Below are 195,239 nucleotides of genomic sequence, written 5' to 3'. Positions count from 1 at the left end.
CGGTCAGTGGAGGCGCATTATAGGGAGTCAGAAAAATCACGCAACCCCTTTTTTGTATTTTTTTTCCGTTTGCTCAGCTTTCCATCAAATTTGGGTTAAATCGCTAGTTTTTGCAGCGAATCAAACCCTTCCGCAGCTAATACAGGCTGTAATGCCTGTGCTTCATCATTCATTAATAAGCAATATGCAAAGTCTTTTTCTTCACTTAAGACTATCTCTTCTGCCTGATTGTTGATCAGCCATACCGTGCGCCTTGCAATTGCCGCCCCTGAATCAATAAATCTTGTACCACTTGGAAGTACCTCTTCGAGTTCTTCAACGATTAAAGGAAAGTGGGTGCACCCCAAAATGACAGTATCAGGTGGTTCAGGCATCCTTATCCATGATTTTACTGCATTTGCAACTTCAGTTAATGGTATTATTTCACCATGCAGTTTCCTTTCTGCTAGTTGTACAAGGTCTGCTGAGCCAAGTGAAACCACCTTACAATCTGTTGCGAAACGCGCTATTAGTTCTTTTGTATATTCACGATTCACTGTACCTTTTGTTGCTAATAGTCCTACAACACCATTTCGTGTTAACTTTGTTGCAGGTTTAATTGCAGGTACCACACCGACAATTGGAAAGGTAAAGTGTGCTCTTAAATTAGGTAAACTGACGGTGCTTGCTGTGTTACAGGCTATGATAGTAATTGTCAAAGCGTGTTTCTTCGCCACGGCATCTACAATCTGATAAACCCTGTCGATAATAAACTCTTCACTTTTTTCACCATAAGGAAATGCTTCATTATCGAATGCATATATATAGTGGGCATTAGGTAGCAGTTTTTTTACTTCTCGATATACAGATAGCCCACCCACCCCTGAATCGAAAACAAGGATGGTTGGGCGAATAGATAGGTTGTGATTAGAAGTTGTAGCTTCCTGTAAGGAAATATTCTCTTCCAGCGGTGCGATAACCATACGCGGTCTCATAGTCTTTATCGAACATATTAGCTATTTTACCACGAATTGTGAGATGTGAAGTGATCGGATATGCAGCAGTGATATCCCAAACACTATATCCACCTACTTTGAGACGATTTCCGGATGCATTCACATCATAACGTTGCCCAACGTATTGATAAGTAATTCCCATATCCATCTGATACATAGTCCAATCAAGCTGATATTTGACTTGTTGCTTTGCTCTTCTTAGCAAAACTTGATCCGTATCTTTATTTCTAGGGTCAATATATTGATAAGTTAATTGGTGTTGGAAAATACCTGTTTCTATTTCTCCAATCCATTCAACACCTTTAATTTCAGCTTTGCCTATATTTTCGTAGGTGCTAACTGGGTTACCATACTTATAGTCAATTAGGTTATCAATATCATTATGATAAGCATTAAATTGCCATAATAGTGGGCCCGTTACACCTTCTAAACCCGCTTCCCATTGTTGACTTTTCTCAGGTTTAAGATTTGGGTTACCTAAGGTCGTTCCCCATGATGATGTTGAGTTAGCATATAATTGCCCCAAATTAGGCGCTTTATAAGCCGTTGCATAAGAACCAATGATTTTATATCCATCATAAAATTCCCAACTGAGTCCTGATTGCCATGTCGTATGCCAATCAAATTCAGAATGATGGTCACTTCGTACTGCTGCTTCAGCAATAATAGAATCAATCGGGGCATATTGCCCAGTAACATATAGTCCTGTCGTGTTTACCGACTCTTTTTTATTTGCCATAGCAGTGCCTGGTTCAATACTTTGATATTGATAATCAACACCACCACTAATATTGCCTTTATCTAAGCGATAACTATTACCCCATTGCAAATTATATTGCTGGGATTCATCTAAACTGGAAAATTGACCATATTGTCCATACCGAGGATCATAATTATAGTCCTTCACACGGCTATAGCTTCCCATTAAAGAGCTGGAGTAGCTGCCCTGTTGATACTTCATGCCTGTTTCATAGGTACGGCTATAAAGCTTACGCGTATCAACAAGTGATATCCCATCATCATAAGCGTCATAGTTTGCTCTATTATCATAACCATAAGCGCGTGCATAGGCTAATACCTCAGATGAAAACTGATGTTCCACTCCTAACCATAATGTTTTATTCAGAAAGCCATCTTTATCAGGCTGCGGATGCCTACCTGTCATCCCTCTTGCTTCGACATCAAACCCTGTTGTGTGGGTATAAGCGCCAGCGGCGGTTACTGTCGTCTTGTCTCCAATTTTTTGTTGAGTTGAACCGTTATAATTCTGATAACCATAAGAACCAATACCTGCATTCAGTGTTGTTCCGTCATTATCACGACGAGTAATGATATTAACCACACCACCAACTGCATCAGAGCCATAAACAGCAGATCTCGCACCACGAATATATTCAATTTTTTGTACTAGTGAGATAGGTATTTGGCTAAGATCGGATGACCCCGATATTGCCAGCCTGATTCAATCGAACACCATCAATTAACACCAAAACATGACGTGATTCGGTACCTCTAATAAATAGAGAGCTCTGTTGTCCCATACCTCCACTTTGTGAGATATCAACACCGGGTAATCGTCGAAGCACATCAACCACTGTATTTGATTGCCAATGGTCAATCTCTTCACGTGTAACAACCGTCACTGGGGCTAATATAGATGAAATAGGCTGTTCAAAACGGTTTGCTGTCACGACCATTTCATCAGAGTGCCCCTTTGCGTTTGCCAGAGAGGAAATACCACACAACACTGCCACAGCAGCAACCGAAAACGGTAGCAACTTTTTATTATTCATTATGATTACACTCGGAAAATCAATTAAATTAAAATTCCGCGAGGCTGAATATAAGATCCGCGCAAATATTCAACAAAGCGAGATAAAGGTTGTGAGCAGGTATCGGACTTTTACCGTTGCGCGTCAGTTTTGGATTCACACCAAATTCCCTGCTCACTCTGCATGTTATCCTAAGAGGAATAGTAATTGGTGTCTACGGATGGATAATGAAAACTGGACATCTTCAGCGCATTCCCTACAATTTCGCTCCTGATTTGAATTTTACTGTTTTATACTCTAAATAATTCGAGGCACAGGTAGGCGACAAGCGAAGATAGACGAGGAGCATAGATAAACACTGTGACTCGGCTAGCTGAACGTAGTCACCATACCTCAACGCAAAGCGCTGCAACTTGAAGTATAACGAGTATATGGGGCCAAGCATGCCAAACTCCTTGCATATTGAAGACTACGATCAACAACTCGCAGAAAAAACTGAGCGTTTAAAGGCTATGATGGCTCCTTTTAACGTACCTGAACCTGAAATTTTTTCATCGCCAACATCACATTACCGAATGCGTGCAGAGTTTCGAGTGTGGCATGAGGGTGATGATTTGTTTCATATTATGTTTGATAAAGAAACAAAAGAGCGTATTCGAATTGAGCAATTCCCTGTTGCGAGTCAGCTCATTAATCATGCCATGATAACAATTCTGCCACTCATAAAAGAAAATGAGCTACTGCGCCACAAATTATTTCAAATTGACTATCTTTCAACGCTGAGTAACAAACTCATTGTTTCTCTGCTATATCACAAAAAATTAGGTGATGAATGGACTGAAGCAGCTAGACAATTGAAAGAAAAATTGTCTCATGAAGGTATTGATCTTCAGCTTATTGGCCGAGCCTCAAAAACAAAAATTATGCTAGATAACGATTATGTTGATGAATGTTTGAAAATAAATGACCGTGACATGATCTATCGCCAAGTAGAAAACAGCTTCACTCAGCCAAATGCTCAGGTGAATATTAAGATGTTGGAGTGGGCTATTGCGGCAACAAAAGGAGCAACTGGTGATTTGCTAGAGCTTTATTGTGGCAATGGCAATTTTTCATTAGCTTTAGCGCAAAACTTTGAGCGCGTCCTTGCGACTGAAATAGCCAAGCCTTCTGTTGCTGCTGCACAATATAATATCGCAGCGAACAATATTAATAATGTGCAGATTATCCGTATGTCAGCAGAAGATTTTACTCAGGCAATGCGGGGTATACGTGAATTTAATCGACTCGAAGGGATTAACCTCAGTGATTATCAATGCAATACGATATTTGTTGATCCTCCGCGCAGTGGTTTAGATGATAAAACAGTCCAATTAGTGCAAGAATATGACAATATTCTCTATATTTCCTGCAATCCCGAAACCTTGTGTGAAAATTTAGCTGTTTTAAATGAAACCCATGAAGTGAAAAAACTCGCACTATTTGACCAATTCCCATACACCCACCATATGGAAAGCGGTGTTTTACTAACTCGCCGCTAACGCCTTGTTACCACTTAATGTACTCAATTAAGTGGTAACCCATTTTGACAATAAGTTAAAAGACACTTTATAAAAAATTAACTCTACTAATCGAATATCGTTTTTTTATATTTTATGCAGATATGCTGATGTACTGTTATTTGTACTTATACAATGACAGAAGAGAACTCTAATATGCTAAAAATAGCACCCAAAAATTTAAATAACGTTCCCACTCAATCTCTAATTAAAACATCAGTCGATAACTTATCCCCAAAATTTATTTCTTTACAAGAAAAGTTAATATCAATAAAGACAACAAGCGGCAAGAATTTCTGCATGGTAAAACCCAAAGAAAATTCAACACTTCATGAATTATATGAAAACCTCAAAGATGCACCAGAACTTGCTGGTAGACTGAAAATATCACCATATAAAACAAAGATTCAACATCATGTGAAACAAGTACGTTCTCAACCAAAACTGTTTTGCTCTGAACGACATATGATAATAAAGGGCTCTAACCAAACACATTTTGTTATGGCAAAACCTTCCAAAGATTCAATATTACCCGAGATATTCAGTAACTTGCGCAACGAAAACTATGGTAAATTATCAAAAGAAATTGTTACAGATTAACTCTGTTTAAAAATACAAACACCGCAATGTTTAACATTACGGCGTTTTCTATCACACTGGTTTCCAGTTGAAATTAAACTTCAGCTTCATTTTCGGCAGCTAGCTCTTGTTGTTCTTTTTTGCGTGCTTTCCAGCTTGTGTATAGCCACAAAGCAAGTGCAACAATAATCGTTGCAGGAATGAAGTTAGAACCAACTTCTGGATGTTGTACACGTAAAATTGCAGCATAAGCAAATAAACCTAAAAAGAAGTTACCAACCACAAATTTAGGTAGCCCCACTGGCATTGCATGATGTAAGTAACGCTGATGCAAACAATAAACTGCTAATATTAAAGTAATAATCGGAAATATGGAAAACTCTACTAAGGAGTTAAACAGAGCCGAAAAAGTTCCGTGAGTCGATAAGCCAACCACTAGTGCTAATAGTAATGTGCTTTTCTCATAGCGATTGTGTTCCGTCATTGATTCTCCTTTATATTATTTAGTGAGATCGGGGTCATTTTGATTTTGTTTTTCTTGTTCACGGCGATACCAGTAATATGCGCCTTTTGCGATCATACGTAACTGTAGTACTAGCCGCTCTTCCAGATGCTGCCGTTTTACTTCGTCGATATCTAGAGCTTCAGCACCTGCGCTAAAAACGATGGTAACCATGGATTCTGCTTGTAACTCAGTAAAATGCCGTGGCATCCGACTCTCTTGTTCAAGGTAATCCGCTAATTCTGCGATAAAATGCTGAATTTCCCGAGCAACTGCGGCACGAAACTCAGCAGAGGTTCCAGAGCGTTCACGCAATAATAACCTAAAGGCATTTGGGTTATTACCTATAAACTCCATAAAAGTCGAGATTGATGTGCGGATCACACTACCGCCTTTCGCAATACGCTGACGAGCTTGGCGCATAAGCTGACGTAACATCAGGCCACTTTCATCAACCATTGTAAGCCCTAATTCATCAACATCTTTGAAATGGCGATAAAATGATGTAGGTGCGATACCAGCCTCACGTGCGACTTCACGTAAGCTTAGGCTTGTAAAACTACGTTCTGCACTTAATTGGCTAAATGCGGCTTCAATGAGCGAACGACGAGTTTTTTCTTTCTGTTTTGCTCTAACGCCAATAATATTGCTCACGGTGATCCTGATTTCTATGTCATTAAACAGCCATTAATATACTCTAAATAATCCAAGGTACAGCCAACAGCACTTCAACTTGAAGTATGCCAAGTATATCAAAATAATAAAACTTCAGCTCCACTACCACTCAGCATACCTGAAATTTATTAGGCTGTTTGAGGGAAATGGCGATTTGACCTACAGATTACTGCTTTTCAGAATTTGACCAAATCATTTTCCAATAATTTTTATTTTTTATCTGCTAACTAAGTTTTGTTTTATTGTTATTGAGCCTCTAAGTATTATCCCCAAAAGACCAAAAACTATTTAGCATCATAGATCACGTTAAATAAGCGTAATTTCAAAGATGAGCAGTAAAGCGAGTAAATAATCGACGGATATGCTAACATCATGTTGTCATTTTGTTTTTAGAGCAGGTCTTACCTCATGCAACACATCCATTTTGATGCAATTGTCATTGGTTCCGGACCTGGCGGTGAAGGCGCCGCCATGGGGCTAGTGAAACAAGGAAAAAACGTCGCCGTCATTGAACGTTATGACAGTGTCGGCGGTGGTTGTACCCACTGGGGAACCATCCCCTCCAAAGCACTTCGCCACGCCGTTAGCCGAATTATCGAATTTAACCAAAATCCACTCTACAGCGATAATTCACGCTCCTTACGTTCCTCGTTCTCCGAAATTCTTCAGCATGCTGAAAGTGTTATTAGTCAGCAAACACGTATGCGCCAAGGCTTTTATGAACGTAATGGTTGCCAGATGTTCTCTGGTGAAGCGACATTTATTGATGAAAAACATGTCAGCGTACGTTATGCTGATGGTAGTTGTGATGTCCTTAGCGCAGACAACATTGTTATTGCAACGGGCTCCCGCCCTTATTGCCCATCTGATGTTGATTTCAACCATTCACGTATCTACAACAGCGACACAATCCTTAACTTAACTCACGAGCCTCGCCACGTAATTATCTATGGTGCTGGAGTTATCGGTTGTGAATATGCCTCCATCTTTCGTGGATTAGGTGTCAAAGTTGATTTAATCAATACGCGTGACCACCTTCTGGCCTTCTTAGATCAAGAAATGTCAGATGCACTTTCTTATCATTTTTGGAATAGTGGTGTCGTTATTCGTCATAATGAAGAATACGAGAAAATTGAAGGCGTTCCTGATGGCGTTATTGTCCATCTAAAATCAGGTAAAAAAGTCAAAGCTGACTGTTTGCTGTATGCCAACGGACGAACTGGTAATACAGACAAGCTAGGTTTAGCAAATGTGGGTATTGAGGCGGATGGTCGCGGGCTAATTAAAGTTGATAAAGCTTACCGAACCTCAAATGAACATATTTATGCGGTGGGTGATGTTATTGGTTACCCAAGCCTCGCTTCTGCAGCTTATGATCAGGGGCGTATTGCAGCACGAGCCATCACCGATGGCTTGGGTAATGCACATCTTGTTGAAGATATTCCGACAGGTATCTATACCATTCCTGAAATCAGTTCTGTGGGTAAAACAGAGCAGCAATTAACTGCAATGAAAATTCCATATGAAGTGGGTCGAGCTCAATTTAAGCATTTAGCACGCGCACAAATTGCAGGTATGAATGTGGGTAGTTTGAAAATCCTATTCCACCGTGAAACATTGCAAATTTTGGGAATTCACTGCTTTGGTGAAAGAGCGGCAGAAATCATACATATTGGACAAGCTATCATGGAACAAAAAGGGGATGGAAATACAATTGAGTATTTTGTGAACACAACGTTCAACTACCCGACAATGGCGGAAGCCTTCCGTGTCGCTGCACTGAATGGTTTAAATCGCCTTTTCTAAGCTTTAATCGTCATGATTGCAGGGAGGCTTCTCAGCAATCATGACAGTATTGCAACAAATATACTCTAAATAATTCGAGTTGCAGTTAGAAGGCCTGTGAGTGAGTCGCAAGGCTCCTACATAAGTAGGTGACTAGTGAGAGCGAGCGTAGTCAACAACACTGCAACTTGAAGTATGACGGGTATGCAAGCTACATTTTTTTCCTGTAATAGCTACTCATCAAATTATAAATAGCTTCAGCTAATTGTTCATAACGACCACGTAAAGGTGAACCAGGGCGGTAAACAAGTACTACTGTACGTTTAGGCTCAGGATGTACGCAATTCAGGTAACATACCCCATCACGACATGTCTCGCTTGGTACCGCTAAGTCAGGCAAAAGTGTAATTCCACTTCCGGCAGCAACCATATTCCTTAATGTTTCTAAGCTAGTCGCGCGGAAATGCGTATCTTCCTTCGCGCCGGCCTGAAAACAAAAGCCCATCGCTTGGTCACGCAGGCAATGCCCATCTTCCAACATCAAGAGTTTCTCACCGGATAATTCGCTCATGTCAATCGTGTCACGATCTCGCCATGAGTGCCCTTCATAAATGGCAAGTTTCATTGGCTCTTCAAATAATGGAACGACAATAAAAGGATCGGTTTCTTTTACTTGCGCCAAAATTGCACAATCAAGTTTACCACTATCTAATTGCGCTAATAGCTGCTGAGTCTGTGCTTCGTGCAGATAAATTTCCAATTTAGGAAACAATTTATGCAGTTCAGGAATAATTAACGGAAGTAAATAAGGCGCAATTGTTGGTATCAAACCAATATGTAAAGGCCCCGACATACTCTCACCTTGTAAAGCAGCCATTTCTTGTAAGACTTTAATCTCTCTTAAAATGGTTCTGGCCTGCTCAACAAGCAATAAACCTTGCTGGGTAAATAAAACTTTGCGGCTAGTCCTTTCTAACAACATGACGCCAAGTTCTTCTTCCAATTTACGTATTTGGCCACTCAATGTTGGTTGACTCACGTGACAAGAGTCAGCTGCACGGCGAAAGTGTTTATGTTCAGCCAATGCCACCAAATATTCCAGATCGCGAATGTTCATTTTGCAGCCCTTACCCTTATTAATATAAATTGCCAATCAGTATAGCAGACTTCTAATGCTTTTAACTATCAATTAGGGTTAAAGTGTTCGAAATTCAATCGTAATTAGTACTTTACACCGACAATAACCCTACTATCTGTATGACATAATGTAACGAATAATGACAAAATATTAAACAAAAAATCGCAAAATGATAAGCATAACGAATTGAAACTATTATTCTTTGTTTATGTTTCTGATGAGCTCACAGTACATTATTCATTCAATAAAGAGTAATATTTATCGCCATATTACGGTGTAAAAACCAGTTAGGGAGAGAAAACCATCGACGTTAAAGGAATAGCGATTTTCTGGAATGCTAAAAGCCTATTGTAGGCACAGCCAAAGAGGAGCGCTATGAGAAGTTCAAAACATATCATAAATCACTTCAATCGATTCGTATTTATTTATCTAATTAATATGCTTTTACGTTATCTACAACTCTTCATGCAAATTGGCATTATAGTGATTCGTTACCTATGACCATCCTACTCAAATCCATAGACAACAGCATATATCACCCGCTAATTTAGTGTTAAATAATGAGATTTATTTGTCATATAATAATTCGAACCATGCAATGAATAAAAGTAAACCAAATAGCCTTAGATCTCAATCAAATGAATATAACTATTTGGTATTATTTTTATTTAATAACAAAACACTCGATGTAACATTTAGATACATCACATCTATTTTATTCATTGTTTTATTAATTTCTATTAAAAAATAAATTCAAAATAGTCATATTTAACCTCATTAAATACCTTAATTAAACAGAACTAAGGGGATTAAATTCAGCAGATAAAGCCGCCAAAAGAGATACCAAAAGCAACATATAACACCGTCACCCGTAAAATAAACTCTATTTTCAGAATTATATATCGACCACTAACTAATGGAGGAGTACTTACGCACGAATAAAATCAATCTTTATTTAATATATTTACTCACATTTGTTTTTTAAAATTAACACTAAAAATGGATTTATATCTATATAATCCACCCACAAAAAATATCTTTAAAATTATTATAGATAAAAAATTAGATTAATCACTACAAATCAGCAACGGAATTTTATAATGAAAAGCTTGTTTTTAAATATGAAAAAAAATATTGTTTTAACATCAATCGCTTTATTATTTGCACCTGCTATCAGCCTTGCCAATACAGAAATAACACAAAAAGAACATAATGGTGTGATCCATTTTACAGGTGCAATTGTCCATCCACCATGCCGTAATGGCGTTGATGATTTACAATTAACAATCAATTGTTTAAATGATAAAGCGGATATGACTCAAAGTACATTAGACCTAAAAAAAATTGCACATTCTTCAAATTGGGTAACCATCAATGATGGTAGAGGTGAATACATCTATAATTGGGTTGACCAAAATAAACAAATGGGTCTTTTAACAATTAAATATATTTAAGCACTATACTCTAAATAATCCAAGTTGCAGGTAGTCGACAAGCGAAAATAGATGGGAAGCATAGATAAACACTGTGACTCGGCGAGCGTAGCATAGTTATTTATACCTCAACGAGAAGCCCGGCAACTTGAAGAGTAACGAGTATAGCGCGATAACCGAGGAATTGGGGGGTAGAATTCGTTACCCCACCGTAACTGATTTATTCAGTTCAAAAACAAAATCACAAACCTAAACGGGTTTTAGCTTCTGTAATTGCTTTTTCGACTTGCAACTTAGAAACACCACCTTTTGCTAAACGCTTATCTAAGCATGATTGCAATGAAAGCATTTCATAAACATCCAATTGGATAGTATCACTGAATTTTTGCAAATCACTCAAAGCCATCTCTTCTAATGCCTTACCTTGAGCAATAGCGGTAACAACTGCTTCACCAACAATATGATGCGCTTCGCGGAATGGAACGCCTTTGGCGACAAGATAATCAGCCAGCTCTGTAGCATTCGCATAGCCTTGTTTTGCCGCTTCTTCACAACGGCCACGACGAATTTGAATACCATCAAGCACTAAGACTGCCATATGCATACAATCTAACCATGTATCCAGTGCATCAAATAGACCCTCTTTATCTTCTTGCATATCTTTATTGTATGCCAATGGCAAACCTTTAAGAGTCATCATCATACCAGTTAATGCACCTTGTACTCGGCCGCATTTACCGCGGATCAACTCTAATGCATCTGGGTTTTTCTTTTGCGGCATCAGTGAAGAGCCTGATGTCACTTTATCTGATAGTTCGACAAAGCCGGCTTCACCGCTGTTAAAGAAAATTAAATCTTCAGCGAAACGAGATAAATGCACCATACCAATGCTTGCATCAGATAATAGTTCAAGAACATGATCCCTATCCGATACCGTATCAAGGCTATTACGTGTAGCAGAAGAGAAACCTAACCAGCCCGCCAATTGCTCACGGTCGACATCATATGCGGTACCAGCTAATGCACCACAACCTAATGGACTCACATCTAAACGCTTCAAAGTATCTTTTAAACGGCTTTCATCACGCGCTAACATTTCGCTGTACGCTAAGCACCAATGCGCAAAAGTGACTGGCTGCGCACGTTGTAAATGCGTATAACCAGGCATTACTGCATCTTGGTTATTTTCTGCTGTAACAACTAATGCTTTTTGCAGCTCTGAAACGGCTTCTAATAACAAAGCAACCTGATCTTTACACCACAATTTCAAGTCTGTTGCCACTTGGTCGTTACGACTACGGCCTGTATGCAGTTTTTTACCTAAATCACCTACTTTATCAATCAGTTTTCCTTCAACCCAACTATGGATATCTTCAGCATCACTTTGCAGAATACTTTCAGGGTTATCTTGAACCTCTTTCAATAATTCGTTCAGTGCTTGCTCTAAAGATTGTTGTTCTGTCGCTGATAACACTCCAACGGTAACCAACGCTTTTGACCATGCAACCGAACCAATAATGTCTTGCTGTGCTAAGCGGTAATCAAAGCGCAATGAATCATTAAATTGTTTAAACCGCTGATCGGCTTCTTGACTAAAACGTCCACCCCAAAGTGCCATAATTGATCCCTATCTGATTGATAAAATAAATGTCGTACCCGACAGCCTACTGCTGCCGGGAAGATACTAAAACTATTTAGCTTTATTCTGTTCTTTCAACGCACGAATGCGTGAAGACAGTGAATATAAACGGATAAAACCACCAGCATGGCTGTGATCATAAACTTCATCTTCACCGAATGTAGCGAACTCTTCTGAATACAGGCTCTTATCTGCTTTCTTCTGAATGGCTGTTACTTGGCCTTTATACAGTTTCAATACCACTTCACCAGTGACATCTTGTGCCAAAGATTCGGCCGCAGCTTGCAGAGAATGGCGTAACGGTGCGAACCAACGACCATCATAAACCACATAAGACATTTCTAGACCCAACTGCTCGCGCCATTTAAAGCTGTCACGGTCCAGAACCAGTTGCTCAATACCACGCAGAGCTGCCATCATGATGGTTCCCCCTGGGGTTTCATAACAGCCACGTGATTTCATACCGACTAAGCGGTTTTCAACGATGTCAATACGGCCCACACCATGCTTAGCACCTAACACGTTCAGAGTCTCGAGGCAGCCAAGTGGCGACAATGCTTTACCATTAACAGCAACTACTTCACCTTGTTTCACACCGACTGTCACTAATTCAGCTTCATCTGGAGCATCTTTTGGATCGACGGTCCACACCCAGCAATCCTGATTAGCCGCATTCCATGTACTTTCTAATACGCCGCCTTCGGTTGAAATATGCCATGCGTTCTCATCACGGCTATAAATTTTTTCAAGGCTTGCTGTTGTTGGGATATTACGCTCTTTCAGATAATCAAGCAGCGCTTCACGAGAACGTAGATCCCACTCACGCCATGGCGCAACCACTTTTAATTGTGGTGCCAAAGCAGTGTATGTGCTTTCAAAACGAACTTGGTCGTTTCCTTTTCCAGTTGCCCCATGAGCAACGGCATCAGCCCCCACTTTCAGAGCAATTTCGACTTGTGCCTTGGCAATGATCGGACGCGCCATTGATGTTCCTAGCAGGTAACTACCTTCGTATAAAGCACCCGTTTTCAATACTGGATAAATATATTCTTTGATAAATTCTTCACGCAGATCCACCACATAACACTCAGATGCGCCTGATTGCAGTGCTTTTTGCTCAACGCCAACCAGATCTTCTCTGTCTTGTCCTACATCAGCAACAAATGCAACCACTTCGCAGTCATCATAGTTTTCTTTTAACCATGGAATAATTGCTGATGTATCTAAACCACCTGAGTACGCTAATACGATTTTTTTGATGCCCTTTTTCATAACTTACCTATCCCGATTCTGCTTAATTAAGAGTTCATTTATCTATATGCGATTTGCAAAGCTAATCCGCTATGATGCTAAAATCCGAGTACCAATGGCAGTACCATTAAATAACGCAGGTAATTGTTCTGCATGGCGCCAACTTGCAATGTCAACTGGGCGCTGTAATGTTGTTGCCGCATCAAGTGCCGCATTCACTTTTACAATCATGCCGTCGGTAATAATGCCTTGTTCAATTAATTTCTGAGCTTTGCCTGTGGTCATTTCATCAATTTTTTGACCTTTACCATCAAGAATGCCGCTGACGTCAGACAAGAGAACTAAATCGGCATCCAATACCTGAGCAATTGCGGTGGCTGCTTGGTCAGCATTGACGTTCATTAATAAGCCATCTGTCGTCACTCCGATGGAACTAATAATCGGTAAATAACCGGCACCTAATAGCAATTGCAGCAATTTTGCATCACCCGGTTTTGCGCTACCAACATGACCAAGCTCATCATTAATTTGGGTTACCACCGCACTTTGCCCATCACCTAATGATAAACCAACGGCTTGCAGCTGATATTTAGTCGCCCACGCCAATAATGTTTTATTCGCAGTTCCTGCCAATGCGCCTGTAATGATGTCAATTTGTTCAGCAGGCGTGACGCGTAAACCTTGCTTTTTAACTACCGGTAATTGCAGTTTTTGCATTAATTCATCAACTAAACAGCCACCACCATGCACAATGACTAATGGTCTTTGATGAGACTGGCGATAAGTTTGCAATGCCGTAAACAACCTCTCTAACGCTTCTTCGCTATCGAGTAATACACCACCCAATTTAATCACTAATGGTTGCATGGGGTTGATCCTTTATAAGTTCATTGACCGTAATGGCACTAAAGTAATGATTGAGTTTCATTAAAACCGAAACGGATATTCATGCATTGCACTGCCTGTGCAGCTGCACCTTTTAATAAGTTGTCTTCTGTTCCCACTAATATCAGATGTTCGCCTTTTAACACCAAACCGATGTCACAAAATGGCGTACCAACCACCGATTTAAGTGCAGGCACACCTTTATCATACAAACGCACCAAAGGCTTACCTTGATAGGCATTTTTGAATACCTGACGAATTTGCTCATCAGTCACCCCTGCTTTCACTTTGCAAGTAATGGTGGCTAAAATACCACGTGCAAAATTGCCTAAATGTGGAGTGAAGATCACTTCACGACCTAAATGAGTGGCTATTTCTGGCTGATGACGATGAGTAAAAATGCCATAAGGCTGTAAACTCACTTCACAAAAACTATTAGTCATTGAAGCTTTGCGCCCCGCGCCTGAAACACCACTAGTTGCGTTGATCACAGGCCACATTTGTTCATCAAGTAATTGAGCTTCAATCAACGGTTTAAGTGCTAGCTGAGAAACGGTTGGATAGCACCCCGGCACAGCAATCAACTGTGCTTGGCGAATTTTATCAGCCTGCCATTCTGCAAGACCGTAAACTGCTTGATCTAACCATTTGCTGTTTGTATGTTCAAAACCATAGTATTGTGGGTAGAAAGCAGCATCTTGAACACGATAAGCACCTGATAGATCAAACACGACACAACCAGCTTCCAAAAATTGAGGGGCGATGTCATGGCTGACTTCATGAGCCGTTGCAAGAAAGACTACGTCAATACCTTGTGCTGCTGCTGCAACATCGGTCAACGGTTGCACTGAAAGATCGATAATACCTTTATACTGGGGATGTAAATCAGAAAAGCATTTACCTGCATCAGCACTTTGCGCTGATACCATCAACCCCTGAAGGTTTATTTCAGGATGACGTTGCAGATAAGCTGCTAATTCCGCTCCAGTATAGCCACTGGCCCCGATAATGAGTGTGTTCAACATATACTTTCTACCTTGTACTCGTGACCCAAACAGTTTAATGTGTATTTTTATTCAAATAAAGTGCATGAATATTGATACTATTATGGATAAAGGCTGTCAACAGTGAATATTAAATTACCTGCATTTATTGAGATTTATCGTCAATTAATTGCCACTCCGTCCATCAGTGCAACTGATGCGCAACTCGATCAGAGCAATAAAGCGCTGGTTGAGTTACTTGGCGGCTGGCTAGAAACCCTCGGATTTACGGTGAATATTCAACCCGTACCGGATACCCGTGATAAATACAACCTACTGGCGTCAATTGGTGAAGGCAGTGGTGGCCTCATGCTGTGCGGTCACACGGATACCGTGCCATTCGATGAAGGCCGTTGGAGCAAAGATCCTTTTGCGCTAACTGAACATGATGGCAAACTGTATGGGTTAGGTACTGCCGACATGAAAGGCTTTTTTGCTTTTATTGTTGATGCGCTGCGTGATATTGATACCCGTAAATTTACTCGTCCGCTGCATATTCTTGCAACTGCTGATGAAGAAACCTCCATGGCAGGAGCTCGTTATTTTGCGGCAAGCACTCAATTGCGTCCTGACTTTGCTATTATTGGTGAACCAACCTCATTGCAGCCAATACGAGCACATAAAGGGCACCTTTCAAATGCCATTCGTATTACGGGTCAATCAGGGCATTCAAGCGACCCCGCACGAGGCGTTAATGCAATTGAGCTAATGCACGAGTCCATTAGCCATCTGATGACACTGCGTAACACATTAAAAGAGCGTTATAACAATCCTGCATTCGTGATCCCCTATCCAACCATGAATTTTGGTCATATTCATGGTGGTGATGCAGCAAACAGAATTTGTGGCTGCTGTGAATTACATATGGATATTCGTCCTTTACCGGGGCTCACTTTGCAAGATCTTGATGAGCTGTTGAATGAAACGCTTGAACCCGTCAAAGCAAAATGGCCCGGTCGTTTAGAAATTGAAGCACTGCACCCACCGATCCCAGGTTATGAATGTCCTACCGACCATAAAATGGTTGCGGTAATTGAGCAGCTTCTCGGTCAAAAAGCAGATACCGTTAACTACTGCACCGAGGCTCCTTTTATTCAGGAGCTTTGCCCTACATTAGTGCTTGGTCCTGGTTCAATTGAGCAAGCCCATCAACCTGATGAGTTTATCGATATGGCATTCATCGAACCCACGCGCCAACTTATTGGTCAGCTTATTGAACACTTTTGTCTGACTGAGTAAAAATCAGATAAGCGCAATAGCATTTTTCTATTGCGCTTCTTCCAACTTGAATTTTTTTCCAATTGCTTCTGAAAAACTCTCACCGTGGCTATTTCATTTAAGTGTTGACTCTGTGCAAATATTCGGTAATCTCTATTTAGACGTCTAAACGTATAGACGCGTAAATGGATATAATAAACTATCGATACAATTACGATTGCAAGACTTAATGTCACGAGAGGCAGGGTATGAGTTTTTTTCACGCAAATCAGCGCGAGGCGCTAAACCAAAATTTGGCAGAGTTAGACGGGCAGATTAATGTCTCCTTTGAATTTTTTCCGCCGCGTACTGAAGAGATGGAACAAACTCTCTGGAAATCGATTGATCGACTGAAAAATCTTAAACCTAAATTTGTCTCTGTCACCTACGGCGCAAATTCAGGTGAACGCGACAGAACCCACAGCATCATTAAAGATATTAAAGAAAAAACGGGTCTAGTCGCCGCTCCGCATTTGACTTGTATTGATGCATCACGCGATGAATTAAAAGAAATCGCCCGTGATTATTGGAATAGTGGTATTCGTCAAATTGTCGCATTACGCGGTGATTTACCTGATAACAGCAGCAAGCCAGATATGTATGCCACTGATTTAGTCGAATTACTGAAATCAGAAGCGGATTTTGATATTTCAGTTGCTGCTTACCCTGAAGTACACCCTGAAGCTAAAAGCGCTCAGGCCGATTTGATTAGCTTGAAAAAGAAAATTGATGCAGGTGCTAACCGCGCTATCACGCAGTTCTTTTTTGACGTTGAAAGTTACTTACGCTTTCGCGACCGTTGTGTCGCAACGGGTATCGATGTGGAAATCGTACCGGGTATTTTGCCTGTTTCAAATTTCCGCCAGCTAGAGCGTTTTGCCAAACTAACTAACGTACGTATCCCATCATGGATGAGCAAAATGTATGAAGGGCTAGATAATGACCCTGAGAGCCGCAATTTAGTCGGCGCATCGATTGCGATGGATATGGTGAAAATTTTAAGCCGTGAAGGTGTGAAGGATTTCCACTTTTATACGCTGAACCGTTCTGAACTGACGTATGCAATTTGCCATACGTTGGGGGTCAGGCCATAAATAATGACAGGCAATGAAGCTGTGTCTTTCGGCTTCATTGCTTTTAGCTAAAAAATTTACACCTTCATTAAATTTAGTCGTTCTATTAAAGAAAATCTTACTCTATTTTTTATACTCGCTTTTACCTGTAGGTAATCGCCTAAGTTGAGATAACAATGAAAATAGAGACTAATTCCCACTCCCACAATGTTAATGCTATCCACCAACCCAATAGCATAGCAACATCTTCATTTCCTTTAGATTCAATGCGACAACGCGATATTGTGATAATTAATCCTTACCTTGGTGGCCAAGGAGATCACTTTCTAGCCAATAAAATTGCAAACATTGCCTTAAATGAAGGCTGCCGAGTATCAATCGTTTCTATCAATGCTGAGGATACAACACAACAGCAATGTCGTAATCTATCACGACAAAATGATGAGTTGCATCATCTGAGCCAACTAAAAGATCCTATTTTTATCGTTGCTCCCGTTAGCCTTCTACCATCTGAAAAACTCCAAGAAAATATCAATCAGCTATGTGAAACACATCATTTTGCTAAACAAAAAATTATGTTGATTGAAGAAATGGATATTTCCCCCGTTGAAGATAAAGTAGATGAATGCTACGACAAATTGAAGACAGCTGGATTTAATAAAGTGACTGCACACCATTTAGGTATAGGACTTGGTATTGGATACCTAGCAACTGACCAACAGCAAATTAGAGATATCAAAAATCGATTTGAATATGAATTAACTAATCTAATAGATAGCTATAATTCGTCATTAGCAAAAGATCACAACTACCATTTAGGCTACATTAGCTCTGATGCCGCTATTTTCGGTACTCAAGTTTTTATTGCTAACACACTGGTCGAAACTCAGCATGATAATAAAGATACTCACTATATTATGGTGCTTCGCAAACTTAATGACCAAGTAAAAGAAGATATTCCTTCCAACCTAATGAAAGTTCTAACTAAAACAAAAAGTGAAAATCACGACTATCCATCCTTGTTTTCAAAAGTCACACTCTACTTTGCTGATCCCCTACATGGCCATTTAGAAAAAGCTATCGAGTTCACGGGAACAGGGCAACGTCATGTAACTGTCGCGATAACCCAATCACTCCCTAAAAATATATTTGATGATTTCATGCAGTTAGCCCACTCAGGCATGATGAGTGGCGATCAATCGCTAAGTGAATTTATTTCCTTGAAAGGGACTATTCCTTACTATGATATGCAGCCTTGGAAGCAGGGTGTAGCAAAAGGGCTAAAAAATGTTTGGAGAGAAAGTGAACGGGCAAGTATGGCTGACCATAAAATTATTGGCTTAAATAGGATGGGAACCCCAATTTATAAATTCCTGCCAAATAAAAACCAACCTGAGCTTTCACCTAAACAAATTGCCAGAAAAGCCGAGGTAGAGGAGGAGCTACATTCTATGCAGGCTAATCAATATATTAGCCAATTTATTACTTCTGATACAAAGAAGTCATATTGAAACCTAAATATACTCAAAGTAAACAGATCCAAACTGTCATTATCAATTGGATATGTTTACCGTGAACATGTCACAACATCCGATATACCGTGACATGTCACATTTTTATCTATCAATTCAACAAGCGCATTCATCGAGTTGATAGAAAATAGTTTCTAGCCTGTATTACGCATACCCGCTGCGACGCCTGCAATGGTCACCATCAGCGCTTGCTCAACACGCGGATCTGGTTTGTCTTGTTGGCGAGAACGGTGTAATAACTCTGCCTGTAAAACGTTTAATGGGTCCGTATAAACATTACGTAATGCAATTGATTCGGCAATCCATGGCAGATCTGCCATCAACGCTTCATCTTTTGATACTGCTAATACGCTTTTGATATCTTCCGAAAGTTGTTCACGCAGTTTCAAGCCCAGAGGCCAAAGGCGCTCTTCGACCAAGCGATGGTCATAGTACTCAGCTAACCATAAGTCCGCTTTTGCATACACCATTTCTAACATGGCAATGCGTGTATTAAAGAAAGGCCATTGTTGCCACATTTCATCCAATACAGATTGTTTACCTTCTTGCTCGATCACATGCTTCAATGCGGCACCCGCACCTAGCCATGCAGGTAGCATTAAGCGGTTTTGAGTCCATGCAAAAATCCATGGAATAGCACGTAAGGTCTCAACTCCACCATTTGGACGACGTTTTGCTGGGCGTGAACCCAATGGTAATTTACCTAATTCAAGTTCCGGTGTTGCCGCTCTAAAATACGGTACGAAGTCAGGCTGTTCGCGTACGTAGTCACGGTACATTGCGCAAGAAACATCAGATAGAGAATCCATGACAGATTTCCACTCTTGTTTCGGCTCTGGAGGTGGCAACAAGTTCGCTTCTAGAATGGCGCTTGCGTATAACGCTAAGCTACTGATTGCAACTTGCGGTAAACCAAACTTGAAGCGGATCATCTCACCTTGTTCTGTGACACGTAAACCACCCCGCAAACTGCCTGGCGGTTGAGACAGTAACGCGGAATGAGCAGGTGCGCCACCTCGACCAATGGTGCCGCCTCGACCATGAAAAAGTGTCAATGTGACACCTTCTTTATCACATAATTTAATTAAGGCATCCTGTGCACGGTATTGCGCCCAAGAAGCGGCCATCACCCCTGCATCTTTTGCGGAGTCAGAATAGCCAATCATCACCATTTGGCGATCATCAATCAACTCACGGTACCATTCGATACTCAGTAATTTTTTCATCACGCTTTCAGCGTTATTTAAGTCTTCAAGCGTTTCAAACAGTGGTGCAACAGGTAAACGAACCGACGCGCCGGCTTCTTTAAGCAAGAGCTTAACCGCGAGCACATCAGAAGGCACTTTTGCCATGGAAATCACATATGCCGCAACTGAATCATTCTTAGATTCAGCAATCACACGGCAAGTTTCGAATACTTCCTCCGTTTCGGCACTTGGCTGCCAACAACGAGGGATCAGTGGGCGACGTGATTGTAACTCGGTTAATAAAAAGTCTTGCTTCTCTTCTTCAGACCAAGCTGCATAATCACCTAAGCCTAAATACTGCGTTAATTCAGACAGTGCTTCTGTGTGACGCGTACTTTCTTGGCGAACATCGATGCGAACTAACTGTAAACCAAAACTACGGATACGACGTAATGTATCCAGTAACTGTCCATTGGCAATAATGCTCATCCCACATGCCATTAACGATTGGTAGCAGGCGTATAGCGGATCCCATAACTGTGCATTATCAGTTAGCAAATCAGCTGGTGGCAGTACTTGCTCACCTTTTACTCGACGTTCTAAATATTCTAATGTAGAGAATAGTTGTCCACGTAAGTTTTTGGCAATTTGACGATAAGGCTCATCAACATCATCTCCACCAGCGAGTGCGCGTAGTGCTGGAGTCGCTTCAGTCATCGACAGCTCAGAGACTAAAACTTGAATGTCTTTCAAAAATAAATCTGCTGCTTTCCAACGACTGAGCAGTAATACATGACGTGTGACTTCTGAAGTCACATTTGGGTTGCCATCACGGTCTCCGCCCATCCAAGAAGTAAAACGAATTGGGTTTGCCTCAACAGGTAACACAGTACCAATCGACTCTTCAAGCTGTTCGTTAAATTCACGTAGGAATGCAGGTACAGCTTCCCATAATGAGTTTTCTACAACAGCAAAGCCCCATTTTGCTTCATCAATTGGTGTTGGGCGAATTTTACGAATTTCATCTGTATGCCATGATTGAGCGACTAGTTGACGTAAGCGGCGCATGATGTTGTTGCGTTCGTAATCCGCCAGATCATCATGATCGAGTTGTGATAAACAAGTGTTCACTTCAACCAATTTATGGATCAAGGTGCGGCGTGCGATTTCTGTTGGATGAGCCGTCAAAACCAGTTCGATTGACAGCTGGTTAACCGCTTTATCAATATCGCCATCGGTAAAACTTTTATCTTTTAAGCGACTAAAGAGATTTTTAAGTGCAACAGGGTTACTCGCTGCTTCACCATGTGGGGAGATGCTGTGATATTGCTCAGCAACGTTAGTCAGGTTTAAAAACTGGTTAAATGCCCTCGCAACCGGTAGTAGTTCGTCATTAGAGAGGTTTTGTAATGTCATTAACAGTTTTTGACGCTGTACTTCATTACCTGCACGAGATGATTTTGACAATTTACGGATGGATTCCACTTTATCGAGGATGTCCTCACCTAAAGCTTCCTTGATTGTGTCGCCGAGTAGCTTACCCAGCATACTGACATTACTGCGCATTGCGGAATATTGCTGATTCATGAGACTCCTGACCTTGTGCTTCTGGCAGAATGCGCTCCGTTCTAGGTTGATTGACGGTTAACAACTGCAGTCCAATTTCCTGTAATTAAATTTCAGCTAGCTGCGCTGGAGTTGTAGTTTTGTGATGCAGCCACCAAATTTTACCCTTGCCTCTATATAGATATCAGAAAAAAAGCAATTTGGGGGATTTTTCTGAAATTTAATTACAGCAATATTTTTATTAGTTTTTCTTATTTACGTATTGTTTCAGCGCAATATATTGTCGATTCAGCACTTTTAAGACATGAATATTGCTTAAGAATTAAATCATCAGAACAAAAAGGCAAAAAATCAGGAAGGGATCATTGAGTAAAGGTAGGCATTAAACATCATGCCTACCTTAAAAGTCGGTTAGAGCAACTGAGAAAGACGATTGAGGTCTGATTGGATAGCGCCAGCAGTCACATCACGACCAGCACCGGGACCACGGATCACTAATGGATTATCGCGATACCAACGGCTCTCGATCGCAAAAACATTATCGCCTGGTAGTAATGAAGACAGAGGATGATCGGGTTTAACCGCTTCTACCCCAACGCGAGCACGCCCTTTAACCGCATCGAACCGCGCAACATAACGCAACACCATACCCATTTCTTGAGCAGCCTCTAAACGCTGCTGCATCTGTTCATTAATGACAGCGCTATTTTCAAAAAACTCATCCAATGAACCTGTTTCTGCTTGTGGCGGAACCAGTGACTCAACGCGAACATCCGTAGGCTCAATTTCATAACCCGCTTCGCGCGCTAAAATAATTAATTTACGCATTACATCTTGGCCAGAGAGATCGATACGTGGATCAGGCTCTGTCAAGCCTTGTTGCCATGCTTGCTCAACTAACTCACTGAATGGTACTGAACCATCAAATTGTAAAAAGAGCCATGATAAAGTACCTGAAAAAATACCACTGATGGCTAAAATCGAATCGCCACTCTCTTTAAGATCACGTACAGTATGGTTAATCGGTAAACCCGCCCCAACAGTGGCGTTATATAGCCAATGGCGGCCAGTTTTACTGAATGCATCACGAATGTGGCGATACTGTTGTGTTTCCGCTGCCCCAGCAATTTTATTGGCGCTGATGACATGGAAACCATAACTGGCAAAATCAATGTAGCTGTTAGCCAACTCTTCACTAGCAGTCACATCAAGCACGACTAAATCATCATATGGGTGCGCACGCATCCATAAAAATAGGTTGTCGTCTTCATGTTCTATTGCATCATCATCGAAAAATGCTAAGGCGCGACTAGGATCAATACCTTGATAGTTAAGCAAGCTACGACGACTATCCACAACACCGGCAAGGACAAAGTCAAAGTCACTACGTGCTGAGATATTAGGTTGTTCAGCTGCAAACAGTTCTAACCAACGAGCACCTATATTGCCTTTACCAAATAATACGAGTCCAATACGTTTTTCTGCTCGGAACAAGCTTTGATGCATTCCTTGAATTAAATGTTCAGTCTGATTGGAACGCAGTACCGCCACTAAACTGATCCCCTCTTCCGAGTGCCAAATAAATTCAACGGGCTGTTCTTTCAATTCTTCGTAGAAACGGTGGCTATGCAATGGGTTTTTACATACCCCAGCACCCACTAATGCCACCAGTGAAAAACCTTCGCGTAGTGATAATGTTCCCGGAAGCGCCGCTTCCTCTAAAATATTTAAAGCACTTTCAACAAGTTCTGAGGTATAACAAAACTGCAGTAAGTTTCGATCAGGGTGAATGCCATGTGCCAATGGACGCAACTGAGTACGTTTCAATAATAAATCAATGTCTTTATATATCTGATTAAAATCACGCCCTTGTGCAATTCTCAGCTCAATTAAACACACGTCATCATGGCTAGTCACTATTTTAGCACCAGAGCCTGATGCTAAAACTCGCTCAATCTTTGTTGAGCCTTGCTCAGGTTGATAACTGCATCTTAGTTGCAGATCAATATTGCTGACTGAAACGGGTTGTAATGTCCGTGTATGAAGTACTGGCGCAGCTAAACGAGCAAGCTCACTTGCTTCATCTAAACGCAATAAAGGCAATAAACACGCATCTTTAATTTTACGTGGGTCAGCACTATAAACACCGGCAACATCACTCCAAATAGTGACTTTTGCGGCGTCAGCCAATGCACCGACTTGAGTGGCTGAATAGTCACTGCCATTGCGACCTAACAAAACGGTTTCACCCGCCTGATTACGTGAAATAAACCCTGTAACAACAAGACGATGTTTAGGGTACTGCACTAAAATTTGTTGTAATAAATTGCGTGACTGCGGTTCATCAACCTGTGGCTGTGCTGCTCTCTCTGCACGTAAAAACGTCCGTGCATCCAGCCATGCACTTTGCATACCTGATTCTTGCAACACCTCAGACATTAAGCGAGCTGACCATATTTCACCATGACCAACCACTTCAGCGTAAGAAGCATCATTAATAGGCTGATCCAGCAGAGCGCTTAAACGTTCTAGATCTTCCACAAATAAACGGTTTAGCCTATTAGCCTTTTCTTCAGGCAATAGCTCATTGATGAGATCTTGCTGGTAACGACGTAAGTATTGCTGAACTTGATGAGCAGAAATACGGTCACTCTGACTTAGTTTCAACCAATTAATTAACTGGTTTGTTGTACTACCCGCAGCTGAAACCACCATTAAGTCACCTGATTGGCTATAGTTAGCCATAATATTGGCGACCCGCTGATAACATTTCGCATCAGCTAAACTACTCCCCCCAAATTTATGTAACTGGCGGTGACATGGATCCGCCTCAACTGCTGTCAGTACACTCATCAAATACTCCGCTAACGTTGTGCTGCTACTTGAAATGCATTTTCTAAATCTGCGATAAGATCTTGGCTATCCTCGATCCCGACAGAAATCCGCAATAAACTGTCCGTAATACCTGCCGCAGCTCTTGCTTCTGCTGACATACCTGCATGCGTCATCGTCGCAGTATGTGATATGAGGGTTTCAACGCCCCCCAATGATTCTGCTAGTGTAAACAGTGTTAGTGAACTTAAAAAGCAACGTAACTGTGATTCATTGCCATTAAATTCGAAACTTAACATCGCACCAAAACCTTTTTGCTGTTTCACAGCGACTTCATGACCCGCATGATCGACTAATGCAGGATAATATAATTTCTTCACTAACGGCTGAGTTTTAAGATAATTTACTATCTCTTGTGCATTACTTTGTTGCTGTTTTATTCGTGGTGATAATGTTCTGATACCCCTAAGCAACAAATAGCTGTCAAAAGCACCGCCCGTTACACCAATATTATTTGCCCACCATGCTAATTCTATTGCCCATTTTTCCTCTTTGGCAATAACAGCACCTGCAATAATATCTGAATGTCCATTAAGATATTTTGTACATGAATGCACAACAAAATCAGCACCTAATGCAATGGGTTGTTGCAACACAGGGCTTAAAAAAGTGTTATCCACGATCACTAGAGCCCCAGCATCGTGAGCCAATTTTGTAATTGTTTCAATATCATAAATAGTTAGCAGTGGGTTACTTGGCGTTTCAATCAATACTAATTTAGGTTTTTTATCTAACGCTGAAAGGAGTTGTTCTCGGTTATTTTGATCAACAAACTGTACTTGATAGGCACCGCGCTGATGTTGACTATTAAACAAACGATAACTTCCACCATAGCAATCGTGAGGAGCAACTAACAAATCTCCTGGTTGTAAAAAAACAGTGCATAAAAGATGTAGCGCGGACATACCACTATTTGTCATCACTGCTCCGCTACCGCCTTCCAGCTGTGCAAGTGTTTTTTGCACAATATCGCGCCCAGGGTTACCTCGACGTGAATAATCATGAGCACGAGGCTCATTAAAATCAGTAAAATTATAAGTACTTGACAAGTATATGGGTGGAACAACGCAGCCAAACTGCGAATCTTCGTTTAACCCATTATGAATGGCGATAGTCGACTGTTTGAGGCTCATAAACGCTTCTCCTGATAGACGGTAAGCCAAATAATACTCACTGGAAGTATGGACGTCAACATATCTAGACGGCTAAACTTCTTTACGTTTATACCAAGTAGTGGAATAATCATCCTTAATGATTATGCGTAAATTGATTGCAATTTACGCAAAATATATCAACTCATTAATTTCAAAAAGAAATTTTGATATTCTATGTTGTATATATTTTAACTTATATGTCAGTTGAAAATCCTAGACCATGAATCTTTTGTGGTTTGAAAGATAACTGATGTATTATTTTTTATTATTAATGAAAATAACCAAGGTAACTCATGGCTGAATGGAACGGTGAATATGTCAGTCCGTATGCTGAGCATGGCAAAAAAAGTGAGCAAGTAAAAAAAATTACAGTATCGATCCCATTAAAGGTACTGAAAATTTTAACTGATGAGCGTACCCGCAGGCAAATCAATAACTTGCGTCATGCAACCAACAGTGAACTACTGTGCGAAGCTTTCTTGCACGCCTTCACTGGCCAGCCGCTGCCAAATGATGATGATTTACGTAAAGAACGTAATGATGAAATCCCAGAGGTAGCTAAAGAGATCATGCGCGAGCTCGGCATTGACCCTGAAACTTGGGAATATTAATTCCAGAAAGCAAAAAACCCGCTCATCAGAACGGGTTTTTTGTTATAAGACATTGGGCTAAGCCCAATGCTTACCTTCAACTTTTCACAGGTTTGATTACTTCTTAGAGCCTGGGATGCTGAAACGTTGGTTAAAGCGATCAACACGACCACCAGTAGCAACGTCACGCTGTTTACCAGTATAGAACGGGTGGCAGTTACCACAAACGTCTAGGTTCAGTGAGTGACCTGCAGTTGAATTGATTTTCATAACATTACCGCAAGAACAAGTTGCAGTAACTTCTTCGTATTTAGGGTGAATACCTTTTTTCATGGGAGAACCTCTATTAAGGCCGTGTCGCCATTCCAGCCCTAACGCCGGACACCACACGTCGTGTTGATTAAGAATGTTTTATTGGCAAAATTAGATACCAAAGGCGGCGGATCATACAGAAAATCTGTTTATCACGCAATGAAAACTACGCAGTTTTTATGATATTCTAACTGGACAATCTTACTATTATCGCACAAAAACTAGACGGAATACCAGACATGATCGTCGTTCAGGTGGCTTTACCTGTTCCTTTAAACCGCGCATTTGATTATCGCTTAGCTGACAACATGCCGATCCCGCCGATCGGGGGTCGTGTTATGGTGCCTTTTGGCAAACGACAAGCTCTTGGTGTTGTTATCAACCATAGCCATACGAGCGAGCTACCTGAAGAGCAGCTGAAATCTGTTGAACTTGTGCTTGATAATGAAGCCCTATTCCCCGACGACCTATGGCAATTGTTGCTATGGTCATCACAGTATTACCACTATCCTATTGGCGAAGTCCTGTTTCACGCTTTACCTATTTTATTACGTCAAGGCAAAGCGGCTGAGTTTTCACCTATTTGGCAATGGCAAGTCACCCCACTGGGAGAAAGTGCTGATCTCAATGAGCTCAAACGTTCACCAAAACAGCAACAAGCCCTTGCTTTACTACGCCGTCGACCTATTTATCGCCACCAAGTCAATGAGCTTGAATTAAGCGAAAGCGCACTACAATCACTAAAAAAGAAAGATTACATCGATCTACACCCTGTTCAACCAACAGCAGAAAAGTGGCAATCCCAATTTTCTGTCAGCGGAGAACGCTTACGCCTTAATAGCGAGCAGGCTACCGCCGTAGGCGCGATCCGCGCCGAAGATGATAATTTTTCACCTTGGCTACTTGCCGGTATCACAGGCTCTGGTAAAACAGAAGTTTACCTGAGCGTATTGGAAAATATTTTAGCTCAAGGCAAACAGGCTCTAGTTTTAGTACCTGAAATAGGCTTAACACCACAAACTATTAGCCGCTTTCGCGAACGCTTCAACGCCCCTGTTGATGTACTGCACTCAGGGCTAAATGACAGTGAACGTCTTGCCGTATGGTTACGTGCGAAACAAGGTACTAATGCGATTGTTATCGGTACCCGCTCCGCACTGTTCACCCCATTTTCCCGTTTGGGTATTATCATTATCGATGAGGAACACGATAGTTCCTACAAACAACAGGATGGTTGGCGTTACCATGCGCGCGACCTCGCAGTTTTCCGTGCAAAAAAAGAAAACATTCCTATTATTATGGGAACGGCTACGCCTTCTTTAGAAACACTGTTTAATGTTCAGCAAAAGAAATATCGTCAGCTGAACTTAACATTACGAGCAGGTAACGCACGTCCAGCAACCCAGCATCTTATCGACCTCAAAGGCCAACCACTCAAGTTTGGTTTATCGCATTTATTGGTTAAACATATTCAAGACCATTTGGCACAAAACAATCAGGTGATATTGTTTTTAAACCGTCGCGGCTATTCACCCGCACTGATTTGCCATGAATGTGGCTGGATAGCAGAATGTCAACGCTGCGATCACTACTATACTTTGCACCAAAACTTCCATCAGCTACGTTGCCACCATTGTGATAGCCAACGCCCAGTACCGCGTCAATGCCCACATTGTGGCTCCACACACCTTGTACCTGTAGGTATGGGAACTGAGCAGCTAGAAGAAGGGATCACTGAATTATTCCCTGACGTCCCTGTAACACGCATTGATCGTGATACCACGAGCCGTAAAGGTGAGTTAGAGCAGCATTTAAATGAGGTCCATGCAGGTGGCGCACGTATTTTGATTGGAACACAAATGCTAGCTAAAGGGCACCATTTTCCAGATGTGACCTTAGTTGCCCTATTGGATGTAGACGGCGCACTGTTTTCAAGTGATTTTAGGGCTGCTGAACGTTTTGCACAGCTTTATGTACAAGTTTCTGGGCGAGCGGGTCGCGCTGGTAAACAAGGCGAAGTATTTTTACAAACTCATCACCCAGAGCACCCATTATTACAGACACTATTAGAAAGTGGTTATGATGCATTCACCAAAGAAGCGATGGAAGAACGCCGTGTTGCCATGCTGCCGCCGTTTTCTAGCCATATACTGATCCGTTCAGAAGATCACAACAACCAAGACGCAAGACAGTTTCTACAAAAAGTACGCCATTATATTTCTGAACATCCACAAAGCGATCCTCGTTTATGGATTTTAGGCCCTGCCCCAGCAATCCAAGCTAAACGCGGTGGTCGTTTTCGTTGGCAGCTATTACTACAACACCCCTCTCGTGGTTACTTACAACAATTTGCAGCACGACTTCTACCTGAGCTACAAAGTCAGCCAGAAAGCCGCAAAGTGAAGTGGAATATTGATGTCGACCCTACTGATGGTTAGTTTCCTATATCAGTAAAATTCGTCTAGATTAGATCCAACCACGGTGACTGCTCTTCGCCATAAACGACGAAGCTTCCCACTTCTCAGGCCGCTACCGTCTGTACAACGGGTTTACGCTGGCCTCCATGGGCAGAGACGACGAGTCCCGCCGCCTGTCATTACTGTACCCGTATATTATCATAATGAAAGGCTATTTCATTAAGCCCAATACATGGATCTTTAGTGGAGTTTATCTGAAAAAGACACCGTGTCAGTCTGTCGATCGTCTATTTCATTGTGCAACAAAGTCCCGCAGAAACGCTTTGACGATGCTTCTTTAAAGCCCTCTGGGCTTTTTGCCTTATATCTCCGCCCGCATTGGCCGAAGGTTTACGGCAGATTTTGCTAATAACTCACCTTTATATAGCCAAATATTTGCCATTAAATGATGGTAAAAACAGCGGCCTTATTAATTATTTTCAATATTTGCGAAGCAGCTCTAAAAAATGACGCAAGTCACAGTTTTTATGTAAACTAGGTAACAGATATTATTATTAAACCAATTAGAATAACTCATAACTTGATGCGATGACGTCTTTACGCCATTCAAAAAAAGCAATCGATTAACTAACGTAAGGAAGACGTTGTGGAACAAAAACAACAAAGTGGCACTGCAACCATGAAAGATGTTGCTAATGCAGCAGGCGTATCAACGGCAACCGTCTCCAGAACTTTAATGAACCCTGAAAAAGTCTCTTTGCAAACACGTCAAAAAGTCGAACAGGCGGTGATGGATGTTGGTTACTATCCACATAACCTTGCGAGAAGCTATAAGCGCAATGAATCAAAAACCATTTTGGCGATCGTACCCGATATCAGTGATCCTTTCTTTAGTGATGTGATCTGCGGTTTAGAGAAAGTGGCTGCTGAAGAAGGTTATTTTGTATTAATTGGCGATTGTAAGCATCAGCAAAAGCAAGAAAATGCGTTTATTAATCTGATCATTACCAAACAAATCGATGGTATGGTGCTGTTAGGCTCAAACCTGCCTTTTGATGTGTCAACGGAAGAGCAGAAGAACCTCCCGCCTATTGTTATGGCTAACGAATTCTCTCCCGACCTGAAATTGCCTACCGTCCATATTGATAATTTAACCTCTGCGTTTAATGCAACGCATTATTTACAAAAGCTAGGCCATAAGCGGATTGCTTGTATTGCAGGCCCTGAATATATGCCACATAGCCAGTATCGTTTAGAAGGTTATAAAAAAGCCATGCTGCGCACCGGTGAAAGGCTGCGTGAACAATATATTGTGCGGGGTGATTTTACCCATGAAAGTGGGGCCGAAGCAGCGAAAGTGTTACTGTCATTACCCGAGCCACCGACTGCAATTTTTTGTCATAGTGACATCATGGCCATTGGAGCCATGTGGCAGGCAAAAAAATTGGGACTAACGCTGCCTGATGATCTGTCTATCGTTGGATTTGATAATCTTGAGCAAGCAAAATATACCTTGCCTTCGTTAACAACAATTAACCATCCACGCGATGAAATTGGACGCCATGCCATGTTATTACTGCTTGAACAGCTACAAGGCAATAGTGTAACTCCTGGTTCACGTCTCCTAGATTCTGATTTAATCATTAGAGAAAGCACAATAGCGCCTAAAAGCTAGGCAAAATCGTTCAGGTTAAGTAACATATAAAGAGAGATAATAACTGACATACAATAACCTAGTGAATTAACAGCGTGGCACAAAAAGATTATGTAGCTCGCGGGCGGTCATCTGCCCGCCGTAAAACCAGTAAAGGCAAAGCAAAAAAAGCACAAGGCCTTCCTCTAACAACGCTCGTTGTTGCGGTTGGGATTGTAGTGCTTTTCGTTGGCGGCCTTTTTTATATCACTCACAACAAACAAGAATCGCCTCAAAGTACGGGTGCGCATACTCCATCAGCACCTGTAAATACGCTGCCACCAAAACCAGAAGAGCGTTGGCGCTATATTAAAGAACTTGAGCGTCGCGGTGTCGATTTACCTGAGATTCAGCAGCAAAATAATGCTGGCAGCAATATTATGCGCCAGTCTGATCTGACGCCAGAACAGCGCCAACTCTTAGAGCAAATTGATTCTGATAGACGCGGTCCTGTCACAAATTTACAAGAGGTTCCGTATAACGGGCAACCTGTACCGCGCTCACAAGTTATTATTAATGAGCCAACTCAGCCTGTTAGCCCACCGGTACAACGTAAACCGGTCACGCCTCCAGAACCAAAACCTGAGACGCGACCAGTCCAATCTACCCAGCCAGCACCAACAGCACCACCGGTTCAAACTGAAAGCAAACCTGCAAATAATCTGCAAAATATGCTTGTACAGTGTGGCTCTTTCCGTACCGCAGAGCAGGCTGAATCTGTTCGTGCAACGCTCGCCTTCTCAGGAATTGAAAGTCGAGTCACTGCTGGTGGCGGTTGGCATCGGATCGTACTTGGCCCATATTCGAAGTCTACCGCAGAAAAAATGCGTGACCGAGCAAGTGGAGTTGGCGTTTCAGGATGTATTCTTCGTGCCTCTGGGGGTTGAAAAATATAATCCCCTCCCCCATGTACTGTTTTAACGTACTATCAAGAGCGGCTGTAACAGCATTTTGCACATTCAAGCTACCAATTTATGAAAGGCGGTAGCTTCAAAACTTATATAGACCGCATTTTTTCGTCATATAACCAGGGGCTAACTCATGACAACAATCGTAAGTGTTCGCCGTAATGGCCAAGTCGTAATCGGTGGAGATGGGCAAGCGACGATGGGTAATACCGTCATGAAAGGTAATGTCCGCAAAGTTCGTCGCTTATATAACGACAAAGTTATTGCAGGATTTGCCGGTGGCACTGCCGACGCGTTTACTCTTTTTGAGCTGTTTGAGCGTAAGCTGGAACTGCACCAAGGCCATTTAACTAAAGCAGCTGTTGAATTAGCAAAAGATTGGCGTACTGACCGTATGCTACGCAAACTAGAAGCACTGCTTGCGGTCGCTGATGAACACACATCCCTCATTATTACAGGGAATGGTGATGTCGTTCAGCCAGAAAATGATTTAATTGCTATAGGTTCAGGTGGCCCATATGCGCAATCCGCAGCACGTGCCTTACTTGAAAATACAGATTTAAGCGCACGTGAAATCGCTGAAAAAGCCCTTTCGATTGCCGGCGATATCTGTATCTATACTAACCACAATGTCAACTTTGAAGAAATTTCTTCAAAATCATAAGGATTGCCAGCATGTCCGAAATGACTCCACGCGAAATAGTTAGCGAACTCGATAACCATATCATTGGCCAAAACAATGCAAAACGCTCTGTTGCTATTGCATTACGTAATCGCTGGCGCCGTATGCAGCTCAATGAAACGCTGCGCCATGAAGTGACACCCAAAAATATTTTAATGATTGGACCTACTGGTGTAGGTAAAACAGAAATCGCCCGTCGTCTGGCAAAACTTGCCAACGCGCCATTCATTAAAGTTGAAGCGACCAAATTCACTGAAGTTGGCTATGTTGGTAAAGAAGTTGACTCGATCATTCGTGATTTAGCTGATTCTGCAATTAAAATGGTTCGCCAACAATCAATTGAAAAAAACCGTTATCGTGCAGAAGAACTTGCCGAAGAGCGTATTCTTGATGTGTTGATCCCACCAGCAAAAAATAATTGGGGACAATCTGAACCCGTTGATGAACAATCTCCAGCTCGCCAATCATTCCGTAAAAAACTACGAGAAGGCCAGTTAGACGATAAAGAGATTGAAATTGAAGTGGCCGCGGCACCTATGGGTGTTGAGATCATGGCACCTCCTGGCATGGAGGAAATGACCAATCAATTACAATCCATGTTCCAAAATCTTGCGGGGCAAAAACAAAAAGCACGCAAGATGAAGATCAAAGAAGCCTTTAAGCTATTGATTGAAGAAGAAGCCGCCAAGCTGGTTAACCCTGAAGAGCTAAAAGAGCAAGCGATTGAAGCGGTTGAACAGCACGGTATCGTATTTATCGATGAATTTGATAAAATTTGTAAGCGTGGTGGGCAATCCTCTGGTCCTGATGTATCCCGCGAAGGTGTGCAGCGTGACTTATTGCCATTGATTGAAGGTTGTACAGTTTCAACTAAACATGGCATGGTAAGAACAGATCATATTTTGTTTATTGCATCTGGTGCATTCCAAGTTTCTAGCCCATCTGATTTGATCCCTGAATTACAGGGCCGTTTGCCAATTCGAGTTGAATTACAAGCACTGACCACTGAAGATTTTGTGCGTATTTTAACTGAGCCAAATGCTTCTTTGACTGAACAATACAAAGCGTTGATGGCAACGGAAGGCGTGACGATTGAATTCACTGAAGATGGTATCCGCCGTATCGCTGAAGCTGCATGGCAGGTCAATGAATCTACAGAGAACATTGGTGCCCGTCGTCTACACACCGTTCTTGAGCGTTTAATGGAAGAAATTTCCTATGATGCGAGTGAACGTAGCGGTCAAACTATCCAAATCAATGCTGAATACGTGAAACAGCATTTGGATGAGTTGGTTGCTGACGAAGATCTGAGTAGATTTATTTTATAATCTTATTAATTATCAGGTTTTCATGTATCCTTAATATACGTCTCATAAAGTATCGCCATTAATCCATGGTTGTACTCTCATGAACCGACAATTATTTAGCCCATCGCAACTTTATTGATGCGGGGGCTTTTAATCATATTAAACATAATAGACCTGTGAAATTATTGAATGAGCTCATCTACTTCTATTAGCCGTAAGCAGGCTTGGCTAGAAAGTTTACGCCCTAAGACTCTGCCTTTAGGGGTTATTGCGATTATTACTGGCTCCGCACTCACCTATTTAACGGGCAATTTTAAGTGGCCCGTTGCTCTGTTAGCCTTGATCACCGCAGGCTTACTGCAAATATTGTCTAACCTCGCCAATGACTACGGCGATGCAGTTAAAGGCTCCGATACTGCTGAACGTATTGGCCCCCTACGCGGTATGCAAAAAGGGGTGATCACTCAGGCTGACATGAAAAAAGCACTGAAAATTAATATTATTGCAGCCTGCATTTCAGGCATTCTATTAATTGTCCTTGCGTGTGAAAAACCTGAAGATGCTATTGGCTTTTTGATGTTAGGGCTAGTCGCTATTGTGGCTGCTATCACCTATACCGTCGGTAAAAAACCTTATGGTTACCTTGGATTAGGCGATATTTCTGTACTAATTTTCTTTGGCTGGCTAAGTGTCATCGGCACATATTACCTACAAGCCAATGCCTTTAATATTATCACTGTATTGCCCGCCACCGCTTGTGGATTACTTTCTGTTGCCGTGCTGAATATTAATAATATGCGCGATATCGAAAATGATGTTAAAGCAGGAAAGAACACTTTAGCGGTACGTTTAGGCCCCCAAGGTGCACGGATCTATCATACGATTATCATCATTGTTGCCATTCTATGCTTAGCTTTCTTTAACTTGATGTATTTACATGGTTGGGTATGTTGGCTATTCCTTCTTGCCGTCCCGATGTTAATGAACCATATTCGCCGAGTCTTGAACGATCCGACCCCTGAGGGGATGCGTCCAATGTTAGAAAACATGGTAAAAGCGGCACTATTCACTAACGTTCTCTTTTCTATCGGTGTAGTATTAAGCAAATAGTTGTTTATTTTTGAGAAGTGAATTTTGCCAATCACCTCTTAAAAGGGATATACTTTATTTCTCTTGCTGCAAAAAAAAGACCATACACTATGAAATATGATACTTCCGAACTCTGTGATATCTACCAAGAAAGCGTCAATGTGGTAGAACCCCTTTTCTCCAATTTTGGTGGACGTACTTCATTTGGCGGTCAAATCATTACAGTCAAGTGCTTTGAAGATAACGGCCTACTGTATGATTTGCTAGAAGAAGACGGCCATGGTCGCATTCTCCTTGTTGATGGCGGTGGCTCTGTGCGTAAAGCGCTCATTGATGCAGAACTGGCTCGATTAGCCATGGATAACCACTGGGAAGGCATTGTGGTGTATGGTGCGGTACGCCAAGTCGATGCATTGATGGAGCTTGATCTTGGTATTCAAGCCGTTGCAGCAATACCGGCTGGCTGCCCAGATGAAGGCATTGGCGAAAGTGATATTCGAGTCAATTTCGGCGGCGTCACCTTCTTCTCTGGCGATTATCTGTATGCAGACAACACAGGTATTATTTTGTCAGAAGAGCCGCTTTCCATGCAAGACAACAGCGGTTTTGAAGTGGTTGACGAAGAAGATATCTAACGCTCAACAAACTTATTCGAATTAAAAAAGCAGGGCTGATAGCAATATCAGCCCTGCTTTTTATTGTGTAATGTCATCAGACTCAAGATAAAAACCACATTGCACTTGCACATCTAAACTACAATCAATGTTAATCTCAGAATTTAACTTATAAATACCAAAATCAACGTAAAATCATTGCATAGGTTACATACTTAAATACCCTAAATAGTTCGTGTTGCAGCTAGGCGGCAATCGAAGGCTATCCCGATGAGCATACATAAGTACGTGATTCGGGTAGCCGAGAGAAGCCAACAACGCTGCGGCGCGAAATATGACGGGTATTTTAGACTTCTTCCATCTTGCCAAGTAACCCACGTAAACGCTCTTGCCACGTTTGCTGCTCTTGTTTCAGTTGCTCATTTTCACGTACCAACGATTCTGTACCTGATTTTGCATTATCCAGCTCTTGAGCTAATGCGCTGTTTTTATCTTTCAGTTCGTCGATTTCCATTTGCAACAATGTGATGGTATCAATCGCTTGTTGAACTTTTGATTCTAATTTCTCAAATACTTCAAATGACATTCTTCTAATCTCCCTTGTAAGCTATAACAACGATTGTAAGTAGCATGATCCTCTGTGTCTAGTGGCTTGACTCTGATTCCCTAGATACCTTAATTTAAAGTACTGGTCGGATCACATTATAAAGGTCGAGTACATCACTATTTTTGGTCGTTTTCTTTCGTTTTGGTGATGTAACACACATATTTCAATTTCGATATTTCTCGTTTGCGCTCATTAACGATAAATTTACACTATAGGTTTTCACTTTGAAAATCTTACCTTGAATAATATTACAATAATTTTAATTTTCGTAGGATAGAAAGATATGAGCCAAACGACCACAACTACACTCAGCGGTCAGTGCATATCAGAATTTTTAGGTACCGCACTTATCGTCTTTTTCGGTTTAGGCTGCGTGGCAGCCGTCCGTATCGCAGGAGCACAGCTAGGCCTCTGGGAAATCAGTATTATCTGGGGCTTTGGTGTTGCCCTTGCTGTCTACCTCACTGCAGGAATTTCAGGTGCCCACCTGAACCCAGCCGTCACCATTGCACTGTGGCTATTTGCAAGTTTCGAAAGACATAAAGTTGCACCTTACATTGTTGCACAAATGTTAGGGGGCTTCTTTGCTGCTGCCCTCGTTTACTTTATGTATTCACCCGTCTTTATTGATTACGACCAAGTCCACCATATCATTCGTGGCACACAAGAAAGTTTGTTCACTGCTGGTGTTTTTTCAACTTATCCAGCGCCGCAATTAACTGAACTACATGCTTTCTTCATTGAAGTTATCATTGCCGCCATCCTACTCTGCCTGATTTTAGCACTCACTGATGATGGTAATGGTATCCCTCGTGGCCCATTAGCTCCTCTGTTAATTGGTATTTTAATTGCCGTGATTGGTGGCTCATTCGGCCCACTAACTGGCTTCGCATTAAACCCAGCCCGTGACTTCGGACCAAAAGTCGTGGCATATTTGGCTGGTTGGGGTGATATCGCGCTCACAGGCGGCCGTGAAATTCCTTATTTCTTAGTACCACTCACTGCACCTATCGTAGGTGGGTTAATTGGTGCATTTGCATATCGCACACTGATCTCTCGCCATTTACCAGGTTTCGTGCATACGAAAAAAGACGAAAAATCAGTAAAAACATCTAGTAAAAACGCTTAATCATTACCGGAACAGGTTTAAATTATGACAACAGAAACCAATATCGAGAAAAAATATATTGTCGCTCTTGATCAGGGAACAACCAGTTCACGGGCCGTTGTACTTGACCACGACGCCAATATTATTAGTATCTCTCAGCGTGAATTTACCCAAATCTATCCTAAGCCAGGCTGGGTAGAACATGATCCTATGGAAATTTGGGCATCACAAAGTTCAACATTGGTTGAAGTACTCGCAAAAGCCGACATTCGCACAGATGAAGTCGCAGGTATCGGGATCACCAACCAACGTGAGACCACCATTGTTTGGGAAAAAGCAACAGGTAAACCCGTTTATAATGCTATCGTTTGGCAATGCCGCCGTACTGCGGACTTCTGTACCCATCTGAAGCAAAATGATAAAGAATTAGAAGAGTATATTCGCCAAAACACAGGCCTCGTCGTCGACCCTTATTTTTCAGGCACCAAAGTCAAATGGATTTTGGATCACGTAGAGGGTGCTCGCGAGCGTGCAGAAAAAGGCGAACTGCTATTTGGTACCGTTGATACATGGTTAGTCTGGAAAATGACGCAAGGCCGTGTTCACGTAACAGATTACACCAATGCTTCACGTACCATGCTGTTCAACATTCGCAATCTGGAATGGGATGACAAGATCCTCAAAGCGTTAAACATTCCACGCATCATGCTACCAGAAGTTCGCCCATCCTCTGAGGTTTATGGTCAAACTAACATTGGCGGTAAAGGCGGTACACGTATTCCTATTTCAGGTATTGCTGGTGACCAACAAGCCGCACTCTATGGTCAACTGTGTGTTAAACAAGGCATGGCAAAAAACACCTATGGCACAGGTTGCTTCTTGCTGATGAATACAGGTGAAACAGCAGTACGTTCGAACCATGGCCTGTTAACTACCATTGCTTGTGGCCCTAAAGGTGAAGTGAACTATGCCCTCGAAGGCGCGGTGTTCGTTGGTGGTGCATCAATTCAATGGTTACGTGATGAATTGAAACTGATTGATGAGTCTACTGACTCTGAGTACTTCGCAACTAAAGTAAAAGATAGCAATGGCGTCTATGTTGTCCCCGCCTTTACAGGTTTAGGTGCCCCTTATTGGGATCCGTATGCACGTGGTGCTATTTTTGGTTTAACGCGTGGTGCTAACCGCAACCACATCATTCGTGCAACATTAGAATCCATCGCCTACCAAACACGTGATGTACTGGATGCCATGCAGGCAGATGCAGAAACACGTTTAGCATCACTGCGTGTTGATGGTGGTGCAGTTGCCAACAACTTCTTGATGCAGTTCCAAGCGGATATTTTAGGTACGTCGGTTGAGCGCCCTGAAGTGCGTGAAAGTACGGCCCTCGGTGCTGCTTACCTCGCAGGCCTAGCAGTTGGCTTCTGGAACAGCCTTGATGAGTTGCAAACCAAAGCGACAATTGAACGTGTATTCAAGCCTGGTATTGAAACCACTGAGCGCAATTACAAATATGAAGGATGGAAAAAAGCAGTTGCTCGTGCACAAGAGTGGGAAGACCGCGCTTAAGCCATCATTAATTCATTTTTTTTAATATAAAAAAGCGACGCTAATGCGTTGCTTTTTTGTTTCTCACGTCAAAAATTCAATTATTAATTAAATGATTAAAACATTGTAGTAATAATAATAAATTAGACGACCATATTAAATACGTTAAAATAATTAATCACTTTAGATATTACTCATTATTTAATCAAAAAATGGATTTGTGTTATGGATAACCAGAAAGACTCTTTATCGTCTAAACAAATAAAAAACATACAATATGGCCTACTCGCTCAAGTTTATGATCTGAAGGCTTCAGCTCAAACGCAGCCCCTCATTAAACAAGCCGTTTTAGTTTCCGAGCTAAATGAAAACACGACCTCATTGGCACCAAGAACAACAAAAACCAAATGGGTCTATGAAGGTGTGATCACGATCCCGCAAGATGGTCAATATCTGTTTATGGTCGACCAACATAACAGCTCTTTATCAATTGATATAAATCATCAGAAAATTGAATTGCATCAACAACAAACCGCTAATGGCATTACTTTTGAGCATCTTCAAGCAGGTCAACAGTTTTCAATCATCTTTACAACAACCACGGATGGAACTGTACCGCGATTTCGTTTCTATTGGGATGCGGGGAACGGATTTGAGATGGTTCCTGATAAAGTGATACAAATTGCAACCCCAGAAATATCAGTCCCACAGCCTGAGGTTAGATCTGAAATACAATCCAATTTGCAGAATATTGCCATACAGCAAATCATCACTGATGAGGTCATGCAACATAACCTACAGTTGGGGTACTACAAAGGTCGAGGTCGCATTGCGGTATTGCGCGATGATTCCACCTTGTTCAATGCGTTAACAAAACAAAGCCCAACAGAGTCACTAGAAGGAAAAACGGCTTTTCAATTAATCAGCTGGCTCGCTGATAAATCGCGATCAGCTGGTGAAAATCACAAAACCTATATACTCAGTGCGGTCGACGAAAAAGATTTCTCAGGTTTTCAAATTCACCCTAAACATAACCTGTTCATCGACAGTTTTAACTCACCGCACAAGTGGCTACAAGGGGATACACGAGCCGCTGATCAACTTGCAGATGCCTTATTACCTAGCGGTCAGTGGCATCGCCACTATGATATAACCTTGCTGCCATCTGATGCCAATGATCAGCAGGTTTCATTAGTTCGTCACTGGATGGAGTTAACAGGCGGTAGCGTGTTGATTCAGCACAATAGCAATAATTTACCAAGCGCTGCCATACAGCAGCTTATTAGCGAAATTCAATCTTCACCAAACCAACAGCAAATAACAGTGCCCATGGCCACTCGTAATAAAGATGGTTTGCACCTCACGGTAAATCATTTAGATCCATATACAAACGAAGCCACTTTTATTTTTGAAAATATTATTCCTGCGCATCTATTACAGAATCAACAAACACCATTAACACCACGTAAAGCCCCCACTCAATGGATTTACAATGGGACAATTTCAGCTTCGCAAGATGGAAATGCAGTACTGATGCTAGAAAAAAGAGGCATGAAGTTTGCTATATCCTATACCGTTAATGGCCAAACCATTACGGTTGATAAAAACCAGCCATTGGGGCATCTAAGCCTCAACAACCTTAAGGCAGGTCAAGCTTATCCTTTGCAGATCACCGTGACGAATAATGGTGAAGTGCCTCAATTTCGCTTAGTTTGGGATATTAATAGTAATACACAACGCGTGCCCAACCAGTCACTTCATCATGGATTAGCTGATTTTCAGCCAGAACAAATTGATGTGCCCAATATTACAACCTCTTCTTGTATGGATCACAGCTATCAGCAAGTTATCACATTGCCTTCAACTGCAATTAATTCTTTGAATTTAACCGAAGAAATGGTATCTCAGGCTGAATATTTTTCCTTATTTTTAAAAACAAAAGAAAGCACTAAGCCGATTATTTTTGAAGATATTCGTCTTTCACCTCACACTTCATGGCAATCACTAACACAGGAAATAGAAAAAAAAATTAATCAACATTTAGAGGCTAAGTTCAACATACGGCTTACCGTCAAATTTCAGAATAATAATATTATTATTCAAAGCGATGGTTGCGAGCTCACCCAATTTCAACTCAAAAAAAATCAACCGATAAATTATATATCGATTAAACCAGAGTATGGCTCTACGGCTCATTTTAAATCACGAAAAGAGCATGGTAATACAATACATACAATAAACTTGCACCCAAGTGATATGAATGAATTAACACACTTGTCACTCGTATTAACAGAAGGTACAGGAGAGCCCGTTCAACTTATCAAAACACAGTTTCGCTCGCTGCATAAGCGAGTATGCTCACCTGAGCAATTTGTTGAAAACTTACAAAATTATCTACAATTGCAAACACAAACTAGCTCACTCGTTGTGCATTACGATCAAAATAGAAGGCAGCTACAGATTACTGATCCACTAAATCGTACCCTTCGAGATCTCAATTTCGGGCTTCAACACCAAACATTACCATTTGTTATTACACAAAATGAAGGTAAAAACTCAGATACTCTCACCGTTGGAGCCATTACCGATAAATTACCAACAGATGAAAACATTTTTGAATATCACCTACTCGAAGCGCCTAAATTCGGGACAGTGATGCTTGACCCTCAAACTGGTGAGTGGCATTACCAAGCGAATAGCAACAACACTTTCAATGGCACTGACCAATTTCATGTCATTGCTATTATGCAAAATGAGCAAAAGTCGGCACCTATGTCTATTCAGATCCAATCTGATAGCGCGCCAATAGTCAGCTATCCAGGTAAACGGGTCTTTACTATCTCCGATCCGATCTACCATGAGCCCGCAAAACGTCATTATAGCGTACCGGATGACATGCAAGTTAAAGCAATTCAACTTGCTCAAACTCATTTGCAAGAACCTAATGCCCCTTATTTTTTATTAACCGCTAACCGATGGGCCTTATTAAAAGTAGATATTACTAGCCAATCATCTGCTGATGCTCCTGATATCACAGCCATCATTACTAACAAACAAGGTGATGAGGTGGCTCGAATTCGTTTAATGGGCCCTAAAAAATTACCTCAACAGCTACCTTCAATACCCAATGTCCCCTCAGTCGCAAGCTCAGAACTGCATAACCATAGCTATACCGCACCACTAAAAGGTCAATGGGTACAACCTAGCATGCAGATTCAGCTGATGGCTGGTGATACCCCAATAGTCATGCCCTACACTGATCATAACGGTCTATTTACGCCTAAAGTCAGTGAAAGCAACGAGATGACATCACGTATTACCAATCATAGCCTCTACCGCACAGGTCATGGCGTGTATACCTATTCACCGCTAAGTTGGGGAATGGAAGCAGCAGCAAAATTGCCCACAACAGCATTCACCCTGTACAACTATCCAACTATTGCTCAATCATTACCGCTTGACCCAGCGGTTGTTCATCGTTCAGCGTTATTCATGCCAATCTATGATAGAAAACATGGGTTATATGATAATAATAGCGAGCAGATCTCTTGGGGATTCCATCGCGGAGTGCATACCGTCAATGTTAATGGCCTTGACAGTGGCTTTAATTATTATGCCCTGACGCCAAATGGTACTGTTGATTTACTCGGTCGTGCTTGGAAAAATCAAGGTGGTGGTATTGCTCGCCCAGATGTCATGTGGCATGAACTATATGGTCATGGGTTTGGCCTAGAGCATACAACTGAAAACAACGCAAAATATCCATTTGATGCCAAAAAAAATGGTTTCCATATTGGTTACGATCAACAAACGCAATCCTACATTACCTACAGATATACCGATCCAGAAAATAAAGTGGGTAAAGAAGTTATTCCTGCCTTATACCCTCACCTAAATAACCCAGGCCATGACCCTTTTAATGCCTTTACACCACACTCAGATTATTTTACTCAACGAGCCCAACAATTTTTACGCGAAAAATTACGTTGGCAACCGAATAAAATCGTAGGCCAAGATAGTGAGGATAAAGGATTCGCTGGTGAAGGTTATTATCAATGTTGGTCAGAGGCAACTCGCCAATGGGTGACTTTAAATGAAAATAACTTTTCACAATTTTATCCAAATGATACCTATCACAGCCTAGCTCACCAACGTGATGTGCCTGTTTATTGGATACAAGCACTGATTGTGGCGGCTCCAAATAACCAGATCCACCCTTACAGTTCAATGAAACCATTACGAACCATTGGCAATTTACCAGCCGAATACCATAACCTAACAACAGGAGCAGGTAGGCCGTATAGCCACCATATACCGTATGCACTAACGGTCACTTACGCCACAAAACAAGGCTTACTGACTGAAAGCCTGCAAGCTATCTCTTTTTTAGAAATTATTAATCTAAACATTCCTGATAAAGGGGAACTGGTTAAAATTGAAATCGCTAAAATTGATGACAACAAGCAGCTTGGTCAAGTGATCTATACCTACAAAAATCCAAGCTCGTTGGCTAACCGGCTGTTCAACCAATGGAGTGCAGATCCGCATCTTGTGCAACTCACCCTTGATAATTATTGGCGAGATGGGCAACTGTTTTGGTCTGCGACGGATCCTGATTTAATTAATATACAAACAGGAAAAATAAACCGACACAAGCTTAATAAAAATAGTGCCATCTGTGCCACTTGGATTGAAAATGGCCAGCGCCACCAGCAATATTTTTCACTCACTGATCCATGGGGCGAGGTCACTCAGACTTTAACTGAACAACTTTTTTTACCGATTAATCATCTCTCTGAATGGCAAACACATCACAACATAGTACCTACGATATCGACTATTGAGTCTGCCGTACCACTGCTTGCAGATGTGCATATTAATCAACTCATTGATATTTCAGCATTACCACCAGATAACTACTGTTATTGGGTAACCTTATTAGTGGAAGATCAATCTGGTGTACAGCAAGAACAAACTCCGCTGGAAGCGTGGCAGATAACCCGAAAGGGAGAGCAATTATCGGTTGTTGGTACCATTGATAGCACACCAGAACTAAAAATTAGTGGGATAAAAATTCATATTGATAAACATTTACAAGACGAAGCAAAACCATTCACAATCACGCTGACACAAAATCATACATCGACGATTAAAGAAAATACGGCATACCTCGATTATAACCGCCCAGTTGTATTTAATCACTCAGCGTTAACACCTGAATTAGTTCCTACAATGCCTGAAATGACACCGCTATGATAGAGAAAAAGGCTCATCTCAGCACATGGCTAACAACATAGTCATGGCTCCGCTAACCACAAGATGAAAACCATTTTAATGGAATAAAATCATCTGAAATGACTTAAGAACGCTGGATGAATATTATTCTTCCGCGTTCTTTTAAAAATTATACGGTATGTTCAGTTCTATCCATACGATGAGCCAGCGGCAGCCAGCACAACAGTACTAACATCGACATCAAGAACATCAATAGCCCTAAGCTAAACTGACCATTTTGTGGTAATAGCGCGGAAATCCACGTTGCCACGCCAGAGCCGACATTTTGCATACCGCCGACCAATGCCCCCGCAGCACCTGCTAAATAAGGGAAAGGCTCCATAGCACCTGTTGTCGCTAAAGGGAACAACATGCCTGCACCAAAGAAAAATACCGAGGCAGGAACTAGCAGAGTCCAAATATTCATCACGCCAAACCACCCGGGGATCCACATCATCAGACCCGCAATCAAACAGCAGATCACGGATTGCCACATTAGGGTATAAAAGCTTTTACCATCGCGCCCAGCAAACCAAGCACCAAAAAACGCCGCTGGAATAGGAATGATAAATAAAATACTGACTGTAATACTATTAAGACCAAGCACACCCCCCATCAGCACACCGCTACTTGATTCAAACACAGCGATACCCGCCAGCGCGCCAATCAACATCACTAAATAAGAAACAAATGAACCATTCGATAACAATTGACGATAAGACGCTAACATTCTGTGTTTTTCAGGGGAAACAGGTCTCGTTTCAGGTAACCAGCGATACATGCTTAGAAGGACGAAAGTGCCTAATACAAACAAAAAGATATAACATGCATGCCATCCCCAAAAATGTGCCAATAGACCACCAAACATAGGTGCTAATAATGGGCTAACAAGTACCCCCATATTTAATAGACTATTTGCATAACGTAGTGATGTGCCTTTGTACAGATCGCGAGGCATAGTACGTACCATGACCCCAGCGACACCCGTACCTAGCCCTTGTAGACCACTCGCCAGTACAAGGACATCCAGTGTTGGTGAAAAGATAGCTAATGTCGTTGAAAGTAAGAAAATCACCATTCCAGCGAGGATCACTGGGCGGCGACCAATCTGATCAGACAAAGGCCCATAAACCAGCTGAGAAAAACCATAAGTAAACAAATAAGCAGCCATAACCCGTTGCACAGAACCTGATGGCTCACTAAAGTAAACCGCCATATCTGCAATAACAGGGACATACACTGTTTGTGTCATCTGACCAACCGCCGCTAGGGCAATCAGTAGGATCAATAAATTAAAATTCTCTAGTTTTCTCATTTTGCTCTCAACAAATTTGCCAACCCGACTGCACACCAAATCCGCCTATTGAATAGCAATGGCATGACAATTTGATTTCAGGGCATAACCACAAATAGTTATTGATTGTTTTTGCTCGCTAAAACTAATGAGCATATATCTTCAGTGACTGCGCGACTAAGATAACAAAATTAAATATTTTTTCGAGGTAGGACAGCATTTTAAGTAATTAGCCAACGTCAGCGATATTCGCCAGTTATGGAAATAAAACTGTACATTAACTTCAATCATGATCTAATTAAAAGAATAATTCACTAAAACACATTATCGATAAACACAAATACCAAACTCACTTAGTATGAAACTCTGATTTACAACAAGGTTAAAAAAAATTCAGAGGTGAAATTTTATGGCAAATTGGGTTACTGGAACCGTTATAGAAGCAAAATTTTGGACCGATTCTTTGTTCAGCCTCATTATCAATGCCCCCATTAAACCTTTTATCGCCGGCCAATATGCGAAACTCGCTTTAGAAATTGAAGGTGAACGCGTACAACGCGCCTACTCTTATGTTAATGCGCCTAGCGATGACCGCCTTGAATTTTATTTTGTCATTGTTCCAAACGGCAAACTTAGCCCTAAACTTGCCCAACTCCGCAAAGGAGATACTTTGCAAGTCACAGATGAAGCTGCTGGTTTTTTTGTTCTAGATGAAATCCCTGACTGTAAAAATCTGTGGATGCTATCGACAGGTACAGCTATTGGGCCATTTTTAGCCATGTTACAAGAAGGTCAAGGGCTCGAACGTTTTGAAAAAATAGTGTTATTACATGCCGTTCGCTACCAAAAAGACCTTAGCTATTTGCCACTCATGGAACAATTAGCTGAACGTTACCCAGAAAAGCTACGTTTAATCACCGTGGTTAGCCGTGAACAATGTGAGGATTCTTTGTATGGTAGAGTGCCTGCATTAATAGAAAATCAAACGCTTGAGCAGGCTGCTGGCATTTCATTAGATGCCGCAAATAGTCATATTATGCTATGCGGCAACCCTGAAATGGTCAGAGATACTCGCGATGTACTGATAAAAACACGAGCAATGAACAAGCACTTACGCCGTAAACCAGGTCACATCAGTAGTGAACAATATTGGTAATACGCTATTGTTGATCCCCATCAATGGGGGTCAAGAAAGATGATCTACCGACTGCGTTTTTTCACCGTATTGATTTTCGGAATCCATCCCGACAAAAACACCGCAATCTAATAACATAATCATGGCAATTAATAGCGGTAGAAAACGACCTATTCCCCATTGCCAGATTGGTGCCATGTGGCTTACATCCATAGAAAATAGAGCAAATGCGAGCAGCACCAACGCAAACCAACCACCAGGTTTCCCTCTATCATGCAATCGCTTAGTGAATATGGCTGCCAAAGGATATAACAACAAAATAAACAGTGTGACCACCAAACTTTCAGGTAATAAAAATGCATTTTGGAATAACACAATCACCGTCATTAAAATAAAACATGATGCGATACCAACCCAAAATGGTCGGCGGCCGATTCGGCCTTTGAAGGAAAAAGCCCACTGTTGTAATGTCATTACATCCGTTCCTGATATACTTGTGATATTACTCTGAATAACCATAAATGAGTGGCAAAAAACAAATGAAACAACACGCACTCCATCCAATTTACGTCATCATAACCGTTTTTGTGTTCAGTTTGCCACAAATGACATTTGCCCAGAAAGTACCAACGCTCCCAGATACTAACTTTGAAGTGGCTTATCTCGCCCCTGATGCCCCCTCATTTGATTTGACGATCCCACAGTTGCGCACCCAGTTTAATCAAGCAAATCCGACATTACCACTTCATGAATATAAAGTACTCGCAAGTAAAGACATTTCTGCGCCTTATATCCGAGCAGCCTCCTCGATTAACCCCTATATCTACTCGTCTGCAGTGCTCGAGCGAGGCAGTGAAAAAATTAAAAGCTTGCAAATTACCCTACTCCCTGCGGCTGATGATAAAAGTGCACAGGCCAACAGAGCATTAATCGAGCACTATATTATTGCTTTGATCCAACAGTTCGACCCAACAGTTTCCGTTGATAAAGCCCCCGAGCTAACAGAAGCGCTTAATAAATTTATGGCCGATAAAAATCCAACACATGCTGAAGAAGCACGTTTAGGTGCTCTACGCTATGTTTTAGTAAAAAGTGATAATAATGTGCTTACTTTTGCTGTTGAACCGATTAAGCTAGAGATAGAGACACCTTAAACTGATGCAGATCACAGCAATCATCATCGACGTGATAAAAAGCAAAGCTATAGTTAGGCATTATCTCTATAATATCTAACAAAATCTGATTTTCTCGCTGCATCAAGACGATACAACGAGTCATTTATTGATAAATCAAACTCTCTGGTTGGAGGAAACAACATGCGACATCCATTGGTAATGGGTAACTGGAAACTAAATGGCAGCACCCATATGGTTAATGACCTGATTGCAGGCCTTCGTAATGAACTCAGTAGCGTTGATGGCTGTGATGTAGCAATCGCACCGCCAGCAATCTACCTAAGCCAAGCAAAACATGCGATTGCAGGTAGCCGCATTGCATTAGGTGCACAAAATGTTGATGTAAACCTTTCGGGTGCATTTACAGGTGAAACCTCTGCTGAAATGCTCAAAGATGTTGGTGCAAAATATATCATTATTGGTCACTCAGAGCGTCGTACCTACCACCATGAAAGTGATGAGTTTATTGCCAAGAAATTTGCAGTATTGAAAGAACAAGGTCTGATCCCAGTACTGTGTATCGGTGAGACTGAAGCAGAAAACGAAGCTGGCAAAACTGAAGAAATTTGTGCTCGCCAAATTGATGCTGTTCTAAACACACTGGGCGCACAAGCATTCCAAGGTGCAGTTATTGCTTATGAACCAATTTGGGCAATAGGTACTGGCAAATCAGCAACACCAGCACAAGCACAAGCAATCCATAAATTTATTCGTGACCACATCGCGAAGAAAGATGCGGCAATCGCTGCGCAAGTTATCATTCAATACGGCGGCTCAGTCAATGCAAGTAATGCCGCTGAACTGTTCACTCAGCCAGATATTGATGGTGCGCTAGTTGGCGGAGCATCACTAAAAGCAGATGCGTTTGCTGTGATTGTTAAAGCAGCAGCAGAAGCGAAAAAAGCAAAATAATTTATTTTGCTGAATGTGAACTGTCAATATTAATTGGCAGTTCTTTTATTTAAAATAACTATATTCTAAATAATTCGAGGTGCAGCTAGGCGACAAGTCAGCGAATCGCTAGGAGCATACATAAGTATGTGACTAGTGCGAATACCTTAACGAAAGGCGCTGCAACTTGAAGTATGACGAGTATATAATAGAAATACACACTCGCTATTAATAAATAATTACCTGCTCTATGTATAAATTTCAAATTACTTAATCAACTCACAAAAATAAAAATGTCTTAACTTAAATTATTCCTTCGACACTTGAATTATCCCCCATAGAAAACAAATTGAAATCATCAGGATACCATCACTCTATCTTCCTAATTATCCTAATTATTCTTGACCTACCTCTGTCGGCGAATGCTAGACATCACACATTTGTTAACATTATATTTACATGGCTCGTGATATTCGCCTATCTATTTATTATTAATAAATAGATTATTCCTCTCACCATACTTTAAATAATTCGAGGTACAGCGAACCGACCAGTAAATGAATCGCTAATTACAGATATTTTTAATTAGTGTTAGTAAATCTAGTCAGCCACACTGTGGCTTGAAATATGACAAGTATAAATTAATAAATAATAACCACCATCAGTTCTAATTATATTGTTATTGAAATTTGTAAAATAAAACATTCGCTATAAGGATGATTATGAAATATTTAAAAGATTTATTTCTAAGCACAGTAATAATTTTACCAACAGCAGCCATATCTCAAGCAAATAATGACTATTGGCATATTGATAGCGATGTTTACGTCGAGATTGAAGAGTATCAAGGGCAACGTGATAATCTTGATAACAAAGTTTTCGATAAAACAAGTATGGTTGGTAAACTTGCACTCACAAATCCTCAATCACTATGGAGTTTCTACTTTGATCATCGCGAGTCATTGAGAAACTATGGTCGCAACTTTTCAACCTCCCGTGATTCATACATTCGTAATCGCACACAAATAGGAGTGACCCGACAACTCTACAAAAGCCATTCTACAGTATTGAGTCTCACTGGTGCTTATCGAAAAGAATCGAATGATTCAGCACCTAATACCCAATCGCGTTCATCAGGGAGTTTATATTGGCTAATGCCAGCAGGAAGCTTTTATCTTAATAAAAAATGGTCATTCGATTTTTGGGACGCTGTTTTCTACTACAGCAATTTTTTAAAATCCAATAGCTATGAATGGGAAGCAGAACACGGTTTCAGCTACCAATATTCTGATTCTATTAAAGCAAAAATAACTTTATACACCGATAGAGTTTGGGATAACAACTTCCATAAAACCTTTTCACAAGATCAAATCAGAGGGTACCTACCGATTAAACTGAGTAACAGGTGGTCAATTTCCCCTTATTTTCGTTATTTTATTAACGAGAGTGGCTACGATGCTCGTAAAAACCTAACTCAAAAGGTAAAAAATGGCTATCGCATTGGAACACAGATTGCCTATAACCTGACACCAAAGCTGACTTTATGGGGTGGCGCAGCAATAGAACCTTCTCAGTGGAAATACCCAAAAGATAATTATACAACATCAGGCAGTAATAACAGACAAACATTCTATTTAGCCCAGTTTGGTATTAAATACATCTGGCAATAGTGAATGGCTCATTACTCGGTCATTATTTTCCAACGTAAAAAAAGTCGCCATTATGACCCCGCGACTTTTTATTAAACTTCAAATTTCGCCTATTAAGCAACCGTCAAATCCTCTTTTTAAATTTAATTAGCATAAAATTTGAGCTTGAGATAATAATTCAGAAGATTAAATCATATACTTAACTTTATCGTTGAGATCACATAACAGAATAATTCCAAAGTGAAATTATTCTATAGGAATATTAATTATTCCATCCATTTTATTTATAATAATCATTATGATAGATGACATAGCACAATTTGTTAAAATACAAACTATTCTTCAGTACTAGCAAATAAGAATAATCTCATCTGTGATTTGCCTCACGTTATAATTCATTCCCCCTACTTATTATTCCTCGAAAAATAACTAAGGAATTATGTGATGAAAAGCCTTACCCTACTTTCTCTCTGCTTATTCAGTGCCTTGTCACTGGCTGAGCCAATTTCACAAATACAGCTTGATACAATGTGGAAAGACAAACAAAAATCAGCTGATGACATCGTCAAAAATATGTCTGAAGCCGAAAAAATTGGCCAACTTTTCATGTTGGATTTCAGATATTGGAATAAAGACAACAATGGTGAACCTGCGCCATTTCTTGCGATGAATGATGAGGTCGCTAAAGTCATCAATCAATATCATCTAGGATCAGTGATCCTATTTCGTGAAAACTTAATTGATACGCCACAGACTGTGGAGCTTATCAACCAGCTACAAGCCTCACGCAGTAATTTACCGTTATTTATTGGTACTGATCAAGAAGGTGGCTATGTCACCCGTTTACGTGTCGGTACAGAGATGCCGGGTAATATGGCATTAGGCGCAACACGTAACCCTGCTCTTGCAGAGCTAACAGGGATGATCCACGGTTACGAATTATCTAGCTTAGGCTTTAACATCAACTTCGGACCCGTTGTCGATGTTAACAATAACCAAAACAACCCTGTGATTGGAGTACGTTCATACTCCGATAACAAAGAACTTGTTGAGCAGCTTTCTACCAATTACATCAAAGGGATCCATAAATACAACCTGCTAACCTCATTAAAGCACTTCCCAGGCCACGGTAATGTTTCTTCAGACTCTCACGTTGACCTACCTGTTGTAAAATCAGATGCAAAAACATGGCGTTCAACAGAATTACCACCTTTCCAATATGCTCTAGGCCATGGCGCTGATGCCATCATGACAGCACATATTATCGTTCCCGCATTAGATGATAGTAAAATTAAGACACTTAGCGGCAAAGAAGTTGGAACCCCCGCTACATTGTCAAAACCTATCCTGCACGATATTTTACGTGATGAACTCAAGTACGATGGCTTAATCATCACCGATGCTATGGATATGGGGGCTATTGCCGATAACTTTGATATGAACTGGGCTGTAGAAACGTCATTACTTGCCGGCTCTGATGTGATCTTAATGCCAATCAAAATGTGGGATACTGAGTCAGTTACACGCTTAGATAACATGTACCGTCATCTTGAAAGCGAAGCTCAAAAAAACCCTGAGCTGAAAAAACGTATTGATGAATCAGCAAAACGTGTAGTGCTGAAAAAATTACAGCAAGAGATCACAGCACAGCCAGTTAATTTGCAAAATGCACAGCAAGTCGTCGCATCAAAAGGCCATAAAGATCTCGAGAACATGGTATCTGAACAAGCTATCACGCTGATCAAAAATGATAACGTACTGCCTTACACCTTAAAACCACAAAATAAGGTTTTGATTGTTTCTGATGAAAAACCACGTAATGCGTTAATTCAAAAACACTTGAATGATATTGCCAACGAAACAGGAGCAGCAATTGAAAGCCAAGAAGTAGTGGTTAAACTGACCGAAGATACCCTTACTGCAAAAGATGTTCAGCCACTATTGAAAGACCAAGATCTGGTTATCTTAACCACGTATAACCTGAAAGATAACCCAGTCAATGCTCAGCTATTTATTGATGAAGCAAACAAAGCCAACATTCCATTGGTGGTAATTTCATCTCGTAACCCATACGACATTGCATACCTAAAAGGGGTTAAAGCCAACCTAGCAATCTATGGGATCACTGGATTTGACGTCACTAACAACAATCGTAACTCACTCGAAACCAATATTCGTAGCGGCTTACGTACCTTGTTTGCCGACCAACAAGCACAACCATTGAATCCACCAAAAGGGCTGCTCCCCGTCAATATTAAAAATCCACAAGGTAACAAAGTCCTGTTCCCTTATGGCCATGGTGAAACTTACAACACCACCCATTAATTAATTTATACACACAAGCACCTTCCGACCTTTATATCCCCAGAGGATATAAAGGCGGGCTAATACACGCAAAATTTCAACACATAACGCTACTACTTACGAAACAATAATTAAAATTAAAGGGTCATCATGAAAACATCATTGAATGGTTTACTACTTCTTACCACGATAGGCTTCACTGCTTCTGCACACTCTACTGAACAAGTGAATAATGACTACTGGCGCATTTCCTCTAACGTTTATATGGAATTGGAGAAATTTGAAGGCCACCATAACACTAGCGGACGTAAGGTTTATGATAAAACAACTATGGTTGGCCAACTGTTCTTATCAAACCCTGAATCAAAATGGAGCTTTTTTCTTGAACATAAAGAGTCATTGAGAAGCTATAACCATAACTTCTCTACATCCAAAGACTCTTTTATTCGTAATAGAACCCAGATTGGCGTGACACGAAAAATGTACTCTAGTGATATTGGGCAGTTCAACCTCAATGTCACCTATCGCAAAGAATCAAATGATTCCGCTCCAGGTACGATGGCTCGCCCATCAAATACTTTGTTTTGGTTGATGCCAAGCGGTACTTATAACTTTAATGACAAGTGGGCCTTCAACTTTTGGGATGCTTTCTATCACTACGATAACTTCCGTGCCCCAAACAGCTACGAATGGGAGTCTGAACACGGTTTAGTCTATAAAATTAATGACTCCGCGACTGCAAAAGTTTATCTGTACACAGACTGGACATGGGATAAAGATTTCAACAAAACATGGGAACAAAACCAAATTCGTGGTTATTTCCCTGTAACGTTGAATCAGGATTGGAGCGTTATGCCCTACTTCCGTTACTACTTGAACGAACACAACTACGATAATAACCAGCGTACAACTCAGAAAGTAAAAGATGGCTACCGTGTTGGTACACAGGTTTTCTATAACCTCACACCAAAACTGACCCTATGGGGTGGATTCGCCGTTGAGCCAAGTACTTGGGAAAACCAAAAAGGTGCAGGTATCACCTCTGGTGGCAACAATCGCCAAACATTCTACCTAGGACAGCTGGGTGTGAAATACACATGGCAATAAAATAATATTCATCACAGCCGACCTGCCCCTCACAGATTGGCTGTGGTGCAATAACAGTGAAATAATATTGTGCATCAACCTCGACGGTTGATCTCATCAAAGATCCCACCATTCGAAAAATGCGTCTCTTGTGCTTTTGTCCAACCACCAAACTCCTTATCTACCGTCAATAGTTTTAACTGTGGAAAGCGCTGTTGATATTTTTTCGCAATTTCAGCATTACGTGGGCGATAATAATTTTTTGCAGCAATTTCTTGGCCTTCAGGTGAATAGAGGTATTCTAAATAAGCTTGAGCCACCTCTCGGCGGTCACGTTTATCAACGGTTTTATCCACTACGGCGACCGTTGGCTCTGCTAAGATTGAAATACTTGGCGTCACAATTTCAAATTGACCATTCTCACCAAGCTCATTAATTGCCAATAAAGCTTCATTTTCCCATGCAATCAGCACATCACCGATACCACGTTCCACAAAACTATTTGTCGCGCCGCGTGCACCTGAGTCAAGTACTTCAACATTTTGATAAAGCTGCTTAACAAACTGTTTTGCTTTCTCAGGATCTTGCTGGTTTTTTTCTAATGCATAGCCCCAAGCCGCGAGGTAATTCCAACGCGCACCGCCTGAGGTTTTTGGATTTGGCGTCACAATAGAAACATCCTTACGTATAAGATCATTCCAATCTTGAATGTTTTTAGGATTTCCTTTGCGAACCAAGAAAACAATTGTTGAGGTATAAGGGGCAGAATTATCAGGAAGGCGCGTTATCCAATCTTTATCAATACGCCCACTTTGTGCAATTGCATCAACATCATAAGCTAAAGCCAATGTCACAACATCCGCTTCTAAGCCATTAATGACCGAAGTGGCTTGCTTCCCTGAACCTCCATGGGATTGACGAACGGTTACAGTATCACCCGTTTTTTCTTTCCAGTGTTGGCTAAAAGCTTGGTTATATTGTTGATAAAACTCTCGAGTTGGATCATAAGAAACATTCAACAATTGAATGTTTTTCGCCCATGCTCCTGTTGTCAATACCAGTAACAATGTCGTTGCTGCCTGCCATTTCTTCGCCATGCTTTTATCCCTCATCAATTTAATGTTAAGGCAGGCTGACAGATCTAACTCATAACTTGAAATAATTAAAAATGACAATTTATACAACAAAGGAATATGCAAGAGGAAAAACAGATGGGATCAAACCTGTACGGCCCAAACAATCAGGCTATACAGGTGAGATTTGCAATAATGGGGGTGAATTAATACAATTTTTTCGCAGTGTCGTACCAATCTTTCTTAAACACGCGCTTCATATTCATTACTGCATCAATAATATCATGATGAACCAATTTTTCGTTTTGAATACCAACGCAACGGCTACCGTAACCTTCTAACAATAGCTGAATTGAATACGCGCCCATGCGTGATGCCAATATTCGGTCATAAGCAACAGGTGAACCACCACGCTGAATATGCCCAAGTACTGTCGCACGCGTTTCATGATGTGTTTCTTCTTCAATATATTTTGCTAATTCATCAACATCACAAACATGTTCAGTAATCGCAACGATTGCATGACGTTTACCTTTCTCAATACCTTGTTTGATCTCAGATAACAGTTCTTCGCGATCAAATGCCATTTCATTTTCAGGTAAAACTAAGAACTCACAACCACCCGCGATCGCCGCTGATAGCGTCAGATCACCACAATAACGCCCCATGACTTCAACGATAGAAATACGTTTGTGAGAAGTTGATGTATCACGTAAACGGTCAATAGCCTCAACAACGGTTTCTAATGCCGTAAAATAACCGATAGTATAGTCAGTTCCTGCAACATCATTATCGATGGTACCCGGCAAACCAATGCAAGGGAAACCGGCTTCTGTCAGCGCTTTCGCACCAAGGTAAGAACCATCACCACCAATGACAACCAAGGCGTCAATATGATTTTTTTTCAGATTATCAATGGCAACAGCGCGAACTTTTTCATCACGGAATTGAGGAAAACGAGCAGAACCTAGGAAGGTGCCTCCACGGTTGATCATGTCGGAAACACTATAGCGGTCTAACAGCTTCATGCGGTTTTCATACAAGCCAAGGTATCCATCATAAATACCCATCACTTCTAAACCTTCACTCAATGCCGCTCGTACAACACCGCGGATTGCAGCATTCATACCAGGTGCATCACCACCACTTGTTAATACCCCAATTCTTTTAATCTGCTTGACCATGATGACCTCTGATTAATGAATATAAATTGCAAATCAATAAAAAGCACCCTTCAACACAGTGCTCTTCTAAATCAAATTCTGTTATAAACCGCCAGTGCTGAATTGATTCACCTAGCGCTATAATACGGTATAGAGACTGATATATACCTGCTTTCAATCAAGCTTTAATTGTTTATTGTGATCCAGCTTACATAATTTTAGCGCATAAAAATGATTACCACAGAACAGCGAACCACTATAGCGGTTGTTACCTTACTTCGAAACAGAAATTAAGAAATAATAACACTTATACTACACCAGAACTTAACCTTATGAGTGAAGGATATCGAAGGAATGAATCGTCTTAACCGATATTCCCTATTAGGGTTAAAAATACAAGGTAAAAGTGCGCGCTGACCTGTGCTAATTACCACGTCAAAATGCAGAAAGAATTCAAATTTGATAGGCTTTCGGTGGGTGCTTGATCCTTTTTGGTTCAAGCATGTTGTCTGAGCCAAAAATGAGAAAGCCCCGTTAGTGAATATGTTCAACCAACGGGGCGCAACTCTCAAACCAGACATTTGAGATTGTGCCTCTTAGCCAATAAGAGGTCAAGGAGAAATGACCAAGTATGCCTTTATGGTGGTACTTACTGTGTGTATCACTGTACTGTGCTTATCATCGATGCTACGCGACAAGCTCTGCTCGTTGCATATCACCAGTGGTAACACCGTAGTCCAAGCAACCCTCGATTACGAACTGAGGTAGTTGCTGAGCAGGGGGAACTTTTCCCTCTGCTATTTCTCTTTTCAGATGTTGAGGTTGTGGATACAAGCACCCTGTTTTTATATTTAAATTAACTTAACATTAAGTATAAAAATAACGGGTTAAATAAAAGAAATTTTGAGATGACAGTCTCAGACAAATAAGTAGAATTGAATTTGGAAGAAAATAAAAGATGGAAAAAGTAGTGGTAGTTAGCTACCACTACTGATCGCTTTAACAAATAAAGGATTACTTGTCTGAAGCAATACGATCACGAATATGTTGAGCACGCTCAGTTGATGGTGGGTGAGAGTCAAACATGCTACTTTCACCACCGCCTAATTTCGCTAATTTTTCAAAGCTGGTTGCTAAGCCTTCTGTCTTAATGCCACGCTTTTTCAACAGGTCATAAGAAAAGTCATCAGCTTGGCTCTCTTGATGTTGAGAGAACTGAGAATTAACCAGTTTTTCGCCCAAAGCAGCAACTTGTGATGCACTTAATTGCTCAACAACACCACCCGCTGAAGCCGCTGCGGTACGTGCAGCAACTGCTGCGTAAGCAACTTGCATTGCTTTACGTGAGTGCCCTAAAGCAACGTGCCCCATTTCATGGCCTAAAACGCCTTCGATTTCATTGTCATTCATCAGATCCATCATGCCACTGTATACACGTACACAGCCATTTGCCATCGCCCATGCATTGACATCATCGGTCAAATAAACTTTATAGTTAACAGGGGTTCCATTAACTTCATTACCTAATGCTTTAGCGATTTTATCTAAGCGTTTTGAATACTGGCTAGAAGTAGGTGCAATTTTATTCTGTGCATCCATCTCTTTACATGATTGGTCGCTTAATTGCTTCACGTCACCATCAGTTAAGGTCGCAGCTTGTAAAAGTTGCATACCTGAATTAGTTAGCATGCCCTGATCTAAATTTTTACACCCAGTCAAAATGACAGCTGAAACAGCGACTGCAACAAGTGCCTTCATTTTCATCTTATTTTTTCCTTTGCAATACACATAACTATTCTTTTTAAGCGTTAAAGACTATAAATTCTGAAAAAAATAACAATAGGAATATAGACAGATAGTACTCATCATATGAATTTTATCTGTTTTCTATCCAAATAGCAGAATTGCTAGCAGAATAAATCATACTATCTCAAATAATTCACTAAATTTTTATTTACCGTGAAAAATAATATTCCCTAAATAATTTGCGACTCCTCAGAATGGCAAGTCAAATAAGGTGCTAGATAAATATGAACTAGTGAACGACCCCTAACGGAAAGTGTTATAACTTGCAGTATGAGGAACATAAAAAAAAGCCCCTAAAAGGGGCTGTAAAAGACAGGGATGGTGTCTATGGCAAGGAAAAACTTCACTTATTGCTACTTCACTACTACGATCAAGAGAATCTTTATTGCAAAGCCTGAAACTGAGACATTCTTTGTTGGTGCATTTGCTCCAGTTGGGCTTTCTGTTCAGGTGTTAATAGCAGGTACAATTCATGATGAATTCGAGCCATTTCAACACGCTGATTCAACTCTTTTTGCAAACTTTTTTCTAACTGCTCACGAACGGCTTTTTCATCAAAGTTGTTCGCGACAATTAAATTGTGCAGTGCTTCACGCTCTTGCACAGAAACTGGGTCATCAAATTGATAACGACGCTGTGTTGCCATTAAATCACGCAATTGCTGACGCTGTTTTTCGTTTAACGTGATACCATTAAACATAAATGTACTTGTGCGTTCTTCACTACCAAATAACTCATGGTGTTGAAGTTGAGTCATTGCCGGAACTGAAGATGCAGACTCATTTTGCATTTGTAGCATTAGCGGGCTAGATATATCACCAGTTTGATTAATACTTTCTGGTGTATCCCCAAAAGCCGTCACTGAACCGATAATAAATGCAGAAGCTAACACCAACTTAACTGTTGTCTGTGAAGTTCTTTGCATTCTAGTACTCCTTGTTCTCGGACAGTGCTCGTGATTCAATGTGGATAACTATACGCCGGTGGCTGCAAACTAGCGTCAGAGCATGTAAAAGAACGTAAAGTCATGGAATCGTGAAGATTGTTATCGTATTTTGGCAGTTGGAGGACTTAAACACATGCATAAAATCCTATTAGTTGATGACGACCGTGAACTCACGTCGCTCTTAAAAGAACTGCTCGAAATGGAAGGTTTCAACGTTGTCATCGCCTATGATGGTGAACAGGCTTTACAACAGATTGACTCATCCATTGATCTACTATTGCTCGATGTCATGATGCCAAAGAAAAATGGTATCGAGACATTAAAAGAGCTACGTCAGATCCACCAAACCCCCGTGATTATGTTGACCGCACGTGGTAGTGAGCTCGATAAAGTATTAGGGCTTGAGTTAGGTGCGGATGACTATCTTCCTAAGCCATTCAATGACCGTGAATTAGTTGCCCGTATTCGTGCGCTACTCCGCCGTTCAAATTGGAGTGAACAAAACCAAGGTGATAATAGCAACACACCTGTTCTGCAAGTTGATAAGCTACAACTCAACCCAGGCCGTCAAGAAGCCAGTTTCGATAATGAAATCCTTGATCTAACAGGGACTGAGTTCACCCTACTTTATTTATTAGCACAACACCTTGGGCAAGTCGTTTCGAGGGAACATTTAAGCCAAGAAGTACTAGGGAAACGTCTAACCCCGTTTGACCGTGCCATCGACATGCACATCTCAAACTTACGTCGTAAACTTCCAGAACGTACAGATGGCCAGCCTTGGTTTAAAACCTTGCGTGGTCGTGGATACTTAATGGTTTCTGCAACATGATAAATAGCTTAACCGCAAGGATATTTGCGATTTTCTGGTTCACCCTCGCACTAGTGCTCATGCTAGTGCTGATGGTGCCCAAGCTTGACTCTAGGCAGCTCACTGTCCTTATGGAAAGTGAGCAACGCCAAGGGGAAATGCTTGAGCAGCACATTGAAGCTGAACTGGCTCAAGCACCGATGAATGATCTGCTTTGGTGGAGGCGAATTTCCAACTCCATTAAAAAATGGGCACCACCGGGCCAACGCTTGATTATTGTGACCAGTGAAGGCCGTGTTATTGGTGCAATGCCAAGTGAAATGCAAGTTATCCGTAACTTTATTGGGCAATCAGACAATGCTGATCACCCTAAAAAGAAAAAATATGGTCGCGCCGAGATCTTAGGCCCCTTCTCCATTCGTGATGGTGAAGATCACTACCAACTTTATTTAGTTCGCCCGGCAAATAGCCCACAATCTGACTTTATTAACTTATTGTTTGACCGGCCATTCCTGCTATTAATTGCCACTATGCTGATCAGCGCCCCATTATTGCTCTGGCTATCTTGGAGCCTTGCTCGCCCTGCGCGTAAACTCAAAATGGCGGCAGACGATGTAGCAAAAGGCAACTTACGCCCTCATCCTGAACTTGAATCGGGGCCGCAAGAATTTTTGTCTGCGGGCAACAGTTTTAACCAAATGATCAGTGCGCTTGATGGCATGGTAAGTGCTCAACAGCGATTGATCTCTGATATCTCACACGAACTGAGAACACCACTGACACGTTTGCAGTTAGCGACTGCTTTATTGCGCCGTCGACATGGTGAAAGTAAAGAATTAGAGCGTATTGAAACTGAAACCCACCGTCTTGACAGCATGATCAATGATTTACTCGTGCTATCACGTAGTCAGCACAAAAATGAGATCTTAAGGGAAAACATTAAGGCTGATGACCTATGGGGTGATATTTTAGAAGATGCAAAATTCGAAGCAGAACAGATGAACAAAACCCTCGATGTCACATCGCCACCGGGGTCATGGCCTATCTATTGCAACCCATCTGCGATTGGCAGTGCATTTGAAAACATTGTTCGTAACGCGCTGCGCTACTCAAATACTCATATTGCTGTCGATTTCAAAGAGGAAAACAACGGTATATTAATCACTGTTGATGATGATGGCCCAGGTGTTAGCCCTGCTGACCGTGAACATATTTTCCGCCCTTTCTACCGCACAGACGAAGCACGTGATAGAGAAACAGGTGGCACAGGCTTAGGCCTTGCGATTGTAGAAACCGCTATCTCACAACATAAAGGTTGGGTTAAAGCAGACGATAGCCCATTAGGTGGTTTGCGTTTGCAAATTTGGCTACCTGAACATGGGCGCTGATCCTACACAACCATAAATTTAACTTAAGGCTTCTTGGATTTGTCATCCTAAGAAGCCTCATTTCATTACATATCATTAACCGAGTACTAATATTTACATTAATATCCACTTAAGTAATATTCCTAATATTTATTTTCTTTCAAACTAAATAGCTATTTTAATCAAAGCTAAAAGTCATTTAAAAAAAATAGACACGGCAAACTTGTGTAAATAAGATTTATCCATTGAATTTTAACAAACGGTATTTTATTTATAGCGTTATAGCGATACCTAGAAGATACCGTTTATCTGATATATTGAAATGGCGCTTTTTATTTACGAATAAATTGCCTATGATAAATAACAGCAAAGCACACATGCCTAATCAACACAACTAATATAAAGGTAATGTTTGTGTGGGAATTATCACACTTAATTCGTGTGCTGCATTAAATTACTATTTTGCATATTTTATGCATCAAAATACAAAAATTAGACGACTCAACTCAATGGATTATCAATGAAAAATATCAAATTGACCAAGGTAGCCATCCTAACGTTATTGAGTGCAGTGAGTAGCAGCACACTAGCGGGTGGGCTAGTCCTTCCAGACAACAATTTAAGAAATGATCTGGCATGGCTTTCAGAACGAAACGTGATCCAAATTAGCCTTTCTACTTGGCCATTATCTTCAGAAGAAATCACCCGCGCATTAAATAATGCCAATATCACCAATAACGAACAAGAAGCCCTTGTCCAACGTATCAAACAACAACTCAACCGCACTAAAAACAGCGTTCAGCTACAAACCTACCTATCAACAGGTAAATCACCAATGCCACAAGGGTTCGCACAAAGCGAATACAGTGACTTCCGTTACACAGTTGAAGGCAACTACAGCACCGATGATGTTGATTTAAACTTAAAAGCCAATGCAGAACGTGCACTGCGCGTTGAAAATGGTTCTGACTACAACCTAAACGGCTCCTATGGTGGCGTTAAAGTGTGGAACCAATGGATAAGCTTTGGTGAAATCCCGCAATGGTGGGGACCCGGCCACGATGGTAGCTTAATTCGTACCGATGCCGCGAGACCAGTAACAGGTTTCCTACTACAGCGTGCAGATCAAAGCCCATTTGAAACACCTTGGCTTTCATGGATTGGTTCATGGCAATATCAGCTGACTGCTGGACAAATTAAACAGTACTCCTCGCAGCCACATACTAAATTGATCGGCCTGCGTATGACCATGAACCCAACAGATTTCTTTGAATTAGGCGGTTCACGTGTGGTTATGTGGGGTGGTGAAGGCCGTCCAAATAACTGGAATTCCTTCTGGAATGCCATGGGCGGTAGAGATAATACGGGCGACTACAATGACGACCCAGGTAACCAACTTGCTGGCCTAGATGCAAAAATTAAACTTTACCCATTAATTGGCTTGCCAGTCAGTATTTATGGCCAAATGATTGGTGAAGACGAAGCGGGTATGTTCCCATCGAAAAATGCTTTTATGGGTGGTATTGAAGGTTACCACACCGCTTGGGGCCAACCACTAAGCTGGTATATTGAAGGTGCCAATACTCACACCGAGTGGGATAAAAATGGCGTAATGTACACTCACTTTATCTATAAAAATGGCTACTACCAGCAAGGCGCCCCATTAGGCCATGCAATGGGTGGCGATGGTCGCATGATATCAGGGAAAGTGGAATACACACTTGACGATGATAACCGTGTTAGCACTCGTTTATTGTATGCAAAAGTCAATAAAGAAAGTGAATGGCAAAATAAAGCCTATCCAAAATCAGAAACAATTAAAGGTGTTGATTTAGGTTGGTGGCATAACTTTGATGACAAAGTAAATACCGATGCTAAAGTTTGGGTTTCAAAATCAGATTATAATACTCGCGATGATGTGGGTGCATCAGTCATGGTCACCATGCCATTTAAATGGTAATACCAACGATAATTTAAATTATTTTAGGTAAAAATCAATAAGGCGCTAGTGGCATGATAGTTATGTGGCTAGCGCTATACCAAGACTCGAACGCAAATAAATGCAACTTGTAACGCAGTAAGTATATATACTCAAATTAACAATAAATAAATGAGCCGCTAGGTAGATGTGCATACATAAGTATGTATACACAAAATAATTCGAGGTGCAATTAGGCGACAAGCAAATGAGGCGCTGGGAACCTACATAAGTAGGTGACTAGTGCGAGTGAGCATAGTCACTTATACCTTAACAAAAGGCGCTGCAACTTGAAGTATGACGAGTATAAGTTTGTTATTTATTCATCCCACACCTAAAAATGCATTCAACACAAAACAATAAACGTCGGGAAAATTAATTTATTCTAGACGCCTATTAATTGTCCTCGCACAACTTATAGTTGTTCTTTATTAATAAAACACTAATTACGTGTCCAAAACACAATAAGTGAATAAAAATTATATTTCGCTAAGTTATTTAGCTTATTTCCACACGGCACTAATGTATCAAAAGAGACTTAGTTTCAATAAATGGAACACTTCGATAAAAAATAGGGTTATTCTTCTTTACCTTAAAATAAAATTTTAGGCTTTCAGTAAGCGACGATTGAAATACGCATAACATGATAATTTAAAAGAGGTTATATAGTTGCTTAGATAAATAAGACTATTCTCTAAGACAATTACACTGATAGTCATCACCTATATTTAGTGTTATTATTAGGTGCTTTTGCTTGACCGTGTCAGCGCATAAGCAGACTCCTTTGTGAGTCATAAATGATAAGAAGTGCTTATCAATTGAGCGATTGCGAAAAAAGGTAACATTTTCAATTAATAAGCATAACAACAGAATTCAATGGTGCTCTGGGACCCGACAACCCAGTGCGGTAGCTATGGTCTAGCCTAATTAAATGATTAACATTTCTACCATAGTTAAATCTTCTCTTACTTAATAGATTATTAATTACCAAGGTTTTCAGTGAAAATATTAGTTACTGGTGGTGCAGGTTTTATTGGCTCGGCGGTTGTTCGTCATATTATTAATAATACCGATGACTCTGTTATTAATATCGACAAGCTAACTTATGCGGGAAATTTAGAATCACTTAATTCTATTTGTGAAAATAATCGCTATACATTTATTCAAGCCGATATTTGTGATGCGAAAAAAATTACAGATATATTTAAGCAATATCAACCTGACGCCATAATGCACTTAGCTGCTGAGTCACACGTTGACCGTTCTATTGATGGCCCAAGTGAATTTATCCAAACCAACATTATTGGCACTTACACACTATTAGAAGCCGCTCGCCAATATTGGAACCAACTGCCAGCAGATAAAAAAGCCGCCTTCCGCTTTCATCATATATCCACTGATGAAGTTTATGGTGACCTTGAGTCAACGACTGACCTTTTCACTGAAACGACTCCATATGCACCAAGTAGCCCTTACTCTGCATCAAAAGCGTCTAGTGATCACCTAGTTAGAGCGTGGCAACGTACCTATGGCTTACCAACCATCGTAACAAACTGCTCTAACAACTATGGCCCATTCCATTACCCTGAAAAACTGATCCCTTTAATCATCTTAAATGCACTAGAAGGGAAATCCTTACCTGTTTATGGTAACGGACAGCAGATCAGAGACTGGTTATATGTAGAAGACCATGCAAGAGCACTCTATAAAGTCGTTACTGAAGGTGAAATCGGTGAAACTTATAATATTGGTGGCCATAACGAGAAAGCCAATATTGATGTGGTGAAAACAATTTGTAGCATTCTTGAAGAACTGGCACCAAACAAACCAAGTAATATTGAGCATTATAGTGACCTCATAACTTATGTGACTGATAGACCAGGTCATGATTTACGCTATGCCATTGATGCAACAAAAATTAAAAATGAGCTGAACTGGGTGCCTGATGAAACGTTTGAAACTGGTTTACGTAAAACGGTTCAGTGGTATTTGAATAATTCAGAGTGGTGCAAGTCAGTTCAAAATAATAAATATAATAGAGAAAGACTAGGGGCTTAAAAGTGAAAGGTATTATTTTAGCGGGTGGTTCAGGTACAAGGTTATATCCAATCACGATGGGAGTATCTAAACAATTACTTCCTATCTATGATAAACCAATGATTTATTATCCGCTTTCAGTACTTATGTTAGCAGGGATCCGTGAAATACTTATTATCACCACACCTGAAGATCAAAGTAGTTTTGAACGTTTATTAGGTGACGGTTCTCAATTTGGTATCTCACTACAATATGCGATCCAACCAAAACCTGAAGGATTAGCACAAGCTTTTATTATCGGTGAAGAGTTTATTGGCTCTGATAGTGTTTGTTTGGTGCTGGGTGATAACATTTTTTGGGGGCAAGGTTTCTCACCCAAACTACTTAAGGCAGCTAACTCACAAACAGGCGCAACAGTATTTGGCTATGAAGTACAAGATCCAGAAAGATTTGGTGTTGTAGAATTTGACGCCGATTTTAATGCTGTTTCTATAGAAGAAAAACCTCTAAAACCAAAATCAAAATATGCGGTTACTGGCTTATATTTCTATGATAACGATGTTATTGAGATAGCAAAAAATATCGAACCGTCTGATCGTGGTGAACTTGAAATTACCACTGTAAACCAAATCTACCTAAAAAATAAAAATCTTAAAGTTGAGTTATTAGGTCGTGGTTTCGCTTGGTTAGATACAGGAACGCACGATAGTTTACTCGAAGCCTCTAGTTTTGTAGAAACCATAGAAAAACGCCAAGGTTTTAAAATTGCTTGTTTAGAAGAAATAGCTTATCGCCAACAATGGTTAACAGCAGAACAAGTGTTAGAAACAGCAAATAAATGTAGAAAAAATAGCTACGGCGAATATTTGATTAACCTTATTGAGAAATAGTAATGAAACTAGTTAATACAATTGAATTTAAGAAACTTGGTGATGATAGAGGTTCGTTAGTTTCATTAGAACAGAATAAAAATATTCCATTTGAAATTAAACGTATTTATTACATCTTTGGCACTAAAGATGGCGTTTCTCGTGGGTTTCATGCACATAAAGAATTAAGACAGTTAGCGATTTGTGTTCGAGGAAGTTGTCGCTTTGTTATGGATAATGGCAAAAATAAAGAAGAAATCATTTTAAATTGCCCCCATACAGGTTTACTGATCGAACCGATGCAGTGGCATGAAATGTATGATTTTTCAGAAGACTGTATTGTCGTAGTTCTAGCAAACGACCACTATAATGAAAGTGATTACATCCGTAATTATAGTGATTTTCTTACTTATAATGATTTTCTAGCTTAAATATGATATTACAATCTAAAACAGTAAAACTTCGTTTAGTTGATGAGAGTGATGCATCCTTTATATTATCACTTAGATTAGATGAAAGTTATAATAAATTCTTATCTTCTGTAAATAATGATATTGAAAAGCAAAAAGCATGGATAAAAAATTATAAACAAAAAGAAAATAATAATGAAGAATTCTACTTTATCATAGAAACTTTAAACGGTACTCCTTGTGGTACTGTTAGGGTCTACGATATCCATAATAACTCATTTTCTTGGGGAAGTTGGATACTCAATGAGTCAAAAACTAGAACTGCTGCTATAGAAAGTGCATTATTAGTTTATATATTTGGCTTTGATATTAAAGGTTATTCACGTTGTCATTTTGAGGTTATGAAAGGAAATGAAAAGGTAATTTCATTTCATGACAAATTCAATGCAAAAAAAATTAACGAAGACGATATTCACTATTATTATGAAATATTCCCTAATGATATTGTAGATATAAAAAACAAATTCAAAAATTTTATCAAATAGGTATAAAGATGATTCCTTTTCTAGACTTAAAATCGATAAATAACCAGTATCAAAGCGAATTGAAAGAAGCATGCGAAAGAGTTATAGATTCAGGATGGTATATAATGGGCAAAGAGTTAGAAAAATTTGAACATAATTTTTCTGCTTACTGTGGCACTAAATATACTATTGGTGTAGCAAATGGCTTAGATGCATTAACTTTAGTGTTACGTGCATGGAAAGAACTTGGAAAAATAAACGCTGGTGATGAAGTCATCGTTCAAGCTAATACTTATATCGCATCCGTCTTAGCTATTACTGAAAATGATTTAGTACCCGTTCTCGTAGAACCTGATGTTAATACCTATAATTTATCAGTTGAGAATATAAAAGCAGCAATTACAGACAAGACAAAAGTTATTTTACCCGTTCATCTCTATGGGCAAATCTCACCAATGCCTAAAATTATGGCTCTTGCACAAAAATATAATTTATTAGTTCTAGAGGATTGTGCACAATCTCATGATGCTAGCATCGATGGTAAAAAAGCGGGTAATTGGGGTCATGCGGCAGGATTCAGCTTCTATCCAGGAAAAAATCTTGGAGCACTAGGCGATGCCGGAGCAATAACCACTAATGATGAGCAACTAGCAGAAATTTTATATGCCCTAAGAAACTATGGTTCACATCAGAAGTACTTAAACCTATATCAGGGTGTTAATAGCCGCCTTGATGAGCTACAAGCTGCGTTGCTCAGTGTGAAACTCAAGTATCTCGGTAATGAAACGAAAACTCGCCAAAATATAGCATTAGCTTACTTAGAAAATATTAGTAATCCATTAATTAAGCTCCCATTATTAGTCAATACATATAAAAATAATATAGAACAACATGTATGGCATTTATTTGTTATAGCAACCGAACATAGAGAATTGCTCCAGAAGCATTTGACTGAAAATGGTATTCAAACATTGATCCATTACCCTACTCCTCCTCATAAACAACAGGCATACAGCCAATATAAACAACTTTCATTGCCAATTACTGAAAAAATCCACAACGAAGTTCTAAGTATACCAATCGGGCCAACAATGACTAATGAAGAAATATCTAAAGTTATTGAAGCATGTAATTCATTTGCGACTAAATAATGACATTAGTTAAAACATCATTGCTAAGCCTGATAGCTACTTTTTTTAAAATGCTATCAGGTTTAGTGATTAATAAAGCAGTTTCTGTCTATATTGGTCCAGCAGGGCTTGCCGTTATCGGACAGTTTCAAAATTTCAGTCAGCTTGTTCTAATCGCAGCCCAAGGGGCTATAAATAATGGTGTAGTAAAATACACGGCTGAATATGGTAAAGAAAGTGAAAAGCTTCCTTCACTATTTAGTACTAGTATTCGTATTAGTTTTACTACATCCATCGTTGTCGGTTGTATATTAGCAATATTTTCTAACTTCTTTTCTCTTAAAATATTAGATGATGTCCAGTATCAATTTGTTTTTATAATATTTGGTTTCACAATTATTTTATTTGTTTTAAATGGTTTGTTTTTATCTATCATTAATGGCCTTAAAGAAATAAGAAGCTATATAAAGATAAATATAATACAAAGCATATATTCATTAATTTTCACTAGCTTACTGATTTATTTTTTTGGACTAAAAGGTGCTTTAATTGCGTTAGCGACTAACCAATCCATAATATTTTTTATTACATTATTCATGCTCAGAAAGCATGAAGTAATAACATGGAAAAAATTCACTTCATCTTTTGATAGAAAGATATCTAAAAATCTTTTTTCCTACTCAGCAATGGCTATTACTTCTGCGATTATGGTTCCTACCTCACAATTTATCATTCGTGATTATATAGGAACAACCCAAGGATTAGACCAAGCAGGTTACTGGCAAGGTGTATGGTATATATCAACAACTTATTTAATGATAGTCACCACTGCTTTAAGCACCTATTACCTACCAAGACTTTCAGAAATCACGAGTAAGCAAGAGTTAAAAAAAGAGATTCTACAAGGTTATAAAATATTACTTCCAATCGTTATTGGATGTGGATTGATAATCTACCTATTACGTGATTTTATTATTTATTTACTTTTCTCTGATAGTTTCGCACCAATGAAACCATTGTTTACATGGCAGATAATAGGAGATGTATTTAAAATAGCTTCTTGGTTATTAGCTTATGTCATGGTCGCAAAATCATTAACAAAAGCATTTATAATCACAGAAATATCATTTTCTCTTAGTTTTGTTTTTATTTCAATCATGCTAATAAACTCATATGGTGCTATTGGCGCTACTATAGCATATAGTGTAAACTATATATTATATCTAACATTTGTTTTTTTAATTTTAAGAAAAAATAAAATAGTATAAATATGAAGAAAAATCACTTTTGTTTTTATTTGCCATCCTCAGTATATGGGGGAACGGAGTTGCTAATGTTAAGATTAGCAAATTATTTAGCGGACATAAAGAAATATACCATTACTATATATACAGCCAAAGGCTCTTTCATTGAAAGAAACAATGCTTACATTAAAAATAATATCATCATAAAATATGATATAGAAAGAGCCAATGAAAAAAAATTCATTATTAGCTCTAAGTATCTTTTGGAACTTTCTCATTTAATTAATAGAATAGAAGATGTTGATTTTTACATATGGCAACTTCAACCTATTGAGCTAATAAATCAGTTCTTTCCACTTAGAAAATTTGACCGTAATATGTTTTATTACAATTTAATCATTGATATTTTTTATAATAAAAGGAAGCAACTGGTAAAGAACTTACTAAAAAAATATAACAGCAATAACCAACTATATTTCATGGATTTAGATAACTATAATGAAACCAATAACTATCTTCACTTAGAATTAGAATCACCAATCTATATTCCTGTAGCCGTTCCATTTAATGACATCACTCAAAGGGATCACACCCCTCCTGATATTATAACTTTTTGCGTTATTTCAAGATTATCTTACAATTTCAAATATTATCCAATATTGCACTTTTTAAAGTCATTAGAAGAATACTCGAAGAAAAAAAGAATGACTATTAAAGTTAAAATCATTGGTGATGGAGAGGCATTTGATGAATTAAAAAGATATTCAGAATCCTCATCATTAATTATTGAATTATATGGACACATGAATATAGAGGCTGTTTACAAGGAAGTATTCCCTAGTGTAAATATATACTTTGGAATGGGCACATCCTTGATAGATAGTGCAAAATATTCTATACCAACAATTATTACAAATATAAGCAATGAAAACACTTCAGAAAATGAAATAAAGTACAGTTTGCTTTATGAATCTATTGGTTATTCATTAGGAAGTTATGAGAATAAAGGGCTGCATAGCCTAAGCGATTTACTAGATTTAATTTTATTAAACCCTAAGAAACATGGAGATTTATGTTTCAATTATGCAAAAGAAAATCATTCGGCCAATCAGGTTTTCGAAAAATTAATTAACAATATTAATAAAAATACAGAGAAATTAAAAATAACACAATCTGATATTATTAATGTAATGGCTGCTAATAAATTCATAGATTATATTGGTGAAAAAATCCGCTCCCTTTATAAAAAATAAAGATTATTCACCCTCATTTATAAAGAGAATCATGTGATAAATAAATATTTAATAGAAAAAACATACCTAAGTATATATATAATCGCAGCTTGCTTTTCTACTTACTTATTATTAGGTGATACAAATTTTACTGGCGAACTACATCGTTCTAGAAAAACCATTTCAGATTTAGAAGTGATATTGTTGTCTACATTAACCATACTATCTTTATTTTCAGTCATGCTCATTTATAGATTACTTAATATAAAAAGAATAAAGATTAGTAAAAACTATACTGTCTTCTATAATATAAAATACATCAATATATTTATTTTTTTTCTATTGTTAATTCAATTATCCTTTTTACTCAAAACAGGGATAGGTAAAATAACTGTTGGAGAGCAATCTAATAATGATAATTTTGCCACCCCAATTTTTTCATTTCTTAAGCCAGACCCTTTTATATATCTTTACTATATTTTAATTAGAAGTAAAAGTGGTTTTACGATAAAGACAAACAAATTATTCATCTTAAATATGATAATATTTTCATTGTTTAAAATAATGCAAGGCTGGACAGGGTTTATATTTATTTTATTTTTTATAGAAATGCTTTTCAGACAACGAAAAAAGCAAAGTTTAAAGCTACTCTTGTTACCTGTATTTGTAATATTCATTGGTGGATTTATCTATCAATATGCATATGTAATGAAAAATCAAATAAGAGGTAATAACATTGAAACTATATCTTATATTGACGGTGTATCATTGCTAGTAAATAGGCTAACAATGATACCAAACTCACTAGGAGCGTACCAAAATTATGATAGAATAGTCAGTTTGTATAGAGATGAGAACATCATAGCAAAAGAAGCTAAAGCTTTTTTCAGACCTATTATACCAGGCTCATTCATGAATAAAGACTTTAGAAATTTAAATAATAATGTAATGAACTCCTATACACCTGATTTAAACAAATTAACAAGCTCTGATTTTGGAATAGTAATGTATTTTAGTATATTATATGAAGCTAGTATATGGGACTTTTTAATTAGCTCTATTGCATCCATATTTTTATTAATTTTCGCGAAAATATATTTTGATACAATGGCTCAATATTCTGGGCAATTCGATTTTCTACTCTTCTTAATAATATTTAAATTAATCTATACTGTTAGCTTAGAGAATGTTTTTGCTCAAGGTTTTATACCATACATATTTATAACAATCGTCTTAATACTCTTTAAAGCAATTAATATAAAGAAAAGGTTATAATTTCATGATTATAAAAATGTGGCCATTACCACCAAAAAACACAAAAACAAATAGCTATATTTCTCTCATATTAAGTGATGACGTAGAATATAAAGAACATAAATGGACATTGGAATCTATATTAAACCGAAAATTTGATGTATTTCATATTCACTGGCCAGAAACTTATTTAAATCACACCTCACTAATTAAAAAAATAGTTTTTTCTTTTCTCGTAATAATTTATTTAATTTACATAAAGATTATTAGAAAGAAAATAATTTGGACAGTCCATAATATACGACCACATGAAGATACCACGCCAAAGATATCAGGCCTTTTTTATTTTTTGTTAAATAAATTTATTGATAGCTATATTTTCATGACAAACTCTTCAAAAGAAGAATTTTATTCTACTCATAAAATAAAAAAAGAAAAAAAACACTCAATAATACCCCATCCTTTATATAAATCAAAAGTTAGAATGAATAGAGAAAAAAATAATGATATTCTTTTTTTTGGTTTAATCCGGCCCTATAAAAAAGTCTTCACTCTCATAGATGAATATAAAAAAACAATACACAACGGAAATCTAATTATTCTCGGTAATTGTACCCCATCAGACAGAAATAAATTAGGCAAAGAAAAAAATAACGATAATAGAATTTCCTTAGAATTAGGATTCTATGAAGAAGCCAAATTAGACCAACTACTTTCAATTTCACATGGAGTTATTATACCCTATAAGAATATTACTAACTCAGGTGTTCTATTCAAAGCTATATCGATGAATGCACACATATTACTTCCTAAATTAAAATATACACAAGAAGTACTAGAAAACTTAAACTATAAAAATTATTTATTTTTTGAAAATGAAGTGACAACAGAAGCTTTAAATAAATTTTTTCATTTAAAAAAAACCTATCCATTTATACTAAATATAGATAACTATAATAATCATATTGTCGAAAGCCACCGTATAGCATATTTAAATTTGCTAAAAAAAAATTAAATTACATATGAAGAAAATACTTATAGCTACAAGTTATTACCTACCTGCATATAAAGCAGGAGGCCCTATAAAAAGTATAAAAAATTTAGTAACTTTATTATCCAAAAATTATACTTTTGAAATATTGACATCAAATAAAGATATAGATGGCAAGGTATTAGAAATAACATCGGAAAACAAGAGTGAAAAAAATCAAGAAGTATTTTATGCAAAGAATACATTGGACCTAATAATATATATATTTAAAACAAGGAAACATGTAGACCTTTACTACTTAAATAGTTTTTTTTCCTTTAAATATTCGATAATATTTCAAATCTTAAATAAACTAAACTTAATCAACAAAAAAACAATATTGATTGCCCCTAGAGGTGAATTAACTCATGGTGCCTTAACTATAAAAACAAAAAAGAAAATGGCTTACTTATTTTTTTTCAAAAAGATATTGTTAAAGAAAAATATTAAATTCCATTTCACCAATCAAATGGAAGCTCTAGAGGCAATTAATTTTATTGGTAACGTTCCTTATAATATTGCACCGAATATGCATGATATACCATCTCCACATATGCATAAAAATAAGGAGAATGGAGTTGTTAATTTAATTTACTTATCTAGAGTAACAGAGAAAAAAAACCTACATACCGTATGTCATGTTTTATCAAAAATAACGAGTGGAAAAATCAAATTTACTATTGCAGGAAATATTGAAAATGAAGAATATTGGAAGCACTGCATAGGTCTCTTAGAAAAAAATAAAGATGTCGTTTCCCTTAACTATATTGGTTCTTTACACCCTAACGAAGTATCATTTGTCTTACAAAATAATCATTTATTTTTTCTACCTACACTAAATGAAAATTATGGGCACGCAATAGTTGAAGCCATGACAAATTCAAATATAGTCTTAATTTCAAAAAACACACCATGGCTATTAGTAAAAAATTATGGGGGTGGTGTTTTTGATGAATATGATACAGAAAGCTACATCTCCTTTATAGAAAAAATAATAAAGATGGATAGTGATGAGTTTAATCATATTACAAAAAATATTCATACATATATTTTAAATGAACTTAATAAAAATATAGAAACTATACAAGAGGTTTTTAATGAATAACTTTGATGAAAAAACTTTACTAATAACGGGTGGAACAGGCTCTTTTGGTAATGCAGTACTTCGCCGTTTTTTAAACACAAATATCAAAGAAATACGCATCTTCTCTCGAGATGAAAAAAAACAAGATGATATGCGTAAATACTTTCAATCAGATAAGCTTAAATTTTATATTGGCGATGTAAGAGATTTACAAAGTGTGTCTAATGCGATGCGTGGAGTTGACTATGTTTATCATGCTGCAGCTCTAAAACAAGTACCATCTTGTGAGTTTTATCCATTAGAAGCAGTGAAAACAAATGTGTTGGGTACAGAAAATGTGCTTGAATCTGCTATAAATCATAATGTAAAAAGAGTCGTTTGTTTGAGCACAGATAAAGCTGTTTATCCTATCAACGCGATGGGAATTTCAAAAGCTATGATGGAGAAAGTAATTGTAGCTAAGAGCCGTAATCTTGAAAATACTAACACTACGATTTGCGGCACACGATATGGGAATGTCATGGCCTCTAGGGGCTCAGTAATTCCATTATTTATTCGCCAAGTCGTAAATGGGAACCCAATCACAATAACAGATCCCAATATGACACGATTTATGATGACTTTAGATGACGCAGTCGACTTAGTTTTGCATGCATTTCAAAATGGTTCAAATGGCGATATTTTTGTACAGAAAGCCCCTGCAGCTACTATTGAAGTACTAGTTAAATCTATACTAGACATCATGGGTAAACCAGAACATCCAGTGAATATTATCGGTACTCGCCATGGTGAAAAACAGTATGAAGCGTTATGCAGCAGAGAGGAGATGTTTGTAGCACAAGATCAAGGTAATTATTACCGAGTACCAGCAGATAATCGAGACCTTAATTATTCAAAATACTTTGAAGAAGGTGAAAAAGATCTCTCTTCGGTTGCAGATTACAATTCTCATAACACTGAACGCCTAGATGTAGAGGAAATGAAGCAACTCCTTCGCAAACTTGATTTTATAAAAGAAATAGAATCAGGAAATTTTGTTGTCCCAGAAGGAGTCTAGTAATGAAGGTTCTTGTAATTGGCGCAACCGGAATGCTAGGCTATAGCTTATTTTCTAATTTGAGTGACTATAACCATTTAGATGTTTTTGGTACAGTTCGCTCAATTAAAGGAAAAGAAATATTTTTTAAAAATAGAACAAGTAAATTAATCTATAACATTCATATTAACGATATTAATAGTATCGAAAAAACTATTAGTGATCTTAAACCCGATATAGTATTAAATTGCATTGGTCTTATAAAGCAACATGATATCTCTAAGCAACATATATCTGCAATTTCAATTAACTCATTATTTCCACACCAGTTAGCTAATATCTGTGATGACAATAATTCAAAACTAATTCATTTTTCAACAGATTGCGTCTTTGATGGCATGATAGGTAATTATAAAGAAAATGACTTACCTACAGCAACAGATTTATATGGGAAATCAAAATGTCTCGGAGAAATTAATTACGGAAAGCATATAACATTACGGACATCTATAATTGGCCATGAGCTATCAACATCTGTTAGCCTGATTGATTGGTTTTTAAATCAAGAAAATTGTATAGATGGCTTTTCAAAAGCTATTTTTTCTGGCTTACCTACTTGTTATATTGCCAAAATCCTCGCTGAACTGGTTTTTACAAATCCAGAACTAAAAGGTATGTATCATTTATCTGTAGATCCTATAGATAAATTTTCTTTACTTTCATTAGTAGCTGAGAATTATAAAAAGAGAATCACTATTAACAACAATGCTAGTTTTAGTATTAATCGTTCACTAAACTCGAATAACTTTAGAAATCTAACAGGTTTTGTACCACCTAAATGGTATGAACTAGTTGAGTACATGCATAGCGATTATATCAAGAGATACGTATTATGAAAAAAATAAAAATTGTAACTGTTGTTGGGACAAGGCCAGAGATCATTCGTTTATCCCGTATAATTGCAAAATTAGATAAGTACTGTGAGCATATATTAGTACATACTGGCCAAAACTATGATTATGAACTCAATCAAATATTTTTCGATGACCTAGGAATTCGCTCCCCTAATTATTTTCTTGAGTGTGCTGGAGCCAATCCCGCCGAAACAATGGCTCAGGTTATTAGTAAATCTGATAAGCTATTTGAAAGCATAGAGCCAGAAGCAGTTCTGATTCTTGGAGATACAAATAGCGCATTAGCTGCAATTTCAGCTAAGCGTAAAAAAATACCAATATTTCATATGGAAGCAGGTAATCGCTGCTTTGATCTTCGAGTACCCGAAGAAATTAACAGAAAGATTGTTGACCATATTTCTGATGTCAATATGCCTTATAGCGATATCGCTCGTAGCTATTTATTAAGAGAAGGTATAAATCCTGATTTTATTGTTAAAACAGGTAGTCCAATGGATGAGGTTCTAACATTTTATCATGATAAAATTCAGAACTCCGATATATTAAATCGATTATCTCTTACTCCTGGTGATTATTTCGTTGTTAGTGTTCACAGAGAAGAAAATGTTGACTCAGAAAAAAATATTCATTCTTATGTAGAAGCTTTAAATATAATAGCAGATAAATATAATCTACCTGTCATCGTTTCTACCCACCCAAGAACCCGAAAAAAAATTGAAGCTCTAAATCTTAAGTTTGATGATAGAATAAATTTAATAAAACCTCTTGGCTTTAGTGATTATGTCTGTTTACAGAAAGAAGCCAAAGTAGTATTGAGCGATAGCGGAACAATAACAGAGGAATCATCAATTTTAAATTTCCCAGCTGTTAATATTCGCGAGGCTCAGGAAAGGCCAGAAGGCTTCGAAGAAGGCGCTGTAATGTTCACAGGAATGAATATTACACGTATTCTACAAGCTATTGAAATATTAGAAACACAACCAAAGGGAAATGATAGGTTAATTAATAAAGTTCAAGACTATATTGCCCCAAATGTTTCTGACAAAGTCCTCCGTACTATATTAAGTTATATTGATTACGTAAATAGAGTAATTTGGAAGAAAATTTAATGCACTTAGCCTTAATTATTGATGATTATCTGCCCCATAGTACACGAGTTGGGGCAAAAATGTTTCATGATCTCGCTTGCTATTATATTTCATTAGGCCATCAAGTTACTGTAATTACACCAGTAGAAAATCAAAAAGAAAAGTTAGTTCAGTGTCATATCGATTCTGTTAATGTTTGGTATTTTTCAAGTGGCCCCATAAAAAATACCCATAAAATAAAACGAGCAATTAATGAAACTTTACTTTCATTTCGTGCATGGTCAGCTATATCATCAAAAGTAAAATCAAAAACTTTTGATGGCATAGTTTATTATTCCCCATCAATTTTTTTTGGAACACTAGTATCCAAAATTAAGGCTCGTTGTGAATGTAATGCCTACCTTGTATTACGAGATCTTTTTCCCCAATGGGTAATTGATGCAGGAATGATTAAAAAAGGCTCTATTATTGATAAGTATTTTAGCTTTTTTGAACAATACTCATATAACCAAGCTGATATTATTGGTTTAATGTCTGAAAAAAATAAACAAATTTTTGACCACAAAACAAATAATATTTATCCCACTGGCATTCTTAGAAATTGGGCTTCATTGAAGCCTCATAATTTGACTTCATGCCAGACCAGTATCCGAAGCAAGCTTAATCTAGAAGATAAAATAATCTTCTTTTATGGCGGCAACATCGGACATGCGCAAGATATGGCAAATCTAATGCGCTTAGCAAAATCTATGAGTGATTATGAACAAGCCCATTTTTTATTTGTTGGTCAAGGTGATGAAGTAAGTTTAATAAATCAATTAGCTAAAGAATGGGACCTAAAAAATTTTACCTATTTACCTTCTGTGGATCAGGTCGAATTTAAAAACATTCTTGCCGATATCGATATCGGCCTTTTCTCTTTATCAGCTCAGCATACCGCACACAATTTTCCAGGAAAATTACTAGGCTATATGGTTCAATCAATTCCAATTCTAGGTAGCGTCAATTTTGGTAATGACTTACTTGAAATTGTAAATAGCCATAATGCAGGTTTGATAACTGTAAATGGTGATGATGAACAATTATTAAATAATGCATTATTACTTTACCAAGATACAAAACTAAGGTCTAAAGTTGGCCGTAATGCATTTTCTCTACTTGAACATGAATTTTCCGTTCAATCTGCAGGAGATTCTATTATTAAAAGGCTAAAAAATATAGAATGAAAATATATGATAGTGAATATTTATCTTCCCTTATTGAAAAAGCTAGAAATGCTCAAATAAAAAGAGCTCATCTAAATTTACATACTAGTTATAATGAAAAAGTTCAAAGGTTATTTATAGCATTAACAAGAGGAAGTTATGTTAGCCCTCATTATCATGCACTTCCACATCAATGGGAAATGTTCATAATAATCAGCGGTACGATTAAAGTATTGCATTATAATGAGAAAGGAATAATCACTTCAGAAATATTAGTTGGAGATGGGCAATCTACCAAAGTTATGGAATTTTCACCAGGGGACATTCATAGTGTTGAGTGCATTTCTGAAACAGCATTAATGCTAGAAATCAAAGAAGGCCCCTATATTGAGCAACATTCTAAAACCCTATTTGAAATAAAGACATGAATCTATTACCAGTAATTATGGCTGGAGGCTCCGGTAGTCGCCTTTGGCCTATGTCTCGTACCCACTACCCTAAACAATTTTTACCTTTAATTGATAATAACTCAATGTTACAAAATACAATCTTGCGATTAAATGAGTTAGAGCATTTACCTGCAACTTTAGTTTGTAATGAAGAACACCGTTTTCTAGTTGCGGAGCAGTTAAGGCAGTGTGATATTGAGCATTCTGGAATCCTACTTGAACCCTGTGGGCGTAATACAGCTCCAGCTGTAGCTTTAGCTGCATTACAAGCCATGCAAAATTATGATGACCCTATTCTATTAGTGCTTGCAGCGGATCATATGATCAGAGATACAAATGTATTTATAGACTCAATCAAGCATGCACTACCACTTGCAAACAAAGGTAACTTGGTAACTTTTGGTATTGTCCCAACTAAACCTGAAACTGGATATGGTTATATACGATCTGGTGATTTATTAACTGATGCAAATGCTTATACTGTCGATGCCTTTGTTGAAAAACCAAACCACTTAGTTGCCAAACAATATTTAGCACACGGTGGGTACTATTGGAATAGTGGTATATTTATGTTTAAGGCATCACGTTATTTACAGGAACTTAACAAATTTCGTCCAAATATATTGGAAATAAGCGCATTAGCTTTTACCAACGCACATCATGATTTAGATTTTATTCGAATTGATAAAGAAAGCTTCACTGAGTGCCCAAGCGAATCTATTGACTGTGCAATAATGGAAGAAACAAACGATGCAGTTGTTATCCCTTTAGACGCTGGTTGGAATGATGTTGGAGCTTGGTCCTCTCTCTGGGAAATAAATGCCAAAGATGAACATGAAAATGTAATCCGTGGTGATGTTTTAGTGGAAGGAAGTAAACGTTGCTATATCAACTCCTCTGAACGTTTAATTGCTGCTGTGGGAGTCAAAGATTTAGTCATTGTAGACACTAAAGATGCATTACTGGTTGCACATCGTGATAATGTCCAAGATGTGAAAAAGATCGCATCTAGTTTAAAAAATAGTAATCGGAAAGAATTTTTGCATCATAGGGAAGTCCATCGACCTTGGGGAAAATCTGACCATATTGCTGAGGGTGATCGCTACCATGTGAAAAAAGTAGTTGTATTACCAGATAAAAAAACAGCTTTCCAAATTCACTATCACCGTTCAGAGCATTGGATTGTGGTTTCAGGTACAGCAAAAGTATATAAAGATAACGAAAGCTATATTATAACAGAAAATGAATCTATTTATATACCATCAGGCACTAAACACTGCTTTGAAAATCCAGGAAAAGTACCTCTTGAAATAATTGAAGTAAGAACCGGTAGCTATTTAGAAGAAGACGATATTACTCGAGTATAAATTTAGTTAACAATTGTCGATGATAATACGTTAGGATCGTACTGCATGCTAAACTCAACAGTAGTTATTAAAAAATCTGGTATACAATTTGGCACAAGTGGTGCTCGCGGTTTAGTCACTCAATTTACAAATGAGTCCTGTGCAGCTTTTACTCATGCCTTTATTAATAGTATCAAAAATAAATTTGAATTTGATAAAGTGGCAATTGCAATCGATAATCGCCCAAGTAGTGGTTTTATCGCAACTGCATGTATTGATGTAATTAAACAACAAGGAATGGAGCCCCTATATTACGGTGTCATTCCAACCCCTGCTCTTGCATATACTGCAATGAAAAACAACATTCCTTGTATCATGGTCACTGGCAGTCACATTCCATTCGATAGAAACGGATTAAAATTTTATCGTCCTGATGGAGAGATTACCAAAATTGATGAAATAGAAATACTAAATAATAACTTTCAATTTCAAATGTCTAATAAATTATCATCTACTTTATTAGTAAACTCATTAGCTGCTGATGAATATATTAATCGTTACGCTTCTATTTTTGATGAAAATTTGCTAACTGGTAAGAAAATTGGTATTTATGAACATTCCAGCGCAGGACGTGATATTTACTCTATTTTATTCAAAAAACTTGGCGCTGATGTTGTTTGCCTAGAACGTAGTAACCACTTTGTGCCGATTGATACCGAAGCAGTATCCGAAGAAGATAAAAACAAAGCTAAATTGTGGTCTGAACAATATAAGTTAGATGCTATATTCTCGACCGACGGTGATGGCGATCGACCCCTTGTTGCCGATGAAAACGGTGAATGGTTACGTGGCGATATATTAGGTTTGTTATGTGCATTAGAAATGAAGATAGAAGCACTAGCGATCCCTGTTAGCTGTAATACCGTTATTTCATCTCATGATGCTTTTAAGTGTGTGAAACAAACCAAAATTGGCTCTCCATATGTTATTGAAGCATTTTCTGACTTAGCAAAAGACTACAGAAAAATAGCTGGTTTTGAAGCCAATGGTGGATTCCTTTTAGGATCTAATATTGAAATAAATGGTAAGCAAATATCAGAGTTGCCTACAAGAGATGCTGTCTTGCCTTTTTTGATGTTATTATCCGCCGCAAAAAAGAAAGGTATTGCTAAACTGGTCTCAGCATTGCCACAGCGCATAACCTTTAGTGATAGAGTACAAAATTTTGCTACTGAAAAAAGCAAACCTATTCTCGAAAAAGCAAAAGAGAACCCACAACATTTATTACAACACTTAGGTTTTGGTGACGAGCAATTACTCGAGTTAAATACCATTGATGGGCTAAGAATGACATTGTCGAATGGCAATATTATTCATCTAAGACCATCTGGTAATGCTCCTGAACTAAGATGTTATGCAGAAGCTAATGATCATGAAACAGCACAAGCTATTGTCCATCAATCACTAAAAAATATTCAAACGTTCTCTTAATTTTAATCCATTTGGTTATCATATGAAAATAGCAATTGCAGGTACAGGCTATGTGGGTCTGTCTAACGCCATGTTACTGTCACAAAACCACGAAGTGGTGGCAGTGGACATCGTTCCTGAAAAAGTGGCGATGCTGAACAACAAGCAATCTCCGATTATTGATACGGAAATTGAACAATTTTTGCGTGAAAAAACACTCAATTTCCGCGCCACTCAAGATATTGCTGAAGCCTATACCGGCGCACAGTATGTGATTGTTGCCACCCCGACGGACTATGACCCGAAAAGCAACTACTTCAATACCAAGTCAGTGGAATCGGTTATTCATGATGTGCAGAAAATCAACCCTGCGGCAACCATCATTGTTAAATCGACCATTCCTGTTGGTTTTACTGAGCGCCTGCGTGAAGAATTTGGCTACACCAATGTCATTTTCTCCCCAGAGTTTTTACGTGAAGGCCGTGCGCTGTGGGATAACCTATATCCATCGCGCATTGTGGTCGGTGAGCGCTCTGAGCGCGCTGAAATTTTTGCTAACTTGCTGCTGGAAGGCGCTATCAAAAAAGATGTCCCTGTGTTGTTTACCGATGGCACTGAGGCAGAAGCTATCAAATTGTTTGCTAACACGTACTTAGCGATGCGCGTGGCCTATTTCAATGAGTTAGACACCTATGCAGAGAGCCGTGGCTTGAACGCACGTCAAATCATTGAAGGGGTGTCTTTAGACCCACGCATTGGCAGCCATTACAACAACCCTTCATTTGGTTATGGTGGCTACTGCTTACCAAAAGATACCAAGCAGTTGTTGGCTAACTACGATGATGTACCGAATAACTTGATTAATGCGATTGTGGAATCTAACCGCACCCGTAAAGACTTTATTTCGGATGCTCTTATTGCCAAAGCGCCACGCAAAGTGGGCGTATATCGTTTGGTGATGAAAGCGGGCTCAGATAACTTCCGTGCCTCTGCTGTGCAAGGCGTCATGAAGCGCATCAAAGCTAAAGGTATCGAAGTGATTGTATATGAGCCGGTGCTGAAAGAAGACGAATTCTTCCGTTCAAAAGTGTATCGTGACCTCGAGGCATTCAAAGCCGATAGCGATATTATTTTAGCTAACCGTATGGTGCCTGAAATCGAAGATGTGGCAGAGAAAGTCTACACACGCGATCTGTTTGGTAATGATTAACCAATAGGTTAAATTTATTGCTCTGCTTTTGCCAAAAATTTACCTTCGCTATAAACTACCTAAAAAATTATATTAAACACGTATAAGTGGGATGATGATAACAACCCATCACTTATACCTTATCTAAACATTTTTTATCATAGGATGGTCTTGTGCTTAGTAAGCGTCTCCCACTTACACTACTCACAGCCAGCATTTTGCTAACCGGCTGTACCGTTACCCCTGGTGTCTATATGTCCACATCAGGCAAAAATGTCGTCGACACTGGCGATCGTGATATCTCTAAATTTGTTGATATCTATCCGATTTCACCAAAGCTGTTAGATGAGATGTATGTAGCACCAGTGATCGCCAAACCAAACCCAACACTTGATAAACAACTTTCAAATTATGAATATCGTGTGGGTGTGGGTGATGTATTAACTATCACCGTTTGGGATCATCCTGAATTAACTATTCCTGCGGGTTCTTACCGTAGTGCTGCCGATTCAGGTAACTGGGTTCATTCAAATGGTACCATTTACTACCCTTACATCGGTAACGTAAAAGTTGTTGGTAAAACACTGTCTGAAATTCGTAATTTAGTTAGCAGTAAACTAGCTACCTATATTGAATCACCGCAAGTGGATGTCAGTATTGCGGCATTCCGCTCACAAAAAATGTATGTATCTGGTGAAGTGGCTAAACCGGGCACACTGCCAATTACCAATATCCCTCTTACCGTTCTGGAAGCCTTTAATAACGCAGGCGGCCTAACCGAAAAAGCGGATTGGGATAATGTAGTGCTGACTCGTAATGGCAAAGAAATTAAGCTTTCATTGCAATCATTGGTACAGTATGGCGATATGACCCAAAACTACCTGATGATCCCAGGTGATACTCTTTATGTACCACGCAACGATGGCCAAAAAGTGTTTGTGATGGGTGAAGTTGGTCAACCCAATACCCTAACTATTGACCGTGCAGGTATGAGTATCACTGAAGCACTGAGCAAAGCAGGCGGTACCGATCAAACAACCGCTAATGCAACAGGTGTCTTTGTTATCCGTCCGATTAAGAATCAAACCTCGGGCGATAAAGAGCTCGATGCCTTGCTACCGAAAAAAATGGCTGCGGTTTATCAGCTAGACTTATCTGATGCGACCGCAATGGTGATGGGAACTGAGTTTAAGCTACAACCTTATGATCTGGTTTATGTTACCGCCGCTCCGGTTGTGCGTTGGAACCGTCTGATCACTCAGTTATTACCAACTATCGCGACCTATAATCAGTTAACTGAAGGTACAAAACGTATTCACGACTGGTAATCGTCATGTTTAACAATATCCTAGTTGTTTGTATGGGTAATATCTGTCGCTCCCCCACTGGGGAGCGTTTATTACAAGCCCATTTCCCCAATAAAAAAGTACACTCCGCTGGCATTATTGCCAAAGATGATCACCCTGCTTATGACAGTGCTATTCGTATCGCACAGCAACATAATCTCTCTTTAGACAATCACCAATCACGACGTTTAACCAGTGAATTATGTAAAGAAGCAGACTTAATCCTAGTGATGGAAAACGATCATATTGATAGAATCCATCAACAGTTCCCCGAAACTCGTGGCAAAGTCATGTTATTCGGCCAATGGCTTAATAAAACCGAGATCCCAGATCCGCATAAACGCAGTGATGAAATGTTTGAACATGTTTATCAACTGATGGAAAAAGCCGTTATACAGTGGCAAGGGAAAATTTAATTTCAATTTTGGAAGGCTTAGCATTTAACTGATTATGAACACGACAAAGAATAGCTCCCCTGCCTCGGACGAGATCGATCTGCTGGCACTCTTTAAGGTACTAAAGTCTAGTTATATTAAAATTGGCTTTTTTACTCTGTTTTTTATTTTGATTGCAGCAGCTTACAGTTTTTTAGCTACGCCTATTTATCAAGCTAATGCAACACTCCAATATGACAAAGCCAGCCAAGTTTCTCTTGTTGATCAAATGAGCGAAATGATGCCATTAGCTAATAGTGGTGGACAAGTCGATTCCGAAATTGAAGTGATTAAGTCTCGAATGGTATTGGGTAAAACCGTTACTAACCTTAATCTTGATACTCAGATTGCACCAGCAGGCTTCTTTAATAAGCTTTGGGGCGATAAAACCAGTGCTGTTGTCGATCTCTATTTAATACCTGAAGATCTTGTTGGTAAGCCAGCTACTGTGACCTATTTAGGTGATAATAAATATTCACTCGATATTGAAGGCCATATTTTAGAAGGCACTGTTGGCATCCTCTTAAAGCAAGATGACATTAGCTTACTCATTTCATCGTTAGTTGCAGAGGTTGGTCAAGAATTTACGTTAGTTAAAAATGCACGCTATTCAACCATTGAAGGTTTGCGTAATACCTTAACCATCGCCGAAGTAGGCAAAGGTACGGGTATTATCAATATGGCAATTAAAGGCGCTGATAAAACCGAAAACGTTCAAATCTTAAATAGCATTATTCAAAATTACGTTGACCAAAATACGGAACGTAAAAAGGAAGTCACTAATAATACGTTGTTATTCTTAGATGAGTATCTGCCTAAAATTAAGACTAAACTGGACAATTACGAAAATCAGTTAAATACCTTCCGTAAAAAGAATGAATCAATCGACTTATCATTAGAAGCAAAATCAGCCCTTGATAGTGCTTTGCAAGTTGAAGAAAAACTCAATGAATTAACCTTTAAAGAAGTCGAAATCCAGCAGCTGTATACGCGTAATCACCCTGCTTATCAATCACTACTCGATAAGCGTCAACAGCTATTACGTGAAAAAGAAAAAATCAGTAAAGCCATTCAAAAATTACCAAATACTCAGCAGCAAATCGTTCGTTTAACGCGTGATGTTGAGTCAGAGCAAGCCATCTACAATCAATTAGTGGCAAAACAACAAGAACTGAGCGTATTAAACTCAGGTATCACTGCCGATGTGCGGATTATTGACTCAGCCGAGTCTCAACCAAATGCTGTCGCACCGAAGAAAGCTTTGATCTTAGTTTTAGCTGCAATATTAGGCTTTATTGTTGGTTGTGCTTATGTGATCGCTCGTGAGTTCTTTAATAATAAAATTAAAGGCACTGAGGATATCGATGCCCTTGGCATAAACGTATACGCCACAATCCCTTTCTCTACCTACGAGAAAAAATTAATTTCTGAAGGGAATAAACGCCCACTGGCATTAGAAAACCCAGCCGATACCGCCGTTGAAGCCATTCGTTCTCTGCGTACCAGCGTTTACTTCTCAGTCATGAACCAAGGTAATAACCTTGTTATGGTAACCAGTGCTTCACCGGGTGTAGGTAAAAGCTTTGTGACTTCGAATATGGCTGTGGTATTAGCGAATGCAGGTAAAAAAGTATTGTTAATCGATACTGACTTGCGTAAAGGCCGTATTCATAAAGCGTTTGGTTTAAGCAATAAAATGGGCTTATCAGATTACTTGTCTCAATCAGATACTAGCCAGCCAAGTATCCATAGTAATGTAATTGAAAACCTAGATGTGATTTGTCGTGGTAAAAATGTCACCCACTCTTCTGAATTGTTGATGGGTGAGCGATTTAAACGTTTACTCGATACAGTAAAAGGCCAATACGATATCGTAGTGATTGATACTGCACCAATACTGGCAATTACCGACTCAGCAATTATTGGTAAGTACGTCGGTACCTCATTACTGATTGCTTACTATGGCGTAAACACGGTAAAAGATATCGAGCTATCGCTAAAACGCTTTAAGCAAAATGATATCGAAATTACTGGTGTGATCTTAAACGGTATCGACGCGAAGTCAGACGATTATAACTATGTTTACGAATATTAGAAGTACAAGGGACATGTAATGAAAAACGCAAAAGTATTAGTCACAGGTGGTCTTGGTTATATTGGTAGCCATACCTGTGTGCAAATGATTGAACAAGGCATGCAGCCGATTATTTTAGATAACCTCTGTAATGCTAACCCTGAAGTACTCAATCGTATCGAAACCATCACAGGTACCAAACCGATTTTCTACGTCGGAGATGTACGTGATAGCACTGTTTTAGATACCATTTTTGCTGAACACAAAATTGCATCGGTTATTCATTTTGCTGGCTTAAAAGCGGTTGGTGAGTCAGTTCAAAAACCGATTGAGTACTACGACAATAATGTTAATGGTACCTTGGTATTAATCGAATCAATGCAAAAAGCAGGTGTGAAGAGTCTAATTTTTAGTTCTTCAGCGACCGTGTATGGTGAACCTGAACATATTCCATTAACTGAAGAAGCCTCTGTTGGTAATACTAACAGCCCTTATGGCACCAGTAAGTATATGGTTGAGCGCATCTTAGCGGACTTGGTCATTTCTGACCCGACTTGGTCAGCAGTATTACTTCGCTATTTCAACCCTGTCGGTGCACATAATTCAGGTTTAATGGGTGAAGACCCTAACGGTATACCAAACAACTTAACGCCATTTATCGCTCAAGTCGCAGTTGGCCGTCGCCCTGAACTAACCGTGTTTGGCGGCGACTATCCAACTAAAGATGGCACTGGCGTGCGTGACTATATTCATGTCATGGATTTAGCTGATGGACACATTGCCGCTTTAAATCATGTTAGCCAAAAAGCAGGATTACATATCTATAACTTAGGTACTGGTGCTGGAACAAGTGTCTTCGAAGTGATCGCTGCGTTTGAAAAAGCAGTCGGTAAACCAATCCCTTATAAGGTTGCTGAACGCCGCCCTGGGGATATTGCGGAGTACTGGTCAACGCCAGCAAAAGCACAACGAGACCTTGGTTGGATGGCTAAATACTCTATTCAAGATATGGCAAATGATGTTTGGCGTTGGCAATCTCAGAACCCTAACGGCTATAAAAAATAGTTTATAACTGTTCATAATCCATTAAAGCAGGCTTAATTTCAGCCTGCTTTTTTATTTGCATCATTTAAAGTCCAACAACTGCATGCATCTTCCTTCATTTACGCGTAAAATCCCTTTCCATTGTTCCATTTAACCTTGCTGTTCACGACAGCCATTCGTTATGCCACATATCGTTTTATTCGAACCTGAAATTCCACCCAATACTGGCAATATAATTCGCCTTTGTGCTAACACAGGTTTTAGCTTGCACTTGATCCACCCACTAGGCTTTACTTGGGATGATAAACGTCTACGTCGTGCCGGTTTAGATTACAGTGAGTTTGCTGATATCAAACATCACCATGACTATTTTGCTTTCTTAGAAAGCGAGGGGCTAAATCCAGATAATAATCAGTCTGCAACAGGTGCCCGTGTGTTTGCTTTAACCACCAAAGGTAAGCCAAGCCATAGCAATGTTAGTTATCAACAAGATGATTATTTGATGTTTGGGCCGGAAACGCGTGGATTGCCCCCTTATGTACTCGATAATATGCCTATCGAGCAAAAAATTCGTATCCCAATGTTAGCAGATAGCCGCAGTATGAATTTATCGAATTCTGTTGCAGTGGTGGTGTTCGAGGCATGGAGGCAATTGGGCTACGCAGGAGCATTATTACGCGACTGAGCTAGCAATCATGCTTTGCTTGAACTTCCCTTGTCCCCCTATTATACTTGTACAGAATTCAGTACAAGTATTGGAGGATAAATGAAAACCATTTCATTCAGTGATGCAAGAAGTAATCTAAAAGCAGTATTAGATAGAGTTGTTGATGATGCAGATACAACTATCATCACTCGTCGTGACTCAGAGGATGCTGTAGTCATGTCATTGGAATATTACAATAGCCTTATGGAAACGATTTATTTATTACGTTCTCCAGCAAATGCCGAACATTTAAATAAATCAATAGCTCAATTTAAAGCTGGCAAAGCAAAGAGAAGAGAGCTTATAAATGAGTAGGTTTTTAATATGGACTGACCAAGGATGGGAAGACTACCTATACTGGCAAAACCAAGACAAAAAAACGCTCAAACGTATCAATAAGCTTATTGAAGATACCAAAAGAACACCTTTTTATGGAATAGGAAAGCCAGAACCACTAAAAGAAAATTTAGCTGGTTTCTGGTCTAGACGAATAGATGAAACAAATAGGCTCATTTATTCAATAGATGATGAGGGTTTAACTATTATTGCTTGCCGTTATTATTATTAGAAGGTTCTATAGGTTCTGACGCAATAAAATGAAACAATTCATCTGAATGACTATTATATTCATCCATCTCTTTTATACTCGTCATACTTCAAGTTGCAGCGCTTTTCGTTAAGATATACGTGACTACGCTCACTTGTCGCCTAGCTGCACCTCGAATTATTTACAGTATAGCAGCGCCAATTCAGACAAAATAATTACCTTTCTCAAATCCCATCGCCATCTTCAAAGCCATAAATCGCACCATTAAAGTTCTGATCCATCTCAAATGATGGCTTATCGCTATTCGGTTTACCGACAATACGTGCAGGAACCCCTGCAACAGTGGTATGAGGTGGGACTGGATGAAGAACTACAGAACCGGCGCCGATTTTTGCACCACGACCAATCTCAATATTACCTAAGATCTTCGCACCTGCGCCAATCATCACCCCTTCGCGGACTTTCGGGTGACGGTCGCCACACGTTTTACCTGTACCACCTAATGTCACTGATTGCAGTATCGAAACATCATTTTCGACAACGGCCGTTTCCCCAATAACAATACCTGTTGCGTGGTCAAGCATGATCCCGCAACCAATACGGGCTGCTGGATGAATATCAACGGCAAAAGAGACTGAGACTTGGTTTTGTAGGTAGATAGCCAGAGCTTGGCGGCCTTCTTTCCATAGCCAATGGCCAATACGATAGGCTTGTAATGCATGGAAACCTTTTAGATATAACAACGGTGTCGAGTACTTATCCACTGCTGGGTCACGTAAACGCACAGCGGATAAGTCCATCGCGGCAGAAAAAATCATTTGTTCATCATTACGATACGCTTCTTCAACGATCTCCCGCACTTCCATCGCTGGCATGATTGGCGAGCTGAGTTTATTGGCTAGCATATAACTCAGCGCACTGCCTAAGTTATCGTGTTTTAGCAGCGTTGCATTGAAAAAACTGGCTAGCAGAGGTTCACAATCGGCAAGTGATTTTGCTTCATCTTTAATAAACCCCCAAATTCTATCCAGTTCTTCGCGCGACATAATGGCTCACTTAATTTTTCTTTTTAGTCCTTCGACGTTGGCGTATGCGCAATTTCATCTTTTGTGGCTCGACCTAATAAGGCTTGTGCTGCCTCTAATACATTTTTATGACAATAGAGGATTTGATAAATTTGCTCAGTAATAGGCATCTCAACACCCGCACGTTCAGCCAGTGCTTTCACTTCTTTGGTATTGCGATAACCTTCAACCACCTGCCCGATCTCTTTTTCGGCCTCAGCCACACTCACACCGTTACCTAGCATCATACCAAAGCGACGGTTACGTGATTGGTTGTCGGTACAGGTTAACACTAAATCACCCAATCCTGCCATGCCCATAAAGGTGGAGGGATCAGCGCCTAAAGCGGCACCCAGTCGACTCATTTCTGCAAGACCACGTGTAATCAAGGCAGTACGTGCATTGGCACCAAAACCCATACCATCAGAAATACCTGCACCAATGGCAATAACGTTTTTCACGGCGCCACCCAGCTGCACGCCAATCATATCGGGGTTTTTATACACACGGAAGCTTTTACCACAATGGAAAAGCTGTTGCAGTTCATCACCAAACTGGCTGTCAGTCGCAGCAATTGAGATAGCAGTAGGCATACCCGCCGCCAATTCCTTGGCAAAGGTAGGGCCAGATAACACTGCGAGTGGAATTTCATTGCCTAATACTTCACGTGCCACATCTTGTAATAAGCGCCCAGTATCTCGCTCTAAGCCTTTGGTTGCCCAAATAATACGTGAGCCAGGTTGGAGATAAGGTTGGATCTGCTTAAGTACATCACCAAAAACATGGCTTGGTACTACGATCAAGATATTCAGACTCGCTTCAACGGCGCTTTTCAGATCCGTTTCCAGCGATAAACTATCAGGGAAAGAAACGCCAGGCAAAAACGCCTGATTACTACGTTCTTGTTGTAATTTTTGGATATGCTTAGGATCATGACCCCATAGCACTACCTGATGGCCATTACGTGCTAACGTAATCGCTAAAGCGGTGCCGTACGAGCCGGCACCGATCACTGTCATTGAAGCAGTATTCATTAAGCGTCCTATTGAACTGTATTCTGCGCTTCTTCACCTTGCTGCTGTTGTAGGTAGTTCATGAACAGAGCATCAAAGTTGACTGGCGCAAGGTTCAGTTGAGGGAACGTACCACGACCAACCATGCTAGTGATTGCTTCACGTGCGTATGGGAATAGAATGTTCGGGCAGTATGCACCTAAGCAATGTGCCATTTGCGTGCCTTCAATACCTTCGATAGAGAAAACACCTGCTTGTTGAACTTCACACAGGAATGCAGTTTCTTCGCCCAATGTTGCAGTGGTCGTTACACGCAAAACAACTTCGTAAACACCTTCAGTCAGTTGAGTTGAAGAAGTATCTAAATCAAGTTTAATTTCTGGCTGCCACTCATGTTGAAAGATGTGTGGTGCGTTAGGCGCTTCAAATGAAACATCTTTTGTATAGATACGTTGGATCTGAAATACCATTTCTGAGTTGTTTTGTTCTGACATAATGTTAATACCTTTTAACTTCCATATGAGTTTGACTGTATATACTCACTATACTCGTCATACTTCAAGTTGCAGCACTTTGCGTTAAAGAAAGTAGGGTGACTACGTTCACTTGTCGCCTTGCCGCACCTCAAATTATTTAAAGTAAAGTATAGTGTATATCAAGCAGATAAATTACTTCTTACCACGCGCCAACGGCAGGTTTTCACCTGACCAACCAGCAATCCCTTCTTTCAGGACAAAGACTTTTTCAAAACCGTGTTGCACTAAATGCTCAGCTGGTTTGCCTGATTCCATACCACTTGCAGAAACAACAATCACAGGCTTCTGTTTATGTTTTTCTAGCTCACCTAAATTATTATCTTTAATTTCAGATGGTGTTAAGTTGATAGAATCAATAATGTGACCTTTGCGGAAATCGTCACGAGAACGTAGATCCACAATGACTGCCTCTTCTTTATTAATCAGAGCAATCGCCTGCGCGCGAGTGATTACTTTTGACTTAGAGAACAAACCTTTAAAGGTCATTACGACCACCGCGACAAGCAGCGCTATCCAAACCAGACTCAATAACATGTTCCGGCTGACAAATTGCATGATTTCTTGGATCATGGGGGGCAATCACTCCCGTTAGTTAAAAACGAATATCAAAGGGCTCAGAGTATACCTTTGTGTTGAGCTAATTACAGCCAGTTAGCGCAAACTAGATTGATTTTTTTGCGAAACGCTACGCAGAAATGGTCTTTTTTCCAACAAAAACGTCATTTATCTATCAATATAGGCATACAGAGGTAGGCTATAAAGCATCCTATCACAGACTTGTTACCCCTCAAAAAGCCACTGTATAAGGAAGATCTCTAATGGATTTAGCCAAAATTAAGCTAATAATATTTGATTTAATGATACTAATTGGCGTAATAAACTATACAATCAATAAGATGAAAAATAATGAGAGTGAAACCATGATTAGCCAGTCAACAGCCTAGCCGTTTGGTTTATCACTATTTATTTGTCAGATTCAGAATTGGGCACTGGTAACCATGTCTATCAGATGAAATAATTAGCTATCGCATTTATTTGAGGTTTTCTATCAGAATGGCCAATATACATAACCGGATGAAAATAACCTTTATTCGTCAGGCTATTACCTCAGCACTGTTTGCTTGTGGGTTAATCGCTCTGTTACCTACTCAGGTAATGGCGGCCAATCAGATCACCGAAAACAAAGATCAGCTACAAAATTTGCTGCAAAATATCGCTGAAAAAGAAAAAAGCGTCAAAGATCAGCAGGCGAAACGAACCGCACTGCTTAATCAACTTCAGCAACAAGAAAAAAATATTTCCGCTGCGGGTCGTGGGCTTCATGAAACACAAACTGAATTACAGCAGTTAGATAAAGAAATCTCTTCTTTAAATAGCAATATCACCCGCCTACAAAAACAAAAAGCCGCACATGAGAAACTACTGGCGGAGCAGCTTGATTCCGCATTCCGTTTGGGTAAACACCAAGGTCTATCGCTATTTTTAAAAGGTGAAGAAGGTCAACGTGAAGAAAGGATCCTCGCTTATTATAGCTACCTCAACCAAGCCCGCGAAAAGAATATAAAACAACTTGAACAAACCACGCTTGAACTTAATCAGCAAAAACAGCTAGAACAGAAAAAACAAGCTGAACAAAAAACAGCGTTAGCAAAACAGCAGCAAGAAAAGCGCAAACTAGATAATGCCCAAGCAGCACGTAAGCAAACGCTTACTGCGCTTGAAAGTACCTTAAAAGAAGATCAAAAAAACCTTGCGGTTATGAAACAAAATGAGTCTCGACTGCGCGATAAAATTGCTCGAGCAGAGCGCGAGGCAAAAGCAAGAGCAGAACGCGAGGCGCGCGAGGCAGCACGTATTCGAGCTGAAGTTGCCGAAAAAGAACGTAAAGCGAAACAAACAGGGTCGTCTTATAAGCCATCTGAAAGTGAACGTTCACTTATGTCACGAACAGGGGGGCTTGGTCGCCCTGCTGGGCAAGCTCTATGGCCTGTTCGTGGGCAAACTCTACATAGCTATGGAGAAGCCATTTCAGGTGAGCTGCGCTGGAAAGGGATGGTGATTGGCGCCAATGAAGGTACTCAAGTCAAAGCGATTGCAGATGGGCGTGTTTTACTGGCTGACTGGCTGCAAGGTTACGGCCTAGTGGTTGTTGTTGAGCATGGTAAAGGCGATATGAGTTTATATGGTTACAACCAAAGCGCCCTTGTAAACGTAGGCCAAGAAGTACGTGCGGGTCAGCCTATCGCATTAGTGGGAAGTAGTGGTGGTCAGGAGCGTCCTGCACTGTACTTCGAAATTCGCCGGCAGGGTAAAACCGTTAACCCTCGCCCTTGGCTAGGTCGATAGACAACACGACAGCCGAAAAATTGTTAGGAAAATAAACATGTTAAAACGCCAGCCTTCTAAGTTACTCATTGGTTTATCGTTGTTAATGGTAACTCTTCAGGCTAGTGCAGCAAAATTAGCGATAGTCATTGATGACTTTGGCTATCGCACCAAAGAAGATAACCAAATATTGGCATTACCAACACCGGTTACCATCGCTGTTCTCCCTGATTCACCACATGGCCAACTGGTTGCCACAAAAGCTCACCAGCAAGGCCGCGAAATTCTCATTCATATGCCAATGAAACCATTGAGCAAACAACCATTAGAGAAAAATACCCTTGCTCCCTCAATGAGTGCTGAAGAGATTGATCGCATAATTAAACGCGCTATTAACCAAGTGCCTTATGCAACAGGTATGAATAACCATATGGGCAGTGAAATGACATCGAGCCTTTCTGGCATGCGTAATGTGATGAGCTCACTTTCTCACTCTAATTTCTTCTTTTTAGATAGTGTCACCATCGGCAATACCCAAGCGGCGAATGCCGCGAAAGAATTTGGCGTCCCTGTAGTACGTCGCAATATTTTCCTTGATAACCACCAGTCAGAAGAAGAAACACGAACACAACTCAATAAAGCCGTTGCCTATGCACGTAAAAATGGCAGTGCTATTGCTATTGGTCACCCGCACCCATCTACAGTACGTGCATTACAAAAATATTTACCACAATTGCCAGCTGATGTTGAATTAGTCGCTGTGAGTTCGTTGCTAAATGGCCATGAAAAACCAAAACGGGACAAACCGCTGAAAATGCAGCCTGAACCTCCTAAGCCATTGCCTAATGATCCATCACTCATACCCAAAAATAAGCACCCTCAACTTATCAAAGTAGGTATCTGTGAGTTTGAATTGCCACCTAATCAAACAGTTCAGTTAAATGGTATTCAGTTTCTGATGTCCGTAGTGGAATCTATCTATCAAGACAAAACGTTGCAACCATTGCTGCTAAACAATAAAAAGCCCCTGTTTTCTCAACAGAGGCCATAAATAATCTGTTCAACGGGTTGCTACAGTTAAATAGCAATCCGTCATAACGAGTCCCAATTTAAAATCACTTTACCTGATTGGCCCGAACGCATAATGTCGAAACCTTTTTGGAAGTCATTAATAGAAAATTGATGGGTAATAATTGGCGAAAGATCTAAGCCTGACTGAATAAGTGTCGCCATTTTGTACCAAGTTTCAAACATCTCTCGGCCATAAATACCTTTAATAAAGAGTCCTTTGAAGATCACTTGCCCCCAATCAATAGCCATTTCAGAAGAAGGGATCCCCAACAAAGCAATACGTCCACCGTGGTTCATAGTTTCAAGCATGGAATGAAAAGCAGCAGGAGCACCAGACACTTCCAATGCCACATCAAAACCTTCTTGCATACCTAACTCTTTCATGACATCTTTCAGGCTTTCACGACTGACATTAACTGCACGTGTAACTCCCATTTTTTTAGCTAGATCAAGTCGATAATCGTTCACATCAGTGATGACAACATGACGTGCACCTACATGGCGACAAACTGCCGCAGCCATAATACCGATAGGCCCAGCCCCTGAAACTAGAACATCTTCACCAACTAAATCGAACGACAGTGCGGTATGAACAGCATTACCAAATGGGTCAAAAATAGCCGCAATTTCATCTGGTATATTGTCTGGGATCTTAAATGCATTAAATGCAGGTAGTACAAGGTACTCTGCAAAGCAGCCTGGGCGATTCACCCCGACACCAACAGTGTTCCGGCACAAATGAGTTCGCCCACCACGGCAATTACGGCAATGTCCGCAAGTGATGTGCCCTTCACCTGAAACCCTATCACCTATTTTAAAACCTTTAACTTCCTGCCCTATCTCAACAATTTCACCAATATATTCATGACCTACCACCATTGGAACTGGAATGGTTTTTTGTGACCATTCATCCCAGTTATAGATATGCACATCCGTACCACAAATCGCGGTTTTACGGATCTTAATCATCACATCATTGTGTCCAAGTTCCGGTTTCGGAACATCTGTCATCCATATACCTGGTTCTGCTTTTAATTTGGACAGTGCTTTCATAAGGTGGCCCTATTCATTGATATTAAGCAATGACGTTTAATTTTTTGCCAATGCGGGTGAATGCGTCAACAACATGTAAAATATCCTCTTCGGTATGAGCAGCAGACATTTGCGTGCGAATGCGCGCCTGCCCTTGAGGAACAACGGGGTAGAAGAAACCAGTCACATAAATTCCTTCATCAAGTAACTCATTTGCGAAAATCTGTGCAAGTGCGGCATCGCCTAACATAACTGGAATGATGGCATGATCAGCGCCTGCTAAAGTAAAGCCCGCCGCAGACATTTTTTCACGGAAAAGTGCGGCATTACGCCATAAACGGGCTCTTAACTCATCGCCTTCACTCATCATATCGATGACTTTAATTGAAGCGGCAACGATAGCAGGTGCTAATGAATTGGAAAATAGATAAGGGCGAGAGCGTTGACGCAGCCACTCAACCACCTCTTTCTTCGCTGCCGTATAGCCACCTGAAGCGCCACCAAGTGCTTTGCCCAATGTGCCTGTAATGATGTCGACTCGACCCATTACATCACAATATTCATGAGTCCCTCGGCCATTTTTCCCTACAAAACCAACTGCATGGGAGTCATCGACCATGACAAGTGCTTGGAACTCATCGGCAAGATCACAAATACCTTTGAGGTTAGCAATCACACCATCCATTGAAAATACGCCATCCGTTGCAATTAGAATATGGCGAGCGCCTGCTGCTTTAGCGTCTTCAAGACGTACTCTTAACTCAGTCATATCATTGTTTGCATAGCGATAACGCTTAGCCTTACACAAACGTACACCATCAATAATTGATGCGTGATTGAGTGCATCAGAGATCACGGCATCTTCGGGCCCTAATAAAGTTTCAAATAGCCCACCATTCGCATCAAAACAGGAGGAATAGAGAATGGCATCTTCCATACCTAAAAAATCAGCCAGTTTTTTCTCTAATTGTTTGTGAGCATCTTGTGTACCACAAATAAAACGTACAGAAGCCATACCAAAACCATGACTATCCATGCCTTTTTTGGCGGCTTCAATAAGATCAGGATGGTTGGCTAAACCAAGATAGTTATTAGCACAAAAGTTAACCACATTCTGACCACCAACAATTTCAATATCAGCATCTTGTGATGAGGTAATGATGCGTTCGCGTTTGAATAAGCCTGCTTCCTCAGTTTCGGCGAGTTGTTGTTTAATTTGCTGATAAAATTGTTGTGACATTATTTTTCCTCATAAATTTGTCCATTTTTAGAGTTTAATAATAGACACCAAATCTATCGACTCGCGCAGCATAAATAAGTTAAGTTTGCAGACAAGATCACGATCATCAACTTATAAGGATATCGCTTGTAGAATGTTTACCTAGCAGTTAAGGCTGTCGTCACTCTACATAAATGCTATTATGGGGGGATTCGTATTCTGTATATACTCTGAATAATTCGAGGTGCAGCTAGACGACAAGTGAATAAGTCGCCAGGAGCATAGAAAACTATACGACTGGTGCGAGTGGCCGTAGCCACTATACCTTAACGAAAAGCGCTGCAACTTGTAGTATGACGAGTATATCATTAACCCACAGAGGTACACCCATGATCATAGTCACTGGCGGAGCTGGTTTTATTGGTAGTAACATTGTAAAAGCGTTAAATGACGCTGGCCGCACCGATATTTTAGTTGTCGATAACCTGAAAGATGGTACGAAATTCGCCAACCTTGTTGATCTTGATATCGCTGATTATATGGATAAAGAAGAATTCATTGTCAGCGTTATGGCGGGTGATGACTTTGGCGATATTGATGCCATATTCCACGAAGGTGCTTGCTCATCAACCACTGAGTGGGATGGAAAATACATGATGGATAACAACTATCAGTTTTCCAAAGAACTACTGCATTTTTGTTTAGAGCGTGAAATACCGTTTCTCTACGCTTCTTCAGCGGCAACCTATGGCGGTCGTAGTGATAACTTTATTGAAGAACGCCAGTTTGAAAAACCACTAAACGTATACGGCTACTCAAAATTCCAATTTGACCAATATGTACGCAATATTTTGCCTGAAGCGCAATCACAAGTTTGCGGCTTCCGCTACTTTAACGTTTATGGGCCACGTGAAAACCATAAAGGCAGCATGGCAAGCGTTGCTTATCATTTGAATAAGCAAATTAACGAAGGGCAAAATCCAAAACTATTTGAAGGGAGTGAAACCTTCCGCCGTGATTTCATTTACGTTGGTGATGTCGCTGCTGTCAATTTATGGTTTTGGCAAAACAATGTTTCAGGAATTTTTAACTGTGGAACCGGCCGTGCAGAATCGTTCCAAGCTGTCGCGGATGCAGTTACCCAATTCCACAGCGACAAAAACGTTTCTGTTGAGTACATTGAATTCCCTGAAAAACTCAAAGGCCGTTATCAAAGCTTTACACAAGCAGATATGACCAAACTACGCGCCGCGGGTTACCAAGCACCGTTTAAAACCGTTGCCGAAGGTGTTACTGAATATATGCAGTGGCTGAATCAAGCAGACGAATAAATACCTAATGAAAATATTGGTGATCGGCCCTTCTTGGGTTGGGGATATGATGATGTCACAGAGCCTTTATCGTACATTAAAGGCTCAATATCCTCACGCACAAATCGATGTGATGGCGCCACAATGGTGTCGCCCTCTCTTAGCAAAAATGCCAGAAGTCAATGCGGCGATCCCAATGCCACTAGGTCACGGTGCTCTCGCTATTGGTGAACGCCGACAACTCGGTATTAGCCTGCGTAACAACGGTTATGATCAGGCAATTGTCTTACCTAACTCATTTAAATCTGCCTTAGTGCCCTTTTTTGCAAAAATCGCAAAACGCACGGGCTGGCGTGGTGAAATGCGTTATGGTTTACTGAATGATATCCGAACCTTGGATAAGGCTGCCTTTCCACTTATGGTGCAACGTTATGTAGCACTCGCTTATGATAAGCAAACTATTCATAGTGCAAAGGATATTCCTAAGCCTATCCTTTGGCCTAAATTAGCCGTTAATCCACAAGAAACCGCTGAAGCCGCAAACGCGTTTAATATCGATACTTCACGCCCAATTATTGGTTTTTGCCCCGGTGCTGAGTTTGGACCAGCAAAACGCTGGCCTCATTATCACTACGCAGCTCTGGCAGAGCAGCTAATCAGTGAAAAAGGTTATCAAGTACTTCTGTTTGGTTCGCAGAAAGACCATGAAGCAGGCGAAGACATAAAGCAAAGTCTAACCGGTACCGCTCGTGAACATTGTATTAACCTTGCCGGTAAAACATCATTAGAGCAAGCGGTTAACTTAATCGCAGGCTGCCAAGCAGTGATCACTAACGACTCAGGTTTAATGCATGTTGCTGCGGCATTAGATAAACCGCTGGTTGCTTTGTATGGCCCTAGCAGCCCTGATTTTACACCGCCTTTATCAAATAAAGCGCAAGTGATCCGCCTGATCACGGGCTACCATAAAGTACGCAAAGGCGACGGTGAAAGTGGCTATCATCAAAGTTTAATTGATATCCAGCCTGAATTAGTGATTGACGCTCTCGCTCGCTTGCAAATAGGTATCGACTAATGCGTGTACTTTTAGTCAAAACATCATCAATGGGGGATGTTTTACACTCTCTACCTGCATTAACTGATGCTCAACAGGTTTTCCCTGAGATCCAGTTTGATTGGGTTGTTGAAGAAGGGTTCGCACAAATTCCAACGTGGCATAGTGCTGTTAACCGAGTGATCCCTGTTGCCATAAGACGTTGGCGTAAAAATTGGTTTTCAGCACCGATCCGCGCCGAACGAGCAGCATTTCGTCAACAACTTACTGCAACTCACTATGATGCAATTATTGATGCACAAGGGTTACTTAAAAGCGCATTTTTAGTGACTCGACTCGCACATGGGTCAAAGCATGGTTATGATCGCCACAGCATACGTGAACCCATTGCCAGTTTTTTTTATGACTACAAATACAAAATTAGTAAACAACAGCATGCTGTAGAACGTATTCGTCAACTATTTGCCGCTAGCCTTGGTTATGATTGCCCTAAAGTACAAGGCGATTATGCAATTGCACAGCATTTTTTGCATGCTCCAACAGCGCCACACAGTGATTATGTTGTTTTCTTACACTCCACCACTCGTGATGATAAGCATTGGCCAGAAGAACATTGGCGCAGTTTAATCGCTCTGATGGCTAAAAGCGGTGTAAAAATAAAACTACCTTGGGGTGCTGAGCATGAACATCAAAGGGCACTACGCCTAGCTGACGGATTTGATTATGTCGAGGTTTTACCTAAACTAACTTTAGCCGAAGTAGCATTGCAGATTGCCAATGCAAAAGCCGTTGTCTCTGTGGATACAGGTCTTAGCCATTTAACCGCTGCATTGGATAAGACAAACTTCACCTTATTCGGCCCAACCGACCCGGGGCTAATTGGCGGCTATGGTTTAGGCCAACATGAGATTAAGTCGGTGGATAAGACAATGAAGTCAATTGAGCCAGCAATCGTTTTTAATCAGTTAAAAAGCGCCTTATAGCAAAACGGCTACTTACGTAGCCGTTAACTTATTTTACTAGTTCTCCGGGGCTATAAACCCAAAGCACATTGTTTCTGGCTTAGCATCAGGTTCAGAACGATACACCACATCTTCTTTTTCAATCTTAAATTGTGGCCAATACTTACGAACCTTATCAAAGTTCTCATGAGCGCAGTCATCGTATTTACGGCCCAACAATATCGCCCCATTCTGACGAATTTCAGTTTCGGTAATATCACGGTTATACACATTCGGTGGCATATGATGTTCTAGTGTCCATGGTTGGATCACATGCGGTCTGTCTTTTGCGTAAATAATAAACCACTGGTGTAAATTATCTTCTCCGCCAACATATTTCAAAGGCGTACCGTAGCGTTCATGCCAACGCTGCTCTCCCTCTGCAATTAAGGTTTTCACACCAATAAATTTCTGCCCAGCGCCTCGAATGTTGGCACCTTGTACGATAGCGTAGCCAAGCAATACCAAAGCCCCAAAAATAGCTAAACCAATTAACGGCTTTCTAAGTGGCTTTTTCGGCATAACGGTAATCGAACCAACAAATAGAGGTGCACATACCGCCATAAATGGTTGTAACCATTCAGTGATGCGACCGCCATCATGGAAAGAAAACCAACCATAAATCACCACTAGAGGGAACAATATAATAAAGTTGACCATACGATTAGCCAAAGCCTTTGGCCAACCGAGTTTGCCACCACAGCTATATAGAATAATTGCTGCGATGATTAATGGGTAAAAAACACTGAGAGCAGCTTGAGTTGTATGTAAGTTAAATCCAGGGTCAATCTGTGAATCGACCCATTTGAAGGCAGAAAAATCACTCTCCATCAACCAAAATAAGTTAGGTAAAACAATCGCAAACCAAAGCGCTATCGCTAAATAGAACACAGGGTGTCGATAGCTTTGACGAGCTTGCTTAATAAATAATGTTAATAAAAATACTGAACCAACTAATGCAAGTGTTGAATATTTCCCCATTGTGGCAAGGCCCGCGCACAGGGCAAACAGTAGCCACCATGCAGGGTTATCGTAAACTGCACGCAAGAAGAAATAGAGGATCCACGCCCAGAAGGTCACTAAAATATAGTTGTCATTATAAGGAATGATATCAAAATTAATCACTCCAGATAAATTCAACATCAACATCGCGAACCATGCGAGATCACGGCGCCCAGTTAAGCGATACGCAAGTTTCCAGACGCCCAATAAACCAAAGGCAATACCAACAAAATGAATAAAGTACCAATAAAAGCTATAGGAAATGCCAAGATGTATAGCCGGCCACATCACCATGCCAACAAACCAAGGATTTTTTGGTGATCCCCACTCTCCATTCATACCCCAGTTAACGGCTTCAACCGCATCATAAGGCACTGTTGGATCTAAGTAAAAGCTGGCTAAAATCCATGCAATGGCATAGCCAATGACCCACAAATAAACATATTTGTTCGATATTGATTGATTGATTGCTGGCATACTGTCTTAAATAGTCAAGTAAAGGTATTCATTATCTATTAGGCGCATGTATAACATCTATGAATACAAGCCTAATAGTGCGAATGGAAATGAAAGGGCGAATTCTACTATAGTTTAGTGTGAATAATAAGAAAGGGAGACAAATAGTCATCTTCTATTGTCATTTTATTCAAGTTTAGTGTCGCAAACCCAGAAAATTGATAGTGCTATTGTTCTTTTGGCGGTAAATACGGCTGCAAAAGCTTGAGTAGACGTTGAAGTGCTCCTTGATTTTCATGTAACACTTCCGCAGCATGGCGACCATAATATAAACGATAGTCTTCGTCAGAAAGAAGGCTAGTCACAGCTTGTGCCATCGTTTCACTATCGGTAACGGTGATCATCCCATCCGCTTGCTTTAATTTCCCACAGATATCTTTGAAATTAAAAGTATGAGGCCCCATCAAAACAGGCAAAGCGTGTGCCGCTGCTTCTAACGGGTTATGACCCCCTGTTTCTACAAGGCTACCACCAACAAACGCTAAATCAGCAATCCCATACAGTAACATCAGCTCACCCATGGTATCGCCAATAACTACCTGAACATCTGAGGCAGGCACAATACCTTGGCTACGGCGAATTGATTTTAATCCGACCTTAGTCGTTAATTCTTCAGCTTTAGTAAAGCGTTCAGGATGGCGGGGTACCAAAATCAATAATAAATCAGGAAAACGTTTTAACAATTGCTGATGCGCATCTAAAACGATCGCTTCTTCACCTTCATGAGTACTTGTTGCGATCCAAACAGGCCGATGTGCGGCCCATTGACGACGCAAAGTGACCGCTCTAACAGCAAGCTCAGGTGTCACTGAAATATCAAATTTTAAGCTACCAGTCACATTTAATTGGACTCGTCGTAAACCTAGCTGAATAAAACGCTCACCATCTTCTTGATGCTGTGCCGCAACCATAGTGACATTACGTAGCATTCGCTTCACAAAACTACCTAGTTTTTGGTAGCCCGCAGCGGAACGTTCAGACAAACGAGCATTAGCAATCACCAACGGTATTTTGCGATGATGCAACTGATTAATCATGTTTGGCCATAGTTCTGTTTCCATAATAATCACCAGTTTAGGATCAACTTGATTAAGGAAACGGCGCATAGAGCCGGGAAGGTCATAAGGAAGATAGACATGATAAACATCATCACCAAAAGCTGACACAACGCGTTCCGATCCTGTCGGAGTCATCGTTGTGACTGTAATAGGCAATGATGGATAATGATGGCGTAGTGCCCGAACTAAAGGCACGGCAGCAAGTGTTTCACCAACCGAAACAGAATGCAGTAATATCCCACCGGGTGCAACTTTACCCGCACAAAAACCATAGCGCTCCCCCCAACGTTTACGATACGCAGGTGCTTTACGGCCTCTCACTAATAGACGAACCCAAATAAGAGGCTGAATAAGATAAAGGAGTACTTGATATAAACGCAATAACATTCGATCTGATTCACTTACCAAAATTGGCGCTATCTTAACACAAACCTTTCATGAAGGTGTGTAGAATATGCACTTAAAAATAACCTTAAAATTAAATTATGCCCTAAATAATTCGAGGTGAGCTAGGCATCAAGCGAATAGGATGCAAAAAGCCATGCATAAGTAAGTGAATAAAGGTGACTCAACAACACTGCAACTTGAATTATAACGAGCCAAGCCATTCGTCAGTTGCAACAACCGCAAATAGTCGATAATGTTGAACTCATGATTATGTTACTTAATGCTAACTAGCTAGATTAAGTACTTACAAATAATGAGATACCAACATCATGAAACATAAAGCTATCTACCCTGGCACCTTTGACCCCATCACATCAGGACATATTGATATTGTTTCACGTGCGGCAGCCATGTTTGACCACGTATTACTAGCAATTGCCAATAGTCAGCGTAAAAGCCCTATGTTTACCCTTGAAGAACGCGTCGACCTAGCAAAACAGGTAACTTCACATTTAAGTAATGTTGAAGTTGTTGGTTTTTCAGAACTCATGGCTAGCTTCGCACAAAAGCACGATGCCAATATTCTTATTCGCGGAGTTCGTTCAGTTGCAGACTTTGAGTATGAGTGGCAGCTCGCTAACATGAACCGCCATTTAGTACCTGAATTGGAAACCGTATTTTTGCTTCCTTCACAAAACTTATCTTTTATTTCATCGTCACTGATAAAAGATGTTGCACTCCATGATGGTGATGTTTCCTCATTTTTACCTGCTGTTGTTGAGCAGGCTATGCTAAAAAAGCTCAATAAGTCCTAAAGGACCTACTTTTGGCAATTCGGGCAATAAAATGTACTACGCTGGCCTTGTTTAATACTTAAAATTAATGTGCCACACATTAAACAAGGCTCGCCTTTTTTGCCATAGACAAACAGTTCTTGAGCAAAGTACCCTGGTTTACCGTCTGATTGCAGAAAATCTTTCAATGTCGTCCCACCTTGCTCGATAGAACGTTGCAGGACTTTTTTGATCTGTGCGACTAACTCTATCGATTGTTCGAGTGTCAGCGTATTAGTCATCTTTTCTGGAGAAATCCTCGTAGCAAATAAAGCCTCATTTGCATAAATATTACCAACGCCAACTACGACTTTATTATCCATCAGCCAAGGCTTGATCGCGATTTTGCGTTTCGCCGCTTGTTCAAATAAGTACTGTGCATTAAATGCATCAGAAAGCGGTTCAGGACCTAAATGCGCGAGAACAGTGCTTGTTTCAAGATCATCACACCATAACCAAGCACCGAAACGCCTTGGGTCGGTATACCGCAAAACTTTGCCATCTTTCAAGACAAGGTCAACATGGTCGTGTTTTTCTTCAGGTAATTCTTCGAGCAAAATACGTAAACTTCCAGACATGCCTAAATGAATGATGATCCAACCTTTTTCTAACTCAATCAGCAGGTATTTAGCGCGACGCTGCACACTGAGGATCTTTTCATCAGACAATCGTTTGATTTGCTCTGAAACAGGCCAACGTAAACGATCGTTACGCACTATTGCATATTGAATTGAGTTTCCAACAAGGTGAGGCTCTATTCCTCTACGACTGGTTTCAACCTCGGGTAATTCTGGCATGAGTGGCTCCCTCAGTAACAAGTTGATTTATATAAAATCAACAAATCTTAAACTAAGACACAGCATTTATCGCTAGCTAGCTGGACATCTTTGCACATGATAAATACAATCCAGATATAAGCAATATAAGATGTTATGTTTAACATGATAACAACACTGTAATAGTACTTTATGATGTCTAAGAAGATATCATCAACGATAAAATAGGAAAATTTGTGGATATCAGAAAAAATATTATTAGCCAATTCCCTTTTCTATTAATATCGCTGATTATTTTGGGTATGTTCACAAATGATACCCAAGGTGTTTTAAACATTTCAGCTGTGTTATTGCTTATTACAACCATCGGTATTGCCATAAAAAACAAAATAAATATTAAGAGCGACATTGTAAGCCTAGTAAAAGCCAGAAAGGTTTTTTTCTTATTTAATATCTGGTGTTTTTTCTGTATAGCCTTCTTTACTTACTCTAATTTCACCTTAGATGCATTTAAAGAGTTCTTTAATGACTGGCGATATGTGATAATTATTTCATTATTTTTGTTGGTGTTTAAAAATGATCAGCCAAAGCATATTAAGACGATAAGTTATGCGCTTATCGCCACATTGGCCTTTACTATTTTCATTACCCCTGCGCTAAAACAATTTAAAGATAGTAGCTTACCTTTATTTTTACAGCTCAGATATGGTTTTGCGCACTATACAACCTTACTTTTTCCATTTACTTTTAGTGCCGCATTCGTATTTAAAAATGTATTAATGAAATTAGCAATGCTGCTATTATCAACATTAGCATTTTTGTTTTTATTATATACTGGTAGCCGTGGTGGAGTCTTAGCCTTATTAATAGAGTCAGTCTTAGTTATATTTGTTTTTTCTAAGAATATAAAGTTATTTTCCTTAAATATTGCCACCTTTACTATAAGTAGCTTGGTGATCACGACAATAGCCTATAAAGAAATCCCTCAAGTTAAAACAAAAATTGATCAGACTTTGTATTCAAAAAATATCACTTCCAGTCGAGATAAAATTATCTCAACTCGCCTGCCTATATTTATGAATAATAAAGAAATTTTTACTTTTGGTGCAGGTTATGGCTCGGTATCTTATAATCAGTATTTGAATGATAATAAAGCTGAGCGATTCTCAGGCGGTGGAGGGTTTTCTAAACGAAAAAATGAGTATGTACACAATAATGATGACCCATTCTTTTTAAATATTATCTACAATGTTGGTTTAGGTGGATTGATTTTATTCTGCATTGCTTTCTTTATAAATCAAAAAGATCTCTATCGCAGCATTAAAATACAAAAAGACATACTCAATGTGGGTATTTTTGTATCGTCCATTGGCTATTTTTTGGTTTACTGTCTTTTTGAGTTTATCTTTCTAGATATTTTCTTTTTATATAATATATTAGTTGTTATCTTAATAAATAAAAAACCATCACTATCAGATAATTAATAACCTATGTAAAAATCAGTGGGATACTTTCTTTATCAAGTATTCTGCTGTTGCGGTGAGAAATGGTAACACTTTCCAATTTTTTCTTAAATGCGATTTTTTTCGAGATAGCTGTTTATAGCTATCAGCTTTAAGTAAAGGAATATTTCTCCAAGGTGATCCTTGCCTTGCAACCTCAAAGAAATGATATTCCTTATAAAATTTAGCCCATTCATGAAATGGCTTGGTTAAGCCGACAAAATGAATAAAAACAACTTCATTTGGAATAGTGCTAATAATCCTTTTACTAGTAATATACCAATCCAATGAAAACATAAAATTAAAATTTTCACTGATATTAATCAGTTTATCGCTAAGTAATATATTTAATGCATCTTGGTCGGGATGCGTAAAAGTATTATTACTAACGAGTTCAATAACACGATTAGGTATATTATCTCTTGTCATTCTCTGGATTGACATATATAAAAATCCAGAATTAAAATATTTATGCATATCTATAGGTAGAGATTTTTTTTCACTACGGAATTTATCTTTTACTGCATAAAGATAGATATCATCATTAAACTCTAACGTTTTAAGATATGAAAGATTACCTTTACAGATAATATCCGCATCTAAATAAAGTAGTTTATCAATTGTCTGTGAAAGAAAATCGATAATCACTAACCTAAAGTAAATGGCGTGACTCCATGCCTTTGAAGGCAAAGGCAACCGTTTAAACTCTTGATTATCAATTAAATAAATGGTGATCTTATGTTGTGTGTTAGCAACTAACTCATCAAAAAGGCTTTTCTCTGTGATACTATCGACAAGAATATGGAAATGAAAATGCGTCTCTTTATTATTAAGGATAATTGAAGCGATCGACGTACCAACCCCATAAAGAAATTTATCGTCTACTCCGTAGGCGATATGAAAGTACTCTTCGTCACTAGTTTTACCATCATTTATTTCTACTAGTGATTTGATAATTTCATGGGTCAACATTTTTCATCCTTCAATGACCTAAACACCTCCTAGAGGTATAGGCATTTATTTTAAGGCCAATCTCTTTCAGATAACATGGAATGGCGTAATCTAACAATTACCACCCTAGCTACTATCCTAAATTATATAACTTTTTGACAAAAAATATCACTATTGATTCAGTTAAATAACAAGTAATCAGCTATTTTCAGAGCAATCAATAAAAAATGATTAACCTTCTGATTTTAAAATACTAAATTAGCATCAGTATCTTACCAAAATATTGATCTAAGTGATATCTATTTAAAACCCTTATACTTTTCCAAAATGATAAATCCTTTGCTACAATCATATATGCGAAGTAGCTGCATAGTGCATTTCACCGTAAAATAGACATGTGACCCTTTGACTAAAAACTACAAAATTAGACAATCGCATTATGTCAGCGTAATCCCTATAAAACCTAACTATAAGCTTTCATCTTGAAAAAAAATATCCTACAATAACAAAGAGAATTGAAGTAGTTCACTTAATTAATTTAATAAACTTGTAAAAGCAGGTGGTTACATGATATTTGACGAAAAAAGTAACGTTACGGTTGTGATTACAAGTTGTGGTCGCTTTGATTTATTAGAAAAAACATTATTATCCTTCGAAAAGTATAATTCTTACCCAATTAAAAAAATTATCATTACAGAAGACTCGGGTAATAATGCCGTATATGATGCGCTACCGAAAAAATGGCTTCCCCATACAGAAATCATCCTAAATGAAAAAAAATTAGGACAAATAAAATCAATCGATTTAGCTTATGGTAAAGTTGATACAGACTATATTTTTCATTGTGAAGATGATTGGGAATTTTATCGGGACAATTTCATTGAAGATTCATTATGTTTATTAGAAAATGATGATAAGTTATTACAAGTATGGCTACGTGATTATGATGAAGATATAAAAAAATATTATTCTTTTATATCGGTAGAGGATAATCAACAATTTAATAATATCCAATTCTCAAAAGTAAAAAGCACCCACTCTATGATGAGAGGTTTTAGCTTTAATCCTGGCATAAAAAGATTAGCTGATTATAAAAAGATAGGTCAATATAATATCGGTAAGAGCTCTGACCTTACTGAAGGTGTTTTATCAATAGCCTATAGTATGTATGGTATGTATGTTGTTATATTGAAAAAAAGTGCGGTTAAACATATTGGCTGGGATAACCATATTCCTACTGATAAAGAGATTTTTAAGAAAAGTAAAAAAATAAAATATATTTCCATTGGTTTTTTTGTAGGTGTTGTGATCACATCCGCTTTAGCCTATCTTCTGAAAAACATATAGAATATATTTAAACACTTTCAATAAGATACATTGTTTAACTGTTTTAAATTATGTATCTTATCTAAAACTTAAATTATGTTTTTATCATTAATAATTTTTTAGACTCAACATATAACACTAATATACTTATATATTGAATACTTTTTTATAAAAATAAATAACATAATATATAAACCCTTTAACTTTTTTCCCTTGATATAGATTATGCTTCGCACAATAGCGTAAATGGTTACTATTTTTCGCTTTTAATAATGGTACAGTACTCCAAGGCGAAGCTGATCTAGCATCAGCAAAGGGCTTGGCTGTTTCATAAGTTGCCCATTCATGCCAAGGTTTCGTAGGCCCAACATAGTGAATGAAGACTGTATCGTCCTTAACCGGATAATAGAAATTTTCTTTTAACTCATAATTCAAACTAAATTGCGTATTATAAATACCGTCAAGATGAACAACTTTATTAGATAATAATATATTTAGTACATCTTGATCAGGGTAACTAATTTTATGACTTAAACTAGCATCTAAAAGTAAAGATATTGATTGACTTGTAACCTCATTTTCTTTCCAAGCGACCAAATTTACATACATTACGCCACTATTAAAATAACCTTTTGAAATATCAGGATAACCTAAAGTATTAGCACGTTTTTGCCACCATTGTTCATCCCGCTCTGTAGCAACAGCAGCGACTTTATCCTCTAGATCTAGTTGTACTAGCTTTTGAATTGAATTGTGACACACCACATCCGCATCAAGATAAAGTAATTGACTGACTTTCCCAATAAAATATTCAGCAACAATAAATCTGAAATATATCGCATGCGTCCAGTTTTTTGTGGTTGGCAACGATTTCAGGTTGTTAGCATCAATAATATAGATGAAAACTCTCGTATTATACCTAGCACAAATTTCACTAAATCTAGCTACATCATCATCATGAATTGTATCATCAATAAAAACATGAAAAGAAAAGTTAGTATTTTGATTATGTATTAACAATGAAGTAATGGACACGCCACAGCCATACAAGAAATTTTGATCAATGCCATATGCTACATGAAAATAGGATGATATATCCGAATCTGACACGCCAAGTGAAATAACCCGCTTAATCATTTTATCAAATTCGACAATCATATAATCCCTCAAATACTATTTTCTCTATAGGCCACGGCGTTTTGTTCGTTCTTGGATTTTTTCTGCTTTAGTTGATGCTTTTGCTATCAAAGCTTGTTCAGTGCTAATAATCTCTCTTAATGATAAACCAAAATAGGTTTTCATAAAACGGAAGATATCCCGTGAAGTTAGCCCTACATTCAACGAAGAAAAATATAAACCGATCAGATCTTTATCGCGCCAACGAATTGGCACCTGACTTCTTAACTGCGCACGGTGCAAGTCGATCACTGAAATTTTCAAATCTAACTCGCTTCCTGTAAAAGGCAAATGCAGTAAGAAATGACAAATATAGCAGTCTCTATGATTAACGCCAGCCGCATGCATCTTTTTTACCATCTCAGCAACACGGTGGATAATCACTTGTTTGGTTCTAAAATCAGGAGGCGTACTTACCCAGTTAGCACAATAATCTTCCAAGCTAATTGTGGGTGTTAAGTCACGAGTAATAATAAATGAATGACGTCGTAATGGGTTCCAACCTTTTTGCCCATACGCACGACCATCCATGGTATCTACGCCTGCATTTGCTAAACGATGAATTGCATTCCATTCTCTATCAGCACCAAGAACCGGCAAGCGCAGTGAAAACAGATTTTTTATTACTTCTTTTAGCGCAGTCCCATAATGAATCTTAATAAAATAACTTTGCCCTTCTAGCTCAAAACGCAATGTTTTGCGACTTTCTAGCTGACGAAAAACTTCACCCTTTAAGTGCTCAGTTTCAACAAATGGGTCTTTGTTTTTCCATAGCTCACTAAAAGGTGTTTTCAGTTCAATCATCTAGGGATCCTAAAATAATATCAGCTGCTTTTTCAGGCAGGCTATATAAATCTTCCGTATCAGCAAAATAACGTGCATTTTCTGCCCAATTTTTTAACTGTAACGTATTTTGCAAACTTTCTGATAGTACCGAGTTCAAGTTTTGCTGATCAAAAGGCTCATTTATCACAGCACCACACTGCGCTTTGGCAATAAAGGGGGCGTAGCCACACACTTGTGTCACTATAACGGGTAAACCGGCCGTAATCGCTTCAAGCAGTACAATTCCGGCAGCTTCTTGGTATGCAGGATGCATCAATATATCAGCAGCAGCCATTAATTCAGCAACATCATCACGTCCACTGAAAAATGATACTTGTTCGCCTATACCTAATTGCTCTGCTAGTTGTTGATATTTAGTAGGTTTATCCTGACCAACAACCATGAGTACAGTATTCTTCTTGACGCTATCAGGTAAGGCTGCCATGGCTTTTATCGTGCGATCAACGCCTTTGCGCTTAAAATCAGAACCTACTTGCAACAAAAAATGAGCAGATTGTGATATTTGGTTTTTTTCTCGATAGATATGCTTCGCATTTGAAATTTGCTGATCATATTTTCTATCTTGTGCAATACCTGGAGGCAACATATAAAAACGCGATGACTCTGTCGCATAGTGTTTTTTAAAATGTTCAATTTGATGCGGAGTCAACATTAAAAGCTTAGTTGGTTTACCAACTTGAAATACGGCTTTTTCAAATAATGCGTAATGCTTATAACGTGGCGTTAATTTGTAAAAAAAGCCTTTTTCATTAGCCACTTTTTCTGCATAACAAACATCAGCCGCATAGTAGACATCAAGGCCAGGCATCTTATTAAAACCAACAATACGATCGACGGGATGCAATTTGATATGCTGTTGCACCCACTGACAATACTGCGCATTGCGCCCATGGTTAGTTTTTGATGTCACTGGAACAATGATTATTTCAAGCCCTGTTGGTGCATCACCACTCCAAGATTGAGTATAAACACGAATCTGATGTCCTCGAGCTTGGCACTCTAGTGCAATACGCAAAAAATCGCGTTGCAAACCACCGAATGGGAAATATTTATACAGACAAAATGCCAATACCATATTAAAACCTTGCCATCATTGAACGAATATTCATTGGCAACATATCCTCTGTGGCTTTGATCACATCAGAAGCGGGTATGATAGAAAGGTATTTTTTATTTCTATCAAGCTGCTCTCTTGGCGGCATAGGCTCATAATCACCAGCCCAAAATTGCACAACATTGTCACTCCATGGCCGCCAAAACACATTATTTGTCGCACCAAATAAACACACTATTGGGGTATTTACAGCAGCAGCGATATGCATTGGCGCGGAATCAACACCAATAAACAATGCCGCATGGGCAATTAATGCACCAAGCTCAGGAAAAGTTGTTTTACCCGCTAATTCAATAATCGGCCTAGATTGACAATGAGAAGCTATATTCTCAATGCAATCAAGATCTTCTTTTGCTGGCCCGGATGTTAATACGACTTGGTAACCACGTGCTTGCAATGCATCAATGACCTCAGAAAATTTTTCGTCATCCCAACATTTAAAAATTTGCCGAGCTGTAGGTTGAATAACAACATAGCTGCTATGTACACCTAGATCTAATAACCTCTGGTCGATATTCTTCCAATCCTGTTCTGAATATGACATCGTTAAATGTGTTTTTGGATGAAGTATTTCTAACGGCTCAAGAACAGAAAGGTTATTAAGGACAACATGCTCGCCATGAGGGACAACCAAGTGGGTGAAACTATTTCGCCAAAATTTTGAATCACGATGAGCGAAATCATGTGAAATTTTAACCGGCGCAGGGATGGCGCGAACAAGCACTGATACCATCCATTGGTCAGCTAAGTTGACGATAAGATCGTATTTATTTCGTCGTAATTTTCTCAGCAAATTTACAAAATTGCAGGCTTTACTCAATCCATTGGTCTTTTTGCCCGTCATTCCATACAAAGCATGAATTTCCCTATTCTCAGATAAAATAGGGATAGTATCTTGATAAAGCAACACGTCAATCTCAGCATCAGGATAGTTTTGTTTTAATGTACTGATGACAGGCGTCGTCAGTAACATATCGCCATGAAACCGCATCTTGATAACAAGAATTTTTTTAAACTGTTTTTTCACCAGACACTCTTAATAATATCTATACGCAAAATGACATAGTTCTTTGACAAAAACTAACACCATTAATTCAATCAATAGTGAACATGTTACTACTTTAGGAAGAATCGATATAGCTTTGAGTGCCTATCAGTTCATTTTACTAATTTTTTGCATAAAAAAACCCAGCCGAAGCTGGGTTTTTCACAAGAAAGCATCAATTATTTAATTTTTGCTTCTTTGTAGATCACATGCTTACGAACAACTGGATCGAATTTTTTCAGTTCCAGTTTTTCTGGCATTGTGCGCTTGTTCTTCGTAGTGGTATAGAAGTGACCTGTACCTTCAGAAGAAACCAGCTTGATTTTCTCGCGAATACCTTTAGCCATTTTTTAGCTCCTTAGTACTTCTCACCACGGGTACGCAGTTCAGCAAGAACAGCATCAATACCCTTTTTATCGATAACACGCATACCTTTAGCAGATACACGCAGTGTTACGAAACGTTTCTCAGACTCAACCCAGAAACGGTGAGAGTGCAGGTTTGGCAAAAAACGACGCTTGGTCGCGTTTAATGCGTGTGAACGGTTGTTACCGCTCATTGGACGCTTGCCAGTAACTTGGCAGACTCGTGACATGTCTATTCTCCAAAAATCTAATCAGCTCGAGCTTTTTTGTTCTGGGTATGGCCGCCTCGTCAGGCTTAGGAGCCCATCTCAGCAAACTTTGTGACTGAAAAGATTGTTATCATCTTAGTAAAAAATTTACTGAGATAGGCTCTTCTCGCCAAACCCAAGATCCTCAAAGGTGGCGTAGTATACGCTTTCATTCATTTTCACTCAAGCCCATTGCGGCAAAAGTTGTCATTTTTTAGTCAAAAAAATGATTTTACAACCACCCTCGTTCGAGAAACGAAACACAATGTTTATGCCCAACAACAAAATGGTCTAACAATGTCAGCCCCATTAAAGCACAAGCATCTTTAATACGAAAAGTTACCTGCCTATCAGCTTCACTAGGCTCCGCATTCCCTGACGGGTGATTATGCGCCAATATAACCGCACTTGCATTCATTTTCATTGCATAACGAACAATTTCCCGAGGATGTACTTCAACGCGATTAATCGTTCCTTTAAATAATTCTTCATAGCAAATAATTTGATGCTGATTGTTTAATAACAAAACAACAAAAACCTCTCGTTCTTGCCCTGCAAATAGCTCAAGTAATCTTGCTTTTAATAATTTTGGATCGGATATCACATCTTCATATAAAAATTGCTCGGAAAAGCAACGACGAGCTAGTTCACTAATTGCCTGAAATTGCGAATATTTACAAATCCCAACCCCTTTGCATTGTGTTAGTTCCGAATAATCCGCTTGTAAGAGTAAATATAATGAACCAAATTCATTCAATAAACGTTCCGCTAGCTGTAAAACAGGTTCCCCTAAACTGCCAGTACGAAGGAAAATTGCCAATAGCTCCACGTCAGTCAACGCTGCCGCACCATAGGCTAACAGCTTTTCCCTTGGTTTTAAGTGATTGTCACATTCCATCATCAAACCCTTTCTGAGTTATTTTCACACACTTTTATATGTAGAAAATAAGCACAACAATGTATCCTTTACTGATTTGCGTAGCGCTTCGCAAAAATAAAAGGGTGATGATATATACAGTGATCTCAACAATATTTCTGATATGATAATATGCTCTTCACGATGATCGGATGGATAGAACAATGACACAGCTATTAGGTAAAAAAGTAGTTCTTGGTATTAGTGGCGGTATCGCTGCTTATAAAATTCCTGAACTCACCCGCCGCCTACGTGATGAAGGGGCTATTGTTCGTGTCGTGATGACTGATGGTGCTAAAGCATTTATTACGCCTTTAACACTACAAGCTGTATCCGGCCACCCTGTCGCTGATGATTTACTTGATCCAGCAGCAGAAGCGGCCATGGGTCACATTGAGCTAGCAAAATGGGCTGATCTGATAATTTTAGCGCCAGCAACCGCAGACTTAATTGCTCGTATAAGTGCAGGAATGGCTAATGATTTGCTTACCACAATTTGCCTAGCGTCCTCCGCGCCTATAGCCGTTGTACCAGCGATGAACCAACAAATGTTTCGTGCAACGGTGACTCAAGAAAATTTAATCAGATTGAAACAACGCCAGTATATGATCTGGGGGCCTGATGATGGTAGCCAAGCCTGCGGTGATGTTGGCCCTGGTAGAATGATCAACCCATTGGACATTGTACGTTTCGCTCGTGAATATTTTGATTCGCGCTCTGATCTAGCAAATTTAAAGATTATGATTACAGCAGGTCCTACTCGTGAAGATCTCGATCCTGTCCGTTTTATTAGTAATCATAGTTCAGGAAAAATGGGTTTTGCCATTGCAGAGGCGGCAAGCCTACGGGGTGCACAAGTTACTTTAATCGCTGGTCCAGTTAATTTAGCAACGCCTAAAGGCGTAACACGTATTGATGTAATCAGTGCACTTGATATGTATGACCAAGTACATAAAACAGTCACTGAACAAAATATTTTTATTGGCTGTGCTGCTGTTGCTGATTACCGTTCCAAAACAATTGCAGAAAATAAAATCAAAAAACAAGGTGATGAGGTCCTCATTACACTGATTAAAAACCCTGATATTGTTGCCAGTGTTGGCCATTTAACTGAAAACCGCCCTTATGTTGTTGGGTTTGCAGCTGAAACCCAAAATGTGGAAGAATATGCACGTCAAAAGCGCCAACAAAAGCAACTAGACCTGATATGTGCAAATGATGTTTCTCTTGCAGATAATGGTTTCAATAGCGATAACAACGCTTTACACCTGTTCGATGCTTCTGGTGATGTACGTCTTCCGCACAATAGCAAGCTGGCATTAAGCCATTATTTACTTGACGAGATACTTCAACGTTATGAAAAAAATTGATCTGAAAATCCTTGATCCCCGTATTGGTAATGAATTTCCTTTGCCAACGTATGCGACACCTGGCTCTGCTGGATTAGACCTACGTGCTTGCCTTGATGCTCCAATTGATTTAGCACCAGGTCAAACTGAGCTTATTCCTACAGGGTTAGCTATTCATATCGCTGATGAACAACTCGCAGCAGTTATTCTCCCTCGCTCAGGTTTGGGTCATAAACATGGTGTGGTACTTGGAAACTTAGTGGGTCTCATCGACTCTGACTACCAAGGGCAATTGATGGTCTCTGTTTGGAATAGAGGCAATCAGGCATTCACGATTGAACCCGGAGAGCGTCTGGCACAAATGGTATTCGTCCCTGTTGTACAAGCACAATTTAATATTGTTGATGACTTTGATGCAACAGAACGCGGTGCAGGTGGTTTCGGGCATTCTGGTCGCCAATAGATTAAGTTAGCTTAATCTATTGATTTTACTGGTGATATCTAATCATCGATTGATGATGGAATAAAAATAAACCTACCAGTAAGTTTAACTAAAGATGTGGATGGTGTGGTTGTTGTATTAGGATTTTGTTCCTCTTGAAGGATATATACTCTAAATAATTCGAGATGCAGATAGGCGATAAGTGAATAAGTTGCTAGGAGCATAGAAAACTATGTGACTGGCGCGAATGAACGTAGTCACTATACCTTAAAGAAAAGCGTTGCAACTTGAAGTATGACGAGTATAGATACCTTTCGCAACTATCACCCTATTTATCTTCCATTTTCCCTCAATTATATTTACTTAGGGTAAAATTTTAGATAGTTTGTTTTGCTGTTTTAGCAGGGGTCTTATCAGACATGGCAGAAAAAGCGATAACAAAAAAACGCAACAGGCGCGAAGAGATCTTACAATCACTTGCGCTAATGCTGGAAAGTAGTGATGGTAGTCAACGAATTACCACAGCAAAACTTGCAGCAAATGTTGGCGTATCCGAAGCAGCGTTATATCGTCATTTTCCAAGCAAAACGAAAATGTTCGATAGCCTAATTGAGTTTATTGAGGACTCATTAGTTTCGCGTATTAACCTCATTTTAAATGATGAGAAAGATACGCTTCTTCGAATTAAGCTGATTTTAGTGCTTATTTTAGGTTTTTCAGAGAAAAACCCAGGTCTAACAAGGATCATGACTGGTCATGCTCTGATGTTTGAGCAAGATCGGCTTCAAGGTCGTATTAACCAATTATTTGAAAGAATTGAGTCACAATTACGGCAAGTATTAAAAGAAAAGAAAATACGCGACGGTCAAGGCTTTACACATGACGAATCACTTCTCGCCAGCCAATTACTGGCATTTTGTGAGGGAATGTTATCTCGTTTCGTACGTTCGGAATTTCGTTATCGCCCAACTACTGAATTCGAAGCTCGCTGGCCTTTAATTTTAGCTCAGTTACAATAGTGACTTGAAAAACTACTCACCCCGCCCATAATTATTGGGCGAGGGCTTTTTTTCAGTAGCGAGTTTATTTATTCGATATGTAAGTTACTACAGCGACTTAGTTGTGCTCATAAAGAATGAGGCTACTAAACCCCGTATTGCTCACGATAAGCTCTCATTGCAATCAAGTGTTGTTGCATATCTTCACGCTCAGAGAGGTAGGCAATTAAATCGCTCATGGTAATAATTGAATAGACTTTGCAGTGATAGTCACGCTCAACCTCTTGCACTGCAGAAATTTCACCTTTTCCTTTTTCTTGTCGATCAAGGCACAGCAATACCCCGTTAAGTGTTGCATTTTGCTGCTTAATAATCTCCATTGATTCACGAATTGCGGTTCCTGCCGTGATCACATCATCAACCACTACCACTTTTCCTTGTAATGGGCTGCCAACTAATGTGCCACCTTCACCATGGTCTTTCGCTTCTTTCCGGTTAAAGCAGTATGGCATATCAATATCATGATGTTCAGCGAGTGCAACAGCTGTTGTTGTCGCAATAGGAATTCCTTTATAAGCAGGCCCAAAAAGCACATCGCATTCAATCGTGCTTTCTTTAAGAGCTTGCGCATAGAAACGCCCAACGAGTGCTAGATCACGCCCCGTATTGAATAACCCCGCATTAAAAAAATAAGGGCTTTTACGGCCTGATTTCAGCGTAAACTCACCAAATTTTAATACTTCCTTTTTCATGGCAAGTTCTATAAATTCGCGCTGATAAGCTTTCATGGGTCAATTCCTCAATAATTAACGTCAGTATGTTTAAAACTAAGTTGCACATCACTGATTGCTCTTAACAAACAACCAGATATAAAAAAGGCGACTATTTCAGCCGCCTATTAAAAATAATTTTATTTCAACGCTTCTCGTTGAGCTTCGAAAATGGAGTCGAGCCCCGTTTTAGCAAGAGCTAACAATGATAGCAGCTCCTCATGACTAAACGGCTCCCCTTCAGCTGTACCTTGAACCTCAATCATACGGCCATCGTCCATCATCACAACGTTCATATCGGTTTCAGCTGCAGAGTCTTCTACATACTCAAGATCACACAGTGCCTCATTATTCACGATGCCAACAGATACAGCTGCAACCATTGATTTCAATGGGCTTTTAGCCAATTTACCTTGTTCAACCATTTTATTAAGTGCATCAACTAAAGCAACACAAGCACCTGAAATTGCTGCTGTACGTGTTCCGCCATCAGCTTGGATCACATCACAATCCAATGTAATGGTATATTCGCCTAACTTTTTAAGGTCAACAGCCGCACGCAAAGAGCGAGCGATTAGACGCTGGATCTCCATAGTACGCCCTGTTTGTTTTCCTTTTGCGGCTTCACGTTGATTACGTGAATTCGTCGCGCGAGGTAACATACCATATTCTGCGGTAACCCAACCTTGGCCCTGCCCTTTTAGAAAACGAGGTACACCTTCTTCTACTGTTGCGTTACATAACACCTTAGTGTCGCCAAACTCAATAAGAACAGAGCCTTCCGCATGCTTAGTATAGTTGCGTGATATTTTAATTGGGCGCATTTGGTCTGCCATTCTGCCTTCTGGACGCATGGTGTTATCTCCGTTTTCAACTTAATTGTCGCGCATTATACGTCCTTAAACCGATAATGCCTATCATGACATCACTCATAGCGCTATAATCTCATCATATCCATTTTTATAGGAACGAATTATGATCCGTAGTATGACCGCTTTTGCCCGCCGTGATATCAAGGGTGAATGGGGGAGTGCGGCCTGGGAGCTGCGTTCCGTTAATCAACGTTACTTAGAAACCTACATTCGCCTACCTGAGCAATTTAGAAGCTTAGAACCCGTGATCCGTGAAAGAATTCGTTCGCGCCTCACTCGTGGAAAAGTCGAATGTAACCTGCGCTTAGAGCTAGATGGCGCAAATCGCGGTGAGTTGATCCTTAACGAAGAGCTTGCACGACAAATCATTAGCGCAGCTAATTGGGTAAAAAACTATAGTCATGAAGGTGAAATTAACCCATTAGAAATTTTACGTTGGCCTGGTGTGATGTCCGCAGGCGAGCAAGATTTAGATGCGATTAGTGAGCAACTTTTATCGGGGCTTGATGAAACCCTTGATGCGTTTATACAAAGCCGAGAAGCAGAAGGTGCGGCACTACATGCATTGATTGAGCAACGCCTCGATGGTGTACTGGTTGAAGTTGCCAAAGTTCGTCAACATATGCCTGAAATTTTACAGTGGCAACGCGAGCGCTTACAAACTAAGTTAGAAGAAGCAGATATTCAAGTCGATAGTAATCGTTTAGAGCAAGAACTCATTCTATTAGCTCAACGTGTTGATGTAGCTGAAGAACTTGATCGACTCGAAGCACACGTGAAGGAAACTCGCAATATTCTTAAAAAGAAAGAAGCCAATGGCCGACGCCTTGATTTTATGATGCAAGAATTCAATCGCGAATCTAATACGCTAGCATCAAAGTCAATTAATAGTGAAGTCACTAACTCAGCGGTTGAGCTAAAGGTATTGATTGAACAAATGAGAGAACAGATTCAAAATATTGAATAAAGCTACCTATTACTACAAACCAAACAAATTGTAATAATACTCATTTAGGCCAGCACAATTACTTGCTGGTCTTTACTTTTTCTTAAAGTAGAAAAGCCTATGGTCATCTATAATTATGATACTTTATAAATTAAAAGATACAGTGATAGTAAATACTTATAATCAATTTGAATACAATGAGTTATAAAAAATTTTAAATCTCAACTTTAGCCAACTACTTAGAAATAGTTTAAATATGTTTCAGTCAATTATGCTACATTCATTTTTGGGGGTTTTACTTTCCATAAGCTAGTATTACTATAATAACGCAATAAATAATTTTTAACCTACAGCAAAATAAATTGATAGGATTGATTTCTTATGAATAGTGTAGTACCCATTTTTATCATTTCACTTAAGAAAGATGTTGAGCGAAGAAACGCTATTACAGATGCCCTATCAGCACAAAATTTATCATGGGTAATGGTAGATGCCGTTGAAGGGATAAAGCTCCAAGAAGAATACATTAGCTCATTAAATTATAAATATGATAAGCCATCTCATGCAAACGAAATAGCTTGTAGCTTAAGTCACCAATCTGTTTATAAAAAAATAATCAATGATGGTATTGATTGGGCAATCATACTTGAAGATGATGTTATCATTGATACCCCAATATCTGATTTTATTAACAAATTAGAACAAGGCAAGACCTCTGTATTAAAAAAAGATCATATCTACTTACTAGGTGGCCAAGAGGGTTTAAACTCAAGAAAGCGTCTTTCTCTCAGTTTTTTTAATAAAGTGAAAATTGGTAATTTTACATTTAGAAAAGTAACTTATAAACCAAGTAAGATTTACCGAACTTGTTGTTACCTAATACATCGAGATGAATGTGAAAAACTAGTGGAACTTTTCAATGAGGCGTATTACGTTGCTGATTCATGGGGTTTATTTTACAAACTTAAAAAAGTAAAGGGATACTTCTTAGCTGAAATAATAAAACACCCAATATTAGCTATTGAGAATAGTAATATTGAACAATATCGAGTCGATAAAAAAAATCCTCGAAGAAAAAAAGGATTCATAGAAAGCAACATATCCCTATTTTTCTTAGAAATTCGACGATTTTTTCGTTCACTAAAATTTTAATATAGCATAGGAAAAAATTTTGATACCTAAAATAATCCATTATGTATGGGTGGGAAATAATCCTAAACCTCAATTTGTTCTAGACTGTATAGATACATGGAAACAGTACCTTCCTGACTATAAAATTATGGAATGGAATAATAAATCTCTTGAAGAGATGGATAATACCTATTTAAAAGAAGCAATTGAAAATAAGAAATGGGCCTTTGCATCTGATTATATTCGACTTTATGCTCTATACAATTATGGTGGAATCTATTTAGATAGTGATGTTGAAGTCACCCAGAATTTTGACGGTTTTCTATCTCTAGATTTTTTCAGTGGGTATGAAGAATATAATGGTAGATATTTTCCAATTACAGCAGCTATGGGCTCATCAAAAGAGTCAAAAATAGTTAAAGGTTTACTTGATGACTATGAAAACGTACATTTTGAAATTAATGGGAAACTAAATTTAGAACCCAATACATTCAAAATTTCCCGTTTTTTTTCAAGTGAATTTGACCTTAACCCGCCTTATGATGGTTCACAAGAGTCTCATCTAACAGAAAATGCGATTATTTATCCATCATATTATTTTTGTAGCCCTGAAGATGAAAAAATAAATTATTCCATCCACCATTTTAGTGGTTCTTGGCTACCTTCGCATAAAAGAAAAGATAAAATAAAAATATTTAACAAGCTAATTTTAAGTCGATTTAAAAAGAACAGTGATAAAGGAGACTATCCATTAGTAAGCAATGAAAAAATTTTACTAAAAGTAAATTTATCAAAAAAACTCTCTTATGTTCTTATTATAAAAAATAAATAATATTGTCTCGATATAGTGCTTTGTAAGTACATCATATCGATGATGTACTTAATAATAATGATGATGACATTAAAATCAATTGATTGATTTTAATATTTGAAATGCTGAAAAAATAGTTTACCGATAAAATTTTCTCGTGAATTAACCCTCTTCACTTTACTCTTGATAATGATAATTGTTATCATTGATTTAAGTTCAAAAGAGGTCTAAATATGAAAATCGTCAATCACCTGCTCTCAACAATCATCATCGCTTTTGTTTCCTTCTCAGCACTCGCAACAACATATCCAATGACGTTAACTGATATTAATGGTCAAAAAATCACTTTCCAGAAAGAACCTAAACGGATCGTACTGCAAGATGGTCGGGATATTTTAACTCTTGCATTGCTTGATAGAGATAACCCATTTAATCGTGTTGTGGCTTGGAACAATAACCTAAAAAAATCTGATCCACAGACAGTCGAGTTACTAGGTCAAAAATGGCGAGCTGATATGCAGAAGATCCCTGATATGGGGTTCAATGATAAAGGTGAAGTCAATACTGAACTTGTTATTGCTCAAAAACCTGATGTCCTGATTGCCCAGCTACGTGCGAAACCTGCTTTAGAAGGCTCAGGGGTTGTAGGTCGTCTAAAAGAAGCCAATATTCCAATCCTATACATCGATACTTTCTTACAGCCTGTAAAAAATACTGCGCCCAGTATCGATATCCTTGGTCAGGCTCTCAATAAAGAACCAGAAGCTAAAGAATATACTGATTTCTATCAAACACATTTGACTGCCATTCAACAAATAACGGCTAAAGTTAAACAACAACCTCGCGTTTTTATTGAAGCCAAAGCCGGAGCAAATGGTAGTGATAGTTGCTGTTTTACCCATAACAATGCAGGTTGGGGCGGAATGGTTCAAGCAACAGGAGCCAATAATATTGGCAGCCAGTTTTTACCAGGTGCTTCAGGAACCGTATCTTTGGAACAGGTGCTGATATCCAAACCTGACGTTTATATTGTTACGGGCTCTCGTTGGACTAACAAAAACAGTATTGCCGCACCATTTGGTTATGGTGTGACTGAACAAGAAAATCAAAGTGGTTTTGAAAGATTAGAAAGCAGGGTCGGATTTAATCAAATCAGCGCAGTGAAAAATGGCCGGTTATATGGTGTGTACCATAATTTTTATAATCACCCGTACAATATTGTTGGGATCGAATATCTCGCAAAATTTATTTATCCAAAGCAATTTACTGATTTAAAACCTGAAGAAACTTATAACCAAATTATTACGACATTCACGACAATCCCTGTCGCGGATGCCATTTGGGGAGCTCAGGCGGAGCATTAGTTTTTGTTTATACTCTAAATAATTCAAGGTACAGTTAGGCGACAAGTGAATGAGTCGCTAGGAGCCTACATAAGTAGGTGACTCGTGCGAGTGAGCGTAGTCAACAACACTGCAACTTGAAGTATGACGAGTATACTGGCTCTCTAATCTATGAGAGCCAGTGCTAACGTTATGCTTTTGCTACCTTCAATTCACCTTCTTTATTATGCTGATAATGGAAGGTGAAATAGAAAATAACCGCTAGAACCACAGTATAAGAAGAGAAAACTAACCAAATAGTTTGCCAGTCTTTCACACCGTCGACACTGAAGTAATCAACCACTAATCCACTTAATATTGCGCCGAAATAAGCCCCTACTCCGTTGACCATGGTCATAAATAATCCTTGAGCACTGGCTCTCATGCGATTATCCACTTCTTTTTCAATAAAAATAGAACCTGAAATGTTAAAGAAGTCAAAAGCACAGCCATAAACGATCATTGACATAATCAAAAACATTAAACCAATTGCCGATGGATCACCAAAAGCGAAGAATCCAAATCTTAATGTCCAAGCCAACATACTCAGTAGCATTACAGTTTTGATGCCATAGCGTTTTAGAAAGAAGGGGATTGCCAAAATAAAGCAAACTTCAGCCATTTGTGAGACTGACAACAAAATAGAAGGATATTGAACAATCAAACTATCCTGATAAAGCGGATTACGAGCAAAATCGTGTAAGAATGGGCTACCAAACGTATTGGTAATTTGTAAAACAGCACCTAGTAGCATTGCAAACAAGAAGAATACCGCCATGATAGGTTTTTTGAATAAGACCAGTGCATCAAGACCTAATTTACTAACCCAACTCGTTGAAATAGCTTTTTTATTCACGGCAATATGTGGCAATGTCAAAGAATACAAAGCTAACAATAATGAGCAACTTCCTGCAATGTAGAGCTGCATACTACTTAATTCAAATTTTAATAAACTGATACTCCACATGGCAATAATAAAGCCAACTGTCCCGAATACTCGTATAGGCGGGAAATTTGCAACTGAATCTAATTGGTATTGGCTCAATGAGGAATAGCTTATCGAGTTTGATAATGCAATGGTTGGCATAAATGCCATCGCATTTATCAGCATTATCCAAAACATCAGAGTCGAATCAGTAACGGTTGCCGCATAAAATAACGAACCAGCGCAGATAATATGGCAGATCATATACAGCCGATTAGCCGGAATATATTTGTCTGCAATAATTCCGATAATACCCGGCATCAAAATAGCGGCAACACCTTTAGAGCTGTATACCATTCCGACTTCAGCACCAGAAAAATTCAATGTTTTTATCATGTAGGCGCCGAGCGTGACTAACCAGCTTCCCCAGACAAAATACTGCAAAAACAACATGATTTTTAAGCGGGTTTTAATATTCATACGAAGCTCCGTTGGGAGTGATAGCCCTTATAGTTCAAGTTGCATTAGCTGCAACTCGAACTATTTAGAGTTCTTACTTTATTTGTTTTTATTTTCACTTCAGCAATAGCAACACCAAATAGAATAATGGCAATACCAATAAACTGAATGAATTCAAGAGGTAGATGTAGTACAGTCACAGATAACAAGATCGTTACCGGCAACTGCATCGAGCTTAATATTGTTGCCAGACTTGTTCCGATTAATGGAGTGCCCTTAGCAAACATCCACATACCAAAGAACGAACCGAAAAAGGCGAGAGGTAGTCCATAAGAGAAAAATAGTGCATTAAATGTCGTAAAATCTAACAAGAAGGTTGGGGGAACAACGATAGAGGTTAAAATTGCACCGCCAGTGACCATAATTGCTGAGCGCATCATAGGATCTGTTTTAACAGCGAGCGCCCCACTCACATAAACACGTACGGCATTAGATAACGCAGCACATAACCCCAAAACGATACCCAACCAATGGAATTGAATACCTGATGTATTAAATAATCCCGTTGCGAACAAAGTTCCTATTAAAATCAACAACACAGAAACAATCGTCATTAATGCAGGAAACTGCCGTGTTACAACAGCATTAATTGCCACTCCCATCCAAGTAAACTGTAAAAATAGCACTACCCCTAACGCAGGTGATAAATACTGTAACGATGCGTAATACAGTAAACCTGTTAACCCTGTTGTGGTTCCTGTTAGTAACATCAACATTGATTGCTTCGGTGTCGGCCAATTCAGGTTTTTCTTTTTAACAACGGAACCAGCCACAACAAACAGCCATAACAAAACAGCACCTAAAACCGTTTGGCTGCCGATAACATCATTTAAAGAAAATCCAGCTTGATACGCCAATACAACCAATGTTGATAAAATGCCATAGCTGCAAGCGCCAAGCGAAACTAAAATCAAACCTTTTAATTTCATTTTAATACCCACCTACAATTGCCTATGACACCCTTTATATTAATTTGAGAAAAAGCTAGAAACGAGCAATCACACCAGTAACTAATTTTAGGAAGGTCGCTTTGACTTTTTCTGCAGTTTCAATAACTTCATCATGGCTTAGTGGTTGTTCTAAAATGCCACATGCCATATTAGTTAAACAGGAAATACCCACTGTTTTGATCTGTGAGTGGTGGGCAACTAACGCTTCAGGCACGGTTGACATACCAACAGCATCAGCACCAAGTGTTCTGATCATACGAATTTCTGCTGGTGTTTCGTATGTTGGGCCAGTCCACCATGCATACACGCCTTGGCGTAATGCAACGCCCTGCTCTTTAGCCACATCGAGAATGGTTTGGCGAAGTTCTTTGTTATAAACCTCACTCACGTCTAAGAAACGGACACCCAACTCAGGGTTGTTTGGTCCCATGAGCGGGTTATTCGCCGTTAAATTGATATGATCGGTGATAACCATCAAATCGCCTGGATTGAAATCAGTATTTACTGCGCCACAGGCGTTGGTAATGATCAGTTTTTCAACACCGAGTGCTTTCATTAAACGCACAGGAAATGTCACTTGATCGAGGGAAAAGCCTTCGTAGTAGTGGAAACGCCCTTTCATTGCGACAACATTTTTACCAGCGATAGTTCCAATAACCAGCTCATTCGCATGGCCAACTGCTTCCGACTTGGCAAAATGAGGGATTTCGCTATAAGGAATATGAACCGCATTTTCTAAAGTATCCGCAAATGGCCCCAAACCAGATCCTAAAATGATCCCCACTGTTGGTTTGATATCAGTGCGCGCTTCGATAAAACGCAGACTTTCTAAAATATCGCTAGTATTGTGCATAATCGTCCTCGGAACAGCTCAAATTATTTAGAGTATAAAAAAGATAATAAGGAGATGATAAAGCAATTTAAAAATCGAACAGCGATCTTAATCTCATTTTAAGAAAAAGTATTTAGGTATGATATACTCTAAATAACTCAAACAGCAGGCAGCCCTAATGAAAAATACTGCCCGTGAAGCATGACGAGTATAAATCTGCTAATCTTTGGCGTTGCATGTGTTGATAAAAGAAAGGTGATGGCTTGTTACTAACACTATTAAATGAATTTCGCACTTCGAAAAATTCAAAGACACGTAAATTAAAAATGCTTTATCGATTGATCCTTAACCATGGGCCAATCAGAGCCGAAGCATTAGCCTCACTCGCCAGTATGAAACCAGCCACCTGCGCTAGGCTGCTCGATGAATTAAATAAGAGCCAATTAATTTCGACATCGGAACTTGGCGAATCAACCGGTGGCCGCAAACCAATACTGTACAGTATCAACTCTGATGATGGTTATGTTATTGGCATCGAAATGAGTGACCTCTACTCAACGATCATGTTACTCAACCTAAAACTAGATATTTTAGGAATGATAAAAATAAAAAATGAGAAGCTAGAAAGTGCGGAAAACATGCTCGACAATCTATTAATGAAAGTTGATCAACTGCTCGCAGAACATCAGTTAACCACAGCAAAAATTTTAGGTATTGGCATCGCCATTGACCACATTTTAGAGCGCGATAAAGTCGCCTTTAGTCAATACAACGCAAGGATCATCAGTTTATTCAACTACATTAATAATAAAGTCCCTTGTTTTGTGACTTTAGGTAGTGGCATTACATTTGCAGCACTTGCGGAATATCGCCTGAGATATAACTCTGAAAGTCAGCGTTTCTTATTTACGACTTGTGATACTGACATACGTAGTTGCACGATCATCAATAACACCTTCGCCCCTGCACCGATTAGTACCGCTCAAGCATTTGGTCACACAACAATTGATATTAAAGGGCAACGATGTGACTGTGGATCCTATGGTTGCTTAAAACAATACAGTTCCTTATCGGCAATTAAATCTAGAGTGATCCAACAATTACGTTTAGGCAAGCCTTCGATAATTAACCAACTCGCTAGCAACGAATCGGAAATCAATTACCACACCATATTCCAAGCATTGGCAATGGAAGATCAATTATGTTTAGATGCGTTAGAAGAGGCGGCTTACTATTATGGTATAGCCATCGCAAATGCCATTTTAACATTGCAGCCTGATGTTGTCGTTTGTGGAGGAACACTGACTCCAAAAAATCACTTTTTTGCGATGACCAAAAAGGCCATAGAAGAAAAAATGTCGGCTTTTCCACATATTAAAACGCGTATTTTTGCCGCCAATGACTCATACGAAGTGGTAGCACAAGGAGCGGGTGGTATGGTTTTAGAAAATTATTTAGCCGATTAGTCATGTATGATCATGCAGATAGGAGTGGTAAATGCAATTTGAAACAATCCCTGCCGAGCAAGTTTTATCGTTTAGACAACAACTTACTGAACGTTCTCCACTGATCCACTGTATGACTAACGACGTAGTACAATCTTTTACTGCAAATATTTTATTAGCGATAGGCTGCTCGCCTGCAATGGTTATCGAGCCAGAAGAAACACAACAATTTGCGGCTATTGCTGATGGCTTATTAATTAACGTCGGTACATTAACCTCTGAACGCCAAGCTGCGATGCGTTTAGCAGTCCACAGTGCCATCACGGCTGAAAAGCCTTGGGTCCTAGATCCTGTCGCGGCGGGAGCTCTGACTTTCCGCACCCATTTCTGCCATGAATTATTAGCATTATCACCAACGGCGATTCGAGGTAATGCATCAGAGATCATGGCATTAGCTGGAGCCAACCATGGTGGGCGCGGTGTCGATTCATTAGATACCACAAGCGATGCCTTACCGGCAGCTCAATTGCTCGCCAATAAAGCGCGAACTATCGTTGTCATTAGTGGTGAAGTTGATTATATCACTGATGGTGATAGAACCATCGCCGTTACTGGGGGCCATCCAATGATGACGCGAGTTGTCGGAACCGGCTGTGGGCTATCTGCTGTCGTCACTGCCAGCAGTGCACTTTCAGGGGATCGGCTACACAATATTGCCAATGCATGTGCTCTTATGAAACAAGCGGGCGAGATCGCGACTCAAAATTGCCGAGGAACGGGTAGTTTTATTCCTGAATTCCTTGATGCGCTTTATTACCCTAATCAATATTAAGTCGTATACATTAAATTGAGGCGAATTTATCGCCTCAACATACCAACAATGCCTTTATTACTGGTTAGTCATTACCAAACAGATCGCGTGTGTAGACTTTTTCTGCCACATCTTCGATTTCAGGCACCATACGGTTAGCTAAAATAATATCGCTATCGGCCTTGAATGCCTCGAGGTCACGATACACTTTTGAGCGGAAGAACTCGTCTTCTTTAAGAACAGGTTCATACACAATCACCTCGATACCCTTGGCTTTGATGCGTTTCATGACACCTTGTACCGCCGAAGCGCGGAAGTTATCAGAGCCTGCTTTCATCACTAAGCGATACACCCCAACCTTACGCGGTGCTTTGGCAATAATCGCATCCGAAATAAAGTCTTTGCGGGTGCGGTTAGATTCCACAATCGCATTAATCAAGTTATTCGGTACATCATCGTAGTTAGCCAACAACTGCTTGGTATCTTTTGGTAAGCAATAACCGCCATAACCAAATGAAGGGTTATTGTAATGGCTGCCAATACGTGGGTCTAAAGACACCCCTTCAATGATTTGACGTGCGTTCAAGCCACGGCTCTCTGCATAGGTGTCTAACTCATTGAAATAGGCCACGCGCATCGCTAAGTAGGTGTTAGCGAACAACTTGATAGCTTCTGCCTCAGTGCCATCGGTAAACAACACAGGGACATCTTTTTTGATAGCGCCTTCCAGCAGCAAGTTAGCAAAAATCTCAGCGCGCTCAGAGCGCTCACCGACCACAATGCGCGATGGATATAAGTTATCCCACAGCGCACGGCCTTCACGTAAAAACTCAGGGGAGAAAATGACATTGGTGTAGCCAAATTCTTCCCGCAGGCGCTCAGTAAAACCAACAGGAATGGTCGATTTAACAATGATGGTTGCCGCAGGGTTGATTTTCTGTACATCATGGATGACTGACTCAACTGACTTGGTGTTGAAGTAGTTGCTTTTTGGGTCATAGTCCGTCGGCGTAGCGACAATCACATACTGTGCGCCAGTATAGGCTTCAGCAATATCTTGTGTGGCACGGAAATTAAGTGTTTTTTCACGCAGAAATTGTTCAATTTCCGTATCAATAATCGGAGATTGCTTGTTGTTCAGCATCGCCACTTTTTCAGGAACGATGTCTACTGCCACCACTTCGTGGTTTTGTGACAGTAACATGGCGTTAGACAGACCCACATAGCCTGTACCTGCAATTGCTATTTTCAAAACTGACCTCTCAAATCCATCTTAGGACATTACAGGGAAATTACTTACAGGTTGTAGTAGGATTGATACCAATCGACAAACGCCTGTACACCCTGCTCAATAGAAACTTGTGGGCGATAACCCGTGGCATTAAACAGGTCTTCAGTATCGGCCCAAGTGGTATACACATCCCCAGCCTGCATCGGTAAAAAGTTTTTAATCGCTTTTTTCCCTAATGATTTTTCAAGTGCAGCAATAAAATCGGTCAATTTCACGGGCTGCCCATTACCGATGTTATATAAACGGTATGGCGCACTACTTTGTGCAGGTGAAAGAGAACGATTTTCTGGGTCTGCTTGTGGGATTATATCGGAAATACGAATGACCCCTTCCACGATATCATCAATAAAAGTGAAATCACGGCTCAGATTGCCGTTATTATAAACATCGATTGGCTCACCGGCTAAAATGGCTTTAGTAAATTTGAATAACGCCATGTCTGGACGCCCCCATGGGCCATAGACAGTAAAGAAACGCAAACCGGTTGTTGGCAGCTGATACAAATGTGAATAAGAGTGCGCCATCAATTCATTGGCTTTCTTGGTTGCCGCATACAATGAAACAGGGTGATCGGTTGGCATATCGGTATTGAATGGGGTTTGGTCAGTAATGCCATAGACCGAACTTGAAGAGGCATAGACTAAGTGCTTGATTTTAGCTTGTCGACAGCCTTCTAAAATCGCCAGATGACCATTAAGGTTACTGTCTGCATAAGCAAATGGGTTTTGCAGTGAGTAACGTACGCCAGCCTGAGCGGCAAGGTGGATCACCCGATCAAAACCTTCTTGAGTACACAGTACCACCACTTTTTCACGTTCAGTAATATCGAGTGGAATAAAACGAAAATGCGGATATTGCTCAAGAATATGCAAACGCGACTGTTTGAGCCCCTGATCGTAATAAGCATTCATGTTGTCGATCCCAACAACTTCGTGCCCGCTATCCAATAAACGCTGACATAGCCTAAAACCAATAAAGCCTGCACTGCCGGTAACTAAGTATTTCATGTTAATTGTCTTCTAGCGTTAAGCGATTGGTGCAGCCTATCATAAGCTGCACCATTTTATATAGAGTATCAGACCTACAAATGTAGCAATGGTTTTACTCGGTAGGAAATAAAAAATGCGATTGGTGAGATGTTAACATGTTAGTGTGGCAACTTGAGTTAGCATTGATTGGTTAAGTTCTTTTAATGTTGGCGCGCCCGCAGCCCCTTGTTGACTAACCACTATCGCTGCCACATGATTGCCAAGATCAACACAATCCTTTAATAGCAAGCCTTGTGACAGCCCAGCGATTAAACCAGCAGTATGTGCATCTCCAGCACCAATCGAATCAACAGCAACCACTTGATAGGCAGGAACAAATTGAGGCTGGCTATTTGGTTGGCACAACCAAGCGCCTTGGCTATCTAGACGTAAAATTAAAGTAATACCTGTCTCACTTGCATAATCGACTGACAATTTGACCAAATCGCCTTCGCCACAAAGAAAACGTGCTTCATCGCGATTAATGGTTAAAATCGTTCTATTAGCGGGTAATTTACGCAGAAAACTATTTGGCAGCGTTGCCAGCCGAGGTCCAAGATCTAAAACCAATGTTTGTGTTAAGCAATCATTGAGTAGCCACTGTTGAATGGCCTCCCCTTGCTGGCACCCTAATTCATAGCCGCTGGCATAGATAATGCTATTAGAAGGCAGAGAAAATGATTGCAATTCAGCGCGATCCCACTGCTCTTCACAGCCCGGTATCGAGATAAATGTTCTATCACCCGTTGACTCCGCTAATGCAAAACACCAACCATTATCTTGAGTCTCACTGGTTAATAAGGGAGGAATACCAAGATCGGTTAGTGCTTGGCAGACGCGTTGTCCCCATTGACCATTACCCACACGGATGCCATTAATCACAGGGATCTGTAGACGCGCTAAAGCGCGTAACACGTTAAAGCCACAGCCACCAATTTGCCAACCATGATCGTTGGCAATAATGTCCTCCCCACTACGGGGGAGCCTATCAACACTTAGAACACGATCGCCTGCTGCCGCACCAATAACCGCCACCGTACGCATTAATGCTTCTCCGCTGAACGACTAAACATAAGGTACAAGCCATACAGCACAAAACTTAATACAAATGAAAGTAAAATAGACAGGCTGGAGCCTTCAAAAATACCAGTTGCCCAAGGCCCTTTAATAAATTCATTATCACTCACTAACAGCCCTGCTAGTGCACCCAACAGCCAACACAGTAACGGTATCCAACGAATACCTGCGTTAGATTGACCAAAGAGCTGTTCAAACTCATAGCCTTTATGGCGGCGTAACACGGCATAATCTAACATAAACACTGCTTCCCATGCGGCTAAAAATACTCCGCAAAACAGTAAGAAAGCGATAAAGGAATTAATAAATTCCCCTGAAATAAACAAAATATAAATCGCGACGCCCATCACCAATACGGCATCCAATGCAACCGCATAGACTTGGCGAATTTTCACACCAATGGTTAATAAATTAAGGCTGGCAGAATAGAGGCTCAGCACCGCAATCGTGATGATCCCAGCGGTTGCTGTTAACAGATAAGGGACTGACATCCAACTTGGTAGTTCAGTGCCAATTAACGCGATTGGGTTCTCTGCGGATGCCAACTCAGGTAAACGTGCAGACAATAAAATACCGGTGAACAGTAAGATAAATAATGGCAACGTTGCACCAAATGTCACCGCATTGAAAATGGCTGATTTTGATGAACGGTCGCTTTGATAGCGGCTATAATCTGCACCAGCGATCCCCCAGCCAATACCTGTTCCCGCGGCGATAATCGATACTGCAGGTAAGAAACCAGTTAACCAATCGCCAGAAGGCATTGATAAAACCGCACTCCAATCCGTTTGCCAAATAATATACAGCGCGGCAATTAAGGTCATGGTGCCAAAAATACGCGTGATCCAACTTTGCATCACCACAACGGTTGCTTGTCCCAAGAGGCTAATGGTGATGGCTAACCCGCCGAATAACACCATACATACAACGGTTAAGGCAATAGAGTCACTAAAACCAAGCACTTGAAATAGGGCTTTAAGGGTTAATGTCCCTGTGATCATATTGATAGCTTCCCAGCCCATCAATGTAATCCAACTGAAAAATGTGGGAGCAATATTTCCCGTTTTACCAAAAATGGTACGTGAAAGGGTCAGTGTCGAGGTACGGCCTTTTTGCCCCGACAAGCTGATATAGCCAACTAATGCAAAGCTAGCAATACCAATTATTGTGGCAAGTAATGATTGAAAAAAGGAGAGGCGAAAGGAAACAATAATTGCGCCATAAACGATACCAAGTATACCTATATTGGCAGCAGACCAAATCCAAAATAGTTCAAGTGGTGTTGCTGTACGTTCGTGTTCAGGAACAATATCTATGCCAGTATTTTCGATTTTCCAAGCTTCATTCGTTTGTGCATTGTCAGGTAGTGCACTCATTCAACTCTCCTTATTGACGTAAGGTGGCGAGTATCTCTGCGTAAGGATGGAAATCTATACTATTAGAATTATTAATCAATGCAATCCATTCTTGCGGAAAAGATTGAATACCTGACAAAGCTCCCGAAATCGCTCCAGCCATAGCACCGATGGTGTCCGTGTCCCCCCCCAGGTTGGCACAATACTTCGCACACATGACAGGATCACCATTTGTAAGGTCAACTATGGCCAGAGCGCAGGGAATCGACTCTATCGTATCCATACCGGCGCCGATAAAATCGTACAGCTCTTTAAGTGTTGCTTGAGGAGAGTGTGACTGCAACTCGCTCGCCTTCTGAAAAGCCAAGCTAATTCTTTGGCCTAAAGAAGGACTGAATGTTGAGGCGTACAGCAACTGCACCTCATCAGCGAGCATGGGAAGTTCTTTTTTAATTTGGGACCATGATGCTTGCTCGATAGCTCGACTAATTGCCCAAGCAATGACAGTGGCACCTGCAATCGCAATATCCGACTTATGTGTCGGGATACAAGCCGCTTCAGCGGTTTTTATAAATTGATTGCGATCCGCAGTTGAAGCAACGCAACCCACAGGCGCGATCCGCATTGCAGCACCATTAGTCACTCCATTCGACACAATCTCACTAATGGGCACACCTGCTTGGATAGCTAATAGAGACTGCTTTGAGGTTGGCCCAAAAATATTTTTATCAAAGGCGTTAATACGATTTGCCCATGCCAAAATATTTTGTGCAATCACCTTCGGCTCTACCCTACCGTTACAGGAAATAATCGCATCCATTAATGCTATTGCTTGATGAGTGTCATCTGTCACTTCACCGGCACGAAACCCGATGGCAGCGATATTTTCGTCTGGCCCTGGTAAAAAGTCATCTATCCAGCCGAAAAACTGTTGAACCTTGTCTTGACGCCACAGTTCAGACGGCATGCCCATGGCATCACCTGTTGCCTGACCGTATAAGCATCCAAGTATCGCGTTTTTAATCTCGGGTTTCAGCCCCATTTTTACTCCCACTACTTTCCTTAACAACATTAATTATATTAGCAGCAATTAAGTCCAATACCAGTCCAATTAATCAAAAAACAATGCCAATGTAAGTCCATTCGATGTTATTATGTATATTATCAACTCTGTTATAAACTTAATTTGTTGAAAGTTTTATGGAAAAAAACAATGCAAGCACGCTTTCTTAAATGGATAAAATCGCAGTTAGATCTCAATTCCACAATGCCACTCTATCGCCAATTACAACAAGCGATTGAATCGGCTATTGAGCATAAAATAGTGGATGCAGGGGACTTCCTACCGGCAGAGCGCCAACTTGCACAACAACTCAACCTATCACGTGTGACTGTCAGTAAGGCCATGCAAGCACTGGAAAAGAAAAGTGTTGTGATCCGCCAGCAAGGTGTTGGTACCCAAATCGCTAAGTATTTAGGTTATTCTTTGTCACATGAAAGCGGCTTCACATCACAAGTCGTGAAGGCAGGCGGAACAGTCACCACTCAATGGTTATTACGTACACTCACTGAAGCCACCGCAGATATTGCCGCAAAACTTGGCTTAGCGGTAGGCGCTCAAATTGCACAGTTAAGGCGTATCCGTATCGCCAATGGCCAACCGGTTTCTTTTGAAAATAACTACATTCCATTCCAATATCTGCCAGAACCAGCCAAATTAACCGATTCACTGTATGCGTTATGGGAAAGCCAAGGTATCACCTTTAGCCAAGTGCAACATAAAGTGAAAGCGATCAGTTGCAACGAAGAGCAAGCAAATTGGTTGAATTCAACGGTGGGAGCACCGTTATTATTTGTGCGGCAAACCAGTACCAGTAAAACAGGCGTGATTATTGAATATAGCGAAATCATCTGTCGTGGTGATATCTACGAATTAGAATTCAACTCACCGTAAAAGTAACGTGATCTCAACCACGAACTTGCTCCCTAATTTGGATTAGTAAGCTCTTAAGTTTTATTCTATAAATAAGCAGTTTTATTACTTTAAGACATTAAGAATGAGGTCAACTATGCAAGTTTCTGCTCGTAACCAATTAACTGGTACTGTTAGCGCAGTCAAAGAAGGCGCGGTAAATAATGAAGTGGTTTTATCTTTAGGTAATGGCGAAGAGCTGACGACGGTTATTACATGTGAAAGTTGCAAAACATTAGGCTTAGCTGTTGGCAAAGAAGCCGTTGCGATTATAAAAGCCCCTTGGGTAGTACTGGCGAAACCTGATTGTGGATTGCAATTCTCCGCACGCAATCAATTCAACGGCAAAGTCAGCAATATTGTCGAAGGCGCAGTCAACAGCACCGTTCATCTCGTCACTGATAAAGGCGTTGAGCTGACAGCCATTATCACCAATGAAAGTTTAAAAGAGATGGCATTAACGAAAGGTGTTGATATTACAGCACTGGTTAAAGCCTCAAGTGTGATCCTCGCAACACGTAAATAGCCTATATATACTCTAAATAATTCGAGGTGCAGCTAGGCGACAAGCGAAGATAGACGGGGAGCATAGATAAACTATGTGACTCGGCTAGCTGAGCGAAGCTCAACAACGCTGCAACTTGAAGTATGACGAGTATATACTGATGAAAACTGCACGCTCTCATTATCGTGCAGTTTTTGTCGCCATTATCTCACGCGTTAAGTAGTATGATATTATCTGGTCGTAGTGATAAATAAATAGGGAAAATATGGCGACGCTAAAAGATATCGCAACTGAAGCGGGAGTATCACTCAGTACGGTTTCACGAGTATTAAACGATGACCCCACACTCAATGTGAAAGAAGAGACTAAGCATCGTATTCTTGAAATTGCCGAAAAACTTGAATACAAATCAAGTGGTCAGCGCAAACAGCCTATTATTCAACCTGCACAACACCATATATTGGTGCTCTATAGCTATCAACAAGAAATGGAGATCAACGATCCCTACTACTTAGCGATACGCCATGGTATTGAAACACAATGTGAACACCTCGGTATAGAACTGACCAATTGCTATAAAAATAATACCGTTCCTGATGCTAAAAACATTACAGGTATTTTAATCGTTAGCACACCAACAGCAGATATCTTAGAAACTGCTGAAAAGATTAGCGATAACATCTGCCTTATAGATTTTAAAGATACCACCTCTCGATATGACTCTGTTGATGTCGACCTTGAACGTATCAGCAAAGAAATTATTAATTATTTTATCGACCAACAAATTGATCGTATTGGTTTTATTGGTGGAGCAGATGAATTTGATAAGGCTGATATTCGTGAAACGATATTTGTTGAATATGGCAAACTCAAAAAAGTAGTGTCATCACAAGATGTCTATCGAGGCGACTTTTCGAGTGCTTCAGGCTATGAAATGGCTAATAAAATGTTTAGTAAAGGTGCCCACCCTAAAGCCTTATTTGTAGCCTCAGACTCCATTGCAATTGGTGTACTACGGGCAATTCATGAACAAAACCTGCGAATTCCTGAAGATATCACCTTAATTAGCATTAATGATATCCCAACAGCTCGGTTTACCTTCCCGCCATTATCAACAGTACGTATCCATTCAGAAATGATGGGTATTCAGGGTGTTAATCTACTTTTAGAACGCTCTCGTGACGGACGCACACTTCCTCTTCAGCTGTATATCCCAAGCACCCTGATCCTCCGCGGCACCACTAAATAAACGATTTCAGTAAAATTTTACCAAAAAAGAGCCTATTGAAACCATCTTTGGATGGTTTCAATCTACACCTGAAACACTTACATTCATTAATCTACTTAGATCACATAAAACTATTCTACTCAGCACAATTCCGTGATCGAGTTAAAGAACCCTGCTCATTTCACTATTTTTTAGTAAAACTTTTACTAAAATCAATTCAGGTCACCAATCATAATCAATGAAAATCAGAAAACACTTTTAATCATCAGGAGATATAACGTGAATAACTGGGAAAATTTCCTGCATTTACATGAAAATAGAATGCCACCTCGTGCCTATTTCTTTTCATATGATTCAATTCAACACGCAAAAACATTTCAACGCGCGCTCAGTAAACTTTTCATCTCATTGAGCGGCCAATGGCAATTTCACTATTTCACCAATCCGTTATTAGTCCCTGAAAATTTCTATCACCAAGAAATGAATGATTGGGGAACTATCACCGTTCCCAATATGTGGCAGATGGAAGGACACGGCAAGCTACAATATACCGATGAAGGCTACCCATTCCCTATTGATGTGCCTTTTGTACCAAGTGATAACCCAACGGGGGCTTATCAATGTACTTTTACACTCGGTGAAAATTGGGCTGAAAAACAAACCATTATCAAATTTGATGGTGTCGAAGCTTATTTTGAAGTGTATGTGAATGGTCACTATGTTGGTTTTAGTAAAGGAAGCCGTTTAACTGCTGAATTTGATATCTCCCGCTTCGCTCAGCAAGGTAAAAACTTGCTATCAGTACGTGTCATGCAATATGCCGACTCGACCTATATTGAAGACCAAGACATGTGGTGGATGGCGGGGATCTTCCGCGATGTTTACCTGATTGGCAAAGAGCCAGTGCATATCCAAGATCTGTTTGTGCGTACTGACTTCAGCGATGACTATCAGAACGCGACACTCTCTTGCACTGTTGATCTTGAAAACCTCTCCACAAAATCAGTTTCAGGTTATCAAATCGAATATCAGCTATTTAACCAAGAACAACGAATAGCAGATGGCGTGGTTGATGTACCTAATATTCATCAAACAGATACCGCTAACTTTACTATATCAATGGTAAATCCAATCCATTGGAGTGCTGAAAACCCTCACCTTTATCACTTGTTTATTAACTTAAAAGATGAACAAGGCAACCTACTCGAAGTGATCCCACAACGTATCGGTGTTCGTGATATCAAAGTGCGTGATGGATTATTCTATATTAATAACCGCTATGTGATGCTGCATGGCGTTAACCGCCATGACAATGACCATTTAAAAAGCCGTGCAGTAGGTATGGATCGTGTCGAAAAAGACATCATCTTGATGAAGCAGCACAATATCAACTCTGTTAGAACGGCTCATTATCCAAATGACCCACGTTTTTATGAGCTATGCGATATATACGGTTTATTTGTGATGGCAGAAACAGATGTTGAAACACATGGCTTCGCGAATGTGGGCAATTTAAGCCGCATTACTGATGATCCTGAATGGGAAAGTGTGTTTGTTGACCGTGCCGTACGCCATGTCCATGCACAAAAAAACCATCCTTCAATCATTATGTGGTCATTAGGTAATGAGTCAGGCTATGGCTGTAACATTCGCGCCATGTATGATGCAACCAAAGCGATTGACGATACCCGCCTTGTGCATTACGAAGAAGATCGCGATGCTGAAGTCGTTGATGTGATTTCCACCATGTACACACGTGCCCCAATGATGAATGCGCTAGGTGAACATCCACACCATAAACCACGTATCATCTGTGAATATGCACACGCTATGGGTAATGGCCCTGGTGGTTTAACTGAATATCAAAATGTGTTTTATCAACACGATAGCATTCAAGGCCACTATATCTGGGAATGGTGCGATCACGGTATTTTAGCTCAAGACGAGCACGGGCAATCATTCTACAAATACGGCGGGGACTTTGGCGATTACCCAAATAATTATAACTTCTGTATAGATGGCCTGATTTACCCCGATCAGACCCCAAGCCCAGGACTGAAAGAATATAAACAGGTTATTGCCCCTGTTAAGATCCGTGCTATTGATGGGCAACCAAACCACTTTACTGTTGAAAACAAATTGTGGTTTAGTGATATTGATGACTACCGCTTAATTGTTGATGTGCGGGCAGAAGGTGAAACGCTTTCCACACAAATCATCCAAGTGGCTGGTTTGTCGGCGAATAGCCGTCGTGATATTGAGATAAATCTTCCGCCGTTAGATCAACGTGAAACCTTTATCAATTTTAAAGTGGTGAAAAATAGTGCCACACGCTACAGCCAAGCTAACCATGAAATTGCGGTTTATCAGTTCCCTCTGCAAGCGTGTTCACTTCCTACCACCTTGTATCAAAACCCCAATGCGACACCATTAACACTGCAAGATAGTCGCCTTGAAGTGGTGATCTCAGGGCAAGACTTTGCCTTAACCTTCTCGAAAACCAATGGCAAGCTAGTATCATGGATCAGCCATGGTGAAAACATGATTGCCACAGCCCCTGAAATCAATTTCTTTAAACCCATGATTGATAACCATAAACAAGAATATGAAGGTTTATGGCACCCTGCCCATTTGCATATTCTGCAAGAGCATTTCCGTTCGATGGAAGTCGCTGAAGAAAATGGCAATATCAACATCACGGTGAAAAGCACTATCGCACCGCCAGTGTTTGATTTCGGTATGCGCTGCGAATACCGCTACCAAGTCTCAGCATCTGGACAGCTAAATATTGAGCTCAGTGGTGAACGTTACGGTGATTACCCTTATATGATCCCAGCAATTGGTTGCGATATTGGGCTAAATCGCCAATTTTCTCAGATAAGTTACTATGGAAGAGGGCCAGAAGAGAACTATCAGGACAGCCAGCAGGCCAATTTGATTGATGTTTACCAAACTACCGTTGATCAAATGTTCCAAAACTATCCTTTCCCGCAAAACAATGGCAACCGTCAGCACGTTCGCTGGTTTGCTATGACCGACCGTCATGGCACTGGATTGTTGGTGAAACCTCAACAGCCGATCAATTTTAGTGCTTGGTATTACACACGCCAGAATCTTCATCAAGCGCAACATACCAATGAGCTGCAACAGAGTGGCTACATCACACTGAATATTGATCACCAAGTCACAGGGCTAGGTTCTAACTCATGGGGCAGTGAGGTATTGGATTCATACCGCACCTATCTCACCACCTTCCGCTATGGCTTTACCTTAATGCCATTACAAACAGGCAACAGCCGTGCTCAAAACTTAGCGAGTTATCAATTTGAGCGTGATTTCTTTACCCCAACCACCATCAGCGAGGCATAAGTGATGATCGTATTAAACAGTCTTGAGCAATTCGGCCTCGTTTATCGTGACGGCCGCAAATGGAATCGCTGCATGGAAGCTATCAACAATATCAATCATATCCGAGAAGGGGTAATGCATTCTATTGGTGACTCTTTGGTGTATCGCGTCGCCAAAGGCCAAGACGAACCGATGCCCTTGTTTGAGGGCAACCGTCGCTATTTTACGGTGCATTATTACCTTGATGGCGAGGAAACCATTGAAGTTGCGAGCAAATCGGCTCTTGAGCCAAACGGTCATTATAGCGATGAAACCGACCGTGAATTTTTTGCTGGCAACGGAGAAAAACATCTCTTGAAGCAAGGAGAAGTCGCTATCTTCGAAAACCACGAAGCCTATCGCATTCATGGTAATGACCAAGTGAAGAAAGTTGTGCTACGCGTCACGGTTGAAGATGGTTATATGCTAAACAAATAATCCATAACAAATCATAATAATAGCCCTGCATTGGAGGATCCTATGTCTGGATCATTACGTGGCACCATCGGCAAGTTTGCCTTACTATCAATGACATTTGCGGCCGTGTTTAACGTCCGCAATATCGTCAATAATAACATTGAGTTAGGGTTGAGCTCTGCCCCTATCTTCCTATTCGCAACGGTGGTTTATTTTATTCCATTCGTATTTATTATTGCTGAGTTTGTTTCAGCCAATAAAAACTCTGAATCAGGTATGTACGATTGGCTGAAAAAGCCTTTGGGCACTCGTGCAGCTTACATGGGTTCATTCCTTTACTGGTTCGTTAACCTGTTTTGGTTTGTCTCACTGCTACCCAACGTGATTGCCTATGCGTCCTATGCCATGTTGGGATACGAATACACCTTCCCACCGATTGTAGTGTCGATAATTTCAATTGTGCTGTTCGCAATCACTACCCATATTTCAACAAAAGGGGCAAGTTGGTTAGGTAAAATCTCTGAATTCGTTGCCTATGGCGTTTTCTTATTATTTGGTATTTATGTACTTGGTGCGCTGATGGCATTAGGTGGTGATTATACTCCTGCACAACCGATCACCCTCGAAGCGATGACACCAACCATTAACTGGGCAACGCTCGGTATCATGTGTTGGATTTTCCAAGCAGCTGGTGGTGCTGAAACAGCGGCAGCTTATTTAAATGACGTTAAAGGCGGGCAAAAATCCTTTATTCGCGTCATCATTGCTGCTGGTATTATTATTGGCCTGATGTATGCCGTCGGGTCGCTGTTGGTTAACGTCTTCGTTGCACGTGAAAACCTAACTTACGCAGGTGGCATGGTTGAAATCTTTACGGGTATGGCACAGTACTTTGGCATATCAGAAGCCTTTATGGGCCGTGCAGTAGGCATTGTACTGTTTATTGCTATCTTTGGTTCCATGATGATGTGGACTTCTGCCCCAGTCAAAATTCACTTTTCAGAAATCCCGAAAGGGGTATATGGCCAAAAAACCACTGAACTGAACAAACATGGTGTGCCAGTACGTGCAGCATGGTGGCAATTTGCTTTTGTGTTCGTCATGTTAGTAATTAATGGTTTCGGCTCAGAATCCGTGCAAGAAATGATGAACACGGCGATTAACCTCACCGCAGGTACTGCAATGTTACCGCCAATCTTTATTATGGTTGCCTACTTTGTGTTTCGTTTAAAACATGATGAAACTCCTCGTGAATTTAAAATGGGTAATCGTATTGTTGGTATGGTGGTTGTATCTGTATTGATTGTGATCTTTGTGGTCAGTATGACCGCCGCAGCCTTCCCTCCAGGGGTCGACCTTCTGAAGGCGTTCTTTATTAATGTGTTTATGACCGCAGTGTTCTCTGGGTTGGCTTGGTGGTGGATCTCACGCTTTGAAGCCAAACAAAAACGCCAAACACTGCAATATGAGAATAGTGAAAGTTTAGTAAAGTAGGTTAGGTTTATTGAGGTTTTAAATGCAAAATCCCCCATAATTGGGGGATTTTTTATCGCTATTAATTATGAGTTGCATCTATTACTCATAATTAATACGTACAACGCCTGATTTCGAATAAGAGCCAGGGATAACCGTACCGACGTCACTCACAACCGCCTTTAATGGTGTTCTATCTCGTCTGTTTTCACTTAAATCCCATCCTGACTTTTCATCTGAGTCGTTATCAAACATCATCTCAATCGTTAGTCCACCCATTTCCATTGTGCTAGGTAGTATCTCTAAATCAACTGAAGCATCTGCATTACAATAACCGTTAAGGTTCGTTGAGACGGAAGCATAAGCAGCGGATGTTTGATCAACAGTCCCGAGATCCAATATGTTGTCATCAAAGTCAAAATTGCAAACGGTATCAGGGATAGGAGGCTCTATAGGGTCCGTTGGGATAGACTCCCCTACTGCAACTACTGCTGTATCACCACATGAAAGACCATACATATCAGAATAAGGTATTGCGTTAGGAGCTTGTCCCGCACCATGTACATAAACTAATTTCCCATCACCGGGTCTTTGGTACATTCCTTCAGGCCCATCCGTGACAAATACATAAGCATATAAACTAGGTTCACTAAACGTTGCTACAAAGTCTGGCCTGCCTAAAGGAAAACCTCGCCATCTTGTCTGTACTCCAACTCCACTTCCCTTACCAGAAAAATACAAAGCCCCCTGCGCATTGGTTACAATACCAGATATACCAGGCTGCATAAGAGTCCACCCAATAAAGAACTGAGCTGAGGGATCGATAATTTCACAATTTCCCATCTTATTGTAATAATCATCATCCATATCAAGATAAATGGTACCATCGAAACTATATTTCAATGTTGATACTTTGTACTTTTGATTATCTGGCCCGGTTCCCATCCACACATCATTGGTATCTTCAACTACAAAATTACCTACATGATCAAATGTTATTCCCTGAACCATTCTTGCATCATTCATGACTAAATTAAATACTTCAGATCCACTATTATAAATAGCAGAATAAGAATATGGAGACATAAAAAATAATATAAATGTAAATATGCTTCTTAATTTCATAAATGACAATTAAACCTCTATTAAGTATTTATTCATAACTTAACGTATAAGTCATTACGGCTTCAAAGTACCCTGATACTAAACTTTTATTCGCTAGCGCATCACGTTCGCCCTGTACATAAGCTTTTAGGCGGATCAACATATCACCATCTTTCAAAGGCACTACATAATCCGTAGAGCCATCAATTGCAATTGGGCGTCCATCTAAATATTCCAACCCTATTCCTGCACCCTTAGCTTCACTTGCTGGTGTAAATTGCAATAAGCCCTCACTATTTACTGGACCAGAAAAAGACGCTTTGACAATATTCCCCAAAGAAGTATCACAATCTTTTAGTTCAAAAGTAATTAATCGACCTGCTGTACGCTTGAAACGATATAATGATTTTGTTGGTGTAATACCTAAGTCATACCATTGGTTCTCTTCACCCGGTTCAATCGTGCAAGGCAATGCAATCAATGTGCCTTTATAGTGAATGGCTGTTGATGACTCCGCCATGGATAACTGCGGTGATAACAGCAAACTAGACACCAATAAGGTAATACCGTAGCCAAATATTTTTTTCTTTGTCATCACATTCCCCTTACGGATAGCGTATTTCTACTGTACCTGTCGCCGTAAATGTTCCTTCAAATAAATCTATGGTAGGATCTTTAACTGGAACAGCTGACAATGGAATATTTGCAACTCCACCACTGGACATGACTATCGGAATATCATCATTATTTGGTGCCACGACATCGCCTTGATAGTACAAACGAACCCCTAATCCTCTCAAGCTAGTTTGAATGGCATTGTCATCAAATGGCGCATTCATTCCGTCATACCCCATATAGAGCTGCACAGCATTTCCAAGATCATTTCCGCAGGTCACAGTTAACGCAAAATCCTGCATATAATTGACACCATCAATCCTAGTAATACCCACCTCATCAAAATCGACCGTGATAGGGTCGTTATCTCCCGTAATATCACAAGGTGGATTACCAATTAAATTACCCTTAAAGGTCACCAGCGTTGATGCCTTAGCCGAAGAAATACCCACAATAATGAGCAGTAGTACCACCCAATAACATGGTATATTTCTTGTCTGAAATTTCATTATTCATACTCCACAGTGAGTAACGCCGAGGCCGTAAATGGACCATCATCAATTCCAGCTGATCCTCGTGCTACAGGAACAACAGACAACTCGGGTTGATTACCGTAAGTGAAATAAACCCAATTATTAAACGCAAAAGCATTGCCATCTTGCTTCACTCGCAGCCCTAAATTAGGTTCGCTCGTACGTAATAAGTTGGCATTAAAATTTGCCCCAGAGTTATTTTCAAAGCGTAATTTAAGTGGAGTACTATTGGTTGCATCGTCACAATCAAGTGTATAATCAATTGGTTGCTCATAGGCTACACCATCAATGTTTTTGATGATCATGTCACCAAAATCTACTTCAATCGTTTCATTATCATTGATATCACAGGTTTTTAGCTCAATACGTACCTTAACGGTAAAACCGAGTTGATCTGAACCAGCTACACTCATCGTTGGCAGTCCTATTGCACCTAAAGCGAGCAATAGGCCGTAACTCCAACTCGATATTGCCTTTATTCCTTTCATACAAGTCATCCTTTACTCATATAGCATTTCAAACGAAATCAGCGCAGAGTACGCGCCCGGCTGCATCTGCGCGGCAGTACGTACCGGTGAGACATAATAGGTCAACGTCGATTGGCCTGACGGCAGCAGTTCAGGGTTACTGTTTTGATTTAAAGGTAAGATCTGCCCTGCCTTATCACTCAGCACGAGCCCTATCCCTTGCGCGCCCATCACTTTGGCAAAATCCGGCATCCACGGCACCGTTGGTGCAATAAAGCGAATTTTCACCGCTGGTTGCGTGCTGCTCCACGCCGTTTGCCCAGTTTGGACGTTTTCCAAGGCACTGTTTACCTCGATACAATCTTGTAATTCAAGGTGAAATGCTGTTGCACGCCCTTTATCACCCACCGCTTTAAGCTCTGCAGTTTCGGTATTGCCTAACTCAATCGCTTGGTAAGCTGAAGTCATCGCTAAACGGCACGGACTTTCGGTCAGTGAACCCGACACATACAAGGCACCGTTAGCCCCATCGACCTGCCAGTTGTCCACAGGGCGATATAAACGCGTGTTGTTGCCTTCGGCCTGACTGCCCCATGAACAGACAAGTACGCTGCCAAACAGCACAGAGGTGACAGCATGATGGAGTAATTTGTGTGTCATCGGTTATTCCTTATCGTCATGATGCAGACAAAGCAAAGGTTATGGATTATGGCGTCGCTGGTTTATCGTTTGGCACCACATGGCATTGGCTACCTTGGCATTGGAACGTCAAGTTTGGACGCCCGCCGTAGTCATTGATGTAAGTCACCACCGGGCGCTGCCCTACTGCATTGGCACTCACCCCTAACGCACTTTCTCCAAACGGTGGTAGCATGATGGGTTTAAACTCTTTTTTATCTTTACTGTCTAACGCCTTCAGGCTGTCTGCCGCATTAATTAAGGTCACGTAATACGGCGTAGGGTTTTTCACCATCACCGTGTCCCCTTGTTTTTGTAGGGTCAGTTGCTCTTGCCACGGTGTGCCCATTTTGGCCGGCACAATCGCTTTTGGGCGATAGAACATTTTTACGCGAGTTTGTAAGGCAATCTGTAACGTGTTCGGCTTATCACTTTTAGGTGGTATTTCACGCAAGTTAAAGTAAAACAAGCTCTCGCGATCTTGTGGCAAGCTGCTGATCGCCGGCAGTGATTCTATTTTCACTTGGCTTGATTTGCCTGGCTCCACACGCTGTACCGGCGGCAAGACCACCAATGGAGAAGTAATTTTGTTGCCTTCGGCATCGTCAATCCACGCCTGTGCCAAATACGGCAATTGTTTATTGTTGTTCGAAATATTGAGTGACATCGATTTTTGATCACCGTTAAAAATCACCCGTGTACGGTCAAGACCAATCGCCGCGTGAGCCATGCTGCTTAACCACATCACGCCCACCATACTGGCAAGCAAAGCGTTTTTTTTATTCAGTTTCATGCTGTTATAACCTTTTTTATGTCATCTCAGTGACACCCGTGGCGTCACCGCAAATTCGGTTGATACTGTGTCGTGTGTGTTATCGCTGCGCTAACTGCTTTGCTGCGAGCGGAGTACATTGCAACAACAGCGAAGGATTATTGATATCGATGCGCTCAGGGAAATCTACTTGGCATCCGTCATCCTCTCCCCACTGAATGGTCATCTGGGAATTCGGCTCAATCCCGCTGATATACGCACTGCCGCTGTCCCCCACGATACCGGTGCTTTGCCCTTTCGCATTGAAGATTTGCGCCCCAAACGGCGGGTAACTGCCATCCGGCAAACGCAGTACCGTCATCGCTTTTTGCCCTGCCACCACCGCAAATTCACGGTAACCGACGGCGCCTTCCGTTAAGGTCACTTGCACCACCGATTGCTGGGCATCGACGTCATCTGGCAGCGCGTTTAAATCAATCTGTGCCTTGCTACGGTAGTAGCTGTTCATATCACCAATCACCGCTTTACCAAATAAGTTAGTGGTCACGGGTGCACCAAAACCTTTCACGGGCACATTAGCAATACCATCGGTATCCACCAGTAAACGCGAGCCACCGGGGATACTCATGCGGTGTATGCCACCGCCTTCTGCCGTCAACGTGATCCCACCGGTTGCCGATAACCCAAACGCGGTATATTGATTATTGGCGTAACTAGCATTCCCCGAAACACGTGCCGTATCACCTTGATGGGTCAGATATGCGGTTCCATTTGCGCCCTTACGGTTGGATCCAGCGCCCAATTGATAATTGGTGCGTTCATCAATGCGGCCATGGTAAGTCACCCGATTGACCGTGTCGTAACGGCTACTGTTTAATGAGTACCCCATGTTGGCACCGTTACTCAGTGGGAACGAAGTCGATAAATAAATACTGTCATCGGTCACCCCGTTATACATACTGCGGTTGGCCGACAAGTTGACGCTGACATTTCTAATTGCCCCGACATCAAAATATTTCGATAATGTCAGGCTGTAGTAGTTATTTTCTGGGCGATCCCAATAGGTTTGGTGGTTGTAGTTCAAATACAACGACATACCGATATCACGGAAGTTTTTGCTCAATGAGATGGTGTACAGCTCTTTGCTACCACCATAACGAATACCGGTTTTGGCCGCCTGCAAGAAGTCCGACATACTCATAAAGTCACGCTCAGAGAAGCGATAACCCGCAAATTGAATTTGGCTGTCAATGGCATCAAAGCGTTTTGCATAACTGACACGATAAGAGCCGCCATTAATGGTGTTTTCACCCGCCAAACGGGCGAACGATTGGGTGACATCAAATGACAATGCCCCAAATGCCAGTAAGTCACGACCGATACCCGCTGAAATCGCTTGGTAGTTTTTGCTGCCAATCAAGCCGCTGAACAGCGACCAACCGTTATTCACCCCCCACGAAAACTCACCCGTGATAAAGTTGTCACCTTCTTTATGGCGGTCAACGCTATTTGGCTGACCCATCGCCAACTTATATTGGATCTGCCCTGGGCGGGTTAAGTAAGGTAGGTTGGCGGTATCGAGTTGATACTCTTGTACCGTGCCATCTTGCTCTTCAATTTTGACGTCCAACGCCCCGCTGATCGCATCGCTCAAGTTTTGAATACGAAACGGCCCCGGTGCCACTTGTTCGGTATAAATCACCCGCCCTTGTTGGCTAATGGTCACCGTCGCATTGGATTGGGCTATCCCCGTCACTTCCGGCGCATAGCCACGTAAATTTGGCGGTAACATATTCAAATCCGAACGCAAACTGGCGCCAATAAAACGGAATGAATCAAACATATTTGAGTTCAGATAATCTTCACCCAAAATCAGTTTGGCCCCGATAGCAGGCAGCGCGCGATAGGCGTAAAAACGGTTCCATTGCAGGTCACGATTTACCGATTGGGTTGAGCCCGTGGCGTGATTTAAACGCCCCTGCCAATCGGCACGAAAACGCCATGCTCCTAAATTCACCCCAACCACCCCGTTACCATTTAAGGTATAGGTATTGTGGCCTTTGTTGTGCGGACGATAAGTATTACCGTTAATGTTGTAATCCAACAAAATCGCCGCAATCCCTTCATCCCAACGCGAAGGCGGATCCCAGTTAGGCGCTGTGTATTCCATATAAGCTTGTGGAATACTCACGTACAATGATGATGTCGAAAGATCACCACGCGCCTGCATACCGGGTAAACTTTCCAGATTTAAACATTGGTCATCGTGCCACCATGTCAGATTTTTCAAACTCTCTTCCGTCAACCCTAATTGCCCCGTTATCTCAGGTGACAAACACGGCATGCTGCCTTGAGGATCATTGTCGGGCACATAAAAAGGAACTTTGACTTCCGGCAAGCTGTCATCATTGACTTTTAACGCCAAGCTGTACGTCCCCGGCATCACGTAGCCCGCACGGGAGAAGTGGTCAAGGTTGATATTTTTCTTGTCTTCCACATCCAATACATCGGTATTGAATTGAATAGCATCTGTCGACACTGATGCCAATGCTTCGCCGTGACCACCCAAGGCAAACGCAATGGACAGCGACAGCAGTGCAAGGCGAAAATGAGTGGCCTTTGGTAAAGACATAAAAAATATCCCTCGTGAAACATCACAATAAAAAGAAGTGCCAATAAAATCGCTGTCAGCGGTTTAGTAGTAATCGACTTTAAAGCGGATCAAGCTTTGGTAAGGCCCGGCTCTTAATGGCCGAGAATCGGAGACCAACCGCAATTGATAAGCCAACCGCATACTCGGTGGCACAATATCTTGTTCGGGAGACGCTTCACCCGGTATCACTTGACGCAGCTGCGCGTCTTGCATCAACAATCCCACTCCCCGCGCTTCACCAAATACTTGGAATAATCCGTTATCCGCCGGTGCATCAAAGGTCATACGCAGTGCCCTCCACGTTTGTGTTGGGTCGCTGTGTTTGACTAAATCGCAGTTGACCAAATGAATTTCAAAATCTTGTTTGGGGCCTTGGCCTTCTTGGCGAATAGTGCCAATCGGCAACACACCCATATCAATGATCTGGTCACGTGATTCCATGGCAATTGTGCAGGCTGCATCGGTGATTTCACCGTTCATGGCCACCGTACCTGCACCTTGCCCAGCGGCGTGCACTAAAGGTGAGGTAAAACTTGTTGCGAGGAGTAATACACTCCATCCGAATACTGCTTGACGCCCCATGGTTTTACCCTCCTTTGAATGGCACGCTCGTGTTCTAATTACTCGTAGCTCATTGTGAAGTTAGCCAGTGCAGTGAATTCACCAGGAACGATGGCTTGCTTGTCACCTTTTAAGTACGCAGAAAACAGCAGTGAGTTATCACCATTTTGAATTTTTAAGTCAGTGCCTTTAGAACCATCTAATTTAACTGGCACACCATCAAGACCCGCAATTTGTACACCTGCGCCAGATGCTTGACCTTGAATAGCCAGTGAATCAGCCAAGTTAGGATTGACACCGCCCGTAAAGGTGACAGTTGCCGTATTATCTTTAAGAGTCTCTGTGTCACAATCAACCAGCTCGATAGTGAATGGTACTGGGCGAGATGTACCGCCATCCGCTAATTGTGCAGATGCAACTTGACCTAAGTTCACAGTTTGGTCAGTTGATTCTGGTGCGATACCACATGCTGCTTCGATGATAGAGCCATAGAACGTCACAGTACCTTGGCCCGCATCAACTGGAGCAGCCATTGCTGATGCGCTCATTGCGCCAGAAATCAAAGTTGCTAAAATAATTTTTTTCATAATTGCCTCTGCAATAGTTATTAATAATTAAAATCAAATAAATATAATTTAATTAATTATATTTAGACGTACACATATCTATTTGCTCACGCAAATATAATCCATTGAAACATTTAATTAAGCCGCTGGATGAAGTTAATTAAATCAAAAAATAAAATGATTTAAATTTAGAGAATGTTATCCCCATAAATTACTTTTATTATATCTATTCAATGTATTTAATTGACTCTTTAGTCCATTAAATTTATCTGACAATTCGAATAATTGGCAATACTCCGCACCAATCACCTTGTCTGATTCAACTACATTTAAAAACACTTGCTCAAAAAACTCTTTTAATGGGACATTCAGTGCATGCAATATAACCATTAATGTATCTATCGTTATATTACAAACGCCACATTCATAACGTGATATTTGTTGTTGAGAGACATTAAGTAAATTTGCTAATTCTTTTCCCGTCATCGACCGTTCTTTTCGAAACTTATATATTTGCTTGCCAACAGCTTTTAATAGAACGGATTTAGAATGATGCAGGGCCGGCTCTGACGAATTAAGCTCATTATTTTCTACGACCATTCTCACTCCACATACAATTGATTACAAAAACAGCACAGAACCTTATATTTCACCTCTGCTTTAGGAGGCATAATTTACTGCTATAGAATAACAAAATCAAACGCAAAAACTCTCCTGCAGAGTAAAATGCTCTGAATAAAACTCATATGGAGAGTATTTAAGAAATAAAACCTAAACCAGCTACTGCTAGCGTGCGGCGACTTAAAATCAAAATAAGACAATCAAATAAAACCAGATTTAATAGCTAATTTAAAAAAAATATAACCTTAAATTTGGATATAAAACCTATAATTAATAAATATTCATAAATTGTCATTGAATTGTAAGCTTTAGATGAGTATTTCGCATTATTATCTAAATAGGATGTATTAAATTCTGCTCAATCATAAAGCAGAATGCGTCTTTAATGCCTTAAAAACATACTATTTGATATTTAAACTCAATAATTTAGATTAAAACCAATCATAAAAACATTAATTCTCATAACCCATCAAAAAGATAAAATAATAATGGAAAGCAGTTATTGTCGTTACATCTTGGTTAAGTTAATTTTGGAAATGATAGCTATTATCAATTTTGATATTTAATTATAACTGAACAAGTTACAAAATACAGTCAATTAATGACACTCTAAAATGGAAAAGATAAAAAAATAGCGGGATATCCCCGCTATTTGTATGGTTTTATTTAGTTAATTTTCTTATCTGCGACTTTCAATGTTTGATAAATATAATGATGATAACTCTCTAACAACTGCTTATCTTCACAATCATCCAATTTGCCATCGCATAAATGACGCATTTTGATATTCGCTTCATAGAATGGTGAAACTTTTAAATTAGCACGCTCCAATAATATACCGCCAAGGAAAGCAATATCGGTTAACGACCCCATCTTAATGCTATTACCTGACTTTAAGTTATCACGCAATGTAAACTGGGTAATAAATGCGGGATTAGCAAATTCAGATTGGTATTGATTCAAGCTGATCCCCGGCTGGTGATCGCCAAAATACAAGAACATTAATGGGCGTTCACGCTTTGCCATAAAATCAACGAAATCACGCATCGCCTTATCTGAAGCAACAATCTTTTCCATGTAGTGGCTAAACTCACCAGCCGAATCATCATTTTTCACGTTGCCTTTTAAACCATAATCGTCACTATGGCTTTCTTTATATGGGCCATGTTCATACATGGTTAATGAGAAAATAAATACGGGTTTATCGGTTTCTTTAGCTAAGATTTCTTTGGCATATTTCAACATATCATCGGTACTGATGGTCCACAGGTTGTCTTGCAATTTACCTGGATAACCCAACTCTTGTGGCTGAATAATACGATCGACACCTAGCATTTGATAAGCGTGCCCTGAATGATATGCACCACGGTTAAAAGGCGTTAATACCACGGTGTAATAGCCATTAGCTTTCATCTCTTTAAATAGGCTGTTGTTAAGATGATCGGCAATAAAATAGAACACCCCACTTTTCTGTGAGCCAAAGTCATCACTATTCAATCCAGTTAATGCCGCAAACTCAGATAACCAAGTGCCACCACCGAAAGTTTGTACGCGCATCGCACTATGTGCCGTCAATTGATTATCTTGTTGGAACATAAACAACTCAGGCAGTTTTGTTCCTTCAGGCAATTTATAGATATTCGGATTTACGGTCGATTCTTGCAGTAATAACAAGATATCAGGCTTTTCTGTGGTTTCAGTCGTTGGTAAAGTGACCGATGCTGCTTGCTGCAGGAAATAATCTGATGAGCCTTTAATTTGTGGTGATTGATACGCCGAATTTTTCGCTGACATGACTAAATTGGTAACGGTACCTCGGCCTTTCGGTAATGTGCCAGTCCACTCAGTATAATAATGTGATGCAGCAAAACTTGCGCCAAAATAGCCTCCAACACCTAACAATATACCAATTAAGCGCCAAGAAAAGGATTTAGCAGGACGAGCTAAGCGCCAGCTCAATACCCCATTAATCACCAATAGAATAAGCAAACCTATTAGTGCCACCCCAGCTAACCAATAATGACCTAACGTTCCCATATTGGAAGTATCCGTCATAATATTGATATCAGAGTAAAATAACTGCTCTTTATAATAATGAACTTTGAGTTGGTTAAGGAATTTAATAATGATGAATAATGTACTGGTGACAATAGCAGAGAATAACCATCTGGCCGTAATAAGATAAAGCACGCCAAACATGACTGCATAGACACTGATTGAAACTAGCGCTGGGTAAATTACCCCACTTTTCTCGAATACCAAAAAAAGTGAAGCAATAAAGATCAGCACCAGATAAACGGCAGAAAAAATTCTTTTCTTCATCGGGTTTACCACAAGATAGATAAGTCACAACGGCCTTAACCAAAAAGGTCGCACAAACGACCATTGTAACTAATTTATGCGGTAAATCTATCCAGCAAAAATGCCTTTATCACGCAAAAAGTGCTCATCGCCTTTGCGCCGTGTAAAGCCACTCTTATCAAAAAACTCAAGGATCTGGATAGCGAGTTTACGGCCAACAGCGAGTTCGTTACGAAAATCGGCAGCACTGATTGCCCCTTTTTCTGAGCAGTAACGTAAAATCAGCGCTGCAAATTGCTCAATCTGTTCACTACTGTAATAGCGATCACGTACAATTGCGGTCACTAGCCCCATTTGCGCGGCTTTTTTCATCACACTACGCAAAACACCCTCATCATTGCCCGTTTCGGTTGCCAGATCACGAACCCACCATGCATCTGTTCGCGGAAATAAACCCGAAACTTGCCGCCAAATTCGCTGCTGCTCACCATCAAATACCAACCCATGTTGTGGCATATGCAGCCAACCACGAGTTTGCTTAATACGTTCATCAATAAGTAATTCATTAATCAGTTTAAACACTAATGATTCACCCATTGTTGGTAATGCCATTCTTTTTAACCGAGCTTTGCTGACACCAATTTGATCACTGTGAACTTCATGAAAGTCTTCCAGAGTTTGCACCAATCGCTCTTTAGCGACCTGTGCTTTAAATGCTGATAATGCCAAATCGCCTGCACGAACTAATTCAACCTGTGATAATAAATTTTCGAGGGCAGAGGCGGTTAATTGACGTGACCAGCCATAACCATTGAGATCTAATTCACCATTAGGTAGCTGTAATTTCAGATGGCTTAACTCATCTTGAGCTGTGCATAAGCTACGTAGCCATTCAATAAATTCAGGCTGTCTTTTACCTCGACGAGGGGAAACTAAACGGATCACTCGTGCCGAAGCAAGGGTTTCACGAGCACTAATATCACGAAGGATAAGCCTATCGTTGTCTACCAGCCACAAAGGCGTATCAAGTATCAGTTCCGCTAATAATGGTGCATGCCCCTGTTCTGTCAGTAACGAAATACGCCCCGTAATATGACTTGCACCATGATAGAGATGTACAGGCTGCCAATGTTTGATAATCGCATCACAGGTTAATTCAACAATCACTCTTGTTGCCACCGTAAAAGGCTTTTCAGATAATAGCCAGTCGCCACGTGTGATATTTGCTTTATCAATATCCCCTGCAAGATTTAAGGCAACGCGATCGCCTGCTTGAGCGAATTCTGCCTGCTGGTTTTGTCGATGAATACCTCTAACACGTACCGCAGAGTTAGCCCCAGTTAACCACAACGATTCGTTCAATGTGACTTGGCCTGTTAATGCCGTTCCTGTTACAACGACACCAACCCCTTTCACATGGAAAACACGATCAATGGCTAAGCGAAAACGTTGTTGTTGGTTTTGATGATCGGCGGATTTCTGATGTAATTGTTGTAAGTAGGTTTGCAATTCAGCAATACCACGACCTTCATTTGCTGCGGTTATAAATAAAGAGGCATCATGCCAACCTTGACGCTGTAGCTCAGCTTGTACGTTAAGTACCACCTCTGCTACACGTTGTTCATCAACACGGTCAGCTTTGGTTAGAATTGCCGTCACACATTGGCAACCCGCTAAACGCAAAATGGCTAAATGCTCTCGTGTTTGCGCCATTACTCCATCATCACAAGCCACCACGAGCAACGCATGATTGATCCCCCCTACACCAGCTAACATATTAGCTAGAAATTTTTCGTGGCCGGGAACATCAATAAAGCCAATTGAACTACCATCTTGCTGAGGCCAATAGGCATAGCCTAAATCGATGGTCATACCGCGTTTTTTTTCTTCAGGCAAATGGGCGGTGTCCACCCCAGTGATCGCTTGGATTAATGTGGTTTTACCATGGTCAACATGGCCTGCGGTGGCAAAAATCATGACAACAATACCTGCAACAAGGCATGCTCATCGTCTAAACAACGTAGGTCAAGCCATAACTTGCCATCTTTCACTCGCCCAATCACCGGTTTTGAGGACTGCCGCCAACGTGTTGCTAATAAGGCTAATGAATTTCCACGCCCATCAAACGGCATGAAAGTCACAGCATAGCTAGGCAACCGATCTACAGGTAATGAGCCACTCCCTATTTGTGAAAGGCATGGCTCCATTTCCACCACAAACTTGTCGCCGTAAAAAGCTTGTAATGAAACAATCAGCCGCTCCGCACGTGCTTTTATTTCGTCAACACTACGTGTCAACCAACGTAATGTTGGCAACTCAGTAACCAATTTTTCAGGTGTCAGATATAACTTTAACGTGGCTTCTAAAGCAGCTAACGTCATTTTATCAGCACGTAAAGCACGCTTTAGAGGATGTTTTTGGATTGCTTCAATCCACTTTTTCTTACCCAGTATGATCCCCGCTTGCGGGCCACCTAACAACTTATCACCTGATATCGAAACGAGATCGATACCTTGCGCGAGATAGGTTTGTGGCATAGGTTCCGCTGGCAAACCATAAGCGGTCATATCCACCATTGAACCGCTACCTAAATCAATAGCAGTGGGTAATTGATGTTGCTTACCCAGCTCTGCCAGTTCTGCACCTTCCACTTCAGCGGTAAAGCCTTCAATACTGTAATTACTGGTGTGTACCTTCATCAATAATGCTGTTTGATCATTGATAGCATTTGCATAGTCACGTAAGTGCGTACGATTGGTTGTGCCCACTTCGACCAATTGACACCCTGCTTGCGCCATGACATCTGGCACTCTAAAAGCGCCACCGATTTCGACTAATTCACCTCGAGAAACAATCACTTGCTGGCCTTGTGCTACCGTTGCTAACAACAGTAAAACGGCGGCTGCATTGTTATTTACAATACAGGCATCCTCTGCTCCCGTTAGCTTACAGAGTAGATCGGCCAATGCACGGTCTCGATGTCCTCTGGTTGCGCCATCCAAAGAATACTCTAACGTGATAGGAGAACTCATCACTTGATTAACGGCCGTGATGGCAGACTCAGCCATGACTGCTCGCCCGAGGTTAGTGTGCAAAACAGTACCAGTAAGGTTAAACACCGGTTTTAACGCGCTTTCTAGCAGTAAACCATGACGGCGAACTAATTCTGCCACCCAATCATTGTGCCATTGGGGTAATTGCTCGTGTTGTTGGATAAACTCACGCGCCTCCTGCTGCATATCACGCAGTTGCTCCGTCACCCAATAATGCCCTGAATCAACGACAACAGCTTGCACTTCATCAAGCTGAAGCAGTTTGTCGATAGCAGGAAGCTGACGATATAAGGCGGCAATAGCGTCGTCGGTCATCGTGATTACTCTCTTATTAGTGACTATTTTTCGCCAGGAAATAAAAATGGATTAATGCTGCTACGAGCAAAACCTTCTTCTTCCATTCGTGCATCAAGAATGATTGATGCTAAGTCATCAGCCACCGCCTCGACCTTGGCTTCTTTTTCTTGATAAAGAATTTTTAAATAACTGCCGCAATCACCGCAGCTTTCTGCTTTTACTGCGGCATTTTCATCATCAAGCGACCAGTAATTAAGATCTCGGGTTTGTTCACAGTTACTGCATTTGACACGTACCATGTGCCACTCTGTTTCACACAAATTACAATGCAAATAACGCAGCCCTTGTGAAGTACCAATTTGTACCACACTGGAGACTGGCATGCTGTTACAGACAGGACAGTAGTGACGGTGGTCACCATGCTCAGCACGTGCTTTACCCGGTATTTGTGCGGCCATTTGCGCCCAATAAACAGAAAGTGCCGCCCAAACAAACATCGATTTGTCTGCTGGCACTTTTTCAAATTGCTCGCTCAACAGTGCCGTGGCCATTTCTTCCAGCTCGCTTTCAGACGCTTTGTCGAGGTTTTCTAGCGCAGGGCGTACTGAGTCAGGAACGACTGGCAATAGTTCAGCAATGATGGCATGTAAGATCTTGTGCCAATGGTTGGTACGAGGAAAGGTTTTAGCATCTAATGGTGGGTTGTTGCTCGCCATTGAACGCGCTAACACCGCACTCATATCAATCTCAAGGGGATGATCATGCTGCGCATTATTTTGTGCTGTTGCCACTTCAGCAGCAAACTTAAGATAATCTGCAAAAGGATGTTCCCCCGCCGCCAGTTCTTTTAATCGTTCAGCGCGTCGTTGATACAAACTTTTTAAATTCGGGAACAGGACTGGAGGAATAAAACCAATCCCTTTTTCTTTTAATCTTTCTTGTCCTAAATCTTCTTTAGGGACGATACGAATACCCATCGCATTGCTCTCTTTTTAATTTTTTAAACGACTTGTCCGAGGCCATGGTAACCGCTTCCTCAGATTTATTGTTCGTATTTTATGCTTATACCCCAAATAATTCGAGTTGCAGTTAGGCGACAAGTGAAGATAGACGGGGAGCATAGATAAACTATGTGACTCGGCTAGCTGAACGTAGTCAACAACACTGCAACTTGAAGAATTTCGGGTATATCAGCAAAAATTACTGTTATCTATGACTTAGGATAAAACAAAAGTGGCGAGGTAGCTACTTTGTTGCTTTGATATTCGCGTGGGTATCCATTTAAATTAAGACTCATACGATTATCTGCAAAATTTAGTCAAACCGATTTACTTTAAACTCATTATCATTAGTTAGAAAACTATAAGCTAGTGTGTCTCAATTAAAGGGGAGTGGACATTAGGATAACGGAAAAATCTGGGATTCCGGCGTAGAACCCCTATAATGTTATTTCTTCTCCAGCCCTTCACAATTGAAATAAAAATCGCTCGCTAAGGTTAATATATCGAGATCAATGGCGGGCTTTTTGATTGCATGTGACATAAGCAAAATTTATAATGTTCCCGAAGCGATAACACTAAAATTAATCTAGGAATATTAATGTCTCATGTAACATATTTACGTTTAACGGGTCAAAAGCAAGGTCTAATTTCAGCAAAATGCTCAACGCTTGAATCGATAGGTAATCGGTATCAGATAGGGCATAAGGACGAAATACAGGTCATCAGTGTCGGTGATGGAATGACAAGGCATCAAAATATCGTTCACCATCCAATACAAATCATTAAACTCATCGATAAATCATCTCCGTTATTAGGAGTTGCAATGAACCATAATGAAATATTAGACGCTGAATTCGATTTTTATCGGACGAGTCAATCTGGTCATTTAGAGCTTTACTATAGGTTAAAGCTTACAAAAGCCACAATCATTGATATCGCTTCAACTTATACAAATACACTCAACTCAAATTTCATAATGCCTCATCAAAAAGTTTCTTTTAATTATGAGTCAATAACATGGGAACATGTTATTGCAGGCACGGGTGGATATTCGATAAGAGAATTCAATGTGTTCTAGTTGTGAAAAAGCAGAGACATTATCACCTTTGCTTTTTTTTATAAAATGCAATCTTAGTGATAAGATATATTACTATAATAGAACCCCATATAATGGTTATATATTTTGATGCTGGTAAGCACAGAAGAAGGATAATAAACCCTGCAATAAAAAACGACTTAACCTCAAGTTTAAAATCAAAAAATAAAATTTTTATTAACTTATTCATATTAATTACCCATACAAAATTTTCATAAAAGCATCATAGACATCATTCACTTTATTCTTATATTGACTAATTAAATGCAATCCACAAGAAAGGTTATCTTCCACGATAAAATATAACATTTCTATTTTCATAAAGTATAATGACCAATAATAAATAGGGCTTTGCATTCTTAATCTTTCTTTTGCCTGCGCAGCCTTTTCTATTATTCCATAACTACCCAATCCAAACATCGCAACATTACCAACTCCACGACTAATAGGCTTCATGATTTCTTTTGTTAGTATTAAAGAATAAATTGCCTCAGATATGGCTGCATTTATTGCCATTTTAGTCACTCTTTTTGAAGCAAATCCAGAACCGAACTTTAACGTTGATGTGATTTTTTCATGCAAATAGCTCATTTCACGCTCATCAATGCCGGCAGTGCATTGATCAATAAAAACATCTATCATTTCCTTAATTGGGTCTCGCCCTTGTTTATACAGCCACCAAGCTGAAAAAAAAACGATTATTTTCCTCTAAAACCTCTGCATTGATATATTTTTCATCATCAAAAAAGTATGATAAGTGTTTTACTGAACGATCAAAACCAAGTTCAATCATTTCAACCGTGTGTGTCGCGACCTCACCTACACCCGCTAGGGCGTTATCCAAATAAATACCTAACTGCCTATCTGATTCCACTTTTTGGTTTAGTGCTTGTTCAAAAGCGTTCATAGAAAACCTTTCACTAAGTTAAATTAACTTAAGTTTATCAGAGCTGATCCACATCATAAAGGGGTTCCGGCGTAGAACCTCTGAATGTCTATTTTTCACCAAAGCTCAATCGCCCTACTGCCTATGAGTTTCTAAAATGGGTATTAAAACCTTATCCGCCGAGCAGAAACCAAACACCTTAAATACCGATAAGCATGCGGCTTATGTCTATGCGATGCGCGTTTAATAAAATAAGGCAAGCTCTGCGAGGACGTAAAACAACGATAAAATAATGACAAAATAGTAGCACGGTAAAATTAATATATTTTTTAATAACAGACTAATTCACTAGTCTGTTATTTGCCTAAAATAAGAGTAATTAACCTCATCTAAATTCGATTAACAACCTTATTTATCTTCTACTTAGTTAGAATCAATAGATAACCCACTATTTTCTTTAGAAAAATGACGTCCCATCGTAAAAATTAAGCATAATGGAATTAACGTAACCAGCAGTGCGTATTCTCTGGCGTAATCCGCCAACATTGCCATCATAAAAGCGCCACCAGCAAAGCCAAATAAGGTTAGAAAGTAACAATAGCTTTTATACAGCGCTTCTCTTCTTTCTTGTCCTTTAAAGGCAACAGATTCCGCTAATGAACTAAAACCCAGCTGTACGTTTAAGGTGACGGCAATATTGCCATATAGCATGCCATTAATTTTATGGAATGCATTACCCTGCATACCAGCAATAAAGGATAAGGCCCACACCGCATGGAAACCACTCGCTTCGACTTTATAAAAATAAATATAAGCGACTAGCAACAAAATTAGGATAATTTCTAGCGATAACAGTGTGAATGTCCACGTTTTTTCATTGGTATTGTATTTATAACGCAACCAAGCCAATAACATTGCCCCTGCACCAAACGCAAAGATGGTGATGATATAAGGGATAATTGCAGCTAAACCATGTTTGGCAAATTCATAGCCTAACATGATGATGTTTCCTGATTGGAAAGTCGCAAATGATTTGGTCGTAAAAAAAGCATAGCCATCTAACATACCTGACGTTATCGCTAATAAAAAAGCAATGGTCGGCAATTGCATAAACGGTATTTTGGGTGTCGGTGTTGTCATGGTTATTTAACCTAAAGTATGACGAGTATAAAAAAGAAATACTCCCTGCAAATTTGCCGAGAGTATTTTTCAAATGTTATTGTTAAAACTAAGCGGTTAACGGTGTAAACCAAATCGCCTGCTGACCGCTAATCAAGCGTTCCTGATTAATCCATGTAAACGGTGCCGGCACCTGTGCTTGCAATCTAATATCTGCGGCATCACGTTCTGCCGTCAATGTTGGTGTTAATACGACGGGTTCAGGCCCATAAATAGCAGCTGATGTGAAATCGCGATCATGGCGACCACCACAAACCACCCATAATTGATTTAACGTCGCAATGGCATAAGGAATAAAATCAGCTCGCCCAGTTGGTGGGTTATTGACAGAGAATAAGTGACTTTCGATTTCAACACGCAAATCACTTGGTAGCCCAGCTGGAGCCGCAATGATATCAGCACGCAGTGTACTGTATAAACCACCTAGTTCAGGAACTTCTAGCTCATGAGCCGCTGCTAATGCAATGCGACCAATTGGCGTCGATGTCACGCTAACCGCATTGCCTGCACTTGCCCAACCTTTATCGCGCTCATTGAGATGTGTTACTCGGTATCTTGCTAAGATCTCGCCCGCAGGGCCTGCCAATACGACAGTGTGATATAACTTATCAACATCAATTTCAGGGTAACTCCCCACCACATAGCCTTTACCGGCTGCGGCGATCTTAATCAGAGTCTGTTCAAACGTTCCACCTTGTTTCTCCGCATGTGTTAGCAAAACATTTGGGTCGTTGGTATATGGCAGTGCAGATAATTCAGGCAGCACCAACAGCTCGTTCTCACCCACGCTAACGGCATCAAGGTTTGACGTTGATTTATCCCATTGCGCAGCAATCAATGTCGTTTGCACTTGTGTGGTGGTTGCATTGATATCCGTTGGGCTACGGTGGAAAGCCAATGTTGGGAAATATAATTCAGGACGACGTTTTGCCAGCAAGGCTTCACGCTGTTTATCGGCCTCATCAAGATCGATAGTGGCACTGAAAATACCGTTCAGACCCGGTTCTAATTCGAGAGGACTTAAAACTGGCGATTGCGCAACTTTGTGACCTGAAGGCGCCCAAATACTGGAACCCCCGTTATAGTACAATTGCCCATGGGTGATCGGGTTGGTTTCAATACCACTGCGTGTCGCGCAAATGACCCATGCACCATTAAATGCACTCATATGTTGCACATGAGCCACGGTTGAGTGGTCACCAAGCATCTCAGCAGGTGTCGCATCGGGCATCATACGGTCGGAAACTGAGTGCCAACCAATAATTTGAGCACCTTCCAGCGCCGCCAAGCGCACATATTGCCAGTAGGTATCGTCATAGCAAATTAATAATGCAATGCGGCCAATCGGCGTATTAAAGGTTTTCACCCCTGTATTACCCGGCGCAAACACTTTTTGGTCTTGCGAGTTCAAGCCTATCTTGCGGTATTTACCGATGATCCCTTCTGGCCCCATCAATACCGCTGAATTGTAGGCTAACCCAGTATCCGTATCGCGTTCAGCGATACCAACACTCATATACATACCCGTACGTGCAAGTATCGGTAATATTGCTGCGGTGGTTTTCCCCGGTATCGTGTCGAGATAAGGCGCTAGTTCTGCTGAATCAGAAAATAAATAACCGCTAACCGCCGTTTCAGGAAATACCGCATAATCGACCCCTTGTGCAGCGACTTTTTCAGCTGCTTCAGCTAAACGACGAATATTACCATCTAAATCACCCCAAGCAGGTACAAAATCGACTGCGGCAACTTGACTACTTTTTTTAACTGTTACATTGTCCATGTTATTACCCCTTAATAATAAATAGGTAAACAATGGATGAGCGAAACCCGCTCATCATTATTATTGATAAGATGTTGATGTTGCTAATTGGGTTATTTAATAATGTTTAATTAAATAACTTTTTTATCTTTCATATCGGCGATCTGTTGATCGCTGTAACCTAATTCTTTCAGTATTTCATTATTATGTTCACCTAATAGGGGAGCACTTTTAATTTCAGGTGTAAAAGATGAAAACTTCATCGGGCATCCAACCGTTAAATAATGGCCGCGTAATGGTTGTGCCACTTCAACAATTGAGCCACTGCCTCGTAAAGAGGGATCATTCACCAACTCTTTCATACTTAACACCGCAGAGCACGGCACGCCGAACTGGTCAAAATAGTCAGTGAGTTCATGCTTATCTTTATCTTTGGCAATATCTTCGATGGCATCCCAAACATCTTGAATATGGCTCACCCTTGCTTCTGTCGTAGCGAAAGCAGGATCCGTTTTCCATTCGGGTTTACCAATTGCGTCACAGGTATTTTCCCAGTTGTGATCTTGGTTGATAAAATAAATATAAGCGTTGGGATCAGTATCACTGCCTTTGCATTTCAACATGGTGCCCGGTTGCCCACCGCCACTTGCATTACCACCACGAGGAACAGCATCACCAAAAGAACCATTTGGATATTGTGGGTACTCCTCTAAAAAGCCCAATTTTTCCAGTCGTTGTTGGTCACGTAACTTGACGCGGCAAAGGTTCAATACAGCATCTTGCATCGACATGGTGACGCGTTGCCCTTTTCCGGTTTTTTCACGTTGCAATAACGCGGTAAGTAAACCAATCAGTAGATGCATGCCAGTATTGCTATCACCTAGTGCAGCTGAACTCACCACGGGAGGACCATCGGGAAAACCGGTTGTCGATGCTGAGCCACCCGCTGCCTGTGCCACGTTTTCATAGGCTTTGACATCTGCGTAAGGTGAATTTTCATTAAACCCTTTAATCGAGCCAAAGATCAGTCTAGGGTTGAGCTGCTGAATGATTTCCCACGTAAACCCCATATGATCAATCGCTCCCGGATGGAAGTTTTCAACCAATATATCCGCTTGGCGGATCAGCTTTTCCATCACTTCTTTGCCTTCTGGCGTCTTAGTATTCAATTCTAAAGAACGTTTATTGCTGTTCAGCATGGTGAAATAGAGCGCATCCACATCTGGGATATCTCTAAGTTGACTGCGAGTCACATCACCAATACCCGGACGCTCAATTTTTATTACGTCAGCACCAAACCACGCTAGCATTTGGGTGCAGGATGGCCCCGATTGCACACCCGTAAAATCGAGAACTCGAATACCGTCTAATGGAAGAGGAAAAGCCATATTCATTCCTTTTTAATAAGGGGTGGCGGTAGATAACAACGCCACACCCGACAATTTATGCCACCAAGCGTGCAATATAAATCCACAGTGGTGCCGCAATAATGAAACCCATCACACTGACAGCGAGCGATGCAGTGCCTGTTCGGGTATAAACATTAAATCGGCTCGCAATAATGGTTCCGGAGAATGCAGGAGGAAGTGCGCCCGCTAATACCATCATTTGTAATTGTGTCGATTCCATATGGAATAGTAGGCCAGCAATTAACATTAGGCCTGGCATTAAAACCAATTTCAGCATGGTGTTATAAATAATCTCACCATCGAATTCGAATTTATTGGCAGCCAATGTGAGCCCTGCTGCGAATACCGCTACCCCTGAGTTTGCTTTTGCAATTAGGTCAAATGTCGGATCCCAAACATCAGGAATTTTAATACCCACAAGTACTAAGACTGTCGCTAATATTGGTGACCAAACAACCGGTTCTTTAAAGGCTGAAATTAGCGCGCTCATACCACCGCCGCCTTTTTCCCCATTAGCGCTACCTGGATTAAGTAAAAACAGGCCAATTGGAATGGTAATTGCGTTAACGATAATTGAAATAATCGCCACCACGAGTCCTGTAGAAACCGTATCACCATAAATAGGATCTAAAACTGCGAAGCCAAGAAAACCAATCGTTGGTGAGCCTGCAATTAAGGCACAAACCGCCGCTTCTGGGCGCGAATGTTTAAAGAATTTTTTGCAGCTAAAGAATGTAAAAAAGAAACACAGTAGCAGAACGACTAATGAAATAATCGTCAGTTTCATATCGGCAAAAATCATGTCTCGATTGGCACGAACTAACGAAACAAATAATGCCGCAGGTAATGCGTAGTTTAATACCAGTTTATTAAATGCTTTTGCTTGGTCATTCGTAAATACGTTGCGTCGACCGCTCACATAACCCAATACCATAATGATAATTATGGGTAATAAATCACTCATAAATATCTTGAACATAAAATCAGTCATTAGACTCTCACCTTTTTTGGGCAAAAAGCGTCCTAATGCCACTTAGTGAATAAGTGGCATTACGTTTTCAGTTTATTGAAAAGGTTGTTTAGTTTTTGACAACCGATTTAGGGTTTAAATTACCAATATGACCACTTTCAGTCCCTACCGTAGGGTCAATCACTACGTTAATTAGTGTTGGTTGACCCGATGTAAGACCTGCCTTTAAAGCCTGTTGGATTTCATCTGGTGTGGTTGCGTTATAACCAATACCGCCAAAAGCCTCGATCATCTTGTCATAACGAGCACCCTGCATGAAAACAGTTGGGCATGGATCACTGTCGCCATGAAGGTTAACACCATCACCACGGTAAATACCGCCATTATTGAAAATCAAAATGGTCACTGGCAGCTTATAACGGCAAATCGTCTCAATTTCCATGCCACTGAAACCAAACGCACTATCACCTTCAATGGCGACAACAGGTTTGCCACTAGTTACAGCCGCACCGACCGCATAACCCATACCAATCCCCATCACACCCCAAGTACCGCAATCTAAACGCTGGCGCGGTTTATACATATCGATAATATTTCGTCCATTATCGAGGGTATTTGCTCCTTCGTTGACCACATAAACATCTTTGTGATCGACCAGCACATCACGAATCACACGCAGCGCATTGAAATAATTCAGCGGAGAAGTATCAGTGTTTAGCTTAGCGGCCATCTTCTCACTATTCACTTTCTTGATATCATCAATGCCAGCCATCCAATCGCTTGGTGACTTAACAGGAGTTGATTTCAGTCCTGCGAGTAGCGCAGCAATACTTGAATAGATATCACCAACCACAGGAGCGGTAATTGGGCGATTGCTATCAATTTCTGATGGTTCGATATCTAATTGAATAAATTGAGTTTCTGTTGACCAATGTTTGCCTTTACCATGATCGAGCAACCAATTCAAACGAGCCCCCATAAGCACCACCACATCGGCATTGGATAGCGCATGAGAACGCGCCGCTGCCGCTGATTGTGGATGGTCATCTGGCAACAATCCTTTCGCCATCGACATAGGTAAATAAGGGATCCCTGTTGTTTCAATAAATTGGCGAATATTTTCATCTGCCTGCGCGTAAGCTGCACCTTTACCTAAAATAATCAGAGGGCGTTTTGCTGCTGCCAATAATTTAAGTGCCTTATCGACAGACTCAGGTGCTGGTAACTGACGAGGTGCAGGATCTTCGACGGTAAAAATGGTTTTATCTGCTTCGTCCTTATCCATCACCGCCGCAAGCACCTCTGTGGTTAAATCAAGGTAAACGCCACCCGGACGCCCTGAAACAGAAGCACGAATAGCACGCGCCAAGGCAATACCGAGATCTTCCGGTTTATTCACTCGATAAGATGCTTTAACAAACGGTTTCGCGGTATTCATTTGATCCAACTCTTCATAATCGCCCTGTTGCAGGTCGATAATAGCTCTATCGCTGGAGCCACTGATTTGGATCATTGGAAAACCGTTGGTGGTCGCATTCGCTAACGCCACCATGCCGTTTAAAAATCCAGGAGCAGATACGGTTAAGCAGATACCCGGCTTTTGGGTTAAATAGCCGCTAATAGCTGCCGCATTACCGGCTGATTGTTCATGACGAAAGCCAATATAACGAATGCCTTCTGCCTGCGCATGGCGTGCCATATCGGTAACGGGGATCCCCACAACACCATAAATTGTATCGATGCCATTCTTTTTCAGTGCATCAACAATAATATGCATTCCATCGGTCAAGTTTTGAGTTTGATCGGTCGACATGTCCACCTCATAAAAATATAAATAGCGTGGAGGGAGCTTTATTCGAGCTCCCTAATGGAGAATTAAATCGCTTTATTGGCACGCATAGAGGCAATTTGCTCTGCGCTATAACCCAACTCAGTTAACACTTCATCGGTATGTTCACCTAATAATGGTGCACTCTTGATATCAGGTGTGAATGAAGAGAACTTCATTGGGCAACCTACAGTGAGGTAAGTACCCCGTTTTGGCTGCTCAACTTCCACAATACTACCGCTATCACGCAATGACTGATCACGTGCAATTTCACGCATACTCAGTACTGGAGCACAAGGCACACCGTACTTACTCAAATATTCAACCGCTTCGTGCTTATCTTTATCCGCTAAGAATTTTTCAATTTCAGCAAAAATATCAAAGATATGTGGCTGGCGCGCCTGTGGTGTGCTGTATGCAGGATCAGTTGCCCATTCAGGTTTACCAATCGCCACACAAGTTTGCTGCCAATCTTGCTCTTGAATAGTGAAATAAATGTAAGCGTTCGGGTCAGTTTCCCAACCTTTACATTTTAGGATCCACCCCGGCTGACCACCGCCACCTGCGTTACCACCACGTGGAACGGCATCGCCAAACTTACCGTTTGGATATTGCGGGTACTCTTCGAGATAACCAACTTTTTCTAAACGTTGTTGGTCACGTAATTTGACGCGGCAAAGGTTCAATACCGCATCTTGCATCGACATGGTCACACGCTGCCCTTTACCGGTTTTTTCGCGATGTAATAAAGCAGCCAATAAGCCAATCAACAAATGCATACCTGTATTACTGTCACCCAATGCTGCAGCACTCACTAATGGTGGACCATCCCAAAAACCCGTTGTTGAGGCGGCACCACCCGCGGCTTGAGCTACGTTTTCATACGCTTTAACATCTGCGTAAGGTGAGTTTTCATCAAACCCTTTAATTGAGCCAAAAATCAGGCGTGGGTTAAGTTCTTGAATATGTTCCCAAGTAAAGCCCATATGGTCGATAGCACCAGGGTGGAAGTTTTCAACCAACACATCGGCTTGCTTGATCAAACGTTCCATCACCTCTTTGCCTTCAGGCGTTTTGGTATTCAGTTCAACAGAACGCTTATTACTGTTTAGCATGGTGAAATAAAGTGCATCCGCATCTGGAATATCTCTCAGCTGATTACGGGTGACATCTCCCACACCAGGGCGCTCAATTTTAATCACATCAGCACCGAACCACGCTAACATTTGGGTACAAGATGGCCCTGACTGTACACCGGTGAAATCGAGTACTTTGATACCTTGTAAAGGAAGATCCATGAATTACCTCATTATTTAGCTATCGTAAATGGAATTGAATATGTATTGTTTAGCTGTGGTGAAAGTCACTTAAAAATGATAATTTTTATTAGAAGAATTCTTATTAAGAAATAATGATTTACACCGTTATAATAAATATTTCACTTAATGTCTAGGAGGCGGAAATATCAACAATCACTAACTCAATTATTCTTTAAAAAGAAAAATTATAGGTTATTAGTTTATAATCAATTCAATAATTGAAGGTGTTATTATTAGGATGTTCTATACAGTACAATATAGAGCATCATTAAAGGTCTAATTACATACCAATTAAGATATTCTTATTTAAACAATCCAAATAAAATGGTACGATTTGGTATAGCTATATGCAAAACCCTATAAATAGATAATATTAATAGGAATCATATAGATATAAAAATTCCTTATATTCGTAATAGTACAATTATTAAATATTACTCAACAATATAGGCATTATTATTGATATAAATTCAATTATCATTTTTTTGAAGTCACACCTAATATGACACCCGCTTAATTGTCAAAATCCCTCTGAAGAAAAATTCAGTTCACAGCGAGAATAAAACAGCTCCCACAAAAAATTACAGCGAAGTACCCGCTTATTTCATTACAATCAATAACCCCAAAAAATCAAAATCAATAACACATTGATGAATGCGCTCATTTATACTCTAAATAATTCGAGGTGCAGCTAGACGACAAGTGAACGAGTCGTTAGAAGCATTGAAAATGCTGCAGACTGCTGACAAACGTATTCTGTTTGTCTGCGGTCGTTAAGGTTTTTGAAATAAACTAGGAAAATCAATTTATTGATTTTCGGCTGATAACACGGAGTGGGAAAAACCACGCTTTTATCCCACTTCGTCAACAACCTCAAGCATTGAAAATGCTGCGACTGGTGTGAATGAACGTAGTCACATCTACCTCAACGAAAAGCGCTGCCACTTGAAATATGACAAATATAAAGACATAGCGCTTAAACTTATCTCATAAAAAGGCGATTTTGTTATTGAATTCCTCTGATAGACAGAACCATAAGGAATATAAATCACATTTTATTTATATCGAAAAAAATAATAACCTAATAAATACAATAAATTAAAGTTTATCTTTGTTTATTTCACAGTAAATTTAATACACCACATTAATTTTATCTAGTATATTTCATCACATCAATCATACGAGGTGAAAGAAATGGGAAAAATTTTAATTACACTTTTAATCATACTACCTATTTATGCAATGGTTTTAAGTGAAGAGCTAGTTTTGAGGCAAATCAGCAACATAGTTTAAATTAACTCTATAGATAGTCATCTGTTAAGCAGATACATTTAACATGATAATGGAATTATTTCTAGGAAGATTAATAAGTCAACTAAATATTATTTGGCAAATTACTAAGGATAGTTATGCTTTTTTCAAAACAGTTAAATCAATTTATTGCTTTCGCAAAAAATGGCTCTTTACATCAAGCTGCTGAATCTATTAATGTGACACCATCGGCGATCTCTCAGGGATTATTTTCGCTAGAAAAAAAATTAGGGAAAAACATCCTGATAAAAAAAAAACAAACTTATCGTTTCTGATTGTGGAATGGAATTATTTCATAAAATCAAGCCTCATTATGAAGCAATAAATAATATACTGGATGATCTATCACCATCAAAGCATGAAAGAAAAATAAGAATACTTATTGATGGTTTTCCATTTCCAAGAGGAAATGAAATTTTAAAAAACTTCTTAAGTAATGAAAAGATCATAGCAGAAGTAGATTATGGTACATCAAAAGATATTTTATATGAAATTAAGAATATGCACTACGATATCATTATATCACCTATTGACATTAATACTAATGGGGAAAATATCCAAAAAATAAGTTTAAAAACAGAAAGTGTAGGTTTGGTGATTCATAAAGATTTAGTCAAAAATAATATCACAATAGAAAAAGCTATGAATCAGAATCTATTTATCCATACTAAAGCCTCTCTTGAACATTGTATGATGAAGTCTTTAATTAAAAAATTAAAGCAAAATGGCATAAATTGCAAAACAACATCAATTAATGAATCTGAATTATTTTACATTTTAAACGATAAAATAGGATATTCATTTTTTAGTGAAGAATATTTTGAAAAACATCAAAATTTAAACTCAGATCTTATTTTTATGAAAAAACCGTTTAATCTATTTTTGAATAGAAAAGCTTACTTTCTTAAAGATAGTCATCACATGGATATTTATTTGAAAAATATAAACATATTATAATCAAGGAGTAATCATGAAAATAATTTTTTTATTGTTTTTTTCTTTATTAATATCCGCATGTCAAAATAATTTTATTCAAGATGAGCGAGGTAATTCAACAAACACAAAAAACGTCAATACAATTAATTAATAAAAATCAGTTATCAATATATTATACTTTAAATAAACAACCAGTTTAAATTAAAGTTAATTATATGATAGCCCCCATTAAATTTATTTAAAAAAGGTTATACAAATGATTTTTGGTATTATCAGTGATATTCATACTGGCTCAGATAAAGATGCAAACGTATTAAAAACTTCAATTAAGAATATTGTCAGTCAAGGTGCTACAGGGTTAATCATGGCAGGCGATATTGGTGATAATCATGGTCAAAGGGAAACAGCGTTCTCTGTATTTGATGAATATTTCCCAACTGAATATCATCAAAATATGCTATTAATGGTGGGAAATCATGATGTTCGTTCTGGGGCACAACCACACGAACCTCTAGATCCAGACTTAACAAATCTATATGATGCATATCTTGCTAAATCTAAACTCTCTCGCAAATCTGACAGTATGTGTGTTGATACATGGATCGGCGGGTATCATTTTTTATGCTTAAATACCGATGTACCTCTTAAAGATCAAATGGAGTTAAATCAAACATCTCTTGATTGGCTAAAAGAAAAATTGGCTGAAAATGCAGATGTTAACAAGCCCATTTTTGTGATAACTCACCAAGCATTTAATGGATCACACTGGGGTTCACACTATTATGGCGGCTTTGGCCCTCAAGACGAACAGTTAAAAGAGCTATTTTTGCAATATCCGCAAATAGTGATGCTCAACGGGCATCTTCATAACGGCTTCGGTGTTATTGAAGCTATCCAACGCCCTTTTGGTACCTTAATTGATATACCTAGTTTAACATTAGGAGAAAATGGCAATAAAGATAAGGGTACTGGGTATTTATTAAAATTTTATGATGATAAGTTAATTTTTGAAGCATGGAATTTCTATGAAAACGTTCATCTACAAGAACATGACATTATTATATTATTACCGACATTGTCTGTTCTAGCGCAAAAATTACCCTCGAGTAAAGAAGAAGATATAACCTCATTAGCATCAAAAGCAGACCAGCTAATGAATAAAAAACGGGACGGATATGGTCCAAGAATTTATGATAATAACACTTGGACTGAGATTAATATACTAAGAGATAAAATTATTAATCTAAAAAAAGACATTAACTATTATAATTTACCATTTAGTAGCAACATAGATATTACTGAAGAAATGATCAATGATGCATTAAGGGTTCATGATAATGTACAGATCAGCATGAGTGATGGTGTTTGGTCTAGGAACATACATATTCCGAGAGCTCAAAATGGCAAAACCATTAAAGTAAAATGCAATTCCACATATAGCATCAACGTTATGATAAATAAAGAAAAACATGTCCTAAAAACAGACTATGAATTAATTCTTTCACCTGACATTCCTTGGGGAATGGAGCAAAAGAAATTTAAAAATTAAAATCTAAACGCATGAGCTTCATCATTAAATAAACTTAAATAAAAACCAATGTGGCTTTTAAAGCAACATTGGTTGAATAACTCATCACCACATTGTTTAAAGAAACTATCCATGATAGAGAAAATTAAAGCATACAAAATAGTAGATGAAAAACCAGCTATTTATATTAAAATAGACAACCAAAATAGCCCTTTGGATTTAGAGTTATATTTAAATGATAAATTAGTCGATTCCGTCAAAAATAAAGCAAATCATTATTCATTTAATATTACAGAAGTTGGTGAATATTTTATTATTGCAAAACAAGAAAATTCATTTCCTTTTCATTCAGACCCAGTGTACTTCACTGATTCTGACATTGAGCCAGAAATGATTTCTATATTAGAATAAAAAGATATATTCCATTTGCGCAATGATAATAAAAACGATAAAAAAACCCACAAACCATGTTGTGGGTTTTTTATCAAAATTAACAATAAAAAAACTTAGTTCTTCTCTTGCTGCTGCTGTTTTTCTTTTTCGACGATTTCACGATACCAGCGTGGGTGATGCTTTTTCGCCCAACCACGTGTTACCCAACCTTCCACCATCGCACGCACTGAGCCTTTCACCCAGATTGCAGCATAAGCATGCACGACAATCATGATGATCAACGCAATCGCTGACAATGAATGCACCATAATCGCTGCACGGTAGATTGGGATAGAGAAAAAGTCAGCAAAGTATGGACGCCACATGATCACACCACTGACCGCCAGCAGCAGTAAGCAGATAGTCACCACCCAATACACCCCTTTCTGTCCGAGGTTATATTGACCAACGTCGCCTGCTTCTTCATTCTTCAGCACCTTACCGATATTTTTCGCCCACTTAATATCTTCTTTGTTGATAAAGTTGTGGTGAAAATAACGAAAGAACATAAAGATAAACAACAGGAACATCGCGGTACCGACAAACGGATGCAGGATCCTAGCCAGTTGTGGCGTGCCCAAAATGTTCATAAACCAGTTAAGTGACGGGAAGAAAAACCCCAACCCACTGATTGCGGTGAACAAGAAGCAAATCACAACCGCCCAGTGATTGATCCGTTCAATCGGCTTATGGCGAATAATTTTTTCATTATCCTGCGGTATCATTTTTGATCCTCCCCTTCAACTGACTTTGAAGTCTCAGAAGTGGTTGAGTCCTGCATATCTTTCAGGGCCTCTTCTTCTTCTTTCTTGGAGACGCGGTTCGGACCAATACCCACATAGTGGAAGATGGCCGCCGCAAAAGTTGCAGCAAAACCAACCGCTGCTAACGGCTTCCAGATACCTTTCCAGAAAGTGACTGTCGGGCTAATGGTTGGGTTTTCTGGCAAGCCATGATACAGCTGAGGCTTATCTGCGTGGTGCAGAACATACATGACGTGTGTACCACCAACGCCTTCTGGATCATACAGACCCGCGTTGTTGTAACCACGTGTTTTCAGTTCAGTCACACGATCGCCCGCCAGCTCAATCATCGCCTCTTTGCTACCAAAGTGGATAGCACCTGTCGGACAGGTTTTCACGCATGCAGGCTCTTGACCGACTTCAACCCTATCGACACACAGCGTACATTTGTACGCACGGTTATCTTCTTGGTTGATACGTGGAACGTTGAACGGACAGCCAGCAATACAGTAGCCACAACCAATACAATGCTCAGATTGGAAATCAACGATACCGTTTTTGTACTGAACAATTGCGCCTTCTGATGGACAAGCTTTTAAACAGCCTGGATCATAGCAGTGCATGCAACCGTCTTTACGGATCAGCCACTCGAACTTGCCATTCTCTTCCACTTCAGAGAAACGCATAACAGTCCATGACTTAGCGGTCAAATCGGTTGGGTTATCATAAACCCCAACGTTTGTGCCGATTTTGTCACGAATATCGTTCCACTCAGAACAAGCAACCTGACACGCTTTACAGCCGATACACGTCGTAACGTCAATCAGCTTCGCCACTTCTTCCTTATAGTCCCGCACTTGCGCTGGGGGCGTCAGGGAATTGGTGGCGGAACGACGAATAATGTCCTGTGATTGCATTGACATAATTTATCTCCTTACACCTTTTCCACATTCACAAGGAATGACTTAAACTCAGGCGTTTGCGTGTTAGCATCACCTACATATGGTGTCAGTGTGTTGGCAATAAAGCCTTTCACTGCTAAACCTTCAAAGCCCCAGTGGATAGGAATACCTATGGTATCAATATCTTTACCGTCGACTTTTAACGTATGAATACGTTTTGTGACCACTGCTTTCGCTTTGATGTAGCCACGTTTAGAGCTGACTTTCACCATGTCACCTTGCTTAATGCCTTTTTCTGCCGCTAAGCGATCACCGATTTCGATAAATTGCTGTGGCTGAATAATCGCATTCAACAATGCGTGTTTGGTCCAATAGTGGAAATGCTCGGTTAAACGATAGGTTGTTCCCACATAAGGGAATTCTGTCGCTTTACCCATTTGCGCCCAGTCGTCTTTAAACACACGCGCTGCTGGGTTAGAAACCACATTTGGATGTAATGGGTTGGTATCGAGCGGTGTTTCGATTGGCTCATAGTGTTCAGGGAATGGACCTTCAGCCATTTTATCCAGCGCAAACAAGCGACCCATACCTTCAGGTTGCATGATGAACGGGTGTACACCACTACCCGGAGGTGCATTGCTATAGTCAGGCACATCCATACCAATCCACTTGCTTCCATCCCATTCAAGGATTTGGCGACGTGGATCCCATGGTTTACCCATTGGGTCAGCAGAAGCACGGTTATAAATAACACGACGGTTTAACGGCCATGCCCACGCCCAGCCAAGTGTGTTACCCAGACCGGTTGGGTCAGAGTTATCACGGCGAGCCATCTGGTTGCCTTTCGGTGTCCAGCTACCCGTAAATATCCAACAACCGCTTGATGTCGTACCATCATCACGCAATTGAGCAAATGAGCTCAACAGTTCGCCTTTCTTCACAATGACATTGCCATCAGCGTCTTTCAGATCGACTAAAGCATAACCATTGCTTTCTTGAGCAACTTCTTCCGGCGTTGGGTTATCACGGTCGAAGTAGTTCCACGTCATGTTCAGAACTGGCTCTGGCGTTTCACCGCCCTCAGTTTCATATAATTGACGCATGCGATGATAGATACCGGACAGAATTTCACCATCACTGATGGCTTCACCCGGGGCATCTGCACCTTTCCAGTGCCACTGTAACCAACGTGCTGAGTTAACAATGGAACCATTCTCTTCCGCAAAGCAACATGATGGCAGACGGAAAACGGTGGTTTGGATCACAGATGGATCCACATCGTTCATCTCGCCATGGTTCTGCCAGAAGTTAGAGGTTTCAGTGTTCAGCGGGTCAATCGTAATCAAGAATTTCAGTTTAGATAGCGATTTAACCACTTTGTTTTTGTTCGGGAACGAGGCTAATGGGTTAAAGCCTTGGCAAATATAGCCATTCACTTCACCTTTATCCATCATTTCGAAGTAACGTAACACATCGTAGCCCTGATCCCATTTAGGCAACCAATCAAAGCCCCAGTTATTTTCTTTCTGCGCTTTATCACCATAGAAAGTTTTCATCATGCTGACGAAGAATTTCGGGTAATTACCCCAATAGTTCACCTGACCCGGTTGGGTCATTTTTGGCGTATTGGCCGCTAAATAACTTTCGAGTGTGGTTTGTTTATCTGATGGCAGGGTCATGTAACCCGGTAAGCTTTGAGATAACAAACCTAAGTCCGTCAGACCTTGGATATTAGAGTGGCCACGTAGCGCGTTAACGCCTCCGCCTAACATTCCCATATTACCCAGCAGCAACTGGATCATCGCCATGGTACGGATGTTCTGCGCACCGATGGTGTGTTGTGTCCAGCCGAGAGCGTAAAGGAACGATGCGGTTTTATCTTTCACGCTAGTTTCTGCAATGTACTCGCAGACTTTCAAGAAGTCTTCGATTGGTGTACCACAGATGTTTGTCACCACTTCTGGCGTATAACGGCTAACGTGCTCTTTCAGTAGATTTAATACGCAACGAGGGTGGGTTAAGGTTGGATCGCGCAGTGCGAAACCATTCTCATCCATCTCGTAATTCCACGTGGTTTTATCATACTGACGCTTTTCTGCATCGTAACCCGTGAATAGACCGTCATCAAAACCGTAATCTTCACGGATGATGAGGCTAGCATTGGTATAGGCTTCGACATATTCCTGCTGGATCTTTTTGTTGTCCAGTAGGTATTTGATCACACCTGATAAAAAGGCAATATCAGTCCCTGAACGGATAGGCGTGTAGAAATCCGCCACTGCCGCTGTACGGGTAAAGCGTGGATCAATAACAATCAGTTTTGCTTTATTATGGATTTTAGCTTCCATCGCCCAGCGGAAACCGACTGGATGCGCTTCCGCCGCATTACCACCCATAACGACAACGAGGTTGGCATTTTTAATATCAACCCAGTGGTTGGTCATCGCACCGCGACCAAATGTTGGAGCAAGACTTGCTACCGTTGGTCCGTGTCAGACACGCGCTTGGTTATCCACGGCAAGCATGCCGAGGGCGCGACTAAATTTTTGGGTTACAAAACCGGTTTCGTTACTCGCTGCTGATGCACACAACATACCCGTGGTCAGCCAACGGTTAACCGTTACACCATCTTTGTTTTGTTTGATAAAGTTGGCATCACGGTCTTCTTTCATCAACTTAGCGATGCGATCAAACGCTTCGTTCCAAGTGATGCGTTTCCATTCGTTAGTACCTGGCTCGCGTACTTCAGGGTATTTGAGTCGACTTTCACTGTGGATGAAATCGATAAGCCCTGCACCTTTCGGGCAGAGTGCGCCGCGGTTTACCGGATGATCCGGGTCTCCTTCGATGTGAAAAATGCTCTCTTTGGCATTTTTCGCTCCATCACCTAGGCTGTACATTAACAGCCCACAGCCGACAGAGCAGTACGTGCAGGTATTTCGGGTCTCTTTCGCACGCAGTAATTTATACTGACGTGTCGACGCTAACGCAGTTGCGGGTGCAAAACCCAGCGCCGCTGCCGTCGTACCCGCCATACCGCCAGCGCAGATCTTAAAGAACTGCCTTCTGCTGACTTGCATGGGGATCTCCTCATTTACATTGCTCTTGTTTACCTACTGAATGTCTTAAATATCAATATTCAGGTAAACTGTTCTTATTCAACGTCTTCCGTATCGTATTCAGGTTCATTGCCTGAGAATGGTGTAAATTCTTTTTACCCATAATTAATATTATGTATCATTAGTGCTAGGAATTCATCTAATGCATGAAACAAATAACACGAAACAATCAAAATCTATCAAAATGATTGGTGCAAATCACACAAGCGTGCAACAAAAAGGCAACCTAGAACAACCTGTCAATGACTGGGTTGCAGAAGAATTGCCTGTCGCATTGGTCTATAACGGCATATCCCATGTCGTAATGATGGCAACACCAAAAGATTTAGAAGATTTTGCTGTTGGCTTCTCATTGTCAGAAGGGATCATACAGTCAGGGCAAGAAATTCGTGGAATTGATATTGTCCAAGGCTGCCATCGTGGTATTGAAATTCATGTTGAATTGTCCAGCCGCCGCTTTATGGGGTTGAAAGAGCGTAGACGGAACCTTGCAGGAAGAACGGGTTGCGGTATCTGTGGAACAGAGCAGCTCGATGAAATCTTCAAACCCATTACCCCACTACCTTTTACCCAAACATTTTCACTCAGTCACCTTGACCACGCTTTAACAGAGTTAAAAAATGTCCAAGAAATTGGCGCGCTTACCGGCTGTACTCACGCTGCTGCATGGATTTCACCTGTAGGCCAGTTAGTGGGAGGCTGTGAAGATGTCGGTCGTCACGTGGCACTTGATAAGCTATTAGGAATGAAGCACCGCCACGACTGGCAACAAGGTGCCGTATTAGTCTCTAGCCGTGCAAGTTATGAAATGGTGCAAAAAGCAGCAAGCTGTGGGGCAGAAATTTTATTCGCTGTTTCAGCTGCGACTTCACTGGCAATTGAAGTGGCTCAGAAATCAAACCTGACATTGGTGGGCTTTTGCCGCCAAGGAAAAGCCACTGTGTTTACACATAGTAGAAGAATTGAAAACTAAACAATATATGCTCATCATACTTCAAGTTGCAGGGCTTTCGTTAAGATATAAGGGACTAAGCTCATTCGCTTGTCGCCTACCTGCATCTTGAATTATTTAGAGTATAGATTCACTTCCCAATACAAAAACTCGAAAAAATACGGCCTAACAGATCATCTGACGTAAATTCACCCGTAATTTCGCTCAGCTCTTGTTGGGCTAAACGTAACTCTTCTGCTAATAACTCGCCTGAACGGGCAACCACTAACTGCTCATGGCCCTGTGCTAAATGCATCGCGGCGGCATCCAGTGCTTGCAAGTGGCGGCGACGTGCCAAAAAGCCCCCTTCCATGTTGCTATTGAAACCCATGGTCTCTTTAAGGTGATCGCGCAACAAATCGATACCTTTTTCTTCTCGTGCAGAAAGGCGGATCAATGGATAATGGACATCTTCAATAAACTCAATTTGTTCGCCGGTTTTATCGGCTTTATTGCGGATCACCGTGACAGGCAGAGTATCAGGCAAGCGCGCCATAAATTCAGGCCAAATCTCTTGCGGTTCTGTGGCATCAGTAGTAGTGCTGTCTAACATAAACAGTACTCGATCTGCTTGCTCAATCTCTTTCCAAGCTCGTTCGATACCTATACGTTCAACTTCATCACTGGCTTCGCGTAAGCCTGCCGTATCAATAATATGCAATGGCATACCATCAATATGAATATGTTCACGTAATACATCACGAGTTGTTCCTGCAATATCAGTCACAATCGCCGCCTCACGACCTGCTAATGCATTTAGTAAACTTGATTTACCCGCATTTGGACGACCGGCAATTACCACTTTCATCCCTTCACGCAGTAAACTACCTTGACGTGCTTCAGCACGAACACGCCCTAAGTCGGCAATCACTTCATCCAGTTTGGCTTCAATTTTACCATCAGAAAGAAAATCAATTTCTTCATCAGGGAAGTCGATCGCCGCTTCAACGTAAATACGTAAAGTGGTTAATGCTTCAACCATATGGTGAATTTGTGCAGAAAATGCACCTTGCAATGAATTCATCGCAGATCGCGCAGCTTGTTCTGAACTGGCATCAATCAAGTCAGCAATCGCTTCGGCTTGCGCTAAATCCAACTTATCATTTAAAAATGCGCGCTCAGAGAATTCGCCGGGGTTAGCGATACGAATACCATCAATGGTTAAAATTCGTCTGAGCAATAAATCAAGAATGACAGGACCACCATGCCCTTGCAGCTCTAAAACATCTTCCCCTGTAAAAGAGTTAGGGCCGGGGAAGAACAATGCGATGCCTTGGTCAAGCACGCTGTCATTAACGTCGCGAAAAGGCAGGTAGTCTGCATAACGTGGTTTTGGTAGTTTGCCCAATACTGTTTGAGCCACTAGTGCCGCTTTCGGGCCTGACACTCGTAAAATACCGACCCCACCACGACCGGGAGGCGTTGCCTGTGCAACAATCGTATCGTTGGTTTGCATGATGTTTCTCTGTCATTCCTATAAAAATTAAGGCGGTACTTAAAAAGTAACCGCCTTAATTATACCTAGAGCTGAGCACAAGCTCACCTCTAATTATTTAGAGTATAACTATTTCTTTTCTTTCTTATCGCGACTATGCAGACCACGTTTTTCCAGACCACGATAGATAATCTGTTGCTGGATGATGGTCACTAAGTTACTCACGATATAGTACAGTACCAGACCTGATGGGAACCACAGGAAGAAGATAGTGAACACTACTGGCATGTAGGTCATGATCTTCTGCTGCATAGGGTCAGTCACCGCTGTTGGCGACATCTTCTGGATAACAAACATCGTTACACCCATCAATACTGGCAGGATGTAGTATGGATCTTGCGCTGACAAGTCCTGTATCCAACCAAAGAATGGGGCATGACGCAGCTCAACAGAACCCATCAACATATAGTAAAGTGCAAGGAAGATTGGCATTTGGATCAGCAGAGGCAAACAGCCACCCAACGGGTTAACTTTTTCTGCTTTGTACATCGCCATCATTTCTTGGCTCATACGCTGTTTGTCATCACCAATACGCTCACGCATTGCAGCCAGTTTTGGTTGCAGTAAACGCATTTTCGCCATTGATGTGTACTGTGCTTTAGTCAGCGGGTACATGATACCACGGACGATAAAGGTAATAACGATGATAGCAATACCCCAGTTACCGACAAAACCGTGAATGAATTTCAGCAGTTTGAACAGTGGCTGAGAGATAAACCATAACCAACCGTAATCTACGGTTAAATCTAAGTGTGGAGCAACCGCAGCCATTTCTGACTGAATTTCAGGACCAATCCATAATGTAGATGAATACGTTCCTGCACCGTTCGCTGCAATGGTCACTGGCTCACTCTTATAACCAATGATTGCAGACGCTTTATCGAGGTCGATAGTATAGAAGGTGCTCTTTTCGTTACTTGCTGGAACCCACGCAGTCGCGAAGTACTGTTGCAACATCGCCACCCAGCCACCTTTAGTGGTAATGCTAAGGTTTTTATCTTCAATATCGCTAAAACTATATTTTTTATAGTTAGTTTCATCAGAAGAATACGCTGCACCACGGTAAGTGTGTAATGCAAAGTTACTGCTGCCAGTATCACGCTCTTTTGGTAACTGGATAGTTTGTTTCAACTGACCAAAGAAAGCGAGGTTCAAAGCTTGAGCTGTTGGGTTTTGAATATTGTATTCAACATCAACAGTATAATGGCCGCGTTTTAAGACATAGGTTTTTTGATAAACCACACCGTCTTTGTCGGTGAATGTCATTGGAACACGCAACTCATCTTGGCCATCCTGTAGTACAAAGCTGGATTCAGCAGTGTTATATACCGGACGTTGACCATTGTTATTCGCTGGGTTATCTGGGCCGTGTTGGCCGATCAGACCACTTTGTGCCTGATAGAGGAAACCTGGTGTAGTTTCGAGTAAACGGAAAGGGTCTTCCGAATGAAGGGTCGCAGGATAGGCTAACAAGTCAGCCTCATCGATATCACCACCACGTGTGTTGATGCGTAAATCTAACACATCGGTTTTCACTGTGATCAGCTTACCTTGCCCACTGCTCGTTACAGTTTGGGAATCACTGCTTGGCATATCTGTTTGTTGTGTCGTTTGGACAGTTTTTACATCTTGGGTAACTTTATCGCTTTCCCAAGCCTGCCAGACTAAGAACGAAACAAATAGCAAAGCGATGAGTAGAAGATTGCGTTGCGAATCCATCGTTATAATTCTCTATTATCATCGTTTTTTTTAGGTGGAACAGGATCGTCACCACCAGCGTGTAAAGGGTGGCATTTTAATACGCGTTTCGCTGTTAACCAACTACCTTTTAACATTCCGAACCTGCGCAATGCCTCAATTCCATAATTTGAACAAGTTGGATTGAAACGGCAACGAGGCCCCAACAGCGGGCTAATCGCCAATTGGTAACCCCTAATCAGCCCGATCAGGATTTTTGAGCCAAGCGACTGTGTCGACGCCATAACTTACCCAATGCTTCCGTGATTTGCTGGTTATCGAGATTAGCTACCCCTCTTCTTACCAATACCACAAAATCCATTGGAGGCAACTCATGTTGATGCAAACGAAAATATTCACGGGCTAATCGTTTGATGCGATTTCGCTCATGAGCACGTTTAACATTTTTTTTGGCGATGGTAAGACCGATGCGGGGATGCCCCAGCTCGTTTAGGCGACCAAGGATTGTTATCTCTGGGGAACTCGCCCTCTGCGGCTGCTTAAAGACATTATCGAAGTGCCTGGGAGTTAACAAACGTAACTCCCGGGTAAAAGCGAGCGTAACCACTTGAATAGAGGGCTAGCTTTATTACTTAGATGAAACGGTCAGACGAGCGCGGCCTTTAGCACGACGGCGAGCCAGAACCTGACGACCATTTTTAGTGGCCATACGAGCACGGAAACCGTGTGAACGGTTGCGCTTCAGTACGGACGGTTGAAAAGTGCGTTTCATAACGATTTCTACCTAACTTTTAAATTTATTACTGATTCAGTAAACGCGTTGGCAACCAGTGAAAACTGATTTACACCTGTGCCTCTATCGCAACAATATAGAAAGAGGCAGGATTGTAATAAAACATAGGGGGTCACGTCAATAAAATGACGCAATCAAACCACTTTTATTTATAGCCTGGCTGACAGGTTTGCTGACATATAGTGCAACGGCGCATAAAGTGTAGCTTTCACTTGCTCACTGACCTAAACGGAAATTGAGTCATCATAAAAATCACGTCAACGCAGTATACAGGGTGGAAGATTATACGGACTCCACCCTAAAGCGCAAGGATCATCGGTCGATCTAAAAATATTTTTTGATCTTAGAGAATATTTTCTATAAATCGTCTAAAGTTATCCCCAGCGTTGTGGAAAAAACATCGATGATCGCGATCAAACTGTGTGCTTCTCTGTTAACCACGTTGTCTTACCACATTTGCCTGTGGATAAAAAGCATAAAAACTGTGTAAAAGAATGAAGATCTCTTGCCAATTTTACGGTATGATCTCCGGTCACATTTCTGATCTGAGGATCAGAAAAATTCTTTGCTTAATCCGTTACTTCTTTTTGTTTCATTGATGATCTTGTTTAGGGGAGTCCACCGTGTCACTTTCGCTTTGGCAGCAATGTCTTGCCCGATTGCAGGATGAACTACCTGCCACAGAATTCAGTATGTGGATACGCCCTCTTCAAGCTGAATTAAACGATAATACACTGGCACTTTATGCCCCGAATCGTTTTGTCCTTGATTGGGTGAGAGATAAATACATCAATAATATCAATGAATTATTGAATGATTTCTGTGGTACTGATGTACCTGCACTCCGTTTCGAGGTGGGAAGCAAGCCCATTTCCGTTTCTCAAGCAAGCACACTGGTTCGCCCAGCTCATGAAGCGCCGGCGGTTGTCATTCCTTCAGCACCGATGAAACCAAGTTGGGATAATTCAACCAAAGCACAGCCTGATGTGGCCTATCGCTCCAATGTAAACCCTAAACATACCTTTGATAACTTTGTTGAAGGTAAATCTAACCAACTGGCTCGCGCTGCCGCAAGGCAAGTGGCTGAGAACCCTGGGGGGGCCTATAACCCATTGTTCCTGTATGGTGGTACGGGTTTAGGTAAAACGCACTTATTACATGCGGTTGGCAATAGCATTATGCAACACAAAGCCAATGCACGTGTCGTTTATATGCACTCAGAACGCTTTGTCCAAGACATGGTTAAAGCGTTACAAAACAACGCAATTGAAGAATTTAAGCGCTATTATCGCTCTGTTGATGCATTACTTATCGATGACATTCAATTTTTCGCCAACAAAGAGCGCTCCCAAGAAGAATTTTTTCATACCTTTAATGCGTTGTTAGAAGGCAACCAACAAATTATTTTAACTTCAGATCGCTATCCTAAAGAGATCAATGGAGTTGAAGATCGTTTAAAATCGCGTTTTGGCTGGGGGCTAACAGTCGCTATTGAACCCCCAGAGCTTGAAACCCGCGTTGCGATCTTGATGAAAAAAGCCGATGAAAACGAGATCCAGCTTCCCGGCGAAGTCGCTTTTTTCATCGCCAAGCGTTTACGCTCTAATGTCCGTGAATTAGAAGGGGCATTAAACCGCGTTATCGCCAATGCAAATTTTACCGGCCGCGCTATCACCATTGATTTTGTGCGTGAAGCGCTGCGAGATTTACTAGCACTACAAGAAAAACTGGTAACTATCGATAACATTCAGAAAACTGTGGCTGAGTATTACAAAATAAAAGTTGCAGATTTACTTTCCAAACGCCGTTCTCGTTCTGTCGCTCGTCCGCGCCAGATGGCTATGGCATTGGCAAAGGAACTGACTAATCATAGTTTACCTGAAATCGGGGATGCCTTTGGTGGCCGTGATCATACGACGGTACTGCATGCTTGCCGTAAAATTGAACAATTACGGGAAGAAAGCCATGACATCAAAGAGGATTTTTCTAACTTAATCAGAACATTATCATCTTAATTGCTATGAAATTTACTATCGAACGTGAGCAGTTATTAAAACCGTTGCAACAGGTTAGTGGTCCATTAGGTGGGCGTCCGACGCTACCTATTTTGGGCAACCTTCTCTTACAAGTAAAAGAAGGCGCTTTGCTATTAACGGGAACCGACTTAGAAATGGAGATGATGGCCAATGTTCCTTTAACTCAGGAACATGAAGTTGGAGCAACTACCGTTCCAGCACGCAAGTTTTTTGATATCTGGCGTGGGCTTCCTGATGGTTCAGAAATCCGTGTAGAACTCGATGATGACAGGCTGTTGGTTCGCTCTGGGCGTAGCCGTTTCTCACTGTCGACCTTACCTGCCAGCGATTTCCCTAATTTAGATGATTGGCAAAGCGAGGTGGAATTTTCTCTGCCACAGTCAATCCTTAAACGCCTTATTGAAGCCACTCAGTTTTCAATGGCGCATCAAGACGTTCGTTACTACCTCAACGGCATGCTATTTGAAACCGAAGGCCAGTTATTAAGAACGGTTTCAACTGATGGACACCGCTTGGCGGTGTGTTCCATGGAAATTGCCCAAGAAGAGCTGCCATCACATTCAGTGATTGTTCCTCGTAAAGGGGTAATTGAGTTAATGCGTCTCTTAGATGGCGGCGACTCACCGGTACAATTACAAATCGGCAGCAATAACATACGCGCACATGTTGGCGGTTTTATCTTCACCTCAAAACTGGTTGATGGCCGTTTCCCTGACTATCGTCGCGTGCTACCGAAAAACCCAGACAAAACATTAGAAGCACGTTGTGATTTACTCAAGCAGGCTTTTTCTCGAGCGGCAATTTTATCGAATGAGAAATTCCGCGGTGTACGTTTGTATTTCAGTGAAAATCAATTACGCATTACAGCAAACAACCCAGAACAAGAAGAAGCCGAAGAGATCGTTGATGTCAGCTATCAAGGCACAGAAATGGAAATTGGCTTTAACGTTAGCTACATCTTAGACGTGCTAAATGCGCTGAAAAGTGACAATGTGACACTATTCTTAACCGATGCTGTGTCGAGCGTGCAAATTGAAGACTCCGCGAGCAGCGCTGCTGTTTATGTTGTCATGCCAATGCGTTTGTAATCATTTTTTATGATCCTTTCGCGTTTATTGATCCGCGATTTTCGTAACATTGAAGATACCGATCTCGCACTAGCTAATGGGTTTAATTTTTTAATTGGCCCGAATGGGAGCGGTAAAACCAGTGTACTCGAAGCGATCTACACACTTGGGCATGGCCGTGCTTTTCGCAGTATTCAAGCAAACCGTGTGATCCGCCATGAACAGGAACAATTTATCCTACATGGGAAATTGAGCCATCTTGATCAATCACGTAAAGATTTGTCGCTGGGTTTAAGTAAAAACCGTGAAGGCGATAGTAAAGTAAGGATCGACGGTACTGACGGCCATAAAATTGCTGAGTTGGCAAAATTGCTACCAATGCAATTAATTACCCCTGAGGGTTTTACCTTACTTAATGGTGGGCCGAAGTATCGACGTGCATTTATTGACTGGGGGTGCTTTCATAATGAGCCTTTGTTTTTTTCCGTTTGGTCCGATTTAAAGCGGCTATTAAAACAACGTAATGCAGCATTGCGCCAAGTGAGTCGTTATGAACAAATACGTCATTGGGATCAACAATTAGCCCCATTAACCGAGCAAATCAGCCAATGGCGTAGTGACTATATTGCAGGTATCGCTGAAAATATTGAGCAAACTTGCCAACAGTTTTTACCTGAGTTTGTATTATCAGTTTCTTTTCAACGCGGTTGGGATAAAGAAATCGATTATTCAGAGTTATTAGAGCGCCAATTTGAGCGTGATAAAGCGTTAACCTACACCGCCTCAGGGGCACACAAAGCGGATTTGCGGATCAGGGCCAATGGAACCCCAGTGGAAGATATGCTTTCACGCGGTCAGCTAAAACTTTTAATGTGCGCTTTAAGGTTAGCGCAGGGTGAATTTTTCACCCAACAGAGCGGGCAACGATGCCTGTATCTACTGGATGATTTTGCCTCGGAACTTGATTCGGGTCGCCGGCAGTTATTGGCAGCACGTCTTAAGGCTACGCAAGCTCAAGTGTTTGTTAGTGCAATAACACCTGAGCAGGTTCAAGACATGATTGATGTAAATAGCAAGATGTTTAGCGTAGAACATGGCAAAATAGAAGTTAAACCACAGGAATAATATAGCGGGAAACGTTGATGTCGAATACATATGACTCCTCAAGTATCAAGGTATTAAAAGGGCTGGATGCGGTGCGTAAGCGCCCAGGCATGTATATCGGTGATACCGACGATGGTACTGGTCTTCATCACATGGTCTTCGAGGTTGTCGACAACGCTATCGACGAAGCCCTCGCCGGTTTTTGTGACGACATCGTGATCACAATCCATGCTGATAACTCAGTCTCTGTTCAAGATGACGGTCGTGGTATTCCAACAGGTATCCATGAAGAAGAAGGGGTATCAGCAGCAGAAGTTATCATGACTGTTCTGCACGCAGGCGGGAAATTTGACGATAACTCCTATAAAGTCTCCGGCGGTCTACACGGAGTTGGGGTATCTGTTGTTAACGCCTTGTCTGAAAAACTAGAGCTGACTATCCGTCGCGATGGCAAAGTTCATGAGCAAACTTATAGCCATGGTGAGCCACAAGGCCCACTTACCGTTGTTGGTGAAACTGACCAAACAGGGACACGCGTCCGCTTTTGGCCAAGTATGGATACCTTTAAAGGTATCACTGAATTTGAGTATGATATTTTAGCTAAGCGCCTTCGCGAGCTATCATTCTTAAACTCAGGGGTTTCAATCAAGTTGATTGATAAACGTGATGGCAAAGAGGATCATTTCCACTACGAGGGCGGTATCAAAGCCTTTGTTGAGTATTTAAGCCGTAACAAAACGCCAATCCACCCAACAGTTTTCTATTTCTCAACCGAGAAAGACGGCATTGGTGTTGAAATCGCCATGCAATGGAACGATGGCTTCCAAGAAAATGTTTATTGCTACACCAACAACATTCCACAACGCGATGGTGGTACTCACCTTGCAGGCTTCCGAGCTGCGATGACGCGTACTTTGAACAACTACATGGATAAAGAAGGCTATCAGAAGAAATCGAAAGTCAGTGCAACCGGTGACGATGCGCGTGAAGGCTTGATTGCAGTTATTTCTGTTAAAGTCCCTGATCCTAAGTTCTCATCACAAACGAAAGAAAAACTGGTTTCTTCAGAAGTCAAAACTGCTGTTGAAACGATGATGAACGAACGTCTCGTTGAATACCTACTAGAAAATCCAAACGACGCTAAAATCGTTGTTGGCAAAATCATTGATGCTGCACGCGCTCGTGAAGCAGCGCGTAAAGCACGTGAAATGACTCGCCGTAAAGGTGCATTAGACTTAGCGGGTTTACCGGGTAAATTGGCTGACTGCCAAGAACGCGACCCTGCACTGTCCGAATTGTACCTTGTGGAAGGGGACTCTGCGGGCGGCTCTGCAAAACAAGGCCGTAACCGTAAGAACCAAGCGATTTTGCCTCTGAAAGGTAAAATTCTTAACGTCGAGAAAGCGCGTTTCGATAAAATGCTTTCTTCACAAGAAGTTGCGACCCTGATCACGGCATTAGGTTGTGGTATTGGTCGTGATGAATATAACCCAGACAAACTGCGTTATCACAGCATCATCATCATGACGGATGCTGACGTCGATGGTTCACACATCCGTACCTTGTTGTTAACTTTCTTTTATCGCCAAATGCCTGAAATCGTTGAGCGTGGTCATGTTTATATCGCTCAGCCACCACTGTATAAAGTGAAAAAAGGTAAACAAGAGCAATACATCAAAGATGATGATGCGATGGATGAATATCTGATCTCTATCGCACTTGATGGTGCAGCGCTGCATTTAAGTGCCGATGCACCCGCGATGAAAGGTGAAGAGCTGGAAAAACTGGTCGTTGAGTACAATGCGGCACACAAAATCATTCGTCGCCTTGAACGCCTCTACCCGCAAGCTCTGCTCAACAGCTTAGTTTATCACTCAACGCTGACAGAAGATGCATTGAAAAATAACCAGCAAGTTGAAGAGTGGGCTAAAACCTTAGTTCAGCGTTTAGAAGAGAACGAGCTACTGGGTAGTACTTATAGCTATACCATCACTGAAAACCGTGAGCGTCAGCTATTCGAACCAACCATCCGCATTCGTACTCATGGTGTCGATACTGACTACAACTTGGACTTTGATTTTGTCCACGGTAGTGAATATCGCCGTATCACTCACCTCGGTGACATGATTGCTGATCTGATTGAAGAAGGTGCTTACATCGAACGTGGTGAACGCCGCCAAAATATCGAAAACTTTGAAGATGCGTTAGCATGGCTGACACGTGAATCACGTCGTGGCCTCTCTGTACAGCGTTATAAAGGTCTTGGTGAAATGAACCCTGAGCAATTATGGGAAACCACGATGGATCCAAATACACGCCGTATGATGCGCGTTACCGTAAAAGATGCGATTGCAACAGACCAACTATTCACAACATTAATGGGTGACGCGGTAGAACCACGTCGTGCCTTTATTGAAGAGAATGCTCTGAAAGCGGCAAATATTGATATCTAAGTCTTATACATAAAATAATGTTATAAGAATGAAAACCCCGTGTAAAAACATGGGGTTTTGTTTTTCTATGACTTAACATCACGCTAGTTTACAGTTTTTTACCCCGCCAATATTGATTACACACTCTTTTATTGTGTTATAACCGATAAACAAACTCTTATTAACTAGAAAAATTACTCACAGAAAGTCTAATAATGGTTATGCGTTTATTGATAATATCTCTTTGTTTTCTGCTGATTTCTGCTATGCCTGCACTATTGGGTGGTGATATTAGCTTACTGTCTAAGCTAGTCATTATAATGACTGGCACATTGCTTATGTTTATCTGTGCTGGGGTGTATAAAAGCCTAGTAGGCAAAGTATTCACACTGTTGATAAGTGCACTATGGGCACTCAATCTCTCGGTTTCTTTTTTCTTCTACCAAAAACACGATATCCGCTTTTCATCCTCTATCGCTGAAACCTTTATCAATACCAATAGCAGTGAAACCGTTGGTATGCTTTCCTATAATAAGTACTACATTCTTTTTTATATTATTGTTTTTGCAGTTTATTTTATTAGCATTCACAAAAGCGCTAAATACCTTAATCGTAAAACCACATGGGCAAGTTTAGGGTTATTTTTGGGCTACCTCGTCGTGGTTCCTGCACACTCTGCTGCATTACTTCCCAAATCGGGTAGCTATCTATTATTAGCTGAGCAATATCTCTCACATACCCCTTTTTATAACGCATCAGCACTGGTTAGAAACCTCTATGAAAATAGAGAGATAGTTAAAATACCGCAAACTGTCGTTCAATATCAGTATGATAAAAAAGAAATGGATAGCGATATTTATGTCCTGATCATTGGCGAATCTGTACGTCGTGATCACTTAAGTCTCTACGGTTATCAATACGAAACAACACCAAACCTAGATAAACGCAAACCACAAATGTTAGTCTTTGACCAAGTCTATTCACCCGCGCCTGTCACTATTTTATCAGTACCTATATCACTGTCGAATATTCGCTTTTCACAAATGCAAGATAAGCAATATTATGCAGACAATATTGTCGCTCTAGCCAACCATGCAGGGTTTGAAACTTATTGGATCAGTAATCAAGGTAAAACCAATCGTAAAACCAGTGTGATATCCACCATTGCCAGTATGGCAAAGCACCGAGAGTGGAACGAGTTTGTTGGTTACGATGAAGAAATTTTAGACTATTTCAACAAAGCGATTAATGATAGCGTGAAAAAGAAAAAATTGATCGTACTACACACTTATGGCAGCCATGAGCCATCTTGTAACCGCTTCCCTGAAGAAAAGTATCAAGAATTTAGCACCCAAGAAGATGATAACTGTTATGACAGTTCTATCGCCTACACCGATGCGCTAATCGAAAATATTTTACAGCAACTCTCAGGTAAATCCGCCACTGTGATGTATTTTTCTGATCATGCATTACAACGTCTAGATGATAAATATGATGTCTATTACCATCATGGGGTCAATAACCCAACCAAAGAGGCTTATGAAATCCCCTTATTTGTTTGGTATAGCCAAAATAGTGCAAAGCCATCGCTAAAGAGCAGCACATTGCATGCGCCCTATTCAACAGCCAACAATTATTGGTTAATCAGTGATTGGCTAGGTATACAACAACGTAGCCCTAAAGCGTGCCTATCGCCGCTAAATAGCTGTTATCAGTCACAAAAAGAGATCACTATGATTGATGGAAATCGTACTTTGCTGAATTTAAAAACGCTACCTTCTGAGCAAAGTGACTAGTCCTGATATAGGTTGACAACTTTTCAGGAATAAAACTCTCGATGAACTTCGCTGGTCTTTTCGCCTTATATCTCAGCCAGTATTGAGCGAAGGTTTACAGTGGATTTTGCTAACTTTCTTGCCTATTCCAGGTTACTCGGTCTTATCAGTAGATACTCTATTTTTAATATCCCATTCCCTTTAACTTGACAGGTATCGCTATACATAATCGATATCTGCCAAATTAAATTTAGTTAGTCAAAATAAAATTAGCATCTCCTAATGATACACTTCATTTTATCTTTTTTTATTCTACAAGCGCACTAACCCGAGTTACATTCTCACCGCTAGCACCGATTATTTTTATGATCTTTTTACCATCTTTATTTGCTTTTTTTTCTACAGCCTGAATGGCTTCATCAATCCCAATTCCTGAGGCGGATAAAACTTGAGGAGTAGAAAATGCAGATATAGATATTGATGAAAAAAATACCCCAAACAAAACCAGTTTTAATATTTTCATTACATTTCCTATTATAAGAGTCATTATTTAATAATTTTATTTTAAATCAATCAACTACCTCTATAAGTTGAATAGCCATATTGACTAAATGCAAGCGGAATAAAATGTTTTTCATTAGTATCTGTAATATAAAATTCCACCGGTATCTCTGGGAAATAAGTTGCTATATTATCCTTTTGAAAATAATCGCCTGTTTTGAATGTGACTTTATAAACGCCTTTTTCAACTTTTATATTGTCAGGCCATAGGCTGTCCATATGTCCATCATGGTCTGTTATTGCTGTTTTCAAATGTATCCAGCTATCACCTTGCTTTTGCTCTAATACGACCTTAACTCCCTCCGCTGGATGTCCTGTTTGTTGATTTAATACATGAACACCTAAAACATCAGATGCGAAACTCATAGAGGGAATGGCTAAAGAAGCAAGTATCATCGATGCTAAAAGCTGTTTTTTCATGTCAATATCCTTTGAGTGATTTAAGTTATTTTTTAACTAATTACGCAACAAATGATACTACTTAACTCAAATTCAACCATTACAGCTCCATTACAATTATGTCATGTTACACTTTGTGACTACCCCCCCCCTATAGGATAAGGCTTCCCACTTCGTAGGCTGCAACCATCTGTATGGCGGGTTTACATGGGTCTCTATGTTTAGGAAAAGCCATACTAACGAGTGAGTTTAAATGGAGACATTTTGTATCCATTATTATCCTTTAGTATTTACGTTGGTATGGCGTCACCGGCGATTTCGAATCAACCAAACGAGCCAGCGTGGATAATTCAATGCGTTGAAACTTTGCGAAAACTGAATAAGGGTCAATTTGATGAATGATTGCGTTGCGATGAGGCTGAGTTTCGTGTGCGAAAGCGATCTGCCTTTATGAATCGATTATTCAATGCGGAGATGGTTTACCAATTAGCGAAGGGGAAAAATGCGCTAATTTGTTATTTGCAACAAGCCCCCTTATTGTTATAAGAGGGCTAGCGAAATGAAATTACAGCAAAATATTCAACATGCGGCGCAGCGGCTCAGCAGCACCCCATAACAGCTGGTCACCCACTGTAAACGCTGATAGGTACTCAGGGCCCATATTGAGTTTACGTAAACGGCCAACAGGCGTACTTAATGTTCCAGTTACCGCAGCAGGTGTCAGTTCACGCATCGTAATTTCACGGTCATTAGGTACCACTTTCACCCACTCATTATGAGACGCTAACAACTGCTCGATCTCCTTGAGTGCAATATCTTTTTTCAGTTTTAAGGTGAAAGCTTGGCTATGACAACGCAATGCACCTACACGCACACATAAACCATCAACAGGGATAATATTGCTGCCCGTCGCTAAAATTTTGTTAGTTTCTGCTTGGCCTTTCCACTCTTCGCGGCTCTGACCATTTTCTAGCGCTTTATCAATCCATGGGATCAAGCTACCCGCTAATGGCACACCAAAAGCATCTGTAGGCATAGTACCGCTACGGGTGAAATCAGTGACTTTTTTCTCAATATCCAAAATCGCTGAAGCTGGATTTTGCAACTCTTTCGCCACTTGGCTATGTAATTCGCCCATTTGTACTAACAGCTCACGCATATTGCGAGCGCCTGCACCAGAAGCGGCCTGATATGTCGCGACAGATGCCCATTCAACTAAATTATTAGCAAATAAACCACCCAATGACATCAACATCAAGCTTACCGTACAGTTACCGCCAACGAAGGTCTTAATGCCTTTATTTAATCCGTCTTGGATATGTTGTTGGTTAACAGGATCAAGAATGATAATTGCATCGTCTTTCATACGCAGTGCAGATGCTGCATCAATCCAATATCCCTCCCAACCTGCTGCGCGCAGCTTAGGATAGACTTCATTTGTATAATCACCACCCTGGCAGCTAATAATAATATCTAACGCTTTTAGCGCATCGATATCATTAGCATCTTGCAATGTACCGCGATGCCCACCGTAAACAGGCGCTTCTGCACCGTGCTGCGAAGTGGTAAAAAATACAGGATGAATTGCATTAAAGTCGCCTTCTTCTACCATTCTCTGCATCAAAACTGAACCGACCATACCGCGCCAGCCGATAAAACCTACATTTTTCATTGTGTTCACCCTGTCTGTTTAAAATCTTTACGGCAATAAATTTTAATTTCCTACTATGCAAACAGTAGAAACTGAAAATCTATCGACTACCTAAAACTGACAAAATATCAACCAGTGTGCAAGTGAATTTCATAACTATTAATGTGAATATTAGTAACTTCGCTAATATTCACTTATTAAATTTCCAAATTAGAAAATTGCCTTTCACGATTAATCAATATCTTGAATAGCACATACTGATTAAAATCGCCTCCCTGTTTTTCATCTGGATACTGTTACCCCATGATCAAATATGTCCTTTTTAGCTTCTGGATAGTGCTCATCTATCCACTTGGCGTCGACCTGCACCTTACTGGCATTCCATTAATTGCTGCTGATTTACAGGCAAGTGAAAGCCAGTTGCACATTGCGTTTTCTATTTATTTGGCAGGCATGGCATCAACCATGTTAATTGCAGGATGGTGTTCAGATCATATAGGCCGAAAACCTGTTGTTTTAGTGGGTGCTTTCATGTTTGCTATCGCATCCATCATGGCAGGCTCAGCAACAACGGTAAATGTATTCTTAAGTGCCCGTTTTTTACAGGGGATCGGCGCAGGTTTTTGCTATGTCGTAACCTTTGCTATTTTGCGTGATGTATTATCAGCCAGAGTCAGAACCAAAGTACTATCAATGATGAATGGTGTTACCTGCATTGCGCCTGTACTCGCACCTGTGATCGGTTTTGGTATTCTACTGTTCTATCATTGGTCAGTCATGTTCTACTTTATGGCAGCTTACGCGATCATTAGTATTCTGTTTTGTTTAATTGGGATAAAAGAAACCAAACCCTCTATCAGCAAGCAAACACAAAATACGGCAACGGCCCCCCTTGCTGATGAGCATTTTCTCAATCTATTTTTTCTGACACGTTTAGTTATCTCTTGCTTTGGTATCGCGGTGATTTTGACCTATGTAAATGTGTCACCGATTATTTTAATGGGTAACCTTGGTTTCACGACGGGACAATTTTCAACATCGATGACTCTACTTGCGATGTTAAGTATGGCGACCTCGTTTTCTATGCCAAAACTGATTTCAACCTTTAAAAGCCAAACCCTGTTATATAGCGCGCTAAGCCTATTCTTATTTAATGCAGTGCTTTTATTGATCTATCTATTAAAGTTCGAATATATCACCCTGTTATTTGTTGTTTTTGGCTTATGTGGTGTCGGCTTCTCAATGCTATTTGGCATTATTATGAGCCAAGCATTGTCGCCTTATGCAAGAAAGGCGGGGATCGCTAGCTCAATCTTAGCTATTTCACAGTTAAGTTTCGCCTCTATCTATATTTGGGTTATGGGCTGGGCTGGCGTCGCTTCAGTACAGATGCTTTTTATTATCTTACTAGCAGCTGCTATTATCGGTATGGTGTTACTGAAAATATCTTCTCTGTCTAGTAAGGTCGCATCCCTTGAATAAACAATTGCATCGATTAGATTTAAATTTACTCGTGATTTTGCAATATCTTATCGAAGAGCGTAGCGTCACTTTAGCAGCTAAACGGCTGTCTATTACGCCTTCTTCCGTCAGCAAATCATTGGCCAAACTGCGCCAGTGGTTTGATGACCCGCTGTTTATTCGTAGCCCGCAAGGGCTAACCCCAACACCATTAATGCACCGCATTGAAAAGTCGCTGCCTGAGTTTTTAAATTTAGCCAATTACATTGCTGAGATCCGCGATACAGAAAAACCTCGGGGGCTAAAATTCCGTTTAATGATGGAAGCGCCACTGAATTTGATTATGTTGCATGATTTATCGCTAAAGATTTTAAACCAATACCCTGAATCGAATGTTAATGTGCGTGATTGGGACTATAACTCTTTGGCAAGTATTGTCGCGGGAGATGCAGATATTGGGGTATTAGGACGAGAGAGCTACCATAAATCAAAAGAATCGATTAATGCCCTCCCTGATATTTTGAATTTTGAAGTGTTGTTTATTGATAGGCCGCTCGCCTTTATACGAGCTGATCACCCATTATTAGGTGAAGAATGGAACCTAACTAACTTATTGAAATACCCACATATCAGTACCGAATATGGCAACCGCATCCCTTGGGCCTTCGATGATGTACTGCACAGCATGGGTTTAACGCGTAATATTCAGCTATCCTATTCCTCTTTTGAACAGTCATTACTGATGACATCGCAAGCAGGGCACTCATTGTTAACGTGCGCACCAGGTTATTGCCAACACTATGTTAATAAATTTCATTTGGATTTAGTGTGTATCCCTTTGCCGCTAGAACCTGAAATTTATCAACAATTAGATATTCCTTTTTTAATGCTATGGCATAAACGAAATGCCTATAACTCCAAAACTCGCTGGTTAAAAGAACAAATAAAAAGCGGTATTGCCAACTTCATTAGTACTTAAAAAAAAACCATCGCGATACAGGACTATCGCGATGGATCAGGAAAACTGCTGTAGTTAAATCGAAGACCAACAGTTTCAAGACAAAATTAACGTTTCTTTTTACAGCCTTGCACCGCCTTAAAGCGGGGATTAGTTTTGCAAATC

169 protein-coding genes, 3 pseudogenes and 1 riboswitch (1 of these 173 only partly in view) are annotated in these 195,239 nt (G+C 40.3%); of the genes and pseudogenes, 90 read left to right on the top strand and 82 right to left on the bottom strand.

Going from position 1 to position 195,239, the window contains the following annotated elements; all coding sequences use genetic code 11:
- Window positions 1-95: 95 nt before the first annotated feature.
- Window positions 96-962, bottom strand: coding sequence for a glutamate racemase (murI, locus tag AC3Z9T_RS17105; protein WP_490127294.1), 867 nt, complete (start codon window positions 960-962; stop codon window positions 96-98).
- Window positions 907-2,788, bottom strand: a pseudogene (btuB, locus tag AC3Z9T_RS17100) (TonB-dependent vitamin B12 receptor BtuB). Before btuB ends, murI begins: the two are co-directional and overlap by 56 nt.
- A 77-nt stretch (window positions 2,789-2,865) precedes the next feature.
- Window positions 2,866-2,964, bottom strand: a riboswitch (cobalamin riboswitch).
- A gap of 246 nt (window positions 2,965-3,210) precedes the next feature.
- Here btuB and trmA point away from each other — a divergent pair.
- Together trmA and AC3Z9T_RS17090 are read left to right on the top strand one after the other, a co-directional pair.
- Window positions 3,211-4,308 carry a tRNA (uridine(54)-C5)-methyltransferase TrmA gene (gene trmA, locus AC3Z9T_RS17095; protein ID WP_490127293.1) on the top strand — a complete coding sequence of 366 codons (1,098 nt, stop codon included), beginning with the start codon at window positions 3,211-3,213 and terminating at the stop codon, window positions 4,306-4,308.
- Window positions 4,309-4,482: 174 nt separating this feature from the next.
- The gene (locus AC3Z9T_RS17090) at window positions 4,483-4,926 is read left to right on the top strand and encodes a hypothetical protein (protein WP_490127292.1); all 444 of its coding nucleotides are present in this window, start codon (window positions 4,483-4,485) and stop codon (window positions 4,924-4,926) included.
- 73 nt (window positions 4,927-4,999) lie between these two features.
- Here the strand turns inward: AC3Z9T_RS17090 and AC3Z9T_RS17085 are convergent, their stop codons facing one another.
- A complete protein-coding gene (locus tag AC3Z9T_RS17085; protein ID WP_490127291.1) occupies window positions 5,000-5,389 on the bottom strand; it encodes a YijD family membrane protein in 390 nt (129 codons plus the stop codon).
- Between the two features lie 15 nt (window positions 5,390-5,404).
- Window positions 5,405-6,061 carry an HTH-type transcriptional repressor FabR gene (gene fabR / locus AC3Z9T_RS17080; protein WP_490127290.1) on the bottom strand — a complete coding sequence of 219 codons (657 nt, stop codon included), beginning with the start codon at window positions 6,059-6,061 and terminating at the stop codon, window positions 5,405-5,407.
- A gap of 429 nt (window positions 6,062-6,490) precedes the next feature.
- Here fabR and sthA point away from each other — a divergent pair, with 429 nt between their 5' ends.
- Window positions 6,491-7,888 carry a Si-specific NAD(P)(+) transhydrogenase gene (gene sthA, locus AC3Z9T_RS17075; protein ID WP_490127289.1) on the top strand — a complete coding sequence of 466 codons (1,398 nt, stop codon included), beginning with the start codon at window positions 6,491-6,493 and terminating at the stop codon, window positions 7,886-7,888.
- A gap of 190 nt (window positions 7,889-8,078) precedes the next feature.
- Here the strand turns inward: sthA and oxyR are convergent, their stop codons facing one another.
- Window positions 8,079-8,984 (bottom strand): DNA-binding transcriptional regulator OxyR, encoded by a 906-nt coding sequence (oxyR, locus tag AC3Z9T_RS17070; protein WP_490127288.1) that lies wholly within the window; start codon window positions 8,982-8,984, stop codon window positions 8,079-8,081.
- A 1,121-nt stretch (window positions 8,985-10,105) separates the two neighbouring features.
- Between oxyR and AC3Z9T_RS17065 the strand changes: the two genes are divergently transcribed.
- The gene (locus AC3Z9T_RS17065) at window positions 10,106-10,459 is read left to right on the top strand and encodes a hypothetical protein (protein ID WP_490127287.1); all 354 of its coding nucleotides are present in this window, start codon (window positions 10,106-10,108) and stop codon (window positions 10,457-10,459) included.
- Between the two features lie 220 nt (window positions 10,460-10,679).
- On the opposite strand, the gene argH is transcribed toward AC3Z9T_RS17065, so the two are convergent.
- The 4 genes from argH to argC form a co-directional block, all read right to left on the bottom strand.
- Window positions 10,680-12,056 carry an argininosuccinate lyase gene (gene argH / locus AC3Z9T_RS17060; protein WP_490127286.1) on the bottom strand — a complete coding sequence of 459 codons (1,377 nt, stop codon included), beginning with the start codon at window positions 12,054-12,056 and terminating at the stop codon, window positions 10,680-10,682.
- Between the two features lie 72 nt (window positions 12,057-12,128).
- Entirely contained in the window at window positions 12,129-13,349 is a 1,221-nt protein-coding gene (locus AC3Z9T_RS17055) for an argininosuccinate synthase (protein ID WP_490127285.1), read from the bottom strand.
- A 69-nt stretch (window positions 13,350-13,418) separates the two neighbouring features.
- On the bottom strand, window positions 13,419-14,195 hold the full coding sequence (gene argB, locus AC3Z9T_RS17050) for an acetylglutamate kinase (RefSeq protein ID WP_490127284.1): 777 nt from the start codon (window positions 14,193-14,195) through the stop codon (window positions 13,419-13,421).
- Window positions 14,196-14,233: 38 nt separating this feature from the next.
- The gene (argC, locus tag AC3Z9T_RS17045; protein ID WP_490127283.1) at window positions 14,234-15,238 is read right to left on the bottom strand and encodes an N-acetyl-gamma-glutamyl-phosphate reductase; all 1,005 of its coding nucleotides are present in this window, start codon (window positions 15,236-15,238) and stop codon (window positions 14,234-14,236) included.
- Between the two features lie 102 nt (window positions 15,239-15,340).
- Between argC and argE the strand changes: the two genes are divergently transcribed.
- The 3 genes from argE (at window position 15,341) to AC3Z9T_RS17030 (ending at window position 19,097) form a co-directional block, all read left to right on the top strand.
- On the top strand, window positions 15,341-16,495 hold the full coding sequence (argE, locus tag AC3Z9T_RS17040) for an acetylornithine deacetylase (RefSeq protein ID WP_490127282.1): 1,155 nt from the start codon (window positions 15,341-15,343) through the stop codon (window positions 16,493-16,495).
- A gap of 227 nt (window positions 16,496-16,722) precedes the next feature.
- Window positions 16,723-17,607, top strand: coding sequence for a methylenetetrahydrofolate reductase (gene metF / locus AC3Z9T_RS17035; RefSeq protein ID WP_490127281.1), 885 nt, complete (start codon window positions 16,723-16,725; stop codon window positions 17,605-17,607).
- Between the two features lie 155 nt (window positions 17,608-17,762).
- A complete protein-coding gene (locus AC3Z9T_RS17030) occupies window positions 17,763-19,097 on the top strand; it encodes a hypothetical protein (protein ID WP_490127280.1) in 1,335 nt (444 codons plus the stop codon).
- 155 nt (window positions 19,098-19,252) lie between these two features.
- Here AC3Z9T_RS17030 and ppc read toward each other — a convergent pair whose 3' ends face one another.
- The 3 genes from ppc to metB all read right to left on the bottom strand — a co-directional run bounded on the left by ppc (window position 19,253) and on the right by metB (window position 25,896).
- The gene (ppc, locus tag AC3Z9T_RS17025) at window positions 19,253-21,892 is read right to left on the bottom strand and encodes a phosphoenolpyruvate carboxylase (protein WP_490127279.1); all 2,640 of its coding nucleotides are present in this window, start codon (window positions 21,890-21,892) and stop codon (window positions 19,253-19,255) included.
- Window positions 21,893-22,282: 390 nt separating this feature from the next.
- Entirely contained in the window at window positions 22,283-24,724 is a 2,442-nt protein-coding gene (locus tag AC3Z9T_RS17020; protein ID WP_490127278.1) for a bifunctional aspartate kinase/homoserine dehydrogenase II, read from the bottom strand.
- A gap of 11 nt (window positions 24,725-24,735) precedes the next feature.
- Complete coding sequence (gene metB, locus AC3Z9T_RS17015; protein ID WP_490127277.1) at window positions 24,736-25,896, bottom strand: cystathionine gamma-synthase; 1,161 nt, start codon at window positions 25,894-25,896, stop codon at window positions 24,736-24,738.
- Between the two features lie 314 nt (window positions 25,897-26,210).
- Between metB and metJ the strand changes: the two genes are divergently transcribed.
- Window positions 26,211-26,528: a met regulon transcriptional regulator MetJ gene (gene metJ, locus AC3Z9T_RS17010; RefSeq protein WP_490127276.1), complete on the top strand. Its 318-nt coding sequence runs from the start codon at window positions 26,211-26,213 to the stop codon at window positions 26,526-26,528.
- Window positions 26,529-26,624: 96 nt separating this feature from the next.
- Here metJ and rpmE read toward each other — a convergent pair whose 3' ends face one another.
- Window positions 26,625-26,840 (bottom strand): 50S ribosomal protein L31, encoded by a 216-nt coding sequence (gene rpmE, locus AC3Z9T_RS17005; protein WP_004265313.1) that lies wholly within the window; start codon window positions 26,838-26,840, stop codon window positions 26,625-26,627.
- A gap of 218 nt (window positions 26,841-27,058) precedes the next feature.
- Here rpmE and priA point away from each other — a divergent pair, with 218 nt between their 5' ends.
- On the top strand, window positions 27,059-29,257 hold the full coding sequence (gene priA, locus AC3Z9T_RS17000; protein ID WP_490127275.1) for a primosomal protein N': 2,199 nt from the start codon (window positions 27,059-27,061) through the stop codon (window positions 29,255-29,257).
- An 83-nt stretch (window positions 29,258-29,340) separates the two neighbouring features.
- Here priA and AC3Z9T_RS16995 read toward each other — a convergent pair.
- Window positions 29,341-29,412: pseudogene (locus AC3Z9T_RS16995) on the bottom strand (RNA-guided endonuclease InsQ/TnpB family protein); the annotation flags it as partial.
- Between the two features lie 470 nt (window positions 29,413-29,882).
- Between AC3Z9T_RS16995 and cytR the strand changes: the two are divergent.
- The 6 genes from cytR (at window position 29,883) to rraA (ending at window position 35,550) form a co-directional block, all read left to right on the top strand.
- Complete coding sequence (gene cytR, locus AC3Z9T_RS16990; protein ID WP_490127274.1) at window positions 29,883-30,911, top strand: DNA-binding transcriptional regulator CytR; 1,029 nt, start codon at window positions 29,883-29,885, stop codon at window positions 30,909-30,911.
- 74 nt (window positions 30,912-30,985) lie between these two features.
- Window positions 30,986-31,816 (top strand): cell division protein FtsN, encoded by an 831-nt coding sequence (gene ftsN / locus AC3Z9T_RS16985; protein ID WP_490127273.1) that lies wholly within the window; start codon window positions 30,986-30,988, stop codon window positions 31,814-31,816.
- Between the two features lie 154 nt (window positions 31,817-31,970).
- On the top strand, window positions 31,971-32,501 hold the full coding sequence (hslV, locus tag AC3Z9T_RS16980) for an ATP-dependent protease subunit HslV (RefSeq protein WP_070927437.1): 531 nt from the start codon (window positions 31,971-31,973) through the stop codon (window positions 32,499-32,501).
- 11 nt (window positions 32,502-32,512) lie between these two features.
- The gene (gene hslU, locus AC3Z9T_RS16975; protein WP_070927435.1) at window positions 32,513-33,847 is read left to right on the top strand and encodes an ATP-dependent protease ATPase subunit HslU; all 1,335 of its coding nucleotides are present in this window, start codon (window positions 32,513-32,515) and stop codon (window positions 33,845-33,847) included.
- Window positions 33,848-34,015: 168 nt separating this feature from the next.
- A complete protein-coding gene (locus AC3Z9T_RS16970) occupies window positions 34,016-34,936 on the top strand; it encodes a 1,4-dihydroxy-2-naphthoate polyprenyltransferase (protein WP_490127272.1) in 921 nt (306 codons plus the stop codon).
- An 89-nt stretch (window positions 34,937-35,025) separates the two neighbouring features.
- A complete protein-coding gene (gene rraA, locus AC3Z9T_RS16965; RefSeq protein WP_490127271.1) occupies window positions 35,026-35,550 on the top strand; it encodes a ribonuclease E activity regulator RraA in 525 nt (174 codons plus the stop codon).
- Between the two features lie 325 nt (window positions 35,551-35,875).
- Here rraA and zapB read toward each other — a convergent pair whose 3' ends face one another.
- Window positions 35,876-36,115 carry a cell division protein ZapB gene (gene zapB, locus AC3Z9T_RS16960; protein ID WP_490127270.1) on the bottom strand — a complete coding sequence of 80 codons (240 nt, stop codon included), beginning with the start codon at window positions 36,113-36,115 and terminating at the stop codon, window positions 35,876-35,878.
- 304 nt (window positions 36,116-36,419) lie between these two features.
- Here zapB and AC3Z9T_RS16955 point away from each other — a divergent pair, with 304 nt between their 5' ends.
- The 3 genes from AC3Z9T_RS16955 (at window position 36,420) to AC3Z9T_RS16945 (ending at window position 44,051) form a co-directional block, all read left to right on the top strand.
- The gene (locus AC3Z9T_RS16955) at window positions 36,420-37,265 is read left to right on the top strand and encodes an MIP/aquaporin family protein (RefSeq protein ID WP_490127269.1); all 846 of its coding nucleotides are present in this window, start codon (window positions 36,420-36,422) and stop codon (window positions 37,263-37,265) included.
- A 24-nt stretch (window positions 37,266-37,289) separates the two neighbouring features.
- Entirely contained in the window at window positions 37,290-38,816 is a 1,527-nt protein-coding gene (glpK, locus tag AC3Z9T_RS16950; RefSeq protein WP_490127268.1) for a glycerol kinase GlpK, read from the top strand.
- A 204-nt stretch (window positions 38,817-39,020) separates the two neighbouring features.
- Window positions 39,021-44,051: a hypothetical protein gene (locus tag AC3Z9T_RS16945; protein WP_490127267.1), complete on the top strand. Its 5,031-nt coding sequence runs from the start codon at window positions 39,021-39,023 to the stop codon at window positions 44,049-44,051.
- A gap of 148 nt (window positions 44,052-44,199) precedes the next feature.
- Here the strand turns inward: AC3Z9T_RS16945 and emrD are convergent, their stop codons facing one another.
- Window positions 44,200-45,384, bottom strand: coding sequence for a multidrug efflux MFS transporter EmrD (gene emrD / locus AC3Z9T_RS16940; RefSeq protein ID WP_490127266.1), 1,185 nt, complete (start codon window positions 45,382-45,384; stop codon window positions 44,200-44,202).
- 388 nt (window positions 45,385-45,772) lie between these two features.
- On the opposite strand from emrD, the gene fpr reads away from it, so the two are divergent.
- Window positions 45,773-46,519, top strand: a complete 747-nt coding sequence (gene fpr, locus AC3Z9T_RS16935) for a ferredoxin--NADP(+) reductase (RefSeq protein ID WP_490127265.1) — start codon at window positions 45,773-45,775, stop codon at window positions 46,517-46,519.
- A 30-nt stretch (window positions 46,520-46,549) separates the two neighbouring features.
- Here fpr and AC3Z9T_RS16930 read toward each other — a convergent pair whose 3' ends face one another.
- The gene (locus tag AC3Z9T_RS16930) at window positions 46,550-46,972 is read right to left on the bottom strand and encodes a DUF805 domain-containing protein (RefSeq protein ID WP_490127264.1); all 423 of its coding nucleotides are present in this window, start codon (window positions 46,970-46,972) and stop codon (window positions 46,550-46,552) included.
- Between the two features lie 65 nt (window positions 46,973-47,037).
- Here AC3Z9T_RS16930 and AC3Z9T_RS16925 point away from each other — a divergent pair, with 65 nt between their 5' ends.
- The 5 genes from AC3Z9T_RS16925 (at window position 47,038) to AC3Z9T_RS16905 (ending at window position 53,624) form a co-directional block, all read left to right on the top strand.
- Complete coding sequence (locus tag AC3Z9T_RS16925) at window positions 47,038-47,652, top strand: DUF1454 family protein (protein WP_490127263.1); 615 nt, start codon at window positions 47,038-47,040, stop codon at window positions 47,650-47,652.
- Window positions 47,653-47,814: 162 nt separating this feature from the next.
- Window positions 47,815-48,585, top strand: coding sequence for a triose-phosphate isomerase (tpiA, locus tag AC3Z9T_RS16920; RefSeq protein ID WP_490127262.1), 771 nt, complete (start codon window positions 47,815-47,817; stop codon window positions 48,583-48,585).
- Between the two features lie 701 nt (window positions 48,586-49,286).
- Window positions 49,287-50,234, top strand: coding sequence for an OmpG family monomeric porin (locus AC3Z9T_RS16915; RefSeq protein ID WP_490127261.1), 948 nt, complete (start codon window positions 49,287-49,289; stop codon window positions 50,232-50,234).
- 423 nt (window positions 50,235-50,657) lie between these two features.
- A complete protein-coding gene (locus AC3Z9T_RS16910; RefSeq protein WP_490127260.1) occupies window positions 50,658-52,538 on the top strand; it encodes a glycoside hydrolase family 3 protein in 1,881 nt (626 codons plus the stop codon).
- Window positions 52,539-52,667: 129 nt separating this feature from the next.
- Window positions 52,668-53,624 (top strand): porin family protein, encoded by a 957-nt coding sequence (locus AC3Z9T_RS16905; RefSeq protein ID WP_490127259.1) that lies wholly within the window; start codon window positions 52,668-52,670, stop codon window positions 53,622-53,624.
- A gap of 74 nt (window positions 53,625-53,698) precedes the next feature.
- On the opposite strand, the gene AC3Z9T_RS16900 is transcribed toward AC3Z9T_RS16905, so the two are convergent.
- Together AC3Z9T_RS16900 and pfkA are read right to left on the bottom strand one after the other, a co-directional pair.
- The gene (locus tag AC3Z9T_RS16900) at window positions 53,699-54,700 is read right to left on the bottom strand and encodes a sulfate ABC transporter substrate-binding protein (protein ID WP_490127258.1); all 1,002 of its coding nucleotides are present in this window, start codon (window positions 54,698-54,700) and stop codon (window positions 53,699-53,701) included.
- Between the two features lie 182 nt (window positions 54,701-54,882).
- Window positions 54,883-55,860 carry a 6-phosphofructokinase gene (pfkA, locus tag AC3Z9T_RS16895; protein ID WP_490127257.1) on the bottom strand — a complete coding sequence of 326 codons (978 nt, stop codon included), beginning with the start codon at window positions 55,858-55,860 and terminating at the stop codon, window positions 54,883-54,885.
- 600 nt (window positions 55,861-56,460) lie between these two features.
- Between pfkA and AC3Z9T_RS16890 the strand changes: the two genes are divergently transcribed.
- Window positions 56,461-56,607: a Hok/Gef family protein gene (locus AC3Z9T_RS16890; RefSeq protein ID WP_490127256.1), complete on the top strand. Its 147-nt coding sequence runs from the start codon at window positions 56,461-56,463 to the stop codon at window positions 56,605-56,607.
- A 246-nt stretch (window positions 56,608-56,853) separates the two neighbouring features.
- On the opposite strand, the gene loiP is transcribed toward AC3Z9T_RS16890, so the two are convergent.
- Both loiP and AC3Z9T_RS16880 read right to left on the bottom strand, forming a co-directional pair.
- Window positions 56,854-57,603: a metalloprotease LoiP gene (gene loiP / locus AC3Z9T_RS16885; protein WP_490127255.1), complete on the bottom strand. Its 750-nt coding sequence runs from the start codon at window positions 57,601-57,603 to the stop codon at window positions 56,854-56,856.
- Window positions 57,604-58,027: 424 nt separating this feature from the next.
- Window positions 58,028-58,570 (bottom strand): Spy/CpxP family protein refolding chaperone, encoded by a 543-nt coding sequence (locus tag AC3Z9T_RS16880; RefSeq protein ID WP_490127254.1) that lies wholly within the window; start codon window positions 58,568-58,570, stop codon window positions 58,028-58,030.
- A 154-nt stretch (window positions 58,571-58,724) separates the two neighbouring features.
- On the opposite strand from AC3Z9T_RS16880, the gene cpxR reads away from it, so the two are divergent.
- From cpxR to AC3Z9T_RS16740, 28 genes are all read left to right on the top strand, one after another.
- Window positions 58,725-59,423: an envelope stress response regulator transcription factor CpxR gene (gene cpxR / locus AC3Z9T_RS16875; RefSeq protein ID WP_490127253.1), complete on the top strand. Its 699-nt coding sequence runs from the start codon at window positions 58,725-58,727 to the stop codon at window positions 59,421-59,423.
- Window positions 59,420-60,790 (top strand): envelope stress sensor histidine kinase CpxA, encoded by a 1,371-nt coding sequence (cpxA, locus tag AC3Z9T_RS16870; RefSeq protein WP_490127252.1) that lies wholly within the window; start codon window positions 59,420-59,422, stop codon window positions 60,788-60,790. The genes cpxR and cpxA overlap by 4 nt, the downstream gene beginning before the upstream one ends.
- A 499-nt stretch (window positions 60,791-61,289) precedes the next feature.
- A complete protein-coding gene (locus tag AC3Z9T_RS16865; protein ID WP_490127251.1) occupies window positions 61,290-62,729 on the top strand; it encodes a capsule assembly Wzi family protein in 1,440 nt (479 codons plus the stop codon).
- Window positions 62,730-63,746: 1,017 nt separating this feature from the next.
- A complete protein-coding gene (rfbB, locus tag AC3Z9T_RS16860) occupies window positions 63,747-64,805 on the top strand; it encodes a dTDP-glucose 4,6-dehydratase (protein WP_490127250.1) in 1,059 nt (352 codons plus the stop codon).
- A gap of 2 nt (window positions 64,806-64,807) precedes the next feature.
- Entirely contained in the window at window positions 64,808-65,674 is an 867-nt protein-coding gene (rfbA, locus tag AC3Z9T_RS16855; protein ID WP_490127249.1) for a glucose-1-phosphate thymidylyltransferase RfbA, read from the top strand.
- Between the two features lie 2 nt (window positions 65,675-65,676).
- Window positions 65,677-66,084 carry a sugar 3,4-ketoisomerase gene (locus tag AC3Z9T_RS16850; RefSeq protein WP_490127248.1) on the top strand — a complete coding sequence of 136 codons (408 nt, stop codon included), beginning with the start codon at window positions 65,677-65,679 and terminating at the stop codon, window positions 66,082-66,084.
- 2 nt (window positions 66,085-66,086) lie between these two features.
- The gene (locus AC3Z9T_RS16845; protein WP_490127247.1) at window positions 66,087-66,608 is read left to right on the top strand and encodes a GNAT family N-acetyltransferase; all 522 of its coding nucleotides are present in this window, start codon (window positions 66,087-66,089) and stop codon (window positions 66,606-66,608) included.
- 8 nt (window positions 66,609-66,616) lie between these two features.
- Window positions 66,617-67,738: a DegT/DnrJ/EryC1/StrS family aminotransferase gene (locus AC3Z9T_RS16840; RefSeq protein WP_490127246.1), complete on the top strand. Its 1,122-nt coding sequence runs from the start codon at window positions 66,617-66,619 to the stop codon at window positions 67,736-67,738.
- Window positions 67,738-68,985, top strand: a complete 1,248-nt coding sequence (locus tag AC3Z9T_RS16835; RefSeq protein WP_490127245.1) for an O-antigen translocase — start codon at window positions 67,738-67,740, stop codon at window positions 68,983-68,985. Before AC3Z9T_RS16840 ends, AC3Z9T_RS16835 begins: the two co-directional genes overlap by 1 nt.
- Window positions 68,986-69,050: 65 nt before the next feature.
- Window positions 69,051-70,214, top strand: coding sequence for a hypothetical protein (locus AC3Z9T_RS16830; RefSeq protein WP_490127244.1), 1,164 nt, complete (start codon window positions 69,051-69,053; stop codon window positions 70,212-70,214).
- Window positions 70,215-70,247: 33 nt separating this feature from the next.
- Window positions 70,248-71,468: an oligosaccharide repeat unit polymerase gene (wzy, locus tag AC3Z9T_RS16825; protein WP_490127243.1), complete on the top strand. Its 1,221-nt coding sequence runs from the start codon at window positions 70,248-70,250 to the stop codon at window positions 71,466-71,468.
- A gap of 4 nt (window positions 71,469-71,472) precedes the next feature.
- Window positions 71,473-72,462, top strand: a complete 990-nt coding sequence (locus AC3Z9T_RS16820; RefSeq protein WP_490127242.1) for a glycosyltransferase family protein — start codon at window positions 71,473-71,475, stop codon at window positions 72,460-72,462.
- Window positions 72,463-72,469: 7 nt separating this feature from the next.
- Window positions 72,470-73,582 carry a glycosyltransferase gene (locus tag AC3Z9T_RS16815; protein WP_490127241.1) on the top strand — a complete coding sequence of 371 codons (1,113 nt, stop codon included), beginning with the start codon at window positions 72,470-72,472 and terminating at the stop codon, window positions 73,580-73,582.
- Window positions 73,575-74,618 (top strand): polysaccharide biosynthesis protein, encoded by a 1,044-nt coding sequence (locus AC3Z9T_RS16810; protein WP_490127240.1) that lies wholly within the window; start codon window positions 73,575-73,577, stop codon window positions 74,616-74,618. The genes AC3Z9T_RS16815 and AC3Z9T_RS16810 overlap by 8 nt, the downstream gene beginning before the upstream one ends.
- Window positions 74,619-74,620: 2 nt before the next feature.
- The gene (locus tag AC3Z9T_RS16805) at window positions 74,621-75,493 is read left to right on the top strand and encodes a dTDP-4-dehydrorhamnose reductase family protein (protein WP_490127239.1); all 873 of its coding nucleotides are present in this window, start codon (window positions 74,621-74,623) and stop codon (window positions 75,491-75,493) included.
- On the top strand, window positions 75,490-76,620 hold the full coding sequence (wecB, locus tag AC3Z9T_RS16800) for a non-hydrolyzing UDP-N-acetylglucosamine 2-epimerase (protein WP_490127238.1): 1,131 nt from the start codon (window positions 75,490-75,492) through the stop codon (window positions 76,618-76,620). Before AC3Z9T_RS16805 ends, wecB begins: the two co-directional genes overlap by 4 nt.
- On the top strand, window positions 76,620-77,825 hold the full coding sequence (locus tag AC3Z9T_RS16795) for a glycosyltransferase family 4 protein (protein ID WP_490127297.1): 1,206 nt from the start codon (window positions 76,620-76,622) through the stop codon (window positions 77,823-77,825). The genes wecB and AC3Z9T_RS16795 overlap by 1 nt, the downstream gene beginning before the upstream one ends.
- Window positions 77,822-78,232 (top strand): WbuC family cupin fold metalloprotein, encoded by a 411-nt coding sequence (locus AC3Z9T_RS16790; RefSeq protein WP_490127237.1) that lies wholly within the window; start codon window positions 77,822-77,824, stop codon window positions 78,230-78,232. The genes AC3Z9T_RS16795 and AC3Z9T_RS16790 overlap by 4 nt, the downstream gene beginning before the upstream one ends.
- A complete protein-coding gene (locus AC3Z9T_RS16785) occupies window positions 78,229-79,620 on the top strand; it encodes a mannose-1-phosphate guanylyltransferase/mannose-6-phosphate isomerase (protein ID WP_490127236.1) in 1,392 nt (463 codons plus the stop codon). The genes AC3Z9T_RS16790 and AC3Z9T_RS16785 overlap by 4 nt, the downstream gene beginning before the upstream one ends.
- Before the next feature lie 45 nt (window positions 79,621-79,665).
- A complete protein-coding gene (locus AC3Z9T_RS16780) occupies window positions 79,666-81,090 on the top strand; it encodes a phosphomannomutase (protein WP_490127235.1) in 1,425 nt (474 codons plus the stop codon).
- A 22-nt stretch (window positions 81,091-81,112) separates the two neighbouring features.
- On the top strand, window positions 81,113-82,279 hold the full coding sequence (locus tag AC3Z9T_RS16775) for a nucleotide sugar dehydrogenase (protein WP_490127234.1): 1,167 nt from the start codon (window positions 81,113-81,115) through the stop codon (window positions 82,277-82,279).
- A gap of 152 nt (window positions 82,280-82,431) precedes the next feature.
- Window positions 82,432-83,586 (top strand): polysaccharide export protein, encoded by a 1,155-nt coding sequence (locus AC3Z9T_RS16770; protein ID WP_490127233.1) that lies wholly within the window; start codon window positions 82,432-82,434, stop codon window positions 83,584-83,586.
- 5 nt (window positions 83,587-83,591) lie between these two features.
- Window positions 83,592-84,020 carry an arsenate reductase/protein-tyrosine-phosphatase family protein gene (locus AC3Z9T_RS16765; protein WP_490127232.1) on the top strand — a complete coding sequence of 143 codons (429 nt, stop codon included), beginning with the start codon at window positions 83,592-83,594 and terminating at the stop codon, window positions 84,018-84,020.
- Window positions 84,021-84,054: 34 nt separating this feature from the next.
- Window positions 84,055-86,133 (top strand): polysaccharide biosynthesis tyrosine autokinase, encoded by a 2,079-nt coding sequence (locus AC3Z9T_RS16760; RefSeq protein WP_490127231.1) that lies wholly within the window; start codon window positions 84,055-84,057, stop codon window positions 86,131-86,133.
- 18 nt (window positions 86,134-86,151) lie between these two features.
- Window positions 86,152-87,177, top strand: a complete 1,026-nt coding sequence (gene galE, locus AC3Z9T_RS16755) for a UDP-glucose 4-epimerase GalE (RefSeq protein ID WP_490127230.1) — start codon at window positions 86,152-86,154, stop codon at window positions 87,175-87,177.
- Between the two features lie 160 nt (window positions 87,178-87,337).
- Window positions 87,338-87,841: a tRNA (uridine(34)/cytosine(34)/5-carboxymethylaminomethyluridine(34)-2'-O)-methyltransferase TrmL gene (gene trmL, locus AC3Z9T_RS16750; RefSeq protein WP_070929916.1), complete on the top strand. Its 504-nt coding sequence runs from the start codon at window positions 87,338-87,340 to the stop codon at window positions 87,839-87,841.
- Between the two features lie 81 nt (window positions 87,842-87,922).
- On the top strand, window positions 87,923-88,177 hold the full coding sequence (locus AC3Z9T_RS16745) for a type II toxin-antitoxin system Phd/YefM family antitoxin (RefSeq protein ID WP_283126132.1): 255 nt from the start codon (window positions 87,923-87,925) through the stop codon (window positions 88,175-88,177).
- A complete protein-coding gene (locus tag AC3Z9T_RS16740; protein ID WP_490127229.1) occupies window positions 88,170-88,430 on the top strand; it encodes a Txe/YoeB family addiction module toxin in 261 nt (86 codons plus the stop codon). Before AC3Z9T_RS16745 ends, AC3Z9T_RS16740 begins: the two co-directional genes overlap by 8 nt.
- A gap of 203 nt (window positions 88,431-88,633) precedes the next feature.
- On the opposite strand, the gene cysE is transcribed toward AC3Z9T_RS16740, so the two are convergent.
- From cysE to AC3Z9T_RS16720, 4 genes are all read right to left on the bottom strand, one after another.
- Window positions 88,634-89,455 (bottom strand): serine O-acetyltransferase, encoded by an 822-nt coding sequence (gene cysE / locus AC3Z9T_RS16735; protein ID WP_070929913.1) that lies wholly within the window; start codon window positions 89,453-89,455, stop codon window positions 88,634-88,636.
- Between the two features lie 23 nt (window positions 89,456-89,478).
- Entirely contained in the window at window positions 89,479-90,507 is a 1,029-nt protein-coding gene (gene gpsA, locus AC3Z9T_RS16730; protein ID WP_490127228.1) for an NAD(P)H-dependent glycerol-3-phosphate dehydrogenase, read from the bottom strand.
- 8 nt (window positions 90,508-90,515) lie between these two features.
- The gene (secB, locus tag AC3Z9T_RS16725; protein ID WP_490127227.1) at window positions 90,516-90,980 is read right to left on the bottom strand and encodes a protein-export chaperone SecB; all 465 of its coding nucleotides are present in this window, start codon (window positions 90,978-90,980) and stop codon (window positions 90,516-90,518) included.
- A gap of 174 nt (window positions 90,981-91,154) precedes the next feature.
- A complete protein-coding gene (locus tag AC3Z9T_RS16720) occupies window positions 91,155-91,592 on the bottom strand; it encodes a rhodanese-like domain-containing protein (RefSeq protein WP_070929911.1) in 438 nt (145 codons plus the stop codon).
- Between the two features lie 483 nt (window positions 91,593-92,075).
- Between AC3Z9T_RS16720 and envC the strand changes: the two genes are divergently transcribed.
- Window positions 92,076-93,368 (top strand): murein hydrolase activator EnvC, encoded by a 1,293-nt coding sequence (gene envC / locus AC3Z9T_RS16715; RefSeq protein WP_490127226.1) that lies wholly within the window; start codon window positions 92,076-92,078, stop codon window positions 93,366-93,368.
- Window positions 93,369-93,405: 37 nt separating this feature from the next.
- Complete coding sequence (locus tag AC3Z9T_RS16710) at window positions 93,406-94,398, top strand: divergent polysaccharide deacetylase family protein (protein WP_490127225.1); 993 nt, start codon at window positions 93,406-93,408, stop codon at window positions 94,396-94,398.
- Window positions 94,399-94,439: 41 nt separating this feature from the next.
- On the opposite strand, the gene tdh is transcribed toward AC3Z9T_RS16710, so the two are convergent.
- The gene (gene tdh / locus AC3Z9T_RS16705) at window positions 94,440-95,471 is read right to left on the bottom strand and encodes an L-threonine 3-dehydrogenase (protein WP_490127224.1); all 1,032 of its coding nucleotides are present in this window, start codon (window positions 95,469-95,471) and stop codon (window positions 94,440-94,442) included.
- 22 nt (window positions 95,472-95,493) lie between these two features.
- Window positions 95,494-96,690 (bottom strand): glycine C-acetyltransferase, encoded by a 1,197-nt coding sequence (locus tag AC3Z9T_RS16700; RefSeq protein WP_490127223.1) that lies wholly within the window; start codon window positions 96,688-96,690, stop codon window positions 95,494-95,496.
- 368 nt (window positions 96,691-97,058) lie between these two features.
- On the opposite strand from AC3Z9T_RS16700, the gene rfaD reads away from it, so the two are divergent.
- From rfaD to rfaC, 3 genes are read left to right on the top strand one after another with little or no spacing between them, the layout of a single operon-like run.
- Window positions 97,059-98,000 (top strand): ADP-glyceromanno-heptose 6-epimerase, encoded by a 942-nt coding sequence (gene rfaD / locus AC3Z9T_RS16695; protein WP_490127222.1) that lies wholly within the window; start codon window positions 97,059-97,061, stop codon window positions 97,998-98,000.
- 7 nt (window positions 98,001-98,007) lie between these two features.
- Window positions 98,008-99,054, top strand: a complete 1,047-nt coding sequence (gene rfaF, locus AC3Z9T_RS16690) for an ADP-heptose--LPS heptosyltransferase RfaF (protein WP_490127221.1) — start codon at window positions 98,008-98,010, stop codon at window positions 99,052-99,054.
- Window positions 99,054-100,016: a lipopolysaccharide heptosyltransferase RfaC gene (gene rfaC / locus AC3Z9T_RS16685; RefSeq protein ID WP_490127220.1), complete on the top strand. Its 963-nt coding sequence runs from the start codon at window positions 99,054-99,056 to the stop codon at window positions 100,014-100,016. The genes rfaF and rfaC overlap by 1 nt, the downstream gene beginning before the upstream one ends.
- 36 nt (window positions 100,017-100,052) lie before the next feature.
- Here the strand turns inward: rfaC and AC3Z9T_RS16680 are convergent, their stop codons facing one another.
- Together AC3Z9T_RS16680 and waaA are read right to left on the bottom strand one after the other, a co-directional pair.
- On the bottom strand, window positions 100,053-101,513 hold the full coding sequence (locus AC3Z9T_RS16680; protein ID WP_490127219.1) for a glycosyltransferase family 39 protein: 1,461 nt from the start codon (window positions 101,511-101,513) through the stop codon (window positions 100,053-100,055).
- A gap of 206 nt (window positions 101,514-101,719) precedes the next feature.
- Complete coding sequence (waaA, locus tag AC3Z9T_RS16675) at window positions 101,720-102,997, bottom strand: lipid IV(A) 3-deoxy-D-manno-octulosonic acid transferase (RefSeq protein WP_490127218.1); 1,278 nt, start codon at window positions 102,995-102,997, stop codon at window positions 101,720-101,722.
- 329 nt (window positions 102,998-103,326) lie between these two features.
- Between waaA and coaD the strand changes: the two genes are divergently transcribed.
- Window positions 103,327-103,812, top strand: a complete 486-nt coding sequence (gene coaD / locus AC3Z9T_RS16670; RefSeq protein WP_490127217.1) for a pantetheine-phosphate adenylyltransferase — start codon at window positions 103,327-103,329, stop codon at window positions 103,810-103,812.
- 5 nt (window positions 103,813-103,817) lie between these two features.
- On the opposite strand, the gene mutM is transcribed toward coaD, so the two are convergent.
- Entirely contained in the window at window positions 103,818-104,627 is an 810-nt protein-coding gene (mutM, locus tag AC3Z9T_RS16665) for a bifunctional DNA-formamidopyrimidine glycosylase/DNA-(apurinic or apyrimidinic site) lyase (RefSeq protein WP_490127216.1), read from the bottom strand.
- A 215-nt stretch (window positions 104,628-104,842) separates the two neighbouring features.
- Between mutM and AC3Z9T_RS16660 the strand changes: the two genes are divergently transcribed.
- Entirely contained in the window at window positions 104,843-106,090 is a 1,248-nt protein-coding gene (locus tag AC3Z9T_RS16660) for an O-antigen ligase family protein (protein ID WP_490127215.1), read from the top strand.
- Between the two features lie 15 nt (window positions 106,091-106,105).
- Here AC3Z9T_RS16660 and AC3Z9T_RS16655 read toward each other — a convergent pair whose 3' ends face one another.
- A complete protein-coding gene (locus tag AC3Z9T_RS16655; protein WP_490127214.1) occupies window positions 106,106-107,080 on the bottom strand; it encodes a glycosyltransferase in 975 nt (324 codons plus the stop codon).
- Between the two features lie 546 nt (window positions 107,081-107,626).
- On the opposite strand from AC3Z9T_RS16655, the gene AC3Z9T_RS16650 reads away from it, so the two are divergent.
- Window positions 107,627-108,406: a glycosyltransferase family 2 protein gene (locus AC3Z9T_RS16650; RefSeq protein WP_490127213.1), complete on the top strand. Its 780-nt coding sequence runs from the start codon at window positions 107,627-107,629 to the stop codon at window positions 108,404-108,406.
- Between the two features lie 126 nt (window positions 108,407-108,532).
- Here the strand turns inward: AC3Z9T_RS16650 and waaO are convergent, their stop codons facing one another.
- From waaO to radC, 7 genes are all read right to left on the bottom strand, one after another.
- The gene (gene waaO / locus AC3Z9T_RS16645; protein ID WP_490127212.1) at window positions 108,533-109,543 is read right to left on the bottom strand and encodes a lipopolysaccharide 3-alpha-galactosyltransferase; all 1,011 of its coding nucleotides are present in this window, start codon (window positions 109,541-109,543) and stop codon (window positions 108,533-108,535) included.
- 24 nt (window positions 109,544-109,567) lie between these two features.
- Entirely contained in the window at window positions 109,568-110,365 is a 798-nt protein-coding gene (gene rfaP, locus AC3Z9T_RS16640; protein WP_490127211.1) for a lipopolysaccharide core heptose(I) kinase RfaP, read from the bottom strand.
- Window positions 110,358-111,482: a glycosyltransferase family 4 protein gene (locus tag AC3Z9T_RS16635; RefSeq protein WP_490127210.1), complete on the bottom strand. Its 1,125-nt coding sequence runs from the start codon at window positions 111,480-111,482 to the stop codon at window positions 110,358-110,360. Before AC3Z9T_RS16635 ends, rfaP begins: the two co-directional genes overlap by 8 nt.
- 1 nt (window position 111,483) lies before the next feature.
- A complete protein-coding gene (rfaQ, locus tag AC3Z9T_RS16630; protein ID WP_490127209.1) occupies window positions 111,484-112,548 on the bottom strand; it encodes a lipopolysaccharide core heptosyltransferase RfaQ in 1,065 nt (354 codons plus the stop codon).
- Window positions 112,549-112,745: 197 nt separating this feature from the next.
- On the bottom strand, window positions 112,746-112,913 hold the full coding sequence (rpmG, locus tag AC3Z9T_RS16625) for a 50S ribosomal protein L33 (protein ID WP_004265124.1): 168 nt from the start codon (window positions 112,911-112,913) through the stop codon (window positions 112,746-112,748).
- 11 nt (window positions 112,914-112,924) lie between these two features.
- A complete protein-coding gene (gene rpmB, locus AC3Z9T_RS16620; RefSeq protein ID WP_004265123.1) occupies window positions 112,925-113,161 on the bottom strand; it encodes a 50S ribosomal protein L28 in 237 nt (78 codons plus the stop codon).
- Between the two features lie 250 nt (window positions 113,162-113,411).
- Window positions 113,412-114,080: a RadC family protein gene (gene radC, locus AC3Z9T_RS16615; RefSeq protein WP_490127208.1), complete on the bottom strand. Its 669-nt coding sequence runs from the start codon at window positions 114,078-114,080 to the stop codon at window positions 113,412-113,414.
- Window positions 114,081-114,259: 179 nt separating this feature from the next.
- Between radC and coaBC the strand changes: the two genes are divergently transcribed.
- The 3 genes from coaBC (at window position 114,260) to slmA (ending at window position 116,905) form a co-directional block, all read left to right on the top strand.
- The gene (gene coaBC, locus AC3Z9T_RS16610; protein WP_490127207.1) at window positions 114,260-115,465 is read left to right on the top strand and encodes a bifunctional phosphopantothenoylcysteine decarboxylase/phosphopantothenate--cysteine ligase CoaBC; all 1,206 of its coding nucleotides are present in this window, start codon (window positions 114,260-114,262) and stop codon (window positions 115,463-115,465) included.
- Window positions 115,452-115,907, top strand: a complete 456-nt coding sequence (dut, locus tag AC3Z9T_RS16605; protein ID WP_490127206.1) for a dUTP diphosphatase — start codon at window positions 115,452-115,454, stop codon at window positions 115,905-115,907. Before coaBC ends, dut begins: the two co-directional genes overlap by 14 nt.
- Before the next feature lie 398 nt (window positions 115,908-116,305).
- Window positions 116,306-116,905 (top strand): nucleoid occlusion factor SlmA, encoded by a 600-nt coding sequence (gene slmA / locus AC3Z9T_RS16600; protein WP_490127205.1) that lies wholly within the window; start codon window positions 116,306-116,308, stop codon window positions 116,903-116,905.
- Between the two features lie 125 nt (window positions 116,906-117,030).
- On the opposite strand, the gene pyrE is transcribed toward slmA, so the two are convergent.
- Window positions 117,031-117,672 (bottom strand): orotate phosphoribosyltransferase, encoded by a 642-nt coding sequence (gene pyrE / locus AC3Z9T_RS16595; RefSeq protein WP_490127204.1) that lies wholly within the window; start codon window positions 117,670-117,672, stop codon window positions 117,031-117,033.
- A 122-nt stretch (window positions 117,673-117,794) separates the two neighbouring features.
- Window positions 117,795-118,508, bottom strand: a complete 714-nt coding sequence (gene rph, locus AC3Z9T_RS16590; RefSeq protein ID WP_490127203.1) for a ribonuclease PH — start codon at window positions 118,506-118,508, stop codon at window positions 117,795-117,797.
- Window positions 118,509-118,629: 121 nt separating this feature from the next.
- Between rph and AC3Z9T_RS16585 the strand changes: the two genes are divergently transcribed.
- The 4 genes from AC3Z9T_RS16585 (at window position 118,630) to AC3Z9T_RS16570 (ending at window position 122,778) form a co-directional block, all read left to right on the top strand.
- Window positions 118,630-119,493: a YicC/YloC family endoribonuclease gene (locus AC3Z9T_RS16585; RefSeq protein ID WP_490127202.1), complete on the top strand. Its 864-nt coding sequence runs from the start codon at window positions 118,630-118,632 to the stop codon at window positions 119,491-119,493.
- 360 nt (window positions 119,494-119,853) lie between these two features.
- Entirely contained in the window at window positions 119,854-120,624 is a 771-nt protein-coding gene (locus AC3Z9T_RS16580) for a glycosyltransferase family 25 protein (RefSeq protein ID WP_490127201.1), read from the top strand.
- Between the two features lie 19 nt (window positions 120,625-120,643).
- Complete coding sequence (locus AC3Z9T_RS16575) at window positions 120,644-121,435, top strand: glycosyltransferase family 32 protein (RefSeq protein WP_490127200.1); 792 nt, start codon at window positions 120,644-120,646, stop codon at window positions 121,433-121,435.
- A gap of 212 nt (window positions 121,436-121,647) precedes the next feature.
- A complete protein-coding gene (locus AC3Z9T_RS16570; RefSeq protein ID WP_490127199.1) occupies window positions 121,648-122,778 on the top strand; it encodes an ABC transporter substrate-binding protein in 1,131 nt (376 codons plus the stop codon).
- Window positions 122,779-122,947: 169 nt separating this feature from the next.
- Here the strand turns inward: AC3Z9T_RS16570 and AC3Z9T_RS16565 are convergent, their stop codons facing one another.
- From AC3Z9T_RS16565 to AC3Z9T_RS16555, 3 genes are read right to left on the bottom strand one after another with little or no spacing between them, the layout of a single operon-like run.
- Window positions 122,948-124,201 (bottom strand): nucleoside permease, encoded by a 1,254-nt coding sequence (locus AC3Z9T_RS16565; RefSeq protein WP_490127198.1) that lies wholly within the window; start codon window positions 124,199-124,201, stop codon window positions 122,948-122,950.
- A 44-nt stretch (window positions 124,202-124,245) separates the two neighbouring features.
- Window positions 124,246-125,169, bottom strand: a complete 924-nt coding sequence (locus AC3Z9T_RS16560) for an EamA family transporter (RefSeq protein WP_490127197.1) — start codon at window positions 125,167-125,169, stop codon at window positions 124,246-124,248.
- Between the two features lie 55 nt (window positions 125,170-125,224).
- On the bottom strand, window positions 125,225-126,043 hold the full coding sequence (locus tag AC3Z9T_RS16555; protein WP_490127196.1) for a purine-nucleoside phosphorylase: 819 nt from the start codon (window positions 126,041-126,043) through the stop codon (window positions 125,225-125,227).
- A 242-nt stretch (window positions 126,044-126,285) separates the two neighbouring features.
- On the opposite strand from AC3Z9T_RS16555, the gene AC3Z9T_RS16550 reads away from it, so the two are divergent.
- Window positions 126,286-127,488: an ROK family protein gene (locus AC3Z9T_RS16550; protein ID WP_490127195.1), complete on the top strand. Its 1,203-nt coding sequence runs from the start codon at window positions 126,286-126,288 to the stop codon at window positions 127,486-127,488.
- 31 nt (window positions 127,489-127,519) lie between these two features.
- Window positions 127,520-128,299, top strand: coding sequence for a hydroxyethylthiazole kinase (gene thiM / locus AC3Z9T_RS16545; protein WP_490127194.1), 780 nt, complete (start codon window positions 127,520-127,522; stop codon window positions 128,297-128,299).
- 64 nt (window positions 128,300-128,363) lie between these two features.
- On the opposite strand, the gene AC3Z9T_RS16540 is transcribed toward thiM, so the two are convergent.
- The 5 genes from AC3Z9T_RS16540 to AC3Z9T_RS16520 form a co-directional block, all read right to left on the bottom strand.
- A complete protein-coding gene (locus AC3Z9T_RS16540) occupies window positions 128,364-129,530 on the bottom strand; it encodes a nucleotide sugar dehydrogenase (protein ID WP_490127193.1) in 1,167 nt (388 codons plus the stop codon).
- A 44-nt stretch (window positions 129,531-129,574) separates the two neighbouring features.
- Entirely contained in the window at window positions 129,575-130,576 is a 1,002-nt protein-coding gene (locus tag AC3Z9T_RS16535; RefSeq protein WP_490127192.1) for an NAD-dependent epimerase, read from the bottom strand.
- 132 nt (window positions 130,577-130,708) lie between these two features.
- Window positions 130,709-131,641 (bottom strand): PfkB family carbohydrate kinase, encoded by a 933-nt coding sequence (locus tag AC3Z9T_RS16530; protein WP_490127191.1) that lies wholly within the window; start codon window positions 131,639-131,641, stop codon window positions 130,709-130,711.
- On the bottom strand, window positions 131,641-133,050 hold the full coding sequence (locus tag AC3Z9T_RS16525; RefSeq protein WP_490127190.1) for a purine-cytosine permease family protein: 1,410 nt from the start codon (window positions 133,048-133,050) through the stop codon (window positions 131,641-131,643). The genes AC3Z9T_RS16530 and AC3Z9T_RS16525 overlap by 1 nt, the downstream gene beginning before the upstream one ends.
- Before the next feature lie 10 nt (window positions 133,051-133,060).
- The gene (locus AC3Z9T_RS16520; protein ID WP_490127189.1) at window positions 133,061-134,071 is read right to left on the bottom strand and encodes an ADP-ribosylglycohydrolase family protein; all 1,011 of its coding nucleotides are present in this window, start codon (window positions 134,069-134,071) and stop codon (window positions 133,061-133,063) included.
- Window positions 134,072-134,242: 171 nt separating this feature from the next.
- On the opposite strand from AC3Z9T_RS16520, the gene AC3Z9T_RS16515 reads away from it, so the two are divergent.
- From AC3Z9T_RS16515 to AC3Z9T_RS16490, 6 genes are all read left to right on the top strand, one after another.
- Entirely contained in the window at window positions 134,243-134,983 is a 741-nt protein-coding gene (locus tag AC3Z9T_RS16515; RefSeq protein WP_490127188.1) for a GntR family transcriptional regulator, read from the top strand.
- A 115-nt stretch (window positions 134,984-135,098) separates the two neighbouring features.
- A complete protein-coding gene (locus AC3Z9T_RS16510; protein WP_490127187.1) occupies window positions 135,099-135,527 on the top strand; it encodes a TOBE domain-containing protein in 429 nt (142 codons plus the stop codon).
- Window positions 135,528-135,771: 244 nt separating this feature from the next.
- Window positions 135,772-136,755, top strand: coding sequence for a transcriptional regulator EbgR (gene ebgR / locus AC3Z9T_RS16505; protein WP_490127186.1), 984 nt, complete (start codon window positions 135,772-135,774; stop codon window positions 136,753-136,755).
- A 258-nt stretch (window positions 136,756-137,013) separates the two neighbouring features.
- Complete coding sequence (ebgA, locus tag AC3Z9T_RS16500) at window positions 137,014-140,103, top strand: beta-galactosidase subunit alpha (RefSeq protein ID WP_490127185.1); 3,090 nt, start codon at window positions 137,014-137,016, stop codon at window positions 140,101-140,103.
- Between the two features lie 3 nt (window positions 140,104-140,106).
- On the top strand, window positions 140,107-140,559 hold the full coding sequence (locus AC3Z9T_RS16495) for a beta-galactosidase subunit beta (RefSeq protein WP_490127184.1): 453 nt from the start codon (window positions 140,107-140,109) through the stop codon (window positions 140,557-140,559).
- Between the two features lie 42 nt (window positions 140,560-140,601).
- Window positions 140,602-142,032, top strand: a complete 1,431-nt coding sequence (locus tag AC3Z9T_RS16490) for an amino acid permease (RefSeq protein ID WP_490127183.1) — start codon at window positions 140,602-140,604, stop codon at window positions 142,030-142,032.
- An 81-nt stretch (window positions 142,033-142,113) separates the two neighbouring features.
- Here AC3Z9T_RS16490 and AC3Z9T_RS16485 read toward each other — a convergent pair whose 3' ends face one another.
- From AC3Z9T_RS16485 to fdhE, 14 genes are all read right to left on the bottom strand, one after another.
- Window positions 142,114-143,136, bottom strand: a complete 1,023-nt coding sequence (locus AC3Z9T_RS16485; protein ID WP_490127182.1) for a hypothetical protein — start codon at window positions 143,134-143,136, stop codon at window positions 142,114-142,116.
- 28 nt (window positions 143,137-143,164) lie between these two features.
- Window positions 143,165-143,710 carry a fimbrial protein gene (locus tag AC3Z9T_RS16480; protein WP_490127181.1) on the bottom strand — a complete coding sequence of 182 codons (546 nt, stop codon included), beginning with the start codon at window positions 143,708-143,710 and terminating at the stop codon, window positions 143,165-143,167.
- Window positions 143,711-143,720: 10 nt separating this feature from the next.
- The gene (locus AC3Z9T_RS16475) at window positions 143,721-144,239 is read right to left on the bottom strand and encodes a fimbrial protein (protein WP_490127180.1); all 519 of its coding nucleotides are present in this window, start codon (window positions 144,237-144,239) and stop codon (window positions 143,721-143,723) included.
- Window positions 144,239-144,751, bottom strand: coding sequence for a fimbrial protein (locus tag AC3Z9T_RS16470; RefSeq protein WP_490127179.1), 513 nt, complete (start codon window positions 144,749-144,751; stop codon window positions 144,239-144,241). The genes AC3Z9T_RS16475 and AC3Z9T_RS16470 overlap by 1 nt, the downstream gene beginning before the upstream one ends.
- A 12-nt stretch (window positions 144,752-144,763) precedes the next feature.
- Window positions 144,764-145,390, bottom strand: a complete 627-nt coding sequence (locus AC3Z9T_RS16465) for a fimbrial protein (RefSeq protein WP_490127178.1) — start codon at window positions 145,388-145,390, stop codon at window positions 144,764-144,766.
- A 46-nt stretch (window positions 145,391-145,436) separates the two neighbouring features.
- Window positions 145,437-146,201, bottom strand: coding sequence for a fimbria/pilus periplasmic chaperone (locus AC3Z9T_RS16460; protein ID WP_490127177.1), 765 nt, complete (start codon window positions 146,199-146,201; stop codon window positions 145,437-145,439).
- 79 nt (window positions 146,202-146,280) lie between these two features.
- The gene (locus tag AC3Z9T_RS16455; protein WP_490127176.1) at window positions 146,281-148,812 is read right to left on the bottom strand and encodes an outer membrane usher protein; all 2,532 of its coding nucleotides are present in this window, start codon (window positions 148,810-148,812) and stop codon (window positions 146,281-146,283) included.
- Window positions 148,813-148,875: 63 nt separating this feature from the next.
- Window positions 148,876-149,415, bottom strand: coding sequence for a fimbrial protein (locus AC3Z9T_RS16450; protein ID WP_490127175.1), 540 nt, complete (start codon window positions 149,413-149,415; stop codon window positions 148,876-148,878).
- Window positions 149,416-149,453: 38 nt separating this feature from the next.
- Window positions 149,454-149,981 carry a fimbrial protein gene (locus AC3Z9T_RS16445; RefSeq protein WP_490127174.1) on the bottom strand — a complete coding sequence of 176 codons (528 nt, stop codon included), beginning with the start codon at window positions 149,979-149,981 and terminating at the stop codon, window positions 149,454-149,456.
- A gap of 177 nt (window positions 149,982-150,158) precedes the next feature.
- The gene (locus AC3Z9T_RS16440; protein WP_490127173.1) at window positions 150,159-150,560 is read right to left on the bottom strand and encodes a helix-turn-helix domain-containing protein; all 402 of its coding nucleotides are present in this window, start codon (window positions 150,558-150,560) and stop codon (window positions 150,159-150,161) included.
- 687 nt (window positions 150,561-151,247) lie between these two features.
- Window positions 151,248-152,903 (bottom strand): LTA synthase family protein, encoded by a 1,656-nt coding sequence (locus AC3Z9T_RS16435; protein WP_490127172.1) that lies wholly within the window; start codon window positions 152,901-152,903, stop codon window positions 151,248-151,250.
- 87 nt (window positions 152,904-152,990) lie between these two features.
- Window positions 152,991-154,859, bottom strand: coding sequence for a selenocysteine-specific translation elongation factor (gene selB, locus AC3Z9T_RS16430; RefSeq protein WP_490127171.1), 1,869 nt, complete (start codon window positions 154,857-154,859; stop codon window positions 152,991-152,993).
- Entirely contained in the window at window positions 154,856-156,250 is a 1,395-nt protein-coding gene (selA, locus tag AC3Z9T_RS16425; protein WP_490127170.1) for an L-seryl-tRNA(Sec) selenium transferase, read from the bottom strand. Before selA ends, selB begins: the two co-directional genes overlap by 4 nt.
- Before the next feature lie 23 nt (window positions 156,251-156,273).
- Window positions 156,274-157,209: a formate dehydrogenase accessory protein FdhE gene (gene fdhE, locus AC3Z9T_RS16420; RefSeq protein WP_490127169.1), complete on the bottom strand. Its 936-nt coding sequence runs from the start codon at window positions 157,207-157,209 to the stop codon at window positions 156,274-156,276.
- Window positions 157,210-157,831: 622 nt separating this feature from the next.
- Between fdhE and AC3Z9T_RS16415 the strand changes: the two genes are divergently transcribed.
- On the top strand, window positions 157,832-158,311 hold the full coding sequence (locus tag AC3Z9T_RS16415) for an Hcp family type VI secretion system effector (protein ID WP_490127168.1): 480 nt from the start codon (window positions 157,832-157,834) through the stop codon (window positions 158,309-158,311).
- A gap of 213 nt (window positions 158,312-158,524) precedes the next feature.
- Here AC3Z9T_RS16415 and AC3Z9T_RS16410 read toward each other — a convergent pair whose 3' ends face one another.
- From AC3Z9T_RS16410 to frc (AC3Z9T_RS16375), 8 genes are all read right to left on the bottom strand, one after another.
- Window positions 158,525-158,971 (bottom strand): hypothetical protein, encoded by a 447-nt coding sequence (locus AC3Z9T_RS16410; RefSeq protein ID WP_490127167.1) that lies wholly within the window; start codon window positions 158,969-158,971, stop codon window positions 158,525-158,527.
- Window positions 158,972-158,996: 25 nt separating this feature from the next.
- The gene (locus tag AC3Z9T_RS16405) at window positions 158,997-159,236 is read right to left on the bottom strand and encodes a hypothetical protein (protein ID WP_490127166.1); all 240 of its coding nucleotides are present in this window, start codon (window positions 159,234-159,236) and stop codon (window positions 158,997-158,999) included.
- A 402-nt stretch (window positions 159,237-159,638) separates the two neighbouring features.
- Window positions 159,639-160,355, bottom strand: coding sequence for a YoaK family protein (locus AC3Z9T_RS16400; protein WP_490127165.1), 717 nt, complete (start codon window positions 160,353-160,355; stop codon window positions 159,639-159,641).
- Between the two features lie 88 nt (window positions 160,356-160,443).
- On the bottom strand, window positions 160,444-162,177 hold the full coding sequence (locus tag AC3Z9T_RS16395; RefSeq protein ID WP_490127164.1) for a nitrilase-related carbon-nitrogen hydrolase: 1,734 nt from the start codon (window positions 162,175-162,177) through the stop codon (window positions 160,444-160,446).
- Between the two features lie 110 nt (window positions 162,178-162,287).
- Complete coding sequence (gene frc / locus AC3Z9T_RS16390) at window positions 162,288-163,544, bottom strand: formyl-CoA transferase (RefSeq protein WP_490127163.1); 1,257 nt, start codon at window positions 163,542-163,544, stop codon at window positions 162,288-162,290.
- Between the two features lie 55 nt (window positions 163,545-163,599).
- Window positions 163,600-164,544 (bottom strand): transporter YfdV, encoded by a 945-nt coding sequence (gene yfdV / locus AC3Z9T_RS16385; RefSeq protein WP_490127296.1) that lies wholly within the window; start codon window positions 164,542-164,544, stop codon window positions 163,600-163,602.
- A gap of 100 nt (window positions 164,545-164,644) precedes the next feature.
- Window positions 164,645-166,348, bottom strand: coding sequence for an oxalyl-CoA decarboxylase (gene oxc / locus AC3Z9T_RS16380; RefSeq protein ID WP_490127162.1), 1,704 nt, complete (start codon window positions 166,346-166,348; stop codon window positions 164,645-164,647).
- A 62-nt stretch (window positions 166,349-166,410) separates the two neighbouring features.
- The gene (gene frc, locus AC3Z9T_RS16375; RefSeq protein WP_490127161.1) at window positions 166,411-167,661 is read right to left on the bottom strand and encodes a formyl-CoA transferase; all 1,251 of its coding nucleotides are present in this window, start codon (window positions 167,659-167,661) and stop codon (window positions 166,411-166,413) included.
- A gap of 1,430 nt (window positions 167,662-169,091) precedes the next feature.
- Here frc (AC3Z9T_RS16375) and AC3Z9T_RS16370 point away from each other — a divergent pair.
- From AC3Z9T_RS16370 to AC3Z9T_RS16355, 4 genes are all read left to right on the top strand, one after another.
- Complete coding sequence (locus tag AC3Z9T_RS16370) at window positions 169,092-169,268, top strand: LysR family transcriptional regulator (RefSeq protein ID WP_490127160.1); 177 nt, start codon at window positions 169,092-169,094, stop codon at window positions 169,266-169,268.
- A gap of 7 nt (window positions 169,269-169,275) precedes the next feature.
- Entirely contained in the window at window positions 169,276-169,950 is a 675-nt protein-coding gene (locus AC3Z9T_RS16365; RefSeq protein WP_490127159.1) for a hypothetical protein, read from the top strand.
- A gap of 235 nt (window positions 169,951-170,185) precedes the next feature.
- Window positions 170,186-171,478, top strand: a complete 1,293-nt coding sequence (locus AC3Z9T_RS16360; protein ID WP_490127158.1) for a metallophosphoesterase family protein — start codon at window positions 170,186-170,188, stop codon at window positions 171,476-171,478.
- Between the two features lie 111 nt (window positions 171,479-171,589).
- Window positions 171,590-171,868: a hypothetical protein gene (locus AC3Z9T_RS16355; RefSeq protein WP_490127157.1), complete on the top strand. Its 279-nt coding sequence runs from the start codon at window positions 171,590-171,592 to the stop codon at window positions 171,866-171,868.
- A gap of 95 nt (window positions 171,869-171,963) precedes the next feature.
- Here the strand turns inward: AC3Z9T_RS16355 and fdoI are convergent, their stop codons facing one another.
- The 3 genes from fdoI to fdnG are packed head-to-tail and all read right to left on the bottom strand — an operon-like array spanning window position 171,964 to window position 176,614.
- Window positions 171,964-172,614, bottom strand: coding sequence for a formate dehydrogenase cytochrome b556 subunit (gene fdoI, locus AC3Z9T_RS16350; RefSeq protein WP_070929850.1), 651 nt, complete (start codon window positions 172,612-172,614; stop codon window positions 171,964-171,966).
- Window positions 172,611-173,555 carry a formate dehydrogenase subunit beta gene (gene fdxH, locus AC3Z9T_RS16345; protein ID WP_490127156.1) on the bottom strand — a complete coding sequence of 315 codons (945 nt, stop codon included), beginning with the start codon at window positions 173,553-173,555 and terminating at the stop codon, window positions 172,611-172,613. Before fdxH ends, fdoI begins: the two co-directional genes overlap by 4 nt.
- A gap of 11 nt (window positions 173,556-173,566) precedes the next feature.
- Window positions 173,567-176,614, bottom strand: coding sequence for a formate dehydrogenase-N subunit alpha (gene fdnG / locus AC3Z9T_RS16340; RefSeq protein WP_490127155.1), 3,048 nt, complete (start codon window positions 176,612-176,614; stop codon window positions 173,567-173,569).
- 181 nt (window positions 176,615-176,795) lie between these two features.
- On the opposite strand from fdnG, the gene fdhD reads away from it, so the two are divergent.
- Window positions 176,796-177,626 carry a formate dehydrogenase accessory sulfurtransferase FdhD gene (fdhD, locus tag AC3Z9T_RS16335; RefSeq protein WP_490127154.1) on the top strand — a complete coding sequence of 277 codons (831 nt, stop codon included), beginning with the start codon at window positions 176,796-176,798 and terminating at the stop codon, window positions 177,624-177,626.
- A gap of 109 nt (window positions 177,627-177,735) precedes the next feature.
- On the opposite strand, the gene mnmE is transcribed toward fdhD, so the two are convergent.
- The 5 genes from mnmE to rpmH form a co-directional block, all read right to left on the bottom strand.
- Window positions 177,736-179,100 carry a tRNA uridine-5-carboxymethylaminomethyl(34) synthesis GTPase MnmE gene (mnmE, locus tag AC3Z9T_RS16330; RefSeq protein ID WP_490127153.1) on the bottom strand — a complete coding sequence of 455 codons (1,365 nt, stop codon included), beginning with the start codon at window positions 179,098-179,100 and terminating at the stop codon, window positions 177,736-177,738.
- Window positions 179,101-179,208: 108 nt separating this feature from the next.
- Window positions 179,209-180,858 (bottom strand): membrane protein insertase YidC, encoded by a 1,650-nt coding sequence (gene yidC / locus AC3Z9T_RS16325; protein WP_490127152.1) that lies wholly within the window; start codon window positions 180,856-180,858, stop codon window positions 179,209-179,211.
- A gap of 2 nt (window positions 180,859-180,860) precedes the next feature.
- Window positions 180,861-181,121: a membrane protein insertion efficiency factor YidD gene (gene yidD, locus AC3Z9T_RS16320; RefSeq protein WP_490127151.1), complete on the bottom strand. Its 261-nt coding sequence runs from the start codon at window positions 181,119-181,121 to the stop codon at window positions 180,861-180,863.
- Complete coding sequence (rnpA, locus tag AC3Z9T_RS16315) at window positions 181,085-181,444, bottom strand: ribonuclease P protein component (RefSeq protein WP_490127150.1); 360 nt, start codon at window positions 181,442-181,444, stop codon at window positions 181,085-181,087. Before rnpA ends, yidD begins: the two co-directional genes overlap by 37 nt.
- A gap of 21 nt (window positions 181,445-181,465) precedes the next feature.
- On the bottom strand, window positions 181,466-181,609 hold the full coding sequence (gene rpmH, locus AC3Z9T_RS16310) for a 50S ribosomal protein L34 (RefSeq protein ID WP_004906236.1): 144 nt from the start codon (window positions 181,607-181,609) through the stop codon (window positions 181,466-181,468).
- Between the two features lie 644 nt (window positions 181,610-182,253).
- Between rpmH and dnaA the strand changes: the two genes are divergently transcribed.
- From dnaA to AC3Z9T_RS16285, 5 genes are all read left to right on the top strand, one after another.
- The gene (dnaA, locus tag AC3Z9T_RS16305; RefSeq protein ID WP_490127149.1) at window positions 182,254-183,645 is read left to right on the top strand and encodes a chromosomal replication initiator protein DnaA; all 1,392 of its coding nucleotides are present in this window, start codon (window positions 182,254-182,256) and stop codon (window positions 183,643-183,645) included.
- A 5-nt stretch (window positions 183,646-183,650) separates the two neighbouring features.
- Window positions 183,651-184,754: a DNA polymerase III subunit beta gene (dnaN, locus tag AC3Z9T_RS16300; protein ID WP_490127148.1), complete on the top strand. Its 1,104-nt coding sequence runs from the start codon at window positions 183,651-183,653 to the stop codon at window positions 184,752-184,754.
- A 9-nt stretch (window positions 184,755-184,763) separates the two neighbouring features.
- Entirely contained in the window at window positions 184,764-185,858 is a 1,095-nt protein-coding gene (gene recF, locus AC3Z9T_RS16295) for a DNA replication/repair protein RecF (protein WP_490127147.1), read from the top strand.
- 17 nt (window positions 185,859-185,875) lie between these two features.
- Window positions 185,876-188,290, top strand: a complete 2,415-nt coding sequence (gene gyrB / locus AC3Z9T_RS16290) for a DNA topoisomerase (ATP-hydrolyzing) subunit B (RefSeq protein WP_490127146.1) — start codon at window positions 185,876-185,878, stop codon at window positions 188,288-188,290.
- A 245-nt stretch (window positions 188,291-188,535) separates the two neighbouring features.
- Complete coding sequence (locus AC3Z9T_RS16285) at window positions 188,536-190,065, top strand: phosphoethanolamine transferase (protein ID WP_490127145.1); 1,530 nt, start codon at window positions 188,536-188,538, stop codon at window positions 190,063-190,065.
- A 286-nt stretch (window positions 190,066-190,351) separates the two neighbouring features.
- Here AC3Z9T_RS16285 and AC3Z9T_RS16280 read toward each other — a convergent pair whose 3' ends face one another.
- Together AC3Z9T_RS16280 and uraH are read right to left on the bottom strand one after the other, a co-directional pair.
- Entirely contained in the window at window positions 190,352-190,567 is a 216-nt protein-coding gene (locus tag AC3Z9T_RS16280) for a hypothetical protein (RefSeq protein WP_490127144.1), read from the bottom strand.
- 50 nt (window positions 190,568-190,617) lie between these two features.
- Window positions 190,618-191,025: a hydroxyisourate hydrolase gene (uraH, locus tag AC3Z9T_RS16275; RefSeq protein ID WP_490127143.1), complete on the bottom strand. Its 408-nt coding sequence runs from the start codon at window positions 191,023-191,025 to the stop codon at window positions 190,618-190,620.
- Window positions 191,026-191,343: 318 nt separating this feature from the next.
- Between uraH and AC3Z9T_RS16270 the strand changes: the two are divergent.
- Window positions 191,344-191,490, top strand: a pseudogene (locus tag AC3Z9T_RS16270) (IS6 family transposase); the annotation flags it as partial.
- A 79-nt stretch (window positions 191,491-191,569) separates the two neighbouring features.
- On the opposite strand, the gene asd reads toward AC3Z9T_RS16270, so the two are convergent.
- Window positions 191,570-192,676, bottom strand: a complete 1,107-nt coding sequence (gene asd / locus AC3Z9T_RS16265; protein ID WP_490127142.1) for an aspartate-semialdehyde dehydrogenase — start codon at window positions 192,674-192,676, stop codon at window positions 191,570-191,572.
- 282 nt (window positions 192,677-192,958) lie between these two features.
- Between asd and AC3Z9T_RS16260 the strand changes: the two genes are divergently transcribed.
- Both AC3Z9T_RS16260 and yidZ read left to right on the top strand, forming a co-directional pair.
- On the top strand, window positions 192,959-194,137 hold the full coding sequence (locus tag AC3Z9T_RS16260; protein ID WP_490127141.1) for an MdtL family multidrug efflux MFS transporter: 1,179 nt from the start codon (window positions 192,959-192,961) through the stop codon (window positions 194,135-194,137).
- Entirely contained in the window at window positions 194,130-195,095 is a 966-nt protein-coding gene (yidZ, locus tag AC3Z9T_RS16255; RefSeq protein WP_490127140.1) for an HTH-type transcriptional regulator YidZ, read from the top strand. The genes AC3Z9T_RS16260 and yidZ overlap by 8 nt, the downstream gene beginning before the upstream one ends.
- Before the next feature lie 86 nt (window positions 195,096-195,181).
- On the opposite strand, the gene ykgO is transcribed toward yidZ, so the two are convergent.
- Window positions 195,182-195,239, bottom strand: the 3' portion of a protein-coding gene (gene ykgO, locus AC3Z9T_RS16250) for a type B 50S ribosomal protein L36 (protein WP_490127139.1). Its footprint extends 83 nt past the window's final position; 58 of the gene's 141 nt are visible here — the last part of the coding sequence; its start codon lies off the right edge, out of view; its stop codon occupies window positions 195,182-195,184.

This window comes from Providencia sp. 6390 (assembly GCF_058148425.1).
This window is presented reverse-complemented; position numbering and strand designations above follow the sequence as displayed.

Coding starts and splice junctions, on each gene's coding strand:
- murI (WP_490127294.1), bottom strand. CDS start 962: ATGGTTATCGCACCGCTGGAAGAGAATATTTCCTTACAGGAAGCTACA.
- trmA (WP_490127293.1), top strand. CDS start 3,211: ATGCCAAACTCCTTGCATATTGAAGACTACGATCAACAACTCGCAGAA.
- AC3Z9T_RS17090 (WP_490127292.1), top strand. CDS start 4,483: ATGCTAAAAATAGCACCCAAAAATTTAAATAACGTTCCCACTCAATCT.
- AC3Z9T_RS17085 (WP_490127291.1), bottom strand. CDS start 5,389: ATGACGGAACACAATCGCTATGAGAAAAGCACATTACTATTAGCACTA.
- sthA (WP_490127289.1), top strand. CDS start 6,491: ATGCAACACATCCATTTTGATGCAATTGTCATTGGTTCCGGACCTGGC.
- oxyR (WP_490127288.1), bottom strand. CDS start 8,984: ATGAACATTCGCGATCTGGAATATTTGGTGGCATTGGCTGAACATAAA.
- AC3Z9T_RS17065 (WP_490127287.1), top strand. CDS start 10,106: ATGAAAAGCTTGTTTTTAAATATGAAAAAAAATATTGTTTTAACATCA.
- argH (WP_490127286.1), bottom strand. CDS start 12,056: ATGGCACTTTGGGGTGGACGTTTTAGTCAAGAAGCCGATCAGCGGTTT.
- AC3Z9T_RS17055 (WP_490127285.1), bottom strand. CDS start 13,349: ATGAAAAAGGGCATCAAAAAAATCGTATTAGCGTACTCAGGTGGTTTA.
- argB (WP_490127284.1), bottom strand. CDS start 14,195: ATGCAACCATTAGTGATTAAATTGGGTGGTGTATTACTCGATAGCGAA.
- argC (WP_490127283.1), bottom strand. CDS start 15,238: ATGTTGAACACACTCATTATCGGGGCCAGTGGCTATACTGGAGCGGAA.
- metF (WP_490127281.1), top strand. CDS start 16,723: ATGAGTTTTTTTCACGCAAATCAGCGCGAGGCGCTAAACCAAAATTTG.
- AC3Z9T_RS17030 (WP_490127280.1), top strand. CDS start 17,763: ATGAAAATAGAGACTAATTCCCACTCCCACAATGTTAATGCTATCCAC.
- ppc (WP_490127279.1), bottom strand. CDS start 21,892: ATGAATCAGCAATATTCCGCAATGCGCAGTAATGTCAGTATGCTGGGT.
- AC3Z9T_RS17020 (WP_490127278.1), bottom strand. CDS start 24,724: ATGAGTGTACTGACAGCAGTTGAGGCGGATCCATGTCACCGCCAGTTA.
- metB (WP_490127277.1), bottom strand. CDS start 25,896: ATGAGCCTCAAACAGTCGACTATCGCCATTCATAATGGGTTAAACGAA.
- metJ (WP_490127276.1), top strand. CDS start 26,211: ATGGCTGAATGGAACGGTGAATATGTCAGTCCGTATGCTGAGCATGGC.
- rpmE (WP_004265313.1), bottom strand. CDS start 26,840: ATGAAAAAAGGTATTCACCCTAAATACGAAGAAGTTACTGCAACTTGT.
- priA (WP_490127275.1), top strand. CDS start 27,059: ATGATCGTCGTTCAGGTGGCTTTACCTGTTCCTTTAAACCGCGCATTT.
- hslV (WP_070927437.1), top strand. CDS start 31,971: ATGACAACAATCGTAAGTGTTCGCCGTAATGGCCAAGTCGTAATCGGT.
- hslU (WP_070927435.1), top strand. CDS start 32,513: ATGTCCGAAATGACTCCACGCGAAATAGTTAGCGAACTCGATAACCAT.
- AC3Z9T_RS16970 (WP_490127272.1), top strand. CDS start 34,016: ATGAGCTCATCTACTTCTATTAGCCGTAAGCAGGCTTGGCTAGAAAGT.
- rraA (WP_490127271.1), top strand. CDS start 35,026: ATGAAATATGATACTTCCGAACTCTGTGATATCTACCAAGAAAGCGTC.
- zapB (WP_490127270.1), bottom strand. CDS start 36,115: ATGTCATTTGAAGTATTTGAGAAATTAGAATCAAAAGTTCAACAAGCG.
- AC3Z9T_RS16955 (WP_490127269.1), top strand. CDS start 36,420: ATGAGCCAAACGACCACAACTACACTCAGCGGTCAGTGCATATCAGAA.
- glpK (WP_490127268.1), top strand. CDS start 37,290: ATGACAACAGAAACCAATATCGAGAAAAAATATATTGTCGCTCTTGAT.
- AC3Z9T_RS16945 (WP_490127267.1), top strand. CDS start 39,021: ATGGATAACCAGAAAGACTCTTTATCGTCTAAACAAATAAAAAACATA.
- emrD (WP_490127266.1), bottom strand. CDS start 45,384: ATGAGAAAACTAGAGAATTTTAATTTATTGATCCTACTGATTGCCCTA.
- fpr (WP_490127265.1), top strand. CDS start 45,773: ATGGCAAATTGGGTTACTGGAACCGTTATAGAAGCAAAATTTTGGACC.
- AC3Z9T_RS16930 (WP_490127264.1), bottom strand. CDS start 46,972: ATGACATTACAACAGTGGGCTTTTTCCTTCAAAGGCCGAATCGGCCGC.
- AC3Z9T_RS16925 (WP_490127263.1), top strand. CDS start 47,038: ATGAAACAACACGCACTCCATCCAATTTACGTCATCATAACCGTTTTT.
- tpiA (WP_490127262.1), top strand. CDS start 47,815: ATGCGACATCCATTGGTAATGGGTAACTGGAAACTAAATGGCAGCACC.
- AC3Z9T_RS16915 (WP_490127261.1), top strand. CDS start 49,287: ATGAAATATTTAAAAGATTTATTTCTAAGCACAGTAATAATTTTACCA.
- AC3Z9T_RS16910 (WP_490127260.1), top strand. CDS start 50,658: ATGAAAAGCCTTACCCTACTTTCTCTCTGCTTATTCAGTGCCTTGTCA.
- AC3Z9T_RS16905 (WP_490127259.1), top strand. CDS start 52,668: ATGAAAACATCATTGAATGGTTTACTACTTCTTACCACGATAGGCTTC.
- AC3Z9T_RS16900 (WP_490127258.1), bottom strand. CDS start 54,700: ATGGCGAAGAAATGGCAGGCAGCAACGACATTGTTACTGGTATTGACA.
- pfkA (WP_490127257.1), bottom strand. CDS start 55,860: ATGGTCAAGCAGATTAAAAGAATTGGGGTATTAACAAGTGGTGGTGAT.
- AC3Z9T_RS16890 (WP_490127256.1), top strand. CDS start 56,461: ATGACCAAGTATGCCTTTATGGTGGTACTTACTGTGTGTATCACTGTA.
- loiP (WP_490127255.1), bottom strand. CDS start 57,603: ATGAAAATGAAGGCACTTGTTGCAGTCGCTGTTTCAGCTGTCATTTTG.
- AC3Z9T_RS16880 (WP_490127254.1), bottom strand. CDS start 58,570: ATGCAAAGAACTTCACAGACAACAGTTAAGTTGGTGTTAGCTTCTGCA.
- cpxR (WP_490127253.1), top strand. CDS start 58,725: ATGCATAAAATCCTATTAGTTGATGACGACCGTGAACTCACGTCGCTC.
- cpxA (WP_490127252.1), top strand. CDS start 59,420: ATGATAAATAGCTTAACCGCAAGGATATTTGCGATTTTCTGGTTCACC.
- AC3Z9T_RS16865 (WP_490127251.1), top strand. CDS start 61,290: ATGAAAAATATCAAATTGACCAAGGTAGCCATCCTAACGTTATTGAGT.
- AC3Z9T_RS16850 (WP_490127248.1), top strand. CDS start 65,677: ATGAAACTAGTTAATACAATTGAATTTAAGAAACTTGGTGATGATAGA.
- AC3Z9T_RS16845 (WP_490127247.1), top strand. CDS start 66,087: ATGATATTACAATCTAAAACAGTAAAACTTCGTTTAGTTGATGAGAGT.
- AC3Z9T_RS16840 (WP_490127246.1), top strand. CDS start 66,617: ATGATTCCTTTTCTAGACTTAAAATCGATAAATAACCAGTATCAAAGC.
- AC3Z9T_RS16835 (WP_490127245.1), top strand. CDS start 67,738: ATGACATTAGTTAAAACATCATTGCTAAGCCTGATAGCTACTTTTTTT.
- AC3Z9T_RS16830 (WP_490127244.1), top strand. CDS start 69,051: ATGTTAAGATTAGCAAATTATTTAGCGGACATAAAGAAATATACCATT.
- AC3Z9T_RS16820 (WP_490127242.1), top strand. CDS start 71,473: ATGATTATAAAAATGTGGCCATTACCACCAAAAAACACAAAAACAAAT.
- AC3Z9T_RS16815 (WP_490127241.1), top strand. CDS start 72,470: ATGAAGAAAATACTTATAGCTACAAGTTATTACCTACCTGCATATAAA.
- AC3Z9T_RS16810 (WP_490127240.1), top strand. CDS start 73,575: ATGAATAACTTTGATGAAAAAACTTTACTAATAACGGGTGGAACAGGC.
- AC3Z9T_RS16805 (WP_490127239.1), top strand. CDS start 74,621: ATGAAGGTTCTTGTAATTGGCGCAACCGGAATGCTAGGCTATAGCTTA.
- wecB (WP_490127238.1), top strand. CDS start 75,490: ATGAAAAAAATAAAAATTGTAACTGTTGTTGGGACAAGGCCAGAGATC.
- AC3Z9T_RS16795 (WP_490127297.1), top strand. CDS start 76,620: ATGCACTTAGCCTTAATTATTGATGATTATCTGCCCCATAGTACACGA.
- AC3Z9T_RS16790 (WP_490127237.1), top strand. CDS start 77,822: ATGAAAATATATGATAGTGAATATTTATCTTCCCTTATTGAAAAAGCT.
- AC3Z9T_RS16785 (WP_490127236.1), top strand. CDS start 78,229: ATGAATCTATTACCAGTAATTATGGCTGGAGGCTCCGGTAGTCGCCTT.
- AC3Z9T_RS16780 (WP_490127235.1), top strand. CDS start 79,666: ATGCTAAACTCAACAGTAGTTATTAAAAAATCTGGTATACAATTTGGC.
- AC3Z9T_RS16775 (WP_490127234.1), top strand. CDS start 81,113: ATGAAAATAGCAATTGCAGGTACAGGCTATGTGGGTCTGTCTAACGCC.
- AC3Z9T_RS16765 (WP_490127232.1), top strand. CDS start 83,592: ATGTTTAACAATATCCTAGTTGTTTGTATGGGTAATATCTGTCGCTCC.
- AC3Z9T_RS16760 (WP_490127231.1), top strand. CDS start 84,055: ATGAACACGACAAAGAATAGCTCCCCTGCCTCGGACGAGATCGATCTG.
- galE (WP_490127230.1), top strand. CDS start 86,152: ATGAAAAACGCAAAAGTATTAGTCACAGGTGGTCTTGGTTATATTGGT.
- trmL (WP_070929916.1), top strand. CDS start 87,338: ATGCCACATATCGTTTTATTCGAACCTGAAATTCCACCCAATACTGGC.
- AC3Z9T_RS16745 (WP_283126132.1), top strand. CDS start 87,923: ATGAAAACCATTTCATTCAGTGATGCAAGAAGTAATCTAAAAGCAGTA.
- AC3Z9T_RS16740 (WP_490127229.1), top strand. CDS start 88,170: ATGAGTAGGTTTTTAATATGGACTGACCAAGGATGGGAAGACTACCTA.
- cysE (WP_070929913.1), bottom strand. CDS start 89,455: ATGTCGCGCGAAGAACTGGATAGAATTTGGGGGTTTATTAAAGATGAA.
- gpsA (WP_490127228.1), bottom strand. CDS start 90,507: ATGAATACTGCTTCAATGACAGTGATCGGTGCCGGCTCGTACGGCACC.
- secB (WP_490127227.1), bottom strand. CDS start 90,980: ATGTCAGAACAAAACAACTCAGAAATGGTATTTCAGATCCAACGTATC.
- AC3Z9T_RS16720 (WP_070929911.1), bottom strand. CDS start 91,592: ATGATCCAAGAAATCATGCAATTTGTCAGCCGGAACATGTTATTGAGT.
- envC (WP_490127226.1), top strand. CDS start 92,076: ATGGCCAATATACATAACCGGATGAAAATAACCTTTATTCGTCAGGCT.
- AC3Z9T_RS16710 (WP_490127225.1), top strand. CDS start 93,406: ATGTTAAAACGCCAGCCTTCTAAGTTACTCATTGGTTTATCGTTGTTA.
- tdh (WP_490127224.1), bottom strand. CDS start 95,471: ATGAAAGCACTGTCCAAATTAAAAGCAGAACCAGGTATATGGATGACA.
- AC3Z9T_RS16700 (WP_490127223.1), bottom strand. CDS start 96,690: ATGTCACAACAATTTTATCAGCAAATTAAACAACAACTCGCCGAAACT.
- rfaD (WP_490127222.1), top strand. CDS start 97,059: ATGATCATAGTCACTGGCGGAGCTGGTTTTATTGGTAGTAACATTGTA.
- rfaF (WP_490127221.1), top strand. CDS start 98,008: ATGAAAATATTGGTGATCGGCCCTTCTTGGGTTGGGGATATGATGATG.
- rfaC (WP_490127220.1), top strand. CDS start 99,054: ATGCGTGTACTTTTAGTCAAAACATCATCAATGGGGGATGTTTTACAC.
- AC3Z9T_RS16680 (WP_490127219.1), bottom strand. CDS start 101,513: ATGCCAGCAATCAATCAATCAATATCGAACAAATATGTTTATTTGTGG.
- waaA (WP_490127218.1), bottom strand. CDS start 102,997: ATGTTATTGCGTTTATATCAAGTACTCCTTTATCTTATTCAGCCTCTT.
- coaD (WP_490127217.1), top strand. CDS start 103,327: ATGAAACATAAAGCTATCTACCCTGGCACCTTTGACCCCATCACATCA.
- mutM (WP_490127216.1), bottom strand. CDS start 104,627: ATGCCAGAATTACCCGAGGTTGAAACCAGTCGTAGAGGAATAGAGCCT.
- AC3Z9T_RS16655 (WP_490127214.1), bottom strand. CDS start 107,080: ATGTTGACCCATGAAATTATCAAATCACTAGTAGAAATAAATGATGGT.
- AC3Z9T_RS16650 (WP_490127213.1), top strand. CDS start 107,627: ATGATATTTGACGAAAAAAGTAACGTTACGGTTGTGATTACAAGTTGT.
- waaO (WP_490127212.1), bottom strand. CDS start 109,543: ATGATTGTCGAATTTGATAAAATGATTAAGCGGGTTATTTCACTTGGC.
- rfaP (WP_490127211.1), bottom strand. CDS start 110,365: ATGATTGAACTGAAAACACCTTTTAGTGAGCTATGGAAAAACAAAGAC.
- AC3Z9T_RS16635 (WP_490127210.1), bottom strand. CDS start 111,482: ATGGTATTGGCATTTTGTCTGTATAAATATTTCCCATTCGGTGGTTTG.
- rpmG (WP_004265124.1), bottom strand. CDS start 112,913: ATGGCTAAAGGTATTCGCGAGAAAATCAAGCTGGTTTCTTCTGAAGGT.
- rpmB (WP_004265123.1), bottom strand. CDS start 113,161: ATGTCACGAGTCTGCCAAGTTACTGGCAAGCGTCCAATGAGCGGTAAC.
- radC (WP_490127208.1), bottom strand. CDS start 114,080: ATGATGGAATGTGACAATCACTTAAAACCAAGGGAAAAGCTGTTAGCC.
- coaBC (WP_490127207.1), top strand. CDS start 114,260: ATGACACAGCTATTAGGTAAAAAAGTAGTTCTTGGTATTAGTGGCGGT.
- dut (WP_490127206.1), top strand. CDS start 115,452: ATGAAAAAAATTGATCTGAAAATCCTTGATCCCCGTATTGGTAATGAA.
- slmA (WP_490127205.1), top strand. CDS start 116,306: ATGGCAGAAAAAGCGATAACAAAAAAACGCAACAGGCGCGAAGAGATC.
- pyrE (WP_490127204.1), bottom strand. CDS start 117,672: ATGAAAGCTTATCAGCGCGAATTTATAGAACTTGCCATGAAAAAGGAA.
- rph (WP_490127203.1), bottom strand. CDS start 118,508: ATGCGTCCAGAAGGCAGAATGGCAGACCAAATGCGCCCAATTAAAATA.
- AC3Z9T_RS16585 (WP_490127202.1), top strand. CDS start 118,630: ATGATCCGTAGTATGACCGCTTTTGCCCGCCGTGATATCAAGGGTGAA.
- AC3Z9T_RS16580 (WP_490127201.1), top strand. CDS start 119,854: ATGAATAGTGTAGTACCCATTTTTATCATTTCACTTAAGAAAGATGTT.
- AC3Z9T_RS16570 (WP_490127199.1), top strand. CDS start 121,648: ATGAAAATCGTCAATCACCTGCTCTCAACAATCATCATCGCTTTTGTT.
- AC3Z9T_RS16565 (WP_490127198.1), bottom strand. CDS start 124,201: ATGAATATTAAAACCCGCTTAAAAATCATGTTGTTTTTGCAGTATTTT.
- AC3Z9T_RS16560 (WP_490127197.1), bottom strand. CDS start 125,169: ATGAAATTAAAAGGTTTGATTTTAGTTTCGCTTGGCGCTTGCAGCTAT.
- AC3Z9T_RS16555 (WP_490127196.1), bottom strand. CDS start 126,043: ATGCACAATACTAGCGATATTTTAGAAAGTCTGCGTTTTATCGAAGCG.
- thiM (WP_490127194.1), top strand. CDS start 127,520: ATGCAATTTGAAACAATCCCTGCCGAGCAAGTTTTATCGTTTAGACAA.
- AC3Z9T_RS16535 (WP_490127192.1), bottom strand. CDS start 130,576: ATGAAATACTTAGTTACCGGCAGTGCAGGCTTTATTGGTTTTAGGCTA.
- AC3Z9T_RS16530 (WP_490127191.1), bottom strand. CDS start 131,641: ATGCGTACGGTGGCGGTTATTGGTGCGGCAGCAGGCGATCGTGTTCTA.
- AC3Z9T_RS16525 (WP_490127190.1), bottom strand. CDS start 133,050: ATGAGTGCACTACCTGACAATGCACAAACGAATGAAGCTTGGAAAATC.
- AC3Z9T_RS16520 (WP_490127189.1), bottom strand. CDS start 134,071: ATGGGGCTGAAACCCGAGATTAAAAACGCGATACTTGGATGCTTATAC.
- AC3Z9T_RS16515 (WP_490127188.1), top strand. CDS start 134,243: ATGCAAGCACGCTTTCTTAAATGGATAAAATCGCAGTTAGATCTCAAT.
- AC3Z9T_RS16510 (WP_490127187.1), top strand. CDS start 135,099: ATGCAAGTTTCTGCTCGTAACCAATTAACTGGTACTGTTAGCGCAGTC.
- ebgR (WP_490127186.1), top strand. CDS start 135,772: ATGGCGACGCTAAAAGATATCGCAACTGAAGCGGGAGTATCACTCAGT.
- AC3Z9T_RS16495 (WP_490127184.1), top strand. CDS start 140,107: ATGATCGTATTAAACAGTCTTGAGCAATTCGGCCTCGTTTATCGTGAC.
- AC3Z9T_RS16490 (WP_490127183.1), top strand. CDS start 140,602: ATGTCTGGATCATTACGTGGCACCATCGGCAAGTTTGCCTTACTATCA.
- AC3Z9T_RS16485 (WP_490127182.1), bottom strand. CDS start 143,136: ATGAAATTAAGAAGCATATTTACATTTATATTATTTTTTATGTCTCCA.
- AC3Z9T_RS16480 (WP_490127181.1), bottom strand. CDS start 143,710: ATGACAAAGAAAAAAATATTTGGCTACGGTATTACCTTATTGGTGTCT.
- AC3Z9T_RS16475 (WP_490127180.1), bottom strand. CDS start 144,239: ATGAAATTTCAGACAAGAAATATACCATGTTATTGGGTGGTACTACTG.
- AC3Z9T_RS16470 (WP_490127179.1), bottom strand. CDS start 144,751: ATGAAAGGAATAAAGGCAATATCGAGTTGGAGTTACGGCCTATTGCTC.
- AC3Z9T_RS16465 (WP_490127178.1), bottom strand. CDS start 145,390: ATGACACACAAATTACTCCATCATGCTGTCACCTCTGTGCTGTTTGGC.
- AC3Z9T_RS16460 (WP_490127177.1), bottom strand. CDS start 146,201: ATGAAACTGAATAAAAAAAACGCTTTGCTTGCCAGTATGGTGGGCGTG.
- AC3Z9T_RS16455 (WP_490127176.1), bottom strand. CDS start 148,812: ATGTCTTTACCAAAGGCCACTCATTTTCGCCTTGCACTGCTGTCGCTG.
- AC3Z9T_RS16450 (WP_490127175.1), bottom strand. CDS start 149,415: ATGGGGCGTCAAGCAGTATTCGGATGGAGTGTATTACTCCTCGCAACA.
- AC3Z9T_RS16445 (WP_490127174.1), bottom strand. CDS start 149,981: ATGAAAAAAATTATTTTAGCAACTTTGATTTCTGGCGCAATGAGCGCA.
- AC3Z9T_RS16440 (WP_490127173.1), bottom strand. CDS start 150,560: ATGGTCGTAGAAAATAATGAGCTTAATTCGTCAGAGCCGGCCCTGCAT.
- AC3Z9T_RS16435 (WP_490127172.1), bottom strand. CDS start 152,903: ATGAAGAAAAGAATTTTTTCTGCCGTTTATCTGGTGCTGATCTTTATT.
- selB (WP_490127171.1), bottom strand. CDS start 154,859: ATGATTTTTGCCACCGCAGGCCATGTTGACCATGGTAAAACCACATTA.
- selA (WP_490127170.1), bottom strand. CDS start 156,250: ATGACCGACGACGCTATTGCCGCCTTATATCGTCAGCTTCCTGCTATC.
- fdhE (WP_490127169.1), bottom strand. CDS start 157,209: ATGGGTATTCGTATCGTCCCTAAAGAAGATTTAGGACAAGAAAGATTA.
- AC3Z9T_RS16415 (WP_490127168.1), top strand. CDS start 157,832: ATGTCTCATGTAACATATTTACGTTTAACGGGTCAAAAGCAAGGTCTA.
- AC3Z9T_RS16410 (WP_490127167.1), bottom strand. CDS start 158,971: ATGATAGATGTTTTTATTGATCAATGCACTGCCGGCATTGATGAGCGT.
- AC3Z9T_RS16405 (WP_490127166.1), bottom strand. CDS start 159,236: ATGAACGCTTTTGAACAAGCACTAAACCAAAAAGTGGAATCAGATAGG.
- AC3Z9T_RS16400 (WP_490127165.1), bottom strand. CDS start 160,355: ATGACAACACCGACACCCAAAATACCGTTTATGCAATTGCCGACCATT.
- AC3Z9T_RS16395 (WP_490127164.1), bottom strand. CDS start 162,177: ATGGACAATGTAACAGTTAAAAAAAGTAGTCAAGTTGCCGCAGTCGAT.
- frc (WP_490127163.1), bottom strand. CDS start 163,544: ATGGCTTTTCCTCTTCCATTAGACGGTATTCGAGTTCTCGATTTTACG.
- yfdV (WP_490127296.1), bottom strand. CDS start 164,544: ATGTTCAAGATATTTATGAGTGATTTATTACCCATAATTATCATTATG.
- oxc (WP_490127162.1), bottom strand. CDS start 166,348: ATGTCGACCGATCAAACTCAAAACTTGACCGATGGAATGCATATTATT.
- frc (WP_490127161.1), bottom strand. CDS start 167,661: ATGGATCTTCCTTTACAAGGTATCAAAGTACTCGATTTCACCGGTGTA.
- AC3Z9T_RS16370 (WP_490127160.1), top strand. CDS start 169,092: ATGCTTTTTTCAAAACAGTTAAATCAATTTATTGCTTTCGCAAAAAAT.
- AC3Z9T_RS16365 (WP_490127159.1), top strand. CDS start 169,276: ATGGAATTATTTCATAAAATCAAGCCTCATTATGAAGCAATAAATAAT.
- AC3Z9T_RS16360 (WP_490127158.1), top strand. CDS start 170,186: ATGATTTTTGGTATTATCAGTGATATTCATACTGGCTCAGATAAAGAT.
- AC3Z9T_RS16355 (WP_490127157.1), top strand. CDS start 171,590: ATGATAGAGAAAATTAAAGCATACAAAATAGTAGATGAAAAACCAGCT.
- fdoI (WP_070929850.1), bottom strand. CDS start 172,614: ATGATACCGCAGGATAATGAAAAAATTATTCGCCATAAGCCGATTGAA.
- fdxH (WP_490127156.1), bottom strand. CDS start 173,555: ATGTCAATGCAATCACAGGACATTATTCGTCGTTCCGCCACCAATTCC.
- fdhD (WP_490127154.1), top strand. CDS start 176,796: ATGCATGAAACAAATAACACGAAACAATCAAAATCTATCAAAATGATT.
- mnmE (WP_490127153.1), bottom strand. CDS start 179,100: ATGCAAACCAACGATACGATTGTTGCACAGGCAACGCCTCCCGGTCGT.
- yidC (WP_490127152.1), bottom strand. CDS start 180,858: ATGGATTCGCAACGCAATCTTCTACTCATCGCTTTGCTATTTGTTTCG.
- yidD (WP_490127151.1), bottom strand. CDS start 181,121: ATGGCGTCGACACAGTCGCTTGGCTCAAAAATCCTGATCGGGCTGATT.
- rpmH (WP_004906236.1), bottom strand. CDS start 181,609: ATGAAACGCACTTTTCAACCGTCCGTACTGAAGCGCAACCGTTCACAC.
- dnaN (WP_490127148.1), top strand. CDS start 183,651: ATGAAATTTACTATCGAACGTGAGCAGTTATTAAAACCGTTGCAACAG.
- recF (WP_490127147.1), top strand. CDS start 184,764: ATGATCCTTTCGCGTTTATTGATCCGCGATTTTCGTAACATTGAAGAT.
- gyrB (WP_490127146.1), top strand. CDS start 185,876: ATGTCGAATACATATGACTCCTCAAGTATCAAGGTATTAAAAGGGCTG.
- AC3Z9T_RS16285 (WP_490127145.1), top strand. CDS start 188,536: ATGCCTGCACTATTGGGTGGTGATATTAGCTTACTGTCTAAGCTAGTC.
- AC3Z9T_RS16280 (WP_490127144.1), bottom strand. CDS start 190,567: ATGAAAATATTAAAACTGGTTTTGTTTGGGGTATTTTTTTCATCAATA.
- uraH (WP_490127143.1), bottom strand. CDS start 191,025: ATGAAAAAACAGCTTTTAGCATCGATGATACTTGCTTCTTTAGCCATT.
- asd (WP_490127142.1), bottom strand. CDS start 192,676: ATGAAAAATGTAGGTTTTATCGGCTGGCGCGGTATGGTCGGTTCAGTT.
- AC3Z9T_RS16260 (WP_490127141.1), top strand. CDS start 192,959: ATGATCAAATATGTCCTTTTTAGCTTCTGGATAGTGCTCATCTATCCA.